Below are 227881 nucleotides of genomic sequence, written 5' to 3'. Positions count from 1 at the left end.
TGCGGCCTCATCGTGGGTCCGGTTTCAGGACGTAGCCGACGCCGCGCACGGTGTGGATCAGCGGGCTGTGCCCCTGGTCGATCTTCTTCCGCAGATAGCTGATGTAGAGCTCCACGACGTGGGCCTGGCCGCCGAAGTCGTAGGACCACACGCGGTCGAGGATGCGGGCCTTGCTGAGGACGCGGCGCGGGTTGCGCATCAGGAAGCGCAGCAGCTCGAACTCGGTCGGGCTCAGGTCCACGATCCGGCCGCCCCGGGTCACTTCCCGGGCCTCCTCGTCCATCACCAGGTCCCCGACGGTCAGCAGCTTCGCCGTGTCCGTGGCCCGCGCCATGCCCGCCCGGCGCAGCAGCCCGCGCAGCCGCGCCAGCACCTCCTCCAGGCTGAAGGGCTTGGTGACGTAGTCGTCGCCGCCCGCCGTGATCCCCGCGATGCGGTCCTCCACCGCGTCGCGTGCCGTGAGGAACAGCACGCACACGCCCGGCGCCTCGGCCCGCAGCCGGTGCAGGACCTCCAGCCCGTTGATGTCGGGCAGCATCACGTCCAGCACCACCGCGTCCGGCCGGAACGTACCGGCCGTGGCGACCGCCTGCTCGCCCGTGCCGGCCGTCGTCACGTCGAAGCCCTCGCTGCGCAGGACATCGGCCAGAATGCCTGCAAGGTCCGGTTCGTCGTCGACGACGAGGACCCGCACGGGCGACCCGTCGGGGTGGTGCAGCCCGGCGGGGACGGCGGTGCGGGCCTCGGCGGTGCCGGTCTCGGCCGTCCGGGGGCCGGCCGCAGGCGTCTCGGTCGTACGGGGCTCGGGAGATCTCATGGTCCCGGCAGTATCGCCCGCCGACCTCTGAGTTTCCTATGAGTCCGGATCGCGGTCACCGCCCGCTCCCGCAGGGCCCTCCGGCACGGGATTCCCGCATGACCACGGCCTTCCGCCACCACCGCGCCTTGCCGGCGGGCCCGCTCCCGGCCCGGCCGCTCAGAGGGAACACAGAGGAAGCGCTGCCACGGTGAGCCGACCGCCGCCCGTGACGTTCCGCGGCGGTCGCACATCCGACCCGGGGAGAAGTGATGACCACCGCCCAGCAGACCACCGGCGCCGGCCACCGGCGCGCCCCGCAGCACGCGCCGCCGTCCGTCCGGCCGCCCTGGTACGTGACGGGAGGGGCGGTCCTGCTGCTCGTCCACGCGGGCGCCGCCGCCGTGGTCCTCCTGTGGTGGAGCAATACGGAGTCGGTCGTCGGCCTCGCGGGATGGCTGACCAACGCGGGCCGGCTGACCGGCCTCCTCGCCGGATACGCGTGCGCGGTCCTGCTCGCCCTGATGGCGCGGATACCGTTCCTGGACCGCACGGTCGGCTCGGACCGGCTCGCGCGCTGGCACGCGATGGGCGGCCGCTACACCGTGTCCCTGGCCGTCGCCCACACCGTACTGATCATCTGGGGCTCGTCCGCCGCCTCCGGGACCGGTCTCGTCGAGCAGACGACCACGCTGGTCTTCGAGTACGAGGACATGCTGTGGGCCGCCATCGGCTTCCTGCTCCTGCTGGCCGTCGGGATCGTCTCGGCGCGGGCCGCCCGCCGCCGGATGTCCTACGAGACCTGGCACTTCCTGCACTTCCTCACCTATCTCGCGGTCTTCCTCGCCTTCTTCCACCAGCTCTCCAACGGCACGGACTTCGCGGGCAGCACGACCGCGGTCACCGCCTGGTACGTGCTGTACATCGGCGTCGCCGCGGCCCTCCTCTGGAACCGCTTCCTCACCCCCGTACGCCGCGCCCTGCGCCACCGGCTGCGGGTGTCCGAGGTGCACCCGGAGGCGCCCGGCGTCGTCTCCCTCTACATCACCGGCCGGGACCTCGAGAAGCTGGGAGCGCGGCCCGGGCAGTTCTTCCGCTGGCGCTTCCTGGCGCGCGGCCACTGGTGGACCGCCAACCCGTACTCGCTCTCGGCGCCCGCCGGTTCGGGCTTCCTGCGGATCACGGTGAAGGCGGCCGGAGGGCACAGCCGCGGTGTCGCCTCGCTGAGCCCCGGCACCCGCGTCTGGGCCGAGGGCCCGTACGGCGCCTTCACGCCGGAGCGCCGTACCCGTACGAAGGTGCTTCTCGTCGCGGGCGGGGTGGGCATCACGCCGCTGCGGTCGCTCTTCGAGACCCTGCCCGGCCAGGTCACTCTCCTGTACTTCGCGCGCAGCTTCGACGACCTCGCCCTCCGCGAGGAGTTGGACGACATCGCCGCCGCGCGGGGCGCGGGCGTGCACTACGCGGTGGACGAGCCGGGCGGCGCGTCGGTGGCCCTCACCCCGGGGTCGCTGGGCGCGCTGGTGCCGGACCTGGCGGACCACGACGTCTATCTGTGCGGCCCTCCAGGGATGACGGCGGCGGCCCGGACCGCCGTGCGGGGCGCGGGAGTTCCGCGGCACCGCATCCACCACGAGACGTTCGCGTTCTGACGTTCCGCAGCCCGTCCGCGGCCCGTCCGCAGCCCGTCCGCAGTCCCTCCGCAGTCCCCCCCCACGAAAGGCCGATCATGAAGCGCATCGCCGTCACGACCACCGCGACCGTGGCCGGACTGGTCCTGCTGCTCTCCCTCAAGCCCCACGAGGAGCCGGAGGCCACCGCCTCGCGTACTCCGGCCGCCGAGCCCGCCCCCAGCACCTCGGCGAGCGGCGGATCCTCTGACTCGCCGGAGGAAGAGAAGGCCAGCGGCGCGTTCACCGGTGACACCGTGAACACCGAACGCGGCCCCGTGCAGGTGAAGGTCACCCTGAACCAGGGCCGGATCACGGCGGTCGACGTGCTCAAGGGCGTCCACGAGGGCGGCCCCAGCGCCGGCGCCGTACCGAAGCTCGAGCAGGCGACGCTCACCGCCCAGTCCGCGGACATCGACAGCGTCTCCGGGGCCACGTACACCAGCGAGGGCTACATCACGTCCCTGCAGAGCGCGTTGGACCGTGCCGATGCCTGAGCCCGGGCGGCTGCGTCATGTGGAGCACGCCATGGGCACGGTCTTCTCCTTCGACGTCCGCGGCCCGGCGACGCCCGCCGTACGCGCCGCACTGGCCGGGGCCGTCGCCTGGCTGCACCGCGTCGACGCCCTCTTCTCCACCTACCGCGCGGACAGTGAGATCAGCCGGCTGGACCGGGGCGAGGTGACGGTGGCCGAGTGCGACCCGGACGTGGCCACCGTCCTGGAGCTGTGCCGCTGCGCGGGGCGGCTCAGCGACGGCTGGTTCGACGCCCGCGCCGGCGGGCGCCTCGACCCCTCCGCGATGGTCAAGGGCTGGGCGATCGAACGGGCTTCGCAGATGCTGTACGACGCCGGAGCCCGCGACCACACCGTCAACGGCGGCGGCGACGTCCAGTGCCGGGGTGAGGCCGCGCCCGGATCCCCCTGGCGGATCGGGGTCGCCGACCCGCTGCGGCCGGGGGAGTTGGCGACCGTGGTGTCCGGAGGGGACATGGCGGTGGCGACCTCGGGCACCGCCGAGCGCGGGCACCACATCCTCGATCCCCGTACCGGCCGCCCGTCGGCCGGGCTCGCCTCGGTCACGCTGGTGGGCCGTCACCTCACGGAGGTCGACGCACTCGCCACCGCGGTGTTCGCGATGGGGGAGGAGGCGCGTACGGGGGTGGAGCGGATGACGGGGGTGGAGGCGTTCGCGGTCACGACGGCGGGAGAGGCGTGGTGGACTCCCGGCTTCCCCGACCGCGTTCCGGCCCTCACCGTCCGGGGGAGGGCGAACTCCCCGGCCGAGGGATGAACGCGCCGGTGAAGGGTGAACTCCCCTGCGGTGCACCTTTCGTCACCAGTGCACGCTTCGCCGGGATGGCGCCTCTTGGGTCGGCCGGTCCGCGGAGTGACAACAAGTTGTTGCTACCGAGCGGTAGTCGGAACGTTTCCTTCCGTCCATGATGAGACGTGAACATGCCAGCGGTTCTTCGACGTAACCCTCCGAAGAACCGTATTTCCCCGTGTCGAATCTGCGACCCAGGAGTGAACCCCCCATGCATGGACGCAACTGGACCACCCGGATCGCGGTGTCCGTCGCCGCCGTCGGCGTCGCCTCGGTGACGACGATGGGCGCGGCGCCCGCCACCACCGCTTCCGCACCGGCCGGAACCCAGGCCGCGCCCAGCGCGTACACGGCACCGGCGGCGCCGTCCCACGCCGCAGGCGTCAGCGCCGGGTTCGCGGACGTCGACTACGAGACCTGGAAGCGCGACGTCAGCGCGGTGACCGACGTTGCCCGCCCCTATCTCGAACAGCGCATCTCCCAGGGCTCCGGCGACAAGATGGCGATCGTCCTCGACATCGACAACACCTCGCTGGAGACGCACTTCCACCCCTTCTGGGAGTTCCCGACCCCTCCGATCCAGCAGACCCTGGACCTCGCGCGCTACGCCAAGTCCCGTGGTGTGGCGGTGTACTTCGTGACGGCCCGGCCCGGCATCATCTACTCGCTCACCAAGTACAACCTGGAGAAGGCCGGTTTCCCGATCTCGGGCCTGTACGTGCGTGATCTGCCCGACCTCTTCGAGGAGGTCAGCAAGTACAAGACCGCCAAGCGCGCCGAGATCGAGGCCAAGGGCTACAAGATCATCGCCAACATCGGCAACACCCCGACCGACATGGCCGGCGGCCACGCCGAGAAGACCTTCAAGCTCCCGGACTACGACGGCGCCCTGTCGTAAGGCACCCCGCCCCGACGGACCGAACACCGCGCCCGTCCCTCCCGGATTCGTCCGGGAGGGACGGGCGCGGTGCGTACGGGTGTCAGGCGCCGAGCGCCGCCCGCGCGGCCGGCAGCGCCCGCTCGCGGTCCTCCGGCACCAGGCCGATGCGCGTACGGCGGTCCAGCAGATCGCCCTCGTCCAGCGCGCCTTCGTGCCGCACCGCCCAGCGCAGCTCCGCGCCGGTGATGCCCGCGGCGACCGGTTCGAGCAGCCCGGGGTCGTCCGCGGCCCCGGCCAGGACGGCACCGGCCTCGCTGCCGTAGCGGGCGACGAGCCGCGGCGGGGCGTCGAGCGCCGCCAGCCGGGCCGCGGGTGCGGCGCCGATGAGCGGCAGGGACCGCGTACGGCAGGGCTGTGCGGCGATCCCCGCCCTGGCCAGCCCGGCGTCGACGGCGTCCTCGGCCATGGCCCGGTACGTGGTGAGCTTGCCGCCGACCGCGGTGATCACCCCGGCGGGGGAGGTGAGGACGGCGTGCCGCCGCGACAGGTCGGCGCTGCGGCCCGTCCCGGAGTCCAGCAGCGGACGCAGCCCCGCGTACGTGCCGATGACGTCCTGGCGCGTCAGCGGCGCGGCGAGCACCCCGGAGAGGACGCGGAGCAGGAACTCGATGTCGTGCTCGGGTGCTTCGGGGACGTCGGGGACGGGCGTGTCCAGCGGTTCGTCGGTCAGACCCGCGTACACCCGGCCGTCGGGCTGCGGCAGCGCGAAGACGAAACGATTGGTCTCGCCGGGCACCGGGACGGTCAGCGCGGCGCGGGGATGTCCGAGAGCCGCGCCCGGCAGCACGATGTGGGTGCCGCGGCTCGGCCGCAGCCGGACGCCGGAGGCCAGGGTGTCGGCCCAGACGCCGGTGGCGTTGATGACACACCGCGCGCGGACGTTGAGGGTCTCGCCGGTCAGCTCGTCGCGCAGCTCGGCCGCGTTCCCGTCCAGCTCGACGGCCGCGCAGCGGGTGACGATGTGCGCGCCGTGCGCCGCGGCCGTACGGGCCAGGGCCACCACCAGCCGTGCGTCGTCGGTGAGTTGGCCGTCGTAGGAGAGCTGACCGCCGCGCAGGCCCGCGGGGCGCAGGGCGGGGGCGAGGGCGAGGGTGAGCGCGGCGGAGATGCCGCGCGAGGGCGGCAGGGCGCCTGCTCCGGCGCGGGCGGACAGGCGCAGCACGTCCCCGGCGAGGAAGCCGGCGCGTGTGGTCGCGGCCCGCAGGCGCGGGGTGTCGTGGTGGACCGGCAGCACCATGGGCAGGGCGCGCACCAGATGGGGCGCGGTGCGGCTCATGAACAGGCCCCGCTCTCGGGCGCTCTCGTAGGCGATCCCGATGTCGCCGGTGGCGAGATAGCGAAGACCGCCGTGGACCAGCTTGGAACTCCAGCGGCTGGTGCCGAAGGCGAGGTCGTGGCGCTCGGCGAGGACCACGCTCAGCCCGCGGGACGCGGCGTCCAGGGCGATGCCCGTGCCGGTGACGCCGCCGCCGATCACGAGGACGTCGATGTCGGGGCGGTGGGTGAGGTGGTCGAGGGAGCGTTCGCGCCGCGCGGCGTTCAGGGAGCCGGGCCGGTGGTCGGGGCGGCGGTTCATCGCATTGCCTCCAGGCGGTTCATCGCGTGGCCTCCAGCGGTCGCAGATATCCGTTCAGGAGCAGGCGCAGCTCCTCCAGGAGCCGGTCGTCGTCGAGGGTGTCCGCGACGAGGCGGCGCGAGGTCGCGACGGACTGGACGCTGATCAGCACCATTCGGGCAAGTTGTCCTGAATTGCCCTCGCGGATCGAGTTGTCGGAGTGGCCCGCCTCGACCTCGGCGCGGATCAGATCCAGCGCCGCCCGCTGACTGGATCCGAAGCGGTGGAAGACGTACGTGGCGAGAACATCGGTCTCGGTGTCCACGAAGCGGTTGAACAGCGGGTGGGCCCAGAGGGTCCCGACCGTGCCCGCGCACTGGTGGATCAGGCGCTCGCGGGCCGTCGCCTCGTCCGCCTGCAGGGCGCATGCGTCGAAGACGGCGCGCAGTTCGCGGGTGAGGAGGTCGGCCACCAGTGAGGAGATGTCGGGCCAGTGCCGGTAGACGGTGGGGCGGCTGACGCCGGCGCGACGGGCCACATCCGTGAGCGTGGTCCGGCGGACCCCGAAGGCCTCGATGCACTGCCGGGCCGCGTCGAGGATCGCGTCCTCTCTTTTACGCATTGACGTCATGTGTAACACTGTACTCCATGACTCGTCCCCACCACCGCGTCGGTGAGATGGCCTGGAACGCCTGGGGCGACCCCGGGCAGGCGCGCACACTCAACGACTCCGTACGCCAGTTGATAACCCAGGCGCTCAGCGTCACGACCGAGGCCGAGGCCCCCGTCCCGGAGGCCGACCTCTCGCTCGTACCGAGCGCTCTGCCCGACGCCGCCCATGCGGCCCTCGCCACCGTCGTCGGCTCCGAGCACGTGCTGACCGACGCGACCACCCGCGTCCTGCGCAGCGGCGGCAAGAGCACGCCCGATCTGCTCCGCCGCCGCGCCGGGGACGTCGCCTCCGCCCCGGACGCCGTCGTACGGCCCGGCACCCACCAGGAGGTGGAGGAGGCGCTGGCCGCCTGCGCCTGGCACCAGATCGCCGTCGTACCCTTCGGCGGCGGCACCAGCGTGGTCGGCGGAGTCGAGCCGCTCCGCGGCCGGTTCGGCGCCGTGATCAGCCTGGACCTGCGGCGCCTGGACCGCCTCGTCGAGCTGGACACCGAGTCCGGGACCGCCACCCTGGAGGCGGGCCTGCGCACCCCCGAGGCCGAAGAGCTGCTGAACGCCGAGGGGTTCACGCTCGGCCACTTCCCGCAGAGCTACGAGTTCGCCACCATCGGCGGGTACGCCGCCACCCGCTCCTCCGGCCAGGCGTCCGCCGGCTACGGGCGCTTCGACGACATGGTGACCGGGCTGCGCGTGGCCACCCCGCGCGGCACCCTCGACCTCGGGCGCGCCCCCGCGTCCGCCGCGGGGCCCGACCTCCGTCAGCTCTTCCTCGGCTCCGAGGGCACCTTCGGCGTCATCACCGAGGTGACGGTGCGTGTGCGCCGGGTCCCCGAACAGCGCCGCGACGAGGCCTGGTCGTTCCCGGACTTCGCCCGCGGCGTCGCGGCGGTGCGCGCCCTCGCGCAGTCCGGCGCGCTGCCCACCTCGATCCGTATCTCGGACGAGACCGAGACCTTCGTCAACGCCGCCATCGCCGGGTCCGCCGCGCCCGAGGGCTGCCTGGCCGTCGTCGGCCACGAGGGCACCGAGGAGCGGATCGCGGAGCGCCGCGCCGCCGTCGCGGCCGTCCTCCGTGAGCACGGCGCGACCCCGCTGAACCAGGACACGGCCGGGGACTGGCGGCGCTCCCGCTTCTCCGGCCCGTACCTCCGCGACGCGCTGCTGGACACGGGCATCCTCACCGAGACCCTGGAGACCGCGACGACCTGGTCCGGCATCGCCGGGCTGAAGGAGCGCGTGACGGCCGCACTCACCGAGAGCCTCGGCGCCGACGGCCCGGCCCCGGTGGTCTTCTGCCATCTCTCGCACGCCTACCCGTCGGGCGCCTCGCTGTACTTCACCGTGGCCACGGACGCCGGTGCCGAACCGGAGAAGCGGTGGCGGGCGGCCAAGCGGAGCGCGAGCGACGCGATCGCCGCCGCCGGGGGCACGATCACCCACCACCACGCGGTCGGTGTGGACCACGCCCCGTGGATGGAGGCGGAGATCGGTCCGCTCGGCGTGGAGGTGCTGGCGGCGGTCAAGAAGGCCGTGGACCCGCTCGGCATCCTCAACCCCGGCAAGCTCATCCCCACGCAGTCATGACCGGCCGTCGCGTCGCGGTCCTGGTCAATCCGGCCGCGGGACGAGGCGCCGCCGCCCGGGCAGCCGACGAGGCCGTACGGGTCCTCAGTTCGGCCGGCTGGCAGGCGGCGGTGGTCACGGGGACGGACGCGGACGACTCCCGCGCCCGCGCGCGGGAGTGCGTGGCGTCCGGCGTCGACGTGCTGGCCGTCGCCGGCGGCGACGGCATGGTCAGCATCGGCCTGCAGGCGGTGGCCGGCAGCGACACCCCGCTGGCCGTCATCCCTGCGGGCACCGGCAACGACTTCGCCCGGTCCCTGGGGATCCCGCGCGACGACACCCCGGCCGCGGCGCGGCTCATCGCGGACGGCGTACGCCGGTACGTCGACCTCGGCCGGTGCGGCGACCGCTGGTTCGGCACGGTGCTGACCTCGGGCTTCGACTCGCTCGTCACGCACCGCGCCAACTCCATGTCCTGGCCGCGCGGCCGGGCCCGCTACAACCTGGCGATCCTCGCCGAGCTGGCCAAGCTGCGCCCGCTGCCGTTCACGCTGAAGCTGGACGGGCGGGCCGTGGAGCTGGACGCCACGCTCGTCGCCGTCGGGAACGCCCCGTACTACGGGGGCGGGATGAAGATGTGCCCCGAAGCGGACCTGGACAGCGGGCAGTTGGCCGTCACGGTCGTCGAGGCGGTGGGCCGGGCCCAGCTGGTCAGGGTCTTCCCCCGCGTCTACAAGGGCGCGCACACGACGCACCCCCGCGTGCGCACGTACACCGCCCGCACGGTGGAGATCGACTCGCCGGGCGTCTTCGGCTACGCCGACGGGGAGTTCGTCGGCGACCTGCCCGCGCGGGTGGACTGCGTCTCGCGGGCGGTCGCGGTGATGGTCCCGGGCTAGGCGGTTCGTACCGACCGGAGGGGCTCGCCCGCCCCGGTCGAGGACCCCGGCGCGGTCGAGGCCCCCGGCGCGGTCGAGGCCCCCGGCGCGGGTCGCGAAGGAGACATCGACGGCCTAGACAACGGGAGGACGCCCCAGGCGGGTCATCCGCCACACCGTGGTCCACCGCATGGGCCGCCTGGGGCCGCACGGTTCACGCAGGCCCTCGGCGAAGCCTGCTGCCCAGGCGCGCAGGCCCGTGAGGGACCGCGTGCGTGCCACGGTCAGTACCGTCCAGACGCCGAGGTAGAAGGGAACGAGGACGGCCGGAAGGTGCCGCTTGGCCAGCCACACCCGGTTCCGTGCCACCATGCGGAAGAAGACCGCGTGGCGGGTGGGCGAGGTCCAGGGATGCCGCAGAACCAACTGAGGTTCGTAGAGCACCTTCCAACCCGCGTCCAGGGCACGCCACGCCAGGTCGGTCTCCTCGTGGGCGTAGAAGAACGCCTCGGGCCAGCCGCCGACTTGCCGAAGCATGGGCATCGACAAGCCGTGTCCGCCGCCCAGGAAGGTCGTGACCAGGCCGCCCTTCATCGGATCGCCGGTCCGCAGCCGGGGAACGTGCCGACGCTGCGTGCGACCGCGTTCGTCAGCGATGCGGAAACTGACGATGCCCAGTCCCGGGTCGGACTCGTACAGGTCGACGAGGCGTGTGAAGACGTCAGGGCTGATCAGTAAGCCGTCGTCGTCCAGGTCCACGACGATGTCGACGTCACCGAACTCCTGGAGCCGGGCCAGGGCGGCATTCCGTCCCCCTGAGATGCCCAGGTTCTCTGCCAGCTCCACCCCCGTCACCCCCTCGGGAAGCGGCGGCAGCGGAGAGCCGTTGCCCACGACCACGATCCGCGTGGCAGGCGTGTCCTGCTGGGCGACCGAGTCGAGGAGGTCGGCGAGTTCGGCCGGCCGATTCCCCATCGTCAGCACGGCAACACCAACGCGCAGATGACGCACGGATGAACGCTCCGTTCCTGTGGGGCTGGTGTCCGCGATGCTATCCGGCTCAAGGAGCCGCCGGCGGCGGACAGGACGTCGGCCCGGCTGTCCTTGCCAGCGGCGTGGTCGCGCAGCGCATCTCGTCTCCGAGCCCGACGGTCGAGGGGGAGACCGGCTCCGTGGATCGGGTGCTCGTCGTGCGGGCGCGGACGCGTGGGGAGATGCGTCCGCGCCCTTCCCGTACGCCCCCTCAACTCCGGGAGACACGACCCTTGCTGACCATCGCCGCCCGTACGCGCTCCTCGGCCAGGCCCCGGCCCGCGTCGTGCGGGGTGATTCCGCGCCGGGCCGCCTCCTCCAGCACCGTCGTGGCGTTGGCGCGGAGGCGGGAGGAGACGGCGTGGAAGATCTGCGGCGTCTCCGGCCGGAAGCCGGAGTAGCGGCCGTCCATCGCGAACGCGGCCGCCACCACCCCGCCCGCGTTGGCCACGATGTCGGGGACCACGGTCACCCCGCGGGCGGCGAGCACGGCCTGTGCCGGGGGCGAGGTGGGCAGGTTGGCGCCCTCGACGACCAGGCGCGCCTTGATCCGGTGGGCGGTGTCGTCGTCGATGACGTCCTGGAGCGCGGCGGGTACCAGGACCTCGCAGTCGACGGTGAGTTCGGCGCCGGGCGGCAGGGACGTGCCGCCCTCGTAGTGGGCCACGCAGTGGTCGCCGTACGCCTCCCGGGCTCGCAGCAGCGCGGGGACGTCGAGGCCGGCGGGGTCGTGCAGGGTGCCGTGGGCGGTCGAGACGGCGACGACGCCGGCGCCGAGTTCCGCGAAGCGCCGCGCAGCGGCGGCGCCGACGGCCCCGAAGCCCTGGAGGGCGACGCGGGACCCGGACAGCGGGAGGCCGAGCGTCCCCGCGGCGGCGTCCGCGGCCTCGGCGACGCCGAATCCGGTGACGCCGAGCTTGTCGTACGCGACGCCGCCGAGGTGCCCTGGCGTGCCCACCGCGGCTCCGCGGTCGCCGAGTTCGTCCTGGATGATCGCGGCGTCGTCCTCGGTGAGCCCCATGTCCAGGCCCATCACGTACTCCCGGGGCACCTCGTTGGACAGCGCGCGGGCGAAGGCGCGCAGGGCCGCCTCCTTGTCTGGTGACGCGGGGTCGGCGACGATTCCGGCCTTGGCACCGCCGTAGAAGAGGTCGACACCGGCCCACTTCCAGGTCATCACCCGTGCCAGCCGGGCGACTTCGCCGACCGTGACCGTGGGGCTCATCCGTGTCCCGCCCTTGCCGGCGCCGCGCGCGGTGTTGTCGATGACCAGCACGCCCTTCATGCCGGTACGCCGGTGGGAGACGACGACGATCTTCTCGGGGCCCCAGTCGTCGATCAGGGAGAGCGAGTCGGTCACGGCAGGTGTCCTTCTTCCTTCAGCGGTACGCGGTCGGCTTCCGTCGTCGGGGAGCGGTCGGCTTCCGTCGTCGGTACGCGGCGGGCGAGGTGCGGGGGGTCACGGGAGGGCGCGGGCGATCAGCTCGGCGAGATGCGTGGCCTCGCGGTCGCCGTGCTGGGCGATCTGGGTGCGGCAGCTGAAGCCGTCGGCGAGCACGACGGTGGAGGGCGGGGCGGAGCGCACCGCGGGCAGCAGCACCTGCTCGCCCGCGGCCACCGACACCTCGTAGTGCCCGCGCTCGAAGCCGAAGTTGCCCGCCAGGCCGCAACAGCCGGAGTCCAGAACGGTGTTGTCGACGCCCATCCGGCGCAGCAGCGCGGCGTCCGCGCCGAAGCCGGAGGTGGCGTGCTGGTGGCAGTGGGTCTGGCTGAGCGAACGCGCCTCGGCCCGCGGGGGTGTCCAGTCCGGGGCGCCGGACTCCAGGAGTTCGGCGAGCGTCCGGGCGGAGTCGGCGAGGGCGCGCGCGGCGGGGTGCCCGTCGAGGAGTCCGGGGAGGTCGGTCCGCAGGGCCGCCGTGCAGCTCGGCTCCAGCCCGACGACCGGTGTGCCCGCCTCCAGGTGGGGCGCCAGGGATCGGACGGTCCGCCGTCCGATCCGTCGCGCGATGCCCAGCTGGCCCGTGGTGATCCACGTCAGTCCGCAGCACTGCGTGCCGTCCGGGACCTGGACGCGGTAGCCCGCGCTCTCCAGGACCTTCACGCCGGCGCGCAGAACACCCGGCGTGAAGTGGTTGTTGAAGGAGTCCGCCCACAGCACGACCGGTCCGCGGGCACCGCTGCCCCGCGGGACCCGGCCGCGGAACCAGTCCAGAAAGGTCCGCTCCGCGAACCGCGGGATCGTGCGCTCCGGCGCGATCCCGCCGAGCCGCTTCAGCAGCGGCGCGGTCGTCCGCGCGGAGGTGAGGGCGTTGACGAGGCGAGGCGCCCGGGCCGCGGCCCGGGAGACCAGCGGCAGCCAGCCCATCGAGTAGTGGGACGCGGGCCGCAGCCTGCGGCGGTAATGGTGGTGCAGGAACTCGGACTTGTACGTGGCCACGTCGACCCCGACGGGGCAGTCCACGCCGCACCCCTTGCAGGACAGGCAGAGATCGAGGGCGTCGCGCACCTCGGCCGAGCGCCAGCCGCCGGTGACGACCTCGCCCTGCGTCATCTCGTACAGCAGCCGGGCCCGTCCGCGGGTGGAGTCCTTCTCGTCCCGGGTGACGCGGTAGCTGGGGCACATGACGCCACCGCCGGGACGCGCCGTACGGCACTTCCCGACGCCGACGCAGCGGCGGGTGGCCTTGGCGAAGTCGCCGTCGTCGGCGGGGAAGGGGAAGACGGTGGCGAGGGGAAGGGGCGTACGGTGCGGGGCGGTCCGCAGGTCGGCGTCCAGGGGCCGCGGGCGCACGATCATGCCCGGGTTGAGCCCGCCGTCGGGATCCCACACGTCCTTGAACCGCTCGAACAGGGCGATCACTTCGGGCGGATACATCAGGGGGAGAAGTTCGGAGCGTGCCTGACCGTCGCCGTGCTCGCCGGAGAGCGAGCCGCCGTGCTCGGCGACGAGGCGGGCGGCCTCGGTGACGAAGACACGGAAGGCGGCCGTGCCTTCCTCTGTGGTGAGGTCGAAGTCGATGCGTACGTGCAGACAGCCCTCGCCGAAGTGCCCGTACACCGCACCGCGCAGCCCGTGCCGGTCCATCAGGCCGGTGAAGCCCCGCAGATAGGACCCCAGGCGGTCGGGCGGGACCGCCGCGTCCTCCCAGCCGGGCCACGCCTCCGAGCCGTCGGGCAGGCGGGTCGCGAGCCCGGCGCCGTCCTCCCGGATCCGCCACAGCGCCCGGGCCCGTACGGGATCGGTGACCGTCTCGGCCCCGGTGAAGCCCGTCGCCTCCCGTGCGGTCGCCGTCAACTCCTCGGCGTGCGCCTTGAGTTCACCGCCCGCGCCGCCGAGTTCGGCGAACAGCCAGGCGCCTGCCGGGGGCAGGGTGTCGATCGCCTCCCGTACGGACGGCCGGGTGACGATGTCCGTGAGCGCGTGGTCGAGCCCCTCCAGGGTGAGCAGCGGGTGGCGCAGCAGGGCCGGTACGGCGTCGGCGGCGGCGCAGGCGTCGTCGAACCCCAGGACCACCAGGGCCCGTTCGGGCGGCGGGGCGATCAGGCGCACGGTTGCCGAGAGGACCACCGCGCAGGTCCCCTCGCTGCCCACGAGGGCCTTGGCGAGGTCGAAGTGCCGCTCGGGCAGGAGGTGTTCGAGCCCGTAGCCCGAGACCTGGCGGGGGAAGCGGGCCAGCGAGGTGCGCAGCGTCTCCAGATGGCCGCGGGCGAGGTCGTGGAGCGCGGCGACGAGCCGGCCGCGCTCGCCGCCCCCGGCGACGGCGGCCTCGATCGCGTCGGCGGTCATCGCGCCGACCGTCAGGACGGTGCCCCCGTAGGTGAGCACCTCCAGCTCGACGACGTTGTCCACGGTCCGGCCCCAGGCCACCGAGTGCGATCCGCAGGCGTTGTTGCCGATCATGCCGCCCAGCGTGCAGCGGCTGTGCGTCGAGGGGTCCGGGCCGAACCGCAGCCCGTGCTCACCGGCCGCGGCCTGGAGGTCGTCCAGTACGGTCCCGGGCTCGACGGTCGCGGTCCGCGCCACCGGATCGAGGGCGAGCACACGGCCCATGTGGCGGGAGAAGTCGAGGACGACACCAGGTCCGACGGCCTGGCCCGACGTACTCGTCCCGGCGCCCCGCGAGGTGACCGGGACCCCGAGCCGGCGGCAGACCGCGACCGCGTTGATCACCTGCTCGCGGTGGCGGGGGAAGACCACGGCGAGCGGCACCCGGCGGTAGTTGGAGGCGTCGGACGCGTACTGGGCCCGGCGTCCGGCGTCGGAGGCGACCTCGCCGCAGTCCGCGAGCGCGAGGGCTCGGGCCACCGCCGACGGGTCGGGTGTCGGGCCGCCGGCCTCAGCGTTCCTCGCCACGTGCGTTCGCTCCTTCGGGGTCCGCCCGGAGACCGTCCGCCCGGGGCCACCTCCACCCTGGAGGCCGGTCACGAGGCGGACAAGGGTCAGCAGCCCGACAGAATGCGGGGTCGAGGGCAAGCAGTGCTTACTCTGCCGAGACGGGTTACGCTCGCTGCGCCGACCGCACCGGATCAGCCCGAGGAGGCGCGGCATGCTCAAGCCCGTCCATCTGCTCACCCTGCGCGCCGTGTGCCGGAGCGGGTCGTTCGCCGTCGCCGCCCGCGACCTCGGCTACACCTCCTCCGCGATCTCGCAGCAGATCGCCGGCCTGGAGAAGGACACCGGCCTCGTCCTCTTCGAGCGCGAGGCCCACGGCATCCGGGCCACCGCCGCCGCCCACCGCCTCGTCGAGGCCGGCGGCCGGGTGCTCGCCGCGCTGGACGATCTGGACCACCACGTGCAGGAGCTGGCCACCGGCACCGCCGGACGGCTCCGGCTCGGCAGCTTCCCCACCGCCAGCGTCCGGCTCGTCCCCGCCGCCCTCACCGCCTTCGCCGCCTCGCACCCCCGGGCGGAGATCCGGCTGGAGGAGGGCGAGCCCGACGAACTCCTCGGGCCGCTCGCGGGCGGCGATCTGGACGTGGCGCTGGCCTACGAGTACGGGCTCAGCCCTCGCCGGTGGCCCGACGGCCTCGCCGCCCACCCCGTCCTCCGGGAGGACCTGCTGCTCCTCCGCCCGCGCGAGAGCGGCCTGGGCACGGAGCTGCCGTCCCTCGCCGGGGCGCGCTGGGTGACCAGCCGTGAGGGAACGGCCGGTGCGCTGTCCCTGAACCGGCTGTGCGCGGCCGCCGGATTCACCCCCGCCGTGGGATTCCGCAGCAACAACTACGACGTCGTACGGGAGTTGGTTTCGGCCGGATTCGGCGTCGCCGTCGTGCCCGCTCTCGGACACGTCGACGACGACCGGATCCTCGCCACCCGTCTCACGCGGCGCTCCGCGTACCGCCGCGTGGTGGCGCTGCACCGCGAGGCCAACAGCAACCCGCTGCTCCCCGCGGTGCTCGCCGCGCTGCGCCGGGCGGTGCCCGGCGACGCCGCTCATGTGCGGCCGGTCGGCTCCTGACGCTCCGGTGACGCGGTGCCGGGCCCGCCGGAGCCGCCGGAGCCGCCGGAGCCATCGGGGCCGCCGGGGACGTCGGAGCCGCCCGTGCCGTCCAGGTCTCGCAGGTCCTCGGGCCCGTCGGTGTCGGAGAGTTCGTCCAGCGCGTCCAGGTCCACGGATCCGCCCGGCATCACGCGGCGCGTCCTGCGGTAGCCGTAGAGGGCGTAGATCACCAGGCCCGCCAGCAGCCAGGCGCCCAGCCGCAGCCAGGTCTCCCAGCGCAGGAACGACATCAGCCACACCGAGAAGACGATGCCCAGCACCGGCACCACGGGCATGCCGGGGCAGCGGAACCCGCGGCGCAGACCGGGCTTGGTGTATCGGAGGACGAGCACGGCGGCGGAGACCACCACGAAGGCCAGCAGGACGCCGATGTTGGTGAGTTCGGCGACGGCGTTGATCGGCAGCAGCCCGGCGAGGACCGCGGAGATGATGCCGATCAGCCACGTCGCGCGGTGCGGGATCCTCGTACGGGGATGGATGGCGCCGAACCAGGCGGGCATCAGCCCGTCCCGGCTGAGCGCGTACCACAGCCGCGAGGCGCCCATCATGAACGAGAACGTCACCGTGACGATCCCGATGACCGCGCCCACCGCGATGACGTTCGCCAGCCCGGAGAGCCCCACGCTCTGGAAGGCGCTGGAGAATCCGCTGGTGGGGTTGAGGTCGGAGTAGTGCTGCATGCCGGTCAGCACGACGCAGGCCAGCACGTACAGCACCATCGAGATGCCGAGCGAGAGCAGCATCGCCTTGGGCAGCTTGTTCCGGGCCTCGACGGACTCCTCGGCGGCGGTGCTCAGCGCGTCGTAGCCGAAGACGGCGAAGAAGACCGTCGCGGCTCCCGTGAAGGCGCCGCCGAGCCCGAACGGTGCGAAGGGTTCAAGGTTTCCGCTGTTCACCTTGGTCATGCCGACGACCACCACGACCAGCACGATCGCGATCTTGACGATCGTCAGCACGGTCTCGACGCGCGCCGAGGTACGGGTGCCACGGGTCAGCAGCCACGCCACACCGAGGCAGATGAGCACGGCCACGAGGTCGATCCGGTGCCCCTCGCCGGTGCCGGGCGCGCCGAGCGCCCAGGTGGGCAGGTGGACGCCCACCGCCTCCAGCAGGAAGCCCACGTAGCCGGACATGCCGATGGCGACCACGGCGACGATCGCCGTGTACTCCAGCAGCAGGTCCCAGCCCACGATCCAGCCGACGACCTCCCCGAGGACGGCGGCGCAATAGGTGTACGAGGAACCGGCCTTCGGCACCATCCCGGCGAACTCCGCGTAGGCGAAGGCCGCGCACAGCGAGGCCGCACCGGCGACGAGGAAGGAGATGACGACCGCGGGACCGGCGACGTCCCGGGCGACGGCGGCGGCGAGGCTGAAGACGCCCGCGCCGATGATCGCGCCGATCCCGATCATCGTGAGCTGGGTCAGGCCGAGGGTGCGCACCATGCGCTCCCCGGCGGGCTGTTCGGAGGGGAGGGTACGCCGGAAGATGCCATGGGGGCCTCGTCCCAGCAGATCAGGCAGGGTCGATCGTGAGGTTCGGGTCGGGGACATCGTCTCTTCCTTGTCCGGTCGTCCGGCTGACGGCGGGCCCTGGCGGCCGTCGTCGTGGGGAGCGGGTCACCACATGGCTGGACACCCTGACCGACGGCGCGCGGGCAGGAGAAGACCTCGCAGAGCGACACCTTCCCGGCCTGAGGGCCAGAAAGAATGAGCCTGCCCGCGGGGCGGGGACGGGAGGACGGGCTCTGCCGGGGCGGGCGGGAACGCTTCGAGAGGGCGGGGGTACGGCTCAGGCGGAGGCGCCGCGTCCGCCCAAGTCCCACTCCTCGCCGGGCCGTTCGCCGGCGCCGCGTCGTCCGCCGCCGCGCTGTTCGTCCCGGGCGAGTTCGCGCAGGATGTCGACCAGCGCCGTCACCGTCGGCCGGGACTCGGCCGAGGCCCGCACCACCACGACGATGTGGCGCTCGAACTCCTCCCGGAGCGGCACCACGTCGAAGACGGAGGCGCGCAGCCGCAGCATCAGATCCGTCACCGTGGAGACCCCGATGCCTGCCTCGACCAGCGCGAGGGTCGCCGCGGTGTCGGTCACCACATGCCGTACGTCGGGCTCGACGCCCGCGCGCCGGCAGGCGGTCCGCACCGCACGCCCGTAGTAGCTGTCCGCCGCGGGCAGGATCCAGCCGAGGTCGCGGGTGTCGGCGAGGGCGACCGGGCCGGAGCCGGGCATCGTCCCCGTCGGGACGGCCAGCGAGAACCGTTCGCGGTAGAGGCGGCGCAGCCGCAGCGCCGGGTCGCGGGGGATGGGGACGTCCGGGTAGTCAAGACCGAGCGCGAGATCGACGGCCCCGGCGGCGACGGCGTCGAAGACCTCGTCGACGTCCATGTCCTGGCTGTGCACGCTCAGGGCCGGGTGCCGCTCGCGGGCCCGCCGCAGCGCCAGCGGAAGGATCTCCGCCGCGGCGGTCGCGAACAGCCCCACCTGCAGCACGCCCGCGATCTCGCCGCGCGCCCGCTCCAGCGCCTCGACGGCCTCGGCCTCGGTGGCCAGGATCCGCTCGGCGTGCGCGGCGAGGGTGACCCCGGCGTCCGTGAGCTCCACCCGCCGTCCGACCTTGCGCAGCAGCCGCATCCCGGTCGCCTTCTCCAGCGCCGCGATCTGCTGGGAGACGCCGCCGGGGGTGTAGCCGAGGGCGTGGGCCACCGCGGTGATCGTGCCCCGGCGGGGCAGCTCGACCAGCGACCGCAGCTGCGCGCTCGTCCACTCCATACAGCCACGCTAATAGGTCGAGTGGAAAAACTGTTCATGGACGTCAACGGTCGACGGGATGCACGATGGCCCCGAGCCGCTGATCAGCAACCTCCTCCGTCATGCCAGCCCGCGCCGGACCCGCGAGCCTCGCGCCCGCCCGGCCCGGCAACGTACCGGCCACAGAGAGGGATCGGTCTTGTCCATCTCACCCACGGCCAGCCCGCTCCCCCCGGACGCCGAAGTGGTGATCATCGGCGGTGGCGTCATGGGCACCAGCATCGCCTTCCACCTCGCCGAGGCCGGCATCACCGACACCGTCGTCGTCGAGCGGGGCGACCTGGGCAGCGGCAGCTCCGGCAAGCCCATCGGCGGCGTCCGCGCCCAGTTCTCCGACCCCCTCAACATCGAGATCGGCGACCGGAGCCTGCGCGCCTACCGGGACTTCGCCCGCCGCCCCGGCACGGACATCGTCCTCGACACCGTCGGCTACCTGTTCCTCCTCACCACCGAGCAGCACGCCGCCGACTTCGAGATCAGCGTCGGCATCCAGAACGAACTCGGCGTCCCCAGCCGCATGATCGGCCCCGCCGAGGCGCAGCGCCTGTGCCCGTACGCCACCACGGACGGCCTGCTCGCCGGCGCCTGGTCCCCGGCCGACGGCCACGCCCGCCCCGGGCTGGTCGTCCAAGGCTACGCCGCTGCCGCCGCCGAGGCCGGCGCGGTGATCGCCCCGCACACCACCGTCACCGGCATGGACACCACCGGCGAGCGCGTGAGCGTCGTCCACACCAGCCGCGGACCCGTCCGCTGCTCCACCGTGGTCTGTGCGGCCGGGGCCTGGTCGGCCGGGATCGGCCGGATGGCCGGGGTCGAGCTGCCGGTCCGCCCCGTACGGCGCCAGCTCGCCTTCAGCGCCCCGCTCGACCCGCCGGCCCCGCGCATCCCCTTCACCATCGACTTCGCCACCAGCGCGTACTTCCACAACAGCGACGACGGGCTGCTGTTCGGGCTCGCCGACCCGGACCAGGAGGAGGGGTTCGACACCACCTGGACATCGGAGTGGATGGAGCTGTTTCGCGCCGCGGCCCGCCGCCGCGCACCCGCCCTCGCCGGCATGGAGATCTCCGGCGGATGGGCCGGGCTCTACGAGGTGACCCCCGACCACAACGCCCTGATCGGACGCGCCCGTTCACCGGAGAACTTCCTCTACGCCACCGGCTTCTCCGGCCACGGCTTCCTGCAGGCCCCGGCCGTGGGCGAGATCGTGCGCGATCTGCATCTGGACCGTAGGCCGGTCGTGGACGTCACCCCGCTCGCCGTCGACCGGTTCACCGCGGGTGCCGATATCCGTCCCGAAGCCCACATCGTCTGAGCCGCACCCGACCGAAAGGCAGAGACCAGCCCATGTTCAGCCAGTGGCAACTGCGCGCGGCGTTCGCGCACCGGCTCTCCGAGATGTACGGACGGGAGGTGCCCGCGTACACGACGCTCGTCGACGTCTCCCGCGAGGTCAACGAGGACGTGCTGCGCACCGAGGGCGCCGGCGCCGAACGCCTCGGCTCCATCAGCCGCGTCACCGCCGAGCGCCACGGCGCGATCCGGGTCGGCACCCCGGAGGAACTGAACCAGGTCGCCCGGATCTTCGGGGCCCTGGGCATGCGCCCGGTCGGCTTCTACGATCTGCGCGAGGCCGCCGCAAGCGCCGTACCGGTGGTCTCCACCGCCTTCCGGCCCGTCGCATCCGAGGAACTGGCGCGCAACCCGTTCCGCGTCTTCACCTCCATGCTCACCCCCGCCGACCCGCGCTTCTTCGACACCGGCCTGCGGGCGCGCCTGGAGCGGTTCCTCGCCGAGCGGCAGCTCTTCCCGCCGGACCTGCTCGCCCTCGCCGACCGGGCCGAGGCCGAGGGCGAGCTGCCCGACGCCGACGCCGAGCGCTTCCTTCACCTCGCCGTCCGGGCCTTCGAGCTGTCCACCGAGCCGCTGGACCAGGGCTGGTACGAGACGCTGGAACGGGTCTCCGCCGTGGCCGCGGACATCGGCGGCGTCCGCAGCACCCACATCAACCACCTCACCCCGCGCGTCCTGGACATCGACGAGCTGTACCGCCGGATGACCGAACGCGGCATCACCATGATCGACACCATTCAGGGCCCGCCCCGCTGGGACGGCCCCGACGTCCTGCTGCGCCAGACCTCCTTCCGCGCGCTGGACGAACCCCGCCCCATGCGCACCGCGGACGGCCGGGTGACCAGCGGGGCCCTGCGGGTGCGCTTCGGCGAGGTCGAGGCGCGCGGCATCGCCCTCACCCGGCGGGGCAGGGCGCTCTACGACGACCTGCTGACCCGTATCGACGACCGCGAGGCGAAGGACGGCGGGGACCGCCAGGAGATCGCCCGCGCCCTGTGGGAGGAGAACCTTCCGGCCACCGAGCGCGAACTCGCCACCTCGGGCCAGGCGTTCTTCACCTACCACGTGCTGCCGGACCGCCCGCGCGACGGCGCCCGGCCGCCCGCCGGCCTGGCCGAACTCCTCGACCAGGGCTGGATCGAGGCCCGGCCCATCGTCTACGAGGACTTCCTGCCACGGTCGGCCGCCGGGATCTTCCAGTCCAACCTCAGCGAGCAGGGTTCGCGCAACGACACCCAGTCCGCCGTCCGTTACGACAGCGACTGGCTCTCCGGCGCCGTCGGCCGCGAGGTGCTCGACCCCTTCTCCCTGTACGAGCGGCAGCGGAACGCCTCCCTGGAGCAGGTGGCCGGGGAGCTGCACCTGCCGGGCCCACCCACGGCCTGACGCCGCCGCACACACCCGTCCACACCCGACGACAAACCCCGAAAGGACCCCTCATGACCGGCACAGACGTCACCCTCCCGACCACCGAGGACCTGCGCGAGCGGGCGCTGGCCGCCCTGCGGCGCGTGGGCGCGGAGGTCCCGGAAGGGAGTGACTTCGCGGCGCGGACGCCGATCACCGGCGAGGACCTCTTCGGCCTGCGGGCGACCACGGGCGCCGAGGCGGACGAGGCGATCCGGAGGGCCGCCGAGGCGTTCCGCACCTGGCGCGTCACCCCGGCACCCCGCCGCGGTGAACTGGCCCGGCGCCTGGGCGAGTTGCTGCGCGAGCACAAGGGCGACCTGGCCGACCTCATCACCGTCGAGGCGGGCAAGATCCGCTCCGAGGCGCTCGGTGAGGTCCAGGAGATGATCGACATCTGCGACTTCGCCGTGGGCCTCTCCCGGCAGCTCTACGGGCGCACCATCGCCTCCGAGCGCCCCGGCCACCGCCTCGCCGAGACCTGGCACCCGCTGGGCGTCGTCGGCGTCATCTCCGCGTTCAACTTCCCCGCCGCGGTGTGGTCGTGGAACACCGCCGTCGCCCTGGTCTGCGGCGACACCGTGGTCTGGAAGCCCTCCGAGCTCACCCCGCTGATCTCGCTCGCCTCCAGCCGTCTGCTGGCCCGCGCCGCCCAGGACGTGGGCGCCCCCGCGGATGTGCACGCGCTGCTGCTGGGCGACCGGGACCTCGGCGAACGGCTCGTCGACGACCGCCGCGTGGCGCTCGTCAGCGCGACCGGCTCGACCCGGATGGGCCGCGAGGTCGGACCGCGCGTCGCGGCCCGCTTCGGCCGCACCCTCCTCGAACTCGGCGGGAACAACGCCGCCGTGGTCGCCCCGTCCGCCGACCTCGACCTGGCGGTCCAGGGCATCGTGTTCGCCGCGGCCGGCACGGCGGGCCAGCGGTGCACGACGCTGCGGCGCCTCATCGTCCACCGCGACATCGCCGACACCCTCGTCGACCGGCTCACCACCGCCTACCGCAAGCTCCCGATCGGCGACCCGTTCGAGGACAGCACCCTGGTCGGACCGCTCATCTCCGAGGGCGCCCGGCAGACCATGGAGGACGCGCTGACCCGGGCGCGCGCCGAGGGCGGCACGGTCCTGGTCGGGGGAGGCCGGCGCACCTCCGGCACGGCGCCGCGGGCCGCGTACGTGGAGCCCGCCATCGTCCGGATGGAGCAGCAGACCGATGTCGTTCGCGAGGAGACCTTCGCGCCGGTCCTCTACGTCCTCACCTACGACACCCTGGAGGAAGCCGTTGACCTGCACAACGACGTGCCGCAGGGGCTGTCGTCCAGCATCTTCACGCGCGACCAGCAGGAGGCGGAGCGCTTCCTGTCCGCGGAGGGCTCCGACTGCGGCATCGTGAACGTGAACATCGGCACGTCCGGCGCCGAGATCGGCGGAGCCTTCGGTGGTGAGAAGGAGACCGGCGGGGGACGGGAGTCGGGGTCCGACTCCTGGCGCGCGTACATGCGCCCGGCGACCAACACGATCAACTACTCGAGCGAGTTGGCGCTCGCGCAGAACGTCAGCTTCCTCTGACCTCCTCCCATGACGGCACGGACCGCCCCGCCCCGGAACACCCCGGGCGGGGCGGTCCCGTTGCGGGCGCGTACGGCGTGGACCGGTCCGGAGGGCCTCCGGACCCCCGTGGCGCAACGGATCCGGTCCCAGGAGGTGCAATCTGGCGGGACCGGAGTGAAAATAGGAAGATGGCTGCCTTGTACACAGCCCCTTGTCGTCGGCAGCCGGGCCCGAGCGACCCGGCCCGCGCCGCGCTGAGCCACCACCCCTGCCGGCAGGTCGCCGGCAGTGCGGGACGCAGACCCGCCGCAGGCTCCCTGGAACCTGTCCCCGTACGTATCGAGGTCTGACCGTGGACACCTGGGCGACATGGACGACGGCCGGTGTGATCGCCGGGTCGGGCGGTGTGATGACCGAAGAGGTGGGCACCATCACCGGAGATCTCACCGTGCACACGACGTGGCTGGAGGGCGAGGCCGCCGTGGCCGTCCAGTACACGGGTGCGTCGGACTGGTACACCGTCTCCGGCAGCCCCGTCCCCGCCGACAACGAGACCACCGGCCGGGCCGTGCACCAGAGAGCCGTCGAGACGGTCCGGTCCGGACACGCGGCGCGCCTGGTGTCCGAGGACGTCTGACACCGCCTGCCGTCCAGGGTCCGCATCGCGGATGCGCGCCGTGGCGCCGTGTACGGGGGCGCGTAAGGAGGGCAGGGCGCGGGCCATTCGGAGCAGGGCGCGAGTGGCGGCCCGGGGGCGGGCGCAGGGCCTCCTACGGTGCGGGGATGACCAACGCTTCCACACCTTCAGGACATGACCTGAGCAGGCGTGTTGCTCTCCGGGGGCTCGTCGCGGGAGCGGGTGCGGCCGCTGTCGGCGCGGCGGCCGGCGGCACGGCCTTCGCCGCTGCCTCCGCCCCCAGGCCGCTCCCCGCGGAGCCCTCGTCCCCGTCCAGGCCGGCCGGAAACCCCACGCCCGGGGTCATGACGCTCTTCGACGACCCGGGGTTCAACTTCACCGGCCTCTTGGCGCTCGGTGCCGCCGGGTACGGCTCCTCCCAGGTCGGCGAGGTCCTCACCGCGGTCAACGCCATCAACGCGGCGGGCCTGAGCAACCAGACCTACACCGACACGTTCGTGTCCTGGGGGCGCCGGCTCGCCAAGTCGGCGGCCCGGGCGGGCGTGAGGGAGCAGACGGAGACGCAGCGCGCCCAGGCGCTCCGCGCGTCCCAGTACTACGCCCAGGGCCTCTTCTACGTGCTGGGCACGAACGACCCGGGCGCCGAGGAGAACCTCTACTGGGCGACCCGCGAGCAGTGGGACACCTTCAGCCGGAACTGGGTTCCGGCCGCCCTGCAGACGACCGTCAACTGGGGCAAGGTGAAGATGCCGGTCTGGTTCTTCCGGCCCGACACCACCGGCAGGCCCCGCCCCACCGTGATCCTCACCAACGGCAGCGACGGCCAGAATGTCGACATGTGGACCTACGGTGTCGCCGCCGCCATGGCGCGCGGCTGGAACGCCCTCGTCTACGACGGCCCGGGCCAGGGCCAGATGCTGTTCGTCAACCAGACCTCGTTCACACGGCGTTGGGACCATGTGGTGACCCCGCTGGTCAACTGGCTGACCCAGCGCGGCGACGTCGACCACGACCGCATCGCCCTCGCCGGGCTGAGCATGGGCGGCAACCTCGTCGGACAGGCGGCGGCCTTCGAGCACCGCATCGCCGCGCTCGTCTCCATGCCCGGCTGCCTGTCGCCGTGGCTGGCCTTCCCGCCCGAGGTCCGGGAGATCCTCAAGCCGACCAAGGCGGAGACCAACCGGTACTGGAACGAGGTGATCGTCCCGACGCTCACCCCCGAGCTGGCCTTCCTGCTCAAGAAGCGGTTCGAGCCGTTCGACCCCGCGGTGATGCGCGCCGCCCGCAGGGGACAGATCTTCACCGACTTCTGGACGCCGGCCCAGGCGGTCATCGCGCTCGACATCACCAACGTGGTACCGCAGATCCAGTGTCCGACGCTCATCCTGGACTACGACGACGAGCAGTTCTACCCGGGCCAGCCCAGGGCGATGTACGACCTGCTCCGCTCGCCCAAGAAGTACATCAAGCTCACCCGGGCCCAGGGGGCGCAGCTCCACTGCTCGCCGATGGCGCCGCAGACGCACTGCGAGACCGTGTTCGACTGGCTGGAGCAGACCCTGCACGTCTGACCGCCGGTGGCCGGCCGCGCGCCGGCCGGGAGTCGGGCCGCCCCACGTCCTGGGGGCGGCCCAACTCCTTTTCTAGGCACCGGTGTTGCCGAGCGGCGCCGGGAACCGCTCTGCGCCGTACGGGCCGTGACGCCTCCGGAGGGCGTCCACCCGGCATGGCCATCGTCACACCTACGGGTGGCCTGGTGTCGCTCCACCCGATCATCGGACCGCAATCACTAGGGTTGGCGGGATGGGGATATCGAGCGAGCTCATGTGCGGGGTGGTCCGGTGAACCGGCATGACGTCACCGATGAGCAGTGGGAGGGGCTTGCCGATGTCGTACCGCTGCGCGGAAATGACGCCTGGCCGTCCTGGCCGGGCGAGCCCACGCTGCCGGGCCGGGGGCGGCCGGAGGAGGAGGCCGGGCCGGACCGGCGCTTCGTCGTGCTCCGGGTGCAGTGCTTCGCCGACGCGCGCGAGATCGCGGACTGCCTGATGGAGCAGTCGCCGGTCCTGGTGGACCTCACGGCCGCGGAGCCCGAAGTCGCCAAGCGCGTCCTGGACTTCTCCAGCGGTGTCGCCTTCGGCCTCGGCGCGCGGATGCACCGCGTCGACACCGGCGTCTTCCTGCTGACCCCGGCGGGGACGGAGGTCGAGGCGCCCCGGCTGGGAGCGGCGGCAGCCGCCGACTGACCGCGTACCCCGATCGTGGGAAGGCTGTGCCGGTGGAACCTTTCGGCTGAACTGCCGCTGCTTACGGTCCGGTCATGGATGCATCCCACCTCTGCGGCACCGTCGCCGGTGCCCGTGCCGAACGCACCTCCACCACTGCCTGCATCACGGCCGCTGCGGCCGCCCCTGGCGTGCCGGGCCAGGGCCCTGCCGTACCGGCCGCGGCGGCCGCGGCGGCCGGGTCCGCGGGCGTCGCCTCCGCGGTGCCCGGCGCGGTCACCGGCGCCCCTGCGGCGTACACGCCCGACCGCCCGACCGTGACCGAACTGCGGCTCTCCTCCTACAAGTCGCACCGCGGCGCGGCCTTCCCGCTCGGGCCGCTGACCGTCTTAGCCGGGCCCAGCGGTAGCGGCAAGTCCACCGCACTGGAGGCCTACGCGGCGCTGTCCCGGCTCGGCGGCGGCGCCCCGCTCGGCGAGGTGTTCCCCGACGCGGCCTCCTGCGTGCCCGAGTGGGCCCGGCCGGACGCGCAAGCCCGCCGCGGGTTCCGGATCGGCTGCACGGTCGGCGGACCGGCGGGCGTGGTCCGCCTCGACGTCGCCGTCCAGGCCGAGCCCGAACTGCGGGTGGTGGGCGAGCGGTTGACGTGCGACGGGCAGATCCTGCTGTCCACCGCGCTGCGCGACCCCGGTCGCCGTACGGTCCAGGCGGCCTGGCACACCGCGGGCTCCGTGCCCGTGACACGGGCGCCGTTGCCGGACGACCGGCTGGGCACGGCCCTGCTGCCGCTGCGCGTCGCCGGCAAGACGGAGGGCCAGCGCCTGGTCCTGGCCGCAGCGGAGCAGGCGGTGGTGGCGCTGCGCGCGGCGTTCGTCTGCGATCCCCTGCCGGAGACCATGCGCGATCCGGTGCCGGTGGGGGAGGGGCGCCTGCGGCGTGGCTGCGGGAATCTGGCGGAGGTGCTGCGGCGTACCGGCGCGGAGTGCGCGACCCGGCACGCGGCCCTGATCGACGCGTGCCGTGCGGGGTGCGCGGGGGCGGTCGAGGACCTGACCGCCGAGTGGCTCGGCGACGGGACCGTACGGGCCGTGCTGGACCGGGGGGACGGGAGCGTCACGCCCGTCGGGTGGCTGGGCGACGGGGAGTTGAGGTATCTCGCCCTGGCGCTGGTGCTGCTGACCGGGCCCGGCGTGCTGGAGATGGACCCGGCGGCGGAGGTGCTGCCCGCACGCCAGACCCTGACGGTCCTCGCCGACGGCGTCGACCGCTGCCTCGACCCCGCGCAGACCCGCGAACTCCTGGCGCTGGCCGTACGGATGGGGGAGCGCGGGCACGTACGGCTGGTGGGGTCGGTGCGGGACGGGGAGGCGGCCTCGGCGGTCGCGGGGGTGTCGGTGGTAGACCTGGGGGCGTGAACGAGGCATCCGAGACCGCCCATGAGAACCCGCCCGGCGATCTGGCGTCGCTGCAGCGCAGACTGGCCGCGTTCGCGGCGGCACGCGACTGGCAGCCCTACCACACGCCGAAGAACCTGGCGGCCGCACTGAGCGTCGAGGCGTCGGAGCTGCTGGAGATCTTCCAGTGGCTCACGCCCGAGGAGTCGGCGCGGGTGATGGAGGATCAGGGGACCGCTCATCGGGTCACCGACGAGGTGGCCGACGTGATGGCGTATCTGCTGCAATTCTGCGAGGTGATGGGGATCGACGCCCTCGCGGCTCTGTCGGCGAAGATCGACCGGAACGAGCACCGCTTCCCGGTTTCGCAGAGTGAGCGGCCCCGCCGTCACTCTCCGGAGTGAGGGCGCCGATGACAGCGCTTAGTTGTCCACAAAATTCGGAATCCCCCTGGCTTTTCCGATGATTATCCATCACGCTGGGTAGTGACTCGGTAACGGCCTCGACCGGAGGCCCGTACGGAGCGTAAGGGGGACGCGCTGATGGATGCGGTGGGACTGATCGGGGCCACTCGCCATGCCCTGGCGCGGACGCGGAGGGTCGAGGACATCGTGGCGGAGTCGTGGCAGGCGCAGGCTCTGGCGGAGGCCGTGGGCAGCCACCTCGCGGTCAACGGTCCGCTGGAACTGCGGTCGGAGGCACGGGGGTTGAGCGAGTCGGGAGGGCGGGCGTGCGCAGCGCTCCGCAGCCCTCCTGCGGGCCGGGCACGGGCCGCCGAGCTGACCGGGGTGCAGGACCCGCGCACGGTCCTGCACGGGCTCGGCGGGCTGCTCGGAGAAGTGGGGATAGCGCTTGTCGCGGTGGCCTGCGGAGCGGACGAGGAGACGCTCTACTGGCAGTGCGTCGAGGCCATCGACGCCGCCGACGAGTCCGGCGACCGGGTGCGCGGTCTGCTGCGGCAGTTGGAGGCCCGGGAGCGGCTGCAGCCGGACGTCGCGGCGGAACCCACCTGAGGTGGTGCTCCCGCACCGAGGTGGTGCTCCCGTACTGATGCGGTGCTTCCGTGGAGGTGGTGCTTCCGCACCGAGGTGGTGCTTCCGTGCCGATGCGGTGCGGGTTCCGCAGCCGGGCGGTGCAGGATGGATGCATGGATCTGCGTATCTTCACCGAGCCCCAGCAAGGGGCGAGCTACGACACCCTGCTCTCCGTCGCCAAGGCCACCGAGGACCTGGGATTCGACGCCTTCTTCCGCTCGGACCACTATCTCCACATGGGATCGGTCGACGGGCTTCCGGGCCCCACCGACGCCTGGATCACCCTCGCCGGTCTGGCCCGTGAGACGCAGCGGATCCGGCTGGGCACCCTGATGACCGCCGGGACCTTCCGGCTGCCGGGCGTGCTCGCCATCCAGGTCGCGCAGGTCGACCAGATGTCGGGCGGCCGGGTGGAACTGGGCCTGGGCGCGGGCTGGTTCGAGCAGGAGCACACGGCGTACGGCATCCCGTTCCCCAAGGAGAAGATCGGTCGCCTGGAGGAGCAGCTCGCGATCGTCACCGGCCTGTGGGCCACGGAGACCGGCAAGACCTTCACCTACGACGGCACGTACTACCAGCTCGAGAACTCGCCCGCGCTGCCCAAGCCCGCCCAGCCCAAGGTGCCGGTGCTGATCGGCGGCCTGGGCGCCTCCCGGACGCCGAGGCTCGCCGCGCGGTACGCCGACGAGTTCAACGTCCCCTTCGTGTCCGCGGAGACCAGCGCGCAGCAGTTCGGGCGGGTCAGGGCCGCCGCCGAGGCCATCGGCCGCCCCGGCGACGACCTGGTGTACTCCAACGCGCTCGTCGTCTGCGTCGGCCGGGACGACGCCGAGGTGGCGCGCCGGGCCGCGGCCATCGGCCGGGAGGTCGGCGAGCTGAAGGAGAACGGGCTCGCCGGCTCACCCGCCGAGGTCGTCGACCGGATCGGACGGTACGCGGAGGCCGGCTCCTCCCGGATCTACTGCCAGGTCCTCGACCTCCACGACCTCGACCACCTGGAGCTCATCTCCTCGCAGGTGCAGTCCCAGCTCGGCTGAGGAGCCGTCATGTCCGCCCCGGTCCCCGTCCCGGCCCCCGCCTCGTCACTGGCCGCCGCTCTCGCCGCGGGGCCGGTGGTCCTGGACGGAGGGCTCTCCAACCAACTCGCCGACCAGGGCTGCGATCTGAGCGACGCGCTGTGGTCGGCGCGGCTGCTGGCCGACGCGCCCACGCAGATCGAGGCGGCGCACACCGCCTACGCGGCGGCCGGGGCACGGGTGCTCATCACGGCGAGCTACCAGGCGACGTACGAGGGCTTCGCCCGGCGGGGGCTGGGGCGGGCGGAGACCTCGGCGCTGCTGCGGCGCAGCGTCGCCCTCGCCCGCCATGCGGCGGCGGGCCGGGACGATCTGTGGATCGCCGCCTCCGTCGGCCCGTACGGCGCGATGCTCGCCGACGGCAGCGAGTACCGCGGCCGGTACGGGCTCGGCGTGCGCGAGCTGGAGCGGTTCCACCGGCCGCGGATCGAGGCGCTGTGCGAGGCCGGTCCCGATGTGCTCGCCCTGGAGACGGTGCCGGACGCCGACGAGGCGGAGGCACTGCTGCGGGCGGCCGAGGGGACCGGGGTTCCGGTCTGGCTCTCGTACACGGTGCGGGGCACGGCGACCCGCGCCGGGCAACCCCTGGCCGAGGCGCTGGCGCTCGTCGCGGGCCATCCACAGGTCGTCGCGGCCGGCGTCAACTGCTGCGCTCCGGACGACGCGGACCGGGCGGTGGAGATCGCCGCGGAGGTCACCGGCAAGCCGGTCGTCGTCTACCCCAACAGCGGGGAGGTGTGGGACGCGGATGCGCGCGGCTGGCGGGGCGGCACCGCGTACGACCCCGCGCGGGCGGCGGACTGGCGCGACGCCGGAGCCCGGCTCATCGGCGGCTGCTGCCGCGTGGGACCGGACCTGATCGCCGCGGTGGCCCGGCACCTGCGGCGGGTGGGCTAGTGGTACTGCCCTGTGAGGTGGGGACGCCGGCGCGTCCCGCGACGACGTGCAGCAGCACGTCGCCGAGCGGCTCGGCGCTGCGGACGGTGTCCTGATCGTGGACGACACCGACTTCCGCGAACCGCCGCAGTGAAGGTGGCGAGCACGTCGCCCTGGCGGCGCCGCCCGTGGAATCCGGCGTGATCCGGCCAGAGGTACCGGTTCCGCTCGCGTACCTCCGGGAGCCCAACGCCAACTCCCGCTTGGGCACATGGCGCCCGCGGGCGTGACGGACAAGAGAGAGGGGGGGCTGCAGCCGGTTCTCCCGGCTGCAGCCCCCTTCCGTACGCCGCGCGGCGTGGCGTCCGTTGACGGGGATCGTGTCGCGGATCGCGATGAGCGAAGCGGTCTGATCGCCCGTCAGGCTGTGTTGCTGGTCCGCTTCACCGGTAGATCGAGCCGAGGTTGGTGGAGCGGTCCACGGCCTGGCACTGGCTGGCGCTGGTGGAGCCGCTGGCCGTGAGGGTGACGTTGTTGGGGTTGCCGCAGTCGTTGTTCTGCCGGCCCTCTTGAGCGGTGTTCTGCTGGAAGAGGGAGGCGGCCACGGCTGTGCCGCCTTCGGCTCGGGCTCCGCCGCCCTTGACCAGGGTGTGCCTGTTGACCGAGCCGTCCTTGGTTCCGCACCGCACCGCCAACCGTCCCCCGGTGGCGGTGACTTCAGTCTCGTTGCGGTTGTTGCAGTTGTTGTTCTGCCGGCCTTCCTGGGCCACGTTCTGCTGGAGCACGCTGCCGCCTGAGCTGGAGCCGCCTTGAGCCTTGGCGCCTGCGCCCTCGGTGCGGGTGTGTTTGCTGAAGGAGGAGTCCTGTTGTGTGCAGCGGTCCTCCGCCCTTCCGCCCGTCACCGTGAGGTTCGCGAAGGCGTTGGGGTTGTTGCAGTTGTTGTTCTGCCGGCCCTCCTGGGCGATGTTCTGCTGCGACACATTGTCGGCCGTGCTGGAGCCGCCTTGGGCCTCGGCGCCTCCGCCCTTGATGCGGGTGTGTTTGCTGAAGGAGGAGTCCTGTTGTGTGCAGCGGTCCTCCACCCGGCCCCCCGACACACTGATGTCACCGTTGTCGTTGGGGTGGTTGCAGTTGTTGTTCTGCCGGCCCTCTTGCGCCACGTTCTGCTGGTCCAGATCACCGCCTCCGCTGGAGCCGCCCTGTGCTCGGGCGCCCCCGCCCTCGACATCGGTGTGCTTGCTGAACGAGCGGTCCTTGCTCCCGCACAGGACCCCCGCCCGTCCGCCCGTCACCGCGAGGTTCGTAAAGGCGTTGGGGTTGTTGCAGTTGTTGTTCTGCCGGCCCTCCTGGGCGGTGTTCTGCTGCGACACGGTGCTGCTGGTCGTGCTGGAGCCGCCTTGGGCCTCGGCGCCTCCGCCCTTGGTGCGGGTGTGCTCGCTGAAGGAGGAGTCCTGCTCGGTACAGCGGTCCTCCACCCGGCCCCCGGTCGCCGTGAGGGTCGGGAAGCCGTTGGGGTTGTTGCAGTTGTTGTTCTGCCGGCCTTCCTGCGCCACGTTCTGCTGGTACACGCCACCGTCCGTGCTGGAGCCGCCCTGGGCTCGGGCGCCGTCGCTCCTGGTGACGGTGTGCTTGCTGAAGGAGGAGTCCTGCTGTGTGCAGTGGTCCTCCAGACGCCCCGGGTCCAGCGTGACGTCCAGGTTGTTGGCGCTGTTGCAGTTGTTGTTCTGCCTGCCGCGTTGGGCGGCGTTCTGCTGGCCCAGGCTTGCGGCCGATGTGCCGCCTTGGGCTTCTGCGGGGCCGTAGTCGGTGCGGGAGAACGCGGTCAGGGAGCCGTCGGCGGTCACGCACCGTCCCGCCGCCCGGCTACCGGTGAGCGTCACCGTCCCGCCCTCGGCCCCGGTGTTCGGGTTGTTGCAGTTGTTGTTCTGCCGGGCGGACTGCGCGAGGGTCTGCTGGAAGACACCCTCGACCGTGGAGGACCCTCCCTGCGCGCTGGCCTTCGCCTTCCCCTCGGCAGGGCCGGTGTCGGCGACCGCGATCCCAGAGCCCACACCTGTCCATCCGCTCACTGCCAGTACCAGCATCGTGGCTGTCGCGATCCTGTGCATCCGCACTCCGGAACCTCCTTGTGCCCATCTACCGACAGGGGTCATGACCTCTTTCCTCAACGCCGTCCGGTGCGTCCTGTTATGGGCTCCACTGCGTCCCTCACCCCGACGGCTCAGCACCGTTTCCCCGGATGCCCTATCGCCGGCCGCGCAACTGCGGCTGCGGTACGCGATGTTCAGCACGATGGAACGGCACCCCGAGACAACAGGCATGCCCGGCACCAGCACCTTGCCAAGGCCGGGTGTGGCGTCACGCCGTGCCGAACACGAGCGCAGCGTTCTGTCCGCCGAAGCCGAAGGACGTGGACAGGGCCAGATCGAAGGTCAGCGGGCGGGGGCGGCCGGTGACGACGTCCAGCTCGTGTTCGGTGTCCTGCTCGGTGAGATTGGCCGTCGGGGGTACCTCCTGCCGCTCCAACGCCAGGACGGTGAGTGCGGCTTCGATGGCTCCTGACGCGCCCAGGGCATGCCCGATGATGCTCTTGGTGGCTGTCACCGGGGGCGGTGCTCCGTCGAAGACCCGCCGGAGCATCAGGGCTTCGGCGGCGTCCCCCAGCCGGGTCGCCGTGCCATGCGCGTTGACGTGTCCGATGTCGCCGGGAGCGCAACCCGCATCGGTCAGCGCCTGCCGCACGGCCTGCTCGGCGCCCGTGCCTTCCGGGTGCGGGGCCGTGGGGTGATGGGCGTCCGCCGACGCGCCGTAGCCGCACAGCAGCGCTCGGCTCCGTGATCCTCGCGCCTGCGCGTGGTCGAGTCGTTCCAGGACGAGGACGGCCGCGCCCTCTCCCAGGACGAACCCGTCGCGCTCGCGGTCGAAGGGGCGCGACGCGAGTGCGGGGCGGTCGACACGGGTGGACAGTGCGCGCATCTGGGCGAAGCAGGCGGCGGTCATGGGTGACCACGACTCGCTGCCGCCCGCGAGGACGACGTCGCACATGCCGCCGATCAGCATGCCGCGGGCAACGCCGAGCGCGGTACTTCCCGAGGCACAAGCGCTGGAGACGGTGAAGTTCGGGCCTCGGGCGCCCGTATCGAGGGCGATCTCACCAGCCAGCATGTTGGGCACGCTGCGCGGCAGCGCGAGGGGTGATACCGCCGTTGGCCGTCCCTGGCCGAGCCGGGTGAACTCGGCGACGTAGGTGCGCAGACTGTTCGATCCCACGCCGAGGACGACGCCGACGCGTTCAGGGCGACAGGCGGGGATGTTCAGCCCGGCGTCCTCCACCGCTTGGCGAGCGGCGATCAGGCCGAGGTGGGCGAACCGGTCGAGGCGGCGGGTGAGGCGGGGTCCCAGCTCCAGTTCGGGCTCGAAGTCCGGTACGTCGCAGGAGATGTCGACCGGCAGCCCGGCGAGCTCCGGGTTCTTGGCGGCCAGCGACCGGCCCACGGCCAGGGTCTTCCAGTTGGTGTCCAGGTCACCGCCCGCAGGAGTGATCAGACCCAAGCCGGTGACGACCACCTCATGACTCATGGTTTCCTCCGGTCGGGCCCCTGGCGGATCTCCGGTGCAGCGCTGCCTTCGGGCGTAGGCACCGAAGGCAGGTTCTGAGGCCGTCGCCGGCGGTCGCGCAGTTTCTGGAGGCGTCTTCTCTTGTCGGAGAGGACCTCCAGGTGGTGCCCGATGCGATCGCGGGCTTCTTCACCGGCCGTCCCCAGGTCCGTGCGGTCCATGAGACGCAGCCTGCGCAGCAGTGGGAGCAGCACCCGGTCACGGTGCACCGCGACGTCGTAGACACCGGCTGTTGCGATCCGCGCGGCACGGCCCTGAAAACCGGGGATGCCGTGTCCCGGCATCCGGAATCCGCAGATGACGTCCGCGAAGGCGGCGGCCATCGGATCGGGGGCCATGTCGAGCGCGTCCGAGCAGACCGCCCGATAGAAGATCATGTGCAGGTTCTCGTCGGCCGCGATGCGGCTCATCAACCGGGTCCCGTGGGGGTCCCCGCAGGCCTGGCCCGCGTTCCGGTGGGCCTCGCGTGTGGCCAGTTCCTGGACGGTCACGTAGGCCAGCGCATGCGCGAGTGTGGGCTGACCGCTGTCGTACCCGTTGCCGACATGGGTCATCCGGGCCCGCTCCAGCTCCACCGGGTCCAAACCGCGGACCGCGTGCAGATAGCCGCGCAGCGCGTCGGAATGGCGTCCTTCTTCGGCGGTCCAGCGGTTCACCCAGGTTCCCCAGGCGCTGTCCCGGCCGAAGCGGGACACGATCTCGTGGTGATAGCTGGGCAGGTTGTCCTCGGTGAGCAGATTGACCAATAGGGCGTCCCGCACGGCGGGTGCCAGCGCCGACTGGTCGGCATGCCAGGGCTCACCGTTCAGGGGTCCGTCGAAGTCCTGCGCCCCGCTCCAGGGAACGTACTGGTGGGGAAACCACTCCTGTGCCGTTGCCAGGTGCCTGTCGAGCTCGCGGGCGACGACCGGTTCCAGTTCCGACAGCAGGTCGATGTTGCCCCGCGCAGGTGGATCGGGAACGCGGGAAGGCGTCATTCCGCTACGGCGTTCCGGACCGTCCGGGCCACCTGCTCCAGCGTGTTCGACGGCGAGAGGTCGCCCAGCCGATCGATCAGGTCGATGCCGGTGCGGTCCTCCAGGACCACCGTCAACTCCATCAGCGCCAGGGAATCGAGTCCCAGGTCCTCGATGGTCGCCGTGGACGGCGACTCGTCGGCCGGGAGGTCGAAGTACTCCTGCAACAGGCTGGTGAGGGCTTCCGCATCGAACTCCTGAACCGGCTGTTCCATCACGCTCTGCTCCTGTCGCGTAGGAAGTGCGCTCCCGCGCTTCCAACGTCTCCAGGTGCGAGCGGTCACCGGCCGGTCACCCGGATGGGCCCCCTGGTGGATACGCCGGCGGCTCCGCGCCGTTGAACCCGAGTCAGTCCGTCCGAGACTCCAACGCCCCGCTCGTTCCCAGGAGATCGTCATGGGTTCCACCGCCCCCTCCCGCCAGGACGCCCGTCTCCTCGCCGACCTAGAGCCGGTCGTCGCCCGCGCTCTCGATGCTCATCTGCACAGCGCCGCGGACTGGTACCCGCACCGGTACATCCCCTGGAGCCAGGGCAAGGACTTCGACGGCGTTCTCGGCGGTGAGCCCTGGGAGCCAGGACAGCAGCGGCTCGCGCCCGCGGTACGCGTCGGGCTGATCCACAATCTGCTCAGCGAGGACAACCTGCCCAGCTATCACCGCGTCATCGCCGAGCTGTTCGGCCGGGACGGCGCCTGGGGAACCTGGGTGAACCGCTGGACGGTGGAAGAGGGGCGTCATGGGATGGCCATCCGTGACTACCTGGTGGTCACCCGCGCCACGGACCCCGTAGCCCTCGAGGACGCCCGCTCGGCACACGTCCAGGGCGGCTACGACATCGACTACCGCGGGGACGTGCTCGCCTCCCTGATCTACGTGACCCTCCAGGAGGTCGCCACCCGCGTCTCGTACCGGAACATGAAGCAGATGTGCGGCGAGCCGGCGTGCGAGGCCTTGTTGCAGAACATCGCCCACGACGAGAACCGGCACATGATCTTCTACCGTGCCGTGCTGGAAGCGGCGGCCCAGTTGGCCCCCGACCGCTTCCTGACCGCTCTCGCCCGTGTCATGGAGACCTTCCGCGTCCCCGGGCACGGTGCACCGGACTTCGCCCGCATGGGCCGCACCATGGCGGTGGCCGGCATCTACACACCCGCCGCGCATTACGAGGAAGTCCTGCTCCCCCTCACCCGCTTCCTGCGGGTCTTCCGGACCGAGGGGCTCGCGCCGGAAGGGGAGCAGGCCCGCGAACGGATCTCGAGGCTGCTGCGGAGCGCTGAGCAGCGCGCCGAACGGTTCGCCGACCTGCTCGGCCGGACGCGGCCGTCCAGGGACCATGCCGCCATGCCCTAGAACCGCCCGCCTCGGGCCGTGATACTGCGACACCCGCCAGGCTCGGGCCGCAGAACGGGGTTCGAGCCGACCAGGTTTCACACGCTGGGAGCGTCTGCCGTGAGCAGGGCGCGCACGATGGTGCCCACCTCGGCGACACCGGGCCGCTTCATCATGGACAGGTGATCGCCGGGGACTTCGTACAGGACCGTCCGGACACCGGCCGCCGCCCAGCCGAGCGTCCGGTCCTGAAGACCGAAGATCTTGTCGTCGCGCGCCCGGACCAGGTGAACGGACTGATCGAGACGTGGCGGGACGTAGTCGGCGCCACCGGCCATCGCGGCAGTGATCATCCGGCCGGTCAGCGTGTCAGGGTCGACGCGCCCCTTGTTGATGTCGACAAGAGTCGCCAGCGAGTGCGGAGCGGGCCCGTCGAGGCACACGAGGGTGGAGATCTGTGCGCCGCGTCGGGTGAGGACGTGCGCCGTCTCGTATGCGAGCAGTCCCCCGAAGGAGTAGCCGAGCAGGTGGTACGGGCCGTCGGGCTGCCGGCGCTGGATCTCGTCCGCGTACTCCTGTCCCATCTGCGGCAGCATCAGGTCGGTCACCACCTCCTGGTAGAAGAGAAGGTTGTTCATCGTGCGGAGCAGCACAGCGCACCCGAGTTCTGCCGAGAGAGCCCGGTACACGTCCCCGCTGCCGACGATCGGCGGGAAGCAGCACACGGTCGTCGGCGGGGATGCGGGACCGGCGTCGGAGGCCCGTTTCCCGGCGCGCAGAAGAATGGTGCGGACACGGCGTTCCGGTACGAACGGCCGTCCCTCCATGACTGCTTCGAGGTAGTTCACCGCCGATCCGATGTCCGGCAGATCGATCAGCATGGTGGCGGGGACGTCCACCTGAAGCACGGCCTGGACGTACTGGGCGAGTTGGACGAGTTCCACCGATGCCAGGCCCAGATCGACGAGATTGCTCGTGCGGTCGACGGAGACACCGCTCACCTCCCGCACGCGGCTGACGAGCATCTCCTCGATGCAGGAGCTCGGGCCCGCGCGGTGGAACTCAGCCCGTGTCACCGGCTCGGGCAGCTGGGCGATACCCCGGCAGGCACGCATCAGGGGCGGCAGAAGCTGCGGTGGTTCGATCCAGGGGGTGTGGTACGCCATGCTCGCACCGGCGGCGGTCAGACCCAGGTCATCGCGGTCCTGGCAGTCGACGTCCTGGACCGGGAAGGTCAGGGTGCCGAGCTTGCGCAGGGGATAGTCCCGGGTGGACCATGGCACGCTCTCGTTCCACTTCACCCAGTCGTTCCGCTGCATGTTCTCGCTGACGAACGGCAGGGTGCTCTTGGGACGTGCCTGAACCATCAGGTCGAACGCGGCCTCACTGCGCAGCAGGTGCGGTCGCACGGCGGCCATGGCCCTTCCGGCGTCGTGGATTTCCTCGTGCCCATCGTTGCGCCGAGGGACCAGGTGGAGGTAGCCGACCTCTGCCGGAGACTCGAAGATCATGCCCCCGGACGTGTCGAAGGGCGCGAGGAGCGGATTGCCGATCCCCTGTCGGGCCTTGCCTCCGTCGTCGAATTCCATCTGAGGGCCCGCATCCCCGTTGAGCAGCCCTTCCATCAACTCGCACGACCACCTGAGGGTGAGAGGAAAGACAATCGGGAGGGTCGTGAAGAGCAACCACGACTCCGTTGGCATCCCCCTGCTCACGGCGCCGTCAGTGCCGGTCCGGCAGGCCGCCGGTACGTCCAGTTTGAGAGCCCACATAAAGATGGGGCCGTACCGGCGGTCCGGGTTCGGAACGCTCATCAGTGAGGCGGCGACCGGCAGTTCACCCGACATCGCCCAAGGGCCGGAGCGCAGAGGCCCGTTGATCGCCGGATCGGCATCGATCTCCAGCACGCCCCGCATGACCAATTCGTCCAGGGCGGGCGTGAAATGCACCTGCTCGGAGCTGCGAAGCCGGAAATAGCGCGGCAGCAGGCCCGGCAGTTGCGGAGGCACCGCCGGGAACCGCCCGACGAGCTGTCCCCAGCGCTCGACCTGTCCCTCGTTGTCATCCTCTGCGTCGGTGGTGACGTCGGCTCCGGCAGAATCGTCGCAGGGTGCGAAATGGTCCTTGACCAGGGCCGTAGCATGCCGGGCCACTGACTCGGTGAGATCGAAGCCGGGTAGTGCGCCGAGGAAGTAGGTGTTCGAACGCCCTTGCAGGTCCTCGAGTTCACGGTAGAAGCCGTCGGCCAGAGCACCGTCGGGGACGTGGGGGAAGAACGGAAGCCGTCGGTGGAGGAGCACCTCGTCGACGGTTCCGCCCAGGGTGGCCACATCGTCGGCCAGGCAGTCCTGCGGGTCGGTCTTCGGGCCGTCGTACCGGAGGGCGTACCAGATGTCGCCACGCCGGTGGACGGCCATGACGTGGCCGCGCCGTGCGGGCTCGAAGTTCTCCCTGAGCACGTGCCGGTCCCCGGCCAGGCCCGTGGCGGTGAACGCCGTGACGGCGTAGTCGTTGTACTCGACCTTCCGGAAGAGCCCGTGGGCGGCGGCGTAGTCCTGGGCATCGAGGAAGCGCAGCGCGTCCCGCGGGAGGGAGGAAACGAGGACGTGGTCGAAGAGGCTGCCGTCCGGGCTGGTCGTGGTGTGCACCCTGACCAGCGGTCCGGCCCCGCCCGCCGGGGCTTCCACCCGGACGCCGGTCACCTCGGTTCGCAGCAGCAGTTGGGTTCCCGGACGGTCGGTCAGGTGCCTGGCCAGCCTCTGCCACAGTTCGGGAAAGAAGCCCGGGCGCAGTTGGAACCGGGCGGGCTCGTGGCTGGTGGGCGGTACGACGCTGCCGAGCAACCGGAAGTACGGAAGACAGACCTCGGAGGGGAAGCCGTAGCCGCTCATCGTGAGCAGTTCGGCCAGGGCGACGTCATGGTTGGACGGGTCGGCGTGCGCCGTGGTGAAGCGCAGGTGTTCCTCGACCGAGGTGATGCGCTCCGGCGTCCACAGGAACCGCTGGGCCAGGCGCTGGTCGTACGCGGACACCGTGCCGGCCACCGTGGGGTCCTCGAACATCGGGGCCGCGCCCACCTGGTCGGCAAGGGCCCGGATGGCCGTGTAGCGGTCCGAGCCGAGGAACACGTCGCCGTAGTACCCGCCGGCCGGGCCGGCGAAGTCGGTCGTGCGTCCCCCGACCCGTTCGCCGCGTTCGACGATGGTGATCCGTTCGTACCCGCGCTGCTGGAGCGCGAACGCGGCGGTCAGCCCGGCCGGCCCCGCGCCGATGACACACACCTGGGGCGGGCGGGGTGGCCCGGTCGGGGCCGGAGGCCCGAGTCGGCCGGAGGGCCTACGGCGCTCCGGTGGCCGCCAGTCGGTGACGACCGTCAGTTCACCGGCCTCCAACGCGGCCTTGGAAGCGCTGCGTCGGATCTTGCCGCTGGATGTCTTGAGGATGGTGCCGGGGGCGATCAGGACGACCCGGGAGACCGGCAGGGCGTGTTCGGCACGGACCGCCCGGCTGATGGCCTCGCACACCGCCGTCGGATCGCCCCCGGCGTTCCGCCTGCCCGCTTCCTGAACGACGACGATCTCCTCGGTGCCGTCCCGCGCGACCCCGAAGGCCGCTGCGGCACCCGGGCGTAGCGATACGTCCGCCTCGCCGACGGTCCTTTCGATGTCCTGAGGGTAGATCGTGCGACCCGCGACGAAGATGACGTCCTTGCGCCTGCCGGTCACGAACAGTTCCCCGTCGTCGAGCACCCCCAGGTCGCCCGAGCGAAGATAGGGACGCGCGTCGCCCTCCAGCCGCGCACGGAAGACGCGTTCGGACTCGTCCGGCCGGTTCCAGTAGCCGAGTCCGACCTGCGGCCCGCTGACCCAGATTTCGCCGACCCGGCCGGGTGGACAGGGGCGACGGGTGTCGGGATCGACGATCAGAACCCGGGTCCCGGCCATCGCCTCGCCGGACCCGGCCATGGCCTGGGATCGAGTGTGCCGGGGCTCCCGCGATGGCGCGGACTGCCCGCTCGCCGGCGCGGCGTGCCGCCACTGCCCCCGGGCCAGCGGGTCCGCCTCCACCCGCCGGTGACGCCACGGCCTACCGAGACGCCCGGCGGTGGCAACGACCGTGCACTCGGCCATGCCGTAGGCCGGGAACAGGCAGTCCGGCCGCAGACCGTACGGAGCGAACGTCGTCGTGAACCGCTCCAGCGTCTGCTGGGACACAGGCTCGCCGCCACACAGCGACAACCGCAGGCTGGACAGGTCCAAGCCGTTGAGCCGGTCCTGCTGTGCCCGGCGAACGCACAGGTCAAGGGCGAAATTCGGCACGGCGGAGATGGTGCCGCGATACGTCCCGATCGCCTCCAGCCAACTGAGCGGATCGGAGACGAAGTCGATCGGGGACATCAGCCACGACTGCCCACCCGACCACGCGGTGTAGAGGACGCTCGTGATCAGGCCGAAGTCGTGGTACAGCGGAAGCCACGACACGAACCGGGACCCGGCCCGCGGATCGGCGTCGATCTTCTCCAGCATCTGACGGCAGTTGGCGATCACGTTCGCGTGGCTGAGCACCACACCCTTGGGCGCTGACGTCGAGCCGGAGGTGTACTGGATGAGCGCCGGCGTGTGCGGGGCGATGTCCGGCCGGCACCACGAGTCCGCGGAGGACACATCGACTTCGTCGGTCGCGATGCAGGCCAGTCCACCCAGGCCGGGGCGATCACCGAGGAGCGGTTCGGCCAGGGACACCATGGGTGCGGTGCTGAGCAGGACCGCGGCCTCGGCATCGGAAGCGATGGCTTCCAGACGGGGGAGCGTCCGTTCCAGTCGTGCCGGGTTGGGCGGGTAGACCGGGACCGGTACGACACCGGCGTACAGACAGCCGAAGAATCCGACGACGAAGTCCAGTCCCGGGGGGTAGGGCAGCAGCGCACGGCCTGCTGAGGGGCACAGGTGCCGCAAGGCGACCGCGACGGCCCGTGCCTGCCGGTCGAGCGCGCCGAAGGTCAGTACCTTGACCGGCGCATCGGCGCCACGAGCCAGCGCGTGGTAGACCGGCTGCTCCGGCCGCTGCTCCGCATGTTCACGCAGAACCTGTACGAGCGAATCGGGGACGGGATCGGGGGGCGTCATGCGGATCGCTCCTGACACGTAGGAGGGGATGGCGCCGTGCCGGAGCCGGCGGGGGCGGTGGCGGACGTACGGAGGGGTCGCCGGCGGCCTTTCGTGTTGCGTATGAGGTCTTGCGCCGGGGGCCGGGGTGCGGCCGGACCATGGCGACTCAAAGTAATCAATGCGTCGCTGTGGGTTCAAGTCTCTGGATCTTCGCGGTCGGTCGTCGCGGGACCGGCCGATGGCGCGGACCACATGCGCCACCGGTTGCCGGCGCCCGCCCATTGCCGTACGTCCGCGGCACGTGGACCCACTGCGTTCCGGTCCGGAACGTGAGCGCGATCGCGTCGATCGCCTCCCGGTGATCACGTCACCGGCCACCCTTCTCGGGGCCGGTCCCGGAGTGACGCCCGGGATCACACAGTCGTCGGGCCCGAGGACTTGAGCAGGAAAACTCCTGGTTGCCGGGGTGCGTACCCGGCCATACTCGAGCATGTGTTCCTGACGATCAGTACCACCGGCTGCCCTGAACGCCCAGCGACCGACCTCGGGTTCCTGCTGCACAAGCATCCCGGCAAGGCGCAAGCGTTCTCCACCGCGCACGGCACCGCCCACGTCCTCTACCCCGAGGCGACGGCCGAGCGCTGCACCGCCGCGCTGCTGCTGGAGGTGGACCCGGTGGCGCTGGTCCGCCGCGGCCGGGGGAAGGGCCGGGGCGGGGCGCCCGACGCGGCGCTCGCCCAGTACGTCAACGACCGCCCGTACGCCGCCTCTTCGCTGCTCGCCGTAGCCCTGAGCAGCGTCTTCTCCAGCGCGATCAAGGGCCAGTGCAAGGCCCGTCCGGAACTCGTGGACGCCCCGCTGCCGCTGCGCGTCGAAGTGCCCGCGCTGCCCGCCCGGGGCGGCCCCGACCTGGTCACCCGCCTGTTCGCGCCGCTCGGCTGGACCGTGACCGCCGCTGCCGTCCCGCTGGACACGGAGTTCCCCGAGTGGGGGGACTCGCGCTACGTCCGCCTGACCCTGGAGGGCGAGGCGCGGATCGCCGACGCGCTGCGCCACCTCTACGTCCTGCTGCCCGTGCTCGACGACGCGAAGCACTACTGGGTCGCCCCCGACGAGGTGGACAAGCTGCTGCGCGCGGGCGACGGCTGGCTCGCCGCGCACCCGGAGCAGAAGCTGATCACCAGCCGCTATCTCGCGCGCCGCGGGGGACTGACCCGGGAGGCGCTGGACCGCCTCGAACTGGTCCGGCTCGCCGACGCCGACGACATCGGGGTCGAGGAGATCGACAACGCGGTCGACGAGACGACGGACACCGAGGAGAAGCCGGTGCCGCTGGCCGTACGGCGGCGCGAGGCGATCCAGGCGGCACTGGTCGAGTGCGGGGCGAGCCGGGTGCTCGATCTCGGCTGCGGCCAGGGCCAGTTGGTCCAGGCGTTGCACCAGGACGTCCGCTTCACCGAGATCGTGGGCGTCGACGTGTCCATGCGCGCGCTGACGGTGGCCGCCCGCCGGCTGCGGCTGGAGCGGATGGGGGAGCGGCAGGCGGAGCGGGTGGCGCTCCTGCAGGGCTCGCTCGCCTACACCGACGCACGCCTCAAGGGCTACGACGCGGCCGTGCTGAGCGAGGTCGTCGAGCATGTCGACCCGCCGAGGCTGCCCGCCCTGGAGTACGCGGTCTTCGGTTCCGCCCGCCCGCGGACCGTCCTCGTCACCACCCCGAACGCCGAGTACAACGTGCGCTGGGAATCCCTCCCGGCCGGGCACGTACGCCACGCCGACCACCGCTTCGAGTGGACGCGGGAGGAGTTCCGGACCTGGTCGCGGGAAGTGGCCGAACGGTACGGCTACGGCGTCGCGTTCGCGCCCGTCGGCGACGACGACCCCGAGGTGGGACCGCCGACCCAGATGGCCGTCTTCCAGCGGGCCGAGCAGTCCGAGGACGGCACCACCGGCACCACCGGCAGCCGCACGGCGGCCACGCAGGACACGACCACCAAGGACACGACCACGAAGGAGGGGAAGGCCGCATGACGACGGAAGAGAACGCCGCGGAGACCAGCGCGACGACCGCCGGGGAGCGCTCGGGGGAGCCGTCGGCGCAGCGGACGGAGCGCACGCTGCCCGTCACCGACCTCTCCCTCGTCGTCCTCGTCGGCGCCACCGGCTCCGGCAAGTCCACCTTCGCCGCACGGCACTTCACGCCCACGTCGGTGCTCTCCTCCGACTTCTGCCGCGGGCTGGTCAGCGACGACGAGAACGACCAGAGCGCCAGCCGCGACGCCTTCGACGTCCTGCACTACATCGCGGGCAAGCGGCTCGCGTCCGGCCGGCTGACCGTGATCGACGCGACGAACGTCCAGTCCGAGAGCCGCAAGCAGCTCGTACGCCTGGCGCGCGAGCACGACGTCCTGCCGATCGCCATCGTCCTGGACGTGCCCGAAGAGGTGTGCGCGGAGCGCAACGCCGCGCGGCCCGACCGCGCCGCCCTGCCCCGTCACGTGATCCGTCGCCACCGCCGTGAACTCCACCGTTCCCTGCGGCACTTGGAGCGCGAGGGCTTCCGCAAGGTGCACGTCCTGCGCGGCGTCGAGGAGGTCGAGTCCGCCGAGGTCACCTTCGTACGGCGCTACAACGACCTGCGGCACCTCACCGGTCCCTTCGACGTCATCGGCGACATCCACGGCTGCCGTTCCGAGCTGGAGACCCTGCTCGTCACGCTGGGCTACACCCTCGAGCGGGACGGACAGGGCCGCCCGGTGGGCGCGGTGCCGCCGCCGGGACGTACGGCCGTGTTCGTCGGCGACCTGGTCGACCGCGGCCCGGACAGTCCGGGCGTGCGGACCCGTGCGGGTCTGGCCGCCGAGGAGATCGAGGACCTGGGCGAGACCGGCGGTCGCGGCCGTCGCGGCGGGCGGCCTGACGCCGCCGCGGAGGAGCGGCCGAAGCGTACGCGGACCCCGCGCACGCGCCGCCGCACGCGCGGCGGGTCTCCCGTCGGCGATGACGGGGCGGCCACCGTCTCCGACACGGCGAAGGCCGGAGCGCCGGAGAGGGGTGCCGCGGGGACCGGGTCCGCCGAGGACACGGGCGACGCTGCCAGGCGTCCGCGGCGCCGCCGGCGTACGCGCGGTGGTGCGGCCGCCGCCGAGGGCGCCGCCCCGGCGGTGGAGACCGCGAAGGCGCCGGAGTCCGGGGCGACGGCGGACGCGGAGGGCGAGGCGGCTTCGAAGCCGCGCCGTCGCCGCCGCACCCGCTCCCGCTCGGCCACTCCGGAGAGCTGACCGGCACAGGCCACACCTGCCGACGGCCCGCACCCCGCGACGGGGTGCGGGCCGTCGGCCGTACGGGGGCCGGGGACGTGGGCCGGGGCGGGCATCAGGACACGGCACGCGTCGGAGTCGGACGCCCCGTTGACGCCGTGCCGTCACATGGGCCGGATAGCCTCATCGCATGAGCAGGCCGCCCTCCCTCGCCCTCCCCGCGTGCGCCCGCGCGCACCGGCTCCGTACCTCGCGCGGCGACTTCGCCGTGCACGAGGCCGTGCCTCCCGCCGGGACGCCCCCGCGCGGCCAGGTGCTGCTCGTGCCCGGCTTCACCGGCAGCAAGGAGGACTTCATCGCCCTGCTGGAGCCGCTCGCGCAGCGCGGCTTCCGCGTCCTCGCCGTCGACGGCCGCGGGCAGAACGAGTCCGCGGGCCCGGGCGACGAGAGCGCCTACGCGCAGGAGGAGCTGGCGCAGGACGTACTGGCGCAGACGGCGGCCGCGTTCGGCGACGGGGAACCGGTCCATCTGCTGGGGCACTCCCTGGGCGGCCTGATCACCCGTGCCGCGCTGATCAAGGACCCGTCCCCGTTCGCCTCGTTCACGATCATGAGCTCCGGGCCCGGGGCCATCGCGCAGGAGCAGCAGCACCGCACCAAGATGCTCATCACCGCTCTCGCCGACCCCAAGTTCGACATGGAGTGGATCTGGCGGGCGATGCGGGCGCTGGACCCGCCGGAGGCCCCCGAGGCGTCGACACCGCGCGAGATCGCGGAGTTCCTGCACCGCCGCTGGCTGAACACCGTGCCCGAGCAGCTCGTCGCGACCGGACGGCAGCTCATCGCCGAACCGGACCGGGTGGCCGAGCTCGCCGCGCTCCCGCTGCCGAAGCACGTGCTGTCCGGGGCGGTCGACTACGCGTGGCCCGTCGCGCTCATGGACGACATGGCCGTGCGCCTGGGGGCGCGCCGCACCGTGATCGAGGGCGCCGAGCATTCCCCCGCCGCCGAGCGGCCCGCACCGACGGCCCGCGCACTCGCCGACTTCTGGGAGGAGGCCGGGCGGGACGAGGCGCCGGAGGGCAGCGCGTCCCGGTGACTGCCCGGCGGCCCGGCGCCGACGGCCCAGCGGCCTAGAGCTGGGCCTGCAGGTGGTCCCAGAAGCCGTCCCGCAGGGCCCGCCGCAGATCGGCGTGGCCTCGCAGCGAGCGCTGGAGCAGGCCCTCGGCCTCGATCAGCAGCTCCTGGTCGGTCGTGCCGGGCAGATACGGATGGCCGGGGAGGAGTTCGGCGAGCGTGTCCCGGCCGCGCTCGACCAGCCACTGGGCGGCGATACGGGCCCCGACGAACCGCATGTCCTTGACGCCGGGCCTCGGCCCCACCGCGGCACCGGCCACGGTCTCGTCGTAGAGCACCGCCCGCCGCGTCACGTACGGCTTGCAGAAGTCGAGCTCGAACGTCCGCTGGCTGTCGACCTCCCAGAGCAGCGGATCGGCCTGGTTGCGGCCGGTCAGCGCCTCGATGCCCCACAGGTGGACCCGGGCGCCGTACGCCTGCGCCGCCTCGACCGCCGACACCAGGTCCTCGTCGCCGCCGATGAGGACGGCGTCGCTGATGGCGCGATTGCGGGCGAGGGTCTCCAGGTCCGTGCGGATCAGGGAGTCGACGCCCTTCTGCTGGTTGTTGGCGTTGAGGTTGCCGAGCCGGACCTTGACGTCGGGGAGCTCGGCGATGCGCTGCTGCTCGGTGGTGTGGAGGCGGCGGCGGGCGCCGTCGTACCAGTAGACGCGCAGCAGCCGGCTGTCCGGGAAGATCGTCCGGGCCTTGTCGATGAACGCCTCGATGAGACCTTCGGCATCGAGCTCGAACGCCCGCCGGTCCTCCTCACCGGCGACGAGGCGGCCCATGGCCGCGTAGAGGTAGCCGGCGTCCACGAAGACCGCGTGGATGGACGGGGTGGTCGACACCTTGGCGAGCACGCGCTGGAGCAGCTCGTTGGTCTGCTCGATCCCTCCAGCAACCGCGGAGAGGTCGGCGTGGGGCCCCAGGGGCTCTGCGTTCTTCATACGTGCCTCATTCTTGGGGCGGCCCGCCGGTGGCACAACCTGTCGGCCTACCGGGCGGTAGTTAGACGGCTGAAAATTTTCCTTAGCGTAGGGAATGTTTGCAGGACGCACTCGGTTGAGGACCGTAGAAGCTGCGACACAGACGTACGCAATCCATCATTAACAGTCGGATAACGACCCCGACTCGGCGAGGCACCACCCTGGATGACTTCGCCAGCACGTTCTCCTGCAGGAGGAAACGGACGAAGGGAGAAGCCATGCGCTTCGAGATCATGCGCCTTGACGACATAGACGGTGTCGCCGTCGACACCACCGTCGTGGACGCCGCCTCCGTCAACCGGATCGTGCAGCAGGCCGCCGCGTCCGGCCAGCGCATCTACATCCGCCCGGCCGGGACCGCCGTCCGGTAACGCATCGACCGATCAGCGCCGCCGCCCCATCGCAAGGACTGCCGTCGCCCACCGCGACACACGACCCCGAGCGACCCGCACGAGGACCCAGGCCACGCGCACAGCATGACGAAAGCGCCCCCGTACGACGACGTACGGGGGCGCTCGCGGTGTCCGGGGACCGTTCTCGCGGTCCGGACGAGGAAGGGGGCGGATCAGGAGCCGTTTCAGGAGCCGTTGATCACCTGCGTGACGCCGTTGATGATCTGCTGCACCGCGAGGGCCGACAGCATCATTCCGGCCAGCCGTGTCACGAGCACCACACCGCCGTCCTTGATGACGCGGATGATCAGCAGCGAGTAACGCATCGTCAGCCACAGCACGATGTGCATCGCCACGATGGCCAGCCAGACCGACACGTACTCCGCGGCGCCGTTCGCGCTCTGCACGGCGAGGATCACCGACACGATCGCGCCGGGCCCGGCCAGCAGCGGCATGCCGAGCGGCACCAGCGCCGCGTTGACGTCCTTGGTCTGGGTCGGCTCCTCCGACTTCCCCGTCAGCAGGTCGAGCGCGATGAGGAGCAGCAGCAGACCGCCCGCGATCATCAGCGCCGGCACCGACACGTGCAGATAGTCGAGGATCTGCTGGCCGCACAGGCCGAAGACCGTGATGACGCCGAAGGCGACGGCGGCGGCCTGCAGCGCCATCCTGCGCTGGATCTTGGCCGGGCGGCCGGAGGACAGGGCAAGGAAGATCGGCGTGATCCCCGGCGGGTCCATGATGACGAAGAGCGTGAGGAAGAGGGATCCGAAGACGGCGAAGTCGAACACGGTGATGTGGCCTTGCGGGTACGGGGGACGGCGCGAGCGCACCGCGGGCGGACAGGTTAGAGGGCGGGGAAGAGCGAGCGGAAGGGCGGGACGCGACCGTTCAGACCCGGCCGCCCGTGCCGGGCACGGGGAAGGCTCCGGTCGCCCGGCGCACGATCTCGGCGTAGACCTCGGGGTCGGTCGTGTACTCCCCGAGGCGGCAGGTCTTGCGCTCGCCGTGGTAGTCGCTGGAGCCGGTGGCCAGCAGGCCGAGGTCGGCGGCGAGGCCGTGCAGCCGCTCGCGCGTAGCCGTGTCGTGGTCCATGTGGTCGGCCTCGACGCCGTCGAGTCCGGCGGCGGCCAGCTCGGCGATGGCGTGCTCGGGCACGCACGTGCCGCGTTCGACGGCGAGCGGGTGCGCGAAGACGGTGACCCCGCCCGCGGCCTTCACCAGACGGATCGCGTCGAACGGGTCCAGCTCGTGCTTCCCTACGTACGCCCGGCCGCCGTCCGCCAGCCAGTCCGGCGTGAAGGCGTCCGAGACGCTGTCGACGACGCCCAGTTCGACCAGCGCGGTGGCCACGTGCGGGCGCCCCACGGAGCCGTCCCCCGCGATCTCGGCCACCCGCTCCCAGGTGACGGGCACCCCGAGGTCGCGCAGCTTGCCGACCATGGCCTGCGCGCGGGGCACCCGGTCGTCCCGTACGAGTTCGCGCTCGCGCGCCAGCTCGGGCTCCTCCGGGTCGAAGAGGTACGCCAGCAGGTGCAGGGACACCCCGTCCAGGCGGCAGGACAGCTCCGCGCCGGTGACCAGGGTCAGCCCCTCGGGCAGCGCGGCCGCCGCCTCCGCATGCCCGCCGACGGTGTCGTGGTCGGTGAGCGCGACGACGTCCAGCCCGGCTTCGGCGGCGTGCCGTACGAGCTGGGCGGGGGTGTCGGTGCCGTCCGAGGCAGTGGAGTGGGTGTGCAGGTCGATGCGCACGGCACGGCTCCAAACTGCGAGGTCGGACGGGGGGACGCTCCAGGATAACCGCGCGGGGGGCCGCGCCCGTCCGGGCGGGTCCCCGGGTGCCGGGTCCCGTGTGCCGGGTGGCGGGCCCCCGGGTGCCTGCTGCCGGGTGGGGGTCCCGGGTGGCGTGGTCAGGACAGGATGCGCGGCGAGAGCGCCCCGCAGGGCACCATCTCCACCTCCCCGCCGGCGTCGCGCAGATCGGTGAGCACCAGCTCGTCGTACATCAGCAGCCCGGACTGCTCCGGCCAGAGGATGGCCCAGAGCCACAGCCCGCGCGCCTCACCCGCGAAGACCGCGCGGTTCGGAGGCGCGCTCTCGACGTGCCAGAGCGGCGTGGGGCGGCCCGCGGCGTGCACCTTCACCTGGGGCGACCGGTCCACGGACAGGTGGGGTCCGGGGTCGGGGCCGGGCATGCCGGCGTAGCGGGCCCCGAGCCCGACGCCCAACTCCTCGGCCACCAGCAGCATTTCACCCATCCCCCCGACGGGGCCGGGGCCGGAGCAGGCGACCGCGGTCGCGCGGCCGCCCGTACGGTCGTCGCCCGCGGTGGCCACGCCGGTGAACAGCCAGCCCAACGGCAGCGGCCACGGCATCCAGACCGGCACCTGGGCGCGTTTCACGACGACGCCGAGCGCTTCGACACTCGGCGGGACGACCGGCTGCAGCGGGTGCACCGTGCCGTGCACATCGCACTGCCATGAGTCGGAGAAGAGACCGGGCGCGCGGACCCGGCCACCGCACTTCGGGCAACTGGGTTCGCCCCTCATAGGCCCCAACGGTCCTACCCCTCCGTGCTCGCGTCAAGGACGACCAGCCCTTCCGCGTACGCGTCAAGGACGATCACCCGTCCGGAGCCCGTGACCGGAACCCCCGCACAGGGGACCGCCCCGCCCGCGCTCCGCCGCGGCGTCCGGCCCCGGGGATCAGTCCAGCGGCACCCCGGCGCGCAGCGGGTCGCGCAGGTCCGTGCCGTACGTGAGCCAGCGCTTCTCCAGTGCGCCCGCGCCGTGCACCCGCTTCCAGGCGGCCTCGTTGGGCGTCATCGGCAGCAGCGGCAGGAAGCGGACCGGGTCCATCGGCGGGGGCATCTCGAGGTCCTCGACCAGACCGCCGGGCTCGGCCACGAGCACCGAGGTGAACTGCGCCTCCGGCCACAGCGGCTCGCCCACGTCGAGCGAGGCCCCGGGCGCCACGACGACCCCCTCCACCTGGGGCGAGGCGGCGAGGACGGCGAGGGACCTGAGCACCCTGTCGGTGTCGGCCACGCCGGCGCGGACGGACAGCAGCAGTTCGGCGCGCGGCCCCTGGACGGGGTCAGCGAGGGCGGCCGTGGGGTCGGTCATCGGCTGGGCGGACATGCCGAGCGTGGCGTAGCGCACCACCGTGCCGTCGCCCGGGACGTCCGTGAAGCGGAGGATCTCGATGCGATCGGTCCCGACGAAGGTGACGGCAGCGCGCCCGTCCGGCTCACCGAGCGCGGTGAGCAGCCGGGCCTCGACCAGCTCAAGAACATCTGACATGGCGTGAGCATAGAACGCGTATACAGGAGGCAAAGGAGCGACTGGGCGCCCTGGTGGGCTGATACTGTTGACCGCTGGTTCAGGGCAGCACGCAGCGCATCGCTGACGGCCCTGCCGACCAGTCAGTCTCGCGGCGCATCGCCGCGATCGGTGCTTCCCCCACGGGGGACCGGCCGGAGGAGGTGGGACTGCGGTGGATCCGAGTCGACCGTGCAGTACCAACAGCCCTTCCGTGCCCTGCGCCGTCACCGCACCCGCGGCGTGACCTACCCCGCACACCTTCGGCGAAACCACTGACATTTCGCCGGGGTCCACCGGGATTCGCGGACGCCGGAAGAGCGATTCACGTCTCACACCGAACCAGCGTCACGCCGTCACCGCGGCACAGCGGTGTCGCCCGCTTTGCCGACGTACGATGCCGTACGTCCGCATTCCGGGCGGCAGTGCACGTCCCGCCGCCGACGGCCGGCCCGTGAAGGAGCCAGCCATGTCGATGATCCGCGAACTGCGCGCAGCCGTCCGTCCCGCCCTGCGCCGGGGCCACCCCGGCTACGGTCCGGGCACCGGCGACCCCACCGGATTCCTCTCCTCGGTGGTGGACTGCGCGGTCTACCGCGACGGGGCCCGCGTCAAGGACCAGCTCACCCCGCACGAAGCCCTGGAGCGTGCCCGCTCCGACGGCGGCTTCGTCTGGATCGGCCTGCACGAGCCGTCCGAGCAGGAATTCAGCGGCATCGCCTCGGAGTTCGGCCTCCACCCGCTCGCCGTCGAGGACGCCGTCCACGCCCACCAGCGTCCCAAGCTCGAGCGCTACGACGACTCGCTCTTCACCGTCTTCAAGACCATCCACTACGTGGAGCACACCGAGCTGACCGCGACCAGTGAGGTCGTCGAGACCGGCGAGGTCATGTGCTTCACCGGGCGGAACTTCATCATCACCGTCCGGCACGGCGGTCAGGGCTCGCTTCGCGCCCTGCGCCACCGCCTCGAGGACGACCCGGAGCTGCTCGCCAAGGGCCCCTCCGCGGTGCTGCACGCCATCGCCGACCAGGTCGTCGACGGCTACATCGCGGTGGCCGACGCCGTGCAGGACGACATCGACGAGGTGGAGATCGCCGTCTTCAGCTCGACGCCGGGCGGCGGTTCGGCGCGCGGCGCCGACGCGGGCCGCATCTACCAACTCAAGCGGGAGGTCCTGGAGTTCAAGCGGGCCGTCTCGCCGCTGCTGCGGCCGATGCAGCTGCTGAGCGAGCGGCCCATGCGGCTGGTCGACCCGGACATCCAGAAGTACTTCCGCGACGTCGCCGACCACCTGGCGCGGGTCAACGAGCAGGTGGTGGCCTTCGACGACCTGCTCAACTCCATCCTCCAGGCCAATCTCGCGCAGGCGACGGTCGCGCAGAACGAGGACATGCGCAAGATCACCGCCTGGGCCGCGATCATCGCCGTCCCCACGATGATCTGCGGCGTCTACGGCATGAACTTCGAGTACATGCCGGAGCTCAAGTGGAAGTACGGCTACCCGCTCGTGATGGGCGTGATCTTCGCCATCTGCTTCTCGATCCACCGCGGCTTCAAGCGCAACGGCTGGCTGTGAACGGCGAGTTGACCTCCCGTGCGGCGCGCCGGCGGGGGCCGGAGCCGTACGGCGGCTGTCTGCTGCCGGGAAGTCACGGGTCGCCGGTCCGTCACGGGTCGCCGGTCCGTCAGGTGTCCGTACCGGGGGCCGGCGCCGGGGTGCCGCGGCGGCCACCCATGATCACCAGCACCAGGCCGGCGAGGATCACGACGAGCGCCGGGTAGGCGGCGGCCGGGGGCGTCTGGCCGAGCCATACCGCTGCGATCAGGGCGGCGCCCGGCGTCTCCAGCAGGACGGCCGTCGAGGTGACGGACGGACCGAGGCCGCGGACCACGCGGTTGAGCAGGGAGTGGCCGAGGAACTGCGCGGCGGCGGTCAGCAGGGCGAGCTTCAGCCAGGTCTCACCGCTGTACCCGGTGACGGCGGATCCGGACACCAGACACGTGACGAGCAGCAGCGCCGCGGTCGTCGAGTAGCAGACGTAGGTGTACGCGGTGGTGCTGACGGTGCGCCGTACCTCGGACCCGATCAGCACGTATCCGGCCGCGGCGATGCCGCCGCCCAGTGCGAGCGCGTCGCCCGCGAGCGCGCGCGGCGACAGCGACAGGTCGACGCCGGTGAGGAGGACGACGCCGAGGAACGCGACGCCGGTACCGGCCCAGACGAGACCGGGCGGCCGGTGCCCCCGCATCCGCAGCAGGAGCGTGGTCCAGATCGGCGTGGTCGTCACCAGCGCGGTCGAGGAGGCCACCGAGGTCAGGTGGAGGCTTGGCAGCCAGAGCCCGAAGTGGACGGCGAGCAGGGCCCCGGACGCGGCGGACAGCAGCAGCGCCCTGCGCCCCATCCCGCGCAGTTCGGACCGGTGCCGCAGCAGCGCGACCGGTGACAGGACGCCGACCGCCATGGCGTTCCGCCAGAACGCGATGGCCAGGGCGGGTGCGGCGGTCGCCGCGATGAGCGGGGCGGAGAACGAGATCCCGGCGACCGCGAGGGCGAGGAGCAGCAGATCGAGCCGGGCCGCCGTGGCGGGGGCGCCGGGCTCGGACAGGCGCGCCACCGGGGCCTGTTCACCCTGCTGGGCTGGGCTGCGGCGCACGGGCTCCTCGCGTGGGATCAGGGACGGAACCTCACCAGCGTAAGGGGCATGCCGGGGTCACGGAACTGACCGTCCGCCGACTGGGACACGGCCCGGAACCGTACGGCGGGCGGGGCGGGAGGAACGGAACCACGAGGGCCGAGCGGGGCGGGCTGTCCCGGCGGCGGAGGGACGACCGGGCTCTCCGGGCGGCGGGCGGGGCGGCATAAGCTGAGCGCCATGACGCAGACGACCCTCATGGACCGTGCCCTCATCGAGGAGGCCACCAAGAAGTCCGGCCTCATCTGGGTCCAGGGCGACGGGGCGGAGGCGCCGCCGCGCGCCCTGTGGCACGTATGGCTCGAGGGCGCTGCCTGCCTCGTGGGCGACGGCCCCGGCGAGCAGCCGTTCACCGGTCTCGCCCTCACCGACGGCGGGGCCGCCACCGTGACCGTGCGCAGCAAGGACAAGGGCGGCCGGCTGGTGGCCTGGCACGCGCGCGTCACGGAGTTGGCGCCGGGCGGCGAGGCGTGGGAGGCCGCCGTGGCCGAGCTCAAGGGGAAGCGGCTCAACGCCCCGGACGCGGAGCAGGTGACCGAGCGCTGGGCGCGTGAGTGCCGCGTGCTGCGCCTGGAACCCGACGGCTCCACCGCCGCACTGCCCGACGGCTCGCTGGCCGCCGCACCGGCGGAGACCCCGGCGACCACGCGCCGGCCGATCCCGGCCGCCCTGCCCCGGCTGCTGCGTCCGGGTCGCAGGAAGCGCGGCTGAGGACGGGGCGACCCGCGCCGGCCGTCGTCGGCCGCCCGCCGGTCAGTTGCCGGTCGTGATCTGCTTGCCGTAGTCGACGATGTGGTCCTTGTTCGGCGCCTTGAGGGTGAAGTCCTGGTTCCAGTCGGCGAGTTCGAGGACACCGGCGCCCCCGGCCCGCTGCAGCCGCAGCGGATACGGCGTGCCCTCCAGGGACACGTCGAGCGCGCCGCCGTCCGCTTCCCCGTCCCCGACGGTGACGCGCACCGTACGGACCCCGGAGACCGTGCCGCGGTCGCCGGTCTCCAGCCCTCCGCGCAGATCGAGCAGCCCGTCCATCAGCAGCTCCATGTCGGTGAAGCCGCTGAGCTGCTTGTACGCGGAGTCGCCCGGGGGCACCTTGACGTACTTGTCGCCGAGCTTGCTCGCGGCCGCCTCGTCCGACTTGGACGGCTGACCCCCGCCCTCCTGGCTGGCCCAGAAGTTCGCGTCGGCCTTCAGATAGAGGTCGTCGCCGACCCGCAGCATCTCGAAGGTCTTGCCCTTGGTGGAGACCTGGCCGATGCCTCCGCCCTTCTCACCGCGCTTCAGCCGCACGTCGAGCTTGTACGTGCGCCCCTGCGAGACGACGGTGCCCGAGAGCCGTACCGAGCCCGCCTTCCCGACCGCGGTCAGGGCCTTGCGCTCGATCTTCTGCGGGGACAGTTTCCCCACGCCGTTCGTCCCGGCGTCGGGGTCTTCCTCCGCACACCCCACGAGCCCCACGGCGAGCACCGTGCACACCGCTCCCACGAGCGCGGCGGTCCGTGTGCGGGGCAGAGCAGTCACGTCGGTGATGCCTCCTGATCGGTGGGGCCTCGGCAGCAGACGGCAGCGTACCGGGGAGGTCGGAGCCGTACGGGGGCGCCCGTCGATCCGTCCGCTTCCGGTGCGTGACACTCGCCATATTCGGGGCGGAGATCGCTCACAGCGCTTTCCGGAGGCCGCCTCCCGAGCCGTACCATCGGGGCATGGCTACCGACACACCCACAGGCTCCGCGCCCAGCGAGGACGCGGTGCGCGCCGCGCTCGCGACGGTGAACGACCCGGAGATCCACCGCCCCATCACCGACCTCGGGATGGTCAAATCGGTGGAGATCGCGGCGGACGGGGCGGTGGCGGTCGGCATCTATCTGACGGTGTCCGGCTGTCCTCTGCGCGAGACGATCACGCGCGAGGTCACCGACGCGGTCTCGAACGTCGAAGGCGTCACCGGGGTCAGCGTCGAGCTGGACGTGATGAGCGACGAGCAGCGCCGTGAGCTGGCGACCTCGCTGCGCGGCGGACAGACCGAGCGCGAGGTGCCCTTCGCCAAGCCCGGTTCGCTGACCCGGGTCTACGCGGTGGCGTCGGGCAAGGGCGGCGTCGGCAAGTCCTCGGTGACGGTCAACCTCGCGGCGGCCATGGCGCGGGACGGGCTGAAGGTCGGCGTCGTCGACGCGGACATCTACGGCCACTCGGTGCCGCGCATGCTGGGTGTGGAGGGCCGCCCCACCCAGGTCGAGAACATGATCATGCCTCCGTCCGCGAACGGTGTGAGCGTCATCTCCATCGGCATGTTCACCCCGGGCAACGCCCCCGTCGTGTGGCGGGGGCCGATGCTGCACCGGGCCCTCCAGCAGTTCCTGGCCGACGTGTGGTGGGGCGACCTCGACGTGCTGCTGCTCGATCTGCCGCCGGGCACGGGCGACATCGCGATCTCGGTGGCCCAGCTCGTGCCGAACGCGGAGATCCTCGTGGTGACGACGCCTCAGCAGGCGGCGGCCGAAGTGGCCGAGCGCGCGGGCTCGATCGCCGTCCAGACCCACCAGAAGATCGTCGGCGTCGTCGAGAACATGTCGGGCATGCCATGCCCGCACTGCGACGAGATCGTGGACGTCTTCGGCACGGGCGGCGGTCAGCGCGTCGCGGAGGGGCTGACGCGGACCACGGGCGCGGAAGTACCGGTGCTGGGCGCCATCCCGATCGACGTACGGCTGCGGGAGGGCAGCGACGAGGGCAAGCCCGTCGTCATCACCGACCCGGACTCCCCGGCCGGCAGCGCACTGCGGTCGATCGCGGGGAAGCTGGGCGGGCGGCAGCGCGGGCTGGCCGGGCTGTCGCTGGGCATCACGCCGCGCAACAAGTTCTGACCGTTCCGGTGGCGCCCGCGTCGCCGGTACGACAGCCGAGGGCCCGGTCCTGTTCAGGATCCGGGCCCTTCGCGTACGTCGTCCGTCGCCGGAGCCGTTCGCGTCTGTCGTCCGCGGGGATCGCTCGCGCTTCGTCGTGTGGACGCGCGGGGCGCGCGCCGCGTACGCCTGCGGAGCGCGCACGCCCCGCGTACGGGGCGCGGGTCGCACACCGGGGGCGCGGGCGCGCACGGCGACCGCCCCGCCCGGACGGTGCTCGTCAGTGGTCGTACTCGGAGAGGTCCTTGATCACCGAGAAGCCGAGGCCGTAGGCGCTCATGCCCCGCCCGTACGCCCCGATGTGCACCCCGCCGCTCTCTCCGCCGGAACGGCCGTCGGCCGCCGCGGTCGAGCCCGCGAGCACCCATCCGAACTCCGACTCGCGGTAGTGGAACTGCGTCGGAACGCCGTCCACCGGCAGCGACAGGGTCGTCCACTCGGGCCCGTCGATCTCGTCGGCCAGCTCCCACGCCGCCAGCGTCTGCTGCTCCAGCCACTCGTCCCGCAGATGACGCTCGATCTGCGCGGGCCAGGTGCACGCGAGCAGCCCCGACCCGGCCAGCCAGGCCGCGGAGGAGACCGATGTGGCGTCCAGGACGCCCGTACCGTCGGCGCTCTCGCGCACCGGGCGGCCCGCGACCGTGACCACCACGGCGAAGCGCTGCTTGTCCTGCTCGCCGTCGGCGCGCAGGGTCGGCTCCTCGCCGTGTCCGGTGGAACCGTGTTCGACCGTGCCGTCCGCGACCGTGCCCACCTGCATCAGCCAGCGCGGTCCCGAGAACGCCTCGTCCAGCCCGTACCAAGGGAAATCCGCGAGCAGATAGCCGTCCAGACTTCGGCGAACGCCCGCCAGATCCTCCTGGGGGGTTCTTCCGGCCTCCACATCGTCGGACGTGCTGGGCGCACTGAGCGCGCCCTGCGCCCCTACCCGACCCGTCGTGTCCATGAGCGTGGTGCCTCCTCGTTGCCCCTCCGTCTGAGGGCGGACCGCGCAGGCGGTGTCACCCCGGACACTGGGAGGATAGCCACACTGGTCGGTTCAGTCGGACATACGGCAGGATCAGGTGGCGTCGGCGTCGAAAGGCGGACGTTCACCGGGATCGAGGTCCTGCCGCTTGCGGAGCAGGTCGGAACCGCCCGTCGACGACCCGCCCGACGATGACCCGCCTGCCGCAGAACGATCGCTCTCCCGGCCGTGCACCGAGTCCGTCACCTCGGAGACCTCCTTGCGGAAGTCGAAGCCGTTGCGGATCTCCTTGAGGCCGAGATCGTCGTTGTCCATGAGCTGCTTGCGGACGAACGTCTTGGGGTTGAGGTCCTCGAACTCGAAGTCCTTGAACTCGGGGCCGAGCTCCGTGCGGATGTCCGCCTTCGCGTTCTCGGAGAAGTCACGGACCTTCCGGATGAAGCGCGAGACGTCCTGGATCACCTTCGGCAGCTTGTCGGGGCCGAAGACGAGCACGGCAAGGATCACGAGCGCCACCAGCTCGAGTGGGCCTATGTCATTGAACACCGTGCAGCTCCTTGAGAGGTCCGCGGTCCGCAGGTCGGTGAGGTGCCGGGCGTCGTCCACGGTACCCGGAGCCGTGCTCCTGCCGGTACAGCAGTGGGTGGTACGGCCACCGATGCCACCGCATCACCGCATCAGCCGCCGCTCGCCGAGCCGAGGGTCAGCTCCAGGGAGCGCTGCTCGCCGTCCCGCTCCAGGGTCAGTTCCAGCCGGTCGCCGGGGCGGTGGCTGCGGATCTTCACGATCAGCTCCTCGCCGTTGTGCACGCGGGCGCCGTCCACCTCGGTGATCACGTCCCCGGGGGCGATCCCGGCCTTGTCGCCGGGGCCGCCGGGCTTGACCGGCGTGCCGCCGCTGTCCTTCGTACGGACGCGGGCGCCGTCGCCGGAGTACTCCAGGTCCAGCGTCACCCCGATGACCGGGTGGGTGGCCCGGCCCGTGTTGATCAGCTCCTCGGCGACCCGCTTGCCCTGGTTGACCGGGATGGCGAAGCCGAGGCCGATGCTGCCGCCCTGGGCGCCTTCCAGGTTGCCCGAGCCGCTGTCCGCGGCGCGGATGGCGCTGTTGATGCCGATGACGCGGCCCCGGGAGTCGACCAGCGGACCGCCGGAGTTCCCGGGGTTGATGGGGGCGTCGGTCTGCAGTGCGTCGACATAGCTGATGTCGCTGCCGTCGCCCTTCTCACCACCCGCGGTGATCGGGCGTTCCTTCGCGCTGATGATGCCGGTGGTGACGGTCCCTGCCAGGTCGAACGGGGCGCCGATCGCGACGACCGGGTCGCCGACGCGTACGGCGTCGGAGTTCCCGAGCGGCAGCGGCTTGAGACCGGAGACGCCGCGGACCCTGACCACCGCGAGGTCGTAGCCCGCGTCGCGGCCGACGATCTCGCCGCGGGCGACCTCGCCGCCGCTGAACGTCACCGATATCCCGCCGCTCTTCGCGGCGGGCTCCACGACATGGTTGTTGGTGAGGATGTGGCCCCGCTGGTCGAGCACGAATCCGGTGCCCGTCCCCTGCCGGCCGGCCCCGTCGACATGCAGGGTGACGACGCCGGGCAGCGCGGCCCCGGCGATCCCGGCGACGCTCTCCGGATCGCGGGCGCGGTCGCCCGGTTCCGCGGCGGCCTGCGGCAGTTCGACCTCTCTGAACCCGCCGTTGCGCTCGATGTACGCACCGATCCCGCCGCCGATGCCACCGGCGACGAGCGCGAGCAGGACCGCGCCGATGAGGAGGCTGCCGCGGCGCGACGCCCGGCGAGGGGGCTCCAGCAGGGCGGGCGGGGCGGCATGACCGACGGCGCCCGCCCGGACGGGCGAGGCCGCCCACGGGTCGTAACTCTGCCACTGGCCGGGGCTGTTGGCGGTGCCCGGCGCCCCCTGCGCTGTGGGCGCGGGCAGCACGGTGCCGTGGGCCGGGGTCTGCACCGGTCCTGCGGGCTCGGCGAAACGGGTGCCGTGGGCGGGCGTCGTGTGGTGCGCCGGGGGCGCCTGGCGCACGGGAGGCGCGTGGTGGTTCGGCTCGGTCACGGAACCGGTGGGGAGGGTGGGGCCGGTGAGGTGTACGGGGTCCGGGACGGCGGGTGGACCAGCGGATTCCGGTGCGGGCGGCGGCAGTTGGCCCGGGGCGGGCAGCGCCCCGGTCGACGGGACGGGCGTCCCGTGTGCGGGCGTGGTGGCGGGGTGCTGCACGGGCGGCGCCGGGGCCCAGGGGCCCGGTTGTCCGTACGGCGGTGTGCCGTACGGGTCGGGCGCGTGCCGCGGCTGCGGTACGTCGGGGGCGCCGACCGGGGCGGGTACGGGGGCCGGGGCGGGTGCGGGGGCCGGGGCGGCGGCCACGGCATCGCCCGGCGTGGACGCAACCGGCGTGACGCCATCTGCCGCGGGGCGGGCGGCAGTTGCGGGAGCGGACGCTTCGGATGCGGGTTCCGGTGCGGAAGGCGCTGCGGAAGCGGGCCCCGCGGCTGCCGGTGCCTCAGCCGCCGATGGGTCCGCGTCCCCGGCCGCGGCGTCGGACGGCGCCGTGGCCGCGGTGGAGTCCGCAGCGCCGGTCCGTGCCGCAACCTCGTCGGTGGCGCGTGCCTCCCCCGGACCGTTCACGACCTCGGTTGTTGCCGCACCGGACCCGTCACCGGACTCCGGCGGGGAGACGGGGCCGGAGCCCTGGCCCGGCTGGGCATCCGGGGTGCGCCGGGGCCGGCTCCACCATTTCGGTTTCGGCTCGGCGGCCTTCCCCTCGTCCATGCTCTCCCCACCGTTCGCCTGTGCCCGGCGGCGCGGGCCGTCCCGCCAACTGGTCCGCACCAGCGGCCGCGTGGCGATTCAATCAGGTCACGCCGCCCCGGCGCAGGCGCCCTGCACCAGGCACGGGGAGCGGCCGGCTCCCGGCGGACCCACCGCTTCCGGCGGGCCGGTACGCGCCGGTGCTCCGGTGCATGCCGGTGCTCCGGTCAGCGTTCCGGTGGACCGGTCAGTGCTTCGGCGTGGAGGACGGCAACGCCACCTGACCCCGTGCCGGGGCCGAAGGGCTCCCCGCCGGGGAGACCTCGAAGGCGGTGCTCCGCGCATCGGTGGCCGTCGGAGCGACCAGCGGTGACAGGGCGGCCGCCATCGGGAGCATGGGCGGGAAGAAGTGGTGCTGCGCCCCGAACAGCGGCTGTACGGAGGACTGCGCGCCCCCCGACGTGACCGGTGCGGACAGCAGCGAGGGACGGCCACCCGTGGCGGAGGCCGCCAGCAGTGCGTCCCCGCCCCGTACGGAGGCGCTGCCGCCCCCCGCCTCGGCCGTGCGCGCCGGGGTGGCCGTGGCGCCGGATCCCTCACCGCGCCCCGTGGCCGACTCGACCGCGGCTTCCAGCGGAAGGGCGCCGCCGAGGGCGAGCGCCGCCAGCGAGACCGCACCGGCCGCGGCGAAGGCGAAGCGCCTGCCGCGCGATGCCGATCGCTCGACGTCATGAATACGGAAGGCGCTCGCCCTGGAGCGCCCGTGATCTCCCGCGGGGACATAGGCGAAGCCTCCCCCGCGGACACCGAGGACTCCGCCGGAGCCGAAGGCGCCCTCCATCCCGGGACCGCCCGGGGTCCCCGGCCCGTCGTCGCCGGCACCGGGCAGCCCCTGCAGCCGGGCGAGCAGTCCTTCGGACGGGGGCGGCGGAGCGGTCTCCGCGAAGACGCTCTTCAACCGCCGCTGGGCGTCGGCCTCCGCTTTGCATTTCGCGCAGGTCGCCAGATGCGCGAGCACCCGCTCGCGCGCGTCGTGCTCGAGCTCCCCGTCGACCAGCGCGGCGAGGCGGTCGCCCAGGTGCTGTTCGGCGTGGCTCGTGCCGCCGGATCCGGTCACGCCGTCCCGCCCTCCTCGGTGCCCCCCGGGACCACGGTGGCGAGGGAGCGCTGCTGCTCCGCACGGGCCTCGGGGGACCGGTGCTTGAGTGCCTTGCGCAGGTGGGAACGGCCGCGGTGGATGCGGCTGCGGACGGTGCCGAGCTTGACGCCCAGCGTCGCGGCGATCTCCTCGTAGGACAGCCCCTCGATGTCGCAGAGGACGACGGCGGCGCGGAACTCCGGCGCCAGGGTGTCGAGTGCCTGCTGCACATCGGCGTCGAAGTGGCTGTCGTGGAAGTGCTGCTGGGGCGAGGGCTCACGGCTGGCCAGCCGCTCCGCGGCGTCGTCACCGAGCGCGTCGAAGCGGATGCGCTGGCGGCGCCGGACCATGTCCAGGAAGAGGTTGGTGGTGATGCGGTGCAGCCAGCCCTCGAACGTGCCCGGCGTATAGGTGGACAGCGAACGGAAGACCCGGACGAAGACCTCCTGCGTGAGGTCCTCGGCGTCGTGCTGGTTCCCGGTCAGGCGGTACGCGAGGCGGTAGACCCGTGCGCTGTGCGTGCTGACGATCTCCTCCCAGGTGGGAGGCGTCCACGCCTGCGCAGCCGCTTCGTCACCGAAAGACGCTGCAGTGGAGAAAGTCGCGGTCGTCGGTGCGGAGTCGGTGGTGGCGCCGGAACGCTCAGCGGTGTTGGTCACGGATTTCGGCTCGCCGGCCGACCTGCGAAAGCGCCTCAGCACTCCTCGGTCACCCGCTGCAGCCGCACCTCCCCTGTCGGCTCTGGTGGTGTCCAGTAGAGCCCCTACCATATCCACCTCGCCCGTTAGCTCCGGATAAGGATCTTTGACCCTCATTTTCGCCACCGCTCCCCCGTCTCTTTTCCTTTTCCCCGCCTCTTCCAACGCCCGGCGCCATCTGCGGGTTCCCTTGCCAGCGGATACAGTCACGGGTGCGTCAACTACGGGGACAGGAGAGGGTCATTACCGGCAACCGGCAGACGAGCTGGGCGTTCGCCGATGCGTTCGTCGCCGAGGACGAGGCGCTCCGCTGGGCCCGTGACCGGGCCAGGGAGGCAGGCCTCCGCTCGGTGTCGGCCGGCACCGGCGCTGCGCTGCGCCTTCTCGCCGCTGCCGCGGACGCCAAGGCCGTCGCCGAGATCGGGACGGGCACCGGCGTATCGGGCATCCACCTCCTGCACGGTATGCGTCCCGACGGCGTCCTCACCACCGTCGACACCGAGCCCGAGCGCCAGTCGTTCGCGCGGCAGGCCTTCCGGGCCGCGGGCTTCGCCGGAAACCGCGCGCGCTTCATCCCCGGCCGCGCGCTGGACGTCCTCCCCCGCCTCGCGGACGGCGGGTACGACCTCGTCTTCTGCGACGGCGACCGCATGGAGTGCCTCGACTACCTCGCCGAATCTCTGCGCCTGCTGCGGCAGGGCGGGCTGGTGATCTTCGAAGGCGTCTTCGCGGACGGCCGGACCGTGGACTCCGCGGCCCAGCCCGCCGAGATCCAGCGGCTGCGCGAACTGCTGCGGGCCGTACGGGAGAGCACGGCTCTGCTGCCGTCGCTGCTGCCGGTCGGCGACGGTCTGCTCTGCGCGGTCAAGCGCGGCTGACGCGGACACCCGACCGCAGGTCCCCCGCAGAAGGGACCGAAGCCGCACACCAACCCCTGTGGGACGCGTGCGCGTACGACGCTGCCCCGGAGGACGCCGTACGCGAGCGTTTGCGCGGCGTCCGCCGGGGCAGCGGAAGTGGTGTGGCCCTGTGCCTAGCCGACAACCTTCTTCAGGGCGTCGCCGAGCGCGTCGGCCTCGTCCGGTGTCAGCTCGACGACGAGCCGACCGCCGCCTTCGAGCGGAACGCGCATGACGATGCCCCGCCCCTCCTTGGTCACCTCGAGCGGGCCGTCACCCGTCCGCGGCTTCATGGCCGCCATGCTCGTTCCCCTTCCTGAAACCAGCTCATCTCAGCCGACGGCCCCATGACAGGCAGCGTCACCGGCATCGAACACATTGCTTCCAGGCCATTATCCCGCATGGCAGGACCCGATGACCAACATCGGTATGCATCCCTTCTGCAACGCGCTTTCACAAAACCACTCAATTCGGCGATCGAGCTGCGATACTTCGCGCCCCCGCCCCCCCGCGCGCGACCCCGGCCGGTTTGACGGACGTCACATGTCCGCCGCCGGCGATCTCCGCCATGCTGTCCGTGACCGACCGCTCACGCCGTAACGCCGCCCGGCCGCAGGGGGCGGCACCACCGCTACGAAGGGGACTGCATCCCATGTCCGACACCGTGCTGTACGAGGTGACCGACGGGCTCGCGACGATCACGCTGAACCGTCCGGACGCCATGAACGCACTCAACACCGACACCAAGGTCGCCCTCCGCGACAGCCTGCGGCAGGCAGCGGACGACCCCGCCGTACGGGCCGTTCTGCTCATCGGGACGGGGCGTGCGTTCTGCGTCGGCCAGGACCTCAAGGAGCACATCGGCCTGCTGGTCACGGCTCACGAGACCGGCACCGGCGACACGATGACCACCGTGCGCGAGCACTACAACCCCATCGTCAAGGCGATCGCGGAGATGCCGAAGCCCGTCGTGGCCGGGGTCAACGGGGTGGCCGCGGGCGCCGGGGCGGGCTTCGCCTTCGCCGCGGACTACCGGGTGGTCGCGGACACCGCCGCGTTCAACACCTCGTTCGCCGGGGTCGCCCTGACCGCCGACTCGGGTGTCTCGTGGACCCTGCCGCGGCTGATCGGTGCGAGCCGGGCGGCCGATCTGCTGCTCTTCCCGCGCAACGTGCCCGCACAGGAGGCGCTGGAGCTGGGCATCGTCAACAAACTGGTGCCGGCGGACGACCTCGTCGCCGAGGCGACAGCCGTCGCCCGCCGCCTCGCCGAGGGGCCGACCGCCGCGTACGCCGCGATCAAGGCCTCCCTCGCCTACGGCGCCGCGCACTCGCTGAGCGACGCGCTGGAGAAGGAGGACGAGCTCCAGACGATGGCCGGGGCGTCGGAGGACCACCGGATCGCGGTGGAGGCGTTCGTGAAGAAGGAGAAGCCGGTCTATCTGGGGCGCTGAACTCCCGCCGCGCGCAAGGGCTCCCGCCGGACGGGAGCCCTTTCCGCGTGACGCCGTTCCGCTCAGGGCCGGGAGGCGCGCGCCGGGTCTCAGGCGCGGGCGCCCCGGGCCACGCAGTCCACCAGGTGGTCGTCGACCAGACCGCAGGCCTGCATCAGCGCGTAGGCCGTCGTCGGTCCGACGAAGCGGAAGCCGCGCTTCTTGAGGTCCTTGGACAGCGCCGTCGACTCGGGCGTGATCGCGGGGACGTCGGCGAGCGTACGGGGCGCCGGGCGCTGCGCCGGGTCGGGAGCGTGACTCCAGATGAGGGCGTCGAGTTCGCCCGCGCCGAGCCCGGCGGCGACCCGGGCGTTGGCGATGGATGCCTCGATCTTCGCGCGGTTGCGGATGATCGAGGTGTCGGTGAGCAGCCGCTCGACGTCGGCCTCGGTGAAGGCGGCGACGGCCGGGACGGAGAACCCCTTGAAGGCGGTGCGGAAACCCTCGCGGCGGCGCAGGATCGTCAGCCAGGACAGCCCGGACTGGAACGCCTCCAGGCACAGCCGCTCGAAGAGCTCGTCGTCCCCGTGCAGCGGACGCCCCCACTCGGTGTCGTGGTACGCCACGTAGTCCTCGGCCGACAGGCCCCAGGGGCAGCGCAGCCGGCCGTCGGGTCCCGCGACGGCGCCGGAGGGCGCGTTCACGCGTGGTTCCCCTCGTCGCCGCGGTGCTCCCCGCCCGACCGGCCCCGGCCGTCGAAGCCGCGGGGCTCGTCCTGGCCGTACTCCTCGTGGCCGCCGCGGGCGCCGTAGCCGCCCGCACTGCCGTACCCGCCGAACTCGTCCCCTCCGTCGTGGTCCTTCAGCAGGGAGTTGCCGCCAATGGCGGACGCCTGGGCGCCGGCGAGCGCGGCCTCCAGCTCGGCGATGCGCGCGTCGCGCTCGGCCAGTTCGGCGCCCAGACGGCCGAGGACGTCGTCGACGCTCGTCATGCTGTAGCCGCGGACGGTCGTCGGCAGGCGCAGCGACTCCAGGTCGGCGCGGGCCACGGGACGGTCCGCCGGCAGCCTGTCGTCGAGCCGGTCCGGGTCGGCATCGGACAGCGCGACCCCGTCGTCACCCCCGACCACCACGAGCGTGACCGCGGCCACCACCGCGACGAGCGCGATGAGCAGGAACCAGAACACGACGATCTCCCCGGAGCAAGCAATCCGTACCGAACCTGTAGGGACGATCGTGCCACGCCGACCGGCCCCGCGGTCCTGCCGGGCGACGCGCCGGGGCAGGCGTTAGGGTCTCTCGCGGGCCGGTCCCGAGCGTCGGGCGGCTCGAGGAGGTTGACGCGTGGTGCTGCGGCTGGGGACGCGCGAGTTCGGAGAGCACGAGCCGGTGATCATGGCGATCGTCAACCGGACCCCGGACTCGTTCTACGACCAGGGCTCGACCTTTCGCGACGAGCCCGCGCTCGCGCGCGTCGAGCAGGCGGTGTCCGAGGGCGCGGCGATCATCGACATCGGCGGGGTGAAGGCGGGCCCGGGCGACGAGGTGTCCGTCGACGAGGAGACGCGCCGTACGGTCGGCTTCGTCGCCGAGGTCCGCAGGCGCCACCCCGACGTGGTGATCAGCATCGACACCTGGCGCCACGAGGTCGGCGAGGCGGCCTGCGAGGCGGGAGCGGATCTGCTCAACGACGCGTGGGGCGGGGTCGACCCGAAGCTCGCGGAGGTGGCCGCCCGCTACGGCGCGGGGCTGGTGTGCACGCACGCGGGCGGCGCGCAGCCGCGCACCCGCCCGCACCGGATCCGTTACGACGACGTGGTGGCGGACATCCTCCGGGTCACGACCGGGCTCGCCGAGCGCGCGGCGGGGCTCGGCGTACGCCGGGACGGCATCCTCATCGACCCCGGGCACGACTTCGGCAAGAGCACCCGGCACTCGCTGGAGGCGACCCGCAGGCTCGGGGAGATGACGGCGACCGGCTGGCCGGTGCTGGTGTCGCTGTCCAACAAGGACTTCGTGGGCGAGACGCTCGACCGCCCCGTCAAGGAGCGGCTGACGGGCACGCTCGCGACCACCGCGGTCTCGGCCTGGCTCGGTGCCCGGGTCTACCGGGTCCACGAGGTGGCCGAGACACGTCAGGTGCTCGACATGGTGGCCTCCATCCAGGGCCACCGGCCCCCGGCGGTCGCCCGCCGGGGTCTGGCCTGAGGCTCCGGCCGGCCCGCCTGCGGCCTCGGAGCACGCGCCTCACCGGCCCGCCTGCGGCCCCGGAGCACGCGTCTCAGGAGCCCGGGGTTCTCAGACGGTCGCCCCGGACTCCTTCGTCACCAGCGCCACGGCCTCGTCCACGTCGTCGGTGATGTGGAAGAGCTCCAGGTCCTTCGCCGACGCCTTGCCCTCGGCGACCACGGTGCGGTGCACCCAGTCGACCAGGCCCTTCCAGTAGTCCGTGCCGAACAGGACGATCGGGAAGCGGGTCACCTTCTTGGTCTGGACGAGGGTGAGGGCCTCGAAGAGTTCGTCCAGCGTGCCGAAGCCTCCGGGGAGCACCACGAAGCCCCGCGCGTACTTCACGAACATCGTCTTGCGGACGAAGAAGTAGCGGAAGTTCACCCCGATGTCGACGAAGCGGTTGAACCCCTGCTCGTACGGCAGCTCGATGCCGAGTCCGACGGAGACGCCGCCCGCCTCGCAGGCACCGCGGTTCGCCGCCTCCATCGCGCCCGGGCCACCGCCGGTGATCACCCCGAAGCCGGCGCCCACCAGGGCCTTGCCGAGGCGCACGCCGGCCTCGTAGTCGGGCGAGTCCTCCGGGGTGCGGGCGGAGCCGAACACACTGATGGCGGGCCCGAGTTCGGCGAGCGCGCCGAAGCCCTCGACGAACTCCGACTGGATCCGCATGACCCGCCATGGGTCCTCGTGCACCCAGTCCGACGGACCCTGGGTGTCCAGCAGCCGCTGGTCCGTCGTGGTGGGCTGCATCTGCCCGCGGCGGCGTACGACCGGACCGAGGCGCTGCTCGTGCCACGCGCCCTGCTGCTCCTGCTGCTCAGCCCGGGCCTTCTGCTGGAGAGCATCCTGCTCGCGGGCCTCGCGGGCTCCCTCGGCGTTGTTCATGGTGTGCTCCCTCCGCTCGGGCCACCTCGCCCGGGCGAGGTCGTTCAGTGCAGGGTACGCACCCGGAGGTGACGTGCCGTGGAACTCATGCGGTCAGCCAGGCGCGCAGCTTCGCCTCCGCCTCGAGCACGGCGGCGGTCGCCACGTGCTCCTCGCGGGTGTGCGCGAGCTTGGGGTCGCCGGGACCGTAGTTCACCGCGGGGATCCCGAGGCCCGAGAAGCGGGCCACGTCGGTCCAGCCGTACTTCGGCCCCGGTTCCGTGCCGATGGCCTCGACGAACGCCGCGGCGGCGGGGTCGGACAGACCGGGCAGGGCGCCGGGGGCGGAGTCGGTGAGGACGACCGTGTAGCCGTCGAAGACCTCCTGGACGTGGGCGAACGCCTCCTCCTCGCTGCGGTCGGGCGCGTAGCGGAAGTTGACGATCACGGCGCAGGAGTCGGGGATGACGTTCCCGGCGTGGCCGCCCTCGACCATCACCGCGTTCAGGCCCTCACGGTAGGTGAGGCCGTCGATGTCCACGTTCCGCGGCTCGTAGGCGGCGAGGCGGTCGAGGACGGGGGCGGCCTTGTGGATGGCGTTCTCGCCGAGCCAGCTCCGCGCGGAGTGGGCGCGGCGGCCGGCGGTCTCGACGCGGACCCGCAGGGTGCCCTGGCAGCCGCCCTCGACCTTGGTGTCGGTGGGCTCCAGCAGGACGGCGAAGTCGGCGGCGAGCCAGTCGGGGTGGTTCTCGGCGAGCCGCTTCAGGCCGTTGAGCTCGGCCGCGACCTCCTCGTTGTCGTAGAAGACGAAGGTGAGGTCGCGATTGGGCTCGGGGACGGTGGCGGCCGTGCGGAGCTGGACGGCGACGCCGGACTTCATGTCGGAGGTGCCGCAGCCCCACAGCACCCCGTGCGCGTCCAGGCGCGAGGGGACGTTGTGCGCGATGGGCACGGTGTCGATGTGACCGGCGAGCAGGACGCGCTCCGGGCGCCCCAGGTCCGTACGGGCCACGATCGCGTCCCCGTCCCGGTCGACGGTCAGGTGCGGCAGCGTGCGCAGCGCGGCCTCGATCGCGTCGGCGAGCGCCTTCTCGTCGCCGCTCTCGGAGCGGAAGTCGACGAGCTGGGCGGTCAGGGCCGCGGCGTCCAGGGACAGGTCGAGCGTGGGTTGTTCCATGCGCCCGACCATAGCCCGTCGATGCCGTCCGTCACGGCGCGGGAAGTTCCCTGCCGGTACCGTGGGCACGTGTCCGAGCCGACCTCAACCGCCCGTCGCTCACGCCTCATCCGTATCGGCGCGGCGTGTGCCGTCCTGCTGGCGCTCGCGGGCTATCTGATCGTGCAGTTCACAGGTCGCGGACCGGGTGCACCGCACTGCAGGGTCACGGGTCAGGGCAAGGACGGCGGCACCTACCGCATGGAGCCCGAGCAGGCGGTGAACGCGGCGACGATCGAGGCCGTGGGCTCCTCGCGCCGCCTCCCGGAGCGGGCGATCACCATCGCCCTCGCCACGGCCATGCAGGAGTCGGGCCTGCGCAACATCGACTACGGCGACCGGGACTCGGTCGGCCTCTTCCAGCAGCGGCCGTCGCAGGGCTGGGGCGACGCGCGGCAGATCCAGGACCCGGTCTACGCGGCGGGCAAGTTCTACGACCACCTGGTGAAGGTGGACGGGTACGCCTCGCTGCCGCTGACCGAGGCCGCGCAGCGGGTGCAGCGCAGCGGCTACCCGAGGGCGTACGCGAAGCACGAGCCGGACGCCGCCCTGCTCTCCTCGGCGCTGACCGGGCGCGCGGCGGGGGCCTTCACCTGCACGACGGCCGCGGAGGCCACGCGCCCTGGCAATCCGGCGCGGGTGCGGGCCGAGCTGGTGCGGGAGTTCGGCGAGGGCGTGCTGCCCGGCGCGGAGGGCACGGCCGCGGAGCGAGCGGGCGGGTCGGGCCGCGCGACGAGCCGGGCGGGTACGGATCCGGTGATCGCCGTCCCGGTCGGCGCCACGGTGGCCGGGGGCGGGCCGGGGCGGCGCGGTTGGGAGCTGGCCCACTGGGCGGTCGCCCACGCCTCGGAACTGCGGATCGCGCAGGTCTCCTATGCGGGCCGGGTCTGGACGGCGCGGGAATCCGGAAAGGGATGGCACGCGATGGGGGAGAACTCCGCCGCGGAGAAATCCCGGAGCGAGAACAAGGTCCTCATCCGTACCGCGCAATAGTGCGACCGCGCACCCGATAGCGGTACAGGCATCCCTTTCCGTTCCGGAGCGCCGCGACCCCTCCCGCCGAATCCTCGCTCTTTCCCAATTCCCTTGCACAGCAAGCGAAGTGACGATTCATCAGCAGCAACTCGGGCTCCACGTTTGCCCGTTTTTATCCACAGCGGATAATGCGACGCATTGCCAACTCTTTACCCCCGGGCGCCGCAACCTTCGCGCTCCTCACGCGGTAGTCACTGCGTCCGCACCGCGGGCAGCACCACACGACAGAAGCGCAAGCCTCTCTCCGCCGAAGGAGCACCATGTCCCTCCCCCTCACGCGTCGGATCGCTCGAGTCGCGCTGCTGGTCGCAGCGGGCGCCGCTCCCCTCGTCGGCGCTGCCGGCTCGGCGAGCGCCGCCGACCTCGCGAGCACCCCCAACGTCGCGGGCGGGCTCACCAAGCTCGACGGTGCCGACGCGACCGCGGCCGTCGACGGTGCCACGGAGAAGCTCGGCACGAAGGGCGACACCGGCACCAAGGCCGTCAAGTCCCAGCTCCCCAAGGCGGGCAAGACCGTCGGTGGCGTCGGCAAGGCCGCTGTCCCGGCGGTGAAGAAGGCGGCGGGCGACGCGACCGGGAACTCCGCCCCGCTCCTCGGAGGCGCCACCAAGACCGCCAAGGGCACCCTTCCCGGCGGCGCCGCGACCCAGGGCCTGCCGCTCCAGGGCGGGCTGCCGCTCGGCGGCTGAGGCCACGTCCCGGGCGTACGCACGGGCGTAACGTCGAGGGGCCCGGGGAGAGTTGTTCTTCTCCCCGGGCCCTTCGCGCGTTCGGCGCCCGAAGGCCGGGACGCACCCGACGCCTGTCGCCGGCCGTCCCGCACGGCGGTCAGGTCAGGCGGCGGACCGCCTCCGCCACCCGCTCGTCCGTCGCCGTGAAGGCCACCCGTACGAACCGCTCGCCCGCCGCGCCGTAGAAGTCGCCAGGCGCGACGAGGATGCCGCGCTTCGACAGATCGCCGACCGTGTCCCAGCACGGCTCGTCCCGCGTCGCCCACAGATAGAGGCTCGCCTCGCTGTGCTCGATGCGGAAGCCGTTCCCCTCCAGCGCCGTGCGCAGCGCCGTGCGCCGGGCGGCGTACCGGGCGCGCTGCTCGGCGACGTGCGCGTCGTCGGCCAGGGCCGCGACCGTGGCCGCCTGCACCGGGGCGGGCACCATCATGCCGCCGTGCTTGCGGATCTGGAGCAACTCGCCCAGCACCGCCGGGTCGCCGACGAGGAACGCCGCGCGGTAGCCCGCCAGGTTGGAGCGCTTGGAGAGCGAGTGCACCGCAACGATGCCCTCGTACGAGCCCCCGCAGACGTCCGGGTGCAGCACGGACACCGGCTCGCTGTCCCAGCCCAGCTCCAGATAGCACTCGTCGCTGAAGACCAGCACCCCGTGCTCGCGCGCCCAGGTGACCGCCGCCCGCAGCTCGTCCTTCGAGAGGACCCGACCGGTCGGATTGGAGGGCGAGTTGAGCCACAGCAGCTTCAGGCCCGCGGGGTCGAGTGCGACCGGGTCGTCGTACACGACGGGTTCGGCGCCGGCCAGCCGCGCACCCACCTCGTAGGTGGGGTAGGCCAGCCGCGGGTACGCCACGCGGTCGCCCGGGCCGAGGCCGAGCTGCGTCGGCAGCCAGGCGACCAGCTCCTTCGAACCGACCACCGGCAGGACGTTCGCGTGCCCGGGGTCCGGCGCGCCGAGGCGCCGCCGCGCCCAGCCCGCGATCGCGTCACGGAGCTGCGGGGTGCCCCAGACCGTCGGGTAGCCGGGGCTGTCGGACGCGGCCGCGAGCGCGGCCCTGATCGGCTCGGGGACCGGGTCGACCGGGGTGCCCACGGAGAGGTCCACGATGCCGTCGGGGTGGGCGGCGGCGGTCGCCTTGTACGGCTCGAGCCGGTCCCACGGGAAGACGGGGAGGCGGGAGGAGACTGCGGCCACGGTGCTCACTTCTCTCGGACTGCGGGTGGTGCGGGGGCGGACCGGCCGGGTCCGCGGGAGGGGTCACGGCGGGCGGACCACCGGGGCTGCCGGGCGGCGCGGCCGCCGGATGCCGCGTTCGGCTCCCGCGGCGGACGTGCCGGACGGGACCTGCACGAGCCACCGGGAACGGCGGGACGGACAGGGCCCATCGGGGCCTGCGGAGCCGGAGTGGCTCGCGGGCGGGGACGGGCCGGAGGGACAAACGCGTCGGTCCCGCACGGCGGGAGCCGTACGGGACCGAGGCGGCGCTGCGCCGACCCTGGACTCCCAGCGGACGCCGGCGGCCTTACTGGTTCTGCGGCGGCAGCGCGGCGATGAAGGGGTGGTCGCGCTCGATGAGGCCGAGCTTCGACGCACCACCGGGCGAGCCGAGCTCGTCGAAGAACTCGACGTTGGCCTTGTAGTAGTCCTTCCACTCCTCCGGGGTGTCATCCTCGTAGAAGATCGCCTCGACGGGGCAGACCGGTTCGCAGGCCCCGCAGTCGACGCACTCGTCCGGGTGGATGTACAAGGACCGGGAGCCCTCGTAGATGCAGTCGACGGGGCACTCCTCGATGCACGCCTTGTCCTTGACGTCGACACAAGGCTGCGCGATGACGTAGGTCACGCTGTCGTTCCTCCTCGGTAGGGCTGGCGGGCCCATCGCGGCTCCGCCATGGGCGCGCGGGAGCGCGGCGTCGTCGATGCCCGCACCTAGTATCTCCGTTCCGGGGCGCGAGACGAACAGGAGGGGCTGACTGAGCTGTGGATTTCACCACTGGCGGACGGTTCGAAGTCCGGATCACCAGCGCTGACGTGGGCAAAAGGGTATCGGTGCGGCGCTTGACGGAGGCTGGGGCCCCGGGCGAGAAATTCACCGACACGGTCGGCGTGCTCACATCCTGGGACGGCGGTGTGCTGTCCATCACACGCAGGGGCGGAGAGATCGTCCGGATCCCGGAATCAGGTCTCGTCGCGGGCAAGGTCGTCCCCGACACGCCTCCGCGCCGTCGCGGACCCGCCGCGCGCTGGGACGAACTCGACCGGGTCGCGGCCCGCGGCTGGCCCGCGGTCGAGAGCGTACGGCTCGGCGACTGGGAGCTGCGCTGGGCCGGTGGCTTCACCCGGCGCGCCAACTCCGTTCTGGCGATCGGCGACCCCGGACTGCCGCTTCCCCGCGCGCTGGAGGAGATCACCGCCTGGTACGCGCAGCGCGGCAGGCCCGCGTACGTCCAGGTGAGTACGGGCGCGGGCGGCGCGCAGGAGCAGCTCGCCGCCGAACTCGCCTCCCGCGGCTGGACCCGTGAGGTGTCGGCGCTCATCCGCATCGCCGCCCTCGCACCGCTCGCGGACGCGGCGGCGGACACCGGCGGGGAGAGGGCGCGCGTGGTGCTCACGCGCGCGGTCGACGAGGCGTGGCTCTCCCGTTATCGCCGGTACGAGGAGAGCGCGGACGAGGTACTGAAGGTGCTGGGCGGAGGCCCGTCCGTCTGGTTCGCCACGGTGCCGGGAGGCGAGGAGGGCACAGCGCCCGCGGCGATCGGGCGGTGTGTGATCGACGGGCGGTGGGCCGGGTTCGCGGCCATCGAGGTCGCCCCGGAGCACCGCCGCCGCGGGCTCGCCACCGCCGTGATGGCCGCTCTCGCGCGTACGGCGCTGGACGAGGGCGCCTCCGCGGCGTACCTCCAGGTCGAGTCGGACAACGACGTGGCCGGACCCCTCTACGACGGCATGGGATTCACCACGCACCACGAGTACCACCATTTCCGAGGACCGGAGGGTGACGCCCGTTGAGCGGGTACGAGGCAGATATGCACGGCATCGGCGGCAATCGGCAGCGGTTCCGGGAAGCGGCGCGCGCGGAGCGCCCCGACCTCGCGCTGCTCTGCCTGCTCATCGCCGCCGAGGCCGAGCCCGGCGCTGGCGGGGCCGCGATCGACGAGGCGCAGATCGAACTCGACCGGCTGGCGGGGCTGATGCCGTTCCGGCCCGCCGACGGCGCGCGGGGCTGGGCCCGCGCCGTCGGCGATCTCCTCGGCGAGCGCCACGGCTTCCACGGCACGCCGGCGGACTACCGCCGCCTGGAGTCCTCGCTGCTGACGCACGTCCTGCGCAGGCGGCGCGGCCTGCCGATCCTGCTGTCCGTGGTGTGGACGGAAGTCGCGCGGCGGGCCGGGGCACCGGTGTACGGGGTGGCGCTCCCGGGCCACTTCGTCGTCGGCTTCGGAGATCCGGCCGCCAAGGAGGGACCGGTGCTCGCGGACCCCTTCGACCAGGGCCGGGTCATGACCGGCATGGACGCGCAGGCGCTCGTCGCGAGCACGACGGGCTCGCCGCTGACGCCCGGGATGCTGCAGCCCGCGCCGCCGATGGAGATCGTCCTGAGGATCCTCAACAACATCCGGGCCTGGGCCGCCGCCCGCCCGGAGCGCTCCGACGTCCAGCTCTGGGCGCTGGAGCTGTCGTTGCTGCTGCCGAGCCATCCTGCGCGGCTGCGCTACGAACGGGCCCAACTGCTCGTCGAACGCGGCGACTTCACGCGCGGAGCGGCGGAGCTGGAGGCGTACGCGGAGGTCGTCGCGCCGGTGGACCCGGGGGTGGCGGAGTCCGTGCAGAGCCAGGCCCTGGCGGCACGGGCGAAGCTCAACTGACGCCTGCGGACGGCGCATCGGGGCCGTTGCCCAAGAGGACGGGGAGCGCGTCGCGGGCTCCGGCGATCGCCAGGCTCCCTCAGAGCCAGCCCTTCTCCCGCGCCGTCCGCACCGCCTCCGCGCGGTTGCGTGTGCCCGTCTTCTGGATGGCGGTCGAGAGGTAGTTGCGGACCGTGCCCTGCGAGAGGTGCAGGGCGGCCGCCACCTCGGCGTTCGTCGCGCCGTCCGCCGCCGCACGCAGGACCTCCCGCTCGCGGTCCGTCAGCGGGCTCGCGCCGTCGGCGAGCGCGGCGGCCGCGAGCGTCGGGTCGATGACCCGTTCACCGCGCAGCACCCGCCGTACCGCGTCCGCGAGTTGGGCCGCGGGCGCGTCCTTGACGAGGAAGGCGTCGGCCCCGGACTCCATGGCCCGGCGCAGATAGCCGGGGCGCCCGAAGGTCGTGAGGACGACGACCTTCACCGAGGGCAGCCGCTCGTGCAGGACGGCCGCCGCGTCGAGACCCGACAGGCCGGGCATCTCGATGTCCAGCAGCGCGACGTCCACCTCGTCCGCGCGGGCGGCCGCCAGGACGTCGTCACCGCTCGCCACCTGCGCCACCACGGCCATGTCGTCCTCCAGGCCGAGCAGCGCGGCCAGCGCCTCGCGCACCATGGACTGGTCCTCGGCCAGCAGGATCCTGATCACGCCGCGTTCCCCTCCTCGAGGCCGAGGGGGACCCGGGCCAGCAGGGCGAACCCGCTCCGCCGGCCCGGCCCCGTCTCCAGGACGCCGCCGACGCTCTCCAGCCGTTCGGCGATCCCGGTGAGCCCGTTGCCGCGCGCGGTCGCCCCCGCACCGTTCCCGTCGTCCTCGACGGTGAGTTCGAGCACGGGTCCGTCGAGGGTGTTGCGCTCGGTGAGGGCGACCGTGCAGCGGGCGGCCGCACTGTGCCGTACGACGTTGGTGACCGCCTCGCGCAGCGCCCAGGCCAGGGCGCCCTCCGCCTCCGGGGAGGGCCGGGCCCCGTCGGGGGCGGTCCCGCCGGGCAGGTCGGAGGCGATACCGGCGGCGGCCAGGGCCGTACGGGCCCCGGCGATCTCCGCCGGCAGCGTGGGCCTCCGGTAGCCGGACACCGCCTCCCGTACGTCCACCATCGCCTGCCTGCTGACCTGTTCGATGTCCGCGACCTGCCGGGCCGCGTCGTCCGCGCGGGCCGGCAGCATCCGTCCGGCCAGCTCGCTCTTGAGCGTGATGAGCGAGAGCGAGTGGCCGAGCAGGTCGTGCAGGTCGCGGGCGAGCCGGAGCCGCTCCTCGTTCGCCGCGAGGTGCGCCACGGTGGCCCGTGCCTCGCTCAGCTCGCGCGTGGTGACGATGAGGTGCCGGATGCCGATCATCGCGAATCCGCCGAGCAGGCAGGGGACGACGAGCGAGGGCACCAGATGCTCCGCCGCGTGCGTCACCTCCCCCATGCCGACGAGCAGAGCCGTGACGACGGGGACGGCCCATCGCGCCCGCTCGGTGGGCAGCCCGGCTCCGCAGGCGATCGAGGTGTACACGAACAGCACCAGCCAGTCCGGGCCGAGGCTGTACGGAAGGGCCAGGGAGAGGGCGGCGGCCGGCGCCAGCAGCGCGTACACCCAGGCCGGCGGCGTGCCGCGGGTCTGCCGGACGACGAGGGCGAGGTAGACCCCGACGAACACCGCGAGGCCCGCCCAGCCGAGCGCCGACGCCACGGTGCTGTGGTGTCCGTCGAGCAGGTCGTCGACCGGATCACTCAGATAGAACATCCACACCGAGATCCACAGCAGCTTCACGACCGCCTGCCGGCGGTTCTCGGGCGCGCGGCCGATCAGGGCCGGGCGGGGGTGGGTGCTCATGCCTTCCGGGTGTCCTTGCGGTAGAGCCAGGCCGCGCCGCCCGCGAAGAGGACGAAGTACGCGGCGAGGACGGCCACGTCCCGGGCGTGCGGGGCACCGCCCAGCTCGATGGCCTGGCCCAGCCCAGCGTACGCGTGCGTGGGCAGCCAGTCGCCGATGCTCCGCAGCCACTCCGGGTACGCGGTCGTGGGCATCCACAGGCCGCCCAGGATCGACAGGCCGAAGTAGAGGATCATGGTGACCGGCCGTACGGCGTCACCGGAGACGAGGTAGCCGAGGGCGACACCCAGCGCGGCGAAGACCAGACTGCCCGCCCAGATCGTGCCGATGAGCGCGGCCCACTGCCACGCCTCCATCCGTACGTCCTTGGCCGCGGCGGCGACGGCGAGGACGACGACGATGGACGGCAGCGTCACCACGGCCGACGAGGCGATCTTCGCCAGCACGTAGCCGCGGCCCGGCAAGGGGGTCAGACGGAGCTGCCGCACCCAGCCCTTCTCCCGTTCCTTGGCGATCCGTTCGCTGTTGCCCATGAGGACGGCGGTCAGCGCACCGAAGGAGGCCATGGCGACGGTGTAGTAGAGCTGGAGGGTCAGACCGGTGTGCGGCACCGTGTCGGTGCTGCTCTGCGGCCCCGCGATCATCAGGAAGAGCGCGGAGGGGTAGATCACCGAGAAGAACATGAACTTCTTGTTGCGCAGGGTGCGTACGGTCTCGAGCCTGATGAGCGTGGTCATCGTCCGGCCTCCTCGGTGATGGCGATGAAGGCCTGTTCCAGGCCGAGTCCGGTGACCTCCAGGTTCCGCGGGTAGAGCCCGAGCCCGTAGAGCGCGTGCACCGTGGCGTCGGCGTCGCGGGACCGGAGGCGGACCGTACGGCCGGAGACCTCCAGGCCGGTGAGGTGCGGGAGGGAGCGCAGCCCGTCGAGCGCGCGGGGAGCCCCGGGGGTGTCCAGGGCGTCGAGCGCGCGGGGTCCCCCGGGGGTGACCAGGGCGTCGAGCGCGCGGGGTCCCCCGGGGGTGACCAGGGCGTCGAGCGCGCGGGGCCCTTCGACGGCGTCCGGCCCGTCGAGCGCGTCGAGTTCGAAGGTGACGCGGCGCTGTCCGGCCTTCGCCTTGATCGCGGCCGCCGTGCCGTCCGCGAGCACCCGTCCGCGGTGCAGCACGATCACGCGGTCGGCGATCTCGTCCGCCTCCTCCAGGTAGTGGGTGGCGAACAGCACGGTGCGGCCCGCCTGCGCCTCCTCGCGCATGGTGGCCCAGAAGCTCTGCCGGGAGGAGACGTCCATCCCGGTCGTGGGCTCGTCGAGGACGACGAGGTCGCAGGCGCCGGCGGTGGCGAGCGCGAACCGTACGCGCTGCTCCTGGCCGCCGGAGAGCCGGTCCACGCGGCGGTCGGCGACGGCGGTGAGCCCGGCGTGGGCGAGCACCCGGTTCACCGGGTGCGGGCGGGGGTGCAGATCGCAGGCGAGCGCGACGAGTTCGCGGACCGTCACCTCCTCCATGAGGCCGCCGCTCTGCAGCATCGCCCCGACCCGGCCGGAGACGATGGCCTCGCGCGGGCTCGTACCGAAGACCCGGACGGTGCCGGTGTCCGGGGCGCGGAGCCCCAGCAGGAGGTCGAGGGTGGTGGACTTGCCCGCGCCGTTGGGGCCGAGGAGGGCGACGGTCTCGCCCGGGTGAAGGGCCAGGGACAGGTCCGTCACGGCGCGGACCTTCCCGTACGACTTGCCGGCGTGCTCGAAGACGACGGCGGGCGGCCGGAGTTGCGTTGCGGTCATGGGGCCAGCCTGGCGGCGGGCCGGCCCCGCCCGGCAGTGCCGACGGTCGTGACTCCCGCATGACGGATGTCATGCCGCGCGGTGCCGCCGGACCGGGGAGACGGAGGGAAGGACCAGGACCTGAGGGGCCGGGCACGGCCGAACCCCCGGCCCGGAGCGGGCACGGGGGCTCGGTCGTCGCGGCGAACGGTCGCCGTCCTGGCGTTCCCGGCGGCCTAGTCGGGGTTGACCGGGATGACGCCGATACGTTCCTCCGGAGTCTTGCCGCGCAGCGCCTTCGCCAGCGCCGCGGCCACGTCCTCCGGTGAGACGGGCTTCTTGCTGCCGTCGCCCTTGGTGATGAGGACGCCCTCGAAGGTGCTGCCGTACAGCTTCTTGAGCGCCGCGCGGTCGTAGACCTCCACCAGCCTGCCGTTGACCGGCTTCACCGAGAGGATCTTCGGGAGCGACTTGTCGGGGCCGAACGGGATCGACTTGTCGCCGGCCTTGATCGTGACCAGATCGGACATCGCCGGTTCGGCGAACTCCTTCATCTTGCGGTCGATCTCGTCCTTGCTGATCGACGGCTTCTGCAGGCTGACGGGCAGGTCGAGCGCCGCGTTCTTCCCGGTCTCGGCCCGCTCGCGGTACGCGTTCTCGACGGCGTCGACCGACTGGTTCACGTCCAGCGCCTTGTGGGTCTTGCCCGGCACCGCGACGGCCTTGCCCGGCACGAACTTGATCGTGCCGTCCTGGCTGCCAGCCGCCTGACCGGAGAGCGTCCTCAGCGCCGCGGCGAGCTTCTCCTCGTCGATGTCGATCGCGGGCGTGCCCTCGCGGGCGCCCCCGAAGAGCGAACCGATCACGGAGACCGGGTTGTAGTCGCGCCCCGCGACATCGCTCACGGTCGTCCGGGTGTCGAGGGCCAGGCCCGCGGTGGACGGCTTGAGCTGCTCCTCCTTGCCGTCGATCGTCACCGTCATCGGCCCGTTGATCCGGTCACCGAGTGCGCCGTCGAGCTTGGTGACGGCGTCCTCCTTCGTCATCCCCCCGATGTCCACGCCGAGGACGGTGGTGCCGTTGGGCACGTCCGCGTGGTCGAGCAGCAGGCCCGCCCCGTACGCGACGGCGACCAGGCCGAACAGCCCCGCCCCGGCGAGGACGAGCTTGGAGCGGCCCTTCTTCGCGGGCGGGGACAGCGGTGCGCTCGGGACGTCGACCGGCGCGGGCGCCGGGGAGGCGGGCCCCTCCGGAGCGGACGGAGCGCCCGGGCCGGGCGGGAACGCCCGCTCGCCCGCCGCCGGAGTCCCCGGGAACGGGAACTCGTTGGAGGACGGGACCCGCGGGATCCCGCTGACCAGGGTGTCGCCCGAGATGCGCTCAGGACCGCGCGGGCCATCGGGGCCTCCGGGGCCTTCCGGACCGCCGGGCACCTGGCCGCCGGGACCACCGGGGCCGGGGCCGACCGCGCCGATGCCGGGTGCCGGCGGGTGATGGCCGGTGTCACCGGGCGCGGGGGGCTGCGGGGTGAGGCGGGCGGTGTCGTCGCCGCCCCGGCCGGCGGGACGCTGGAACCCGGGCGGCAGAAGCGGCATGTCACCGGTCATCGGCCCGGAGGTCGGACCCGCGGGACCCGCGGACCCGGGACGAACGGGCAGGCCGCCGGGCGGCGGCGCACCCGCGGAACCCGAGCCGGGCCCCGCGCCGTAGGCGGGGACGGACCCGGTGCCGGTGTCCTCGCTCGAACCGCCGCCGTACGGGCCCGAACCGCCCGCGCCGTAGACGGGAGTGCTGCCGGTGTCACCCGGCCGGGGACCGGACCCGGGACCCTGCCCCGGACCACGGCCGGCGCCGGAACCCGGACCGGCTCCGGGCGCACCCGCACCGGACGGTCCGCCGCCGGTGCCCGGTCCGCCGGAGAAGTACGGAAGGTCGGACCGCTGCCGGTCGCCCGAGGGCGGCGGGGTGGGGTCCGAGGAGGCCGGCGGGATGGCGGCCGGCGGCTTGCGCGGCGCGAACCAGTCGCTGGTCCTCGCCTCGTCCCTGCCCTCACCGGAGGCACCGGACGCGCCCGAACGGGGCGACGGCGCCTCGCTCCGCGGAGCGGGAGCCGGGGCGGGGGCGGGCACACCCGACGGCGGCGTGGGCGTGGTGCCCGTGATGGAGGACGTCGGTCCCGACGCGGCGGTGTCCGTGTCCCCGCCCTGGACCGTCTTGCGCACGACGACCGGCGGAATGGGCCGTGAGCCCGGGATGTTGATCTGGATCCGGGTCGTCAGCGTCGTCTCGGTCCTGGGCTCCTCGGACTTGCCCGCCTCGCTGTCGTGCGCGGCGGCGTCATCGCGCCCGGAGTCCTGCGGGGGCTGCAGCGACGGGTACTGGCGGGTGCCGTACGGCGGGGTCCCCGACGGGTACGCGGCTCCGCCGCGGCCCTGGGGCCCGGAGGACGAACTGTCAGTTTCTCGGCTCAAGGCTGGTTCTCCCGGTTAGCTCCGCCACCCGTGACCGTGCTCGGGGCGGCTCGGCGGCGCGCTCCACCATACTGGGCAGCGCCGACGGCGACCCAGGGACGGCCGGATCGTCCTCCGCGGGGACGGTCCGGGCACCTGGGCGGTTTGTCCTGTCACTTGCCAAGTCGGGCGGCTTGCACGCCCGGTGGGGGCACAGGCGTCAAGGTGGCACAGATCACAGCCACGACGATCCCGCCCAGCAGGAAGACGTACGAGCCCACGCCCGCACCGAAGACGAAGTCGCCTTCCGGACGCGTGGCCGTCAGCAGCATCACGGCGATCAGCCAGCCGCCCGCGGGTGCCGCGGCGCCGGCCCGGGAGTCGAGCGCCTTCACACCGCCGTAGCAGATTCCGGCGACGCCGAGCAGGGCGAGCACCAACCCGGCGGGGAACCAGGCCGCTTGGACGAGTGCGCCCGCCCCGCCGACCAGCGCGCCGAGCACGAACAAGACGACGTACGCGGTGAGGCGCCCCGCGGTCACCGGTTCGCTCCCGTCGCGACGGGGGCGGAGGAGACCCCTGCGAACAGGTCGGCCTCGGGCCGCTGCCCGCCCGGTTCGCCCCGGACCAGCTGGTAGTGCTCCTCGGCGAAGAGCGGCTGGCCGAGGTCGTTGGAGAGTGCGAAGAACGGGCCGTCGACGGCGATCTGCGTGGCGTGCGCCCGCATCGCCGCCGTCTTCGCCCCCGCGTACGCCCGCCCGTCGATCCGGGCGGAGACCTCGGCGTCGTCGACCACACCCGGTACGTCGTCGGCCGTGGCGATGCCGTCGAAGCTCACGTCCGACTCGCGCAGCCTCGCAAGTCCCGCTTCGGCGGCGGAGCGTGACAGGCAGTTCCAGTAGACCTTGCCGATCGCGTGCGGTGCGCCGAGGTCGGCACGGAAGGCGGGGTCGGCGGCCAGATCGGCCGCGCGCATGGCGACGCGGTGGGCCTGGATGTGGTCCGGGTGGCCGTAGCCGCCGTTCGCGTCGTAGGTGACCAGCACCTGCGGCCGGACCTCGCGCACCACCGCGACCAGGTGCGCCGCGGCCTCGTCCAGGTCGGCCTGCCAGAAGGCGTCGGGGCGGTCGTTCTGTGGCAGCCCCATCATTCCGGAGTCACGGTAGCGGCCCGGGCCGCCGAGGAAGCGGTGGTCGGTGACCCCCAGCTCGGCCATGGCGGCGGCCAGTTCGCCGATCCGGTGCGTGCCCAGGGTGTCGTCGCGGTCGGCGGCGAGATGGGCGAGATCGGCGGGGATCACCTCTCCCTCCTCGCCGAGGGTGCACGTCACGAGCGTGACGAGGGCTCCCTCGGCCGCGTACTTGGCCATGGTGGCGCCGTTGTTGATCGTCTCGTCGTCCGGGTGTGCGTGGACGAGCAGGAGACGGCGGCCGGGAAGATCGGTCATGCGTACAGCGTACGAGCCGGGCGCCGGCACAGGAGCCGGGCGCCCGGAGGCCGTCAGAACTTGATGCCGCCGATCATGCCGGCGACGTTCGTGGTCAGCTCGCTGATCGTCGGGGCGACGGACGAACTCGCCAGGTAGAAGCCCAACAGCATGCAGACCACCGCATGTCCTGCTTTGAGCCCGGCTTTCCGGACCAGCAGGAAGACGATGATCGCCAGCAGCACTACCGCCGAGATCGAGAGTGCCACGGCGGTTCACCTCCAAAGACGGGGCCGAATCAACGAGCGGATGATTTCGCACTGCCGCAGGCTTCTCGCCCACTGTGCGCAACTGATCATAACTTTCCGCTCCTGAGCATGGATCGGTGCACGGGAGCAGAGAAGGGGCGCACGGGTCCGCCGCCGGGGGGCGCCCAGCGCAGGGCGGAAGCGCCCCGCCGCGGACGGGTCCGGTACGTGGCCCGGGGCGCGCGCCCCGGACGGCGGAGCGACAGGTGATCGATGCGGTGTTCCGCAGCCGGGGCCGCGCATAGGGTCTGGGGGCATGACGGGACAGATCTCCTTTCCGCGCCAGCACGCCCGGACCCAGCGCTTCACCCTCGGCGCCCCGCGCGCCTTCACCGTGTCGCCGGACGGGGCGCGCATCGCCTTCCTCCGTTCCCGCGGCGGCACCGACCGGGCGAACCTGCTCTGGGTGCTCGATCCCGGCTCCGGCGAGGAGCGGATCGCCGCCGATCCGGCGGCCCTGCTGGGTGGCGCGTCCGAGGAGTTGTCCGCCGAGGAGCGGGCCCGGCGGGAGCGCAGCCGGGAGGGGGCCGCGGGCGTCGTCGGCTACGCGGTGGACGAGGCGGCCGAGTTGGCCGCGTTCGCGCTCTCCGGTCGGCTGTTCACCGCGGAACTGCGCGCCGGTACCGCGCGGGAACTCCCCGTCCCCGGACCGGTCGTGGACCCGCGGCCCTCGCCGGACGGGCGCCGCGTCGCCTACGTCGCGGGCGGCGCGCTGAGGGTCGTGGACGCCGACGGCGCGGCGGACCGCGCGCTCGCCGCCCCCAATGACGGCGAGAGAGATGTCACCTACGGGCTGGCCGAGTTCATCGCCGCCGAGGAGATGGACCGGGCCCGGGGCTTCTGGTGGTCCCCGGACAGCGAGAGCCTGCTGGTCGCCCGTGTCGACGAGTCGCCGGTGCAGCGCTGGTGGATCTCCGACCCGACCCACCCGAACCGGGCGCCGCAGGAGGTCGCGTATCCGGCGGCGGGGACGGCCAACGCCGACGTCCGCCTGCTGCTCGTCGGCCTCGACGGCTCCCGTACGGAGGTGGAGTGGGACCGCGCGGCGTACCCGTACCTCGCGCGTGTGCACTGGTCGCCGGCCGGTCCCCCGCTGCTGCTGGTGCAGGCCAGGAACCAGCGCGACCAGCTCTACCTGACCGTCGACACCGGGACCGGCCGGACGCGCATGCTGCACGCGGATGAGGACCCGGTCTGGCTGGATCTGTTCCCCGGTGTCCCCGCGTGGACCCCGGACGGGAGGCTGGTGCGGATCGCGGACGAGGGCGGGGCGCGCGTCCTCGTCGTCGGCGCCCGCCCGCTCACCGGGCCGCAGTTGCACGTCCGGGCGGTGCTGGACGTGTCCGCCGACGACGTGCTGATCTCGGCGTCCGCGGGGCCGGAGGCGGAGGACCCCGGCACCGGTGAGATCCATGTCCACCGCGTCAACGAGCTGGGCATCGAGCGCCTGTCGGAGGGCCGCGGTGTGCACTCGGCCGTGCGCTGCGGCTCCGTCCTGGTGCTCTCCTCGGCCTCGCTGGAGTCGAGCGGCGCGACGGCCCGGGTGCTGAACGACGGCAAGGCCGTGACCGTCGTCCCGTCGTACGCCGAGAAGCCGGTGCTCACGGCCGCGCCCCGGCTGGTGCGGGCCGGCGCGCGCCGCATCCCGTGCGCCGTGCTGCTGCCCACCGGCCACCGCGAGGAGGACGGTCCGCTTCCGGTCCTCATGGACCCGTACGGCGGTCCGCACGGCCAGCGCGTCGTGGCCGCCCACAACGCCCACCTCACCTCGCAGTGGTTCGCCGACCAGGGTTTCGCCGTGGTCGTCGCCGACGGCCGCGGCACGCCGGGTCAGTCGCCGGGCTGGGAGAAGGCCGTCGCGCACAACCTGGCGGGCGTGACCCTCGAGGACCAAGTGGAGGCGCTCCAGGCCCTGGCCGCGGACCATCCCCTCGATGTCACCCGGGTCGCCATCCGCGGCTGGTCGTACGGCGGTTACCTCGCCGCGCTCGCGGTGCTGCGCCGGCCCGACGTCTTCCATGCCGGCGTGGTGGGGGCGCCCGTCACCGACCAACGGCTGTACGACACCCACTACACGGAGCGGTACCTCGGCCACCCGGACGAGCACGGCGAGGTCTACGACGCGAACTCGGTCGTCACGTCGGGCGGCCTGTCGGGCGCCGCGGAGACCCACCGTCCGATGATGATCATCCACGGGCTCGCGGACGACAACGTCCTCGCCGCACACACCCTGCGCCTGTCCTCGGCGCTGCTCGCAGCGGGCCGGCCGCACGAGGTACTGCCGCTGTCCGGGGTGACCCACATGACACCGCAGGAGCAGGTGGCCGAAAACCTGCTGCTGCTCCAGGTGGACTTCCTCAAGCGGTCCTTGGGCATGGCCCGCGACTGAGCCCGCCGGGGGACCGAGCGCAGCATCGCGTCCGCGCCGCGTCCACCCGTGCTCGCGGAGGGCGGGTCGATGCGGTGTGGACAGTCCCTGGGGACGGACGATCCGCCGCGCTACCGACCGGCGCCCGCGCCCGTCACCAGCGCGGCGGCTGCGTGGCGTACGGCTCGTCGTCGCGGTACCCGTACGCGAAGCCGTCGGCCTCGAAGGCCGTGCGCTCGCCCCGCCGCGCCAGCACCGCGAGCACCACGAACCCGGCCAGGGTCTCGAAGAGCGCCGTGCCCACACTCAGCTGCTCCTGGAGCGGCAGGTCGCCGAGGTGCCCGAGCATCTCGCCCCGCTGCTGCGCGGAGATACCTGTGAGCCCGCGGGCGAGGAGGAGCACGGCCGCGGTCGAGCCCAGCGCCCGCGCCCAGGTCGTACGCCGGAGCGCGGCGACCGCGCCCGCGAGGCAGAGGGCGACCACCGTCCAGCCGAGCCATCCGTACGGCGGCTGGAGCAGCGCGTAGACGTTCTGCGGACCGTCGCCGACGAGCACCTTCCGGTACGTGGGCCAGCCCCACTCACCGGCCCGGTGGATCTGCCAGGCTGCTCCGGCCACCGCGGCAACGGCCAGCAGGACCGCGGCGGTGGCGGAGGCGCCCCGGCCGGGCCGGGGCGAGGGAGGTGTGTTGTCCGCGGGCCGGCGGGCGACGGCCACCGTCACCAGCAGCAGCGCGCCGATCACCACGCCCGCGGCCGCCGTCAGCGTCGCCCGGGACCGCAGGTCCTCGTCGATCACCCGCATCCAGTCGGACTGGAGCATCCACAGGCTGGGGAGGCGCAGCGCCAGGGTGGCGACCGCCGCGGAAGCGAGCGCACCGGGCGCGACGGCGACCGACTGGAGCGCGATGAAGGCGACCACCGTGTGGACGCAGACGAGGACGGGATCGACCAGCGACGTGCCCCAGATGCCCCCGTCCGCGCGGGAGGGCAGACCGGCCCAGAGCCACCACACGTCGACGGGCTCGGCCGCCGCCGTGAGGTCCTGGATGATCCACATCAGCTCGATCAACGCGAGCAGGGCACAGGCGAATGCCCCGAATAGGCGTGCTCCGCGCACGAGTGTGCGCCCCTGTCCCATGCCTGCGGTTCTACCCCGCAAGGCGGCCTTTCGACAAGCGACCGGCCGGGGAGGGCCCGAGCCCGCCCCGGCCGGCCCACGGCACCCGCACGGCCGTACGGTCTCCACCCTGGTGCGTCCGTATATCGGAACTGCGTCAATGAAGTTGCTAGTACGTGAACGCAGTTGGTCCTGATTTTCCCGGCATGTCACACCACGACGGAACCGTGTCAAGCACGCCCGGACGTCGATCTGCGAAATCTTCGCTCAAGAAGCGAAGAGTCGGGCGTTCCCCACCGCTTTGCCTCTTGACGCGCGTTGATTAGCTCGTAAGAGTTCCGGTCAATCAACAGCGCGACCCGCTGCTCTTCTGTGTCAAACAATTTTCGCCTCCGGGGGCATGAAGCCAATGACGAGCCCAACCCAAGCTGCTGGTCCGACCGCCGACGCAGCGACGGTTCCGACGACGCCTGAGAAGGGCTCCGGCAAGGACCCGTCCCTCACCGGGCGCTCCCCCGGCCAGTTGATGTGGCTGCGCTTCAAGCGGGACCGCACGGGCGTCATATCGGCGTTCGTGGTGCTCTTCTTCTTCGCCATCGCAGCCCTGGCCCCGGTCATATCGATGGTGTACGGCAAGGACCCGTACACCTTCTACGGGCAGGAGCAGGCGGGCCTGCTGGACGAGTTCGGCGACCCGACCGGCGCCAACGGCGGCATCTCCGGCGACTTCTGGTTCGGCCTCGAGCCGAACCTCGGCCGTGACGTGTTCACCCAGCTCCTGTACGGGATGCGGACCTCCCTGTACACCTCCGTCGTCGTGACCATCCTGATGGTGATCACCGGCGTGCTCATCGGCCTGGTCGGGGGCTTCTACGGCGGCAAGGTCGACTACTGGCTCGGCCGGCTGACCGACTTCCTCCTCGCTTTCCCGAGCCAGCTGTTCTTCATCGCCACCATGCCGGTGATCACCGCGGTCTTCGTGGACCCGTCGGACGAGACACCGACCTACATCCGGGCGCTGGCGATCATCTTCGTGCTGTGGTTCCTCGGCTGGATGGGCATGAGCCGCCTGGTGCGCAGCTCCACCCTCTCGCTGCGTGAGCGGGAGTTCGTGGAGGCCGCGAAGGTCTCCGGCGCCTCCCCCTGGCGGATCATCCGCAAGGAGCTGCTGCCGAACCTGGTCACGCCGATCCTGGTGCAGGCCACGTACCTGCTGCCCTCCACGATCCTCTCGGTCGCGTTCCTGTCGTACGTCGGTGTCGGCTTCCTGGAGCCCACGCCGGACTGGGGCCGGATGTTCGCCATCGCCGGCCGGATCTACGAGACCAACCCGACCTACATGTTCTTCCCGGGCGTCGCCATGGTGATCTTCGTGGTCGCCTTCAACCTCCTTGGTGACTCCGTCCGGGATGCCTTCGACCCGAAGTCCGGACGGTAGCCGTCCATTTCGAGGGGGGTGGCTGCCGACCCTTCGCCGGACTACTTCCGGACACGGCAGCGCAAATGGATCACAACCGACAGGAGCACCAGACGCCATGAACCTTGGCTCTACGCGCAGAGCACGCGCTCTCGTGGTCGCGCTCGCGGCAGGCTCGCTTGCGCTGGCCGGATGCAGCGGCGGCGGCAACAGCGACGGCAAGGACAAGTCCAGCACCCAGGACGAGGCGAAGTCCCAGTCCGAGGCCGTGGAACTCGGGGACGCCGCGGCGTCCAAGGGCCCGGCCTCGGAGGTCAAGGGCGCCAAGTCCGGCGGCACGGTCAACGTGTGGCAGACCTCCGACTTCTCGCACCTCGACCCCGGTCAGAGCTACGTCTCCGACGCGGGTCTGCTCGGCCGCCTGATCCACCGCGGCCTCACGCAGCTCCACGAGGACGAGGACGGCAAGAAGACCGTGGTCGGCGACCTCGCCACCGACTCCGGCAAGGCCTCGGACGGCGGCAAGACCTGGACGTACACCCTCAAGGACGGCATCAAGGACTCCGAGGGCAACGAGATCACGTCCAAGGACGTCCGCCACACCGTGGAGCGTCTGTACGCGCCGTTCATCACCGACGGCCCGATCTACCTCCAGCAGTGGCTCTCCGGCGGTGGCACCACCTACCGCAAGGCGCTGCCCCAGGGTCCGTACAAGGGCAAGCACCTCCCGGACAAGGTCCTGGAGACTCCTGACAAGAAGACGATCGTCTTCCACTTCAAGGAGGCCCAGCCCGACGTCCCGCAGATGCTGGCGATGCGCGGCTACTCCATCGTGCCGGAGAAGGCGGACACGCAGGAGAAGTACGACAACAAGCCGGTCGCCCTTGGCCCGTACATGATCGGCGAGTTCAAGTCCGGCAAGAGCATGAAGCTGGTCAAGAACCCCAACTGGGACCCGAAGACCGACTCGGTGCGCAACCAGTACCCCGACGGCTTCGACATCTCGTTCAACGTCCAGGACGCCGAGCAGACCAAGCGCATCCTGGCCGACCGCAACGAGGCCAAGAACGCGGTCATGTTCACCGGCGCGGTGGACGTGAGCCAGGCCAAGAAGGTCGTCAACGACAAGAAGGCCTTCGCGCGCACGATCCGCGGCTACCAGCCGTACGTGTGGCAGCTCAACATGAACATGGACCGCATCAAGGACAAGAAGGTCCGTGACGCGATCACCTACGCGCTGCCGAACCTCCAGATCATCCGCCCCGACGGTGGCGCCTACGCCGGTGAGCCGGCCGGTGGTCTGCTCGCCCCGACCGTCCCGGGCTACGAGAAGGGCTACGACCCGTACGGCAAGATCGCCAAGCCGAACGGTGACCCGGAGAAGGCCAAGAAGCTGTTGAAGGAGGCCGGCAAGGAGGGCATGAAGCTCGTCTACGCCTACGCCAACAACGACATCCGCGGCCAGCAGGCAGTGATCATCACCAACGCGCTGGAGAAGGCCGGCTTCGACGTCCAGAAGAAGGACATCGACGACGCGACCTGGTACGAGCAGGTCGGCAAGGTGAAGAACGGCTACGACATCTACATGACCGGCTGGGGCCAGGACTGGGCGTCCGCCTCGACCGTCATCCCGCCGTCCTTCGACGGTTCGCAGATCCAGGACGGTGCGTCGAACTACACGCACCTGAACAACAAGCACGTCAACTCCGAGATCGCGCGCATCGCGAAGATCACCGACCCGGAGAAGGCGACTGCCGAGTGGACCAAGCTCCACAAGTACATCGTGGAGAAGATCAACCCGGCGGCGCCGATCTACTTCACCAAGCAGTTCCAGATCTACGGCTCGAACATCGGTGGTGCCCGCTACAACTCGGACACCAGCTACACCGACATCAACCGGATCTTCCTCAAGAAGTAACCGCAGCACGTAGCTAGGAACCAGGGGGCGCCCGCCCCGGCGGAGCGGGCGCCCCCCTGGCAAGCCCACCTCCCAGCAGCCGCCGTCCCGAGAGCAGCGAACCCGATGCTTCAATTCCTCGTACGCCGGACGTTCGGCGCCGCAATCATCCTCATCCTGATCAGCGCGTTCACGTTCTTCCTCTTCTTCGCGGTCCCCCAGGACCCGGCCCTGCTCGCGTGCGGCAAGAACTGCACCAAGCCCGCGCTCGAGGTCATCCACAAGAACCTCGGCCTCGACCAGCCAGTGCCCGTGCAGTACTGGGAGTTCATGAAGGGGATCGTGGTCGGGCGCGACTTCGCCGTGGGCCACTGCAGCAGCCCGTGCTTCGGCGTCTCCTTCAACAACAACCTCATGGTCTGGGACACGATCGTCGACCGCTTCCCGATGACGCTCTCCCTGACCGTCGGCGGCCTCGCCGTCTTCCTGACCGTTGGTCTCGGCGCCGGCATCGTCGCCGCCCGCCGCAAGGGCACCATGACCGACAAGACCGTCAGCTCGGTGTCACTGGTCCTGAGCTCGATGCAGATCTACTTCCTCGGCCCGATCGTGCTGGGCATCCTCGTCTACAGCACCGGCTGGCTGGACAACCCCAAATACGTACCCATCACCGAGGATCCCGGCGCCTGGTTCATGGGCCTGCTGATCCCGTGGTGCGTGATGGCGGCGATCTTCACGGCGCAGTACACGCGTATGTCGCGCTCCACCCTGATCGAGCAGATGCAGGAGGAGCACGTCCGCACCGCGCGCGCCAAGGGCATGTCGAAGAACTACGTGTTCTACCGCTACACCTGGCGCGGCTCGCTCACCCCGATCGTCACCATCCTCGGCATGGACCTGGGTGCGCTCTTCGGCGGCGCCATCGTCACGGAGACGACCTTCAGCCTCGCCGGCATCGGCCGCCTCGCGGTGCAGTCGGTGCAGAACAAGGACCTGCCGCTGACGATGGGCGTGATGCTCTTCAGCGCCGCGTTCATCCTCGTTTTCAACATCATCGTGGACGCCGTGTACGCCTACATCGACCCGCGCGTGCGCCTGTCCTAGGAGATCGACCCGTGACCACACTCACCAAGACCGAAGGCGAGCCCGCACCGACCGGGTCGGACGCCTTCCTGTCCGTGCGCGACCTTCACGTGCAGTTCTCCACCGAGGACGGCATGGTCAAGGCGGTCGACGGCCTCTCCTTCGACCTCATGCGGGGCAAGACGCTCGGCATCGTCGGCGAATCCGGCTCCGGCAAGTCCGTCACCAACCTGACGGTGCTGGGCCTGCACAACCCGGCCTCCACGACCATCACCGGCGAGATCGTGCTCGACGGCCAGGAGCTGACGGCCGCGCCGGAGAAGACGCTGGAGAAGCTCCGCGGCAACAAGATGGCGATGGTCTTCCAGGACCCGCTGACGGCCCTCTCCCCGTACTACACGGTGGGCCGGCAGATCGCCGAGCCGTACATGAAGCACACCGGCGCCTCCCGTCGCGAGGCGAAGCGGCGCGCGATCGAGATGCTCGACAAGGTCGGCATCCCGCAGCCGAAGCTGCGCGTGGACGACTACCCGCACCAGTTCTCCGGCGGTATGCGCCAGCGCGCGATGATCGCGATGTCGCTGGTCTGCAACCCGCAGCTGCTCATCGCGGACGAGCCGACCACCGCGCTCGACGTGACGGTCCAGGCGCAGATCCTGGACCTGCTGAAGGACCTGCAGCAGGAGTTCGGCTCGGCGATCATCTTCATCACCCACGACCTCGGTGTCATCGCCAACATGGCCGACGACATCCTGGTGATGTACGCGGGCCGCGCCGTGGAGCGCGGCTCGGTCAAGGAGGTCCTCCGGGCCCCCCGGCACCCGTACACCTGGGGTCTCCTCGGCTCGATGCCCCGCCTGTCCTCCGGGACCGACGAGGAGCTGCTGTCGATCCCCGGCAGCCCGCCGAGCCTGCTGAACCCGCCGAGCGGGTGCCCCTTCCACCCGCGCTGCGCCTTCGCCGCCGAGGTCGGCGGCGGACGGTGCTCCGGTGAGCGCCCGGCGCTGCCCGAGGGACGCGGGTCGGCCTGCCACCTGACGGGCGCCCAGAAGGAGACCATCTTCATCGAGCAGATCAAGCCCCGGCTGGGCTAGGGAGATTCACCGTGACCGAGAAACTCACCCTGCCCACCCCCCGCGGCGCCGTGCCGGCGCCGGGTGAGCCGTTGATGACGGTGGAGGGCCTGACCAAGCACTTCCCGATCAAGGGCGGCTTCCCGATCAAGCGCACCGTCGGTGCGGTCAAGGCCGTGGACGGCGTCGACCTGACCGTGCACCAGGGCGAGAGCTTCGGCCTGGTCGGCGAGTCCGGGTGCGGCAAGTCCACCACGGGCCGGCTGCTGACCCGTCTGCTGGAGCCGACCGGCGGCAAGATCACGTACAGCGGGCAGGACATCACGCGGGCGAACCGCAGGCAGCTCGCCCCGATCCGCTCCGAGATCCAGATGATCTTCCAGGACCCGTACTCGTCGCTGAACCCGCGGCAGACGGTCGGCACGATCATCAAGGGCCCCATGGAGGTCAACGGGATCAACCCGCCCGGGGGCCGCGAGAACAAGGTGCGCGAGCTGCTCGAGACCGTGGGTCTCAACCCCGAGCACTACAACCGCTTCCCGCACGAGTTCTCCGGCGGTCAGCGGCAGCGCATCGGTGTGGCCCGCGCGCTGGCCCTGGAGCCGAAGCTGATCATCGCGGACGAGCCGGTCTCCGCGCTCGACGTGTCGATCCAGGCGCAGGTCGTCAACCTGCTCCAGGAGCTCCAGCGGGAGCTGGGCATCGCGTTCCTCTTCATCGCCCACGACCTCGCGGTGGTCCGCCACTTCTCGCAGCGCGTCGCGGTGATGTACCTGGGCAAGGTGGTGGAGGTCGGCGACCGCGACTCGATCTACAACCGCCCGCGCCACCCGTACACGCACGCGCTCCTCTCGGCCGTCCCCGAGATCGAGCTGGACGACGACTCACCGCAGCGCGAGCGCATCCGCCTCGCCGGTGACGTTCCCTCGCCCGTCAACCCGCCGTCCGGCTGCCGCTTCCGTACGCGGTGCTGGAAGGCGCAGGACAAGTGCGCGACGCAGGAGCCGCCGCTCGTGCAGATCGGCGGCAACAAGGAAGGGCACCTGACCGCCTGCCACTTCCCCGAGGAGCCGACGATCGCGGCCCGCGAGCAGGACGTCGTCCTCGACCCGGCGCTGTCGGCGCTGGAGAAGGACGCGTAAGCCCGCATCCGCCGGCAGTTGTCGGAGCCCGTGCCCCGGGAGGGCACGGGCTCCGCTGCTGTTCCGGCACGGGTCCCTACACCTCCGCGGGCCCCGCCGCTGCGCCCGTGACGAGACGTTCCTCCGCGTAGTGGCAGGCCGAGGCGTGCGCGACCGGGCCGCCCGCCGTCCGGAACGCCGGCGGGACGGCGAGGGGCGGCGTCTCCCGCTCGCAGCGCTCGTCGGCCTTCCAGCAGCGCGTACGGAAGCGGCAGCCGGACGGCGGGTCGGCCGGTGAGGGCACGTCCCCGGCGAGCAGGATCCGCTCCCGCCCGCCGCGCGACTCCGGGTCGGGGACGGGAACGGCCGAGAGCAGGGCCTGGGTGTACGGGTGGGTGGGGTGGTCGTAGATCTCCTCGTCGGTGCCGGTCTCCACGACCCGGCCGAGGTACATCACCGCCACCCGGTCCGAGATGTGCCGGACGACGGACAGGTCGTGCGCGATGACGACGTAGGAGAGCCCGAACTCGTCCTGCAGGCGCTCCATGAGGTTGACGACCTGGGCCTGGACGGACACGTCCAGCGCCGAGACCGGCTCGTCCGCGACGATGATCTCCGGGCGCAGGGCGAGCCCCCGCGCGATGCCGATGCGCTGCCGCTGGCCACCCGAGAACTGGTGCGGATAGCGGTTGATGTACTCCGGGTTGAGCCCGACGACGTCCAGCAACTCCCGTACCCGGCGCCGCCGGTCGCCCTTGGGCGCGACCTCGGGGTGGATGTCGAAGGGCTCGCCGATGATGTCGCCGACCGTCATCCGCGGGTTGAGCGAGGTGTACGGGTCCTGGAAGACCATCTGGATGTTGCGGCGTACGGACTTCAGCGCGCGCCGGGACAGCCGGGTGACGTCCTCCCCGCGGTAGCGGATCTCGCCCGCCGTCGGCCGCTCCAGGTTCACCAGCAGCTTGGCGAGGGTGGACTTGCCGCAACCGGACTCCCCCACGATGCCCAGCGTCTCGCCACGCCGCAGGTCGAACGAGACCCCGTCGACGGCCTTGACCGCGCCGACCGTGCGCCGGATCACCACGCCCTGGGTCAGCGGGTAGTGCTTGACCAGGTCGCGTGCCTGGAGGATCGCCTCGGGCATCTCAGGCATCGAGCGTCTCCTTCCAGAAGTGGCAGGCGCTGGACCGGTCCTCGGACACCCGGTGGAGCGGGGGGAGGTCCGTGCGGCACATGTCGCGGACGCGGGGGCAGCGCGGGTTGAAGGGGCAGCCGGGCGGGATGCCGAGGAGGCTGGGCGGCATGCCCTTGATCGCGTACAGTTCCCGGCCCTTGCGGTCCAGGCGCGGGATGGAGTCCAGCAGGCCGCGGGTGTAGGGGTGGGCGGGGCGCTTGTAGAGGTCGTGGACCGGGGCGGTCTCCACGATCCGGCCCGCGTACATCACCGCGATCCGGTCGGCCACGTCCGCGACCACGCCCAGATCGTGGGTGATCAGGATGAGCCCCATCTTGTACTCGGCCTGCAACTCGGCGAGCAGATCCATGACTTGGGCCTGGACGGTCACGTCCAGCGCCGTCGTCGGCTCGTCCGCGATGATCAGGTCCGGTTCCAGGGCCAGCGCCATCGCGATCATGATCCGCTGCCGCATCCCGCCGGAGAACTGGTGCGGATAGTCGCCCGCCCGCTGCCGTGCCGCCGGGATCCGTACGCGTTCCATCAGCTCCACGGCCCGCGCCCTGGCCTCCTTGCGGGAGACCCCCTCGTGGACGCGGTACATCTCCGCGAGCTGATACCCCACGCTCAGCACCGGGTTGAGGGCCGAGAGCGCGTCCTGGAAGATCATGGCCATCCGGGATCCGCGCAGCCTGCGCCGCTCGTCCCTGTCCATCGTCAGCAGGTCCCGTCCCTGGAAGAGGACCTGCCCCCCGGTCACTCGCCCCGGCGGGCTGTCGAGGATTCCCATGATCGCCTGCGCGGTCACCGACTTGCCGGAGCCCGACTCCCCCAGCACCGCCAGCGTCTCCCCGGCGTCGACGCTGTACGAGACGCCGTTGACGGCCCGGGCCGCCCCGTCCCGCGTACGGAATTCCACCCGCAGATCGCGCACGTCCAGCAGCGTCGTCATCTCCGGTCTCCTCAGCGCAGCTTGGGGTCGAGGGCGTCGCGCACCGCGTCGCCGAGCATGATGAACGCGAGCACGGTCACGCTCAGCGCGCCCGCGGGCCACAGCAGCATGTGCGGGGCGTTGCGGATCTGGGGCGCGGCGTTGGAGATGTCGATGCCCCAGGAGACCGTCGGCGGCCTCAGCCCCACGCCGAGGTACGAGAGCGTGGCCTCCAGCGCGATGTACGTCCCGAGCGCGATGGTGGCGACGACGATGACCGGCGCGACGGCGTTGGGCGCGACGTGCCGCAGCAGCAGCCGGGTGTGCCCGGCGCCGAGCGCGCGGGCGGCCTGCACGTAGTCGTTCTGCTTTGCCGTGATGACCGCGCCGCGCGAGATCCGGCAGACCTGCGGCCAGCCGAGCAGCACGATGAAGCCGACGACCGGCCACACGGTGGAGCTGGTGACGACGGACAGCAGGACCAGTCCCCCGAGCACGACCGGGATGCCGAAGAAGATGTCGGCCGTACGGGAGAGCACCGCGTCGCTCCAGCGGCCGAAGTAGCCGGCGAGTCCGCCGAGAAGCCCGCCGAGCAGGGCGGCGCCGAGGGTGGCGCACAAGCCGACGACGAGGGAGGCGCGGGCCCCGTGCACGGTGCGGGTGTAGACGTCGCAGCCCTGGGTGTCGTAGCCGAAGGGGTGTCCGGGCGCGGAGCCCGCCTGCGACTTGGACAGGTCGCACTGGAGCGGGTTGCCGCTCGCGATCGCCTGCGGCCACAGGGCGATGACCACCAGGAAGAGGATCAGCAGCGCGGAGACGACGAAGACGGGGTTGCGGCGCAGATCCCGCCAGGCGTCGGACCACAGGCTGCGCGCGGGCACGTCGGCCGCGGCTCCGGGAAGGGCGGAACCGGGCCCGCCGGGCGCCGGGGACGGGTCGGGTTCGGCGGGACGCTCGATCGTCTCCTCAGACATAGCGGATCCTCGGGTCGAGTACGGCGTAGAGGACGTCGACGAGCAGGTTCGCCAGCAGGAAGACGATCACGAGGATGGTGACGAAGCCGACGACCGTCGGCGCGTTGTTGCGCAGGATGCCCTGGTAGAGCTGGAAGCCGACGCCGTGGATGTTGAAGATCCGCTCGGTGACGATCGCGCCGCCCATCAGCGTGCCGATGTCGGTGCCGATGAAGGTGACCACCGGGATCAGCGAATTGCGCAGCAGATGACGGGTGATGACCCGGCGCCGCGGAAGTCCTTTGGCCACGGCGGTCCGTACGTAGTCGGCGCCGGCGTTCTCGGCGATCGAGGTCCGGGTGAGCCGGGTGACGTAGGCCAGCGAGACCAGCGCGAGGACGACACCCGGCAGCAGCAGCTCGCCGACCGGCGCCTCGGGTGAGACGGACGGCCGGATCATCCCCCACTGGACGCCGAAGACGAACTGCAGCAGATAGCCGGTGACGAAGGTCGGCACGGAGATCACGACGAGGGTGAGGAAGAGGACGCCGGTGTCCACGGTGCGCCCGCGCCGCAGCCCCCCGATGACACCGAGCACGACGCCGACGGTCAGCTCGATGGCGACGGCGACGAGCGTCAGCCTCAGGGTGATGGGCCAGGACTCGGCGATCAGGTCCGTGACCGGCTGGCCGTTGAACGCGGTGCCGAACTCGCCCCGGAAGATCTGGCCCATGTAGTGCGCGTACTGCTGCCACAACGGCTGGTCGAGATGGAGTTCGTGGCGGATGCGGGCGGCGGTGGCCGGGTCGGGGGCACGGTCGCCGAAGAGTGCCGCGACCGGGTCGCCGAGAGCGTAGACCATGAAGAAGATCAGGAAGGTGCTGCCGATGAACACCGGGATCATCTGCAGCAGCCGCCGGATGACGTAGCGCCCCATGCGCTCAGCCGACCTCGATCTCTTCGTAGACGGGGACGCTGAACGGGTTGAGGATCACGCCCGAGAGCCGATCGGTGTAGCCGGCGCTGCCGTTCTGGTACCAGAGCGGGATGGCCGGCATCTTCTCGGCGAGGATCTTCTCGGCGCTCTGGAAGGTGGAGACGGCACGGTCCTGCACGCTGTGCGCGTTGGCGTCGTTGACGAGCTGGTCGAACTTCTCGTCGCTCCACTTGCCGTCGTTGGACGAGGCGTCGGTGTAGTAGAGCGGCTGCAGGAAGTTCTGGATGAGCGGGTAGTCCATCTGCCAGCCGGTGCGGAACGGGCCGGACATCTTCCCGCTGTGGATCCGGTTCCGGTAGTCGGCGAAGGTGCCCACCGGATTGACCGTGCAGGCCCGGTCGTTGCCGAGGGCGTTGTTGATGCTGTTGCAGACGGCGTCCATCCAGGTGCGGTGGGAGCCCGTGTCGACGTTGGAGGTGAGCGTCATCCGCCCGCCGGGCAGGCCGCCCGCCTCCTTGATCAGCCGCTTCGCCTCGGCCGGGTCGTACTCGCAGGCCTCCCCGCACAGTCCCGCCTTGTACCCGCCCTGTCCGCCGAGGACGGGCGAGGTCCAGTCACTGGCCGGGGTGCGGGTCTTCTGGAAGATCTGCTCGGTGATCTGCTTGCGGTCGATCGCCTTGGAGAGGCCGATGCGCAGCTTCTCCTTCCCCGCGCCCCAGTTCTTGTCGTAGAAGGGGAAGGCCAGGGTCTGGATGATGCCGGCGGGCTGATTGATGTAGCGGCTGCCCAGATCCCGGCGGACGTTCTTGAGCTGGGATGCCGGGATGTCGTCGGCGAGGTCGAGGTTGCCGGCCAGGAGGTCGGTGTACGCGGCGTTGTTGTCGGTGTAGACCCTCAGGTCCACACCGGCGTTCTGCGCCTTGTCCCGGCCCGGGTAGTCCTGCCACTTCCGCAGCCGCATCGCGGAGCCCTTGGCGTACGACTCGATCGCGTACGGGCCGTTGCCGACGGGCTTGCTCAGCCAGGCCTCGTGGTCGTCGAAGAACGTGCGGGGCAGGGGCGCGTAGGCCGGGTAGCCCAGGGTCTCGGGCCAGGTCGAGAACTTCTGGGTGAGCCTGACGGTGAAGGTCCGGTCGTCCTTCACGCGCAGCCCCGACAGCGTCTTCGCGGTCGCCTTCCCGGACTCGGGGTGGACCTGGTCGTAGCCGTCGATGTACTCGAAGAAGTACGCGTTCTTCTGCTGGTTGTCGATCAGCGCCCCGTAGTTCCAGGCGTCGACGAACGAACGGGCCGTCACCTTCTCGCCGTTGCTGAAGGTCCAGCCGTCCTTGACGGTGACGGTGAAGTTCTGCGCGTCGGTGCTCTCGATGCGCTCGGCGAGCATGTCCTTCGCCTCGCCCGTCCTCGGGTCGTACCGCTTGAGCCCGCGGAAGATCATGTCGAGGACCTTGCCGCCCTGCACCTCATTGGTGTTGGCCGGTTCGAGCGGGTTCTGCGGGTCGCCCCACGAGGAGCTGAGGACCGCCTCGCCGCCCGAGCCGCCGGAGCCGCCGCAGGCGGTCGCGGCGAGAGCGAGGGCCACCGCACCGGCGGCCCGCGTGGCATAGGTGGCTCGGCGCATGGTGGTGCCTCCTCGGAATACCGGTCACTGATATCCAAATAACACCCCAAGATGGTGCATACCGGCCTTGGCGGCGGCGCCCCGCGCGGGTCGCGACCCAGAACCCCCCGGATGCGGGAGCGCCGTCCCTCACGGGGGCGGGGAGCCTCCGGCTCCGCTCTCGCCCGGCCGCGCGCTCACGGCGTGGGCTGCAGCCGCCGGACGACGAGCACCGCGATGTCGTCCCGCTGGTCCCCTTCCGTGTACCGGAGCACATCGGCGCGCAGCGTCTCCGCCAGCCGGTCGGGCGCGAGCCCCCGCCAGCGGTCCAGACGCTCGGCGAGCGGGTAGAAGACCCCGTCCCGGTCGCGGGCCTCGGTGATGCCGTCCGTGAACAGCAGCAGGTCGGCGTCGTCGGGGAACGGCAGCCACTGGACCGTACGGGGGCCCGGGGACAGCGAGCGCAGCCCCAGCGGCACCCCGGCCTCGTCGAGCGGGACCGGCGTCGAGCGGTCGCGCAGCACCAAGTACGGTTCCCCGTGGCCGCAGTTGACCGCCTGCGCTGCCGCGCCCGCGTCGATGCTGACGACGAGCGCGGTGACGAAGCGTTCGGGCTCACCGGTCCCGGTGGCGAACTCGTTGTGCCGTACGACCGCGCTCTCCAGCGCGTCGACGACCGCCGTCAGCGTGGGCTCGCGGTGCGCCGCCTCCCGGAAGGCGCCGAGCACGGCGAACCCGGCCCCGATCGCCGGAAGCCCCTTGCCCTGCACGTCCCCGATGAGGACCCGGGTCCCGTACGGCGAGGAGACGGCCTCGTAGATGTCGCCGCCGACCAGCTTGTCCTGCTCCAGCGGCGCGTAGAGCCCGCACACCAGCACCTGCTCGGTGCGCAGCGGCAGGGGCCGCAGGATCTGCTGCTGGAGCGCGACGGCGGCGGTGCGGACGCGGGACAGCTCGGTCTCCCGGCGGACGCGTTCGGCGGCGGTCGCGACGGCCAGCGCCCCAAGTCCGCCGGTGACGACGAACGCGGTGACGGAGTTGTCCTCGCCCCCGCGCGGGCCGATGAAGGAGCCCGAGACCAGCAGCGTCACCCAGACAGCGGCGATGGTCGTCTGGCGTACGGTACCGACCCCGGCGGCGTACGCGGGCAGGAAGACGAGCACGGTGGCCAGCCGCGAGACGTGCCCGAGCGCAAAGCCGACGAGCATGATGACGGCGCTCAGTCCGACCATCCACAGGAGGAACGTGCGCGGGCTCGGCAGGTACTTCCGCGTCTCCCGCGGAATGCTCGCGCTCTCGGCCACCGCCCCAGTCCACCGCAGCCCCCGCACGCCTGCATGCGGAGGGCGCCCGACCGGATGGCCGGACGGGCGACGGGGGCGGCGGGGGTACGACGAACGGGCCCGCCCGACACGATGTCAGGCGGGCCCGTCGGGGCAGGGTCAGGCGTGCTTGGCCCGGGAGGCGGCGCGGGCGCGCTCGCGCTGGTCGAGCGCCACCTTGCGGATGCGGACGGTCTCCGGCGTCACCTCGACGCACTCGTCGTCCCGGCAGAACTCCAGCGACTGCTCGAGCGACAGCTTGCTGGGCGGGACGATCGACTCGGTCACATCGGCGGTCGAGGACCGCATGTTGGTGAGCTTCTTCTCCTTGGTGATGTTCACGTCCATGTCGTCGGAGCGCGAGTTCTCACCGACGACCATGCCCTCGTACACCTCGGTGCCGGGCTCGACGAAGAGCGTGCCGCGCTCTTGGAGGTTGGTCATCGCGAAGGCGGTGACCGCGCCGGAGCGGTCGGCGACCAGCGAGCCGGACGCGCGGGTGCGCAGGTCGCCGAACCACGGCTCGTGACCCTCGTGGATGGAGTGGGCGATGCCGGTGCCGCGGGTCTGGGTCAGGAACTCGGTGCGGAAGCCGATGAGTCCGCGGGACGGGACGACGAACTCCATCCGGACCCAGCCGGAGCCGTGGTTGGACATGTTGTCCATCCGGCCCTTGCGGACGCCCATGAGCTGGGTGACCGCGCCCATGTGCTCCTCGGGCACGTCGATCGTCATGCGCTCGACGGGCTCGTGGACCTTCCCTTCGACCTCCCGGGTGACCACCTGCGGCTTGCCGATGGTGAGTTCGAAGCCCTCACGGCGCATGGTCTCGACGAGGATCGCGAGCGCCAGCTCGCCCCGGCCCTGGACCTCCCAGGCGTCCGGGCGCCCGGTGTCCAGGACGCGCAGCGAGACGTTGCCGATCAGCTCACGGTCGAGGCGGTCCTTGACCTGGCGGGCGGTGACCTTGCGGTCCTTGACCGCGGCCTTGGCGTCCGCGCCCTTGCCCGTACCGCCACGGCCGACGAGCGGCGAGGTGTTCGTCCCGATGGTCATCGAGATCGCGGGCTCGTCGACGGTGATGAGCGGCAGCGCCACCGGGTTCTCCGGGTCCGCCAGGGTCTCCCCGATCATGATGTCGGGGATGCCGGCGACCGCGCAGATGTCTCCGGGGCCCGCCACCTCGGCCGGCTTGCGGGTGAGCGCCTCGGTCATCATCAGCTCGCTGATACGGACGCTCGCGACGGTGCCGTCCCGCTTGATCCACGCCACGGTCTGGCCCTTGCGCAGCTCGCCCTGCTCGACGCGGAGGAGCGCGATACGGCCGAGGAAGTTGTCCGCGTCCAGGTTGGTGACGTGCGCCTGGAGCGGTGCCGTCTCGTCGAACCGCGGGGCCGGGACGGTGTCCAGCAGCGTGGTGAAGAACGGCTCCAGGCTGGTGCTGTCGGCCGGGACGGTGCCGTCCTCCGGCTTGGTCAGCGAGGCGACGCCGTCGCGGGCACAGGCGTAGACGATCGGGAACTCGATCTGGTCCTCGTCCGCGTCCAGGTCGAGGAAGAGGTCGTACGCCTCGTTCACGACCTCGTCGATCCGGGAGTCCGGGCGGTCGGTCTTGTTGATGCAGAGGATGACCGGAAGCCGGGCCTGGAGCGCCTTGCGGAGCACGAACCGGGTCTGCGGCAGCGGGCCCTCGGAGGCGTCGACGAGCAGCACGACCGCGTCCACCATCGACAGGCCGCGCTCGACCTCGCCGCCGAAGTCGGCGTGGCCGGGGGTGTCGATGATGTTGATGGTGACCGGCTCACCGCCGTCCTTGGGGTGGTACTTGACGGCCGTGTTCTTGGCGAGAATGGTGATGCCCTTCTCGCGCTCGAGGTCGTTCGAGTCCATCATGCGTTCGTCGAGGTGCTCGGCGGCGTGGGCGGCGAAGGCCCCGGCCTGCTTCAGCATGGCGTCGACGAGGGTCGTCTTGCCGTGGTCGACGTGGGCGACGATGGCGACATTGCGGATGTCGTGGCGCGTGGGCATGGGTCGCTTGCGCTTCTCTCGGATCGTGGGTGCGGCGTCTCGTTCCTCGTACGCCCCGCCGGGCGGACCCGCCTCGGCTCGTCCCATGGTACGGGCCCGGGCCGCGTCCCCTCCCGGCGGCCATGAACGGCAGCGCTCCCGGCCGGTCCGAGGACCTGCCGGGAGCGCTGGTGCTCCGTCGTTCCCGCGCCCGGCGGCTGCGCCGGGCGGACGGGGCTACTTCTTGAAGCCGATGTCCTCGTAGCGCGGGGTCGCGAAGCCGAAGGCACCCACGTTCACCAGCTTCGACTTGACCGCGATCAGCTGCGGCCGCTGGTAGAGCGGGACCGACCCGGCCGCGGCCCAGATGCGGGCGTCGGCCCGGCGGACCAGCGCCCGGGAGGCCGCCGCGTCCAGCTCGGTGACGGCCTGGTCGAAGAGCTGGTCGATGTGGTCGGTGCCGACACGGGTGTAGTTCTGCTCGACGATCAGGGAGCCGTCGGGCGCGGGCTGCGGCTTGGCGAAGATCGGGCGGGCGTCGGTGGCCGGGTAGGCGCTGGCGGGCCAGGACCAGAGGGCCAGGTCGTAGTCGCCCGAGGCGATGTGGTCCTTGAAGTAGCTCTCGTCGGCGACCTTGGTGATCTCCGTACGGATGCCGATCTTCTCCAGCATCGTGGAGATACGGCTCCCAGCGGTGCGCAGCGGCTCGGTGCCGGGGCCGGTCGGGAGGACGAAGCGCAGGGTCAGCGGCTTGCCGTCCTTCTGCAGGGTCCGGACGTCGGCGGGCTTGTTGGCGTTGCCCGCGCCCTTCTCCCCGGTGTCGCCCTTCTCGCTGCCCTGGTGACCGGCGAGCCCGCCGCGGCCCTCGCGCCAGCCCGCCGAGGTGAGCAGCGCCTGGGCGGCCGCGGTGTCCCGGCTGCCGAGCGCGGAGCTGTTGTCGCGGTACCCCTGCTGCCCGGCCATCATCACGTGGCTGCCGAGCGTCTGGGCGGGCAGGCCGAGCGGCTGGAGCACGGCCTTGGCGATGGCCTGGCGGTCGATCGTCCGGGCGATCGCGCGCCGCACCCGCTCGTCCGCGAGCGGACCGGTGGAGCCGTTCAGCGCGAGCTGGGTGTAGGCGGGCTCGAGCGACCGGCGGACGGTGTAGCCGCGGATCGCCGCCGCGCGGACCTGACCGGCCTGGCGGGCGCCCTCCTCGCGCCTGTCCTCCGCCCGCTTCTCGGTCCTCTCCTCGTCCTCACCGTCGGCCTTGTTGTCGGCGTTGCCGGCGTTGTTCTCGTTTTGGTGCGCGTTGCGGTCCGCGGGCTCGTGGCGTGCGCCGTGGTCCCGGTCCTCGGCCCCGGCCGCGCCGCGCTCGCTCTTCGGGATCTGCTGACCGTCGCCCTTGGGCTTGGACGTCCCGTCGATCTGCTCCACGACCGGCCGGTCGATCTCGGCGATGTCGAGGCGGCCCTTGGCGAGGGCCTCGGCCCGCTTGCCGCGCGGGACGGCGGCGAAGACGAGCTTGTCGAGCTTGGCCTTGTCGCCCCACCAGTCCGGGTTCCGTACGAGGGTGACCGTGCCCTTCGCCTTGCTCTTCAGCTCGAAGGGGCCCGCGGTGGCCTCGAGCGTCTTGCGGGCCCCGTCGTTGAAGGCGTCCGGGCTGCCCATCACGGCCTTCGGGTACAGCGGGGTGAAGAGCGAGCGCCAGTCCGTGTACGGCTTGGCGAAGGTGACCCGCACCTCCTGCGGGCCGTTGCCCTGCTCGATCTTCTCGATCCGGTCGTAGCCGGCGTTCCGCGCGGTCCAGTAGGCGCGGTCCTTGCCGCTGAGGGCCTTCCACTGCGCGACGAAGTCGGCGGTGCCGAGCTTGCGCCCGTCGCTCCAGGTGGCCTCACGGTTGAGCCGGTAGGTCACGATCTGCTTCGGCTCGCGCTCGGTGACATCGGCGGCGGCGAGGTAGTTCTCGTTGCGCGCCGGCTTGCCGTGGTCGTCCAGGGTGAAGAGCGAGGGCAGCACGGCGCCCGCGATGCGGTCGCTCGCGCCGTCGGCGTCCGACTGGAAGGTGTTCAGCGTCGCGGGCACCGCGTCGATGGCCCAGCGCACGGTCCCGCCGTCCTCGACCCGGCCCCGCCCGGTGACGGCGACGTCCTTCGGTACGGCCGTGGCGGTCGGCGTGCTCGACGAGTCGCTGCACCCGGCCAGGACGGGCAGCGGGAGCAGGGCACCCGCGGCGAGCAGCGCGGTGGCACGGCGGCGCCGCCGCGCGTCCGGTCCCGTTCGTGATGCGCGTGATGCACCTGGGGTACGTGATGCCGTCCGGCCGCCGCTGACGCCGTAGATGGACATGACCTGAAAACCTCCATGCCGCACCCTTTTGGGCGCTTATGCCGCTCATCACATCTATTCCTGGACCACTGAAATCGACTCGTTCCACCCAGGCACGGCGACACGGCACGGAGGCCGGGATTCCCACCCGTACGGCGGCAGGCGGCACATGTGTCGCAACGAGTCACAGGGGGCGCACGGGAGCGCCCGTTCCCGACACGAAGGGGCAATGTTTGTAGATCCCTAGCCAAGCCGGGATGTGACGCGCGACACTCACAGGCGCATCAGCGTTGGCAAGCGTTGGCCCGCAAGCGCGGAAGTGAGGGCACTCCATGTCCGTATCGGATGATCTGACAGCCGCACAGCGCTCACTCGACGAGCTGACCCGATCTCTGGGACGGCTGGAACAGCAAGTCGGCGGCAGCCTTGAAGTCCGCCGCGTGCGCACCGACGCGGACCACCTGCGCGAGAGCCTCGCCCTGCTGCGTGACAGCGCCGGGCAGGGGCGGACCCAGGCGCCGGCCCGCCATCCGGAGATGGTGACCATCCCGGACACCCCGTACAACAGCGCCCTGTGGACCGATGCCGAGGACGAGGGCCTCGGCGCACGCGACCGTCACGCGCCCTAGCGCGTCCGTGCGGTGGGGAGGGCCCGCGCCGGGCCCTCCCCATCCGCGTCACCCCCGTCGTACGCGTTCACAGCCGAACCCTCGCTCCTCCTCGGAGTCATCGAATTGGCCACTGGTACCGAACCCCGAACGGGCACCGACGAACCCAGTGACGCGCGCGGCGGGGTGTACTCCGCCACGCGCGCCGCCATCTCCGCGCGCCATCTGCGGACCGACCGCTGGTGGCTGACACCGGCCGTCACCGCCGCCGGACTGCTGGCGTTCGTCCTCTACTCGTCATGGCGCGCCTTCGCGAACAGCGACTACTACGCCGCGCCGTACGTCTCGCCCTTCTACTCGCCCTGCCTCGCGGAGAACTGCGAGACCATGCGCGGCGGCCCCAACTGGGAGATCTTCGGGAGCTGGTGGGGGCTCTCCCCCTCCCTGCTGATCCTGATCTTCCCGCTCGGCTTCCGCCTGACCTGCTATTACTACCGGAAGGCGTACTACCGCGGCTTCTGGGCGTCGCCCCCGGCCTGCGCGGTGGCCGAGCCCCACCGGAAGTACACGGGCGAGACGCGTTTCCCGCTGATCCTCCAGAACATCCACCGGTACTTCTTCTACGCGGCGGTGCCGGTCGCCGGGATCCTCACCTGGGACACCGTTCTGGCGTTCCGCAACTCCGACTACGAGTGGGGCCACATGGGCCTCGGCACGGTCGTCTTCCTGATCAACATCGTGCTGATCTGGGCGTACACCCTGTCCTGCCACTCGTGCCGGCACATCGTCGGCGGCCGTCTGAAGCACTTCTCGAAGCACCCGGTGCGCTACCGGCTGTGGGGCTTGGTCGGCCGACTCAACGAGCGGCACATGCAGCTCGCCTGGGCCTCGCTGATCAGCGTGGCGATCGCCGACTTCTACGTCTATCTGCTCGCCACCGGCGTCTTCGCCGACCCGCAGATCTTCTAGACCGCTTCTGAGAGGGATGCAAAAACGATGACGCAAGTCGACCGGCAGGCGTGGGACGTGGTCGTGGTCGGCGCCGGCGGCGCAGGCCTGCGCGCCGCCATCGAGGCCCGCGAGCAGGGCATGCGCACCGCGGTCATCTGCAAGTCGCTCTTCGGCAAGGCCCATACGGTCATGGCCGAAGGCGGCATCGCGGCGAGCATGGGCAACGTCAACGAGGGCGACAACTGGCAGGTGCACTTCCGCGACACGATGCGCGGCGGCAAGTTCCTGAACCACTGGCGCATGGCCGAACTGCATGCGCGCGAGGCCCCGGACCGGGTCTGGGAACTGGAGACCTGGGGCGCGCTCTTCGACCGTACGGCCGACGGGAAGATCTCCCAGCGCAACTTCGGCGGGCACGAGTACCCGCGCCTCGCGCACGTCGGCGACCGTACGGGTCTGGAGCTGATCCGCACCCTGCAGCAGAAGATCGTCGCGCTGCAGCAGGAGGACTTCAAGGAGTACGGCGACTACGAGGCGCGCCTCAAGGTCTTCCAGGAGTGCACGGTCACGCGCGTCCTGAAGAACGACGGCAAGGTCTCCGGAGTCTTCGGTTACGAGCGGGAATCCGGTCGCTTCTTCGTGATCGAGACGCCCGCGGTCGTGCTCGCCACCGGCGGCATCGGCAAGTCGTTCAAGGTGACCTCGAACTCCTGGGAGTACACGGGCGACGGGCACGCGCTCGCGCTGCTGGCCGGGGCCCCGCTGATCAACATGGAGTTCGTGCAGTTCCATCCCACCGGGATGGTCTGGCCGCCGTCGGTGAAGGGCATCCTCGTCACCGAGTCGGTGCGTGGCGACGGCGGGGTGCTGCGCAACAGCGACGGCAAACGCTTCATGTTCGACTACATCCCGGACGTCTTCAAGGAGAAGTACGCGCAGAGCGAGGAGGAGGGCGACCGCTGGTACGAGGACCCGGACAACAACCGGCGTCCTCCCGAGCTGCTCCCCCGCGACGAGGTCGCGCGCGCCATCAACTCCGAGGTGAAGGCGGGCCGCGGCTCGCCGCACGGCGGGGTGTTCCTTGACGTGTCGACGCGTATGCCCGCCGAGGTCATCAAGCGCCGGCTGCCGTCCATGCACCACCAGTTCAAGGAGCTGGCGGACGTCGACATCACCGCCGAGGCGATGGAGGTCGGCCCGACCTGCCACTACGTCATGGGCGGCGTGGACGTCGACCCGGACACGACGGCCGCGAACGGCGTGCCCGGCCTCTTCGCCGCGGGCGAGGTCGCCGGCGGCATGCACGGCTCGAACCGGCTGGGCGGCAACTCGCTCTCCGATCTGCTGGTGTTCGGCCGGCGGGCCGGGCTCCACGCGGCGGAGTACGCGGCCGCGCGCAGCGGCGGCGAGCGGCCCCTGCCGTCCGACACCGACATCGAGGCGGCGGAGGCGGAGGCGCTGCGGCCGTTCAGCGCGGAGGGACCGGACGCGGCGCACCCGGACGGGCGCCCGGCCGAGAACCCGTACACCCTCCACCAGGAGCTCCAGAAGGCGATGAACGACCTCGTCGGGATCATCCGGCGGGACGGCGAGATGGCCGAGGCGCTGCACCGGCTGGGCGGACTGCGCGCCCGGGCGCGCAACGCCGGTGTGGAAGGCCACCGCCAGTTCAACCCGGGCTGGCACCTGGCCATCGACCTGCGGAACATGCTGCTGGTCAGCGAATGTGTGGCGCGCGCGGCGCTGGAGCGCACCGAGAGCCGCGGCGGCCACACGCGCGACGACCACCCGCAGATGGACCGCGAGTGGCGGCGCGTCAACCTGGTCTGCTCGCTCGCCGACCCGACCGGCTCGGTCGCCGCCTCCGACCCGGAGCGCGGCCAGATCCGGCTGGAGCGGCGCGACATGCCGCCGATCCGCGGCGACCTGCTGGGCCTCTTCGAGAAGGAAGAGCTGGTGAAGTACCTGACGGACGAGGAGCTGACCCAGTGAGTACCGACACCCCCCAGCAGACCGACACCGGCGCGTACGAGGCGCACTTCAGGGTCTGGCGGGGCGACACGGACGGCGGCGGTCTGGAGGACTTCCGCATCGAGGTGAACGAGGGCGAGGTCGTCCTCGACATCATCCACCGGCTCCAGGCCACCCAGGCTCCCGACCTCGCGGTCCGCTGGAACTGCAAGGCGGGCAAGTGCGGTTCGTGCAGCGCGGAGATCAACGGGCGGCCGCGGCTGATGTGCATGACGCGCATGTCGGTCTTCGACCGCGACGAGACGCTCACGGTGACGCCGCTGCGCGCCTTCCCGGTCGTACGGGACCTGGTGACGGACGTGAACTTCAACTACCGGAAGGCACGCGAGGTTCCGTCGTTCGTCCCGCCGCCCGGGGTGGCGCCGGGCGAGTACCGGATGCAGCAGGAGGACGTGGGCCGCTCGCAGGAGTTCAGGAAGTGCATCGAGTGCTTCCTGTGCCAGGACACCTGCCATGTGGTGCGCGACCACGAGGAGAACAAGGCCGCGTTCGCGGGTCCGCGCTTCCTGATGCGGATCGCGGAGCTGGACATGCACCCGCTGGACGCGGCGGCGGAGTCCGGCCTCGACCGCAAGGCCACGGCCCAGGAGGACCACGGGCTGGGCTACTGCAACATCACGAAGTGCTGTACGGAGGTCTGCCCGGAGGGCATCAAGATCACGGACAACGCCCTGATCCCGCTGAAGGAGCGGGCCGTGGACCGTAAGTACGACCCGCTGGTCTGGCTGGGCAACAAGATCCGCCGCCGGACCTGAACGCCCCCGCGGCGAGCGGGAATCGGCACAGCGGCACGCATCGGCGGTGTCAGGACCGGGTGAACTCCCGGCCGGGGCACCGCCGATGCGCGTTCCGGGGAAGGTGCGCGGCGGGGGTCAGGTCCGGCGGGGGCCGTCCGGGGCGGCCGGCCGTCTCCGCGCGCGGGTCCGCTGCAGGAACCACGCGGTCACGCCCACCAGTACGGCTGCCCCCGCCCCGTAGACCGGGAGCCACTGGGTCGTCGTGGCCGCCAGGCAGTCGGACAGGGCGGCATGACTCTGGATCCTCTGAGCGTGGGTCACGGCGGCGGGGTCGCGTCCCGCCAGGCCGGCCAGGTCGGCCTCCGCCTGAAGGACCGCGTAATCACCCATCTCGGGACAGGCGTCGCGCGTGCCCGGCATCGGGAACAGCCACGCCCATCGCTGCAGGGCCGGGGCCAGCGCGATGGCGACGCACAGGCCGACGACCATCGAGTACGCCGTCAGATTGCGCAGGTACCCGAGGACGGCGCCGGGCCTGCACGCGGGCAGCCGGTAGAAGGTGAGGATCAGCGCCAGGAGCGTCACCCCGACGTAGGTGGCGAACCACTGCCAGGAGCCCTGGGCGAGCGCGGCGGTGAGCACGGCGGCGAGCGCGATGCCGATGACCCCCGGCTCACCGGGGGTGTCACGGCCCGCGCCGGTGGTTGCCGCCTTCCCGGCTCCTCGACGGCTGGGGTCGTCCACGGTCGCTCCCGCAGGGATCAGAAGCACCCAGCATCCGGTCACGTCGCGCCGCCCGTCCGCGGGCCATGCCGGGACCGGTCCGGAAAACCCGCCGGTTGGCCGAGGGACGCGCGCGGGGCGATCCGCGCGGACGCCTTGGCGGCGGCCTGCCGCCTTCGGTAGCGTGTAGTAGATGAAAAACACTACTGACCCTTACCAACTGCGTACCGGTGCGCCGCCGGCGGAGACGTATCTCCGGCTGCGTTCGGTGTCCGGACTGAGCGCCATGACCGCCGAGGGCGCCGAGGCGGGTCTGCCGAACACCTGGCACGGCGTGATGGTGCTGTGCGCGGACGAGCCGGTCGGGATGGGCCGGGTCATCGGGGACGGCGGATGCTTCTTCCAGATCGTCGACATCTGCGTCGCGCCCGAACACCAGGGGCGGGGCCTCGGCAAGCGGATCATGGCGGAGCTGGTCGGCGAGCTGGAGCGACGGGCTCCGGCCGGTGCGTACGTCTCGCTGATCGCCGACGGCGACGCACGGTTCCTGTACGAGAAGTTCGGCTTCCGGCCGACGGCCCCGGCGTCGGTGGGGATGTACCGCGACGTGTGACGCGGCGCCGTCCTCGGACGGGCGTCACGTCCGATCGGGCGTCACGTCCGATCGGAGCCCCCGACCCGCCGCGGCGGCTCGCGGGGAGGACCCCTAGTACAGGCTCAGCAGCGCCTCGACCGGGTCCGCCGCCGGGGTTTCGCCGTCGGGGAGGGCCAGTTCGAACCAGACCGTCTTGCCGCGCGGGGTGCGGCGGCTGCCCCAGCCCGCGCTGAGCAGTCCGACGAGTTGCAGTCCGCGGCCGCCCTCGTCGGTGTCCCGGGCGCGCCGGCGGCGGGGCTGGACCAGACCGCCGTCCCACACCTCGCACACCAGCGTGGTGTCGAGCAGGAGCCGCAGGCGGATCTCGCCGCCGGGCTCCCCGAGAGGGATCCCGGCGCCGTACCGCAGGGCGTTGGTGACCAGTTCGCTGACGAGCAGCTCGGCGGTGTCGACCAGCTGCTCCAAGCCCCAGGCGGTCAGCTGTTCCCGCGTCAGCTCCCGGGCCCGGGCGACGGACTTGGGCTCGGTGGCCAGCTTCCAGTCGCCGACCGATTCGGCGGGCAGGCCCTGGACGCGGGCCATGAGGAGCGCGATGTCGTCCTCGCCGTGGCGGGTGTCGAGACTGGCGAGCACGCGGTCGCAGAGGTCTTCGAGGGGGCTTCCGGCGTCCTCCGCGGTGGGGACCGGCGGCCGGTCGGTGAGGGCGTTGCGGAACGCCTGCAGGCCCTCGTCCAGCGGGTGGTCGCGGGACTCGACGAGGCCGTCGGTGTAGAGCGCGAGGAGTGCGCCGTCGGGGAGTTCGACCTCGATCTCCTCGAAGGGCTCGCCGCCGACGCCCAGCGGCATGCCGGTCGGGACCTCCAGCATCAGCGCGGACTCGCCCGGCTCGACGAGGACGGGCGGCAGATGGCCGGCGTTGGCGAACGTACAGCGCCGGGTGACCGGGTCGTAGACCGCGTACACGCAGGTGGCGAGGTAGACCTCGGAGAGGTCGGAGGAGCGGGAGGCGGCGGTGGCGCCGCGGCCGGTCCGGGCGTCCCCGTACGCGCCGGCGGGTGAGCCAAGGCCGCGGGCGATCTCGTCGAGCTGCGAGAGCACCTCCGCGGGCTCCAGGTCGAGCAGCGCCAACGTGCGTACGGCGGTGCGCAGTTCGCCCATCGCCACGGCCGCGCGCAGGCCGCGGCCCATCACGTCGCCGACGACGAGGGCGGTGCGGTGCCCGGGCAGCTGGATGACGTCGAACCAGTCGCCGCCGACCTCGGTGGCGGTGTTGCCCGGCAGGTAGCGGCAGGCGATGTCGAGCCCGGCGGCCTCGGGGTCACCCGGGGGCAGCAGGCTGCGCTGGAGGATCAGGGCGCGCTCGTGCTCGCGGCGGTACAGGCGGGCGTTGTCGATGCAGACGGCGGCGCGGGCGGCCAGTTCGACGGCGAGCGCCGTGTCGCGCTCACCGAACGGCTCGCTGCCCTTCGTACGGGAGAACTGGGCCAGTCCGACGACGGTGTCGTGGGCAACCATCGGGACGGCGAGGGTCGACTGCACGACGGCGGAGCCCAGTTCGGGCGCCTCGTCGCCGTCCTGGGCGGAGACGACCTTGGGGTGCGCGGTGCGCAGGGCGTCGGCCCAGGCGGAGTTGAAGGGGAAGCGGTGGACCGCGCCGACCTCGATGGCGTGCGGTTCACAGTTCTCGCCGCTCGCGCGGGGCGCGGGGACGGCGACGGGGGCGTCGGCCACGGCGCTGGCGAAGGCGACCCGCCGCAACTCCGCACTGCCGTCGGCGAGTCCGGGCGGTGTCTCGTCGCCGCTGAGCAGCCCCTGGTAGAGGTCGACGGAGGCGAGGTCGCAGAACTGCGGTACGGCGACGTCGAGGAGTTCGCGTGCGGTGGTCTCAAGGTCGAGGGAGTTGCCGATCCGGGCGCCGGCGGCGTTGAGGAGGGCGAGGTTTCGGCGGGCGCTGGCCGCCTCGCGCTCGGCGTTGCGGCGGCGGGTGACGTCGGTGGCGAGACCGGCGACGCCGATCGGCCTGCCGCTGCCGCTGTGCAGGCGGTAGAGGTTGACGGACCACCGGCGGCGCTCCGACTCGCCGGGGATGGTGCCCATGAGCTGAAGGTCCGTCACCGAGCTTCCGGTGTCGAGGACTTTGCGCAGGGCGGCGTTCAGTCGGTCGGCCTCGACGGGAGTCAGGTAGTCCTTGGGGGCACGGCCGCGATGCGACTCCGACGTGCCGCCGAACACGGCGGCGAAGCGTTCGTTGGCACGGAGGATCTTCAGGTCCGTGCCGAACAGCAGGAAGCCCATGGGAGATTGGCCGAAAACGGCCTGTGAGGCGGCCAGGTCGGTCTCGATGCCGCGCAGCACCCGGGCGTCCACGACGATGCAGACCGCGCCGCGGCCGCCGCCCTCCGCCTCGGCGGGCATCACGTAGACCTCGGCGAGACCGAAGGGGCGGGTGCCCTCGCTCGTACGGAAGGGGAGGAGGCCGACCCACTCGCGGCCGTCGAGGATCTCGGCGACCTTGCGCTGGCCGTGATCGCGAAGCTCCGCGGGGACGAACGCTTCGACGGGGTCCTTGCCGATGGCTTCGGAGGCGGGGATCCGCAGGAGCTCGGCGGCTCGCTCGCTCCACTGGTCGATGCGGCCGTCGGGACCGAGGGAGAAGGAGGCGACCCTGATGTAGTCGTATATCGACCCGGGCGGGCTGCTCTGCCACACGGGGGCATCTGCCGTCTCATCGGGCGTCCCCGCCCCGGCTGGTATGTCGCTCACGCGCCCGTCCCCTCCAGCTCACCTTGCCCGGACCGGCCTCCGCCGAGTATCCAGCACCTCAGCCATCCGGAACACGGCCTTCACGATCACAGCACTGTCTCATTCGAGGGTCTGCGAGCGGCCCCCGGAAGGTCACAGCCATGCATCACGTCGGAGATACTGCGGCCTGGATCAGTCCCGTGATCAGCACTACTCCTTTCTTCTAACCGGGCAGGCCGAGCTCGAACCACACCGTCTTTCCCGCGCTTTCCCGCCGCGTCCCCCAGCGACGGGACGTACGGGACACCAGTTGCAGACCGCGCCCCCCTTCGTCGTCGGGCCTCGCGTCCCGCTCCCTCGGCAGATCGGGCATCGGGTCGGACACCTCGACGAGCAGTGCGTCGTTGCGGATGCGCTGGATACGGACCCCGATCGGGCCGGTGGCATGGCGCAGCGCATTGGTGACGAGTTCACTGACCAGCAATACGGTCACGTCGCTGACGGCGTTCAGACCCCACTCATTGAGGGTCGAACGGACCAGGGCGCGGGCGGCCCGGACGGACCCCGCCTCGGCCGGAAAGCTCCACGAGGCACCGGGCTCCGGCGTGGTGTGCGCGGCAGGAGGGCTCGCTCGGGGAACCCCTGCAGAGTCGCTCACGCCGACCACTTCCAGACCACTGGCAGACCCCGGTGTCCGGTTTCGGGGGATTGAGGTATCGCTACAGACGGCATACCCGATATCGACGTCCGCTATAGACGCATTTGGTGCACTGTGGCATGAAACGACATATCGGACTACCCTACGGCTCGGCCGAGCAGACGCATCGCCTCCGCGACCGCGGGCCGGTCCTGGTCCAGCCAGTCCACCTCGTCCACCCGGTCGGGGGTGAGCCAGCGGAGCTCGTCGTGGTCCTCCAGCGGCCGCGGCTCGCCCGCGACGAGACGGGCGGCCCAGACCCACAGCACATAGCCCGGCTTGAGGGGCCACGCGCCGGGAATCCGTGCCAGCGGCTCCACTTCGACGCCCAGTTCCTCGCGCAGTTCGCGGACCAGGCCCGCCTCGGGCGTCTCGCCCGGTTCCAGCTTGCCGCCGGGCAGTTCCCACCGGCCGGCGAGCTCGGGCGGAGCGCTGCGCCGCGCGGCCAGCAACCGCCCGCCGCCGAGTACGGCGCCACCGACCACGATCCGCGTCTTTTCACCCGTCACGCGGGGAACCTTACGACGAGGTCCGGTCGCGCAACCCCGAGCAGGCCCAGGCACCCAGCGCTCCCGGGCGGCGTACGTCCGTTCCCGGCGGCGTACGGGTGCAGGGCGGAGCGCGGTCGGACGGAACACAACCCCGGGTCCGCCTCAGGCCGCCGCGGAGGACGGCCCGGCACGACGGAGGACAGGCGCGGGCCGGCGGAGGGCACGCTTCCGATATGCGACTGCGACGCCCGCGGCGAGGCGGGCACGCCGGTCACGACGGGGTGCGGCGGCCTATCCGCTCGACCGAGTAGAGCTGCTTGTGCCCTTTCGACTCCAGGCGGGTGGCCACCCGCTCGGCCTCCGCCCTGGTGGCATAACGACCGACGCGATAGCGATTGCCGTTCTCGTCCTGGCGTATGACGAGCCATGGCAGCACGGCACCGCTGTCGCTCATCGCCTCGCCCCTCGCGCCGTCGCACATTTCCGTGCGCGCAGCGCCCTGGCCTGTGAGGAAATCGCGATCCGCATATGCCGAGCCTACGCCCGACCTTCACGCAACGGATACGCCTTTTCACAAAGAGGTACCGTTCCGGCCACGCGTTCGGGGTAGGGGCCAGGGGCCGCAGGCACGATCCGGCCGCACCCGGGCAACCGAAGGCCACCCCTCGCCTCAGCGGCGGTCACACCGGGACGATCGCGGGCGCGGGACACAGTACAGGCCGGGGTGGAGCCTCGCGGCAGGGGGCACCGATCAGCCCGTCAGAGGCGGTCCTCCCCCAACACCCTTGCTGTCGCGGCGGCTTGAAGGCACGCAGGGGACTCGCCTCCGATCCACGGCCGACGACGGGCGCAGGCGTGACGGACCGCCAGGACCGCGCTCAGGGCTGCGGAGAGGGCGCCTGACGGGCGTTCACCTCACGGAGCGGCAGGAACGGCAGGGCGGCGGTGGCGCGGCTGAGGGACAGCGGCCGCGCCCGCCGCGCCCGTCACCGTACGGGCAAGTGGTACGCGATGCGGTAACGATCCGCCGCAGTGACCACGTCCGCCGTTTCGACCGGCCTGCCGGACGCGTAGAAGGTGCGGGCCACCACCAGCACCGGATGCCCCGGCACACCGCCCAGCGCAAGCGTTTCCTCAGCGAGGCCCGGCCGCGCGCCGATCTCCTCCAGGACGTTGTCCACGACGACGTCGATGGCGGCCATGCGCTCGACCACCCCGCGCCCGGCGAGGGGCCCCTCCTCGGGCAGCATCACCGGCGTGCGGCCGGTGACCGCGAGCGGCTCCCACGACGTCGAAATCATGGCGGGCTCACCCTCGGCCCGGAAGAGGTACCGGGTCCGCATCACCCGCTCCCCTGGCTCGATGTCGAGCCGTGCGGCGATCGCCGGGCTCGCCGGCTCCTGCTCGCTGCTCGACTCCCAGGTGCCCTTGATCCGCTCGTCGGCCTGCTCCTGGCGGAACGGCGTGGAGTCGGCGGCGGACTGGTAGCCGGAGCGGGCGATCCGGCGCGGCACCGGCCGCTCCCGCACATACGTCCCCGACCCGGAGCGCCCCTCGACAAGCCCCTCGGCCATGAGCACCTTGCGCGCCTCGAGCGCGACGGTGTCCGAGACGCCGTACTCCTGGCGGATGCGAGCTTGGGACGGGAGCCTCGTGTGCGGCGGCAGTGAGCCGTCGACGATCTTCTGCCGCAGGTCACCGGCGACCCGAAGGTACGCAGGCTGCTCACCGAAAGGCACGTGCCCCTCCCACAGTTTGACAGACTGCAACACCCTGGCAACCGAGGGTTGCCGATCGCAAGTGGGGGCCAAAGATTCACCCGAAGTGCTGATCTTGATCAGGGCCCAGCATGAAGCCGCAGGAAGCGGGCCAGAACCGGCCGCGCGATCTGGGTGCCCCAGTTGCCCCAGTTGTAGTCGAACGCGTGGTCCGCCCACGGGATCTCGACGTACGAGTGCACCGCGCCCGCCCGCGCCAGCCGTGCGCTCAGCTCGCGCGCCTGGCCCACCGGGACGAGCCGGTCGTGGCTGCCGTGCAGCAGCAGGGTCGGCGGCACGTCCCGCCGTACGAGCCGGACCGGCGAGCCCAGGCGGAAGCCCGCGGACGCCGTCATCAGCGAACCGCCCATGAAGCGGCGCACCCTGGGATCCGCCCGGTTCGCGCCGCCCGCGATCATCCCGGCCATGTCCGTCGGCCCGTAGAACGAGACCACCGCGCGGACGGAGGTGTCGCCCCGGGTGTCGCAGGAGGGGCGGGGCCGGTTGTCGTGGGCGGTGTAGGCGGCGGACAGGGCGAGGTTGCCCCCGGCCGACGTGCCCGCGAGGACGATCCGCGAGGGGTCGACCGCGTACCGCTCCGCATGGCGCCGCACCCAGCCGATGGCGCACTTCACGTCACCGATCTGCTGGAGCTGGGTGGCGCGGGGCGCGAGCCGGTACTCGATGTCGAAGACGGCGTACCCGCGGTCGTTCAGCCACTCGTTCCAGCGCGGGGTCTGGCTGCGGTGGCCCGACTCCCAGCCGCCGCCGTGCACCCAGACGACGGCGGGGCGCGCGGAGGGCGACCGGCTGCCGTCCGGCAGCCATACGTCCATCTTCATCCGGTGCTTGCCCACACGCGCGTACACCAGGGTCCGGTCGCGCTCCGGCTCGCGGGAGTAGTTCAGACCCGCGAACTGCTGGGCCAGGGACAGCCCTTCACCGTGGACGCGGGCCGTGGCCAGGGCCGCCGCGTACGGCGCGAGGGCGCCGGCCAGGGCGATCGCGCAGGCGGACAGCGCGATCCAGCCGGCCCAGCGCTTCGCGCGGACGGCCCGGGTCCGCCAAAGACCGCGGACGAGTGCCAGGCCGAGCAGGGCCGGGATGCCGAGGACCGCGGTGCACCAGGACGTGGCGAGCACGGATGCGGCGGCGACGAGCGGGCGGCGGGGGAGTGGGACGAACACCAGCACCAGGAGCACGACTTCCAGGGCGGCGAGCAGGAGAAGCAGCGCGACGATCAGCCACCGTCCGATCCCGCGCGCCACTGGCATGACCGACCTCCTCGCACAGGCCCACCACGGCCCAGCACTTCCCGGCCGGACCGAAGTCGTCCCGCCGACTGGGCCGTTCGGCGCAGCGACGTGGCATCGGAGGGGGACACCGGGCCCAGGCACGGGTCCTTCGTGCCGCGCTGCCCGCCGCTTCCCGGCCCGCCGGTCTTTGCGGCCCCGCGCGCCGGGAGGGACGCTGGAGGCAGAGCGCGATCGAGGCCGTCCCGGAGCGCGTACGGCATGCGCCCGACCCCGGTCCGCCCGGGAGAGGTGAGTGGCATGCGCATGCTCATGAAGGCCCGGATGAACACCGAGCTGGCGAATCAGGCCATCAAGAACGGCACGCTGGAGAAGACCCTGCTCTCCGCGCTGGAGGGGCTGAGGCCGGAGGCGGCCTACTTCGTCAACGAGGACGGCGACCGCTGCGCGCTCGTGGTGTTCGACATGCAGGACTCCTCGCAGCTGCCGACCGTCTGCGAACCGTTCTTCCTCGAACTCGGCGCGAAGATCGACCTCGCACCGGTGATGAACGTCGACGACGTGCAGAAGGGCCTCGCGGACTTCATGGCCCGGCGGTGAGTCCCCTCCGAGCCCTCTCCTCCGTGGCTGCCGGATCCGTGCCGTCCGCCGTCGCGGTGCCGACGTACGCGGTGAGGAGCAGCGCGACGTCGTCGGGCCGCTCGGGGGCGATCCGGGCCTGCTGGACGACGTGGTCCGCCATGTCCTCCAGGGCCTCGGGCCCGGTGCCCGCGAGGACGGCCCGCATCCGGTCGACGCCCAGGTCGATGTCGTGGCCCGGCTGCTCGACGAGACCGTCGGTGTAGAGGGCCAGCACGCCGTCCACCGGCAGCCGGAATCGCGTCACCGGATAGGCGGCCTCCGGATCGACACCGAGCAGCGTGCCGCCGGGCAGGTCCAGGACCTCGGTCGAGCCGTCGGGGTGGCGCAGCACGGGCTGCGGATGGCCCGCGCGTACGGCACTGGCCAGTCCCGTACGGGGGTCGAGTTCGATGTAGCAGCAGGTCGCGAAGACGCCCGCGTCGAGGTGGGCGAGCATCCGGTTGGTGCGGCAGACGACGTCCTGCGGGGGGCTGTCGCTGGAGGCGAACGCGTTCACGGCGCTGCGGAGCTGCCCCATGACGGCGGCGGCCGCCACGCTGTGCCCCTCGACGTCGCCGATGACGAGGGCCACGCCCCGGCTCGTCTCGATCACGTCGTACCAGTCGCCGCCGATCTCCATGCCCTGGGTGCCGGGGAGGTAGCGGCCGGCCGTGCGCAGGCCCTCGACCGGGGGCAGCCGGTGCGGCAGGAGCGCGTCCTGCAGTCCGCGGGCGAGGGTGAACTCCGCGTCGTACAGCCGGGCCCGCTCCAGTGCCTGGGCGACCAGCCCGCCGAGGGCGGTCAGCGCGGCGCGTTCGTCGGCGGTGAAGCCGTGCGGGGCGTCGTAGCCGAGGATGAGCGAGCCGACGGGGTGGCTGGAGGCGATGAGCGGCAGGAACGCCCAGGCGTGCATCCGGTCCAGGGCGATGCCGGGGTAGGCGGCGGACAGGTGGCCCGGCGACTCGAAGAAGATGGGGACGCCGGTGGTGAGCGCCTCGACGCCGGGGAGGTGGGCGTCGAGGGAGACGCCCTCGAAGCGGTCGAGGAAGCCCTCGGGGTAGCCGGACTCCCAGGCGAGGTACATCCGCCGGTCGCGGACGACGTACATAGCCAGCTCCTGGCCGCCGAACGCGGGCAGCAGCTGCTCGGCGACCGCCACGCACACCTCGCGTACGGTCACGGCCTCGGTGAGCACGCTGGCCATCTGCACGACGTGGTAGAGGGCGCCGGGGCGGGTGAGAGCCATGGTCGTCTCGGGCGGGACGTGGAACCGCGGTTCCGGTACGGCCTCCCGCTCGCCCTCGGCGGCGCGAGGCGGCGGATCGCTCGGGAAGATCCGGCCGGTCAGGCCGTGCACATCCGGATAGAGGACGAATCCCAGCCATTCTCCGGCGGGGTGGTGCACCAGGAACGACGTGGGTTCCTGCGACAGCATGGCGGCCCGGTAGCGGTCCTCGTAGGCGGGGTCCGACAGCCAGGTCAGGACGTGCCAGGGGTGGCGGCCGAGCAGGTCCTCGCGGTCGCAGCGCAGCAGCTCCTCGCAGTGGTGGTTGACGTAGGCGACATGGCCGTCCTGGTCGAGCGAGAAGACGCCGTCGGGGAGGCGCTCGGCGGCCTCGGCGGCGGTGCTGCCGGAGGCGGCGTCGAAGACGACCCCGACGAGGCGGACGGTGGGGGCGGGCAGGCCGCCGGGCTCCGGCGGGGCGACGCCGGGGGTGGGCGCGGCGACACCGGGCATGGGGACGCCGGGCGTTGGCGGGGCGGTGTCCGGCTCGGGGGGTTCTCGCGTGAGTGCTTCCCGGCTGGACGGTTCCCAGGTGGGCGAAGCGGGGGTACGGGGGTGGGGCGTGGCCGGCGGCGGAGGGCCGGGGTCGGGCGGGGGCAGAGGCGGCGCAAAGGAGGACGAACCGGGTGCCGGGCCCTCCACGATGCGGCCCCACAGCTCGACGGGCCGGTAGCGGGCCTCGTTCTCGGTGACGTCCTGTACGTCGCGTACGTCGCGGACCCGGAACTTCCGCGCCCGGACCCAGCCCTTCTCGTCGGCCTCCGCAGCCGAGGACCGCAGCTCGTGGAGGTCGTCGGGGATGATCAGGTCCTCGACGTCGGCGACCGTGCCGCCGAAGGTCTCCGGAGTGGTGCCGAGTACGGCACAGGCGTCGGCGTCCGCGGCGAAGGCGCCGGTGCCGAGGTCCCAGTCGATGAGTCCGACCCGTATCCCGGTGGAGATGGCGTCCGGGGGCCGTATGCTCACCGGCTCGTCGTCGTACTCGACGCGGCGGTCGTGGGCGTCCAGGTGCCCCAGGGCGTCGCTGATGGACGCGACGGCGCCGAGGAGCCGGTCATGGCACTCCGCGAAGACGCCGTCCTGATCGCTCTCCGGACCGGTGTCGGTACCGGCGGCCGCGTCACCTGCCGCGCCCGCATCGCGCTCCGCGAGTGACTTGAGGACGACCAGAACACCGACGACCTCACCGTGGGCGCGCACAGGAAGGTAGGCGGAGGCGAAGGCGTACGGCAGACCGGCCGCCATCTGCGGATAGCGGCGCATGGTCTCGCCCTCGTCCGACAGATGGACCGGCTTCTCGGTGCGGTACGCCTCCGAGGTCGGGAGGGCGCCGCTGACCGGCATCCGCCACCAGGACTTGATCAGTGAGCGCGGCACTCCGGCGACCAGAGCGAGCACGAGGGAGCGGCGGTCGCGCGAGCGCAGGTAGATCCCGCCCCCGTAGCCGCCACCGGCCTGGACGGCCTCGGTCAGGACGGGTGCCAGGGTGGTGGCAAGGGCGCTCTCGGTGCCGGCCCCGCGATCACGGATTCCGGCGCCGGTTCGGGTGGCGGGTCCGGAACCGAGGCCCGTCCGCCCCGTCCCGGCCCCCGTCGGGGCTTCCTCGCCCACCATGTCGCGTCCTCCCGCTACGGACGCCCGCACGTCGTATCACCAGGATGTGCCAACCCGCGCCCGATGGCGCGCCGGGCGGGGGGACGGAATCCGCAGGGCCCGTACAGAGCGGATGCACGCGCTACGGCCGGGCCGCGGCCCGGCACCCCGCGGGGCTCGGCCCGGCGGGCGTCCGTCACGGGGCTCGGCGCGGCGGGCGTCCGTCACGGGGCTCGGCCCGGCGGCGCGTGCCCGCCACCACTCCGTGGCTATCCGGGCCGCCACGCCCGTACGAGATCCTCCGGCCCCCAGTGCGCGGTCAGCGGCAGATCATCGGCCACTCCGCAGCGGGAGACGGCGACCAGCGGAGTGTCCGGAGCGGCACCGGGGACAGCGAGCATGTCGCGTACCAAGGGGTCGTAGTCATGACGCCCGAAGGGCTGGGTCTCCAGCCACTCGACCGACCCCACGAAGTGCACCTGCCGAGCCGTCGGCTCGCGGTCCGCGCCGACGAGATCGATCTCGGGGCTGTTCTGACGGTTCCACCAACCGCCGACGGCCTCGGTCTCGGTCTCGGGCCATTCGTCATCGGGCATCAACGCAGCAAGGATGCTCGGACCACTGGTTCGACCGCTCGCCCGCGCCATGTGGTCCACGACCTCTCGAACCGTTCCAGTGCCACATCACCGCGGCCACGCTCGACGAGGGGGATCGCGCGCACGAGGAAGGCCAGCCAGAACCGCAGATACGGGTCGGCGATCCGGTAGCGCTTGTTCTTGGTGTCCGGCTTGACGGACAAGGGGAGATCAGCGGCCAGGACCGCTTGGCCTGCAACGCTGGGCGTCGACGGCCCCGGCGGCGTCGAGTCGGGTCATGGCCTGCACGTCGGCCAGGGTCAGGGGACGAACCGTCATTTTCGCTGCCCGGCCGAAGAACGGGCGCCCGTACGACTGCAGCGCCTCGATGACCGACGCTCGCTGCCCACCAGCAGCAGAAGGACGGGCTTGGACGACAGGGGGCCCGACTCCGACGAGTCGGGCCCCTGACCTGCACATGCGGCACCAGCGGCGTCGTGGAACGGCGCCTAGACGTTGAAGCGGAACTCCACCACGTCCCCGTCCTGCATCACGTACTCCTTGCCCTCCATGCGCGCCTTGCCCTTCGCGCGGGCCTCGGGGATGGAGCCGGACTCGACCAGGTCCTCGTACGAGACGATCTCGGCCTTGATGAAGCCCTTCTGGAAGTCGGTGTGGATCACACCGGCCGCCTCCGGGGCCGTGGCGCCCTTCTTGATCGTCCAGGCGCGGGACTCCTTCGGACCCGCCGTGAGGTAGGTCTGCAGGCCGAGCGTCTCGAAGCCGACGCGCGCCAGGGTGGCGAGGCCCGGCTCCTCCTGGCCCATGGCCTGGAGCAGCTCCAGCGACTCCTCGTCGTCCAGCTCGATCAGCTCGGACTCGATCTTGGCGTTGAGGAAGATCGCCTCGGCCGGGGCGACCAGGGCGCGCTGCTCCTCCTTGAAGGCCTCGTCCGTCAGCTCGTCCTCGTCGACGTTGAAGACGTAGAGGAACGGCTTGGTGGTGAGGAGGAAGAGCTCGCGGAGGAGCTGTCCTTGCTCGGTCTCCTTGGTGATGCCCGCTGAGAAGAGCGTGCGGCCCTCCTCGAGGATCGCCTTCGCCGCCTCGACGGCGCCGAGCACCGCGACCTTGTCCTTCTGCAGGCGGGCGTCCTTCGTCAGCCGCGGGAGGATCTTCTCGATCGTCTGGAGGTCGGCGAGGATCAGCTCGGTGTTGATCGTCTCGATGTCGCTCTTGGGCGAGACCTTGCCGTCGACGTGGACGACGTTCTCGTCCTGGAACGCGCGGATGACCTGGCAGATCGCGTCGGACTCACGGATGTTCGCGAGGAACTTGTTGCCCAGGCCCTCGCCCTCCGAGGCGCCGCGCACGATGCCCGCGATGTCGACGAAGTCGACGGTGGCCGGAAGCTTGCGCTCGGAGGAGAAGATCTCGGCCAGCTTGTCCAGGCGCGGGTCGGGGAGGCCGACGACGCCGACGTGCGGCTCGATGGTGGCGAACGGGTAGTTGGCCGCCAGCACGTCGTTCTTGGTCAGGGCGTTGAACAGGGTCGACTTGCCGACATTCGGCAGACCGACGATTCCGATCGTGAGCGACACGTGGCGACTTCCCGTAGCGAGAATGTGTGAAGGGACCCGGCCCGCCGTGCGGGCACGGTCATCCAGTCTACGGGCGTCGCGGAGGGTGCTCGGTACGCGGTGGGGACGGGCGGCCCGGCGCGGGCGAGCGGCACCCGGCCCGAGCGCGGGAGCCGCCGCACCGGGCACACACAGCCGCCGCACCGGGCGCACGGGCGGCGAGCGTGGCCGGGGCGGGACGGCCGAGGTCGAACGCAGGATCAAGGCCTGGCCAACGGCGTGTCCATATGCTGATTCCACCCGTGACGCGACCTACGTTGGTCCTGTGGATCACCCCAGGACCCGTAAGCCCCAGCGCGAACCCCGCGTGCCCGAGCAGGAGTCGGCCACCGTCTACCGCGCCGCGCCCCCGCGGACCGCGCCTCCCGTACTGGCGGCCCTGCGGCGGCTGCGGCTGCTCGAACGCGTGCCGGGCCCCCGCTTCACCGGGCTGGGCTGCGGGCTGCTCTCGATGCTCGCCATGTTCACGGCGGGCGCCCTGGACGAGTGGCTGCTCGACGGGTCCCCCTTCGTGTACGGCCTGGTCTTCGTCCTCGTCTGCGTCGCCGCCGGGCTCTGGGTACGCCCCGCCGACCTCATCGGGGCACCGGTCAGCGCACCGATCGCCTTCACGGCAGGGCTGCCTCCGATCAGCGGCGGCGAGGGCGGCATCGGCAGCCATGTGGTGGCGGTGTTCACGCAGCTCGCGCTGCAGGCCGGGTGGCTGTACGGGGGCACGCTCGCGGCCTGCCTGACCGTCGCCGCGCGCAAGGTCCTGCGCCTGGGAGACCGGGCGGCCCGGCGCGCGCAGAGCACGCCCGCGGGCGACCGGCCCGGCGAACGCACCCAGCGCGCCTGAGCGAGCGCATCCTCGCGAGGCGCTCGCACCTCGAAGCCGCGCGCCGCCTCGCACGAACGGCGGGCACGGCGAGCACCTCAACGCACGCCATCCCGCACGAACGGCGGGCACGGCGCGCACCTTCGAAACGCGCCCCCTCGAAGCCGCGCGCCGCCCCGCACGAACGGCGGGCACCGACGCGCTCCAGGCGCCCGTACCCGCCGCTTCCCTGTGCGGCCTTCGTGCGACCTTCGCCGCCGGCTACGCGACCTTCGCCGCCGGCCCCGCGTCCCGGTCGGCCGCCGCCATCGCCGCGCCCACGATCCCCGCGTTGTTCTGGAGCTGCGCGGGCTCGATCGCGGCCCTGATGCCCTCGATGTGCGGGAGGAACTTCTCCGCCTTGCGGCTCACCCCGCCGCCGAGGATGAACAGCTCCGGCGAGAACAGCATCTCCACGTGCGCCAGGTACTTCTCCAGCCTGCGCGCCCAGTGGTGCCAGCCGAGGTCCTCGTCCTCCTTGGCCTTGGTGGACGCGCGCTTCTCCGCCTCGTGCCCGTCCAGCTCCAGATGCCCGAGTTCGGTGTTCGGGACGAGGCGTCCGCCGGTGAAGACCGCGCTGCCGATGCCCGTACCGAGGGTCAGCAGGATGACCGTTCCGGTGCGGCCGCGGCCCGCGCCGAACGCCATCTCGGCGACCCCGGCGGCGTCCGCGTCGTTGAGGACCGTCACGGGCAGCCCGAGCAGATCGGCGAGCATGCCCTCCGCGTCGCGGTCCAGCCAGCCCTTGTCCACGTTGGCGGCCGTACGGGTGGTGCCGCCGGTGACCACTCCCGGGAAGGTCACGCCGACCGGGCCCGACCAGCCGAAGTGGTCCACGACCTCCTTGACGCATCCGGCCACGGCTTCCGGGGTCGCCGGATGCGGGGTGAGCACCTTGTGCCGCTCCTCGCGGAGGAGGCCCCGGTCCAGGTCGACCGGGGCGCCCTTGATGCCGGACCCGCCGATGTCCACGCCGAAAACATTCATGTGCACAACGCTACGGCGCGGAGCGGAACCTCACGTGCCGGACGCGGAGGAACCCCCGGACGGCGCCGTCGGGGACGTCGCGTCCGCGGAGCCTGTGGAGACCAGTCCCGCCGCCTCGGACCGCAGGTCACGGCGCAGCTCCTTCGGCAGCGAGAAGGCGATGGACTCCTCGGCGGCCGTCACCGTCTCCACGTCCTCGTAGCCGCGCTGGGCGAGCCACTCCAGTACGCCCTCGACCAGGATCTCGGGGACGGAGGCGCCGGAGGTGACGCCCACGGTGCTCACGCCCTCCAGCCACGCCTCGTCGACCTCGTCGGCGAAGTCGACCAGGTGCGCGTCCTTGGCGCCCGCGCCGAGCGCGACCTCGACCAGGCGGACGGAGTTCGAGGAGTTCTTGGAGCCGACGACGATGACGAGGTCGGCCTCGGCGCCCATCTGCTTGACCGCGACCTGCCGGTTCTGCGTGGCGTAGCAGATGTCGTCGCTGGGCGGGGAGAGGAGGTTGGGGAAGCGGCCCTTGAGGGCGTCGACCGTCTCCATGGTCTCGTCGACCGACAGGGTGGTCTGGGAGAGCCAGACGACCTTGTCCGGGTCGCGGACCTCGACGTTCTTCACGTCCTCCGGGCCGTCGACGAGCTGGATGTGGTCGGGTGCCTCGCCGCTGGTCCCGATGACCTCCTCGTGGCCCTCGTGGCCGATGAGGAGGATGTCGTAGTCGTCGCTCGCGAAGCGGACGGCTTCCTTGTGGACCTTGGTGACGAGCGGGCAGGTGGCGTCGATGCTGGCGAGCTTGCCGCGCGCGGCCTCTTCGTGGACGACCGGCGCGACGCCGTGCGCCGAGAAGATCACGATGTTGCCCTCGGGGACCTCCTCCGTCTCGTCGACGAAGATGGCGCCCTTCTTCTCGAGGGTCTTGACGACGTACTTGTTGTGGACGATCTCGTGGCGCACGTAGACCGGTGCGCCGTACTGCTCCAGGGCCTTCTCGACGGCGATCACGGCACGGTCCACACCTGCGCAATAGCCCCGGGGGGCGGCGAGCAGGACGCGGCGCCGGTCTTCGCGGTGCGAGACGTCTCCGCTGGAGGCACTGGCGGGCGACGGGCTGGGCGTAGCAGTCATGCGCACCATCGTAAGGCCGCGTCGCCGAGCGGTTCGTTCGCCTCGTACCCAGACTGGGACCGGGTCGTCGCATGTGGCGGGCAGGGGCCGCCCGGGCGGCCGACCTCCGACTCCGCGGGTGGCGGACCGGGGCTCCGCGTGTGGCGGACGAGGAGGAGCGATGGCCGGCGGGAAGGACGGCGTCGGCCGGGACCGGCCGGAGTCCGGGGCGCTGCGCCGGACGCTGGGGGTGCGCGATCTCGTCGTCTACGGGCTGCTGTTCATCGCGCCGATGGCTCCGGTCGGCGTGTTCGGCGCCCTGGACGCCAGAAGCCACGGCGCGGTCGCGCTGGTCTACGCGGTGGCGACGGTCGCGATGGCGTTCACCGCTTTCAGCTACGCCCTGATGGTCCGGGTGGTCCCGCGGGCGGGCTCGGTGTTCGCGTACGCGCGGGCGGCCCTCGGTGAGCTTCCGGGGTTCGTCGCCGGGTGGATGGTGCTGCTGGACTATCTCCTCATCCCGGCCGTCGCGTATCTCTTCTCCGGCATCGCGATGGAGGCGCTGGTTCCCCAGGTGGACCAGTGGGTGTGGACGGCGGTCGCGGTCGTCGTCACGACGGCGCTGAACCTGTCGGGCGTACGGGTCGCGGCGCGCGCCGGTCTCGCGGTGCTGGTCCTGGAGATCGCGGTGCTGTGCGTGTTCGTCGTCTCGGCCCTGGTGGCGCTGGCCGGGGGCGGCGCGGAGCGCGGCTGGCTGTCGCCCCTGACGGGCGACGGCTCTTCGGCCTTCTCGGCGGGCGCGGTGGTGGCGGCGGTGTCGGTGGCGGTGCTGTCGTATCTGGGCTTCGACGCGATCGCCTCCTTCGCGGAGGAGGTGCGGGGCGACGGGCCCCGGCGAGCGGGCGACGGGGCGCACGGAGTGGCGGCCGAGGGCGCGGAACGGGTGGGGCGCGCCGTGCTGTTCTGCCTGGCGCTGGCGGGCGCGCTGTTCGTTCTGCAGACGTATCTCGCGGCCCTGCTGACCCCCGTCTCCTCGGCGGCGCTGGCCGCCGAACCCGCCCTCCAGGGCGCCGCGTTCTACGCGGCGGTGGACGCCGGCGTCGGCGACTGGCTGCACGACCTGATCGCCGTGAGCAAGGCGATCGGCGCGGCCTTCGCGGCGCTGGCCGGGCAGGCGGCCGCCGGGCGGCTGCTGTTCGCGATGGCCCGGGCGCGGCGGCTGCCGGCCGCGCTGTCGGCTGTGGAGGCCCGGTCCGGCGTACCGCGGCGTGCGCTGCTCCTCTCCGCCGTGGTGACGCTGGGCGCGGCCGGGTGGGCGTCCCGCGAGGACAGCGGGCTCGGGCACCTGGTGTCGGTGGTGGACGTCGGCGCGCTGTGCGCCTTCACGCTGCTGCACGCCTCGGTGATCGGCTGGTTCGCCGTACGCCGCCGTGGCCCCGGGTTCGGCGTCGTCCGGCATCTGGTCGTCCCTCTGCTCGGCATGGCCGTGACGGTCGCGGTGATCGCGAAGGCCTCCGGGACGGCGCTCGTGGCGGGCGCGGTCTGGCTGGCGGCGGGGCTCCTCGGGTACGGGTTCCGGCGGGCGCGCCGCGCTGTCGGCGGGGACGGCTAGCCTGCCCGTATGGGTCTCAACACCTCGCCGGACGCGCCCATCCCCGTGGGCCAGGTGTCACGGCTGATCGGCGGATGGATCGACCGGCTCGGCGCCGTGTGGGTCGAGGGGCAGATCACGCAGCTCTCGCGGAGGCCCGGCGCGGGCGTGGTGTTCCTGACCCTGCGCGACCCCTCGCACGACATCTCCCTCTCGGTCACCTGCTACCGCATGGTCTTCGACCGGGTCGCGGACATCGTCTCGGAGGGCGCGCGGGTGGTCGTGCACGCCAAGCCCGAGTGGTACGCGCCCCGCGGGCAGCTCTCGCTCCGCGCCACCGAGATCAAACCGGTCGGGGTCGGCGAGCTGCTGGCCCGGCTGGAGCAGCTCAAGAAGGCGCTGGCGGCGGAGGGGCTGTTCGCGCTCGACCGCAAGCGGACGCTGCCGTTCCTGCCGCAGCTCATCGGGCTGGTCTGCGGGCGGGCATCGGCGGCCGAGCGCGACGTGCTGGAGAACGCGCGCCACCGCTGGCCCGCCGTCCGCTTCGAGATCCGCAATGTGGCGGTGCAGGGGGTGCACGCCGTCCCCCAGGTGGTGCAGGCGGTCAAGGACCTCGACGCGCAGCCGGACGTGGACGTGATCGTCGTGGCGCGCGGCGGCGGCAGCGTCGAGGACCTGCTGCCGTTCTCGGACGAGCAGCTCGTACGCGCGGTGGCCGCCTGCCGTACGCCTGTGGTCTCCGCCATCGGGCACGAGCCGGATTCCCCGCTGCTCGACCTGGTCGCCGATCTGCGCGCCTCGACCCCGACCGATGCCGCGAAGAAGGTCGTGCCGGACGTGGGCGAGGAGCTGACCCGGATCCGGCAGCTCCGCGAGCGGGCGCTGCGCACGGTCACGGGTCTGCTCGACCGCGAGGAGCGTGGCCTGGCGGCCGCCCGCCACCGGCCGTGCATGGAGCGGCCTCAGCGCATGGTCGAGGAGCGGGAGGAGCAGGTCGCGGCCCTGCTGCACCGCGGCCGCAGGACGCTCGGTCACCTGCTGGACCGCGCCGACTCGGAGCTGGCGCACACCCTCGCCCGGGTGGTGTCTCTCTCCCCCGCGGCCACGCTGGAGCGGGGGTACGCGGTGCTGCAGCGGCCCGACGGCGCCGTGGTCCGGGCCGCGGACGAGGTCACGGCGGAGGAGAAGCTGCGGGCGCGGGTGGCCGACGGAGAGTTCACGGTGCGGGTCACGCCGTGACCGGAGCTGTCACAGGCCGCCTCTAGGCTGGACGCATGACCACTACGGACGAGAAGGCCGGCGAGGCGGGCGGACCGGTCGCGCCGCCCGACTCGACGCTCGGCTACGAGCAGGCGCGGGACGAGCTGATCGAGGTCGTGCGCAAGCTGGAGGCCGGAGGGACGACCCTGGAGGAGTCCCTGGCGCTCTGGGAGCGCGGCGAGGAGCTGGCCAAGGTCTGCCGCAGGTGGCTGGAGGGTGCGCGGGCGCGGCTCGACGCGTCCCTCGCGGAGTCCGGTGAGGGCGGGGAAGGGGAACAGGGCGGGGACGGCGAGTCCGGCGCGGGCTCCGGGGACTGACCGGCCGGAGGCGCCCGGTCGCGCTTTCCGGCATGCGCAGCCGTGCGCCACTGCACCTTCCGGCATGCGCAGCCGTGCGCCACCACGCGTACACCGCCGCACCCGGCGCAGCCCTCTCTGACATGTGAAGCCGGTCACATTTCCCGCGTTAGTTGAATAGTCACCCAATGCTCGTGGTTATGCGATCCGGCAACGGAACACCGCGTAAGGCTGGAGAAGTGACCCCCATGACCCTCGCCCTCGACACGACCGCGCAGGACCTCCTCTTCCGTGAGGCCCGGACCGCGAACACGTTCACCGACGAGCCGGTGAGCGACGAGCAGATCCAGGCGGTCTACGACCTGGTGAAGTACGCACCCACGGCGTTCAACCAGTCGCCACTGCGCATCGTGCTGGTCCGCTCCCCCGAGGCCCGCGAGCGCCTCGTCCGGAACATGGCGGAGGGCAACCGGCCGAAGACCTCCACGGCGCCGCTCGTCGCGATCCTGGCCGCGGACCACGAGTTCCACGAGGAGCTGCCCCGGCTCTTCCCCAAGTTCCCGCAGGCCAAGGACGCCTTCTTCAGCGAGCGTCCGGCCCGCGAGAAGTCCGGCTCGTTCAATGCCGCGCTGCAGGTCGGCTACTTCATCATCGGCGTCCGGGCCGCCGGCCTGGCCGCGGGCCCGATGACCGGCTTCGACGCCGAGGGGATCAACAAGGAGTTCTTCCCCGACGGCGACCACGGCGTGCTGACCGTGGTGAACATCGGCAAGCCGGGGGAGGACGCCTGGCAGCAGCGCAGCCCGCGCCTGGCGTACGACGAGGTCGTCACGACCGTCTGACGCGTTCCGCCCGCGCCGGGCCCGCGCGCCGGGTCCTCAGCAGGGCAGGGCCCGTGACAGGCCTGAGGGCTCTCGCAAGGCGAGAGCCCTCAGGCCTTTGCGTCCTTTGGTGCCCGGCGCCTCATCCGAAGCCCGGCGCGTCCCCGATACCGGCTTCGTCGCCCGGCCGCCGGCCTTCGTCGCCGGACGGCCCCGGCGACGCCCTGCGAGGCGTTCAGCCGTCCTGCGAGGTCTTGAGCGCCGCCGCCATCTTCGCGAGCTGCGCGTACGACGCGGTGCCGGTCACGACCGTCGTCACCCCGCGCTCCTCCCGCACCAGCGCGTCGTACTTCTGCCCCTCGTAGCGGACCCAGCTCGCGTCGCCGATCCGCTGCTCCCGGCCCGTCTTCTCGGCGCCGTGGCTGACCTTGGTCACGAACTTCGACGCCCGGCCGTTGCTCTGCTCCACGGCCACGTACTGATCGTCCGGGTCGAGGAAGCCCAGGTGCCAGACGGCGCCGTCCGGGTTGCCGCCGTCGTAGCGGACCGAGGTCGCGCGCCAGGGCTTCGGCAGGCCCTCGGGGGCCGCGACCGGGTACGGCGCGGCGCGGCGGGCGGTGTCCAGCTCGACCTGGTAGCTGATCCGCTTGACCGGGTCCTTCGAGGGGTCGTGCGGGATGAAGAGATAGATGCCCGCGACAACGACCCCGATGACCGCCATCGAGAGCACCATGTCCCGAACCGTCTGCGTACCGCGCATACCTGCCACGCGCCCCATCGTCCCTCATCACCGGGGGCGCGATTCCGGCACCCCCCACGGGGCACTCGGTCCTCACCACCGACGGCGGCACCCGGTACCGCCCCCACCACCGGACTTCCGGGCCCGGCCCCTGGCAGCGCTCATGCGTGGGGCCCTCTGCTCACATTCGCGATGAACGGATAAAGTCACTGGCACCCTCTTCATTCCGGCCGTCGTCGTACAGAAAGGTGCGCTCCGATGACCGATCATTCTCTGCCGTCCCAGCTCGAGGTGAGCCCGGAGGCTCCCGACCGCAACCTCGCCCTGGAGCTCGTCAGGGTCACCGAAGCCGCCGCGATGGCCGCGGGGCGCTGGGTGGGCCGCGGCGACAAGAACGGCGCCGACGGCGCCGCCGTGAACGCCATGCGGACCCTCGTCAGCACCGTCTCGATGAACGGCGTCGTCGTCATCGGCGAGGGCGAGAAGGACGAAGCCCCGATGCTCTACAACGGGGAGCGGATCGGTGACGGCACCGGTGCGGAGTGCGACATCGCCGTGGACCCGATCGACGGGACCACGCTCACGGCCAAGGGCATGCCCAACGCGGTCGCCGTCCTCGCCGCCGCCGACCGCGGCGCCATGTTCGACCCGTCCGCCGTCTTCTACATGGACAAGCTGGTCACCGGGCCCGAGGCCGCCGACTACGTCGACATCACCGCTCCCCCGTCGGTCAACATCCGCCGGGTCGCCAAGGCCAAGCACAGCGCGCCTGAGGACGTGACGGTCGTGATCCTCGACCGGCCGCGCCATGAGTCCCTGGTCAAGGAGATCCGCGAGACCGGCGCCCGGATCAAGTTCATCTCGGACGGCGACGTCGCGGGCGCGATCATGGCCGTACGGGAGAGCGGCGGCATCGACATGCTCATGGGCGTCGGCGGGACGCCCGAGGGCATCATCGCCGCCTGCGCCATCAAGTGCCTCGGCGGCACCATTCAGGGCAAGCTGTGGCCCAAGGACGACGAGGAGAAGGCGCGGGCCCTGGACGCGGGCCACGACCTCGACCGGGTGCTGCACACCGACGACCTGGTCAAGGGCGACAACGTGTTCTTCGTGGCCACCGGGATCACGGACGGCGAGCTGCTGCGCGGTGTGCGGTACCGCGCGGAGACCGCCAGCACGGAGTCGCTGGTGATGCGCTCGAAGTCCGGCACGATCCGGAAGATCGACTCCACGCACCGGCTGTCGAAGCTGCGCGCCTACAGCTCGGTCGACTTCGACCGCGCACGCTGAGCCGGACCCGCTGAGCCGCGCCCGCCCGAACCGCGGCGGCGACCGGCCGCGGAGGCCGACGACATGCGCCGGGGGCGCCCCCGCCACGGCAGGGGCGCCCCCGGCGGACGTGTCACCCGGCAGCTGCGATGTGCGGAACGGCGGCGGAGCGCGCCGCTTTCTGCAGCTCCACCTCCCGGCGCCGGCGACGGGCCAGCACGACCCGGCGCTCGGCCGCGGTCAACCCGCCCCACACGCCGTACGGTTCCGGCTGCAGCAGTGCGTGCTCCCGGCACTCGACCATCACCGGGCACCGGGCGCAGACCCGCTTCGCGGCCTCTTCACGCGACAGCCGGGCGGCTGTCGGTTCCTTGGAGGGCGCGAAGAACAGCCCGGCCTCGTCGCGGCGGCACACCGCCTCCGAGTGCCAGGGCCCCGCTTGATCCCTGGCGGGGATGCGCTGCGGCGGCACGGCGGCCTGCAGGGGCTGATGCGGCGGTTGCAGCACGGTCTACTCCTGACGACGGCATTCGCGAAAGAGTCACCCTTGCCCGTCCCCCCGACGCGCGGCCGTGTCCCAACCCCCATGCCGCACAAGAAGACGATGGGGCAGTCCCTACCCGCTGTGCGCGCGCCTATGCACACCGTTGCATTTTGCTAGTGCCCGAGATGTTTGCGCGGCGAACCGTCCACTCGTTCGTGGGAGTTGCCCCTGAGGCGGGCGTGCAGATCGCGTAGCCGCTTGCCCCGCTTCGGGCGGGCCTCGATGCTGCCGAAGACCGCCCAGCCGGTGACCACCACGACCGGAGCGCCAGGCTCCGTCGACTCCTGGGTGTCGATCTCGGCGCTGCCGAAAACGCCCGTGCCCGAGCCGCGCAGCGTCACGTTCTCGGGGACCCTGACCTCCACGCTCCCGAAGACCGATGTCGCGTTGACGACGATCTGCTGCTGCTCGAAGACGGCCTCGGTGAGGTCGATCTCGACGCTGCCGAAGCAGGCGAACGCGTTCGTCCGGCCGCCGACCCGCCAGCGCCCCCGGCGCACCGATGCGCTGAAGACGGCGACGAGGTTCACGGCCGGCGCCGGGACGCCGCCCGGCGCCGCGTGGGCGGGCGCGGGTGCCGGCGCCTGCGGGGCGCCCGTCGGCAAGTCCCGTACGAACGGCTCGAGTTCACCCAGGGTCTTGGCACGGTAGACCCCGTCGATCCGGTCGGAGTGCTCCTCCGCGGTCAGCCGCCCCTCGGCGACGGCCTCGCGGAGGATGTCGGCGATCCGGTCGCGGTCCGCGTCGGACGCACGGATCTCCCCCTCGGCGACGGGCTCGGCCGCGGGGGCCGTCGCCCGCTTGGTCATCGGCACCGGCTGCTGCTCAGGCTCATTCACCGGCCCAGCGTACCGAAACGCGATAGATCGCGACTAGGGTCCTGCCGTCCCCGGGTCGTTCCTCCCGGCCGCCTACTGAGCCTTACCTCACAGCCTCGGGCGCTCGGGCTCGTTCTACGCTTGTCTGCGCTGTCATCGAAGCCAGCTGCCCGTCTGCCGAGTGAGGAATGACCCGATGGCCTCCGCCTCCCGCCCGAACCGCCCTGAGTTCGCCTACACGGACCTGCTGCCCCTGGGCGAGGACACCACGCCGTACCGCCTGGTGACCTCGGAGGGCGTCAGCACCTTCGAGGCCGACGGGCGGACCTTCCTCAAGGTCGAGCCGGAGGCGCTGCGCGCGCTGGCGGCCGAGGCGATGAAGGACATCTCGCACTATCTGCGCCCGGCCCATCTGGCCCAGCTCCGCCGCATCCTGGACGACCCCGAGGCGTCGTCGAACGACAAGTTCGTCGCCCTGGACCTGCTGAAGAACGCGAACATCGCGGCCGCGGGCGTGCTCCCGATGTGCCAGGACACCGGCACCGCGATCGTCATGGGCAAGCGCGGCCAGAACGTGCTGACGCAGGGCAGCGACGAGGAGGCCCTGAGCCGGGGCATCTACGACGCGTACACCGAGCTGAACCTGCGCTACTCCCAGATGGCGCCGCTGACCATGTGGGACGAGAAGAACACCGGCTCCAACCTCCCGGCGCAGATCGAGCTGTACGCGACCGACGGCGGCGCGTACAAGTTCCTCTTCATGGCCAAGGGCGGCGGCTCGGCCAACAAGTCCTTCCTCTACCAGGAGACGAAGGCCGTCCTGAACGAGTCCTCCATGATGACGTTCCTGGAGCAGAAGATCCGTGCGCTGGGCACGGCTGCCTGCCCGCCCTACCACCTGGCGATCGTCGTCGGCGGCACCTCCGCCGAGTACGCGCTGAAGACCGCCAAGTACGCCTCCGCGCACTACCTCGACGAGCTGCCGGCCGAGGGCTCGCCGACCGGTCACGGCTTCCGTGACAAGGAGCTGGAGGAGAAGGTCTTCGAGCTGACGCAGAAGATCGGCATCGGCGCCCAGTTCGGCGGCAAGTACTTCTGCCACGACGTGCGCGTCGTCCGGCTGCCGCGGCACGGCGCCTCCTGCCCCGTCGCCATCGCCGTCTCCTGCTCCGCCGACCGCCAGGCCGTCGCGAAGATCACCGCGGAGGGCGTCTTCCTGGAGCAGCTCGAGAAGGACCCGGCGAAGTACCTGCCGGAGACGACCGACGAGGAGCTGACCGAGGGCGCGGGCCCGGACCTGGACGCCGTCGCGATCGACCTCGACCGCCCGATGGACGAGGTGCTCGCCGAGCTGACCCGGCACCCCGTCAAGACCCGGCTGTCGCTGACCGGCACGCTCGTCGTCGCCCGTGACATCGCGCACGCGAAGATCAAGGAGCGGCTGGACGCGGGCGAGGGCATGCCCGAGTACCTGAAGAACCACCCCGTCTACTACGCGGGCCCCGCCAAGACCCCCGAGGGCTACGCCTCCGGCTCCTTCGGCCCGACGACGGCCGGGCGCATGGACGCGTACGTCGAGCAGTTCCAGGCGGCCGGCGGCTCGAAGGTCATGCTCGCCAAGGGCAACCGCTCCCAGCAGGTCACCGACGCGTGCAAGGCGCACGGCGGCTTCTACCTCGGCTCGATCGGCGGCCCCGCCGCGCGCCTGGCCCAGGACTGCATCAGATCAGTGGAGGTCCTGGAGTACGAGGAGCTGGGCATGGAGGCCGTCTGGAAGATCGAGGTCGAGGACTTCCCGGCCTTCGTCGTCGTGGACGACAAGGGCAACGACTTCTTCCAGGACCCGTCCCCCGCCCAGCCGTTCGTGACGAACATCCCGGTCCGCGGCCCCGGCCGGTAGCGGACCGGCGCGCTACGCCGCGGTGTGGTGCGCCAGACGCGCGTGCGGATCCGGCTCGCCGTGAGCGGCGGCCGGGTCCGCGTGCACCAGGGCGGCGGTGAGCCGCGGTAGGGCGTGCAGCAGGGCGTGTTCGGCCTCGACGGCGACGTGGTGCGCGGCGCGTACGCTCAGCTCGCCGTCCACGACGATCGCCACCTCGGCACGCAGCCGGTGCCCGATCCAGCGCATCCGCAGCTCGCCGACCTCCACGACGCCCGGCACGCGCAGCAGCGCGGCCGCGGCCGCGTCCACGAGCGCGGGGTCGACGGCGTCCATCAGACGCCGGAACACCTCGCGGCCCGCGTCCTTCAGCACCAGCAGGATGGCGACGGTGATCAGCAGCCCCACGACGGGGTCGGCGGCCCGCCAGCCGATGGCCGCGCCACCCGCGCCGAGCAGGACGGCCAGGGAGGTCAGCCCGTCGGTACGGGCGTGCAGCCCGTCGGCGACCAGAGCCGCGGACCCGATGCGGCGGCCGGTGCGGATGCGGTAGCGGGCCACCCACTCGTTGCCGAGGAATCCGACGACGGCCGCCGCGGCGACCGCGGGCAGGTGGCCGACCGGGCGCGGGTCGAGCAGCCGGTCGACCGCCGCCCAGCCCGCCAGGACGGCCGAGGCGGCGATGGTCAGCACGATCACGATCCCGGCGAGATCCTCGGCGCGCCCGTACCCGTAGGTGAAGCGGCGGGTGGCGGCCCGCCGGCCGAGCAGGAACGCGATGCCCAGCGGCACGGCGGTCAGCGCGTCGGCCGCGTTGTGGACCGTGTCGCCGAGCAGGGCCACGGAGTCCGAGACGACGACCACGACGGCCTGGAGCACGGCGGTCAGAGCCAGAACCCCCAGGGAGATCCACAGCGTTCGCATGCCCTCGGCGGAGGACTCCATCGCGGAGTCGACCTTGTCGGAGGCGTGGTGGCTGTGCGGGGTGAGGACATGCGCGATCCGGTGCCGCGCCCGCGCCCACGCGCCGGGGGCGTGATCGCGCCCCTGCACCGGGCCATGTCCGTGCTCGTGACCCTGCACAAGGCGGTGGTCGTGCACGGGGCGACCCGTGCGGTCGTGGTCGTGTACGGAGTGGGGCGCGCGGTCGCGGCGGTGCGCGGGCCCGTCGGCGCGGGCCTGCGGGTGACCGAGCGGCATCTCGTTCCTCGCGTCATCGCTCACGCGGTCTAGTATGTGCGTATGAACGCACGCATGCACCTCTCACATGCGCATGGTGCGCGGATACCCGACGACGGCGAACGCCTGACCGTCGCGGCCGAGGTCCTGGCCCTGCTCGCCGACCGCACCCGCCTGGCGCTGCTGGCCCGCCTCTCCGAGGGCGAGGCGGACGTGACGACGCTGACGGCGGCCTGTGACGCGGCCCGGCCGTCGGTGAGCCAGCACCTGGCCCGGCTGCGCCTCGCCGGACTCGTCACGACCCGCAAGGAGGGCCGCCGGGTCGTCTACGCGCTGGGCCACGGCCATCTGCGGAGACTGGTGGAGGAGGCCCTGAGCGTCGCCGACCACCGCATCGGCCGGCTCCCGCCGCACGACTGAGAGAATCCCGAGGCGGGCGGCGTGTGCGCCGCCCGCCTCGTTTCCGAACCGCCCGTACGGCCTGCCCCTGCCGTAGGGCCCGCTCCTGTACGGCCGCTCCTGTACGGCCGCTCCCGTACGGCCTACGCGAAGCGCTGGTTCGCGGAGTCGTCGCACCTCTGGAGTCGGAGGCGGTCCTTCGCCGACCCCAGCGTCAGGCAGAGGTCGCTCGCCGCCGCCGGGCGGATCGTGCCGCCGGACTGCCTGAACTGCTGGTTGGCGCCGCCGTGGCAGTTCCACAGCACGACGTCCGTGCCCGCCTCGTAGCGGCCCCCGGAGACGTCCAGGCACCGGTCGTGGGTGAGTTCGGAGCGGATGGACCCGCGCCCGGTCTCGTACCACCAGCCCTGGTTGCGGCCGCCGTGGCAGTCGTAGCCGGTCACCGCCGCGCCGTTGCCGGTCCTCGCGCCGGAGATGTCGACGCACGCGCCGGTGCCCGCGTTCTTCAAGGGTGTGAACCGGTCGTCCCACGCCCCCTCGTACAGCACCGGCTTGTTCGTGCTCGCCGGGTCAGCGCAGCTCGCCTCACGCCAGTCGGTCGCGTAGAGCTGGGTCAGGCACGAGGCGAAGGCCCCGTGGCCGCGGGCGTTGGGGTGGAAGGACTGGCGCACGGAGTTGGAGTCCGGCGGCCAGGGGTTGGACAGGTCCACCCACAGCCCCCGCGCCCAGGTCTCCTCCATGCACACCTCGTGGCCGTGGAAGAGGCGGGAGTTGTCGAGATAGGTCGCGCCGGTGCGCTGGGCGACCTGCCGCATCCCGTGCTCGAAGCGGGGCACGGCGTAGTTGCGGCCCCAGACGGCGTCCGAGTCGTAGCCCGTACAACCGCCCGGGATCTTGCCCCAGTAGCCGGGGTTGTCGCGGAAGTCGGGGCCGATGGGGCTCGGGTAGCCCATGACCACGAGCTTGTAGTCGCCGTCGGCGTACCCCGCCTCGCTCATGACGGTCCTGAGGTCCCGTACGGTCCGCTCGACCTTGGGGACGAGGCCGTCGACGCGGGCCTGCCAGCCGGGCGCGTACTTGGACTCGCAGGCGCCCTGGAAGAGGAACCAGCGGGTGACGCAGTCGGTCATGACGGACCCGAACTGCAGGTCGTCGTTGGCGCCGGCGACGAGCAGGATCATCTTGATCCGGGTGTTGCGGGCCTTGACGGCCAGATTGTCGCTCTGCACGAGTTCATCGGCGTGCTGCTTGCTGCCGCCGATGCGGATGTTGTCGGTGCCGGCGCCCGAGCAGGCGACGTTGTACGTGACGTCGGCCGGGATCGCGGTGCGGTGGATGGCGGCGTCGGGCGAGCGGTGGCACCAGTTGTCGGGGCCGCTGGTGCCGGGTTCGTACGTCCCGACGCCCTCGCCGGAGATCTCGCTGTCGCCGAGCGAGATCAGGGAGGACTTGCGCTGGTCGACGGGGCGCTCAGCGGGGTCACCGTAGAGCTTCGCCGCCTCGGTCGCGCGGATCTTCTCGAGGTCGGGTGGGAGGGGTGTCGATGCCGTGGCGGTGCGGGTGGTGCCCGCGGCCGCGGCTGGTGCCGTGGCCGTGAACCCGCCGAGTGCCGCCGCGAGGGCGGCGGTGACCGCGACGCCGCATCGCACCCAGGGTCTTCCGGGTTGCATGTCGCCTCCCGTGTCTTTTGTTGTTACCCGCGGTATTTACTGGCACGGGGAGCGGCTTGGGAACATCGTGATCCGGACAAACGCTGTGCATCCCAGCGGTGCGACCCAGGAGGTGCGTGACGATGACCGACGCAGACGCGGACGACTACCGCGTCGAGCACGACTCGATGGGCGAGGTGCGGGTCCCGGCCGCCGCGAAGTGGCGTGCCCAGACCCAGCGGGCGGTGGAGAACTTCCCCGTCTCCGGGCAGCGCCTGGAGCGTGCGCACATCGAGGCGCTGGCCCGTATCAAGGCGGCCGCGGCGCAGGTGAACGCCGAACTCGGGGTGCTGGACCGGGAGCTGGCGGCCGCGGTCGTGGAGGCGGCGGAGGAGGTCGCCGGGGGCGCGTGGGACGACCAGTTCCCCGTCGACGTCTTCCAGACGGGTTCGGGCACGTCCTCCAACATGAACACCAACGAGGTCGTCGCGACGCTGGCGAGCGAGCGCCTCGGCGCCCCCGTGCATCCCAACGACCATGTCAACGCCGGCCAGTCGTCCAACGACGTCTTCCCCTCCTCCGTCCACATCGCGGCCACGGCGGCCGTGACGCATGACCTGATCCCGGCCCTGGAGCATCTGGCCGCGTCGCTGGAGCGCAAGGCGGCGGAGTTCGCCGAGGTCGTGAAGTCCGGCCGTACGCATCTGATGGACGCGACACCGGTGACGCTGGGCCAGGAGTTCGGCGGCTACGCGGCCCAGATGCGCCATGGCGTCGAGCGCCTGCGCGTCTCCCTCCCCCGGCTGGCCGAACTGCCCCTGGGCGGTACGGCGGTGGGCACCGGTATCAACACCCCGCCCGGCTTCTCCGCGGCCGTCATCGCCGAGGTCGCCCGCGCCACCGGGCTGCCGCTGACCGAGGCGCGCGACCACTTCGAGGCCCAGGGCGCCCGGGACGGACTGGTGGAGACGTCGGGCCAGCTCAGGACCGTCGCCGTCGGTCTCACGAAGATCGCCAACGATCTGCGCTGGATGGCCTCGGGGCCGCGCACCGGGTTGGCCGAGATCAACCTGCCCGATCTCCAGCCCGGTTCGTCGATCATGCCGGGCAAGGTCAACCCGGTGATCCCGGAGGCTGTGCTCATGGTGGCCGCCCAGGTCATCGGTAACGACGTCACCGTGACCACGGCCGGCGCCTCGGGCAACTTCGAACTGAACGTGATGCTCCCGGTGATGGCCAAAAACCTGCTGGAGTCCGTCCGGCTGCTCGCCAACGCCGCCCGCCTGCTGGCCGACCGCACCGTGGACGGGATCACGGCGAACGCCGACCGCGCCCGCCGGTACGCCGAGTCCTCCCCGTCCGTCGTCACCCCGCTCAACCGGTACATCGGCTACGAGGAGGCGGCGAGGGTCGCCAAGAAGTCCCTGGCCGAGGGGAAGACCATCCGCGAGGTCGTCCTGGAGTCGGGCTACGTGGACCGGGGCGATCTGACGCTCGAACAACTGGACGAGGCGCTGGACGTCTTGCGCATGACACGCCCGTAGCGCCGCCGCCACGGCCTCCGCCGGTGCCGCACCGGCGGGGGCCCGTGGCCGGTCCACGCCCCGGCGACGTCCCCCCGGCGCCTCGGGTCACGGCGCGAGCACGGCACCGGACCTAAGATCTGTCCATGACAGCGGAGACGACCGGAACGACGGGCGCGGCGGAGACCGGATCCTGGCAGCCGGGGGACCACATCCTCTGGCGCTACCGGAGCAACGGCACCGACCGTGTGCACATCTGCCGTCCCGTCACCGTCGTCGAGGACACCCCCGAGCTGCTGGCGGCCTGGATGGCGCCGGGCACGGTCTGCGTGAAGCCGGTGCTCAGCGACGGCACACCCGTGCACCGCGAGCCCCTGGCCACCCGCTACACCAAGCCGCGCTCCACCACGCTCTCGCGGTGGTTCGGCACCGGTGTGCTGAAGCTCGCACGCCCCGGCGACCCCTGGTCGGTCTGGCTGTTCTGGGAGAACGGCTGGCGTTTCAAGAACTGGTACGTGAACCTGGAGGAGCCGCTGCGGCGGTGGGCGCGCGGCGTGGACTCCGAGGATCACTTCCTGGACATCTCCGTGCACCCGGACCGCAGTTGGGAGTGGAGGGACGAGGACGAGTTCGCCCAGGCGCAGCAGGCCGGTCTGATGCACACGGCGCAGGCCGAACGGGTACGGGCGGCCGGCCGTGCGGCCATCGAACTCATCGACGCCTGGGGCTCCCCGTTCCGTGACGACTGGGAGAACTGGCGGCCGGATCCTGCCTGGCCGGTCCCGGAGCTTCCGGCGGACTGGGACAGTGGGGCGACGAGATTGCGGTCATGACGCCGCCTGCGGAAGGAATCTTCCCGATGGAGACCCTTGATGTGCCCCTGGACACCAACCGTAGGATCGTCCTCCGCAAGACTGCGCGCCGCGCGGGACCGAGACAACTCCTGAATCTCCGGAAAGGTTTGACCGTACGTCACAGTCACACGTCACACTCACTGGAGTGCTGGAGGGTGGAAAGGTGAAGTCGTGAGCGGAGACGGCTACGACGGGTACGACCGGTTACGGATCGACCGGACCGGGCAGGCAGAGGCATTCGACGCGATCGGAGACCGCTACGACGAGGCGTTCCCGCACAAGGAGGGGCAGCTCGAGTCCGGCCGCCGGCTGGCCGAGGCGCTCCCCGCGGGCTCGCGCGTCCTCGACGTCGGATGCGGCACAGGGCTGCCCACCGCGGCGCAGCTGACCGAGGCGGGGCACCGGGTCGTCGGCATCGACCTGTCGCCCACCATGGTCAAGCTCGCCCGTGACAACGTCCCGGCCGCCGAGTTCCGCGTGGCGGACCTGGCGGACCTTTCCGGTCTCGCGGACCTGTCCGACCCGGCCGACGCCACGGCCCAAGGACCCCCGGGTCCGGGCCTGTTCGACGGCATCGCGGCCTACTTCTCGCTCCTGATGCTCCCCCGCGCGGAGATCCCTTACGCCCTGCGCACACTGCACGGACTGCTGCGGCCCGACGGGCTGCTCTCCCTGTCGATGGTCGAAGCCGATGTGGACGACTTCGCAATTCCGTTCCTGGGCCGCACGATCCGGGTATCCGGTTACGTGAGGGACGAATTGCGCCAGGTCGTGCTCGATGCGGGATTCGAGGTCGCCGGGGAGGACTCGTACGCGTACGCCCCGGCCAGCACGGACGTACCGCCCGAGATCCAGCTCTTCCTCAACTGCCGACGACGCGCCTGACCTAGCGCGCCCGACGCGCAGCCCCGGACGGATGGAACCCTACGCGTGACGGAGTACCCGACCTCACACAGCGGCCGCCAGGCCGCTGCCTCAGCCGCGCCCGCGGCGGGCCAGGCCCCGCGGGCCCACGAGGATGCCCAAAGCACGGCCGCCCCCGACCCGCGCCGCGCCATGCAGCAGGCCGCGAGCGGCACCCCGGCCCCGGAGTCCGGGAGCCGGCGGCGGTCCTCGCGCCGCTCCGCGGAGCGGGACGGCACCATAGGCAGGCCCCGGCCGCCCGCCGACGGCACCGCCGCGGCGCCCGACGGCCGGGGACACAGTCCCGCGGCGAAGGACGCGCCCGCAGGACGCTCCGGGACGGATCCGGGCGGCTCGCCGCACCCGGACGAGCCGGACGCCTCGAACGCGGACCGCAATGCCGCACGGAGCGCCGCACGGCGCTCGGGCCGCGCGCAGGGTGGCGGGGCGGCGCGCCAGGAGCGCGGCGCCGGCGCCGCGTCCTCGGTGGCCAACCGGCGCAGCCGCGCGGCCGCTTCGGCCTCCGCGGCCGAGCCCTCGCAGGGAACGCCGCACCCGACCGAGGCGGAGAGCCGCCGGGCCCCGGAGCGCAAGGCCGCCACGGCGGCGTCGCGGCGCTCGGCGCGGGCGAAGGCCGGCGAGCCGAGCGGTTCGCTCGGCCACCAGCGGGCCGCGTCCGAGCCGATGACCGGCACCGCGAGCGGAGGCGGACGGTCCGAGACCGTCGCCCCGGACCCGGTCGAGCCCGTGGCGGACCGGCCGCAGGTCGAGCCCGGGACCACCTCCCGTACGGGGGACCGGCTGCGGTTCGTCGGAGCCGCCACACGCCGGATCGCGCGCGGCATCGACCTGGACGAGATCGTGCTCGGGCTGTGCCGGGCCACCGTCCCCACGTTCGCCGACGTGATCCTGGTCTACCTCCGCGATCCGCTGCCCGTGGGTGACGAGCGTCCGGTCGCCCCGGTCGTCCTCCGGCTGCGGCGCACCGACCGGATCCCCGAGGAGCAGGACACGGACGGCGGCAGGATGCCGTCGCTCAATCTGCAGACCGAGTTCCCGCAGGCCGCCGAGCTGGCGGAGGTGCGGCCCGGCGGGCCGCTCGCCGAAGTCCTGCGCGGTGTGCGGCCGGTGTTCGGCGACTCGGCCGCGGCCCGTGCCGCGCTGCCCGAACTGCTCGGCCCGCACCACGCGATCCCGGACCACCAGCGGGCGATCCTCGCGCCGCTGCGCGGCCGCCGCCGGGTCATCGGTGCCGCGGTCTTCTTCCGGCGCCCGGAGCGTCCGGCGTTCGAGGGGGACGACCTGCTGGTCGCCGCCCAGCTCGCCACGCACACGGCGCTGGGCGTGGACAAGGCGGTGCTGTACGGCCGTGAGGCGTACATCGCGGACGCGCTGCAGCGCACCATGCTGCCGGAGACGCTGCCGCAGCCCACGGGCGTACGTCTGGCCAGCCGTTACCTCCCGGCCGCGGAGACGGCGCGGGTGGGCGGCGACTGGTACGACGCGATCCCGCTGCCCGGCAGCCGCGTCGCGCTCGTCGTCGGTGACGTCATGGGCCACTCCATGACCTCCGCGGCGATCATGGGCCAGCTGCGGACGACCGCCCAGACCCTGGCCGGGCTCGACCTGCCGCCGCAGGAGGTGCTGCACCACCTCGACGAGCAGGCGCAGCGGCTCGGCAGCGACCGGATGGCGACCTGCCTCTACGCGGTCTACGACCCGGTGGCGCACCGCATCATGGTGGCCAACGCCGGCCATCCGCCGCCCGTCCTGCTGCATCTGGGCGGCCGGGCCGAGGTGCTGCGCGTGCCGCCGGGAGCGCCGATCGGCGTCGGCGGGGTCGACTTCGAGGCCGTCGAGCTGGACGCCCCGGCCGGCGCCACGCTGCTGCTCTACACCGACGGGCTCGTCGAGTCCCGGATGCGCGACGTCTGGACCGGGATAGAACAGCTCCGCGAGAAGCTGACGGCGACGGCCCGGCTCACCGGGCCGGACCACCCGCCGCCGCTGGAGCCGCTCTGCGACGAGGTGCTCGACATGCTCGGCCCGGGCGACCGGGACGACGACATAGCGCTGCTGGCCGCCCGGTTCGACGGGATCGCGCCGAGCGACGTCGCGTACTGGTTCCTGGACCCGACGGAGCAGGCGCCGGGCAAGGCACGCCGGCTGGCGCGGCGGGCGCTGGACCGCTGGGGCCTCGCAGACCTCAGCGACTCCGTCGAGCTGCTCATCAGCGAGGTGGTGACCAACGCCGTGCGGTACGCCGAGCGGCCCATCACCCTGCGCCTGCTGCGGACGGACGTGCTGCGCTGCGAGGTCGGCGACGACGTACCGCAGTTGCCGCGGCTGCGCCAGGCCCGGCCGTCCGACGAGGGCGGGCGCGGGCTGTATCTGGTCAACAAGCTGGCCCGGCGCTGGGGCGCCACCCGGCTGAGCACCGGCAAGGTGGTGTGGTTCGAACTGGGCAGCCCGCCCCGGAGCTGAGAGAGGGCCGGCCGTCAGGGCCGGCCCCATCTCCGGGCTCCTCGCCCCGGGCCGTCGCGGTGTCTGCGCTCATGACCGCGGCGGCCCGGTCGTATGTCCGCCCCCGGCGATCGGGTGGTGGGCGTGGGCGTGACGGGGCGCCTTCTCCGCGTCTCGTGACGTGTACGACATTCAGCTGTGGACACTCGGTCCGGGTGGTTGCCGACGCGACGTCGGCGGAGTTGACTGCGAAGCGGACATAAGGGCATAAATCCTACGCACTGCGAGGCGCACCCATGACCGAGTCCACCCGGTACCCGTACACGACGAACAACGCCGGCGTCCCCGTCGGGAGCGACGAGCACTCGCTCACCGTCGGCGACACCGGACCGATCCTGCTGCACGACCACTATCTGATCGAGAAGATGGCCCAGTTCAACCGCGAACGGGTCCCCGAGCGGGTGGTGCACGCCAAGGGCAGTGGCGCGTACGGCGTCTTCACCGTGACAAGCGACGTCAGCCAGTTCACATCGGCGGACCTGTTCCAGCCGGGCAGGACCACCGAGATGCTGGCCCGGTTCTCCACGGTCGCCGGTGAGCAGGGCAGCCCCGACACCTGGCGCGACCCGCGCGGCTTCGCGCTGAAGTTCTACACCGAGGTCGGCAACTACGACCTCGTCGGCAACAACACCCCGGTCTTCTTCGTCCGCGACCCGATGAAGTTCCAGGACTTCATCCGCAGCCAGAAGCGCCGCCCGGACAGCGGGGTGCGCGACCACGACATGCAGTGGGACTTCTGGACCCTGTCGCCGGAGTCGGCCCACATGGTCACCTGGCTGATGGGCGACCGCGGCATCCCGAGGACGTACCGCCACATGAACGGCTACGGCTCGCACACCTACATGTGGACCAACGCCGGCGGCGAGCGCTTCTGGATCAAGTACCACATCAAGACCGACCAGGGCATGGAATTCCTCACCCAGTCCGAGGCCGACGCCCTCGCGGGCGAGGACGGCGACGCGCACCGGCGCGACCTCTTCGACTCCATCGCCCGCGGCGACGCCCCGTCCTGGACGATGTACGTCCAGGTCATGCCGTTCGACGACGCGGCGGACTACCGCTTCAACCCGTTCGACCTGACGAAGGTGTGGCCGCACGGCGACTACCCGCTCATCGAGGTCGGCCGGATGACGCTCAACCGGAACCCCGAGGACTTCTTCGTCCACATCGAGCAGTCCGCGTTCGAGCCGTCCAACCTGGTGCCCGGCATCAGCGTCTCGCCGGACAAGATGCTGCTCGGCCGGATCTTCTCCTACGCGGACACCCACCGCTACCGGATCGGCCCCAACTACGCCCAGCTCCCGCCCAACCGGCCGCACGCGCCCGTGCACTCCTACGCCAAGGACGGGCCGATGCGCTACGAGCCGGGCCGGGTCGGCGCGGTCTACGCCCCCAACTCGTACGGCGGCCCGGCCGCGGACACCACGCGCTTCGGCGACCCCGCGGGCTGGCACACGGCGGGCGAGATGGTGCGCGAGGCGTACCGGCTGCACCGCGAGGACGACGACTGGGGCCAGGCGGGCACGATGGTCCGCAGCGTGCTGGACGACGCGGCGCGGGACCGGCTCGTCTCCAACATCTCCGGCCACCTGAAGGACGGTGTGAGCCGGCCCGTCCTGCAGCGGGCCGTTCAGTACTGGCGCAATGTCGACAAGAACCTCGGCGACCGCGTCAACAAGCAGGTCAACGGCGGCTGATCCGGCTCCGCGGCGATCCGCGGCCGACAACCGGGGGCGCCCGGGGCTTTCAAGCCCCGGGCGCCCCCGGCCCGCGTCACTCCTGCAAGGACTGCGGCGGCGGGTCGTCGCCGTCACCCGGGCCCGGCGGTTCCGACGGGCGGGGGGTCGGCTTCGGCGGACGCGGGCTCTCCGGCGGCGGGCTCGACGGCGTGCTCGGCGACGGGTCGTCAGGCGAGGGGTCGCTGGGCGACGGCTCGTCCGGGGACTCCGACCCTTGCGAGGTGGAGGGATCAGGATCGGGCTCGGGGTCGGTCGTGCCGGAGGGGACGGAGGGGGGCGGGGTGATGGCGGCGCCCTGGTCGGTGTCCAGGTCGAACTTCACAGGGTCCTTCCCCTGCAGCGCGCCCGTGGTGTACGCGGCCCATACCTTCGCCGGGTAGCTGCCGCCGTCGACGCGACCGCCGCCGCCCGTGCCCTTGAGCGTGACGTGCCGGCCGCCCTTCGACTCACCGAACAGGCCCACGGAGGTCACCAGGTCAGGGGTGTAGCCGGTGAACCAGGCGGACTTGTTGTCGTCCGAAGTACCGGTCTTGCCCGCGATCTTCAGCCCGGCCGAGCGCGCGGCCGAACCCGTACCGTCCTCGACGACGCCGGTCAGCACCGAGGTGACGGTGTCCGCGGTCGCCCGGTCGACGACCTGCTCCTGCTCGGGCTCCGGCAGGTCGGCCTTCTCGTCGCCGCGCTCGGCGGACTTCACCACGCGCGGGGTGACCTTCTTGCCGTGGTTGTCGAGGGTCGCGTAGACGCCTGCCATGTCGAGCGGGCTCGCGCCCATGACGCCCAGCGACATGGAGGGGCGGACGACGAAGCCGCCCGCCTTGTCGTTCATGCCGAGGCCTGCCGCGGTGTCCTTGACCTCCTGGAGACCGACGTCCACACCCATCTGCGCGAAGACGGAGTTGATGGACTTGTTCATGGCCCGCTGGACGGTCACCGGACCGTAGTCCACGTCGTCCTCGTTCGGCGGGGCGAACGGGGTGGGGCTGCCCTTGACGGGGCGTTTGCTCGTGCCGTCGTACATGGTGTTGGCGGCGATGGGGATGCCGTCCTGGGTCTTGGCCTTCTGCTCCAGGGCCGCCGCCAGAACGAGCGGCTTGAAGGTGGACGCCGCCTGGTAGTCGTTGCGCGTGGCGTTGCTGATCTGGTGCTTCACGAAGTCCTGGCCGCCGTACAACGCGAGCACCCGGCCGTTCTTCGGGTCGACCGACGCGGCCCCGGGCTGGACGTGGCGGTCGGCCTTCCGCTTCCCCGGATCGAGGTCCTTCAGGAGACTGGTCTTGACGGCCTTCTCCAGGGACCGCTGCTTCTTCCGGTCGATGTTGAGGGTGATGTCCCAGCCGCCACCGGCCTCGAGTTCCGTCTGGTCGACGCCGGAGGCGAGCAACTCGTTCTTCGCTGCCTGGACGAGATAGCCGGCCTGGCCCTCGAGTCCCGGGGCGGGCTTGGGGGCGACCGGCTCGGGGAACTTGACGCCGTCGCGCTTGCCGCGGTCCATCCAGTCCATATCGACCATGTTGTCCAGGACGTAGTTCCACCGCTGGAGGACCCGGGTGCGGACGGACGCGTCGGACTTGGCGTTGGTCCAGTCGTACTGGTTCGGGGCCTGGAGCAGCGCGGCGAGGTAGGCGCCCTGAGGGGCGGTCAGGTCCTGGGAGTCGACGCCGTAGTAGGCGCGCGCGGCGGCCTGGATGCCGTACGCGCCGCGCCCGAAGTAGCTGGTGTTGAGGTAGCCCTCGAGGATCTCGTCCTTGGACTTCCGCTGGTCGACCTTGAGCGAGATGATCAGCTCCTTGGCCTTCCGGGTGACCGTCTGCTCCTGCGACAGGAAGTAGTTCTTGACGTACTGCTGGGTGATCGTCGAGCCACCCTGCTTGCCCTTGCCGGTGACGGTGTTGATCAGGCCGCGTGCGGTGCCCTTCACATCGACGCCGCTGTCGCTGTAGAAGGTCTTGTTCTCGGCGGCGACGAAGGCGTGCTGGACGTCCAGCGGGACCTTGGTCAGCTTGACGGACTCCCGGTTGACCTCGCCGCGGCGGGCGATGACCGTGCCGTCGCTGTACCGGTAGGTGTTGCTCTGTGCCTGGGCCAGGGGATTGGCGCTGCCGGGTACGTCGACGTAGAAATACAGCGCCATGAAGGCGCCGATGAAGAGGGCGCTGACGGTGAGGAAGCTGCCGAGCAGTTTCCTCCAGGTGAAGAAGCGGCGTATGCCGCTTCTGGACCTCGCGCGGCGTGCGCCGCGTCCCCGCGCCCGACGCGCATCAGCTCGTCCCATTTCCGTCAAAGCTCCAGTTTCCGTCGCGCCACAAAACCCGACGACGCTAACACCGCAACTCGGGTGAAACATCAATCGATCTCGGTTTTTCGGGCGTGACAATCAGCACCCGCTCATAGGAACTGACATGTGAACCGCCCGGAGGGTTGCCTCAGCAGCGTATTGTGATATCACTTTGCTAAGGAGGCACGGAGCCGTCCGCGCCGCACCAGACGAGACGGGGGATGTCATGTCCGACGCACCGCAGATGCCGAAACCACAGGTCCGCGAGGTCGCGGCGCGCGACATCGGCGGCGGGCTCGCCCTGCTGCTGGGGCTCATCGGGCTGATCGCCGGAGCCGGAACGGTCATCGCCGGCGCCGCCGTCTCCAGCGACGGCACGCCCGCGGTCGGCGTCCCGCTGATCGTCCTCGGGGTCGTGATCGGCATCACCTCGCTCTTCGCGATGAGCGGGCTGAACATGGTGGCGCCGGGCGAGGCCCGCGTCGTCCAGCTCTTCGGGCGCTACGTGGGGACGATCCGCACCGACGGCCTGCGCTGGGTGAACCCGCTGACCTCACGGGAGAAGATCTCCACCCGGGTCCGCAACCACGAGACCCCCGTCCTCAAGGTCAACGACGCGTACGGCAACCCGATCGAGCTCGCCGCCGTCGTCGTCTGGAAGGTCGAGGACACCGCACAGGCGGTCTTCGAGGTGGACGACTTCCTGGAGTTCGTCTCCACCCAGACCGAGGCCGCCGTCCGGCACATCGCGATCGAGTACCCCTACGACGCCCACGACGAGGACGACCTGTCCCTGCGCGGCAACGCCGAGGAGATCACCGAGAAGCTCGCCATAGAGCTGGCCGCCCGCGTCGAGGCCGCCGGCGTACGGATCGTGGAGTCCCGCTTCACGCACCTCGCGTACGCGCCCGAGATCGCCTCGGCCATGCTCCAGCGGCAGCAGGCGGGGGCGGTCGTGGCCGCCCGGCGCCAGATCGTGGACGGCGCGGTCGGGATGGTCGAGGCGGCGCTGGCCCGGATGACCGAGCACGAGCTGGTGGAGCTGGACGAGGAGCGCAAGGCCGCGATGGTCAGCAATCTGATGGTGGTGCTGTGCGGCGACCGGGCCGCCCAGCCCGTCCTCAATACGGGCACGCTCTACCAGTGACGGGCCTTCAGTGACCGACGAGGGACTCCCCCGCGACACCGGGGGCGGCGACGGGCACCGGAAGCGGCGGCCGCAGCAGCGCAAGCAGGTGCTGCTGCGGCTGGACCCGGCCGTGCACGACGCGATCGCGCGCTGGGCGGAGTCCGAACTGCGCAGCACCAACGCCCAGATCGAGTACCTGCTGCGCCTGGCGCTGGCCGAGACCGGCCGGCTGCCCCGCGGGGCGGGGCCGATGCCGCGGCGCGGCCGGCCGCCGAAGGGCACCGGCGCGGAGGCCGGCGGGGACGCGGAGCGGGGCCCCGGGCCCCGGCCCGAGTAGCGCACCCCGGGCGGGTCCGCCGCCCGGGGCTCCGGCCTGCCGGACGCCCGGGATCGCGCCCGCTCACCCGTCGGCGCCACGCTTGATGCCGGACACCTCCCACACCCCCTTGACCTGCGGAAACGAACTATTCCGCCCGTCTATACACTGCACGTATACGCATGGTGTAGAGTCACCGTCATGTCCATTGGCCACACCCTGCTCGGACTCCTGGAGTCCGGCCCCCGCCACGGTTACGACCTGAAGCGCGCGTTCGACGAACGCTTCGGTCACGATCGCCCGCTGCACTACGGGCAGGTCTACTCGACCATGTCGCGCCTGCTGAAGAACGGACTCGTCGAAGTCGACGGCATCGAGGCCGGCGGAGGTCCCGAGCGGAAGCGGTACGCGATCACCGACGCCGGGATCACCGACGTCGAGCAGTGGCTCGCACAGCCCGAGAAGCCCGAGCCGTATCTGCAGTCCACGCTCTACACCAAGGTCGTGCTCGCCCTGCTGACCGGCCGGAGAGCCGCGGACCTGCTGGACACCCAGCGCTCCGAGCACCTGCGGCTGATGCGGGAGCTGACCCGCCGCAAGTCCTCCGGCGACATCGCCGACCAGCTCATCTGCGACCACGCCCTGTTCCATCTCGAAGCGGACCTGCGGTGGCTGGAGCTGACCGCCGCCCGACTCGACCAGCTCGCGAAGGAGGTCCGTTCGTGACCCCCACCGGTGCCCTGCTCTCCGCCTCCGCCCTCCGCAAGGCGTACGGCCCCACACCCGCCCTCGACGGCGCCGACTTCGGCATCCACCCGGGCGAGGTCGTCGCCGTCATGGGCCCGTCCGGCTCGGGCAAGTCGACGCTGCTGCACTGCCTGGCGGGGATCGTCCGGCCCGACTCGGGTTCGGTCCATTTCCGCGGCCGTGAGCTGTCCGCCATGTCGGACGCCGAGCGGAGCGCGCTGCGCCGGGGCGAGTTCGGCTTCGTGTTCCAGTTCGGCCAGCTCGTCCCCGAGCTGACCTGTGTGGAGAACGTCGCCCTGCCGCTCCGCCTCAACGGCGTGAAGCGCAAGGAGGCCGAGGCCCGTGCGCTGACGTGGCTCGAGCGGCTGGAGGTCGGCGATGTGCGGGCCAAGCGCCCCGGCGAGGTCTCCGGCGGCCAGGGCCAGCGGGTCGCGGTCGCCCGTTCCCTGGTCACCGAGCCGAGCGTGCTCTTCGCGGACGAGCCCACGGGCGCCCTGGACTCCCTCAACGGCGAGCGCGTGATGCAGCTCCTCACGGAAGCCGCGCGGACCACACGCGCCGCGGTCGTCCTCGTCACCCACGAGGCACGCGTCGCCGCGTACTCCGACCGCGAGGTCGTCGTACGGGACGGCCGCGCGCGGGACATGGCGGCCGTCGGATGAGCGGCACCATGACCGACCGGCCTGCGGACACACGGGCCACGGAGAAGGACGAGACACCGAGGGCAGGGGTGACCCGCTGGGCCGCGGACCTCGCGATGGGCGCGCGGTTCGCGCTGTCCGGAGGCCGCGAGGGCTGGACGCGCACCCTGCTGACCGCGATAGGCGTCGGCCTGGGCGTGGTCCTGCTGCTGGCGGCGTCCGCCGTCCCGTCCATGCTGTCGGCCCAGGACGCCCGCTCGAATGCGCGCTCCACGGCCAGCGGCTGGGGGGCGGACACCAAGCCCGGCCAGGACACACTCCAGGTCGTCGACGTCCCCACCACGTTCCACGACCAGGACGTCCTCGGAATGGTCGTCCGCCCGGACGGCGACAAGGCCCCCGTGCCGCCGGGGCTGACGCAACTCCCCGGCCCCGGCGAGATGATCGCCTCCCCCGCTCTCAAGGACCTCCTGGAATCGCCCGAGGGCGAGCTGCTGCGCGAGCGCCTGCCCGACCGCATCACCGGAACCATCGGCCAGGACGGCCTGAGCGGACCGGCGGAACTGGCCTACTACGCGGGCGCCACGAAGACCCTTCCCAAGGACGCGGGCGATCGCGTCGAGCACTTCGGGAGCCCGAACGAGCAGAACGAACTCCCGCCCGAGCTCGTACTGCTGGTCATCATCGCGTGCGTCGTGCTGCTGCTGCCGGTGGCGATCTTCATCGCGACCGCCGTGCGCTTCGGCGGTGAGCGGCGGGACCGCCGCCTCGCCGCACTCCGTCTGGTCGGGGCCGACGCCCGGATGGTCCGCAGGATCGCCGCCGGTGAGGCACTGGTCGCCTCGATCGCCGGACTGGCGGTGGGCTCGGCGGTGTTCCTGGTGGGGCGGCAGTTCATCGGCTCGTTGTCGCTCTGGGGCACATCCGTCTTCCCCTCCGATGTGACGCCCTCCCCCACCCTCGTCCTCCTGATCGCCGTCGCGGTCCCCGCGTCCGCGGTGCTGGTCACGCTCTTCGCGCTCCGCGGCGTCACCATCGAGCCGCTGGGTGTCGTACGGATCTCCTCCACTCGCCGCCGGCGCCTTTGGTGGCGCCTGGCCCTGCCCGTACTGGGACTGGCCCTGCTGCTGCCCCGGTTGGGGGGCTTCGACGCGAGCGGTCCCATGGAGACCTACCAGGTCGCGGCGGGGGCCGTGCTGGTGCTGACCGGTGTCACGGCCGTACTGCCCTGGCTCGTCGAGTCCTTCGTCAACGGCATGCGCGGCGGTCCGCTGCCCTGGCAGCTCGCGACCCGCAGGCTCCAGCTCAGCAGCGGCACGGCCTCCCGTGCGGTCAGCGGCATCACCATCGCCGTCGCCGGTGCCATCGCCATCCAGATGCTCTTCGCCAGCGCGGAGCGGGGCAACACCGAGGACACGGGCCAGGACACGAGCTGGTCCATGCAGATCTCCACTCCGGCAGGCAGCCGCGGCGAGGTCGACCGGACCGTCGACAAGCTCCGCGGCACTCGCGGCGTGACCGAGGTTCTGGCCCACGTCCGAAGCGATCCCTCGGAGGTCCGGAAGGGGAAGAACCCCGACGACACCCGGATCGACACGCTCACCGTCGCGGATTGCTCCACGCTCCGGCGGTCCCTGCACATCAGCGACTGCCGGGACGGCAGTGTCTTCTTCGTACCGTCGGAGGGGGACTACGGCTTCGCCGAGCCCGGCGGGACCATGGATCTCACCGGGCGGCTGGAAGCGGGCGGCAAGCCGGAGCTGTGGAGGGTTCCCGCCTCCGCTCCCGTGGTGAAGAGCAGGACGAACGCCCTCGGCTACCGGCCCACCGGCGTCTTCGCCACGCCGTCGGCCGTGGACGTCGGAAGGGTGAAGGACGCCACCACGTCCGTCCTGGTGAAGCTCGACCCCGACGACCCGGAAGCCGTCGAGTACGTGCGCAACACCTCGGCCGGGTTCTCTCCGTTGAGCAACGACATGACGCTCACCCCGACCGAGGTGGGCAGGGAGTTCGCCGCCATCCAGCGCGGGCTGTTCATCGGGGCGACCGCGACCCTGGCCCTGATCGGGGCCAGCATGATCGTGTCGATGCTGGAGCAACTGCGGGAACGCAGGCGCCTGTTGTCCGTCCTGGTGGCCTTCGGAACCCGCCGCCCGACCATCGCCTGGTCGGTCTTCTGGCAGACCGCCGTACCGGTCGTGCTGGGCCTCGGCCTCTCGGTCGTGGGCGGGCTGGCCCTGGGAGCGGTGCTGCTGAAGATGGTCAACGAACCGCTGGCCGTCGACTGGTGGAACCTCGGCATCATGACGGGGATCGGAGGAGCGGTGATCCTGCTGGTCACCCTGGTCAGCATGGGGCCGCTGTGGCGGATGATGCGCCCGGACGGACTGCGCACCGAATAGCCCGTCCGCTGTTCAGGCACGAACGCGCCCCCGCCGCGATGGCGGGGGCGCGTTCCGTGCTCGTACGGGCCGTGTCAGCGGACGAAGTCCCGCGTCACCTGGGAGGCGGTGTCGCTCACCAGCAGCCAGGCGTGCTCGATGCAGCCGATGTCGCTGTTGGTGGCACCCGACAGGATCGTGCTCTCGTCCGGGTTGATGATCTCGTCGCAATGCGACCAGAACGCGCCGTAGTTGACGTCACCGGGCGTCTCGTCCCCGGAGTTCAGCTCGGTCAGGAAGTCGCTGTCGGCCTTCATCTCCTTGCAGGAGGTGATGGCCCACGAGCAGAGCCCGGCGATGGACGTGCCGTGGTTCGGACCCCCGAGGGAGACCCAGTCGTCCACGTACTGGTCGCCTCCGAGGAACTTGATGTAGTAGCGGGATCCGAGGCCGCCCATCGAGTGGGTCACGATGTCGACCTTGTCGGCGCCGGTGCGGGCACGCAGCGCGTCGACCTCGGCCTTGATCTCCTCCGCCGTGGTGACGTTGGACTGGAAGACGTCGTACGACATGGCCTCCAGCCGGTCGGCCGGGTAGCCGGCGTCCTCGAAGTCGCTCTTCATGTCGAACCAGTTCCAGGCTCCGCCCTTGTAACCGTGCACGAACAACACGGGGTCCGGCTCGTCCGCGTGCGCCGAGGGTGCGGCGGCCAGCGGGGTGAGCACCAGGGCGAGTGCGGCGGCTACGACGGAACAGGTGCGTCCGCGGATGCGCATGGGGGTCTCCAAGTCTGCTCGGAGTGCAACCGGAAGGCTGACGGCGCATGCGGGACACGGGCCCCGGACGGTCGGTCCAGGACCCGCCCCCGTTCGCCGTCCGTCACACCGGTCCGCCGTCCCGAGCGGGCCGGTGTGACACGGATTACTCTCGATCGCTGGCCAAGCCTTAACAAGGAGTGGCGGTACTCAACTTGGCGCGCCCCAGGGCGCGATGACACGCAGCGAGGCGCGCCGCGAGACCAGCGAGAGGGCACGAGCGCCGTGAGCGAGGGCGCGGGGAAGCACGGGTCGTACGCCGGAGCGCACCGGCAGCCGTGCGGGGCGGTCGGTCGGCAGCCGTGCGGCGGCGGTCGCGCCGCCTCTAGCCTTCGCGGATCTGCACCGGCAGCGGCCGGAGCGCCTCGCGCAGCGCGGCGGCGAGCATCCCGAACTCCTCCGCCCGCGCCGCCCCCGAGCGCATCGCCAGGGCTATCCGGCGGGACGGGGCGGGGTCGGCGAAGGCCCCCGTGGCCAGGCGGTCGTTGCCCGAGGTCTCCACGCGCAGAGCCGTACGCGGCAGCAGCGTCACCCCGAGCCCGCCCGCGACGAGCTGGACCAGGGTCGAGAGCCCCGCCGCGCTCGTGGCCACCGGGACCCCCTGCTCGCGTCCCGCCTCCCGGCAGATGTCGAGGGCCTGGTCGCGCAGGCAGTGGCCCTCGTCCAGCAGCAGCAGGTCGAGTTCGCGCAGCGCTTCGCGCGGGATGTCGTCGCGCCCGGCGAGCCAGTGGTCCTCCGGCATCGCCAGGACGAAGTCCTCGTCGAACAGCGGGAGTTCGGTCACGCCGGGCGCGCCGAGCGGCACGGCGAGCAGCAGCACGTCCAGCCGTCCGTGCGCGAGGCCGTCCAGGAGCGAGCCGGTCTGCTCCTCGTGCACCTGGAGTTCCAGCTCGGGGTAGCGGTCACGGACCGTGCGCAGCACGGCCGGCAGCAGATACGGCGCGACGGTCGGGATCACGCCGAGCCGGAGCACGCCGGTGAAGGGCGCCCGCGCCGCCTCGGCCTCTTCCAGCAGCTCGCCGACGGCCTCCAGCACGGTACGGGCGCGGACCGCGAGCCGCTCCCCCGCCGGGCTGAGCAGCACCTTGCGCGTCGTACGTTCCAGAAGCTGCACCCCGAGCACGTCCTCCAGCGCGGAGACGGCTCCGGAGAGCGCGGGCTGGCTCATCCCGATGGCCGCCGCGGCGTCCCGGAAGTGGAGGTGCTCGGCGACCGCGGCGAACGCGCGGAGCTGGGCGAGGCTCGGCTGACGCACCCCTCCCGCGATCCGTCCGGGAGTCCGCCCGGTCACGCCACCCACGGCCACTGATAACCACCTCCGATCAACATCAACAAGTCTACCGATTTCCTCGATCAATCAAGGCTGTGGAAGGGTATGAGGCGTCCAACCCCCAACGGAAGATCCCAAAAGGGACTTCCGGTGCAACAAGGAGAGCGCGTGCTCACTGTCGGTGACAAGTTCCCCGAGTACGAACTGACCGCCTGCGTCTCGCTGGAGAGCGGCGAGGAGTTCGAGGAGATCAACCACAAGTCCTACGAGGGCAAGTGGCGCGTCGTCTTCTTCTGGCCCAAGGACTTCACCTTCGTCTGCCCGACCGAGATCGCCGCGTTCGGCAAGCTGAACGACGAGTTCGCCGACCGCGACGCGCAGATCCTCGGCGTCTCCGGCGACTCCGAGTTCGTCCACCACGCCTGGCGCAAGGACCACGCCGACCTGCGCGACCTGCCCTTCCCGATGCTCGCCGACTCCAAGCACGAGCTGATGCGCGACTGCGGCGTCGAGGGCGAGGACGGCTTCGCGCAGCGCGCGGTCTTCGTCGTGGACCCCAACAACGAGATCCAGTTCACGATGGTGACCGCCGGCTCCGTCGGCCGTAACCCCAAGGAGGTCCTGCGGGTCCTCGACGCGCTGCAGACCGACGAGCTGTGCCCCTGCAACTGGAGCAAGGGCGAGGACACCCTGGACGCGGTCAAGCTGCTGGCCGGTGAGTGACCATGGCACTGGCTGAGCTGAAGTCCGCGATACCGGACTACGCCAAGGACCTGAGGCTGAACCTCGGTTCGGTGATCGGCAACTCCGAGCTGCCGCAGCAGCAGCTCTGGGGCACGGTGCTGTCCTGCGCCATCGCCGCGCGCTCGCCGCGGGTGCTGAAGGAGCTGGAGCCGGAGGCGAAGGCCAACCTCTCCGCCGAGGCGTACACCGCCGCCAAGTCCGCCGCCGCGATCATGGCGATGAACAACGTCTTCTACCGGACCCGGCACCTGCTGTCGGACCCGGAGTACGGCACGCTGCGCGCGGGCCTGCGGATGAACGTCATCGGCAACCCGGGCGTCGAGAAGGCCGACTTCGAGCTGTGGTCGCTCGCCGTGTCGGCGATCAACGGCTGCGGCCAGTGCCTGGACTCGCACGAGCAGGTGCTCCGCAAGGCGGGCGTGGACCGCGAGACGGTCCAGGAGGCCTTCAAGATCGCCTCGGTGATCCAGGCGGTCGCCACCACGCTGGACGCCGAGGACACGCTGGCCGGTTGACGGCCTGACGCTCCGGCCCGGCAGGGATCGCGCCGGAGCGGCGTCATGGACGAGGGGGCCCCGCGGACGACAGGTCCGCGGGCCCCCCTCGGTGTCCGTGCCGGCCGGGGCTCCTACGCGCCGGCATCCGGCTGCGCCGTGGCCGACGAGGCCGCCGCCGGGGCCTGTTCGACGGGCGCGCCGGTCGCCGTACCCGGGGCGTTGATCCGGCCGACCGGTTGCGGGACGACGGCCGTGCGCAGCGCCTGCTCGCGCGCGTACGTCCGCAGATAGCCGACGACCGTGTTCGTGACGGCGACCAGCGGCACGGCGACCACCGCTCCGCCGATGCCGGCCACCAGGCTGCCGGCGGCCACCGACAGCACGACGGCGAGCGGGTGCACCCGTACCGCGCGGCCCAGGATGAACGGCTGCAGCACATGGCCCTCGATCTGCTGCACCGCGAGCACCACGATCAGCGCCATCAGCGCGGTGAACACCCCCTGGGTGACGAGGGCGACGATCACCGCGAGGGCTCCCGAGACCACGGCACCCACGAGCGGGATGAACGCGAAGAGGAAGATGAACACGGCCAGCGGCACGGCCATCGGGACATCGAGGACATAGAGCCCGAGCCCGATGAAGATCGCGTCGATCAGCGCCACCAGGACCGTGCCGCGCACATACGCGGTGAGCGTCCGCCAGGCGCGCGGGCCGGCGCCCGCGACCCCGGGCCTGGCCGCACTCGGGACGAGCTTCAGCACCCACTCCCAGATCCTGCGCCCGTCGTAGAGCAGGAAGAGCGTGGAGAACATCGCCAGCAGGATCCCGGACAGCCCCTCGAGGATCACGGTGACGCCTTCGAGTCCGGCCGACGTCAGCTCCTCCGTGTTGGAACCGATCGCGTCCCGCAAGCTGTTCGCGATGTCGCTGATCTGCTCCTCGGTCACATGGAACGGGCTCCGTAGCAGCCACGCCTGCAACTCGTCGATGCCGTCCTGGACGCGCTTGGCCAGGGTGTCGATGTTCTCCATGACCTGCCAGGCCACGAACCAGCCCACCAGCCCCATGATCACGAAACCGGTGATGAAGGTGAGCGCGGTGGCGACGCCGCGCGGCAGGCCCGCCCTGCGGAGGCGCCCCACGGTGGGCTGCAGCAGCGCGGTGATGAGCAGCGCGGCGACGAACGCCAGCACCACGAGCTGCACGGCGCTGATGACGCGCATCAGCACCCAGAGCGTTCCGGCGAGGACGAGCAGCCGCCAGCTCGCCTCGGCCGCCACCCGGAGCCCCCAGGGGACGGCGGCGGACGGCTCGGGCTTCGCGGCGACGGCGGGCGCGTACGCGGGCGGGGCAGGTACGTGGTCGGCGGCGGCCGGCGGCGCGTCCTGGTCGTCCGCCGGGCCCGGGACGGCGCCGGCCGTCGCGGCCGCGGTCCTGTCCCCGTAGTCGTCCTGCGCGGCCGATGCGGCCGCGGCGGCACGGCGCTCGTCCAGCCGCCTCACGGCACGGCCAAGACGCGAGCCCCATGCGCCCAGCCTCTGCGGCAATGTGGACATTCTTCCCTCAACCCCCAGTCCCCGGCTTCGTACCGCACGACGGTACCCGGTGCGCGGGACACGACGGAGCCCCCGGCCCTTCGAAGGGCCGGGGGCTCCGTCGTACGCGATGCCGCTGGAGGTCAGTACCAGCGGTTGGCCTGCCAGAAGTCCCATGCGCCGCACGGGCTGTCGTAGCGGCTGTTCATGTAGTTCAGGCCCCACTTGATCTGGGTCGCGGGGTTGGTCTTCCAGTCGGCACCCGCCGAGGCCATCTTGGTGCCCGGCAGTGCCTGGACGAGACCGTATGCGCCCGAGGAGGGGTTGCTGGCCCGGTAGTTCCAGCTGGACTCGTGGTCCACGATGTTGCTGAAGCACTGGAACTGGTCGGCCGGCATCATCTGCCGGGCCATGCTCTGGACCTCGGCGACGGTGTAGGAGGCCTGCTGCGGGAAGTCCGAGCGCGAAGCGGAACGGGCCGCCTTCAGCGACTCCTCACGCTCCTTCGCGGCCTTCTCCTCGGCGGCCTTCTTGGCCGCTGCGGCCTTCTTCTCCGCCGCGTCCTTGGCAGCCTGCTTGCGCGCGGCTTCCTCGGCGGCCTTCTTCGCCGCCGCGTCGGCAGCGGTGGACTGCGCGTCCGCCTGCTCCGTCAGCGACGCGGTCTGCGCCTGCGTCTGGTTCCCCGCGGAAATGTCCGAGAGGAGTGTCGCGTCGGCAGCGGTCGGCTCGGCGGCCTCTGCCGCCCCGCCCTGGGTGCTGCCCGAGGCGACGCCCACGACGGCGCCGACTGTGGTGACCGCAGTGGCTGACGCCACCGCGAATCCCCGGACCGAGATCCGGCTCACACGGTTTCCTTCCAGCAGCGCCCGCTTCAGGTGACCTCGCGGACGCAATCGTGCCCCTGGCGCTGGCTTCCCCTTGTTCCGGTCCCGGTTGTACAGGTCGGGAACGGCTGGTCACGGGAGGCACTGACCCGGTGCGAACTCCCGTGGGAGTTCCGCTTGGTGCTCGGGCGGCATACGGCGAACGTCTGTTGAGTTGTGTGGTGCAACACCGCTGGGGGTGCTGGTGTGCCGTATGCGGGGCCTGACAGGACCCACACACTGCCCGACGCCCGCATCCTGAGGCAATTCTGTGTTGGGTGGGAAAGCTCACACCCCGTTTGCACCACGGGTTTTACGGAAACCCCGGGACAGCACAGCGCCGCGCGGCTAAGCTTTTGGGCTTAACTGCGCGGCGCCAAGTGGCCCCAGATCAGGACCTAGTGGGATTCGGCCGCATGGACCGCACCCTCCGTGCCGTCCCGGTCTAAATGCGGGTCTCTTCGAGCATTTCGGTCACCAGAGCCGCGATCGGCGAACGCTCCGAGCGCGTGAGCGTGACGTGCGCGAACAGCGGGTGCCCCTTCAGCTTCTCGACCACCGCCACCACGCCGTCGTACCGCCCGACCCTCAAGTTGTCGCGCTGCGCCACGTCATGGGTCAGCACTACCCGCGAGTTGGCACCGATCCGGGACAATACGGTCAGCAGCACATTGCGTTCGAGCGACTGCGCCTCGTCGACGATCACGAAGGCGTCGTGCAGCGAACGGCCGCGGATGTGCGTGAGCGGCAGCACCTCGAGCATGCCGCGCCCCACGACCTCCTCTATGACGTCGCGCGTCGTCACCGCCGAGAGCGTGTCGAAGACCGCCTGCGCCCAGGGGCTCATCTTCTCGGCCTCGGTGCCGGGCAGATAGCCCAACTCCTGCCCGCCCACCGCGTACAGCGGCCGGAAGACCATCACCTTCTGGTGCTGACGGCGCTCCAGGACCGCCTCCAGGCCGGCGCACAGTGCGAGCGCCGACTTGCCGGTACCGGCACGGCCGCCCATCGAGACGATGCCGACGTCCTGGTCCAGCAGGAGGTCCAGGGCGATCCGCTGCTCCGCGGAGCGGCCGTGGATGCCGAACGCCTCCCGGTCGCCGCGGACGAGACGGATGCCGCCGTCGGCCGTGACGCGGCCGAGCGCCTTGCCGCGCTCGGACTGCAGCACCAGACCGGTGTGCACGGGCAGCTCCGCCACCTCGGGCACCTGGACGACCTCGGAGGCGAACAGCTCGTCCACCTGCTCCGCCGTAACGGTCAGTTCCGACATTCCGGTCCAGCCGGAGTCGGTGATGGCGAGCTCGGCCCGGTACTCCTCGGCGAGCAGGCCGACGGACGACGCCTTGATGCGCAGCGGCAGATCCTTGGAGACGACCGTGACGTCGTACCCCTCCGCCTGCAGGTTCCTGGCCACGGCCAGGATCCTGGTGTCGTTGTCGCCCAGGCGCCCGCGCTCGTTCAGGAACGAGGCCGGGAGGACGGTGGGGTCGGAGTGATTCAGCTCGACCCTGAGCGTGCCACCCAGCTCCCCGGTCGGGATCGGCGCGTCGAGCCGCCCGTACCGGATGCGGTAGTCGTCGAGCAGGCGCAATGCCTGCCGGGCGAAGTACCCGAGCTCCGGATGGTGCCGCTTGGCCTCCAGCTCCGTGACCACGACGACGGGGAGCACGACTTCGTGCTCGTCGAAGCGGGCCATGGCCATAGGGTCGGCCAGCAGAACGCTGGTGTCGATGACATAGGTGCGCCGGTCGTGCGTGCGGCGCTTGATGCTGGTCACCACGGGTGGACGAACCCCCTCGCATGAGGTCGGGGCGCGACGGCGTCGCCGGGGAATGGACCGGGCTCGGGCCGCAATGCGCGGGCCGTGCACCGGCCCTCGGCGTGGTCCGCACGAAACGCGCGGTCGTCCGTGTGCAAAGGGCCTCCCGGGCGGGCGACCCCATGCCACCCGCTGGTATGCCGGACGCCCGTGGACCGGGCGTCGACCTGGAAGGGATATTCCCTCGAAGGTAGGCCCCCATGCCACGGCATATGACGGCCCGTATGTGAACTTTTCGCAACGCCGAGGGCTGCGAGCCGCATGATTCCGGGGAAGAAAAATAGACGTATCCGACATTCCGGCCTGCGCCATTGGAGCTATCGCTCAAGATCGCCTTGGGTTCGCACCGGACGGCGGGCGTCATGACACCGAGTGCCGGACGGGCGGTCGGCCGGTCATCCGGGAGCGCGACGCGGAGCACGGGGCCTCGGGGGATGCCCGTCCGTCAGCCGGAAGAGGGCGGCGGCCCGGTGCGGCCTCAGCGGCGCGTGGTCAGCCCCCGTACCGCCGGTGGCGCGCCGCGTAGTCCCGCAGCGCGCGCAGGAAGTCGACCTTGCGGAAGGCGGGCCAGAAGACCTCGCAGAAGTAGTACTCGGAGTGGGCGCTCTGCCAGAGCATGAAGCCCGAGAGGCGCTGCTCCCCGCTCGTGCGGATCACCAGGTCCGGGTCGGGCTGGCCGCGGGTGTAGAGGTGTTCGGCGATGAGGTCGATGTCGACGATCTCCGCGAGCTCCTCGAAGGAGGTGCCCTTGCGGGCGTGCTCGAGCAGGATCGACCGCACCGCGTGGGCGATCTCCTGGCGGCCTCCGTAGCCGACGGCCACGTTCACGAGTATCCCGTCGACGCCGGCCGTCGCCTGCTCCGCCTCCTTGAGGACCGCGCGCGTGCGGTCGGGGAGCAGGTCCAGCGTCCCGACGTGGTGGACGCGCCAGCGGCCGTCCGCGGCGAGGTCGCGCACCGCGTCCTCGATGATGCCGAGCAGCGGTACGAGCTCCTCCTCGGGCCGGTCGAGGTTGTCCGTCGAGAGCAGCCAGAGCGTGACGACCTCGACGTCGGTCTCGGCGCACCAGCCCAGCAGCTCGCGGATCTTCTCCGCGCCCGCCTGGTGACCCTGCTCGGTGGTGCCGCCGGCGGCACGAGCCCAGCGCCGGTTGCCGTCCAGGATCACGCCGATGTGCTTGGGCACCTGGGCATGGTCGAGGCGGCCTTCCACCCGGCGCGCGTAAAGCCTGTACACCAGGTCGCGCAGGTTCATCCTCTTCTCCAGCCCCTCCGTACTGACGGCCCCCAGGCTTTGCACCTTACTGCGCTGCCCGGTGCCTGGCCCAACCCGGGGACGAGGAGGTACGTCACCGTCGCGTGATAGGGAAGAAGCTGTGACAGACACCTTTCCCTACCGCGCCGCCGACGAGCGCTACGACTCCATGCGGTACCGCCGCTCGGGCCGCAGCGGCCTCAAGCTGCCCGCCGTTTCGCTGGGCCTGTGGCACAACTTCGGCGACGACCGGAGCCTCACGTCACAGCGGTCGATCCTGCGCCGCGCCTTCGACCTCGGCGTCACGCACTTCGACCTGGCGAACAACTACGGGCCCCCGCCCGGCTCGGCGGAGCTGAACTTCGGCAAGCTCTTCGCCCAGGATTTCCGCCCCTACCGGGACGAGCTGGTCCTCTCCACCAAGGCCGGGTACGACATGCACCCCGGCCCGTACGGAGAGTGGGGCTCGCGCAAGTACCTGCTGTCCTCGCTCGACGCCTCGCTGAAGCGGATGGGCGTCGACTACGTGGACATCTTCTACTCGCACCGCTTCGACCCCGAGACGCCGCTGGAGGAGACGATGGGCGCGCTGGCGTCCGCGGTCCAGCAGGGCAAGGCGCTGTACGTCGGCGTCTCCTCCTACACCTCGGAGCAGACGGCGGAGGCGGCGCGGCTGCTGCGCGAGATGGGCGTGCGCCCGCTCATCCACCAGCCCTCGTACTCCATGATCAACCGCTGGATCGAGGACGACGGGCTGCTCGGCACCCTGGAGGGGGAGGGCATGGGCTGCATCGCGTTCGCCCCCCTCGCCCAGGGACTGCTGACGGACAAGTATCTGCAGGGCATCCCGGAGGGCTCGCGGGCCTCGCAGGGCAAGTCGCTCGACCCCGGGCTGCTGACCGAGGAGGTCGTACGGCGGCTGCGCGGTCTCGACGCGATCGCGCGGCGGCGAGGGCAGTCGCTGGCCCAGCTCGCGCTCACCTGGGTGCTGCGCGACGACCGGATGACCTCGGCTCTCATCGGCGCCTCCAGCGTGGCGCAGCTCGAGGCCAACATCGCGGCGCTCGACGCGCCCGCCCTTGACGCGGAGGAGCTGCGGGACATCGAGGAGCTGGCGCGCTCCACGGAGGGCGTGAACATCTGGGCCGCCAGGACCTGAGCCACCGGCCGCCGCGTCCGGCGCGGGAGGCGTCCGGCGCGGGAGGCGTCCGGCGCGGGAGGCGTCCGGGCATGAAAACGGGCCGGTCCGTGGGGGGGATGACGAACCGGCCCGAGGGGGGATCCCCACCATAACCGCTGGGCCGAGGTGAGCCCGGGATCTGCGGGAGTGATGGCGGAGGCCGCGTGCTGACGCCCGGGCCGTCACTCCCGTTCGTCTGTCCGAACCGTCGGCCGCGTGAGCGGCTCAGGCGGCGCCGAGTCCCCCGAGCATCAGACCGAGCAGCGTCCCGGCGATCATGAAGGGACCGAAGGGCAGAGCGGTCTTCCGGCCCGCGCGCCGCGCCAGGAGCAGCCCGACGCCGTAGAGCGCGCCGAAGAGAAAACCGGCGAACGCGCCCGCGAACAGCAGCGGCCAGCCGTACCACCCGAGGGCGACCCCCAGCGTGAGCGCCAGCTTGACGTCCCCGAACCCCATGCCGCTGGGGTGGATCAGGAACAGCACCAGATACGCGGCGCCGAGGCCGGCTCCGCCGAGCAGCGCGCCCGTCCAGGACCCCGCGTGCCCGGGCAGCAGGGCGGACGCACCGAGCAGGGCGGCGGCCGCGGCGGGGAGGGGCAGCGTGAGGACGTCGGGCAGCCGGTGCACGGCCAGGTCCACGAGGGCGAGGACGCAGAGGAACGGTACGAGCAGCAGCCAGACCGCGAGTTCGGGCCGCGCACCCGTGGTGGCGGCGAGCCCGCCGCACAGGAGCGCTGCCACCGTGCCGGTCATCGCGGTGGCCGGACCGTAGGAGCCCCCGGCGCGCGTACGCCAGGGGGAATCGGTGGCGGCGGTACGGGCTCCGGATTCCGGGGCCGGGCCCGCTGCGGGAGCCTCCGCCGCGGCCGGGACGACAGGGGCCGGCGGAGCGGCTTCGGCCCCGGGTGTCGTCACGTCGGCTCCGGTGGTTCCCGCGCACGCGCGGCATCGGGCGGTGCCCAGCCAGCCACGGACGGGACCGGTGATCGTGTGCCCGGCAGGACACCGGGTGCGCCACGGCTCCTCGGGCACCACGGCCAGGCGGAACACGGGCCGGGGAACGAGGAGTCCGCAGACGGCGCCGTACGCGGCGGCGAGGGCTATCAGCAGCAGGTGCACCCCCCGACCCTACGGACCGCGGTCGCCGCGGTCACCGCCCTGGTCCCCGGTCCGCCCCGCGCCGACGCTGTCCATGGACACGGGTTCCGGTGCACCGTGACGGCGGGCCGCGGACCCAACCGGCCCTGCGGACGGGCCCGTTGGCGGACTCAAGCGTTCCGGTCGGTCGCCTTGCCCGCGCGCCTCCTCGCGTAGAAGGCTCGTCGCGGAGCGGCCGGAACGCGTGACCGCACGGCGTGCAGGGGGAGGCGGAGACCATGGGGAAGCGCATGCACGACGGCGTCGCGCTGCTGCGTATCACGGAACCGGACAGGGACAGGGTCGGGGACGCGGGGGCGAAGGGGGCGGCGGGCCCGGCGGCCGGGACGGGGGGCCGGGCCCGCGACGGGATCCCGCTGGAGATCGCGGCCTCCTACCGGGCCCGTACCCGCGGGCTGCTCGGACGGGACGGCCTCGACGGCGCGATCCTCCTCAGCCCCGCCGGCAGCGTGCACACGTTCCGGATGCGGTTCGCCATCGACGTCGCGTATCTCGACCGCCGTCTGCGCGTCCTCGCCGTACGGACCATGCCGCCCGGCCGTCTCGGGCTCCCGAGGCTGCGCTCGCGCCACGTGCTGGAGGCGGAGGCCGGGGCGATGGAGCGCTGGGGGCTGCGAGCGGGCGCGCGCGTCGAGGTCGTCGGCGTGACCCCGCCCGCGGTGCCGTAGCGAAGCCTCCGTCACCCCTCGGAACGGCACCCGGCCGTGGTCGCGCTGTGCCCCGGCCGTGGTCGCGCTGTGCCCCGGCCGTGGTCGCTCCCGTTGCGACCCGGCTGCGGTCCTATCCCTGCTTCCGCTGGGACGGGCCCGCGCCCGAGGCGGCCGCCCCGCCGCCGCGCGCCGCGAGGAAGTCCTCGAACGTGCCGCGCCCGACGGCGCGCTCCGGCGTCAGGATGTCCCCCCGGCGTACGGCGCGCAGCGTTCTGCCGGGCAGCCACAGGGGCACCACCCTGCGGCGGCGCCCCGCCGCCGCGAGACAGGCGCGGGCGAGGTCGGTGAGCGTACGGACCTCCGGGCCTCCCATGTCGGGGACGTGGCCCGCCGGTTCCCCGGCGGCGAGTCCGGCGAGGCGGTCGGCCACCTCTCGGACCTCGACGGGCTGGAGGCGGACGCCCGACAGCGACAGCGTCACCGGCAGCCGCCGCTGCGCGTCCGTGACCATGGCGATCAGGTCGTGGAACTGGGTCGTGCGCAGCACCGTCCACGGCAGTCCCGACGCTTCGATCAGCCGCTCCGCGGCCAGCTTGGCGCGGTAGTAGCGGAACGGGATGGTGTCGATGCCGACGATCGAGATGTAGACGAGGTGCGGGGTGCCGCCCTGCCCGCGCGCCGCCTCGATCAGCCGGCGCGTGCCCTCGACGTCGCCCCGGCCCCCGGTGGTCGCGCAGTGCACGATCGTGTCCGTGCCCGCGACGGCCCGGTCGAGCCCCGCACCGGTGCGGATGTCGCCGGTGGCCCACTCGTACGGGGCGGTGTCGTCGGCCGGTCGCGTCCGGCGGCTCAGCAGCCGCACCGTCCTGCCGTCGTCGAGGAGCCGCCGGACGACGGCGCGTCCGAGCGTCCCGGTACCGCCGGTCACGAGAATCGGTCCGTTCACGGATCACACCTCCTGGCGGGTCGTCTCGCCGACGCCCGTCCGTCCACGGGCGCGGGGCCACTGGCCGCCCCGGCCCTTCCGTACGCATGTCACCCGATGGAGACGACGCTCACCACCCGGGTGTGACACCCGGGTGGTGAGCAGGCCGTCCGGTGGTGTCAGCAGCCGGAGGTCCAGGTGTGTGAGTCGCCCCGGTCGTTGGCGCCCGCGTTGTAGCCGACCTCCTGGCCGGGGGTCAGGCAGATCGTGACGCCACCGCCCTGCCAGGCGCTGGCGAACACCTTGACGTGGTCCTTGACACCCGGGCCTGAGATGCCGTGGTTGGCCCACGAGCTGTCCTGGTCCGCGATGTTGCCCTCCCACCAGCCGTCGTCGCCGGTCCAGCCCACGGCCTGGCCGCCGAAGTTGGCGTCGGTGTAGGCGCAGAAGCTGCCGGAGGAGCAGGGGGCAGCGGCCTGGGCCGTACCCGGGACGGCGGCCAGGGCGGCGCCGGCGGCGAGGACCGCTCCGGCTGCGGTGATGAAGATCTTGCGCATGGTGTCGTTCCCTTTCGGTTGCGCATCGGTGGGATCGGCGATCCCGCGATGCGGGTGATGAGTGCCATCGGTGCATCACTGATGCGGTGACGCGGTGAGGCGGTGTGAGATCGAGTGGCGGCCCCGGGCGGGGACGCACTCGCTGAACCCGGTGGCCCGCGCGGCCGGTCGGCCGGTCGTGACTCCGGGAGTCCTGTGATCCGGTGAGTGCCGCGGCGCGGTGTGCGGCCGCGGAGGTGTTGACGAGGCGTCTTCGGGAACCGGAGAGCGGTCACCGGTGACGGAACGTCAGAGGTGAGGAAGGGGCTCGCCGTCGGCGGCCGGGGCACCGGGCCCGTCGGCGCCGGACCGGGAACGGGGTGTCAGAGACCCTGCAGTACGGCGATGCGCAGTCCGCGCTCGCGCATCCGCCGGTGGTCGGCGATCTGCCCGGCGTACGCCTCCCGCACATCGGCCGCGTGGCGCTTCTCCAGCTCGGTACCGGTGCGGGCGAGGGCGGTGCTTCGTACGCACCGTGCCTCGGCCACGGCGTACCGCTGCTGCAGCGAGGTGGCATCGCGCGGTTCGAGGTCGCTCGCGCGGCGCTGCCAGGCGCTGCGCAACTCCCCCGGGTCCCCGGCCTTCTGGACCGGCGCGATGCAGCGCGACCAGCGGGCGAGCGCGGTTCGGTACGCGGGGTCCCGGATCACGCGCTGGTGGGTGGCGGCCTCGAGGTTGTTGACCGCGACCTCGGTTCGGAACCAGCGGGCCTGATCCCCGTAGAGCTCGCGCTGGGCCTCGGCGAGACAGCCGTCGCTGTTGGCCCTGACGACGTACCCGGTGGCCGTCCGGGTGGACAGTTCACGGCGCCCGGTGCCGAACAGCGCGTCGGACAGCCGCCGTTGGGCGGCCATCGCCTTCTTCCCGGGCCGCCGCTCCTGCGGCGGCGCCTGCCGAGCCTGCTGGGTCGGCCGCGCCTCCGCCCCGGTGCCCGCGGCACTGCCGAAGCCGTGCTCGGCTGCCCAGGCGGGGTCGTCGATCCCGTACGGGAACCGGCGCTGCGGTGGCGATCCGCCGTCCTGCGCGGTGCCCACCTGTCCGGTCCCGTTCGCCGCCGGGCGCGGAGCCGGCGGCGGCGTGATCTTCCGCTCCGTCAGACACCGTCGTACGAGCGCGGATTCGGCGCTCTTCAGCAGATCGTCCTGCGCCCGGGCCGACCGCGGTACGGACCGCGTCTCCCCCGCATCGTCCCGGCCCGCGCCGTCCGCGCAGCCGGCCACCGTGGCCGCCACGCACATCGACAGCGCCACCGTGGAAACGAACCTCGCAGCCCGCACCATGGCCACCCCCTGCCCGTCCGGTCGCCATGGACCGGATCAGCCGTCTTCCGACTCCCCCGTCGGCTTGGCTCCTATTAGAGAGGAGGGTGAGCCGGTTGTGACCCTCGGACATCAGAGGGGCCCGAACAGGCAGGGGCGCAGGGGGCTTCAAGAACCGCCGTCGCCGCGGGGGAAGGAGACCTCGACGCGCCGGTTCTTCTTGCGGCCCTCTTCGGTGCTGTTGTCGGCGATCGGGTACTGCTCACCGTAGCCGCGGATCTCGAAGTCGATGCCGGCGCCCAGGCTTTCGGCCAGTTCCTTGTGGACGGCGTTGGCACGCTTCTTGGAGAGGACGTCGCCGTGGGCCGAGGACCCGAGGTTGTCGGTGAAGCCGAAGACGCGCACCTTCTCCGCGTCCTGGTCCTTGATCTCGTCCGCGATGGTCTCGATCCGCCGGTGGGCCGCCTCGCCCAGCTTCGCGCTGTCCTTGCCGAAGAGAACTTCCGCCTGGAGTGCGAACTTGACGTCGGAGTTGGTGTCCTCGCGCCGCTCCTCGCCGCCGAGGTCCTCGACGACGGACTTGATGTCCAGCACCTTGGCGGGGGCCAGTGTCCCGCCGTCGACCATCTTCAGATCGGGGTCGTTGCCGTCGATCTCCACGGGTGCGGCCGGTTTGGTGATACTGCCCGGCGGCACGTTCGGCTCGTCGTCGGCGTACGCGGTGGCGGCGGGGAGACCGGGCAGGCCCAGTACGAGTCCGGTCGCGAGGACGGCACCGGCGGCGGAGCGCACACGGCGTCCCCGGCGGGCGTGATGTCCGGAGGGCGACGTTCCTGCCGGGGCCGTCACGCCGCGGGAGTCCGAACGGAGCGCGGGACGCGGGTCGTCGGGAGTCATCGGCGGCTCACCCCGAGATCTTGATCGGGGTACTGGGGAAGGTCGGCATCTGGAAGTCCACCTCGCCGGTGGACTCCGGCGGCGCCGGGAACTGCATGAAGACGGCGAGCGACTTGCCCGCCTCGACCTTGGTGAGCCCGGTGGTGCACAGGCAGCGGCCCTCGGTGTCGCGCAGCACGTAGTAGCGCTTCTTGCCCTTCTGGTCGACGAGCATGGCCCCTCCCACCGACCGGCCGCTGCTCCGGACGATCTCCTGCTCGTAGCCGCGCCAGGCGCTGACGCCGTAGAACGACTCGTCCCCGTCGTTCTTCACCTCGGCGTTGACGGTGACGAAGCCGCCCGAGTCCCGCCGGGCCGAGTGGACCGTGAGGACCAGGTCGTCGGACCCCTTGATGACGGCCAGGGTCTCGCTCGCGTCCGGCACGTCGGTCCGCGCGCCGTCCTCGCGGTCACGGCCGCCCTTGCCGCCGTCGGCGGAGGACGAGGCGGCCGGGCCGCGGTCGCCGCCGTCGCCCTCTCCACCGTCACCGCAGCCGACGGCCGTGCAAGCCAGTACGACGGCGACGGCCGCCGCGGCCGCTTCCCTGCGGGCCGGCCTGAAGTGTCGGGTCCTCATCTGTGCTGCTTCCTTCGGTCGTCGCTCGCGGCTCAGTCGGTCAGGTGCACGGAGAACAGGTCGGACGCGCTGGGGAGGAGACCGCCGTCGTCACCGGGGTCGACGGTCCAGTCCTTGCCGTCGCAGGTGAACTCGGCCCGGGGCGCGTCCTCACCGCCGTCACCGCCGTCACCGTCGCCACCGCTCCCGCCGCCGTCGCCGTCGTCGTCCTCGCCGTCCGGGTCGCCGCCGGCGCCGTCACCGGGTGGGCCGCCGGGCTCGTCGCCGGTGTCGTCGCCGGTGTCGTCGCCCGAGGTGAGGCGGCAGCGCGGTTCGATGACCGCGGTGGCCTTGGCGGTGCCGTACGTGCCCTCGGTTCCGGGGATCACGGACCGGCCCACCGGGTACTGGGTGCGGACCTCGACGGTGAACTCGGGCCGCAGCCCCCCGTCCGCCCCGCAGGAGGTGACATCGGCCCGGTTGCGGTCGGCGAAGTCATGGGCACCGGGGCAGTCCGCCAGGTCCAGGAGGCCTTGGCCCTCCAGCCAGTCCTCCCAGGGCTCCCCGTTCTCCACGGCATCGAGCAGCCCGGTGCGCAGTTCGTCCCTGACGTCTTGAGCCCAGGCCAGGGAGGCCGCGTCGGCAGCCGTCTGCGCTCCGTTGCGCGTGGCCGATGCCTGCCCGACTGCAAAGAATGCGAACGCGAGAAAGAGCAGGGCCCCCACCACGGTCACGTAGATGGGGAACGCCTGCCCTCGGTCGCCGGAGTGGCGTACGGCGGTCAGCCCGCCTTGACCTTGTCGATCTGCTCGATGATCTTGTCGGTGATGTTGCCACCGATATCGGTGCCCACGATCGCGCCGATGATCACGACGACCACCATGATGATGCCCAGGTACTCGAAAGCCGTCTGTCCCCGGTCCGAACGGACGGTCATCGCCCTCACGGCTGCGTTCTTCCAGAACATCGGGTTCCTCTCCCGGGTGGGCCGACTCGATACCCGGACCGTACGCCCGGGCGGCCCCCCGCGCACTGGGCCCCGAGGCCCAATTCCGGGCCCAAAGTCCGAGTCGGGCCGTCGCTGACGTCCGCCGCCTCATGACCGCCCCTCGCTCAACCACGTCAGTATGGCGTCACTGCGGCTGCCCGAACCGAGCTTCGCGAAGATCCGGTTGATGTGGTTCTTCACGGTCTTCTCACTGATGAAGCAGGCGGCGGCGATCTGCTGATTCGTCATACCCGACGCGATCAGGTCCATGACCTCCCCCTCCCGCCGGCTGAGCCCGAACTCCTTCCGGGCGCAGCCCCGTTCACCTCTTGACTGTGCCACAGCAGATTGCGTTTGCGAAGAGGTTGGGTGAATTTGCGCCGGGGGTACGAGCCCCGCACCCGCCGGCGGCGCGGCGGCCTCGCGCACCCCGGGCGGGACGGGTGCGGCGCGTACGTGTGCGACCAGCGCGTCGACGGCCGTCGACGTCAGGCGGGCCCGTCCGGCCCTGATGTCCCGTACGGCCTCGGCGAGTTCGTCGGCGGTGAACTCGCCGTGCACGAGATAGCCGCCCGCGCCGCGGCGCATCGCCTCCTGCACGATCTCGTTCTCCCGGCTGTAGGTGAGCATGAGGACGGGCGCGTACCGGACGAGATGCGGCAGCGCGGTGAGGCCGTCGACGCCGGGCATGCGGACGTCCAGCAGCACCACATCCGGGCACTGCTCGCGGGCCGCCCGCAGGGCCTGTTCCCCGTCCGCCGCCTCCGCGACGACGTCGATGTCGTCCCGGCCGCCGAGGAGCGCGGTGAGCCCGGCCCGGACGACCGGGTTGTCGTCGGCGACGACCACGCGCAGCAGGGACGCCCCTGAGCCCGCCGGGTTCCCGGGGTCCCCGGGGCCCTCGAAGCGGGTCGGTTCCTGCCGCGGTTCCTGCCACGGCTCCTGCTGCCGCCCTTGCTGCGGCTGCTGCGGTCCCGGCCTCGGTCCGGGCATTCGGCCGGGATTCATCGGTCCCGCCCTCTCCTCAACAGCAGTGCCGACACGGGGAGTTCGAGCAGCACTTCGGTTCCGGCCGCCCTGGGCCCGGCGCCGATACGGATGCGGGCCCCGATGGCGTCCGCCCGCTCGACCATGCCCACCAGGCCGAAGTGCCCGGCCCTGCGGAGCTGTTGCAGGCTCGTGCCCGCGGGCAGTCCGCGGCCGTCGTCGACGACGCGGACCCGCAGCGTGCCGTCGGCGATACCCGCCTCGACACTGACATGGGTGGCCCCGGCGTGGAGGTGCGCGTTGTCCAGCGCCTCGGACACGATCGTCAGGAGCTGACGGGCCACCGCGTGCGGGACGGGCGGGACCGGCGCGGTGCCGATGCGTTCGAAGACCGCGGGCAGACCGGTGCGCCGCGAGAAGTCTGTGACACGGGCGGGGAGTTCATCGGTCACCTGGACCCCGGCGCCGTCGAGGCCGGACTCCCGCCGCAGGTCCGAGAGCAGCTCCCGGGTCTCGGCGGCGGCCCGGCGGGCGGACCGAGCGACGAGCCCTGCCTGGTGGCGGACGGTCGCCATGTCCGTCCGGACATCCCCGCGGGTGCGGCTGTCCTGCCCGTCGCCGACCGCTCCCGCGGGGGTGTCCCGGCGGGCGGTGGCTTCCTGGTGGGCGGTGGCTTCCTTGTGGGGCCGTTGCCCGCCCTGCGCGTCCTGCCCGCCCTGCGCGTCCTGCCTGCTCTGCCCGCCCTGCCTGCTCTGTCCGTCCTGCCCCGCCGCCTCGCCGTCGCCGGGTTCCGCACCCGCGGCGCCGCCCGCATCCGCACCGGACGCACCAGCCGCACCGGACGCACCGGCCGTTCCGTCCTGCCGCCCGGTCCCGTACTCCGCGGCGGCCGCTCGCTGCCCCGCCTCGGCGCGGTCCGCGGAGGCCGCCAGGCCGTCCGCCGCGAGCGCCAGACCGTGCAGGGTCTTGGCGACGGAGTCGTGCATCTCCCGGGCCAGCCGGGCGCGTTCCTCGGCGACCGCCTCCGCGACCGCCAGCCGGGCGCGCGCCTCGGTGAGGGCGTGTGTCGCCGTGCCGAAGCGGAACAGCAGATTACGCAGGGAGACGCCCACCGCCCCGGCGACCACGCAGAAGCCGGGCAGCATCAGGAACCCCAGGCCCGTCGCGTCCAGATCGCGGTCCGCGGCGTAGACGCCCGCCAGGATGAGGATCTGCAGTCCGGAGAAGAACCCGGCCCCGATCCCCCCGTAGACGAGCCCCGCCAGGAGTGGAGTGCAGATGGTGACGAAGGCGAGCGTGGACTCGGGCGTCGCCGTGATGAGCAGCAGCGCGCCGAAGAGCATGTCGGCGGCGAGGAGCGACGGATGCCGCAGCAGCAGCGGCCCGAACCGCTCCCAGTCGCGGAACAGCACGTACGAGACCATGAAGGTGACCACGACCGCCGACCCGACCAGCCAGGTCGAGGGTCCCGGTTCGGTGCGGCCCAGGGCGATCGGTGCCGCCAGCGCGATCATCGCCAGACGGAATCCGAAGACCTGACGGCACAGCGCCTGAAGGGCGTTGAGCCGGATCTTCAGCGTCGGCTCGTCACGCGATCCGTCCGTCGACGCGGCGTCCGCCGCCCCGCCCTGGACGAGGCCGCGCCGCCCGAGGCCCAGCCTCCGCGCGTCCCACGGCCGCCGTTCGCCGGGTGGGCGGTGACCGTGCGGGCGGTGGCCGCCGCGCAGGCGGTTCAGGCCCTGCAGCACGGGCAGCCCGGGCAGGTCCGGCAACCCCGGCAGGCCCCGCGGCCCGGACGCGGACGCGGACGGCGGGGCGAACGACCGCCCGTACGTCACCACCGCGCCCGGACGTCCCGGACCCGTCGCGACGCCCGGCAGCACCGCCGGGCCCGGTAATCCGGACCGGCCCGTCACCCCCGGCCGTCCTCCCGGGCCCCACTTCCTGGCCATACGTCCCTCCCCTCGCCCCCGTCAGCCCGCAATGGATCCGAAGTCCACGTCCGCGCCGAACACGAAGCCCGCGACGAGCAGCAGCAGGGTGCCCGGGAGCATGAACGTGGTGATGGTCAGCGTCGCCTTCGGGACCGCCCGCGCCGCCCGCCTCCGGGCGTTCTGAGCATCGGCCCTCCGCATGTCGGCGGCGATCTGGATGAGCGTGTCGACGATCGGCGCGCCGAGGTCCTCGCCCTGCTGGAGCGCGGTGACGAACATGGCCACCTGCTCGGAGTCGTTGCGGCGGCGCAGCTCCTGGAACGCCTGGCGGCGGCTCACCCCCATGTCCATCTGCCGCAGGGTGATGCGCAGTTCGTCGGCCCACGGGCCCTCGTACTTCTCCGCGACCCGGTCCAGGGCCTGCCGGAAGCCGAGTCCGGCGCTGACGACGACGGCGAGGACGTCGAGGAAGTCGGGAAGGGTGCGCTCGATGGCGGCCTTGCGCTGCTGGACCGCCGCCCAGATACCGACCTCCACCCACAGGAAGCCGAACGCCACGAGCAGGGCGGCCAGGACGGGCTGGCCCCGCAGCAGCAGCACGAACGCCCCGAAGAAGCCGAGGAAGCCATAGACGGCGCGGCGGGCGGCGTAACGGTTGAGCGTCAGACCGCCCGGGTTGCCCGCGAGGTCGATGCGGCGCCGCACCTTCCCCGCGCGCTGCCGGCCCATCATCCGCAGCACGACGGGTGCGTAGCGCATGCCGATGCGGTCGATGAGCGAGCCGACGGCGCCGGTGCGGGTCGCACCGACTTCGAGCGCGAGGGCGAGGTCGCCGGGGAGCTTGGTGTCACGGCGGTAGAGCGCGATGCCGTAGGCGATCCCGGCCACGGCGAGGCCGGTGAGCAGGGCGAGCAGCAGTCCCATGTCCTCCCGCCTCCTCAGACGTCGATCTTCGCGAGACGGCGGACCAGGAAGAAGCCCACCGCGTAGAGTCCGATGGCCACGATCACCGCCGCCTGCCCGAGGAACGAGCCGGTCATCCGGTCGAGCGCGCCCGGCATCACGCGGTCGAGCAGCAGCAGCGCGCCGACGCCGAGCGCGGGCACGGCGTACGCGGTCACGGTCACCTGCGAGAGCTGGGTGCGGACCTCGCGCCGGGTCTCCTTGCGCTCCTCCAGGGTCCGTGTGAGGTTCCGCAGGGACGCGACGACCGTGCCCCCGGCCCGGTTGGAGAGCACCAGCGTGGTGACGAGGACGACGAGTTCCCGCGACGGCAGCCGTTCGGCCAGCTCGTCGAGGGCCTCGTCGATGGAGTGGCCGAGCGCCAGCCGGTCGGCCACCCGGGCGAGTTCGGAGCCCGCGGGGTCGTCCAGTTCCTCGGCGGCCATGGCCAGGGCGGTGCGGAGGGCGAGCCCGGCGTGGGTGGCGTTGGCGAGCACCCGGGCCAGCTCCGGGAGCTGGTTGATGAACTTCTCGATCCGCTGGGTCCGCTGCCAGTTGAGGAAGGCGACAGCGGCCCACAGGCCGATGAGGGCGGCCACCGGGCCGAAGAAGGAGGCGAGGAAGGAACCCGCGATCAGCCACAGTCCGGCGGCCGCGGTCACCGTCCAGACGACGAACTCGGCAGGGGTGAGGTCGAGTCCGGTGGAGGCCAGGCGCAGTTCGAGCTGCCGGCCCCACCGCGTACGCCGCAGCCGCCGGTCCAGTCCGGCGAACCGCCGCCGCTGCGTCTCCGGGACGGGGCCGGTCGAGGAGAGCCGGTCGACCAGGGCCTGCCGCTGCGCCCGGCCGGATGCGTACACGTGCACCCCCGCCACCGCGAGCGCCCCGCACAGCAGGGTCACGCCGAGCGTCAGCATCGGCAGGGAGCCGTCGAAGGTGTCCATGGACTGCTACTTCGCCTCTCTCGTGGCGAGCTGGTCGTCGGAGTCGGCGACGCCGAAGGCCTGCGGCACGGGCTCGCTCGCCAGGTGGAGCCGTTCCGCGATGCGGCGGGGCAGCGGGAAGTACGTGTAGTGGCCGTGCACGGTGCGGTCCGCGTCCAGGGGGCGGGCGTTGAAGCGGCAGACGGTGGCGATCCGGTAGGTCTCGCGGCCGCGCGAGGCGAGGACGACGATCTCGCTCACCTTGCGGGACCCGTCGGCGTTCCGGGTGAGCTGCACGATGCAGTCGACGGCGCTGTTGATCTGGTCCCGCAGCGCCTCGAAGGGGATCTTGACCTCCGACATGGAGGCCAGCGTCTGGAGCCGCATCAGGGCGTCCTCCGCGCTGTTGGCGTGCACGGTGGCCAGCGAGCCGTCGTGTCCTGTGGACATCGCCTGGAGCATGTCGAGGGTCTCGCCGCCGCGGACCTCGCCGACGATGATGCGGTCGGGGCGCATCCGCAGCGAGTTGCGCACCAGGTCCCGTACGGTGATCCGGCCCATGCCCTCGACGTTGGGCGGGCGGGTCTCCAGCCGGATGACGTGGCTCTGCTGGAGCTGGAGCTCGGCCGCGTCCTCGACGGTGATGATGCGCTCGCCGTCGGGGATCAGCCCGGACAGGGCGTTCAGGAGCGTGGTCTTGCCGGAGCCGGTGGCACCGGACACGATCACGTTGCACCGCGCCCGGACCAGGCCCGCCAGCAGCATCAGCATGGGCTCGTCGAGCGTGCCGAGCCCGATGAGCTCCTGGAGCGTGTACGAGCGCGGGAAGCGGCGGATGGTGAGCGTCGCACCGGTCAGGGACAGCGGCGGGATGATGACGTTGACCCGCTCACCGCTGGGCAGGCGGGCGTCGACCATCGGATTCGCCTCGTCCACGCGGCGGTTGACGACTGAGACGATCCGCTCGATGGTCTGCATGAGCTGGTCGTGCGAGGCGAACCGTACGGGCACCTGCTCGACGCGGCCGCCGCGCTCGACGTAGACCTGGTCGGGTCCGTTGACCATGATCTCGGTGATGGAGGCGTCCTCCAGCAGCGGTTCGAGCACGCCGAGGCCGAGTGCCTCGTCGACCACGCGCCGGATGAGCTGGGCGCGTTCGGCGGTGGAGAGCACGGGGCCCTCGCGGCTGATGATGTGGCCGAGGACGCGCTCCAGCCGGGCCCGGCGGTCGGCGGCGGCCAGGGCGGACATCTCGGCGAGGTCGATCTCCTCGAGCAGCTTGGCGCGGTAGACGGCGACGAGATGGCCGTCCTCGCGCATCCCGCCGCTCTCCTCGGGGGCCGTGACGCGGGCCCGCAGGCTCATCGCACGCTCCCCGCGCCGGGCACCCGTACGGGACGCGTGCCGCCCGCCGGGGCCCGGCGTGGGCCGCGCGCGGGAACGGGAGGGGCGGGACGTGCGCCGCGCACCGGATCGCTGGCCGTGCTCATGGTGTGCTCTCCTCGTCACGCGGCATGACGGCCGACCGCTCGGCCGTGCCGAAGTTCCCGATGCCCGGGACGACCGACGGGATCTCGACCCGTGCGGTCGCCGTCGCCTCCCCCGCGCCGCCTCCGACCGTGATGTCGGCCCGGCCGGCCATCCAGTCGCTCATCGCCGCGAGGCCCGCGCTCGCCCCGTCGGAGTCCGACTCCTCGTAGGACTCGGTACGGGCCGCGGCGCGCGCGCCGGTGCCCGCCTGGGAGACGGCGTACGCGGCGACGCCGAGCTGGACGGTGGCCAGGCCCAGGAGCAGCAGGATCGGCACGAAGCCGATCAACTCCAGGGCGACCTGGCCGCGTTCGCGCGCGGCGGAGCTCCTGATCCGGCCCGCGCGGCCGGGGGCGGGTCGTAAAGGTCGCGCCGTCGAGCCCGCAGCCATGGGTCAGCCCTCCTCCGCCGCTCCGGCCTCGCCCCACACGGTGACGGGGAAGTCCACCGCCCCGGGGAAGAGCACCGGAACTTTCAGCCCGACCTCGGCCTTCCACAGGCCGGGCTCCCGGAAACAGTTGATCTCCGGGCCGCTGTCCTGCCAGCCCTGCGGGAGTTCGTCCGTCGCCACGTCCGCGCAGGGCCCGGCGCCGTCCGCCGCGGTCGCGGCCCGGGCCGCCTCGTCGGCCGCGTTGCCCGCGAGGGTGTAGGTGTAGCCGAGCAGCGCGCACTGCCACACCAGGATCAGCACGAGCGCGATGAGCGGGACCATCCCCAGGAACTCGATGGCGACCTGGCCGCTGTCGCCGCCCGCGCCCCGGCGCCGCAGCCCCGGAGCCCCACGCTCGCCGCGGTCACCGCGGAGCTTGGCCCGACCGCCCCGCGCTCCCTTCTCTCCGCGGCCCGCGCGGTGGCCCCGTGGTCCGTCCTCGTCCGTCCCGCCGAGCAGGTCGAGTTCACCCGCGAGGGCCTGCACGGCCTGCTTGACCGCGGACCGGCCGTCCAGGTCCTGCATCCGGCCCGAATTCACCACGGGCTGCAGCTCTTTGAAGTTGGCGGGCACGGCGGACCGCGCGACCCGGGTACCGGTGATCTTCTCGATCAGCGACGGCTGGATCTCGCTCTGCCGCGTGTGGCGGTTGACGACGGTGACGGTCTCCTCCGCCTTGCGGATCTGCAGCCGGTCCCACAGCCGTACGAGCCGCTTGGCCGCCCGCACGGCCACCACGTCCGGGGTGGTGACCATCAGGGAGGCGTCCGCCATCTCGATGGCGGCGGCGTTCGCGCTGCTCATCTGGGAGCCGCAGTCGATGACCACGACCTCGTACCGGGTCCGCAGGGCGCTGACGATCTGGCGCACGGCCCGGTCCGGGACGTCCTCGCCGCGCTCCCCCTCGGCCGGCGCCAGCAGCAGTGCCAGCCCGGTGGGATGGGCGTACAGCGCCTCCTGGAGGACGCGCGGCGAGATGTCGCTGATCCCCGCCAGGTCGGCGATCGAGCGGCGGAACTGCACGTCCAGGTACGAGGCCACGTCACCGGACTGCAGGTCCAGGTCGACCAGCGCCGCGTTGCGCCCCGACGCCCGTGCGGCGAGGGCGAGTTGAACGGCGGTGACCGTGGTGCCGACCCCGCCCTTGGCGCCGCTGAGGGTGATCACCGTGCCCCCGGGGCCGCTGAACGGGTCGGCGCCCGCCCCGAGATGGCGGCGGACCCCGGCGGACCACTGCGCGGCACCGTGGACGCGGGCGGCCAGCTCCTCGTACGACAGCGGGAGCGCGACGAGCCCGCGCGCGCCGGAGTCCATCACGGCGGAGAAGAGCCCGGGGCTGGAGTCTGCGGTCACGAGGACGACGCCGACCGCGGGGAAGCGCAGGGCCACTTCCCGGATCAGTTCGAGGGCGGGCACCGGGCCGATGCGCTCGTGGACGAGGACGACTTCGGGCAGTTCCTCGACGGACTCGGCGGCGAGACGGGCGAGGGTGTCCAGGAGGGTCGTGGAGTCGGCGACCGGCGGGGCCGGCTCGGCGTCCGGGAGCTGGCTCAGCAGGGTGGTGACGGAGCGGGCCGCGTCCGGGTCGCTGATGGCGGTGAGGATTCTGGTCGTCATCCGTTGCCCCCCTTGTCCCCGTCGAGGGTGTACGTGCGGTCGGCAGGCGGGACGGGTGAGCCGCCGCCGGGAGCGACCAGGGCCAGGCGTACGTGCGAGGCGAACGACTCGGCGTAGGCGACGCGCTGGGCGTCCAGCGTGCCGAGGCCGAAGGTGATCGGCACGGCCTCGGTGGTCCCGCGCCGGCGCTCGTCCTGGTCGGGGTCGAGCGGGGTGAGGCGGCCGACGTCGATGACCTTGGCGCCGGTGACGATGACCTTCGACTGGGGCCTGGCGCCGCCGGTCTCGCGGTCGAAGGTGGCGTAGATGTTGACCGTGGCGCCGGGGCGGATCTTGCCGGCGACCCCCGTCGCGGCGTCGATCATGATGGCGATCTCCTGCTCGCCCTTCTCCAGCGCCGGGCGGTCCACGACCATGTCGCTCTGCAGCAGGGACCCCTTGCGGAGCGGGGTCACGGCTATCTTGCCGTCGATGCCGCGGAGGTCGGTGACCGCCGTGTCGGGCACCCAGCGCCTCGGTATCTCCACCTTCCTGAACTGGCTCTCGTTCAGCTCCTGGTACGGCTTCACATCGGCCGCGAGTTCGTACGCCGTCGTCTCCGGCCCCACCTTCGACTCCACGTCACTGATCACCGAGAGCACCCCGGCGAAGGCGCCGAGCGCGCACAGGACGGACAGCAGGATGAGGATGACGCCGCGGCGCTGGCGTGAATTCATGTGACGGACAACCTCGTTCAGGAACGTATCCGGGTCAGGACGGACAGTAAGCGATGAACGTGACGGCGGACCGGCCCGGGGGACCGGGCGACCGCCCGGCGGGCGGTCACGAGGCGGTCAGCGCCAGCGGGGCCTTCCGGGCGGGTGGTGGCGCGACGGGCGCCGAGCAGAACGCACAGCGGTCGCCGATGAGCTGGAGCCCGCACCAGCGGCAGTCGTCCCGGCGGACCGAGGCCACGACCTGGTAGAGGACGGAGAGGTCGCCGATCGCGGAGGCGAACTCGACGAGCCGGGACGTGCCCCACCAGCGCGCCGACTCCGCGGGCAGTTCCACCTCGCGCACCTGCTGCACCCGCCAGGCGGGGGCGAGTCCGGAGGTGACCCAGTCGGACTGCAGCCGCCCGCGGGCGAACAGCAGCTCGGTGCCGAACTCCGGCCCCCGCAGGGGCTCCTGGGCCGCTCCCCCGACCTTGGTGAGCTGCTGCGCCGGGTTGACCAGGACACCGAACTGGCTGCCTGGCACCCAGGACGTGGCGTGCGAGGCGAGGCTGACAGGGACGCGGTCGAGCCGGGACACCGAACCGAGGAGTGCACCCGCGTAGACGTAGTGCGCGAGCAGCCGGGTCGCGGAGGCGAGCACCCCGGGGCTGAAGTCGCAGACGGAGAGCCGGCGGAGCTGCAGGGCGAGCGCGGCGACGGCGAGGGGCGGCAGGTCCAGGCCGAGCAGGGCGATGCGGTCGCTCTCCAGCACCGACCGGATGGTGTGGAGCCGCTGGTGGGTCTCCCGCTGCGCTTCGCCCGCGGGGTAGAGCACGATCAGATAGCCGTGCTGTTCCAGGAGCCGGTGGGTGTCGGCGAGCGCGGCATCGAGGGACTGCGCGTGCGGTGGCGGGATCACGGCGGCGGGCGGGGTCTGCGGGTCGGCGGACGGAAGCACCAGATCCGGACTGGTGACTGCGATGGCGATGGGCACGTCGGTCTCCCCGTTCCCCTCCGGTCGCCGGTCGCCGGGGGCCGGCGGCCGCAGATCGACACTGCGCTGCGCTCCTGCACGAGCACTGTATCCACCAGTTGAGATGGAGTGAACAGTTCGCCGGTATCAGCGGAGTTGATCCCGGGAAGACCGGTATCCAGAGGTCTTGACGATCTTCCGGACCGGGGGCGCACGGGGCGCCGCGGGGGTGCGGGCGTACGCGGCGCTCACGGGCGTCGGACGGTCGGCGCGTCAGGGCGTACGGGGGCGCCGGCGCCCGGACAGCGGTGCGCGGCGCCGCCGGAGAACCGGCAGTGCCGCACACCTCGTACGCCCACGGGTCGAACCCCCTTCCGTCACCAGGGGAGTTCGCGCACCTGCTGCACGCACAGCACGACGAACAGCAGCCCCGCCGCCGCCAGCATCCCGTTGCTCAGCATGCCGTTGCGCCACTGCTTGGGCGTGCGGTCGGTGTTGAGCAGCCAGATCAGCGTCAGCGCCAGGAAGGGCATGAAGAAGGCGCCGAGGACGCCGTAGGCGATGACGAGCCCGAAGGGCTGGTCGAGGAAGAGGAGGGAGATCGGGGGAAAGGTGAGCCAGAGGAGGTATGCCCGGAAGGGCAGCGACTTCGCCGCGTCCCCGGACACGACCTCGGCCACGGCGCCCCGGTCGGCACCGTCCGGAGAGCGTTCCTTGCGGAAGCGCTCGACGAAGTCGGCGAACATCAGGCTCACGCCGTGCCAGACCCCGATCAGCGACGAGAAGGACGTGGCGAAGAAGCCCACCAGGAACAGCTTCGCGGTGGTCGCGCCGAACCTCGCCTCCAGCACGTCGCCCAGGCTCAGGAGCCCCTTGTCCCCCTCCGCAAGGGCGAGCTTCGACGCGTGCAGCAACTCGGCGCCGACGACCAGCATGGCGATGACGAAGATGCCCGTGGTGATGTACGCGACGCGGTTGTCGAGACGCATCACCTTCATCCAGCCGGGGCTCGTCCAGCCCTTCGCGTTGACCCAGTACCCGTACGCGGCCATGGTGATCGTCCCGCCGACGCCTCCGATCAGGCCCAGCGTGTAGAGAAGCGACCCGTCGGGCAGCACGGGGGCCAGGCCCGCGAACGCCGCGCCCGCGTCCGGACCGACCCGTACGGCCACGTACACGACCACCACGAACATCACGCCGACGAGCACCGTCATGACCTTCTCGAAGACGGCGTACTGGTTGAACCAGACGAAGACGAGACCGATCAGGCCGGTGATCACCGCCCAGGTCTTGAGCCCGAGGAAGTCGGGGAAGAGCGCGGCGAGGGGCAGGGCGCTGGACGACATGGCCGTCGCCCCGTACACGAAACCCCAGATCACCACGTAGATCGCGAAATAGACCGTGGTCCAGGCGCCGAGGCTGCGCCAGCCGTCGAACAGCGTGCGCCCGGTGGCCAGATGCCAGCGGCCCGCGGCCTCGGCGAGCGAGATCTTCACGAGGCAGCCGATGACGGCGGCCCACATCAGGGTGTAGCCGAACTTGCTGCCCGCGATGAGGGTGGCGACGAGGTCACCCGCTCCGACGCCGGTCGCCGCGACGACGATCCCCGGCCCGATGTACCGCCAACTGGACTTCCGCGGCTCCTCTACGACCTCACCGGTACCGCGCTCACTGGTCTCCGCCATGGGCTGCCTCCGCTCTCGTCCCCCGGGGCCGACCTGCGGAATTGAAACTTCCTTGACCACCGGCGCACAAGGGGCCGTACAGGATCGGATGACTCGGCCGGGCTCTTGCCGGCGAAGCGGCGGCCTGGTGCCGTACCGAGGGTGTCCGCGTGACGCCCCGGCGCGAAGGGCACGTCAGGCGTCCTGCGGATACCAGCGCAGTTCGACGGTGTTGCCGTCCGGGTCGCGTACGTAGAGCGACTGTGCGGTGCCGCGGGCGCCGAACCGTTCCCCCGGGCCGTCCAGGACCGTGAACATGCCGGAGTCGACGACCTGCTCCCAGTCCAGCGGCTCGACGACCAGGCAGATGTGGTCCACGTTGGAGCCCTCCGGGGCCCCCTCAGGACGCTGGACGACGTCGATGATGGTCGAAGGGCTCACCCGCACCGAGGGGAACGGCGCCTTGCCCGCACGCCACTCCTCGACACGGACCGGCTCCAGGCCGAGCGGGCCGCAGTAGAACGCCAGCGTGCGCTCGATGTCGGCGACGCTGAGGACGAGATGGTCGAAGTCGATCACGCGCATGGTTCCTCCACGGGGTGCCGGGCCGCGCGCGTCAGCTGCCGGCGCGGTGGCCCGGGGCGGTCGGATGACAGTCTCGGCTCCCGCCCGCCACCGTGGACGGCTACGCGCCGGGCGCGCCGTGACGGACCACCCGCGGGGCGCTGCGGCTCGGCCGTCCGCCGGACACATCGCCGCACCGGGACCGGCGCCCGGCGCCCGGTGGCTCCACGGGGCGTTCGCGCGCGAAGCCTTGACAAGGGCATTGGTCTGGACCACGTTGTACCGCAGCGACGCAGGGGCCCCCGCGTTCACCACGCACCACTCCCCAACTCCCCCCACCCCGGAGGCAGTCGTGGAACGCAGCAGCACACACCGTCGGCCGTATCGGAACAGATCCCGGCTCGCGGCAGGACTGGCCGCCGCGGCCCTCGCGGCCGCAGGACTCACCACGCTCGGGACCGGCACCGCGACGGCCCGGCCCGCCGACGAGCGGGCCGCCGTCCCGAAGCACGCGGTGACCGGCTACTGGCAGAACTTCGACAACGGCGCCACCGTCCAGAAACTGCGAGACGTCCAGGACGAGTACGACATCATCGCCGTCGCCTTCGCCGATGCCACCGGCACCCCGGGCGCGGTCGACTTCACCCTCGACCCGGCACTGGGCTACGGCTCCGAGGACGAGTTCAAGGCCGACATCAAGGCGAAGCAGGAGGCGGGCAAGTCCGTCGTCGTCTCCGTCGGCGGCGAGAAGGGAGCCGTCCGCGTGAACGACGCGGCGTCCGCCGCCAACTTCGCGGACTCCGTCACCGGGCTCATGGCCGAGTACGGCTTCGACGGTGTCGACATCGACCTGGAGAACGGCCTCGACTCCACCTACATGACCCAGGCCCTGAAGGCCGTCCACGCCGAGGCGAACGACGTCGTGGTCACCATGGCCCCGCAGACGATCGACATGCAGTCGACGTCGAACGAGTACTTCAGGACGGCCCTCGCCATCAAGGACTTCCTCACGGTCGTCAACATGCAGTACTACAACAGCGGTTCGATGCTCGGCTGCGACGGCAAGGTCTACTCCCAGGGCTCGGTGGACTTCCTCACCGCCCTCGCCTGCATCCAGCTCGAAGGCGGTCTCGACCCGTCCCAGGTCGGCATCGGCGTGCCCGCCTCCACCCGGGGCGCGGGCAGCGGCTACGTCGAACCGGCCGTCGTCAACGCGGCCCTGGACTGCCTCGCCAAGGGCACGAGCTGCGGAAGCTTCACGCCGGACCGGACCTACCCGGGCATCCGCGGAGCGATGACCTGGTCCACGAACTGGGACGCGAGCAACGGCAGCGCCTGGTCCAAGGCGGTGGGTCCGCACGTCCACGGCCTTCCGTAGACCTCACGCGCCACCCTCACGCACCGTCCTCACGCGGCACCTCCTGCGCGAGCGTCCGGAGAACCGCCATCCCCCACGCCGGGAGGCCGCCGTCCCGTACGGCGGCGGCCCTCCCGCTGCCCGCGCCGCCGCCGTACCGCCCCGGGGGGCCGCCCTGTAGCGTCGGCGGGCGTGAGCGCTCCGGTCCCTGAAGGCGACCCGTCCCCCGGTGAGAGCCCCCGCCTCCGGCGGCGTCTCGGCCTCCTCGACGCCGTCCTCGTCGGTCTCGGCGCGATGGTCGGGGCCGGGATCTTCGCCGCACTCGCGCCCGCCGCCGCTGCCGCCGGATCGGGGCTGCTGCCGGCGCTCGCCGTGGCCGCGCTCGTCGCCTACTGCAACGCCACCTCCTCCGCGCGGCTCGCGGCACGCCACCCGGCCTCGGGCGGCAGTTACGTGTACGGGCGCGAGCGCCTGGGCGAGGCATGGGGCCATCTCGCGGGCTGGGCCTTCGTGGTGGGCAAGACCGCCTCGTGCGCGGCGATGGCACTCACCGTGGGCGCGTACGTGTGGCCGGAGCAGGCGCACGCGGTGGCCGTCGCCGCCGCCGTCGCCCTCACGGCCGTGAACTACGCGGGGGTGCAGAAGGCCGCGTGGCTCACCCGGGCGATCGTCGCCGTGGTGCTGGCCGTCCTCGCCGCCGTCGTGACCGCGTGCCTGACGGGTGGCACGGCGAAGGCGGTACGGCTCGAACTCGGCGCGGACGCCACGGTGTCCGGCGTGCTCCAGGCCGCCGGTCTGCTGTTCTTCGCCTTCGCGGGCTATGCGCGCATCGCCACCCTCGGCGAGGAGGTCCGGGACCCGGCGCGCACCATCCCCCGCGCCATCGGCGTCGCGCTGGGCATCGCCCTGACCGTGTACGCGGCGGTGGCCGCGGCCGTCCTGGCGGTGCTCGGCACGGAAGGGCTGGCGGAGGCGACCGCGCCGCTGGCCGACGCCGTGCGCGCGGCCGGGGCGCCCGGACTGGCCCCCGTCGTACGGGCCGGGGCCGCCGTCGCCGCCCTCGGCTCACTGCTCGCGCTGATCCTCGGCGTCTCGCGCACCGCGCTCGCGATGGCCCGGGACCGCCATCTGCCGCACGCCCTGGCCGCCGTCCATCCGCGGTCGGGGGTGCCGCACCGCGCCGAACTCGCCGTGGGCGCCGTCGTCGCGGTGGTCGCCGCGACGGCCGATCTGCGCGGGGCGATCGGCTTCTCCTCGTTCGGCGTGCTGGTCTACTACGCGATCGCCAACGCCTCGGCCCGCACCCTGACCCGGGAGGAGGGCCGCCCGCCGCGCGCCGTACCGGTGGCCGGACTGGCCGGCTGTGCGCTGCTCGCCTGCACGCTGCCGCTCCCGTCGGTCGTCACGGGAGCGGGCGTGCTGGCGGCCGGTGCGCTGGTCCGTCTGCTGCGGCGGCGCATCACGCGCCGGAACGGTCCGCCCGGCTGAACTCCGCGCCGGGACGCGCCGGAACGGCCTCCGCCCTGTGGACCCCGCCGTCGTCCACAGGGCGGCCTCAGGCCGTCCCGTCGCGCCGACGGCTACTCGGGCTTGGGCAGTTCACAGCCCGGCAGACCGAGGTCGACCTTGTTGCCGGTGCCGATGCACTTGGTGAGGGTGTACGTCTGCTGGGCGTAGCTGATCCCCTCGCGCACCGTCACCTTGCCGTTCTCGTCGACCTCGCACGGGTTGTTCATGGTGCACTCGCCGCCGCTCTCGTTACCCGTGTTGTTCACGGCGACGACCTTGCCGCTCGCGCTGTCGACGACCGGTGAGCCGGAGGTGCCGCCGATGGTGTCGCAGGCGGGGGTGTAGCGGACCGAGTCCTTCCAGGTCCAGTCGGCCTCGCGCATCTCATGGACGAAGCCGTCGATCTCGCAGCTGTAGACCCGCTTCCAGTAGCCGGAGACGACGTCGATGGCCTTGCCCTGCTCGGGGTGGTCGGCCGACATCTCCAGGGCCTTGATCCCGTGCTCGGACTCGATGTCGGCGTAGGTGGTGTCCAGTTCGTACAGGGATATGTCGGTGTCGGTCATCGTCGCGTAGGCGACCTTGGTGGCCTTCAGGGACGCGACCTCGTCGCCCTCCGCGTTCAGCAGGTCGAAGGTGCGGCTGGACGGCTTGTCGACCACGACGTCGCCGGCGCCCGGCATGCCGCTCTCCAGGCAGTGTCCGTTGGAGAGCACGAGCGCCGGGTCCTGGTCCTGGGAGTCCGGCATGCGCACCACGGAGCCCGAGCAGTTGGAGAGCGCGACGGTGCCGGCGAAGTCGGCGGCCCGCGCCGCCTTCCCGGCCGTGCCGGACGTCTCGGCGGGGGCGGTCCGGATTTGCCGGGTGGGCTCTGCGGGCTTCTCCGTCGCGGTGAGCGCTCCTGCGGGAGCCGCGGCTGCGGCCAGGAAAACGGCAGCGAGCGCACCGACGAGAGGCTTGTTCATGTGGGGGGTTCCTCTCCGTACCGAAGTTCTTTCGGTATTGACATGCGCATTGTGGACGCCCGGTGAGGGAGAGGACAAGAAGGCGACGAACTATTGACCTATCCATGCCAGTTCCCGAGCATGGGGCGAACAACCGCACGAATCAGTCGCCTTGAGCACCCCCCACACTGGAATCCCAGGAGACTCCATGCGACTCCGCATACGCGGCAGAAGGACCACAGCCCTCGCCGCGCTACTCACCCTTGCCCTCGCCGCGCCGTTCACGGCGCAGGCCGGGGACCCCACCCCCTCACAGGTCGCCGCGGCCGCCGACGAGCAGCTCCGGCAGTACGAGATCCACGGCCCGGCCACCGTCGCCGAGCGCACCCGGATCGCCCGGACCGGCGTCAGCATCGACGAGACGCACGAGCACACCGTCGTCGTCACCGCCGACCCCACCCAGGCGAAGAAGCTCCGCTCCCTGGGCTACGAGCTGAAGGCGCGCCCCGCACCCCCGGACCGTTCCGGCGGACGCGCGGCGAAGCCGTTCGACTTCCCCTCCGACGACTCCGGCTACCACAACTACGCGGAGGCCGAGAAGGAGATCAACGAACGGGTCGCCGCGCACCCGGAGATCATGAGCAAGAAGGTCATCGGCAAGTCCCACGAGGGCCGCGACATCGTCGCCGTCAAGATCAGCGACAACGTCGGCAAGGACGAGGACGAGCCCGAGGTCCTCTTCACCCACCACCAGCACGCGCGCGAGCACCTGACCGTCGAGATGGCGCTGTACCTGCTGCGCGAGTTCGGCGACGACTACAAGAAGGACGAGCGCATCACCAAGGCCGTCGACGGCCGTGAGATCTGGATCGTCCCGGACCTGAACCCGGACGGCGGCGAGTACGACATCGAGTCCGGCGACTACCGGATGTGGCGCAAGAACCGGCAGCCCAACGAGGGTTCGTCGGAGGTCGGCACCGACCTCAACCGCAACTGGGACTACAAGTGGGGCTGCTGCGGCGGCTCGTCGGACGACCCCGGCTCCGAGACCTACCGCGGTGAGTCAGCCGGGTCCGCTCCCGAGGTGAAGGTCGTGTCGGACTTCGTGGCCGGCCGCGTCGTCGGCGGCAAGCAGCAGATCAAGGCCGCGATCGACTTCCACACGTACAGCGAGCTGGTGCTCTGGCCGTACGGCTGGACCGAGGACGACACCGCGGAGGGCCTCACGCAGGACGACCGCGACGCGTTCGCGGCCGTCGGCGAGAGCATGGCGAAGAGCAACGGCTACACCCCCGAGCAGTCCAGCGACCTCTACGTCACGGACGGGTCGATCGACGACTACCTGTGGGGCACCCAGAAGGTCTTCGCCTACACCTTCGAGATGTTCCCGTCGGGCGGCGGTGACGGCTTCTACCCGCCGGACGAGGTCATCGAGCGGGAGACCGACCGCAACCGCGACGCGGTGCTCCAGCTCCTGGAGAACGCCGACTGCATGTACCGCTCCATCGGCAAGGAGGACGAGTACTGCAAGAGCTGAGCCCGTGCGGCCCGGCCGCGACCGAAGGCCCCGGGACCAGAAGGTCCCGGGGCCTTCCCGCGCTCGGACGGCCTCGGCGTCAGACGACGAGACTCAGTGCCGCCGCCACCACGAATCCGGCCACCGAGAGGACCGTCTCCAGGACGGTCCACGACTTGAGGGTGTCGCGCTCCGAGATGCCGAAGTACTGCGACACGATCCAGAATCCGCCGTCGTTGACGTGCGAGGCGAAGATCGACCCGGCGGAGATGGCCATGATGACCAGGGCCAGGAACGCCTGCGAATGGTGACCGCCCTCGACGAGCGGCAGCACGATGCCCGCCGTCGTGACGATCGCGACCGTCGCCGATCCCTGCGCGACCCGGAGCACGACGGAGATCAGCCAGGCCAGCACGATGACCGGCAGGCCGACGTCGTGGAAGGTGTCGGAGAGCGCCTGGGCCACACCGCTCCCCTTGAGCACGGCGCCGAAGATGCCGCCGGCGCCGACGACGAGCAGGATGTTGCCGACCGGCTTCAGCGAGGACGTGGACACGCTCTCCAGCGACTTCCTGGACCAGCCGCGGCGGATGCCCAGCAGGTAGTACGCCAGCAGCAGGGCGAGGGTGAGCGCCACGAACGGGTTGCCGAAGAACTCGATGACGCTGCGCGCCGTACTGGGGTCCAGGGCGATGGAGGAGAAGGTCGCGGCCAGAATCAGGGCCAGCGGGGTGCCGATGATCAGCAGGACCGTGCCGAGCGGGACCGGCGCCTCGCCGCCTGCGCGCCCGGCCTTCGCCTGCTCGGCCGCCACGGCCGCCTTGGCCTCCTCCGCCGCCTCGACCATGTCCTGCGGTACGGCGACGAAGAGACGCTTGCCGATCCACGCGGCGTACGCCCACGCGGCGAGGACCGAGGGGATGCCGACGACGACGCCCATGAGGATCACCCAGCCGAGGTCCACCTTCAGCAGTCCGGCGGCGGCCACGGGGCCCGGGTGCGGGGGCAGGAACGCATGGGTCATGGACAGCCCCGCGAGCAGCGGCATGCAGTACAGCAGAATCGATTTGCCACTGCGCTTGGCGGCCGCGTAGACGATCGGGGCGAGCACGAACACACCGACGTCGAAGAAGACCGGGATACCGAAGATCAGGCCGGTGAGCCCCATCGCGAGCGGGGCGCGCCTCTCGCCGAAGAGACCGAGCAGGCGTGAGGAGAGCACTTCGGCGCCGCCCGAGACCTCGAGGATCGCGCCGAGCATGGTGCCGAGACCGATGATGATCGCGACATGGCCGAGGATGCCGCCCATGCCGCTCTCGATGAGCGAGACGACATCGGATTTCTGGACGGTGCCGAAGAGTTCGGTGACGGAGAGCCCGGCACCGAGGCCGACGGCTATGGAGACGGCCAGCAGCGCGACGAAGGGCTGCAGCCGGATCTTGATGATGAGGACGAGCAGCAGGGCGATACCGAGGGCCGCGACGGTCAGCAGACCTGCGGTGCCGGGTATCAGCGCGATGAGGCCACCCGTGTGGGGTGGTGACGGTGGGGCGGGCGGTGCGGCGGCGGCGAGCGGCATGGGCGAACTCCGGTCTCTGGCAAAGGGATTCCAGGCAGGGGTGATCGCGGCACGGCGCCCCGTGGGGGATTCACCGGGGGCGGGACGCCGCGCCGTGGGCGGGGGGGGTTGGACGGAGCGTGAGCGGGCGGACGGGGATCGGGGACGGTTGCGGGGGCCGGGCTGGGCCCCCGGGTGCATCAGCCGAGGACGGCCATGGCGTCGATCTCGACGAGCAGCCCGGCCGGCAGACCCACGTACACGGTCGTACGGGCCGAGGGGGCTTCCTTCAGATCGGCGAAGAACTCGTCGTAGACGGCGTTGAACTCGGCGAAGTGCGAGGTGTCGGTGAGGTAGACGCGGACCATCATCACGTCCTCCCAGCTCGCACCCCCCTCTTCGAGCACGGCCTGCACATTGCGCAGGGTCTGCACGCTCTGCTCGCGCAGCCCCGGCCCCACGGCCGCGGGCGCCTGACCCGGCTGCGCGGGCCCGAACCCGACCTGACCCGCGACCTGGAGGATGTTGCCCTTCCTCACGCCGTGCGAGAACTTGGCCGGCGGGGTGGTGTGGTTCGCCGGGGTGACGGCGGTCTTCCGAAGCGTGTCGCCCATCAGGCTGCTTCCTTCCCTGGAGTCGTACGGGCTGGTGGGATGCGGGAGTCGGTGGCGGGTGTCCCGGTACCGGGCTACGAAGTTCTGCCCGAGTAGTCGCGGCTGATGGCCTCCGCCGTTCTGCGCACCAGCGGGAGGAGGGTGAGGAGTTCGTCGGCGCTGACCACCACGTTCGGGGCGGAGACGGAGCAGGCGGCGGCGACGCGCCCGTCCGCGCCGCGGATCGGCGCCCCGACGCAGTTGATCGACTCCTCGTGGCCGCCGAGGTCGGTGGCCCAGCCCTGCTCCCGTACGGCGGCCAGCTCCTTGAGGAAGGCCGCCGCGTGGGGCGTCGAACGGGGCGTGTAGAGGGGGTAGTCGAGCCGTTCGGCGAGCGCGCGCCGCTCCGGCTCGGGCAGATCGGCCAGGAGCAGCTTGGCGACGGCGGCGACGGTTATCGCGACGGGCTTGCCGATCCGCGAGTACATCCGGACCGGGTAGCGGCTCTCGACCTTGTCGATGTAGAGGACCTCGTTCTCCTCGTAGACCGCGAGGTGGACGGTGTGCCCGCACCGCTCGTTCAGCTCGACGAGATGGGGGTGGGCGATCTCGCGGACGTCGAGGTTCTCCATCGCCTCCTGGGCGAGGGCGAACAGGCGGGCCCCGAGCCGGTAGCGCTGGTCCTGCTGGCGGTAGACGATGCCGTGCTCGTGCAGGGTGCGCAGCAGCCGCAGGGCGGTCGACTTGTGCACACCGAGCCGCCGCGCGACCTGCTCGAGGCCCGCGGGTCCCTCGGCGAGCAGCGGCAGGATGCTCAGCGCGCGATCGACGGTCTGACTCATGGTGTGCGTACCTCCACGCGTCCGGTGCCCGCCCCGTCCGCCGTCCAGCCGGGGCCGAGACGCAGTGTCCCCCACCGGGCGGGGTCGAGAGCGGCCAGACGGTCGGCGTGGCCGCGGGAGGGCGGGACGGCGAGATCGCCGGGGACGGTGAGCGCGGCGGCGGCCATGAGGTGGCCGTGGCGGAGCCGCGCCGCCGTGGGCAGTCCGCGCAGGGTGCCGGAGAGGAAGCCCGCGGCGAAGGCGTCGCCAGCGCCGACGGGGGCGACGACCTCGACGCGCAGGGCCGGTTCGGCGGTGACGGTGTCGGTGCCGTCGGCCTGGCGGGCGTACGCGGTGGCACCGGCGGCCCCCTGCTTGACCACGAGGATCCGGGGTTCGGGGAGTGCGTCCCGTACGGCTTCGGGGCCGCGCAGATCCCAGGCCGCGGCCGCCTCGTCCTCGCCGACGAAGACGATGTCGCTGCCGCGGGCGAGGTCGAGGAGGACGGCGGGGCCCGGTGCGTCGCCGGTGTCCGGCAGGGCGGACCGGGCCGCCGCGTCCTTCCACAGCCCGAGGCGGTAGTTGACGTCGAAGGAGATCAGAGGGCGGCCGGGGGCGGGGGTGGTGATCATCCGCAGGACGTCGAGGCAGCTCGGCGAGAGCGCCGCGGTGATGCCCGTGACGTGGAGGATCCGCGCGCTCCACAGCGACCGGCGCTCCAGCAGCCCGGGCGCCATGGCGGACGCCGCGGAACCCGCCCGGTAGTAGAGGACTTCGGCGTGGCCCGCCTCCGTGCCGTCCGCGGTGGTCGCGCGCTCGCCCGCCGTGCGGAAGTAGATGCCGGTGCGGCGGTGCGGGTCGCGCTGGACGGCGGAGGTGTCGACGCCGTGCGCGGCGATCTCCGCCAGCAGATGGTCGCCGAAGCCGTCCGCGCCGACGCGGCTGACCCAGCGGGCGGTGTGTCCCGAACGCGCCAGAGCGCAGGCGACGTTCGACTCCGCTCCGCCGATGCCGCGTTCGAAGGCGGGCACGTCGGCGAGGCGGCCGGGGAGCGAGGGCACGAAGGTGACCAGGGATTCGCCCAGGCAGACGACGTCGGCGTTCGGCAGTGCGATCACGGTCCGGCGCTCTCCTCGCTGTTGCTCGCGTTCCCCGCCGGTGCTCGCGTTGCGGCGGCGGCCGCCGGGGGCCGTACGGAGGGCTCGGCGGCTCTCCCTACGGCGGTCCTGGAGGACTCCCGCCAGGGCTTCCGTCCACCATTGACCCGGTGGTTGCGTGGATGTTAGACAGCCACCAGCGACATACGCAATGAGGGTTGCAGATGATGCAACGAGGAACCGGAGGAGCCTCCATGGCCGCCGACACCGCCGCCGGACGACTCGCGGACGAGCCGATCGACCACCGCTTCAAGGGGCTGCCGCCGGACGCGGACGGACTCACCGTCGGCGAACTGGCCGCCCAGCGGCGCGATCTGTTCGACGGGGGCTTCACCACCCCGGTCCTCGCCCTCTCCTCCGAGGCCATGGAGCACAACCTCGCCCTGATGGAGCACTACGCGGCCGAGCACGGTCTCGCGTTCGCCCCGCACGGCAAGACCTCCATGTCCCCCCAGCTCTTCGAGCTCCAGATCGAGCGCGGCGCGTGGGGCATCACCGCCGCCGTGCCCCACCAGGCGCGTGTCTACCGGGCGTTCGGCGTCCGGCGGATCTTCCTCGCCAACGAACTGGTCGACGCCGCCGCGCTGCGCTGGCTCGCCGGCGAGCTGGACGCCCACCCGGACTTCCGCTGCATCACCTACGCCGACTCCGTGCGCGGCGTGGAGTTGATGGACGAGGCCCTGCGCGCCTGCGGCGCCCGCCGCCCGGTGGAGGTGGTGATCGAACTGGGCGCGGGGGACGGGGCGCGCACGGGAGCCCGTACGGAGGCCGACTGCACGGCGGTCGCCGACGCCGTCGCGGCCGCGCCCACCCTGCGGCTCGTCGGCGTGGCCGGATACGAGGGCGAGGTCCCGAAGCCGGACGGCGAGCGCGTCCGCGCCTGGCTGGACCGGCTCGTGGCCCTGACCGTCGCCTTCGACCGGGACGGGCGCTTCGCGGACCTCGACGAGATCGTGCTGAGCGCGGGCGGCAGCGCCTGGTTCGACACGGTCGCGGACGTCTTCGCGGGCGTTCCCGCCCTGTCCCGGCCGGTGCTGAAGCTGCTGCGCTCCGGCGCGTACGTCTCCCACGACGACGGCCACTACCGCCGCATCACACCGTTCAACCGGGTGCCGGAGGAGGGCGCGCTGCACCCCGCGTTCCGGCTGTGGACGCAGGTCGTCTCACGCCCCGAGCCGGGCCAGGCGTTCGTCAACGCCGGTAAGCGCGACGCCGCGTACGACATCGACCTCCCCGAGCCCCAGGTCGTCCGCTCCGCCCGCGACGGCTCGCTCCGCCCCGCCACCGGCATCACGGTCTCCGGCCTGTCCGACCAGCACGCGTGGCTGCGGCTGGCGGAGGGCACGGAGCTGGAGGTCGGCGACTGGGTCGGTCTGGGGCTCTCGCACCCCTGCACGTCCTTCGACAAGTGGCAGCTGATCCCCGTCACCACGGACCGGTCCACGGTCACCGACTTCATCCGCACCTTCTTCTAGGCCCCTTCCCCCCGGCGACGGCACGGCCTCTCCCCGGCGAAGACACCGCCGCACCGCACGCACGGAACCGCACGTACGCACGGAACCGCACGGCCCCGCACGGACAGGAAGAGGCACCCCGCATGGATCTCGTGTTCCGCGACGCCAGCGTCATCGACGGGACCGGCGGGCCTTCGTACCGCGCCGACGTCGGCGTCGACGCGGGCCGCATCGCGCGCATCGCGCGGGAGGGCGAGTCCCGTCCCACCGCGGCCCGCGTCGTGGACGCCGCCGGGCTCGCCCTCTCCCCCGGATTCATCGACATGCACGCCCACAGCGACCTCGCCCTCCTGCGCGACCCCGCGCACGAGGCGAAGGCCGCCCAGGGCGTGACCCTCGAGGTCGTCGGCCAGGACGGCCTGTCGTACGCACCCGTCGACGACCGGACCCTCGCCGAGGTCCGCACCCAGATCACCGGCTGGAACGGCGACGGATCCGACATCGACTTCAGCTGGCGCAGCGTCGGCGAGTACCTCGACCGCCTGGACCACGGGTTCGAAGGCGAGGGCATCGCCGTCAACGCCGCCTACCTCGTCCCCCAGGGCACCGTCCGGATGCTCGCCGTCGGCTGGGACGACCGCCCCGCGACCACCGCCGAACTGGCCCGGATGCAACTGCTCGTCGCCGAGGGGCTGGAGCAGGGTGCCGTCGGGCTGTCCTCCGGCCTCACCTACACCCCGGGCATGTACGCCCCGGACTCCGAACTGACCGATCTGTGCCGGGTGGTGGCGCAGTACGACGGCTACTACTGCCCGCACCACCGCTCGTACGGCGCCGGGGCCCTGGAGGCGTACGAGGAGATGGTCGCGGTGGCCCGGGACGCCGGCTGCGCCCTGCACCTGGCCCATGCCACCCTCAACTTCGGGGTCAACCAGGGCCGGGCGCCCGAGCTGCTCACGCTGCTCGACCGGGCGCTCGACGACGGCGCCGACATCTCCCTCGACACCTATCCGTATCTGCCCGGCTGCACGACCCTCGTGGCGATGCTGCCGAGCTGGGCGAGCGAGGGCGGTCCCGACGCGGTACTGGCGCGTCTGCGGGACGACGCGACGGCCGAGCGCATCCGGCACGCCATGGAGGTCGAGGGGGCCGACGGCTGCCACGGCGTCCCCATCGACTGGGACACGATCGAGATCTCGGGTGTCTCCGACCCGTCGCTGAAGGACCACGTCGGTCTCACCATCGCCCGCGGCGCGGCCGACCGCGGCGAGGAGCCCTTCGTCACCGCCCGCCGTCTGCTGCTGGAGGACCGGCTGGGGTCGACGATCCTCCAGCACGTCGGCCATGAGGAGAACGTCCGGGCGATCATGCGGCACCGCGTCCACACCGGTGGGAGCGACGGCATTCTGCGCGGTGACAAGCCGCACCCGCGGGCGTACGGAACCTTTCCGCACTACCTCGGCCACTACGTCCGCGATCTCGGTGTGCTGTCGCTCGAGGAGTGCGTGGCCCATCTCACGTCGCGTCCCGCGGCCCGTCTGCGGCTGCCGGACCGGGGCCTCGTACGGGAAGGACACCGCGCCGACCTCGTCCTCTTCGATCCGGAGACGGTCGCGGCGGGCTCCACTTTCCAAGATCCGCGGACCCTCCCCACCGGGATTCCGCATGTGCTCGTCGACGGCCGCTTTGTCATCGAAGACGGGAGGCGCACGGATGTCCTCGCGGGCCGGTCGGTGCGCCGGACGCGCGGGGCGTGATCACCGGGGCGCACCCCTGACGGCACGGCCTCGGAGCGCCGCCCGCGTGGCGGAAAACATCGCGCCGCCCCCGTCGCCCGGCCGTATCGTGTCGGACATGCAGGTGATCCAGTCAACCAAGCTCGCCAATGTCTGCTACGAGATCCGTGGCCCGGTCCTCGAGGAGGCTATGCGGCTGGAAGCGGCAGGTCATCAGATCCTCAAGCTCAACACGGGCAATCCGGCGCCGTTCGGCTTCGACTGCCCGCCCGAGATCCTCGAGGACATGGTGCGCAACGTGGGGTCGGCCCACGGCTACGGCGACGCCAAGGGCCTGCTGTCGGCCCGGCGCGCGGTCATGCAGCACTACCAGACGCAAGGGATCGAGCTGGACGTCGAGGACATCTACCTCGGCAACGGCGTCTCCGAGCTGATCCAGATGTCGATGCAGGCGCTGCTCGACGACGGCGACGAGGTGCTCGTCCCAGCGCCCGACTATCCGCTCTGGACCGCCGCAGTCTCCCTGGCGGGCGGCACCGCGGTGCACTACCGCTGCGACGAGCAGGCGGACTGGATGCCCGACCTCGCGGACATCGAGCGCAAGGTCACCGACCGCACCAAGGCCCTCGTCGTCATCAACCCCAACAACCCGACGGGCGCGGTCTACGACGACGAACTGCTGCGCGGCCTCACCGAGATCGCCCGCCGCCACAACCTGATCGTCTGCTCCGACGAGATCTACGACAAGATCCTCTACGACGACGCCACCCACACCCCGACCGCGACCCTCGCCCCGGACCTGCTGACGCTGACCTTCAACGGGCTGTCCAAGGCGTACCGGGTGGCGGGCTACCGCAGCGGCTGGATGGCGGTCTGCGGTCCGAAGGAGCACGCCGGCAGCTACATCGAGGGCCTGACGATCCTCGCCAACATGCGGCTGTGCGCCAACATGCCGGCGCAGCACGCGGTGGCCACGGCCCTCGGCGGACGCCAGTCGATCAACGACCTGGTCCTGCCGGGCGGGCGGCTGCTGGAGCAGCGCGACACCGCGTACGAGCTGCTGACGCAGATCCCGGGCGTGACGTGCGTGAAGCCCAAGGGCGCGCTGTACGCCTTCCCGCGGCTCGACCCGAAGGTCTACAAGATCAAGGACGACCGGCAGCTCGTCCTTGACCTGCTGCGGTCCGAGAAGATCATGATCGTGCACGGTACGGGCTTCAACTGGCCGGAGCCCGACCACTTCCGGATCGTCACCCTGCCGCACAAGGAGGACCTGGCGGACGCGGTCAACCGGATCGGCCAGTTCCTCGACGGCTACGGCCAGCCGTAGCTCCGTAGCCCCGCAAATCTCGATCAAGCCCGCCCCGGGCACGGCCGATGTCGTGCCCGGGGCGGGCTTTTCCGCGACCGGGACGGGCTTTCCACGGTTCGGTACGGATCCGCGACTCGGCTGAACTTTAGACAGCGTCCAATGTAGGATGGACTCCTGAACACGGCTGGAGGCCACCATGTACGAGCCGATCCGCACCAAGTCGGTCCACTCCACCGCCGAGCAGGAGTTCCCCCACCGCTCCCGGGAAGAGGAGCTGGACATCCAGCTCGCCGCGCATCTGGCGGCACTCCTGGCGGTGACCGATGAGCTGCGGGCGGCGTCACCGGCCGCCGACCGGGCCCTCGACCGTGCCGCGAACCGCATCGCCGAGCAGGTCGCGCGGCTGCGGCGGTCACCGAGCCCGGTGCGCGTCCCCGAGCCTTCCGCGGCGCCGGGCGCGGACGGTGCCACCCGTACCGCGGCGGGCGACGCCCGGAGAGCCGCCCTGCACCGGCGGGCGCACGCGCTCGCCGGCCGGGCCCTGGTGGTCGCCGCGTCCCGCGCGGACACCGCCGCCGCGATCCTCTCCGCCGAGCAGATGGACCTCCACGCCGCGGCGCTGGACGGCGCCGGAGACCTCGGCGCCACCGCCCCGGCCGCCCCCGCGGCCTCATCCGCCGCCTCGCGCACGCTGAGCGCGGCCCACTGAACGGCCCTGGGCCGCGCACCTTCGAGGTGCGCGGCCCAGGTGCCACTCATGCGATCACCGGCCGGCCGTGGCGTGGCCGGCCGGTGCTCTCCGTCTCAGCCGAGGCGCTCGACGAGCGCGCGGTACTCGTCCCACAGCTCCTTCGGCGTGTGGTCACCGAAGGTGTTGAGGTGCTCGGGGACCAGAGCGGCCTCCTCGCGCCACACCTCCTTGTCGACCGTCAGCAGGAAGTCGAGGTCGCCGTCGGAGATGTCGAGCCCCTTGGTGTCCAGGGCCTCCTTCGTCGGCAGCACACCGATCGGCGTCTCGACGCCCTCGGCCTTGCCGTCCAGCCGCTCGACGATCCACTTGAGCACGCGGCCGTTCTCACCGAAGCCCGGCCACACGAAGCGGCCGCCTGCGTCCTTGCGGAACCAGTTCACGTAGTAGATCTTCGGCAGCTTGGACTGGTCCTTGTCCTGGCCGACCTTGACCCAGTGGCCCATGTAGTCGCCCATGTTGTAGCCGCAGAACGGCAGCATGGCGAACGGGTCGCGGCGCAGCTCGCCGACCTTGCCCTCGGCCGCCGCGGTCTTCTCGCTCGCCACGTTGGCGCCGAGGAAGACACCGTGCTGCCAGGTGAAGGACTCGGTCACCAGCGGCACGGCCGAGGCGCGGCGCCCGCCGAAGAGGATCGCCGAGATCGGCACGCCCCGGGGGTCCTCCCACTCGGGCGCGATGGTCGGGCACTGGGCGGCGGGGACGGTGAAGCGGGCGTTGGGGTGCGCCGCCGGCGTGCCGCTCTCCGGGGTCCAGGCGTTGCCCTTCCAGTCGGTCAGGCGCTCCGGGGTCTCCTCGGTCATGCCCTCCCACCAGACGTCGCCGTCCTCGGTGAGCGCGACATTGGTGAAGACCGAGTTGCCCCACAGGGTCTTCATGGCGTTGGCGTTGGTGTGCTCGCCTGTGCCGGGCGCGACACCGAAGAAACCGGCCTCGGGGTTGATCGCGTAGAGTCGGCCGTCCTCGCCGAAGCGCATCCAGGCGATGTCGTCACCGATGGTCTCGACCGTCCAGCCGGGGATGGTCGGCTCGAGCATCGCGAGGTTGGTCTTGCCGCACGCCGACGGGAAGGCCGCGGCGACGTACTTGGGCGCGCCCTGCGGCGGGGTCAGCTTCAGCACGAGCATGTGCTCGGCGAGCCAGCCCTCGTCGCGCGCCATGACGGAGGCGATGCGCAGCGCGTAGCACTTCTTGCCGAGCAGCGCGTTGCCGCCGTAGCCCGAGCCGTACGACCAGATCTCCCGGCTCTCCGGGAAGTGCGAGATGTACTTGGTGCTGTTGCACGGCCACGGCACATCGGCCTGACCGGGCTCCAGCGGCGCGCCGAGGGTGTGCACGGCCTTCACGAAGAAGCCGTCCTCGCCCAGCTCGTCGAGAACGGCCTGTCCCATGCGGGTCATGGTGCGCATGGCGACGGCGACGTAGGCGGAATCGGTGATCTCCACGCCGATGGCGGAGAGCGGCGAGCCCAGCGGCCCCATGCAGAACGGCACCACGTACATCGTGCGGCCGCGCATCGAGCCCCGGAAGACACCCTCCTGCCCGGCGAAGATCTCCCGCATCTCGGCGGGGGCCTTCCAGTGGTTCGTGGGGCCCGCGTCCTCCTCCTTCTCGGAGCAGATGAAGGTGCGGTCCTCCACGCGCGCCACGTCACTGGGGTCGGACGCGGCGTAGTACGAATTGGGGCGCTTGATCGGGTCGAGCTTCTTGAACGTGCCCTTGGCGACGAGCACCTCGCACAGGCGCTCGTACTCGGCCTCGGACCCGTCGCACCAGACAACCTCGTCGGGCTGGGTCAGGGCGACGATCTCGTCGACCCACGTGACCAGTTCCTGATGGTTGGTGGGGGGCTTGGGAGCCGCATTGCTGCGCGCCACGATCGCTCCGTTCCACGCCGGGTCCGCGCCCCGGCGACAGGTATGAGGGTTGTACGGACGCCCCTGAGCCGGGGTCCCGCCGCCTGGAGAAGGGGAGGGAGTCCGTTCTATGGAAGTAGTTGCCCCGTGGGGGCTGCGACCCGGATGCTTCGTGACCGCTCATCCGGTGCCGACCGTACTCATTTGATCATCCGACCCGAGTGAGATTCTGTCCAGGGGGCGCCCTCGTGAGCATCGCCACTCGATACCTGGACGTAACTTACGGACCCGTAGGTAGCATGTCGCCCATGACTGCCGCCGCGCACGACGCCGTACCCGACGCCGCGTCCGACGACTCCTCCCCCTCCGAATCCGGCTCCGAGTCCCCCTCCGGCCCAGACCCTCTCCACCTGCCGATACCGGTCAAACCTCTGCTGCGCGGCTGGCTGCACGCGGGGATGTTTCCGGCCGCCCTGATCTCGGGCGTCTTCCTGACAGCACTGGCGGACAGCACGCGCGGGCGGATCGCCTGCGCCGTATACACCCTGACCGCCTGCCTGCTCTTCGGGATCAGCGCGCTCTATCACCGGGGGAACTGGAGTCCGCGGGTCACGGCCGTGCTGCGGCGCCTTGACCACGCGAACATCTTCCTGATCATCGCCGGAACGTATACACCGTTCACGATCCTGCTCGTCCCGGACGGGCGCGGGCAGGCGCTGCTGTGGGCGATCTGGGCGGCGGCCGTCGCCGGAATAGTGTTCCGGGTCTTCTGGGTGGGGGCGCCGCGCTGGCTCTACACCCCCTGCTACATCGCGATGGGCTGGGCGGCGGTCTTCTTCCTGCCCGACTTCCTGCAGAAGGGCGGCATCGCGGTGCTCGTCCTGGTGATCATCGGCGGCCTCCTCTACAGCGCAGGGGGCGTGATCTACGGGATCAAGCGGCCGAACCCCTCACCGCGCTGGTTCGGCTTCCACGAGGTGTTCCACTCCCTCACGCTGGCGGCGTTCGTCGTCCACTACGTGGGGATCTCGCTGGTCGCGTACCAGCACGGCTGACGGGCCCCGGCCAGGCGCCCGCGGCGGGGCGGCACAGGCGGCGGGCGGCGGAAGGCGCCGGGTGACGGAAGACGACGGGCGACGGAAGACGACGGGCGCTGGGCGGCGGAGGCGCGTCGGGTCCTGGGCGACGGCGGCGCGGCGGGGCCGGAGGCGGTCAGAGGCGCGGGACGGTCAGAGGCGCGGGGCGTTCAGGGCCGCGGGCGGCGAGGGCCGCGGGACGGTCAGAGGCGCGGGGCGTTCAGGGCCGCGGGCGGCGAGGGCCGCGGGACGGTCAGAGGCGCGGGGCGTTCAGGGCCGTGGGGCATTCAGGGCCGCGGGGCGGCGAGGGGCGGCCATCCGCGGGCTGATGCGGGGCGCACGCGAGCGCGACCGCAAGCGGAGCGGGACTGGCGGCGGAGCTGGACCCGCAGGCCACAGGCTGATGCACCGATGCGCGCACCGGCGCGTAGGGGCGCTCGTACGCGGCCCGTCGAGCCGCACGCCCTCCCGTTCCTGATCATGCATGGCCCGGGTCGGCTCCGATCACCGACAATGGCCCCCATGGCTCGCGCGCGCACCGTTCCCGGCACCGCATCCCGCCCCCGCCTCGGGCTGCGGGAACGGAAGAAGATCAAGACGCGGCAGGCCATCCGCGACGCGGCCTACCGGCTCTTCGCCGAGCAGGGCTACGACGCCACCCCCGTCGAGCAGATCGCCGGGGCCGCCGAGGTCTCGCCCAGCACCGTCCTCCGCTACTTCCCCTCGAAGGAAGAGATCGTCCTGACCGAGGAGTGCGACGCGGTCATGGAACAGGAGTTGCGTAAGCGCCCCGACGGCGAGCCCCCGCTGGAATCCGTCCGCCATGTGATGGCCGGGACCGTGCGCCTCTTCGCCGCCCAGGGGCAGGAGGAGATGCTGCTGCGGGCACGCCTGGTCCGCGACGTACCGGCCATCCGCACGAGGATGGCCGAGAGCCACGTGGCGACCGGGCGGATGCTCTGCGCCGTACTGGCCGAGCGCACCGGCCGTTCCGTGGACGACCTGGAGCTGCGGGTGTTCGCGGCCGTGGTGCTCGCGGCCGTCGAGGAAGCGATGCTCCACTGGATCGAGCACGACGCGCAGGACGACCTCGCGGACCTCCTCGACCGGACGCTGGGGACGCTCGGACGCGGCTTGAGCCTCTGACCGCCGTCCACCCGTCGGGACCGAACGCCGGTCGCCTCCGCGCCGCGCGGGACGGCCGGGCGGCAGCCCGCTCGACCGCTTCGCGCAGTTCGACCGCCGCGCCACTCGGCGTCAGCCCGCGCGGCTGCCCACCTTCCCGGCCAGCACCGCGGGGTCGGTGGTCGGGGCGTCACAGGTGAAGTTGCGGCACACATACGCGGCCGGGTGTCCGTCCACCAGCGGCCGGTCGCGCAGGAGCGGTACGCCGTCGCCGTCCTCGTCGCCGGGGACGCCGACCGCCACCACGGCCCCGGGCGCCGTGCCCAGCAGGGCCGTACGGTGCAGGGCGTCGGTGCCGGGGTCGCCCTGCGCGCCGACGACGGCCACCTCGCGCGGCCCGTCCAGCGCGGCCTCGGCGGCCGCCAGCCCCCAGCCGATGAACCGCGGGGCCCGCGGTCCCAGAGTTCTGACGACACCCAACGCCCGCTCGGCGGCGGTGCGGTGGCGGCTGCTGCCGGTGAGGGCCGCGTACGACAGAAGGGCACCGGCCGCGGCGGTCCAGCCGGACGGCGCGGCGTTGTCGGTCGGGTCCTGCGGGCGCCGGATGAGCACCTCGCCGTCGTCGGGGGTGTCGTACAAGTCGCCGTCGGCGCCGGCGAAATGGCGCAGCACGGTGTCCAGGAGCAGGCCCGCGAACTCGCTCCACACGCCCTCGCCGGTGACCGCGGACAGGGCGAGGAAGCCCTCCGCGGTGTCGGCGTAGTCCTCCAGGACACCGGAGTTGTCGCCCGCGGTGCCGTCGCGCGAGGTACGGGCGAGGCGGCCCGCCTGGTCCATGTGGACGCGGACGATCAGGTCGGCGGCGTCGAGGGCGGCTGCGGTCAGATCGGGCCGGTCGAAGTAGGCGCCGGTCTCCGCGAGGGCGGCGACGGCCAGGCCGTTCCACGCGGTGACGACCTTGTCGTCCCGTCCCGGACGGGGCCGGGTGTCGCGGGCGGCCAGGAGGCGCTGCCGGATGGACTCGGTGCGGGCGGCGTCGGTGAGCCCGTCCCCGGGCAGCTGGAGCACCGACAGACCCTTCTCGAAGGTGCCCTCCTCGGTGACACCGAAGTGCCCGGCGGCGAGCACGGCGTCCTCCTCGCCCAGCACCGCGCGGAGTTGCTCCGGTGTCCACGCGTAGAACGCGCCCTCGACATGCTTGCCGGTGGTGGCTTCCTCGCCCTCGAACGCGGGGCTGTCCGCGTCGAGCGCCGAGGCGAACCCGCCCTCCGGTGTACGGAGTTCACGCACCATGAAGTCCGCGGTCTCCAGCGCCACGCGCCGGGCGAGATCCGACCCCGTGGAGCGCCACAGATGCGCATACACCCGGCACAGCAGGGCGTTGTCGTAGAGCATCTTCTCGAAGTGCGGGACGGTCCAGGTGCGGTCGACGGCGTAGCGGGCGAAGCCGCCGCCGAGCTGGTCGTAGATTCCGCCGCGGGCCATGCGCTCGCAGGTGTCCTGCGCCATCTGCAGGGCGCCCTCGGAGCCGGTGCGCGCATGGTGGCGCAGCAGGAACTCCAGGACCATGGACGGCGGGAACTTGGGGGCGCCGCCGAATCCACCGTTCGACTCGTCGTACTCGCGGGTGAGCGCGAGCAGCGCGGCATGCAGGTCGTCCTCACCGGGCGGCTGGGTCCCACCGGAGCTCAGCGCCTGCGAACGGGACGACAGCTCGCGGACGATACGCCCGGCGACGTCGCCGACCTCCTCCCTGCGGTCGGCCCACGCGCCCTGGACGCCCTCCAGGATCTGACGGAACGAGGGCATGCCGTGGCGCGGCCGGGGCGGGAAATAGGTACCGAAGTAGAAGGGCTCGGCCTCGGAGGTGAGGAACACGGTCATCGGCCAGCCACCCTGGCCGGTGGCGGCCTGCACCGCCTCCATGTAGACGGCGTCCACGTCGGGCCGCTCCTCGCGGTCCACCTTCACGGGCACGAAGTGCGCGTTGAGATAGTCGGCGGTCTCGTCGTCCTCGAACGACTCGTGCGCCATGACGTGACACCAGTGGCACGACGAATAGCCGACGCTGAGCAGCACGGGCACATCGCGCCGCCGCGCCTCGGCGAACGCCTCCGGCGACCAGGGAAACCAGTCGACGGGGTTGTCGGCGTGCTGGAGGAGATAGGGCGAGGTCTCGTGGGCCAGTCGGTTCGGCATGCTCCCATCCTGTCTCATCCGGTCGGCTTCCCCGAGTTTGTCCACAGGTCGAGTTATCCACAGAGCTGACGGAAAACCTTGATAGGCGGAAGACTTGGAAACACGCGACATCGCTGCTGGAGGGGGAAGCCCATGTCGGGCTCAATGGCGATCCTTCGGGACATCCATCGTGCGGAGGCCGAGAGGCTGCTGGCCCGCGCCATCGAAGAGGAAGTGCGCCGCTCGGGAGGCAGCGCGGACACCGCCCTGCTCGCAGGGCGGGCGCGCGAGGCCCTGCCGGAGATGGCCGAGACCGCGGCGGAGGAGTACGGCGCGTACGTCAGGGCGCTGGACGAATCGGAGGCGGACCGGGAGCCGCTGGGGCGCCGTCTCTCGCGCGAACGACTCGGCACGCCCGCGCTGGTGACCCTCGCCGCCACCGTGGCCGCCTTCGGCGCGGACCTGGGGTTGGGCACGTCGGCGGGCACCGCGCTGGGCACCGCAGGCGCCGTTGCCGTCGTGGGGTCGGCGACCGCACTGATCAAGCTCACGGCCGGGCACGCGCCCTCGGCGCACCGCCGCGCGGGGCTGCGAAGTCAGCCCGGTGGTGCGGAGCAGTTGAGGCTGGAGTGGCTGACGGCGCTGGAGGTGCGGGGCATCCGGCCCTTCCTCGACCAGCAGCGCATGCTCGCCGCCGCGACGCGCCGCGGCAGCAGTGGCGCGTCGTCGTCCCCCGCATCCGACCGGGGCGGCGCACCGGCGCCCGTGCGCGGCCCGAAGCTCCGCGGCAGTGACAAGAGCGCGGCGGCACGGCGCCGGAGCGTGCTCCAGCGCTCGTTCGGCCACCTGCCCGAGGAGGACGGCCCGTTCGTCGGGCGGCGTGCGCAACTTCTGCAGATCGCGCAATGGGTGCAGGCCGCCCGCGCGAGCACGGAGACCAAGCCGACGGTCGTGGTGCTCCACGGCGCTCCCGGATCGGGCCGCACGACGCTCGCGGTGCGGGCGGCGCACCACCTGAAGGACCAGTTCCGCGGGGCGTGCGTGGTCGACCTGCGCGGCGACAGCCCTGGTGAACCCCCGCTGCCCACGCGGGACGCCCTGCTCCATCTGCTCAACCGCCTCGGCGCACCGCGCGAGCAACTGCTGTTCCGGGAGCGCTCGTCACCCGAGCAGCAGGTCAAGCGGCTCAGCGAGCTGTACCACCAGCATGTGACGGGGGTGCCCGTCACCGTCGTCCTCGACGACGCGTCGGACCCGGAGCAGGTGCGCGTCCTGCTGCCCGAGCGTTCCGAGAGCCTGCTGCTGATCACCGCCCGCGGCCCGCTGGAGCTGCCGGAAGACCTCCCGGCCCATGTCCATGAGCTGGGCGTCGAGCCGCTGGAGGCGGCCGCGGCCGAGGAGTTGCTCAAGGCCGTGGCGCCGGAGGACGCGGGGCCCTACGACATGGAGGCGGGCGACAAGGTCCGCGAGCTGTGCGGCGGGCTGCCGTTGGCGCTCCGCGTCGCCGGTTCCTCGCTGGGCGCCCGTACGCCCAGCGCCCTCGCATCCGACCTGGCCGCCCACGCGGCGCCGACCCCGGTCGAGCGCGCGCTGGCCCTGCGGTACGCCGATCAGCCGGAGGCGGCCCGCAGACTGCTGCGCCGGCTGTCGCTGGCGGGGCGGGCCAGCCTGGGCGCGGCCGCGGCGGCGGCCCTGCTGGCCACGGACGAGCAGGACGCGGGCCGGCACCTGACGGCCCTGGCCAAGGCGGGGCTGATCGAGCACGTCCGGGGCAGCCGCTACCGCCTGCACGATCTGGTCCGCGGCTACGCACTGGCCCGGCTGCTCGACGAGGAGGGGCCAACCGAGCGTTCGGCGGCGCAGGAGCGGTTGATCCGCAGCTACGCCGAGTTGGCCGACTCGGTCATCCGCCTCGTCGACGGCAAGACGTCCACGCGCGCGGACGCCGCCTTCCAGAAGGGTGCCGTGGGACCGCACGGTTTCACCTCGCTCGAAGCGGCGCTGCGCTGGCTGGACGACGAGTCGAGCTTCATCACGGCGGAGCTGCGGCACGCGGAGGACGTGGACCAGTCCGCGGTCCTGCATCTGCTGGGTGCGCTGTGCGACTACTGCCTCCTCCGCGGCGACCTCTACCGACTCGGGGAGTTGAGCGAGCTGACGAAGGCCGCGGACCGGGGCCTTCTGATGCGCTCGGTGCAGTGGCGCACGGGTGTCGCGGCACGCCAGCTCGGCGAGTTGGACAAGGCGCGTACGACCCTGTCCTCCGTCGTGGACCTCTACCGGGAGGCCGATCACGCCGCCGGTGTCGCCCGCGCCCTGCGCGATCTCGGCATCACCCTGCACCACCAGGGCAATCTGCCGGAGGCGGCGGCCAAGCTCCGCGAAGCGCTGGAGATGCAGTCCGGGGACGAACTGCGGGGTGACCGCGCCTGGACGCTGCACGCCCTGGGCGCGGTGGAGCGCGACCGGGCCCGGATCGCGGAGGCACTCCAGCTGCTGTGCGAGGCACTGGAGTTGCACCGTGCCAACGAGAGCCTGCACGGCCAGGCGTGGACGCACTTCCAGCTCGGCCAGGTGTATCTGCGCATGGGCGAGGTTCCAGCGGCGGAGAAGCAACTCCGCCGCGCCCTCGATCAGTACGGCAGCACACTCGACGGCCGTGGCGAGGCGTGGGCGCTCACGGAGCTGGCCAGAGCCCGGCTCGTCGACGGCGACGTGGGAGCGGCGAAGGACGAGCTCGACCAGGCCCTGTCGCGCCACCGGGACAACGAGGACGCCCGCGGCGAGGCATGGACCCGCTACTACCTGGGCCAGGCCCTGGAGGAGCGCGGCGAGCACGGCGCCGCGGTCCGTGAACTGGAGCGGGCCCGCACGATGTTCAGCCGCATGCGGGACGTCTACGGACTGGCCTGCGCCCGGCACCACTCGGCACGGGTCACCCGCGACCAGCGGGCGGCCCAGACCGGATCGCTCCGCAACAGCGGATTCGCCCGGCAGTTGCTGCAGGACGCCCGGCAGGACTTCCACCGGGTGGGCGTCGCGCACGGCGAGGCATGGTCGTGCATCGAACTGGCCGTGATCGACGCGGGCAACGGCCGCGCGGCCCAGGCCCTGGCACTTGCGGAGGAGGCGGGACGGCTGTTCGCGAGCTACGGCGACCTGCGCGGCGAGGACTGGGCGCGTTTCCTCCGCTGCACACTGCTGCCGTTCTCCTCCGCGGGCGGATCGGTCGTCGGCACGGCCGTGGCCCAGGAAGAGCTGACTCAGCTCCTCGGGCAGTCGCACGGACGGCGCGACACGAAACTGGAGGACTGCGCCGAGGCGTACGCGCTCATACTCGAGCGCGGCGTCGAGCCGGAAACCGGCTGGCAGGCCTGGAGCCTGGGGATGGTGCCCACCCGGCACTCCCGCGAGGTGATGGGAGTCGACGTGCCCGCCCCGAGCTGAACCGAGGGAGGTTGGGCGAAGGGACACTCGTCCGTCGGCGGGCGACTCAGCCGGGCGGCGTTCGCCCGGCGGTGGCCGCGCCCGAACTCCGCAGGCGCCTGCGGCTGGTTTCCGGGCGAGGAGTCGCGGCAGCGGCGCCGGGCAGCCCTCGCGCCGCTCGGCGCGAGCCTGCTCCGAGGCATGCCCGTGCACGTGGGTGCCGACGACAGCGGCGCACCGGCCGCCCTCACCCCGTTACGCGCGGGCCCGCATGGAGGCGCGCCCGGGGCGATGCCTACCGACAGCGACGGCCGACCTCAGCGGCTGGTGCCGGCAGCAGCGCACCCAACGCCCTCGTGCCGCTGAGCGCGGGCCGCATCGGTGCGGCCCGCGCCGGTGCCTCGCGACGGCTGCCCCATACCGACGGCTGCCCCGTACCGACGGCTGCCGCCGCCGGAGGCACACGCCGGTGCGCGGGGTGCTGACGGCGAGTGCCCGCCCCCGGGCCCGGCCGGTCGTCGGCCGGAGGGACGGCGCTAGTCGCTCGTGGAGTCCGCGGTGCGGCCGGGGGACGAGTCCGCCGGGCGGCCGGAGGCGGAGCCCTCCGGCCGGTCCGCTCCGCGGTCGCCCTCGGCGGCCGGGCTTCCACCACAAGATGCCACGGACGCGGCGGGCGCCTCCTCGAAGTCGATCTTCTGGAACTGCTTGTTCATGCTCTTCATCAGCAACCACACGGCCCCACCGAGCAGCGCGAAGACGATGAAGCCGAGGACGCCGGGCGTCACCTTGTTCTCGTCCAGCTCCTTGGCGAGGGGAACGAGCTGCGTCATGGTCGCGATCGTCATGCGGTCAATTCTGGCGGATGCCTGCGAAGAGGTCGTCCTCGGGTAGGGAGGTATCGACGAGAGACTTCGCCAGCTCGTACTCCTCCGTCGGCCAGACCTCCTGCTGGATCTCCATCGGCACCCGGAACCAGCCGCCGTCGGGGTCGATCTGGGTGGCGTGAGCGATCAGCGCCTTGTCGCGCACCGGGTAGAACTCGGAGCAGGGCACGTGCGTGGTCAGGTTCCGCTCGGTCCGCTGGATCTGCTTCCACCGGTCCAGCCACTCTCCGTACGGGGACTCCATCCCGCGGGCGAGCAGCGCCTCGTGCAGGGCGAGGGTGCGGGGCCGGTTGAAGCCCTGGTTGTAGTAGAGCTTCTGCGGCTGCCAGGGCTCCCCGGCCTCCGGGTACTTCTCCGGATCGCCCGCGGCCTCGAAGGCCACCATCGAGATCTTGTGGGTCATGATGTGGTCGGGGTGCGGATATCCGCCGTTCTCGTCGTACGTGGTGATCACGTGCGGCCGGAACTCGCGGATCAGCTTCACCAGCGCACCGGCCGCCTCGTCGACGTCCTGCAGCGCGAAGCACCCGTCGGGCAGCGGCGGCAATGGGTCGCCCTCGGGCAGACCGGAGTCCACGAACCCCAGCCATGCCTGCTTGACGCCCAGGATCTGCCGCGCCTCCTCCATCTCCTTGGCTCGCACCTCGTGGATGTGCGCCTCGATGTAAGGGTCGCCCTGCAGCTTGGGGTTGAGGATGGAGCCGCGTTCGCCTCCCGTGCAGGTCGCGACCAGTACGTCCACCCCCTCGGACACGTACTTGGCCATCGTCGCCGCGCCCTTGCTCGACTCGTCGTCGGGGTGGGCGTGGACTGCCATCAATCGCAGTTGCTCGGTCTCGGTCAAGACTTGATCCTTCAGATCCTTAAGTCACTGGTCGCGGCCCGCTCCGCCATCCGGAGAAGGCGCCTTCTATAGTGACCGAAACCAAGGGCCGTACATTCCGCGGTCCGTATTGCGGGAGGGACGACGATGTCTGCCACGGGCGAGAAGAGCGCTGCCCCCCGCTACGGCCGCTCCGCCGACGCCCGCGCGGACCGCAAGCTCAAGATCGTCGGTGCTGTGCTCGGGGCGGCGATGCTCGGAGTGACCGCGTGGTTCGGATTCAGTTACGTCACCGGCCAGAAGGTCAGCGGCGAGCTGATCAAGTTCAAGGTGGTCTCGGACTCGGCCACCGAGGCGCATCTGGAGGTCCGCAAGGACGCCGGGACGCGAGGGGTGTGCACCCTGCTCGCCCAGGCGGCGGACGGCACCGAGGTGGGCTGGAAGGACCTGAGTTTCGACGAGAACCGCGGCCGCGTGGACAAGGTCGGTACGATCCGGACGACGCAGCGCGCGGCGTCCGTGGAGCTGATCGGCTGCAAGGCCGCCACCGGCGGGTAATCGGCGTCCACCACGCCCCCTGACCTGCCCCTATGTACCTTTAGCGGTATTCCTCCTCCCTGTTTCGGCCCGTAATTGTTAGGCTCGTGGTTTCGCCCACCTGTGACGGCGTAATGCTCCGGGGTAGGGCGTTGCTTTGTATTCCCAGTACCGACGAGGAGCACCTGTGACCCAGACCAGCGAGAACGTCACCTGGCTCACCCAGGAGGCGTACGACCAGCTCAAGGCCGAGCTGGATTACCTGTCGGGTCCCGCACGTGTCGAGATCGCCAAGAAGATCGAGGCGGCCCGGGAAGAGGGTGACCTGCGGGAGAACGGCGGGTACCACGCCGCCAAGGAAGAGCAGGGCAAGCAGGAGCTTCGCGTGCGCCAGCTCACTCAGCTCCTGGAGCACGCCAAGGTCGGCGAGGCCCCGGCGGACACCGGTGTGGTGGCCCCGGGCATGGTCGTGACCATCGCCTTCGACGGCGACCCGGACGACACCCTGACCTTCCTCCTCGCTTCCCGCGAGTACGCCAGCGCGGACGTCGAGACCTACTCGCCGCAGTCGCCGCTCGGCACCGGCGTGATGGGCAAGAAGGCCGGCGACGACGCCGAGTACGAGCTGCCCAACGGCGGCAAGGCCGCGGTGAAGATCCTCGAGGCCAAGCCGTACTCCGGCTGAGCAACGCAGACATGTGAGCCCCCGGCCGGTCTCCCGGCCGGGGGCTCAGTCGTGCGCCGGGCGGTGCGCGATCGACGCCGTGACGCCGATCAGGCAGTCGCCGAGCGGTACTTGCGCACCGCCAGCGTGCGGAACGCCGCGATGATCACGACCGACCAGAGCACCGAGGCGAGCACCGGGTGCTGCATCGGCCAGGCGTCCGGCACCGGGTAGTTCGCCGGAAGGTTGCCGAACAGCTCGCGGCAGGCCTGCACCGTGGCACTGAACGGGTTCCACTCGGCGATGTGCCGGAGCACGGTGGGCATGTTGTCCGCGGGCACGAAGGCGTTCGAGATGAACGTCAGCGGGAAAAGCCAGATCAGGCCGCCAGAGGTGGCGGCTTCCGGCGTCCGTACGGACAGACCGATGAGCGCGCCGATCCACGAGAAGGCGTACCCGAGCAGGAGCAGCAGCCCGAACCCGGCGAGCGCCCGGATGAACCCGTCGTGGATCCGCCAGCCGACGATGACGGCGACCACGGCCAGTACGACCACGGTCAGCGCGGTCTGGACGAGGTCGGCGAGCGTACGGCCGGTGAGCACCGCGCCCCGCGCCATGGGCAGCGACCGGAAGCGGTCGATCAGACCCTTGTGCATGTCCTCCGCGATGCCCGCACCGGCGCCTGCCGTGGCGAAGGTGACGGTCTGCGCGAAGATGCCGGCCATCAGGAACTGCCGGTACGCGGTCGGGTCGAGTCCGGCGCCCGGGACGTTGATCGAGCCGCCGAAGACGTAGCTGAACAGCACCACGAACATGATCGGCTGGATCAGCCCGAAGATCACGACCTCGGGGATCCGGATCATCCGGATCAGATTGCGCTGGGCGATGACCAGCGAGTCCCGGACGGACTGCCCCAGGGCACTCCGCGTCTCCTGGCCCGCGGCGGGCGTACTGGTGGACGTCACGGCGGTCACTGGGCTGCCTCCTCGCGCCGGGCCTCCGTCGCGGCCGCCCGGGCCTTCTTTCCTCCGGATGCCGGGCCGGAGCGTCCGTCCCGCCCCGCGTCGGCGTCCTCGTCGCTCTCCGCGGCATGGCCGGTGAGCGAGATGAAGACGTCGTCCAGAGTCGGCCTGCGCAGGCCGATGTCGTCGATTTCGATGCCGCGGGTGTCGAGTTCGCGGATGACCTCGGCCAGGAGCTTGGCTCCGCCGCTGACCGGGACCGTGACCTTGCGGGTGTGGTTCTCGACGCTGACCTCGCCCTTGCCGAAGCCGCGCAGCAACTCGGTGGTGTCGGTCAGGCGCCCCGGTTCGTGCACGACGACCTCGACGCGCTCGCCGCCCGTCTGGGCCTTGAGCTGGTCGGAGGTGCCGCGCGCGATGACCTTGCCGTGGTCGATGACGCAGATGTCGTGCGCGAGGCGGTCCGCCTCCTCGAGGTACTGCGTGGTGAGCAGCAGGGTCGTGCCGCCCGCCACCAGTTCCTCTATGACCTCCCACAGGGCCTGCCGGTTCCGCGGGTCGAGGCCCGTGGTCGGCTCGTCCATGAACATCACGGGCGGGCTGACGACGAGGGCCGCGGCCAGGTCCAGCCGCCGCCTCATACCGCCGGAGTACGTCTTGGCGGTCCGGTCGGCGGCGTCGGCGAGGTGGAACCGCTCGAGCAGTTCGTCCGCGCGGGCCTTCGCCGCCCGGCCGCTCATCTGGTACAGCCGGGCGACCATCTGGAGGTTCTCACGCCCGGTGAGGTACTCGTCGACGGCGGCGAACTGGCCGGAGAGGCCGATGGCCCGCCGGACTTCGTTGGGCTGCTGGACGACGTCGAGGCCGGCGACCACGGCCTTGCCTCCGTCGGGCTGCAGCAGCGTCGTCAGGACACGCACGGCGGTGGTCTTGCCGGCACCGTTCGGGCCGAGCAGGCCCAGCACGGTGCCCTCGGGAACGTCGAGGTCGACGCCGTCCAGAGCCTTCACATCGCCGAAGGTCTTCACCAGACCTTCGGCGTAAATGGCGCCTGGCATGGAAGCAACTCCTGGATTCATGAGTGGTGATGAAGTCGTGGGGGGCGCCTCCGGCATGAGCCGTCGGCGAAGCCTTGGAACGCGGCTGCCGGAAAGACCGTACCGCAGACGCGATATGTCGCGACAACCTTTCGGTGAGGCCGGGCGGGCCGGGGCGGGAAGCCGGCAGGTCGCAGAGGTCGGTTCGGGTCAGGTTGCCCACGTCGGGGCGCGGCACGGGACAAGCGTCACGACATGTCGCGAGCGGCCGATGCGATGCCGCTTGCCGATGCGCCCCGCTCAGGCACGTCGGCCGTACGCGATGCACGAACCACCCGTGCGCGATGCACGAACCGGCACGCCGCGCGACGAGCGCGCGGCGTGGACAGTGCGTTGGAGAAACGTCACGCCATCACGGTGTAACCCGCCTCACGCAGTGCCTTCCTCACCTCGGTGCAGTGCTCCGGACCCTTGGTCTCCAGATGCAGCTCGACCTCCGCTTCCGCGAGCCCGAGCCGGGGATCGGTCCGGACGTGGCTCACGTCCAGGACGTTAGCGTCGACCACTGACAACACCCCGAGGAGCGTCGCCAGCGCCCCGGGCCGGTCCGTCAGCCTCAGCCTCAGCGACAGATAGCGCCCCGCCGCCGCCATACCGTGCCGCAGGATCCGCTGCATCAGCAGCGGGTCGACGTTCCCGCCGGACAGCACCGCCACCACCGGCCCGTCGAACGACTCGGGCCGGGACAGCAGCGCCGCCACCGGGCTCGCCCCGGCCGGTTCGACCACCAGCTTCGCGCGCTCCAGACACAGCAGCAGCGCGCTGGAGAGCTCGTCCTCGGAGACGGTACGGACCTCGTCCACCAGATCGCCAATGATTTTGAACGGCACGTCCCCGGGGCGCCCGACCTTGATGCCGTCCGCCATCGTCGCCACCGACTCCAGCGACACCGGCGCCCCGGCCTGCAGCGACGGCGGGTACGCGGCCGCGCCCTCCGCCTGTACCCCGACCACCTTCACGTCCGGGCGCAGTGCCTTCACCGCCACCGCTATCCCGGCCGCGAGCCCGCCGCCGCCGATACCGACGACGATCGTCCGTACCTCCGGGCACTGCTCGATGATCTCCAGGCCCAGCGTCCCCTGCCCGGCCACCACGTCGCGGTGGTCGAAGGGGTGGATGAGGACCGCGCCGGTCCGGTCCGCGTACTCCTGGGCCGCGCGCAGCGTCTCGTCCACGACCTGCCCGTGCATCCGCACCTCGGCGCCGTAGTCCCGGGTCGCGGCCACCTTGGGCAGCGGAGCGCCGACCGGCATGAAGACGGTGGAACGCACCCCGAGCAAGGACGCGGCGAGCGCGACGCCCTGGGCGTGGTTGCCGGCGCTGGCCGCGACGACGCCCTTGGCGCGCTGCTCGGAGCTCAGGCCGGCGATCCTCACATAGGCGCCGCGCACCTTGAAGGAGCCGGTGCGCTGAAGGTTCTCGCACTTGAGGTGAACCGGGGCGCCGACCAGCGCGGAGAGGTGGCGGCTCCCCTCCATCGCGGTGATGCGGGCCACCCCGGCGAGCATCTTGCGCGCGTCGCGCACGTCGTCGACGGTGATCTCGGACAGGGGCGGGGGCGTCGTACCGGAGGTGTCGCCGTGCGATGGTGCCATGAGGCCAGTCTCGCAGTTCCCCCCTGTCCCGGCGGTCACGGGATTGTCGCGAGCCGGTACGGGTCGGGCCGCGTCCGCGTACCCTGTGCGCATCCACGACCGTCCTCACGAAGTGAGCTCAGGCCATGCCCACCACTCCGGACATGACGACCGCTCCCCCGGCTCCCCGGGAGGCGTCCCCAGAGAGCGGCCTTCTCGATGACCTGCAGCACCAAGTGGCCCTCTTCGCCCGACGCGCGGAACAGACCCGCCTCGGCGGCGTCGGACAGGTCCGCAACTCGATGGACCGTGCCGCCTACCTGCTGCTCAACCGCCTGGACCGGGAAGGGCCCATGGGCGTGAAGGCGCTCGCGGCCGGGATGGGCATCGACTCCTCGACGGTCACCCGCCAGGTCGCACCGCTGGTCGACACGGGTCTGGTCAAGAGGACGTCCCACCCCGAGGACGGCCGGGCGGTCGTCCTGCAGCTCTCGGCCCGCGGCAAGGCCCGGCTGGACGAGGTGCGCTCCTCCCGGCGCCAGCTGATGGAACTGCTGACGGAGGACTGGGCGGACGAGGAGCGGGAGTCCTTCTGCGACCTGCTCACCCGCTTCAACGACGCGCTGTCCGCGCGGATGGCGGCCGCGCCGCTGCAGGAGCCGCAGGCGTCCTGACCTGGGTCCGGGCCACCGGCCCGCCCGGAGCGCCCCGCCGCGCTCCTTCCTGTTCCCGCGCCCGTCGCCTTGTCGTGACGTCCTGACCTCTTGACCCCGGCCCGTACCTGCCGTCTATTGAAGACGAGGAGGGCACGGTGCGAGAGCGGCGCGCGGAACTGGATCGCCGCCGGGCCCGGGAGTTCGAGGCATTCGTCGCGGGCGCGGCAGGCAGGCTTCTCCATGCCGCCACACTGCTGACCGGCGACCCCGGCGCCGCCGAGCGTCTGCTCACCGCCGCCCTTGCCCGGACCTACGCCGCCTGGGACGGCCTCCACGGCGAGGACCCGTACGAGCGCACCCGCCAGGAGCTCGCCACCCGCTTCGCCCGTACGACCTGGCGCCATCGGCGCCCTCGCGGCGGCACACTCGACCGCCTCACGCCCCAGGAGCGCCTGGTCCTGGTGCTGCGGCTCTACGAAGGTGTGGCCGAGGAACAGGCCGCGGCGCAGCTCGGCCTGCCCGCCGACCGGATCCGCGCGATCTGCCTGCGCTCCGTGGCCACGATGCGCAGCCGTCCCGCCGCGCCGCCGTCCCGGCCGGAGGTGGCCACGCCGTGAGCCTGCCCGACCGCAAGCAGGAGGAGGTCCGCCGGATGCTGGACGGGCCGCATCCGGTGGTGCCGCCGGACCTGGCGGCCCGCGCGGCCGAGCACGGGCGGCAGCTCCTGGCCCGGCGCCGGGTGGTGCGGGCCGCGGTGTGGGTGGTGCTGCTGGCCGCGGCCGTGGCCTTCGCGGCGTGGGCGGTGGTGGCCCAGCCGTGGGTGGTGCCGCCGACGGACACCACGCCACCGCTGGACGGCTGGTGACGGACGTCCGCCGCCCCTGAACGTACGAGAGCGCCGAACGCTCCGTACACGTCGGGCAGTTGGAACGGTGGCGGGCGAACACACCCCGGCCTGCGGGCACTTCGAGCCGGTCTCAACAGTCGAGGGCCGGTGCCGCCTCTGCGGCCCCGGCCCTCGCGGCGTCCGTGCGCAGCGGGGACGGGTGGTCAGCCCAGGGCCTGCGCCAGGTCCGACAGCAGGTCGTCCGCCGCCTCGATCCCGACCGACAGCCGCACCAGGTCCGCGGGCACCTCGAGCGCCGATCCGGCCGCGGACGCGTGCGTCATCCGCCCCGGGTGCTCGATCAGCGACTCGACGCCGCCGAGCGACTCTCCGAGGGTGAACAGCCGGGCGCGGTTGCACACCTCGACCGCCGCCTGCTCCCCGCCGGTGACCCGGAAGGACACCATGCCGCCGAAGGACCGCATCTGCTTCGCCGCGATCTCGTGGCCCGGGTGCTCGTGCAGCCCCGGGTAGTAGACCTGCGTCACCTTCGGGTGGGCGACGAGCAGTTCGGCCACGCGCTCGGCGTTGGCGCTGTGCCGGTCCATCCGTACGGCGAGGGTCTTGATGCCGCGCATCGTCAGCCAGGCGTCGAAGGGCCCGGCGATGGCACCCATCGCGTTCTGGTGGAAGGCGAGTTCGTCGCCGAGGGCGTCGTCGTTCACCACGAGCGCGCCGCCGACGACGTCCGAGTGCCCGCCCATGTACTTGGTCGTGGAGTGCACGACGATGTCCGCGCCGTGCGCCAGGGGCTGCTGGAGGTAGGCGCTGGCGAAGGTGTTGTCGACCACCAGGCGGGCGCCGGCACCACGCGCCAGGTCCGCGACCGCCCCGATGTCGGTGATGCCGAGCAGCGGGTTGCTGGGCGTCTCGACCCAGATCACCTTGGTGCGCGGGGTGATCGCGGCCCGCACGGCCGCCAGGTCGGAGGTGTTCGCCACCGACCACTGCACCCCCCAGCGCTCGGCGACCTTGGAGAACAGCCGGAACGTGCCGCCGTAGGCGTCGTCGGGGATGACCACGTGGTCGCCCGGCACGAGCAGGGTGCGCAGCAGGCAGTCCTCGGCCGCCAGTCCGGAGGCGAACGCGAGTCCGCGCCGGCCGCCCTCCAGGGCTGCGATGTTCTGCTCGAGAGCGGTACGGGTCGGGTTGGCGGAGCGGCTGTACTCATAACCGCCGCGCAGTCCGCCGACGCCGTCCTGCTTGTAGGTCGACACCTGGTAGATCGGCGGGACGACGGCGCCCGTGAGCGGGTCCGCCTCCTGTCCGGCGTGGATCGCCCGGGTCTCGAAGCCGTGGTACTCGTGCTGCTGCTGGTGCTCGTCGGTCATGAGCCCGAGCGTAATGCGCCACACTGACTGTGCGCCCACTCCTCGCACGACAGACCTCGTACGGGCGCGCCGGGCAGGCCCTGTCCCGAACGACCGGGCAGGCCCTCGCGGACGAACGGACACAGGACTCGGACCTCTCATGGACATAATGATCATCCTGCTCGGCCTGGTCATGATCGGCGGTCTCCTCGTGGTGCCCGCCCTGCTGCGTCATCGCGGTGGCAAGCAGGCGCTGCGCGGTCACGAGAGCGCCGTCGACCCGTACGCCGGGTACGGCTTCGCGCCCCCGGAACGTCTCGACGTGCGGCTGCCGGGCCCCGACCCCGAGCTGGCGGAGGTCCTGGAGGAGATCCGGCGCACCCAGGACTGGCACCCGGCCGCGCAGCTGCTCGCCTCGACCGCATCGGCCGACGACCGGGAGCTGCGCTGGCAGCGCGTCCAGACCCTGGCGGGTGCGGCGGCCGTCGAGCTGGCGCAGGCGCCGGGCGAGGGCGGCCGGTGGCTGCGGACCTGGCGGGTGGACGCGCCCAAGGAGGCGGGCGGCGCGGTCGTCCACGCGGAGTTCCTGGTGCGGCAGGCGCGGCAGTCGCAGGCGGGGCCGGGTTCGGACGAGTACCGGATCATCCTGGAGGAGGCGCGGACGGTGTGCGGCGAGGCCGCGCTGCTCGCCCCGGGCGACCCGACGCCGTACATCGTCGAGCTCGCGGTGGCGCGCGGTCTGGGCTACCGGGAGGCCGACTTCGAGGAGTTGTGGAGCAAGGTCACCTCACGCGCCCCGGACCACATGGGAGCGCATCTGGCCGCCCTGCACCACTGGTGCGAGAAGTGGCACGGCTCCAAGGAGAAGGCGGACGCGTTCGCGCAGGGCGCGGCGGCGACCGCGCCCGAGAAGAGCCTGCTCCCCGCGCTGCCGCTGTTCGCGGTCTTCGAGCACCTGCCCGAGGTGAACATGGTCCGGGGCCTCTACCAGGGCGAGGTCGTCGGCCGCGCCGTCCAGGGCGCGCTCTTCGCGACCCGCTCGGTGCCCGCCGACCACCCGGCGCTGCCGCACGTCCGGCATCTGCTGGTCTGGTTCCTGGTGCGCGCCGAGCGCTACGCGGAGGCGATGGAGCAGCTCGGGCACGTGGACGGGCACGTGGGAGCGGTGCCGTGGTCGTACGAGCCGGATCCGGCGATCGCGTACACGGTGTACCGCGCGCAGGCGGTCGCCGGGTGGGAACAGTCGGGCGGCAGCCCGGCGACGATGCCGCGCTGAAACGGCGCCGGAACAGGGGCGACCGTGCCCCGGAGCCTGGAATTCCGGGGCCCGGCCCGACGTTCTCACAGGCGGACGCACTACGCCGAGGAGTGGCCCCATGTTCCTGAACCGCAAGCCGCAGCTTCCCACCGCCGAGGAGTCCCTGCGCGGCCGCGAGACACCGGAATTCATCGTTCCGGAGCGCCACACGGTCCTCGGCAACCCGCTGCAGGGCCCCTACCCCGAGGGCCTGGAGGTGGCCGATTTCGGGCTGGGCTGCTTCTGGGGCGCGGAGCGCATCTTCTGGCAGATCCCTGGTGTGTGGACGACCCTGGTCGGCTACCAGGGCGGGCACACTCCGAACCCGGCGTACGAAGAGGTGTGCAGCGGTCTGACCGGGCACACCGAGGCGGTGCGCGTCGTCTTCGACCCGAAGGTCGTCCCGTACGACAGCCTGCTGAAGGCCTTCTGGGAGGCCCACGACCCGACGCAGGGCTTCCGCCAGGGCAACGACGTGGGTACCCAGTACCGCTCCGCGATCTACTCCCACTCCGCCGAGCAGCAGGCGGCGGCGGAGAAGTCCCGCGACGCGTACCAGCAGGTGCTGACGAAGGCGGGGCACGGCGAGATCACCACGGAGATCCTCACCGAGGAGGGCCGCCCCTTCTACCCGGCGGAGCCGTACCACCAGCAGTACCTGGACAAGAACCCGAACGGCTACTGCGGCATCGGCGGCACGGGAGTTTCGTGCCCGGTGGGCGTGGCACGGGCGGACGGGTGAGAAACACGCCCTCACCCGTTCGGAGGGCGAAGGTCTGTTTCGAACGTCTCGCTGATCAACTCGTCGAACGGGACGCGACGACCCCTCCGCGCTCCTGAGCCGGGCACCACCGAACGGACGTGGCCGGATCCTGGCGCCATGGGTCCTTCCTGGGCGCGGAGTTGGGACACGCGGCCCGAGGGCACGTCATGCTGGCTCCACGGCTCGGCGCGCGGGGCGCCGGGCGGGTACCCATCCCCGGGTTCCCACCGGGAACGAGGAGGCGGCCTTGTCGTTCGTCCGGCGTCGTGAACTGCGTCTGCCCACACCCGAGGAGGCTCCGCCCGGCCGGTCCGCGCCCGCGTACGAGGTTCCCGCGAAGCACACGGTTCTCGGGACGGCGTTGCTGGGCCCGTACCCCGACGGTTCCGAGGTCGCCGGGTTCGCGCTCGGCTGCTTCTGGGGCGCCGAGCGGCGGTTCTGGCAGCTTCCGGCCGGGATCTGGACCACCCTGACGGGCTTTCAGGGCGGACTCACGCCCTACCCGGTCGACGACGAGATCCGCACCGGGCTGACGGGGCACGCGGAGACGGTACGGGTGGTCTTCGACCCCGCGAGGGTCACCTACGAGCGGCTGCTCCGGCTGTTCTGGGAGTCCCACGACCCGACCCAGGGCTTCCGCCAGGGCAACGACGTGGGCACCCACGTCCGGTCGATCCTGTTCACCCACTCCCCCGAGCAGCAGGCGGCCGCGGTGAACTCCCGCGACGCGTACCAGCAGGCGCTGACGAAGGCGGGCTACGGCCCGATCACCACGGACGTCCTCGCCGCCGAGGATCACCCGTTCTATCCGGCGCAGGCGTGCCACCAGCAGTACCTGGACAAGAATCCCGGCGGCTACTGCGGGGCGGGCGGCACCGGCGTCTCCTTCCCGGCCGGGACGGACGGGCCGAGTGCCTGAGCCCTCCGCACAGGACGGGGGACGCGGCGCGGCTCAGCTCCCCGCGCGCTTCGGTGGGACGCACGCCCATGCGAGGGCCGCCGCGGCCAGATACGCGAGCGCCCCGGCGGCCATGGAGGTCCGCACCCCCGCCGTGTAGTCGGTGGCCGTGGCGAGCAGGGAGCCGCCGAGCGCCACACCGGTGGCGCTGCCGATCTGCCGCGTGGTGTTGAACAGGGCGGAGGCGGTCCCCGAGTAGCCCGCGGGCGCCGACCCCATCACGGTCGCGGTCGCGCCGGTCAGGGCGAAGGAGGTGCCGAACCCCGCGGCCATCATCGGGGCCACGAGCAGCACGTACGCGGGGTCGTTCCCCGCCGCTGCCCAGCCGGCCAGCCCCAGACCCGCCAGGAGCATGCCGCCGGCCACCAGCGGGCGGTGGCCGGTTCTGCCGGACAGCCGCCCGGACAGGACGGAGGCGAACATGGTCATGGCCACCGCGGGGAACAGCGCGAGACCGGTGCCGAGAGCGCTGAAGCCGCGCTGCTGCTGGAAGTACAGGCTGGCGGTGAAGACCATCCCGTAGAAACCGAAGTTGAACAGCAGGCCGATGACGGCTCCGCCGCTCGTCGCCCGCGCATGCAGCAGGCTCAGCGGGATCACGGGAGAGCGCGCCAGCCGCTCGCGCACCGCGAACGCCACGGTCGCGAGCACCGCCAGGCCCGCGCCCGCGAGGACCGCGGGATCCGACCAGCCGCGCCGCCCCGCTTCGTTGAGCGCGGCGGTCAGCAGGGCCACGGCCGCGACGATCGCGAGCTGGGCCGGCCAGTCCAGGGTCCGGCCGGGGTGCCGGGCGGAGGGGGCGACGTACCGCAGGGTCAGCGCCAGACAGGCGATGCCGACGGGCAGGTTGATGAGGAAGACCCACCGCCAGCCGACGGTGGAGACGAGCAGCCCGCCCAGCAGCGGCCCGGCCGACGCGGCGATGCCCGCCATCGAACCCCACAGCCCGAACGCCCGCGAGCGCGCGGCCGGATCCGGGAACGCCTGCTGGAGCAGCGCCAGCGAGCCGGGCACGATCAGCGCCGCGCCGACCCCCTCGACCAGCCGCGCGGCGACCAGGACGGGGGCGTTAGGGGCCAGGGCGCACGCGCCGGAGGAGGCGGTGAACACGGCCACGCCGGTGCAGAAGATCCTGCGGTTGCCCAGCCGGTCGCCCAACGCGCCGCCGGTCAGCAGCAGTCCGGCGAAGACCAGGGTGTACCCGTTGGTGATCCACTGGATCGCGGTGAGCGAGGCCGAGACGTCACGGCCCACGACGGGCACGGCGACGTTGATGATCGTCACGTCCAGGATCACCATGAAGTACCCGGTGCACACGGCGAGCAACGGCTTCCACATCCGCCGGCCGGCCTCCGGAGCCGGTTCAGGGCGGGGCGCGGGTTCACCGTCCTCGGCGGACTCCGCGAACGGCACGTCCTCACCCCTATCCCGTACACGGATGTTCAGTGACAGATGCACCATAGAGGGCGGTATCGGCGCATGCCGCGATGCCCGCGCGCGGCCCCGGCTCGTCGCACCGCTCAGGAGCCGCCGCCCCGTTCAGGAACCGCCGGGCCCTCGCGGGCCGCCCGCGTCCGGCGGGCCCGCCGCCTCGCGTTCGATCCGGCGGCAGATGACGTCCACCACGTAGGTCCGCTCCGCACGGCTCAGAACCGCCCCTGGGGGATGTGATGACAGCGCTGCGGGCAGCCCCGGCAGCAGGTGGCCGTCGCGTGCTGGGCGACGAAGACGGGGTGGCCGCGGTACGGGGTCTGCCTGCCGTCCTTGTACGGCTCGGCCGGAGCCAGGCGCTTGCTGAACGAGGTCTACGCGTGCCGGCGTAGCGTGGCCGGGCCGTCGAGCTGGGCGATGGAACGCTTCCGGCCGCGCAGACGGGACTTCGCGCGGAAGGGCTGCCGCGCGATCGCGTCCAGCCGTTCGCCGAGTGCGTCCTGCGTCGGTTCGGACATCGAGTCCTCCGCAGGGGAGCGGTGCACGAGGGACCGGAAGCCGGCACGCCGCCCGGGCCTGTGACGCGTGAGGCGCTTCACGTCGACCGGTCAAGCAGTCCGCGCAGTTCACCGACGGCCGCTTCGATGTCCACGTACTGGTGCTGCCCCGCCTGCGCCTCCGCGGACAGCACACCGCAGCGGTGGGCCTTGCTGAAATCGCCGTAGGGCAGCGTGTACCGGCTCAGGTGGTCCTCGGGATGCTCGTCGTCGATCCCCAGATACCACTGGGCGTACGCGTCGAAGCCGTGCCGCTCCAGGAACTCGTGCTCCTGGACCGCGCTCGGCCGGTGCTCACCCCAGTCGTCGCGGTCGTCGAGGACAGTCTCCTCGGCCTCGATCAGTCGCTTGGCGTGGTCGTACGCCCGCTCGTTGAGGGTGACCGCCATGCGTTCTCACCTCGCTCGGCCGAGGCCCGCCGAGCCGTTCCCATGGCGCCGCGGGTTCCGGCGTTTCCAGGCTCCAGCCTAGCTCCGGAGCGCACCGCCCGTGATCGGGCGCCTGCCCGGCACCGCGCGCGGGGCCACGCGCCGTGGCGCCCCGGACACGGCGCGGATGCAGTGCGGAATCCGGCGGCGGTGACGGTGGCGTGACGGCGAGCGGCGCCGTCGAGAACGCCCGGTGATGATCGGGAACTCCGCCTGTTGGAGGAGACAGGTGTCCACCCTTTCGACCGGCACATCCCCCATGTCGCGGTTTGGTAACTCGTGACGGCACAAAGCACCCACGTCCCTACGGTGAACACCTCGCCGCGCGAACCGTGCGCGGCACCGTCCCGAGGGGGGACCCCATGAACCGCGTCCGCACCATAGCCGCGGCTGCCGTCGCCGCCGGTCTGGCCACCGCCGTACTCCTGCCGACGCAGGCGCAGGCCGCCGGCTCCGTGCATCTGTACAAGATCTACTACGACAGCCCGGGCTCGGACACCCGCAGCAACACCAGCCTGAACGCCGAGTACGTGCAGATCCGCAACACCACCAGCCGGGCGGTCAGCCTCAAGGGCTGGACCGTGACGGACGCGTCGAACCACCGGTACACCTTCGGCACGTACTCGCTCGGTGCCGGGAAGACCGTCACCGTCCGCACCGGCAAGGGGTCCGACACCTCCGCCACGCGCTACCAGAACCGCGGCGCGTACGTCTGGAACAACACCAGCGACAAGGCCACGCTGCGCAAGTCGACGGGGACGAGCGTCGACACCTGCTCGTACAACTCCTCGCGCGCCGACTACAAGATGTGCTGACGAAGACGCGATGAAGCGGTGAAGCCGTGAAGCGGTGAAGCCGCGAAAGGGGTCAGCCCCTCCGCGCGGTCGGCGGAGGGGCTGACCCCTGTACGGTCCTGCGGCCCGGGGCTCGTTCAGCGGCGCGCGGGCTTCTTGCCGGTGACGGTCACCGGCTGGTCGTTCTTCAGCTCACCGAAGAGCTTCCTCGCCTGGGCCGCGTCCCACTGCACCGCGCTCCCCTTGGACGTCTGGAGCGCCGGGTTGGCCACGGGCACGTTGAGCCGCTTGCCGTTGCCGCTGGAGACACCCTTCATCGCCCGGAACATGGACGTGAGGTTCTCCAGCCCGGTGCCCTTGTCGACGATGAGCGTGTCCAGACCGGCTTCCATGGTCGAGTAGAGCTTGGACGGGCTCATCATGGTGTCGGACTGCCCGGCCTTCTTCGCGAGGGCCGCCAGGAACTTCTGCTGGTTCTGGGACCGGCCCAGATCGCCCTCGGCCTCCTGGTGGCGCTGCCGGACGAACGCCAGCGCGTTCTTCCCGTTGAGGGTCTGGCATCCCTTCTTCAGATCGGCCCCGGACTTCTTGTCCTTGACGTCGCGGTCCAGGCAGACGTCGACCCCGCCGACCGAGTCGACGATGTTGACGAAGCCCGCGAAGCCGATCTCCGCGTAGTGATCGATCTTCAGGCCGGTGTTGAGCTCCACGGTCCGTACGAGGAGTTCCGGCCCCCCGATCGAGAACGAGGCGTTGAGCTTGTTCTTGCCCTTGGGCACGTGCTTGCCGGTCTCGGGGCGGAGATACCCGGGGATGGTCACCCACGAGTCACGGGGCAGGCTCATCATCGTCGTGCCCTCCGCACCGGTGTGCATGAGGATCATCGAGTCGGTGCGCCGGCCCTCTGCCGTCCCGGTCTTCAGGTTCTTCCGGTCGTCGCTCGACAGCCCGTCGCGGCTGTCGGAGCCCACGATCAGGTAGTTGGTGCCCTCACCGCTCGGAGGACGGTTCTCGACCTTGCCGAGATCGACCTCGCGGTTGAGCTTGGAGTCGGCCCACGCGTAGCTGGACACGGAGGCGACGACGGCCACCGTGACCACGCCGATCACCGTCTTCCGCAGGCGCCGCCGCGGACGGTCGCCGCGGTCGGCGTTGCGTATGCGCCGCGGCGGCAGATGGGTTCCGCCGCCGATCTGGCCCGCGAGGTGAGCGAAGCGCGGGTGGCTGCGGCCGTCGTCGTCGGGGTCGGCGAAGCCGTGCGCGGGCGTGGTGGCGCCGTTCGGTACGGGCATGGGCAGCTGCGGATCCGTGTGCGGACCGGCCGTCTCCGGGTCCGCTTCGGTGACGCCCTGCCCTGCGGGGTCGTGCTGGATGATCCGCACCGGCTCTGCGGGGGCGGCGGCCTCCTCGTCCGGGGTGAGGGGGTCCCTGAAGAGGGAGTTCGGATCCACGGTGGTGATGCCGGGGTCCGCGAAGACGGACGTCTGGTCCCCGTAGAGCATGCCGGGGTCGGTGCCGACGGAGTGGGGGTCGGCGAATCCCGTCAGCGGATCCGCGAACCCGGCCTGGGGATCCGCGAACCCGGCCTGCGGGTCCGTGAAGCCCCTGTGCGGGTCGGCGTACACGGCCTGCGGATCCGCGAAGCCCGTCTGCGGGTCGGCGTACACGGCCTGGGAGTTCACGTATGCGGTGTGGGGGTCCGCATACGTGGTGTCCACGCCGGTGGCCGCGTAGCCGCCGAAGGGGTCCGCGTGGCCCGCGGGGGCGCCGGTGTGGCCGGTCACCGGGTCGGCGTACGCGGCGTGGGGGTCCGCGTAGCCGCCGTAGGTGTCTCCGGCCCCGGCGTAGGGGTCCGCGTAGCCGACGTGAGCCGCCGCGTAGCCGGCGTTCGGGTCGGCGTACGCCCCGTAGGGGTCGGTGTAACCCCCGTACGGGCCGTACGGGTCGGCGGTGCCGGGAAGTCCTTCGTGCCAGTCGTTCATGGGGGAGGTGGGGGTTGATGTGGGGGGCTGGGCCCAGTGATCTCCGGTGCCCGCGGTCAGCGGGTCCGGGGATCCGGCCGTGTACTCATTCATGTGCGGTTCCAGCGTTCCGAACAGCGGTGACGAAAGGGAGATCCATCACGATGACGTTCCTTCCATGCCGGTGGGGGGTTGTTCGGCAGTAGAGGGCGTCGCTACCTAGTGCCCTTCTTTCTACGGTCGGGGACCATGGGTCAGTTCAATGACAACGGTTGACCGACCGGTTCTTCCAGCCGGTACTGGTCTGCGGTACCGGAGCGGTGCATGCGATGCCACTTCAGCCGGCTGCCCAGCAGCGCGGTGACCACGGACTGAATGGTCACCAGGTACATCAGCTGCCGGTAGACGACGAGTTGGAGCGGCATCACCCATAGTGTTCTCAGTTTCTCGCCGTCCAGACGCAGCGCGTATCCGGCGCCGAACATCTGGACACCCAGGAAGCCGAGCCACACCACGATCCAGAGGGCCGAGTCGAGGAACAGCGCCCCGTACAGGGCGAAGAGGTCCACGATCGGCGCGAACAGCGGCAATATCACCTGGAAGACCACCAGGTACGTCAGCCCGCGGCGGCCGAAACGGCCGGGCGGACCCATCTCGAGCACGGCGCGGCGGTGCTTCCAGATGGCTTGAAGTGTGCCGTAGCACCAGCGGTAGCGCTGTCGCCACAACTGGCTGAGTTTCACCGGCACTTCGGTCCAGGCGACGGCGGACTCCTGGTAGACCACCCGCCAGCCCGCGCGCCACAGAGCCATGGTGAGGTCGGTGTCCTCGGCGAGCGTGTCCTCACTCACACCGCCGACACCCATGAGGGCGTCACGGCGGAAGGCACCGATGGCCCCGGGGACCGTCGGCATGCACTCCAGCACCTCGAACATGCGGCGGTCGAGGTTGAACCCGAAGACGTACTCCAGGTGCTGCCACTTGCCGAGCAGACGCTTCCGGTTCCCCACCTTGGTGTTGCCGCTGACCGCGCCGACAGCGGGGTGGGCGAGCGGCTGGATGAGGTGGTAGATCGCGTCCGGTTCGAAGACGGTGTCGGCGTCGACCATCACCACGATGTCGTACTCGGCGTACACCAGGCCCGTGTTGAGGGCCGCCGCCTTGCCCGCGTTGGGCTGGCGGACGACGGTGACGCGCGGGTCGTCGATCGCGGCGGCGATCTCCGCCGTCCCGTCCGTCGACCCGTCGTCGACCACGATGATCTGCAGGTACGGGTGGGTGGAGTCGAGGAGCGAGAGGACGGTCGACTGGATGCCGGCCTCCTCGTTGTACGCCGGGATGAGGACCGTCACCGGCTCGGTGATCTCCCGCAGCCAGGGCGAGCCGGGGCGGAACCGGCCGATCCGCCGGACGTGCGCCCGGGCGAAGACCATGAGCAGCACCAGGCGGACCAGCGCGAGCCCGCCGCCGATGCCGAGCACCCAGGTCATGATGTCGACGAAGAAGTGCCCGATCGTCTGCACCATGATCAGGCCCTCGCCCTGCCAGCGACTGGCGGTGGCCGCCTCGGCGTTGACCTTGCGCTCGCCGAGCCCGTCGGTGACGGTGGTGAACCGGACCTTCTGATTACGGAGCAGCTTTTTCGTCTCTTGGAACGCTATGTCCGTATTGCTGAACTGCCGGATCAAACCCTGCTCCGGCTTCCGGAACGGCCGGTCGGCCGCGACGAGCGTGTAGCCCTCCGCGGCAACCCGCTCCGCCGCGGTCCACTCACCACCGCACATCGTGTCGGCCTGCGTCGTGAGCGGCAGCCGCGCCAGATCCGTCTTCACACCAGCGGCGCCGGCCAGCGCGGACTGGGTGAGCGACATCTCCAGCCGCGTGCGCGGGGCGGACACCTGACCGAGGTCGACCCCGGTGTAGGTGTACGAGCCGATCTCGTGCCCCTCGTCGCGGATCTTCTCCACGAGGTCCGGGTGACGGGCCACCTGGGCGCCGGAGAGGAAGAAGGTCGCCTTCGCCTTGTGGTTGCGCAGCAGTTCGAGCAGCCGGGGCGTCCAGACGGGGTCCGGTCCGCCGTCGAAGGTGAGCGCGACGGTACGGGGCGGCATGGCCGCCGTGCTCACCTTGCCGTCCTTGATGCGTACGACCGGCTGCCCGCTGTCGGCCGCCTTGGGCACCGGCGTGCTGCAGGCACGCTTCGTCTGGGCCGCACCGACCTCGTAGGTGGTCCAGCCCTCGAAGAGCAGGGCAGCGGCAACCGCGGTGATCGCGACGATCAGCAGCAGCCAGTGCCCGCGCGGGTCACGACTCCGCGCGTGGCGTGCGCTCACGTGACATTGCCTCCACCTGGGGCCGACAGGACGTACGCCGTGACCGGCGCGGTTCTGTCATGACCCGGGGTCGGGACGACTGCCGGAGATCCCTCGCCGTGGGGGGCGAACGGCGAGGAGTCACCGCGCGTAGCGTCACTGCGCGCGGGGGTCGTGTCCGAGACACCGGACGGCTCGTAGCGCGGATGCGGCGCTGCTCCCGACTGCTGCTCCAGCACTCCGGAGAGCGCGGCGATGAGCATCAGCAGGTAGCACGCGCAGGCACATCCGACCGCCATGGCCAGAAGCCAGAGGAACCGTCTGCGACGTCCGGAAGAATCCACAAATATCTGGCGCTGATTGCGCACTCCCCGGCGTCCGCTTCGCTTCCGTCCCGTCGTAGCCATAGCGGGCGAGTGTAGTCAGCCTCGAACAGGAGTGTGCAAGGAAGCTCAAAGCCTGCTCAACGGACACACGTCTCCGTCGTTCACCTCCACGTCCCGTCCATCTGTCAACACAAAGCAAGCACCCACTCTGAGCAGGCGATTCGAAGGAACGGGCACGGTTACGTCATGGACTGTTCCCCCGGAAGCCACCCATCCGTGATCTCCGCTACACCTGGCGGAGGCCCCTCATCACCGTTGATTTGTCCAGGCCTTCAGGGGTGCCGGGACCCGGAAATCCGGGTGGAATACGGGCGTTGATTGCGGGAAAGCGGGCGTCGAGGAGCGAGTGCGCGAAAAACGCATCGGTCCCGGTTCTTCGGCGTGCCCTGAACCGGGGCCGTATGCCCGGGATGCGGCGGGCCGCCGGGAGTCGCGTCGCGCGTCGGCGAGGGCCGCGCACCGCCGGCACGGCGGTCGCGAGGCGTCGTGAACCCCTCCGGGAGAGGAGCCCGGACCCGTACGGCAGTGGCGCCCCACCGGATCAACTCGCCCACCGCGTCGGCGTCGTGGGACTCGGCGCCACAGCGCGCGTACCCCGTACGCCTGTTGTGCGAGACCGGCGCCGCCCCTCTCTTCTTCCCTCTCCCTCGCGGTGCGCGGTCGCACCGTCCTTCGGACCCGCATGCGACGGCACCGTGACGCATGCCACCGCCATTCCCACCGAACAGCCCCGACTCCGGACCACCGCCACGGTTGCAAATGATCTTCCACAACCCATGTCTTTTCGGGTCATGCGTATCTACGCTCGGACGTACCGGGCAGGCCCGGCCCGGTACGTTCTGGGAGGACCGTTGTTCAACATCGCCGAAGAGCTGTTCGCGCCCGGTCGTCAGCACACCGAGGAGGAGCGGCAGAAGCACCAGCTGTGCATCGACGACATCGGCGACAGCGACCCCGCGCGCGGCCCCATCGACCTCTCCTCCGGCAAAGTCGTCGTGCGTCAGGAGCACCCCGACGACGACAGCCACTGACGCCCCTGGTCGACGCCGTGTCCGGCCCTGGCCCGGCCTTGCTCCGGTTGCCGCCGCGCCCCGCCGGGTGTGCGCTGGTGAGTGGGAGAGAGCCGAGAGGAGCCCGTCATGACCGCTCACGCGCACCCCTCGATCACGGCCCGAGCGTTCCCGGCCCTGCCCTCCGGGCGCCGTCGCTCCCGGGCCTTCGTGGGCGTCCCACTGGTGCTCGGGATCTGCTACGGGCTCTACGCCGCCTTCCTCACCAGCAACAACGGCGCGTCCAACGAGCGGATCATGATCGAGTCGTTCGTCGGCGGTGCCGTGGTCGTCGTGCTGTGTCTGGGCATCGCGGTGCTGCAGAGGCGCCTGATGCCCGAAATGCGCGGAGCGCTCTACGGCGTGGTGTTCGGCTGCGCCATGGGCTACCTGGTCGCCCTCAGTGACATGACGTGGCTGAAGTCGGTGTTCATCGGCCTCTTCTGCGGCGCCGGGATGGCCGCGACCGTGTTCTGGATCCGCTACACCCACCAGCGCTGACGCCGCGGGACACGCCCCGGGCCCCGGCGGCAACGCGTCCCGCGGATGACGCTGTCAGTGCCATGCGCAAGGATGGCGGGATGACTCAGCCATTCACCGTTCGGATCACCGTCCGTGGCTACGAGACGGATTCCCAGGGCCATCTCAACACCAGCGTGTACATGCAGTACGGCGAGCATGCGCGCTGGTCCCTCGTCCAGGCTTCCGGGATCCGGCAGAGTGATCTGGTCGAGAAGGCCGTCGGCCCGGTGAACCTGGAGAGCACGATCCGTTTCCACCGGGAGCTGCGCGCCGGTGACGAGGTCGACGTGACCTGCAGCTTCGTCTTCGGTGAGGGCAAGACCTTCCGGGTCGAGCAGACCTTCCTCCGTGACGGCGAACTGGTCGCGGAGCTGACCAGCGTCGGCGGGATGATGGATCTCAGGGCCCGGCGGCTGCTGCCCGATCCCCGCGCCACCTTCCGCGAGTTCGCCTCCGACCCGGCGATCCTCGGCCTCTGACCACGGGCGATCCCCGGCCGCTGACCACAGGCGTCCGACCCGCCGGTCTCCGGCCGGTCCCGCTCCCGCCGGTCTCCGGCCGTCCCGGCCGGTTCCTTTCGCACCACGGCGGCGGGGCGGGCCGGGGGGGCGGGAGGGGGGGGGGGCGCGCGGGGGCCGGCGACGCGGGGGGGGGC

200 protein-coding genes and 1 pseudogene are annotated in these 227881 nt (G+C 71.9%); 89 read left to right on the top strand and 112 right to left on the bottom strand.

Annotation, left to right across the window (positions count from 1 at the left end; genetic code table 11):
• Positions 1-7 precede the first annotated feature (7 nt).
• The gene (locus ABZ822_RS14085; protein ID WP_360852043.1) at positions 8-817 is read right to left on the bottom strand and encodes a response regulator transcription factor; all 810 of its coding nucleotides are present in this window, start codon (positions 815-817) and stop codon (positions 8-10) included.
• A 251-nt stretch (positions 818-1068) separates the two neighbouring features.
• Here ABZ822_RS14085 and ABZ822_RS14080 point away from each other — a divergent pair, with 251 nt between their 5' ends.
• From ABZ822_RS14080 to ABZ822_RS14065, 4 genes are all read left to right on the top strand, one after another.
• Entirely contained in the window at positions 1069-2448 is a 1380-nt protein-coding gene (locus tag ABZ822_RS14080; protein WP_360852041.1) for a ferric reductase-like transmembrane domain-containing protein, read from the top strand.
• 77 nt (positions 2449-2525) lie between these two features.
• Entirely contained in the window at positions 2526-2963 is a 438-nt protein-coding gene (locus ABZ822_RS14075; RefSeq protein WP_360852038.1) for an FMN-binding protein, read from the top strand.
• The gene (locus ABZ822_RS14070) at positions 2956-3759 is read left to right on the top strand and encodes an FAD:protein FMN transferase (RefSeq protein WP_360852035.1); all 804 of its coding nucleotides are present in this window, start codon (positions 2956-2958) and stop codon (positions 3757-3759) included. Before ABZ822_RS14075 ends, ABZ822_RS14070 begins: the two co-directional genes overlap by 8 nt.
• Positions 3760-4003: 244 nt before the next feature.
• Positions 4004-4690, top strand: coding sequence for an HAD family acid phosphatase (locus ABZ822_RS14065; RefSeq protein WP_360852032.1), 687 nt, complete (start codon positions 4004-4006; stop codon positions 4688-4690).
• 82 nt (positions 4691-4772) lie between these two features.
• On the opposite strand, the gene ABZ822_RS14060 is transcribed toward ABZ822_RS14065, so the two are convergent.
• Both ABZ822_RS14060 and ABZ822_RS14055 read right to left on the bottom strand, forming a co-directional pair.
• Positions 4773-6308: a glycerol-3-phosphate dehydrogenase/oxidase gene (locus ABZ822_RS14060; RefSeq protein ID WP_360852029.1), complete on the bottom strand. Its 1536-nt coding sequence runs from the start codon at positions 6306-6308 to the stop codon at positions 4773-4775.
• Positions 6309-6327: 19 nt separating this feature from the next.
• Positions 6328-6909 carry a helix-turn-helix domain-containing protein gene (locus ABZ822_RS14055; RefSeq protein ID WP_360852026.1) on the bottom strand — a complete coding sequence of 194 codons (582 nt, stop codon included), beginning with the start codon at positions 6907-6909 and terminating at the stop codon, positions 6328-6330.
• Positions 6910-6935: 26 nt separating this feature from the next.
• Here ABZ822_RS14055 and ABZ822_RS14050 point away from each other — a divergent pair, with 26 nt between their 5' ends.
• Both ABZ822_RS14050 and ABZ822_RS14045 read left to right on the top strand, forming a co-directional pair.
• Entirely contained in the window at positions 6936-8543 is a 1608-nt protein-coding gene (locus ABZ822_RS14050; RefSeq protein ID WP_360852023.1) for an FAD-binding oxidoreductase, read from the top strand.
• A complete protein-coding gene (locus ABZ822_RS14045) occupies positions 8540-9421 on the top strand; it encodes a diacylglycerol kinase (RefSeq protein WP_360852021.1) in 882 nt (293 codons plus the stop codon). The genes ABZ822_RS14050 and ABZ822_RS14045 overlap by 4 nt, the downstream gene beginning before the upstream one ends.
• Positions 9422-9535: 114 nt before the next feature.
• On the opposite strand, the gene ABZ822_RS14040 is transcribed toward ABZ822_RS14045, so the two are convergent.
• From ABZ822_RS14040 to ABZ822_RS14030, 3 genes are all read right to left on the bottom strand, one after another.
• Complete coding sequence (locus tag ABZ822_RS14040) at positions 9536-10411, bottom strand: glycosyltransferase (RefSeq protein WP_360852018.1); 876 nt, start codon at positions 10409-10411, stop codon at positions 9536-9538.
• 232 nt (positions 10412-10643) lie between these two features.
• A complete protein-coding gene (locus ABZ822_RS14035; protein WP_360852015.1) occupies positions 10644-11792 on the bottom strand; it encodes a Glu/Leu/Phe/Val dehydrogenase dimerization domain-containing protein in 1149 nt (382 codons plus the stop codon).
• Between the two features lie 99 nt (positions 11793-11891).
• Positions 11892-14786, bottom strand: a complete 2895-nt coding sequence (locus ABZ822_RS14030; RefSeq protein ID WP_360852013.1) for an FAD-linked oxidase C-terminal domain-containing protein — start codon at positions 14784-14786, stop codon at positions 11892-11894.
• A 193-nt stretch (positions 14787-14979) separates the two neighbouring features.
• Between ABZ822_RS14030 and ABZ822_RS14025 the strand changes: the two genes are divergently transcribed.
• Entirely contained in the window at positions 14980-15891 is a 912-nt protein-coding gene (locus ABZ822_RS14025) for a LysR substrate-binding domain-containing protein (RefSeq protein ID WP_360852010.1), read from the top strand.
• Here ABZ822_RS14025 and ABZ822_RS14020 read toward each other — a convergent pair.
• Together ABZ822_RS14020 and ABZ822_RS14015 are read right to left on the bottom strand one after the other, a co-directional pair.
• Positions 15867-17378, bottom strand: a complete 1512-nt coding sequence (locus tag ABZ822_RS14020) for an amino acid permease (RefSeq protein ID WP_360852445.1) — start codon at positions 17376-17378, stop codon at positions 15867-15869. The two genes, ABZ822_RS14025 and ABZ822_RS14020, sit on opposite strands and share 25 nt — an antisense overlap.
• A gap of 346 nt (positions 17379-17724) precedes the next feature.
• A complete protein-coding gene (locus ABZ822_RS14015; protein ID WP_360852007.1) occupies positions 17725-18702 on the bottom strand; it encodes a LysR family transcriptional regulator in 978 nt (325 codons plus the stop codon).
• 184 nt (positions 18703-18886) lie between these two features.
• Between ABZ822_RS14015 and ABZ822_RS14010 the strand changes: the two genes are divergently transcribed.
• From ABZ822_RS14010 to mmuM, 11 genes are all read left to right on the top strand, one after another.
• Complete coding sequence (locus ABZ822_RS14010) at positions 18887-20056, top strand: FAD-binding oxidoreductase (RefSeq protein WP_360852442.1); 1170 nt, start codon at positions 18887-18889, stop codon at positions 20054-20056.
• Between the two features lie 32 nt (positions 20057-20088).
• Positions 20089-21480, top strand: coding sequence for a VOC family protein (locus ABZ822_RS14005; RefSeq protein ID WP_360852004.1), 1392 nt, complete (start codon positions 20089-20091; stop codon positions 21478-21480).
• 53 nt (positions 21481-21533) lie between these two features.
• The gene (locus tag ABZ822_RS14000; RefSeq protein ID WP_360852001.1) at positions 21534-23069 is read left to right on the top strand and encodes an aldehyde dehydrogenase family protein; all 1536 of its coding nucleotides are present in this window, start codon (positions 21534-21536) and stop codon (positions 23067-23069) included.
• Positions 23070-23403: 334 nt separating this feature from the next.
• A complete protein-coding gene (locus tag ABZ822_RS13995) occupies positions 23404-23688 on the top strand; it encodes a hypothetical protein (protein ID WP_360851998.1) in 285 nt (94 codons plus the stop codon).
• A 344-nt stretch (positions 23689-24032) separates the two neighbouring features.
• Positions 24033-25259, top strand: coding sequence for an alpha/beta hydrolase (locus ABZ822_RS13990; RefSeq protein WP_360851995.1), 1227 nt, complete (start codon positions 24033-24035; stop codon positions 25257-25259).
• A gap of 270 nt (positions 25260-25529) precedes the next feature.
• Entirely contained in the window at positions 25530-25934 is a 405-nt protein-coding gene (locus tag ABZ822_RS13985; RefSeq protein WP_360851992.1) for a cell division protein SepF, read from the top strand.
• A gap of 74 nt (positions 25935-26008) precedes the next feature.
• Complete coding sequence (locus ABZ822_RS13980; protein WP_360851989.1) at positions 26009-27328, top strand: ATP-binding protein; 1320 nt, start codon at positions 26009-26011, stop codon at positions 27326-27328.
• A complete protein-coding gene (locus tag ABZ822_RS13975) occupies positions 27325-27711 on the top strand; it encodes a nucleotide pyrophosphohydrolase (protein ID WP_360851987.1) in 387 nt (128 codons plus the stop codon). The genes ABZ822_RS13980 and ABZ822_RS13975 overlap by 4 nt, the downstream gene beginning before the upstream one ends.
• A gap of 138 nt (positions 27712-27849) precedes the next feature.
• Positions 27850-28320 (top strand): DUF6099 family protein, encoded by a 471-nt coding sequence (locus tag ABZ822_RS13970; RefSeq protein WP_360851984.1) that lies wholly within the window; start codon positions 27850-27852, stop codon positions 28318-28320.
• Between the two features lie 134 nt (positions 28321-28454).
• Positions 28455-29378: an LLM class F420-dependent oxidoreductase gene (locus ABZ822_RS13965; RefSeq protein ID WP_360851981.1), complete on the top strand. Its 924-nt coding sequence runs from the start codon at positions 28455-28457 to the stop codon at positions 29376-29378.
• A gap of 9 nt (positions 29379-29387) precedes the next feature.
• A complete protein-coding gene (mmuM, locus tag ABZ822_RS13960) occupies positions 29388-30314 on the top strand; it encodes a homocysteine S-methyltransferase (protein WP_360851978.1) in 927 nt (308 codons plus the stop codon).
• A 422-nt stretch (positions 30315-30736) separates the two neighbouring features.
• Here the strand turns inward: mmuM and ABZ822_RS13955 are convergent, their stop codons facing one another.
• The 4 genes from ABZ822_RS13955 to ABZ822_RS13940 form a co-directional block, all read right to left on the bottom strand.
• Positions 30737-32407 carry a hypothetical protein gene (locus ABZ822_RS13955; protein WP_360851975.1) on the bottom strand — a complete coding sequence of 557 codons (1671 nt, stop codon included), beginning with the start codon at positions 32405-32407 and terminating at the stop codon, positions 30737-30739.
• Positions 32408-32651: 244 nt separating this feature from the next.
• On the bottom strand, positions 32652-33872 hold the full coding sequence (locus ABZ822_RS13950; RefSeq protein WP_360851972.1) for a beta-ketoacyl-[acyl-carrier-protein] synthase family protein: 1221 nt from the start codon (positions 33870-33872) through the stop codon (positions 32652-32654).
• Positions 33869-34888 carry an acyl-ACP desaturase gene (locus tag ABZ822_RS13945; protein WP_360851969.1) on the bottom strand — a complete coding sequence of 340 codons (1020 nt, stop codon included), beginning with the start codon at positions 34886-34888 and terminating at the stop codon, positions 33869-33871. Before ABZ822_RS13945 ends, ABZ822_RS13950 begins: the two co-directional genes overlap by 4 nt.
• Positions 34885-35142, bottom strand: coding sequence for an acyl carrier protein (locus tag ABZ822_RS13940; protein ID WP_360851966.1), 258 nt, complete (start codon positions 35140-35142; stop codon positions 34885-34887). Before ABZ822_RS13940 ends, ABZ822_RS13945 begins: the two co-directional genes overlap by 4 nt.
• A 181-nt stretch (positions 35143-35323) precedes the next feature.
• On the opposite strand from ABZ822_RS13940, the gene ABZ822_RS13935 reads away from it, so the two are divergent.
• On the top strand, positions 35324-36277 hold the full coding sequence (locus ABZ822_RS13935) for an acyl-ACP desaturase (RefSeq protein WP_360851963.1): 954 nt from the start codon (positions 35324-35326) through the stop codon (positions 36275-36277).
• Between the two features lie 77 nt (positions 36278-36354).
• Here the strand turns inward: ABZ822_RS13935 and ABZ822_RS13930 are convergent, their stop codons facing one another.
• On the bottom strand, positions 36355-41382 hold the full coding sequence (locus ABZ822_RS13930) for an FAD-dependent oxidoreductase (RefSeq protein WP_360851961.1): 5028 nt from the start codon (positions 41380-41382) through the stop codon (positions 36355-36357).
• 474 nt (positions 41383-41856) lie between these two features.
• Here ABZ822_RS13930 and ABZ822_RS13925 point away from each other — a divergent pair, with 474 nt between their 5' ends.
• The 3 genes and pseudogenes from ABZ822_RS13925 to ABZ822_RS13915 all read left to right on the top strand — a co-directional run bounded on the left by ABZ822_RS13925 (position 41857) and on the right by ABZ822_RS13915 (position 45723).
• Positions 41857-43395, top strand: coding sequence for a 3' terminal RNA ribose 2'-O-methyltransferase Hen1 (locus ABZ822_RS13925; protein ID WP_360851958.1), 1539 nt, complete (start codon positions 41857-41859; stop codon positions 43393-43395).
• A gap of 86 nt (positions 43396-43481) precedes the next feature.
• Positions 43482-44201: pseudogene (locus ABZ822_RS13920) on the top strand (AAA family ATPase); the annotation flags it as partial.
• Between the two features lie 613 nt (positions 44202-44814).
• The gene (locus tag ABZ822_RS13915; RefSeq protein WP_360851955.1) at positions 44815-45723 is read left to right on the top strand and encodes an alpha/beta fold hydrolase; all 909 of its coding nucleotides are present in this window, start codon (positions 44815-44817) and stop codon (positions 45721-45723) included.
• 34 nt (positions 45724-45757) lie between these two features.
• Here ABZ822_RS13915 and ABZ822_RS13910 read toward each other — a convergent pair whose 3' ends face one another.
• Positions 45758-46690: an NYN domain-containing protein gene (locus tag ABZ822_RS13910; RefSeq protein WP_360851952.1), complete on the bottom strand. Its 933-nt coding sequence runs from the start codon at positions 46688-46690 to the stop codon at positions 45758-45760.
• Positions 46691-46947: 257 nt separating this feature from the next.
• On the opposite strand from ABZ822_RS13910, the gene ABZ822_RS13905 reads away from it, so the two are divergent.
• Positions 46948-47100 carry a hypothetical protein gene (locus ABZ822_RS13905; RefSeq protein ID WP_360851949.1) on the top strand — a complete coding sequence of 51 codons (153 nt, stop codon included), beginning with the start codon at positions 46948-46950 and terminating at the stop codon, positions 47098-47100.
• A 206-nt stretch (positions 47101-47306) separates the two neighbouring features.
• Here the strand turns inward: ABZ822_RS13905 and ABZ822_RS13900 are convergent, their stop codons facing one another.
• From ABZ822_RS13900 to ABZ822_RS13885, 4 genes are all read right to left on the bottom strand, one after another.
• A complete protein-coding gene (locus ABZ822_RS13900) occupies positions 47307-47912 on the bottom strand; it encodes a MarC family protein (protein WP_360851946.1) in 606 nt (201 codons plus the stop codon).
• 100 nt (positions 47913-48012) lie between these two features.
• Positions 48013-48873: a PHP domain-containing protein gene (locus ABZ822_RS13895; RefSeq protein ID WP_360851943.1), complete on the bottom strand. Its 861-nt coding sequence runs from the start codon at positions 48871-48873 to the stop codon at positions 48013-48015.
• A gap of 158 nt (positions 48874-49031) precedes the next feature.
• The gene (locus tag ABZ822_RS13890) at positions 49032-49670 is read right to left on the bottom strand and encodes a DUF6758 family protein (protein ID WP_360851941.1); all 639 of its coding nucleotides are present in this window, start codon (positions 49668-49670) and stop codon (positions 49032-49034) included.
• A 156-nt stretch (positions 49671-49826) separates the two neighbouring features.
• Entirely contained in the window at positions 49827-50423 is a 597-nt protein-coding gene (locus ABZ822_RS13885) for a suppressor of fused domain protein (protein WP_360851938.1), read from the bottom strand.
• A 487-nt stretch (positions 50424-50910) separates the two neighbouring features.
• On the opposite strand from ABZ822_RS13885, the gene ABZ822_RS13880 reads away from it, so the two are divergent.
• Positions 50911-52020: a magnesium and cobalt transport protein CorA gene (locus ABZ822_RS13880; RefSeq protein ID WP_360851935.1), complete on the top strand. Its 1110-nt coding sequence runs from the start codon at positions 50911-50913 to the stop codon at positions 52018-52020.
• Between the two features lie 109 nt (positions 52021-52129).
• Here the strand turns inward: ABZ822_RS13880 and ABZ822_RS13875 are convergent, their stop codons facing one another.
• On the bottom strand, positions 52130-53059 hold the full coding sequence (locus tag ABZ822_RS13875; RefSeq protein WP_360852439.1) for a DMT family transporter: 930 nt from the start codon (positions 53057-53059) through the stop codon (positions 52130-52132).
• A 258-nt stretch (positions 53060-53317) separates the two neighbouring features.
• On the opposite strand from ABZ822_RS13875, the gene ABZ822_RS13870 reads away from it, so the two are divergent.
• The gene (locus ABZ822_RS13870; RefSeq protein WP_360851932.1) at positions 53318-53848 is read left to right on the top strand and encodes a hypothetical protein; all 531 of its coding nucleotides are present in this window, start codon (positions 53318-53320) and stop codon (positions 53846-53848) included.
• 42 nt (positions 53849-53890) lie between these two features.
• On the opposite strand, the gene ABZ822_RS13865 is transcribed toward ABZ822_RS13870, so the two are convergent.
• Positions 53891-54655 (bottom strand): hypothetical protein, encoded by a 765-nt coding sequence (locus ABZ822_RS13865; protein WP_360851929.1) that lies wholly within the window; start codon positions 54653-54655, stop codon positions 53891-53893.
• Between the two features lie 182 nt (positions 54656-54837).
• On the opposite strand from ABZ822_RS13865, the gene ABZ822_RS13860 reads away from it, so the two are divergent.
• A complete protein-coding gene (locus ABZ822_RS13860; RefSeq protein WP_360851926.1) occupies positions 54838-55998 on the top strand; it encodes an Mrp/NBP35 family ATP-binding protein in 1161 nt (386 codons plus the stop codon).
• Positions 55999-56257: 259 nt separating this feature from the next.
• Here ABZ822_RS13860 and ABZ822_RS13855 read toward each other — a convergent pair whose 3' ends face one another.
• The 5 genes from ABZ822_RS13855 to sigE all read right to left on the bottom strand — a co-directional run bounded on the left by ABZ822_RS13855 (position 56258) and on the right by sigE (position 61674).
• Positions 56258-56983 carry a hypothetical protein gene (locus ABZ822_RS13855; protein WP_360851923.1) on the bottom strand — a complete coding sequence of 242 codons (726 nt, stop codon included), beginning with the start codon at positions 56981-56983 and terminating at the stop codon, positions 56258-56260.
• Between the two features lie 114 nt (positions 56984-57097).
• Entirely contained in the window at positions 57098-57550 is a 453-nt protein-coding gene (locus tag ABZ822_RS13850; protein ID WP_360851920.1) for a sec-independent translocase, read from the bottom strand.
• 131 nt (positions 57551-57681) lie between these two features.
• Positions 57682-59787 carry a trypsin-like peptidase domain-containing protein gene (locus ABZ822_RS13845; protein WP_360851917.1) on the bottom strand — a complete coding sequence of 702 codons (2106 nt, stop codon included), beginning with the start codon at positions 59785-59787 and terminating at the stop codon, positions 57682-57684.
• Between the two features lie 226 nt (positions 59788-60013).
• A complete protein-coding gene (locus ABZ822_RS13840; protein ID WP_360851915.1) occupies positions 60014-60883 on the bottom strand; it encodes a zf-HC2 domain-containing protein in 870 nt (289 codons plus the stop codon).
• Positions 60880-61674, bottom strand: coding sequence for an RNA polymerase sigma factor SigE (sigE, locus tag ABZ822_RS13835; RefSeq protein ID WP_360851912.1), 795 nt, complete (start codon positions 61672-61674; stop codon positions 60880-60882). Before sigE ends, ABZ822_RS13840 begins: the two co-directional genes overlap by 4 nt.
• Before the next feature lie 140 nt (positions 61675-61814).
• Here sigE and ABZ822_RS13830 point away from each other — a divergent pair, with 140 nt between their 5' ends.
• The gene (locus tag ABZ822_RS13830; RefSeq protein WP_360851909.1) at positions 61815-62480 is read left to right on the top strand and encodes an O-methyltransferase; all 666 of its coding nucleotides are present in this window, start codon (positions 61815-61817) and stop codon (positions 62478-62480) included.
• Positions 62481-62635: 155 nt separating this feature from the next.
• Here the strand turns inward: ABZ822_RS13830 and ABZ822_RS13825 are convergent, their stop codons facing one another.
• Positions 62636-62803 (bottom strand): DUF3117 domain-containing protein, encoded by a 168-nt coding sequence (locus ABZ822_RS13825; RefSeq protein ID WP_003966491.1) that lies wholly within the window; start codon positions 62801-62803, stop codon positions 62636-62638.
• 350 nt (positions 62804-63153) lie between these two features.
• On the opposite strand from ABZ822_RS13825, the gene ABZ822_RS13820 reads away from it, so the two are divergent.
• The gene (locus ABZ822_RS13820; protein ID WP_360851906.1) at positions 63154-63954 is read left to right on the top strand and encodes an enoyl-CoA hydratase-related protein; all 801 of its coding nucleotides are present in this window, start codon (positions 63154-63156) and stop codon (positions 63952-63954) included.
• 89 nt (positions 63955-64043) lie between these two features.
• Here the strand turns inward: ABZ822_RS13820 and ABZ822_RS13815 are convergent, their stop codons facing one another.
• On the bottom strand, positions 64044-64637 hold the full coding sequence (locus ABZ822_RS13815) for a DNA-3-methyladenine glycosylase I (protein WP_360851903.1): 594 nt from the start codon (positions 64635-64637) through the stop codon (positions 64044-64046).
• Positions 64634-65119, bottom strand: a complete 486-nt coding sequence (locus tag ABZ822_RS13810) for a cell division protein DivIVA (RefSeq protein ID WP_360851900.1) — start codon at positions 65117-65119, stop codon at positions 64634-64636. Before ABZ822_RS13810 ends, ABZ822_RS13815 begins: the two co-directional genes overlap by 4 nt.
• Positions 65120-65327: 208 nt before the next feature.
• Between ABZ822_RS13810 and folP the strand changes: the two genes are divergently transcribed.
• Entirely contained in the window at positions 65328-66140 is an 813-nt protein-coding gene (gene folP, locus ABZ822_RS13805; RefSeq protein WP_360852436.1) for a dihydropteroate synthase, read from the top strand.
• A gap of 90 nt (positions 66141-66230) precedes the next feature.
• Here the strand turns inward: folP and ABZ822_RS13800 are convergent, their stop codons facing one another.
• Complete coding sequence (locus tag ABZ822_RS13800; RefSeq protein WP_360851897.1) at positions 66231-67049, bottom strand: TIGR00730 family Rossman fold protein; 819 nt, start codon at positions 67047-67049, stop codon at positions 66231-66233.
• Between the two features lie 85 nt (positions 67050-67134).
• The gene (gene dapE / locus ABZ822_RS13795; RefSeq protein WP_360851893.1) at positions 67135-68205 is read right to left on the bottom strand and encodes a succinyl-diaminopimelate desuccinylase; all 1071 of its coding nucleotides are present in this window, start codon (positions 68203-68205) and stop codon (positions 67135-67137) included.
• A gap of 21 nt (positions 68206-68226) precedes the next feature.
• Here dapE and ABZ822_RS13790 point away from each other — a divergent pair, with 21 nt between their 5' ends.
• Both ABZ822_RS13790 and ABZ822_RS13785 read left to right on the top strand, forming a co-directional pair.
• Entirely contained in the window at positions 68227-69237 is a 1011-nt protein-coding gene (locus ABZ822_RS13790; protein ID WP_360851890.1) for a hypothetical protein, read from the top strand.
• 302 nt (positions 69238-69539) lie between these two features.
• Positions 69540-69968: an ATP-binding protein gene (locus tag ABZ822_RS13785; RefSeq protein WP_360851887.1), complete on the top strand. Its 429-nt coding sequence runs from the start codon at positions 69540-69542 to the stop codon at positions 69966-69968.
• Positions 69969-70107: 139 nt separating this feature from the next.
• Here the strand turns inward: ABZ822_RS13785 and dapC are convergent, their stop codons facing one another.
• Both dapC and fdxA read right to left on the bottom strand, forming a co-directional pair.
• Positions 70108-71202 carry a succinyldiaminopimelate transaminase gene (dapC, locus tag ABZ822_RS13780; RefSeq protein ID WP_360851884.1) on the bottom strand — a complete coding sequence of 365 codons (1095 nt, stop codon included), beginning with the start codon at positions 71200-71202 and terminating at the stop codon, positions 70108-70110.
• 328 nt (positions 71203-71530) lie between these two features.
• Positions 71531-71851 carry a ferredoxin gene (gene fdxA / locus ABZ822_RS13775; protein WP_018089397.1) on the bottom strand — a complete coding sequence of 107 codons (321 nt, stop codon included), beginning with the start codon at positions 71849-71851 and terminating at the stop codon, positions 71531-71533.
• Between the two features lie 137 nt (positions 71852-71988).
• Here fdxA and ABZ822_RS13770 point away from each other — a divergent pair, with 137 nt between their 5' ends.
• Together ABZ822_RS13770 and ABZ822_RS13765 are read left to right on the top strand one after the other, a co-directional pair.
• Positions 71989-73017, top strand: coding sequence for a GNAT family N-acetyltransferase (locus ABZ822_RS13770; protein WP_360851880.1), 1029 nt, complete (start codon positions 71989-71991; stop codon positions 73015-73017).
• A 17-nt stretch (positions 73018-73034) separates the two neighbouring features.
• Positions 73035-73874 (top strand): transglutaminase-like domain-containing protein, encoded by an 840-nt coding sequence (locus ABZ822_RS13765; protein WP_360852433.1) that lies wholly within the window; start codon positions 73035-73037, stop codon positions 73872-73874.
• A 79-nt stretch (positions 73875-73953) separates the two neighbouring features.
• Here the strand turns inward: ABZ822_RS13765 and ABZ822_RS13760 are convergent, their stop codons facing one another.
• The 8 genes from ABZ822_RS13760 to ABZ822_RS13725 form a co-directional block, all read right to left on the bottom strand.
• A complete protein-coding gene (locus tag ABZ822_RS13760; protein ID WP_360852430.1) occupies positions 73954-74526 on the bottom strand; it encodes a response regulator transcription factor in 573 nt (190 codons plus the stop codon).
• Between the two features lie 29 nt (positions 74527-74555).
• The gene (locus tag ABZ822_RS13755) at positions 74556-75731 is read right to left on the bottom strand and encodes a sensor histidine kinase (protein WP_360851877.1); all 1176 of its coding nucleotides are present in this window, start codon (positions 75729-75731) and stop codon (positions 74556-74558) included.
• A complete protein-coding gene (locus tag ABZ822_RS13750) occupies positions 75728-76468 on the bottom strand; it encodes an ABC transporter permease (RefSeq protein WP_360851874.1) in 741 nt (246 codons plus the stop codon). Before ABZ822_RS13750 ends, ABZ822_RS13755 begins: the two co-directional genes overlap by 4 nt.
• Positions 76465-77511 (bottom strand): ABC transporter ATP-binding protein, encoded by a 1047-nt coding sequence (locus ABZ822_RS13745; RefSeq protein ID WP_360851872.1) that lies wholly within the window; start codon positions 77509-77511, stop codon positions 76465-76467. Before ABZ822_RS13745 ends, ABZ822_RS13750 begins: the two co-directional genes overlap by 4 nt.
• A 215-nt stretch (positions 77512-77726) precedes the next feature.
• Positions 77727-79961: a hypothetical protein gene (locus ABZ822_RS13740; RefSeq protein ID WP_360851869.1), complete on the bottom strand. Its 2235-nt coding sequence runs from the start codon at positions 79959-79961 to the stop codon at positions 77727-77729.
• 152 nt (positions 79962-80113) lie between these two features.
• The gene (locus ABZ822_RS13735; protein WP_360851866.1) at positions 80114-80482 is read right to left on the bottom strand and encodes a DUF6113 family protein; all 369 of its coding nucleotides are present in this window, start codon (positions 80480-80482) and stop codon (positions 80114-80116) included.
• On the bottom strand, positions 80479-81387 hold the full coding sequence (gene mshB / locus ABZ822_RS13730; RefSeq protein ID WP_360851863.1) for an N-acetyl-1-D-myo-inositol-2-amino-2-deoxy-alpha-D-glucopyranoside deacetylase: 909 nt from the start codon (positions 81385-81387) through the stop codon (positions 80479-80481). Before mshB ends, ABZ822_RS13735 begins: the two co-directional genes overlap by 4 nt.
• 53 nt (positions 81388-81440) lie before the next feature.
• A complete protein-coding gene (locus tag ABZ822_RS13725; protein WP_360851860.1) occupies positions 81441-81635 on the bottom strand; it encodes a hypothetical protein in 195 nt (64 codons plus the stop codon).
• Between the two features lie 295 nt (positions 81636-81930).
• Between ABZ822_RS13725 and ABZ822_RS13720 the strand changes: the two genes are divergently transcribed.
• Positions 81931-84063, top strand: coding sequence for a prolyl oligopeptidase family serine peptidase (locus tag ABZ822_RS13720; protein WP_360851857.1), 2133 nt, complete (start codon positions 81931-81933; stop codon positions 84061-84063).
• 133 nt (positions 84064-84196) lie between these two features.
• On the opposite strand, the gene ABZ822_RS13715 is transcribed toward ABZ822_RS13720, so the two are convergent.
• Entirely contained in the window at positions 84197-85183 is a 987-nt protein-coding gene (locus ABZ822_RS13715) for a hypothetical protein (protein WP_360851855.1), read from the bottom strand.
• A gap of 388 nt (positions 85184-85571) precedes the next feature.
• Between ABZ822_RS13715 and ABZ822_RS13710 the strand changes: the two genes are divergently transcribed.
• From ABZ822_RS13710 to ABZ822_RS13690, 5 genes are all read left to right on the top strand, one after another.
• Positions 85572-86600: an ABC transporter permease gene (locus ABZ822_RS13710; RefSeq protein WP_360851852.1), complete on the top strand. Its 1029-nt coding sequence runs from the start codon at positions 85572-85574 to the stop codon at positions 86598-86600.
• A 97-nt stretch (positions 86601-86697) separates the two neighbouring features.
• The gene (locus tag ABZ822_RS13705; RefSeq protein WP_360851849.1) at positions 86698-88497 is read left to right on the top strand and encodes an ABC transporter substrate-binding protein; all 1800 of its coding nucleotides are present in this window, start codon (positions 86698-86700) and stop codon (positions 88495-88497) included.
• Between the two features lie 105 nt (positions 88498-88602).
• Entirely contained in the window at positions 88603-89580 is a 978-nt protein-coding gene (locus ABZ822_RS13700) for an ABC transporter permease (protein ID WP_360851846.1), read from the top strand.
• Between the two features lie 11 nt (positions 89581-89591).
• A complete protein-coding gene (locus ABZ822_RS13695; RefSeq protein ID WP_360851844.1) occupies positions 89592-90653 on the top strand; it encodes an ABC transporter ATP-binding protein in 1062 nt (353 codons plus the stop codon).
• Between the two features lie 11 nt (positions 90654-90664).
• Complete coding sequence (locus tag ABZ822_RS13690) at positions 90665-91774, top strand: dipeptide ABC transporter ATP-binding protein (protein WP_360851841.1); 1110 nt, start codon at positions 90665-90667, stop codon at positions 91772-91774.
• Positions 91775-91850: 76 nt separating this feature from the next.
• Here ABZ822_RS13690 and ABZ822_RS13685 read toward each other — a convergent pair whose 3' ends face one another.
• The 8 genes from ABZ822_RS13685 to ABZ822_RS13650 form a co-directional block, all read right to left on the bottom strand.
• Complete coding sequence (locus ABZ822_RS13685) at positions 91851-92906, bottom strand: dipeptide ABC transporter ATP-binding protein (protein WP_360851838.1); 1056 nt, start codon at positions 92904-92906, stop codon at positions 91851-91853.
• Positions 92899-93879: an ABC transporter ATP-binding protein gene (locus ABZ822_RS13680; RefSeq protein ID WP_360851835.1), complete on the bottom strand. Its 981-nt coding sequence runs from the start codon at positions 93877-93879 to the stop codon at positions 92899-92901. The genes ABZ822_RS13685 and ABZ822_RS13680 overlap by 8 nt, the downstream gene beginning before the upstream one ends.
• Before the next feature lie 11 nt (positions 93880-93890).
• A complete protein-coding gene (locus ABZ822_RS13675) occupies positions 93891-94832 on the bottom strand; it encodes an ABC transporter permease (RefSeq protein ID WP_360851832.1) in 942 nt (313 codons plus the stop codon).
• Entirely contained in the window at positions 94825-95748 is a 924-nt protein-coding gene (locus ABZ822_RS13670; RefSeq protein WP_360851829.1) for an ABC transporter permease, read from the bottom strand. The genes ABZ822_RS13675 and ABZ822_RS13670 overlap by 8 nt, the downstream gene beginning before the upstream one ends.
• Positions 95749-95752: 4 nt before the next feature.
• Entirely contained in the window at positions 95753-97369 is a 1617-nt protein-coding gene (locus ABZ822_RS13665) for an ABC transporter substrate-binding protein (RefSeq protein ID WP_360851826.1), read from the bottom strand.
• Between the two features lie 176 nt (positions 97370-97545).
• A complete protein-coding gene (locus ABZ822_RS13660) occupies positions 97546-98652 on the bottom strand; it encodes a PP2C family protein-serine/threonine phosphatase (RefSeq protein WP_360851823.1) in 1107 nt (368 codons plus the stop codon).
• A gap of 138 nt (positions 98653-98790) precedes the next feature.
• A complete protein-coding gene (typA, locus tag ABZ822_RS13655) occupies positions 98791-100698 on the bottom strand; it encodes a translational GTPase TypA (RefSeq protein ID WP_360851821.1) in 1908 nt (635 codons plus the stop codon).
• 216 nt (positions 100699-100914) lie between these two features.
• Positions 100915-103005 carry an ABC transporter family substrate-binding protein gene (locus ABZ822_RS13650; RefSeq protein ID WP_360851818.1) on the bottom strand — a complete coding sequence of 697 codons (2091 nt, stop codon included), beginning with the start codon at positions 103003-103005 and terminating at the stop codon, positions 100915-100917.
• A 311-nt stretch (positions 103006-103316) separates the two neighbouring features.
• On the opposite strand from ABZ822_RS13650, the gene ABZ822_RS13645 reads away from it, so the two are divergent.
• The 4 genes from ABZ822_RS13645 to ABZ822_RS13630 all read left to right on the top strand — a co-directional run bounded on the left by ABZ822_RS13645 (position 103317) and on the right by ABZ822_RS13630 (position 107329).
• On the top strand, positions 103317-103613 hold the full coding sequence (locus ABZ822_RS13645) for a hypothetical protein (protein WP_360851815.1): 297 nt from the start codon (positions 103317-103319) through the stop codon (positions 103611-103613).
• A gap of 105 nt (positions 103614-103718) precedes the next feature.
• Positions 103719-104561, top strand: a complete 843-nt coding sequence (locus tag ABZ822_RS13640; protein ID WP_360851812.1) for a hypothetical protein — start codon at positions 103719-103721, stop codon at positions 104559-104561.
• Positions 104562-104588: 27 nt separating this feature from the next.
• Complete coding sequence (locus ABZ822_RS13635; protein ID WP_360851809.1) at positions 104589-106535, top strand: fumarate reductase/succinate dehydrogenase flavoprotein subunit; 1947 nt, start codon at positions 104589-104591, stop codon at positions 106533-106535.
• Entirely contained in the window at positions 106532-107329 is a 798-nt protein-coding gene (locus ABZ822_RS13630) for a succinate dehydrogenase/fumarate reductase iron-sulfur subunit (protein ID WP_360851806.1), read from the top strand. The genes ABZ822_RS13635 and ABZ822_RS13630 overlap by 4 nt, the downstream gene beginning before the upstream one ends.
• A gap of 117 nt (positions 107330-107446) precedes the next feature.
• Here ABZ822_RS13630 and ABZ822_RS13625 read toward each other — a convergent pair whose 3' ends face one another.
• Positions 107447-108055, bottom strand: coding sequence for a hypothetical protein (locus ABZ822_RS13625; protein WP_360851803.1), 609 nt, complete (start codon positions 108053-108055; stop codon positions 107447-107449).
• A 172-nt stretch (positions 108056-108227) separates the two neighbouring features.
• Between ABZ822_RS13625 and ABZ822_RS13620 the strand changes: the two genes are divergently transcribed.
• Positions 108228-108647 (top strand): GNAT family N-acetyltransferase, encoded by a 420-nt coding sequence (locus ABZ822_RS13620; RefSeq protein WP_360851800.1) that lies wholly within the window; start codon positions 108228-108230, stop codon positions 108645-108647.
• Between the two features lie 93 nt (positions 108648-108740).
• On the opposite strand, the gene ABZ822_RS13615 is transcribed toward ABZ822_RS13620, so the two are convergent.
• The 6 genes from ABZ822_RS13615 to ABZ822_RS13590 form a co-directional block, all read right to left on the bottom strand.
• Positions 108741-111392, bottom strand: coding sequence for a SpoIIE family protein phosphatase (locus ABZ822_RS13615; RefSeq protein WP_360851797.1), 2652 nt, complete (start codon positions 111390-111392; stop codon positions 108741-108743).
• Positions 111393-111594: 202 nt separating this feature from the next.
• Positions 111595-112029, bottom strand: a complete 435-nt coding sequence (locus ABZ822_RS13610) for an ATP-binding protein (RefSeq protein WP_360851794.1) — start codon at positions 112027-112029, stop codon at positions 111595-111597.
• A gap of 137 nt (positions 112030-112166) precedes the next feature.
• Positions 112167-112556 carry a (deoxy)nucleoside triphosphate pyrophosphohydrolase gene (locus tag ABZ822_RS13605; protein WP_360852427.1) on the bottom strand — a complete coding sequence of 130 codons (390 nt, stop codon included), beginning with the start codon at positions 112554-112556 and terminating at the stop codon, positions 112167-112169.
• A 274-nt stretch (positions 112557-112830) separates the two neighbouring features.
• Positions 112831-113013 carry an SPOR domain-containing protein gene (locus tag ABZ822_RS13600; RefSeq protein WP_360851791.1) on the bottom strand — a complete coding sequence of 61 codons (183 nt, stop codon included), beginning with the start codon at positions 113011-113013 and terminating at the stop codon, positions 112831-112833.
• Positions 113014-113545: 532 nt separating this feature from the next.
• Positions 113546-114298 carry a GntR family transcriptional regulator gene (locus ABZ822_RS13595; protein WP_360851788.1) on the bottom strand — a complete coding sequence of 251 codons (753 nt, stop codon included), beginning with the start codon at positions 114296-114298 and terminating at the stop codon, positions 113546-113548.
• A 98-nt stretch (positions 114299-114396) separates the two neighbouring features.
• The gene (locus tag ABZ822_RS13590) at positions 114397-115590 is read right to left on the bottom strand and encodes an alpha/beta hydrolase (protein ID WP_360851785.1); all 1194 of its coding nucleotides are present in this window, start codon (positions 115588-115590) and stop codon (positions 114397-114399) included.
• Positions 115591-115869: 279 nt separating this feature from the next.
• Between ABZ822_RS13590 and ABZ822_RS13585 the strand changes: the two genes are divergently transcribed.
• The gene (locus ABZ822_RS13585) at positions 115870-116169 is read left to right on the top strand and encodes a hypothetical protein (protein ID WP_360851782.1); all 300 of its coding nucleotides are present in this window, start codon (positions 115870-115872) and stop codon (positions 116167-116169) included.
• Here the strand turns inward: ABZ822_RS13585 and ABZ822_RS13580 are convergent.
• The 4 genes from ABZ822_RS13580 to ychF all read right to left on the bottom strand — a co-directional run bounded on the left by ABZ822_RS13580 (position 116153) and on the right by ychF (position 121241).
• Complete coding sequence (locus tag ABZ822_RS13580) at positions 116153-119089, bottom strand: SpoIIE family protein phosphatase (RefSeq protein WP_360851779.1); 2937 nt, start codon at positions 119087-119089, stop codon at positions 116153-116155. The two genes, ABZ822_RS13585 and ABZ822_RS13580, sit on opposite strands and share 17 nt — an antisense overlap.
• 248 nt (positions 119090-119337) lie before the next feature.
• A complete protein-coding gene (locus ABZ822_RS13575) occupies positions 119338-119664 on the bottom strand; it encodes a hypothetical protein (RefSeq protein WP_360851776.1) in 327 nt (108 codons plus the stop codon).
• Positions 119664-119867, bottom strand: a complete 204-nt coding sequence (locus ABZ822_RS13570; RefSeq protein ID WP_360851774.1) for a hypothetical protein — start codon at positions 119865-119867, stop codon at positions 119664-119666. Before ABZ822_RS13570 ends, ABZ822_RS13575 begins: the two co-directional genes overlap by 1 nt.
• 285 nt (positions 119868-120152) lie before the next feature.
• Positions 120153-121241 carry a redox-regulated ATPase YchF gene (gene ychF / locus ABZ822_RS13565; RefSeq protein ID WP_360851771.1) on the bottom strand — a complete coding sequence of 363 codons (1089 nt, stop codon included), beginning with the start codon at positions 121239-121241 and terminating at the stop codon, positions 120153-120155.
• A gap of 304 nt (positions 121242-121545) precedes the next feature.
• Between ychF and ABZ822_RS13560 the strand changes: the two genes are divergently transcribed.
• A complete protein-coding gene (locus tag ABZ822_RS13560) occupies positions 121546-122118 on the top strand; it encodes a DUF6542 domain-containing protein (RefSeq protein WP_360851768.1) in 573 nt (190 codons plus the stop codon).
• A 240-nt stretch (positions 122119-122358) separates the two neighbouring features.
• Here the strand turns inward: ABZ822_RS13560 and ppgK are convergent, their stop codons facing one another.
• Both ppgK and ABZ822_RS13550 read right to left on the bottom strand, forming a co-directional pair.
• On the bottom strand, positions 122359-123123 hold the full coding sequence (gene ppgK / locus ABZ822_RS13555) for a polyphosphate--glucose phosphotransferase (RefSeq protein ID WP_360851766.1): 765 nt from the start codon (positions 123121-123123) through the stop codon (positions 122359-122361).
• 30 nt (positions 123124-123153) lie between these two features.
• Complete coding sequence (locus ABZ822_RS13550) at positions 123154-124245, bottom strand: 4-hydroxy-3-methylbut-2-enyl diphosphate reductase (RefSeq protein WP_360851764.1); 1092 nt, start codon at positions 124243-124245, stop codon at positions 123154-123156.
• A gap of 160 nt (positions 124246-124405) precedes the next feature.
• On the opposite strand from ABZ822_RS13550, the gene ABZ822_RS13545 reads away from it, so the two are divergent.
• From ABZ822_RS13545 to ABZ822_RS13530, 4 genes are all read left to right on the top strand, one after another.
• Positions 124406-125836 (top strand): APC family permease, encoded by a 1431-nt coding sequence (locus ABZ822_RS13545; RefSeq protein WP_360851762.1) that lies wholly within the window; start codon positions 124406-124408, stop codon positions 125834-125836.
• 9 nt (positions 125837-125845) lie between these two features.
• Positions 125846-127054, top strand: coding sequence for an exodeoxyribonuclease VII large subunit (gene xseA / locus ABZ822_RS13540; RefSeq protein WP_360851759.1), 1209 nt, complete (start codon positions 125846-125848; stop codon positions 127052-127054).
• A 35-nt stretch (positions 127055-127089) separates the two neighbouring features.
• On the top strand, positions 127090-127392 hold the full coding sequence (locus tag ABZ822_RS13535) for an exodeoxyribonuclease VII small subunit (protein ID WP_360851755.1): 303 nt from the start codon (positions 127090-127092) through the stop codon (positions 127390-127392).
• 227 nt (positions 127393-127619) lie between these two features.
• Positions 127620-128213: a malonic semialdehyde reductase gene (locus ABZ822_RS13530; RefSeq protein ID WP_360852425.1), complete on the top strand. Its 594-nt coding sequence runs from the start codon at positions 127620-127622 to the stop codon at positions 128211-128213.
• A 214-nt stretch (positions 128214-128427) separates the two neighbouring features.
• On the opposite strand, the gene ABZ822_RS13525 is transcribed toward ABZ822_RS13530, so the two are convergent.
• Positions 128428-128952 (bottom strand): DUF4245 domain-containing protein, encoded by a 525-nt coding sequence (locus ABZ822_RS13525; protein WP_360852422.1) that lies wholly within the window; start codon positions 128950-128952, stop codon positions 128428-128430.
• A gap of 237 nt (positions 128953-129189) precedes the next feature.
• On the opposite strand from ABZ822_RS13525, the gene glpX reads away from it, so the two are divergent.
• Complete coding sequence (glpX, locus tag ABZ822_RS13520; RefSeq protein WP_360851752.1) at positions 129190-130221, top strand: class II fructose-bisphosphatase; 1032 nt, start codon at positions 129190-129192, stop codon at positions 130219-130221.
• Positions 130222-130333: 112 nt separating this feature from the next.
• On the opposite strand, the gene ABZ822_RS13515 is transcribed toward glpX, so the two are convergent.
• Together ABZ822_RS13515 and ABZ822_RS13510 are read right to left on the bottom strand one after the other, a co-directional pair.
• Positions 130334-130708: a WhiB family transcriptional regulator gene (locus tag ABZ822_RS13515; protein ID WP_360851750.1), complete on the bottom strand. Its 375-nt coding sequence runs from the start codon at positions 130706-130708 to the stop codon at positions 130334-130336.
• A gap of 149 nt (positions 130709-130857) precedes the next feature.
• Positions 130858-131553: a DUF1707 domain-containing protein gene (locus ABZ822_RS13510; protein WP_360852419.1), complete on the bottom strand. Its 696-nt coding sequence runs from the start codon at positions 131551-131553 to the stop codon at positions 130858-130860.
• A 205-nt stretch (positions 131554-131758) separates the two neighbouring features.
• On the opposite strand from ABZ822_RS13510, the gene ABZ822_RS13505 reads away from it, so the two are divergent.
• Entirely contained in the window at positions 131759-133462 is a 1704-nt protein-coding gene (locus ABZ822_RS13505) for a fumarate hydratase (protein ID WP_360851747.1), read from the top strand.
• A 12-nt stretch (positions 133463-133474) separates the two neighbouring features.
• Here the strand turns inward: ABZ822_RS13505 and ABZ822_RS13500 are convergent, their stop codons facing one another.
• The gene (locus ABZ822_RS13500; protein WP_360851744.1) at positions 133475-134665 is read right to left on the bottom strand and encodes a cation diffusion facilitator family transporter; all 1191 of its coding nucleotides are present in this window, start codon (positions 134663-134665) and stop codon (positions 133475-133477) included.
• An 18-nt stretch (positions 134666-134683) separates the two neighbouring features.
• Here ABZ822_RS13500 and ABZ822_RS13495 point away from each other — a divergent pair, with 18 nt between their 5' ends.
• A complete protein-coding gene (locus ABZ822_RS13495; RefSeq protein ID WP_360851741.1) occupies positions 134684-135040 on the top strand; it encodes a metalloregulator ArsR/SmtB family transcription factor in 357 nt (118 codons plus the stop codon).
• Positions 135041-135162: 122 nt separating this feature from the next.
• On the opposite strand, the gene ABZ822_RS13490 is transcribed toward ABZ822_RS13495, so the two are convergent.
• Entirely contained in the window at positions 135163-136689 is a 1527-nt protein-coding gene (locus tag ABZ822_RS13490; RefSeq protein WP_360851738.1) for a ricin-type beta-trefoil lectin domain protein, read from the bottom strand.
• A 122-nt stretch (positions 136690-136811) separates the two neighbouring features.
• Here ABZ822_RS13490 and ABZ822_RS13485 point away from each other — a divergent pair, with 122 nt between their 5' ends.
• The 5 genes from ABZ822_RS13485 (at position 136812) to ABZ822_RS13465 (ending at position 144168) form a co-directional block, all read left to right on the top strand.
• Positions 136812-138212: a class II fumarate hydratase gene (locus ABZ822_RS13485; protein ID WP_360851735.1), complete on the top strand. Its 1401-nt coding sequence runs from the start codon at positions 136812-136814 to the stop codon at positions 138210-138212.
• 125 nt (positions 138213-138337) lie between these two features.
• Positions 138338-139024 carry a DUF402 domain-containing protein gene (locus tag ABZ822_RS13480; protein ID WP_360851732.1) on the top strand — a complete coding sequence of 229 codons (687 nt, stop codon included), beginning with the start codon at positions 138338-138340 and terminating at the stop codon, positions 139022-139024.
• A 192-nt stretch (positions 139025-139216) separates the two neighbouring features.
• On the top strand, positions 139217-139930 hold the full coding sequence (locus tag ABZ822_RS13475; RefSeq protein ID WP_360851729.1) for a class I SAM-dependent methyltransferase: 714 nt from the start codon (positions 139217-139219) through the stop codon (positions 139928-139930).
• Between the two features lie 504 nt (positions 139931-140434).
• Positions 140435-142432, top strand: a complete 1998-nt coding sequence (locus ABZ822_RS13470; RefSeq protein ID WP_360852417.1) for a SpoIIE family protein phosphatase — start codon at positions 140435-140437, stop codon at positions 142430-142432.
• A 275-nt stretch (positions 142433-142707) separates the two neighbouring features.
• Positions 142708-144168 carry a catalase gene (locus tag ABZ822_RS13465; RefSeq protein WP_360851727.1) on the top strand — a complete coding sequence of 487 codons (1461 nt, stop codon included), beginning with the start codon at positions 142708-142710 and terminating at the stop codon, positions 144166-144168.
• Between the two features lie 76 nt (positions 144169-144244).
• Here ABZ822_RS13465 and ABZ822_RS13460 read toward each other — a convergent pair whose 3' ends face one another.
• Positions 144245-146485: a transglycosylase domain-containing protein gene (locus ABZ822_RS13460; protein WP_360851724.1), complete on the bottom strand. Its 2241-nt coding sequence runs from the start codon at positions 146483-146485 to the stop codon at positions 144245-144247.
• A gap of 229 nt (positions 146486-146714) precedes the next feature.
• Between ABZ822_RS13460 and ABZ822_RS13455 the strand changes: the two genes are divergently transcribed.
• From ABZ822_RS13455 to ABZ822_RS13435, 5 genes are all read left to right on the top strand, one after another.
• Positions 146715-147635 (top strand): SPFH domain-containing protein, encoded by a 921-nt coding sequence (locus tag ABZ822_RS13455; protein WP_360851721.1) that lies wholly within the window; start codon positions 146715-146717, stop codon positions 147633-147635.
• A gap of 10 nt (positions 147636-147645) precedes the next feature.
• Complete coding sequence (locus tag ABZ822_RS13450; RefSeq protein WP_360851718.1) at positions 147646-147954, top strand: hypothetical protein; 309 nt, start codon at positions 147646-147648, stop codon at positions 147952-147954.
• 180 nt (positions 147955-148134) lie between these two features.
• Positions 148135-148659 carry a PadR family transcriptional regulator gene (locus tag ABZ822_RS13445; protein WP_360851715.1) on the top strand — a complete coding sequence of 175 codons (525 nt, stop codon included), beginning with the start codon at positions 148135-148137 and terminating at the stop codon, positions 148657-148659.
• Positions 148656-149342: an ABC transporter ATP-binding protein gene (locus ABZ822_RS13440; protein ID WP_360851712.1), complete on the top strand. Its 687-nt coding sequence runs from the start codon at positions 148656-148658 to the stop codon at positions 149340-149342. The genes ABZ822_RS13445 and ABZ822_RS13440 overlap by 4 nt, the downstream gene beginning before the upstream one ends.
• 8 nt (positions 149343-149350) lie before the next feature.
• Positions 149351-151723, top strand: a complete 2373-nt coding sequence (locus ABZ822_RS13435) for an FtsX-like permease family protein (RefSeq protein ID WP_360851709.1) — start codon at positions 149351-149353, stop codon at positions 151721-151723.
• A gap of 74 nt (positions 151724-151797) precedes the next feature.
• Here the strand turns inward: ABZ822_RS13435 and ABZ822_RS13430 are convergent, their stop codons facing one another.
• Positions 151798-152478, bottom strand: a complete 681-nt coding sequence (locus ABZ822_RS13430; RefSeq protein WP_360851707.1) for a triacylglycerol lipase — start codon at positions 152476-152478, stop codon at positions 151798-151800.
• A gap of 364 nt (positions 152479-152842) precedes the next feature.
• A complete protein-coding gene (locus ABZ822_RS13425; RefSeq protein WP_360851705.1) occupies positions 152843-153772 on the bottom strand; it encodes a LysR substrate-binding domain-containing protein in 930 nt (309 codons plus the stop codon).
• Between the two features lie 183 nt (positions 153773-153955).
• Between ABZ822_RS13425 and ABZ822_RS13420 the strand changes: the two genes are divergently transcribed.
• Complete coding sequence (locus ABZ822_RS13420; protein WP_360851702.1) at positions 153956-154510, top strand: peroxiredoxin; 555 nt, start codon at positions 153956-153958, stop codon at positions 154508-154510.
• Between the two features lie 2 nt (positions 154511-154512).
• Entirely contained in the window at positions 154513-155046 is a 534-nt protein-coding gene (locus ABZ822_RS13415) for an alkyl hydroperoxide reductase (RefSeq protein WP_360851700.1), read from the top strand.
• A 113-nt stretch (positions 155047-155159) separates the two neighbouring features.
• On the opposite strand, the gene ABZ822_RS13410 is transcribed toward ABZ822_RS13415, so the two are convergent.
• The 4 genes from ABZ822_RS13410 to ABZ822_RS13395 form a co-directional block, all read right to left on the bottom strand.
• A complete protein-coding gene (locus ABZ822_RS13410) occupies positions 155160-156584 on the bottom strand; it encodes an AI-2E family transporter (protein WP_360851697.1) in 1425 nt (474 codons plus the stop codon).
• Between the two features lie 122 nt (positions 156585-156706).
• A complete protein-coding gene (locus ABZ822_RS13405; protein ID WP_360851694.1) occupies positions 156707-157408 on the bottom strand; it encodes a lytic transglycosylase domain-containing protein in 702 nt (233 codons plus the stop codon).
• 463 nt (positions 157409-157871) lie between these two features.
• Positions 157872-159209 (bottom strand): PhoH family protein, encoded by a 1338-nt coding sequence (locus ABZ822_RS13400; RefSeq protein WP_360851691.1) that lies wholly within the window; start codon positions 159207-159209, stop codon positions 157872-157874.
• A gap of 531 nt (positions 159210-159740) precedes the next feature.
• Positions 159741-160502: an isoprenyl transferase gene (locus tag ABZ822_RS13395; RefSeq protein ID WP_360851688.1), complete on the bottom strand. Its 762-nt coding sequence runs from the start codon at positions 160500-160502 to the stop codon at positions 159741-159743.
• Positions 160503-160623: 121 nt separating this feature from the next.
• Here ABZ822_RS13395 and mgrA point away from each other — a divergent pair, with 121 nt between their 5' ends.
• Complete coding sequence (gene mgrA / locus ABZ822_RS13390) at positions 160624-161661, top strand: L-glyceraldehyde 3-phosphate reductase (protein ID WP_360851685.1); 1038 nt, start codon at positions 160624-160626, stop codon at positions 161659-161661.
• Between the two features lie 246 nt (positions 161662-161907).
• Here mgrA and ABZ822_RS13385 read toward each other — a convergent pair whose 3' ends face one another.
• Positions 161908-162801: a prepilin peptidase gene (locus ABZ822_RS13385; RefSeq protein WP_360851682.1), complete on the bottom strand. Its 894-nt coding sequence runs from the start codon at positions 162799-162801 to the stop codon at positions 161908-161910.
• A 257-nt stretch (positions 162802-163058) separates the two neighbouring features.
• Here ABZ822_RS13385 and ABZ822_RS13380 point away from each other — a divergent pair, with 257 nt between their 5' ends.
• Positions 163059-163508, top strand: a complete 450-nt coding sequence (locus ABZ822_RS13380) for a DUF192 domain-containing protein (protein WP_360851679.1) — start codon at positions 163059-163061, stop codon at positions 163506-163508.
• A gap of 112 nt (positions 163509-163620) precedes the next feature.
• Here ABZ822_RS13380 and ABZ822_RS13375 read toward each other — a convergent pair whose 3' ends face one another.
• The 18 genes from ABZ822_RS13375 to ABZ822_RS13290 form a co-directional block, all read right to left on the bottom strand.
• Positions 163621-164436 carry an NAD(P)H-binding protein gene (locus tag ABZ822_RS13375; RefSeq protein ID WP_360851676.1) on the bottom strand — a complete coding sequence of 272 codons (816 nt, stop codon included), beginning with the start codon at positions 164434-164436 and terminating at the stop codon, positions 163621-163623.
• Positions 164437-164594: 158 nt separating this feature from the next.
• A complete protein-coding gene (locus ABZ822_RS13370) occupies positions 164595-164972 on the bottom strand; it encodes a peptidase inhibitor family I36 protein (RefSeq protein ID WP_360851673.1) in 378 nt (125 codons plus the stop codon).
• Positions 164973-165334: 362 nt separating this feature from the next.
• Positions 165335-166291, bottom strand: a complete 957-nt coding sequence (locus tag ABZ822_RS13365) for a hypothetical protein (protein WP_360851670.1) — start codon at positions 166289-166291, stop codon at positions 165335-165337.
• Positions 166292-166438: 147 nt separating this feature from the next.
• Entirely contained in the window at positions 166439-167020 is a 582-nt protein-coding gene (locus ABZ822_RS13360) for an OmpA family protein (protein WP_360852414.1), read from the bottom strand.
• 154 nt (positions 167021-167174) lie between these two features.
• Positions 167175-167783 (bottom strand): hypothetical protein, encoded by a 609-nt coding sequence (locus ABZ822_RS13355; RefSeq protein WP_360851668.1) that lies wholly within the window; start codon positions 167781-167783, stop codon positions 167175-167177.
• 32 nt (positions 167784-167815) lie between these two features.
• On the bottom strand, positions 167816-168547 hold the full coding sequence (locus ABZ822_RS13350; RefSeq protein WP_360852411.1) for a pilus assembly protein TadG-related protein: 732 nt from the start codon (positions 168545-168547) through the stop codon (positions 167816-167818).
• Entirely contained in the window at positions 168544-168729 is a 186-nt protein-coding gene (locus ABZ822_RS13345) for a hypothetical protein (RefSeq protein WP_360851666.1), read from the bottom strand. Before ABZ822_RS13345 ends, ABZ822_RS13350 begins: the two co-directional genes overlap by 4 nt.
• Before the next feature lie 129 nt (positions 168730-168858).
• On the bottom strand, positions 168859-169743 hold the full coding sequence (locus ABZ822_RS13340) for a response regulator transcription factor (protein WP_360851663.1): 885 nt from the start codon (positions 169741-169743) through the stop codon (positions 168859-168861).
• Between the two features lie 11 nt (positions 169744-169754).
• Entirely contained in the window at positions 169755-171251 is a 1497-nt protein-coding gene (locus ABZ822_RS13335; RefSeq protein WP_360852408.1) for an ATP-binding protein, read from the bottom strand.
• A 459-nt stretch (positions 171252-171710) separates the two neighbouring features.
• On the bottom strand, positions 171711-172595 hold the full coding sequence (locus ABZ822_RS13330; RefSeq protein WP_360851660.1) for a DUF5936 domain-containing protein: 885 nt from the start codon (positions 172593-172595) through the stop codon (positions 171711-171713).
• 14 nt (positions 172596-172609) lie between these two features.
• A complete protein-coding gene (locus ABZ822_RS13325) occupies positions 172610-173557 on the bottom strand; it encodes a type II secretion system F family protein (RefSeq protein ID WP_360851657.1) in 948 nt (315 codons plus the stop codon).
• A 6-nt stretch (positions 173558-173563) separates the two neighbouring features.
• Positions 173564-174901, bottom strand: a complete 1338-nt coding sequence (locus tag ABZ822_RS13320) for a CpaF family protein (protein ID WP_360851654.1) — start codon at positions 174899-174901, stop codon at positions 173564-173566.
• Between the two features lie 121 nt (positions 174902-175022).
• Positions 175023-175457, bottom strand: coding sequence for a TadE/TadG family type IV pilus assembly protein (locus ABZ822_RS13315; RefSeq protein WP_360851652.1), 435 nt, complete (start codon positions 175455-175457; stop codon positions 175023-175025).
• 3 nt (positions 175458-175460) lie between these two features.
• Positions 175461-177113: an AAA family ATPase gene (locus tag ABZ822_RS13310; protein WP_360851649.1), complete on the bottom strand. Its 1653-nt coding sequence runs from the start codon at positions 177111-177113 to the stop codon at positions 175461-175463.
• Positions 177110-177829, bottom strand: coding sequence for a Flp pilus assembly protein CpaB (gene cpaB / locus ABZ822_RS13305; protein WP_360851646.1), 720 nt, complete (start codon positions 177827-177829; stop codon positions 177110-177112). Before cpaB ends, ABZ822_RS13310 begins: the two co-directional genes overlap by 4 nt.
• A gap of 106 nt (positions 177830-177935) precedes the next feature.
• Positions 177936-178802: a hypothetical protein gene (locus ABZ822_RS13300; RefSeq protein WP_360851643.1), complete on the bottom strand. Its 867-nt coding sequence runs from the start codon at positions 178800-178802 to the stop codon at positions 177936-177938.
• Positions 178803-179158: 356 nt separating this feature from the next.
• Positions 179159-180466 carry an Nramp family divalent metal transporter gene (locus ABZ822_RS13295; protein ID WP_360851640.1) on the bottom strand — a complete coding sequence of 436 codons (1308 nt, stop codon included), beginning with the start codon at positions 180464-180466 and terminating at the stop codon, positions 179159-179161.
• Positions 180467-180640: 174 nt separating this feature from the next.
• Positions 180641-181030, bottom strand: a complete 390-nt coding sequence (locus tag ABZ822_RS13290; protein ID WP_360851637.1) for a VOC family protein — start codon at positions 181028-181030, stop codon at positions 180641-180643.
• A gap of 331 nt (positions 181031-181361) precedes the next feature.
• Here ABZ822_RS13290 and ABZ822_RS13285 point away from each other — a divergent pair, with 331 nt between their 5' ends.
• Both ABZ822_RS13285 and ABZ822_RS13280 read left to right on the top strand, forming a co-directional pair.
• Positions 181362-182387 carry a chitinase gene (locus ABZ822_RS13285; RefSeq protein ID WP_360851635.1) on the top strand — a complete coding sequence of 342 codons (1026 nt, stop codon included), beginning with the start codon at positions 181362-181364 and terminating at the stop codon, positions 182385-182387.
• A 171-nt stretch (positions 182388-182558) separates the two neighbouring features.
• Entirely contained in the window at positions 182559-183854 is a 1296-nt protein-coding gene (locus tag ABZ822_RS13280; protein WP_360851632.1) for an APC family permease, read from the top strand.
• A 92-nt stretch (positions 183855-183946) separates the two neighbouring features.
• Here the strand turns inward: ABZ822_RS13280 and ABZ822_RS13275 are convergent, their stop codons facing one another.
• Complete coding sequence (locus ABZ822_RS13275) at positions 183947-184840, bottom strand: serine protease (RefSeq protein ID WP_360851629.1); 894 nt, start codon at positions 184838-184840, stop codon at positions 183947-183949.
• 187 nt (positions 184841-185027) lie between these two features.
• Between ABZ822_RS13275 and ABZ822_RS13270 the strand changes: the two genes are divergently transcribed.
• Entirely contained in the window at positions 185028-186356 is a 1329-nt protein-coding gene (locus ABZ822_RS13270; RefSeq protein ID WP_360851626.1) for a M14 family metallopeptidase, read from the top strand.
• 79 nt (positions 186357-186435) lie between these two features.
• Here ABZ822_RS13270 and ABZ822_RS13265 read toward each other — a convergent pair whose 3' ends face one another.
• The 4 genes from ABZ822_RS13265 to ABZ822_RS13250 form a co-directional block, all read right to left on the bottom strand.
• Positions 186436-187914: a gluconate:H+ symporter gene (locus ABZ822_RS13265; RefSeq protein WP_360851624.1), complete on the bottom strand. Its 1479-nt coding sequence runs from the start codon at positions 187912-187914 to the stop codon at positions 186436-186438.
• A gap of 179 nt (positions 187915-188093) precedes the next feature.
• Positions 188094-188507: a RidA family protein gene (locus ABZ822_RS13260; RefSeq protein WP_360851621.1), complete on the bottom strand. Its 414-nt coding sequence runs from the start codon at positions 188505-188507 to the stop codon at positions 188094-188096.
• 74 nt (positions 188508-188581) lie between these two features.
• Entirely contained in the window at positions 188582-189328 is a 747-nt protein-coding gene (locus ABZ822_RS13255; RefSeq protein ID WP_360851618.1) for an IclR family transcriptional regulator, read from the bottom strand.
• A complete protein-coding gene (locus tag ABZ822_RS13250; protein WP_360851615.1) occupies positions 189325-190425 on the bottom strand; it encodes a sugar kinase in 1101 nt (366 codons plus the stop codon). The genes ABZ822_RS13255 and ABZ822_RS13250 overlap by 4 nt, the downstream gene beginning before the upstream one ends.
• A gap of 233 nt (positions 190426-190658) precedes the next feature.
• Here ABZ822_RS13250 and ABZ822_RS13245 point away from each other — a divergent pair, with 233 nt between their 5' ends.
• From ABZ822_RS13245 to ABZ822_RS13230, 4 genes are all read left to right on the top strand, one after another.
• Positions 190659-191939 (top strand): amino acid deaminase, encoded by a 1281-nt coding sequence (locus tag ABZ822_RS13245; protein ID WP_360851612.1) that lies wholly within the window; start codon positions 190659-190661, stop codon positions 191937-191939.
• Between the two features lie 122 nt (positions 191940-192061).
• The gene (locus tag ABZ822_RS13240; protein ID WP_360851609.1) at positions 192062-193675 is read left to right on the top strand and encodes a D-aminoacylase; all 1614 of its coding nucleotides are present in this window, start codon (positions 192062-192064) and stop codon (positions 193673-193675) included.
• A gap of 97 nt (positions 193676-193772) precedes the next feature.
• On the top strand, positions 193773-194984 hold the full coding sequence (locus ABZ822_RS13235) for a pyridoxal phosphate-dependent aminotransferase (protein WP_360851606.1): 1212 nt from the start codon (positions 193773-193775) through the stop codon (positions 194982-194984).
• A gap of 178 nt (positions 194985-195162) precedes the next feature.
• On the top strand, positions 195163-195675 hold the full coding sequence (locus ABZ822_RS13230) for a hypothetical protein (protein WP_360851604.1): 513 nt from the start codon (positions 195163-195165) through the stop codon (positions 195673-195675).
• Positions 195676-195770: 95 nt separating this feature from the next.
• On the opposite strand, the gene ABZ822_RS13225 is transcribed toward ABZ822_RS13230, so the two are convergent.
• Entirely contained in the window at positions 195771-197591 is a 1821-nt protein-coding gene (locus ABZ822_RS13225; RefSeq protein WP_360851602.1) for a phosphoenolpyruvate carboxykinase (GTP), read from the bottom strand.
• Between the two features lie 287 nt (positions 197592-197878).
• Here ABZ822_RS13225 and ABZ822_RS13220 point away from each other — a divergent pair, with 287 nt between their 5' ends.
• Positions 197879-198625, top strand: a complete 747-nt coding sequence (locus ABZ822_RS13220) for a hemolysin III family protein (protein ID WP_360851599.1) — start codon at positions 197879-197881, stop codon at positions 198623-198625.
• Between the two features lie 543 nt (positions 198626-199168).
• On the top strand, positions 199169-199792 hold the full coding sequence (locus ABZ822_RS13215) for a TetR family transcriptional regulator (RefSeq protein WP_360851596.1): 624 nt from the start codon (positions 199169-199171) through the stop codon (positions 199790-199792).
• A 111-nt stretch (positions 199793-199903) separates the two neighbouring features.
• On the opposite strand, the gene ABZ822_RS13210 is transcribed toward ABZ822_RS13215, so the two are convergent.
• Complete coding sequence (locus ABZ822_RS13210; RefSeq protein WP_360851593.1) at positions 199904-201970, bottom strand: thioredoxin domain-containing protein; 2067 nt, start codon at positions 201968-201970, stop codon at positions 199904-199906.
• Between the two features lie 132 nt (positions 201971-202102).
• Between ABZ822_RS13210 and ABZ822_RS13205 the strand changes: the two genes are divergently transcribed.
• Positions 202103-205396 (top strand): tetratricopeptide repeat protein, encoded by a 3294-nt coding sequence (locus ABZ822_RS13205; RefSeq protein ID WP_360851591.1) that lies wholly within the window; start codon positions 202103-202105, stop codon positions 205394-205396.
• Between the two features lie 515 nt (positions 205397-205911).
• Here ABZ822_RS13205 and ABZ822_RS13200 read toward each other — a convergent pair.
• Entirely contained in the window at positions 205912-206220 is a 309-nt protein-coding gene (locus ABZ822_RS13200; protein ID WP_360851588.1) for a hypothetical protein, read from the bottom strand.
• Positions 206221-206224: 4 nt separating this feature from the next.
• The gene (gene mca / locus ABZ822_RS13195) at positions 206225-207076 is read right to left on the bottom strand and encodes a mycothiol conjugate amidase Mca (protein ID WP_360852405.1); all 852 of its coding nucleotides are present in this window, start codon (positions 207074-207076) and stop codon (positions 206225-206227) included.
• Between the two features lie 153 nt (positions 207077-207229).
• On the opposite strand from mca, the gene ABZ822_RS13190 reads away from it, so the two are divergent.
• Together ABZ822_RS13190 and greA are read left to right on the top strand one after the other, a co-directional pair.
• Entirely contained in the window at positions 207230-207640 is a 411-nt protein-coding gene (locus ABZ822_RS13190; protein WP_360851585.1) for a DUF4307 domain-containing protein, read from the top strand.
• 166 nt (positions 207641-207806) lie between these two features.
• Positions 207807-208304, top strand: a complete 498-nt coding sequence (greA, locus tag ABZ822_RS13185; protein WP_360851582.1) for a transcription elongation factor GreA — start codon at positions 207807-207809, stop codon at positions 208302-208304.
• A gap of 89 nt (positions 208305-208393) precedes the next feature.
• On the opposite strand, the gene ABZ822_RS13180 is transcribed toward greA, so the two are convergent.
• From ABZ822_RS13180 to ilvA, 3 genes are all read right to left on the bottom strand, one after another.
• On the bottom strand, positions 208394-209248 hold the full coding sequence (locus tag ABZ822_RS13180; protein WP_360852402.1) for an ABC transporter permease: 855 nt from the start codon (positions 209246-209248) through the stop codon (positions 208394-208396).
• Between the two features lie 5 nt (positions 209249-209253).
• Entirely contained in the window at positions 209254-210303 is a 1050-nt protein-coding gene (locus ABZ822_RS13175; RefSeq protein ID WP_360851579.1) for an ATP-binding cassette domain-containing protein, read from the bottom strand.
• A 383-nt stretch (positions 210304-210686) separates the two neighbouring features.
• A complete protein-coding gene (gene ilvA / locus ABZ822_RS13170) occupies positions 210687-211937 on the bottom strand; it encodes a threonine ammonia-lyase (RefSeq protein WP_360851576.1) in 1251 nt (416 codons plus the stop codon).
• A 125-nt stretch (positions 211938-212062) separates the two neighbouring features.
• Between ilvA and ABZ822_RS13165 the strand changes: the two genes are divergently transcribed.
• The 3 genes from ABZ822_RS13165 (at position 212063) to ABZ822_RS13155 (ending at position 213437) form a co-directional block, all read left to right on the top strand.
• The gene (locus tag ABZ822_RS13165; RefSeq protein ID WP_360851573.1) at positions 212063-212590 is read left to right on the top strand and encodes a MarR family transcriptional regulator; all 528 of its coding nucleotides are present in this window, start codon (positions 212063-212065) and stop codon (positions 212588-212590) included.
• Positions 212591-212727: 137 nt separating this feature from the next.
• Positions 212728-213189: a sigma factor-like helix-turn-helix DNA-binding protein gene (locus ABZ822_RS13160; RefSeq protein ID WP_360851570.1), complete on the top strand. Its 462-nt coding sequence runs from the start codon at positions 212728-212730 to the stop codon at positions 213187-213189.
• Positions 213186-213437, top strand: a complete 252-nt coding sequence (locus ABZ822_RS13155; RefSeq protein WP_360851567.1) for a hypothetical protein — start codon at positions 213186-213188, stop codon at positions 213435-213437. The genes ABZ822_RS13160 and ABZ822_RS13155 overlap by 4 nt, the downstream gene beginning before the upstream one ends.
• A gap of 185 nt (positions 213438-213622) precedes the next feature.
• On the opposite strand, the gene ABZ822_RS13150 is transcribed toward ABZ822_RS13155, so the two are convergent.
• Positions 213623-214789: a cystathionine gamma-synthase gene (locus ABZ822_RS13150; RefSeq protein ID WP_360851564.1), complete on the bottom strand. Its 1167-nt coding sequence runs from the start codon at positions 214787-214789 to the stop codon at positions 213623-213625.
• Between the two features lie 139 nt (positions 214790-214928).
• Between ABZ822_RS13150 and ABZ822_RS13145 the strand changes: the two genes are divergently transcribed.
• The 3 genes from ABZ822_RS13145 (at position 214929) to msrA (ABZ822_RS13135) (ending at position 217747) form a co-directional block, all read left to right on the top strand.
• Positions 214929-216044 carry a hypothetical protein gene (locus ABZ822_RS13145; RefSeq protein ID WP_360851561.1) on the top strand — a complete coding sequence of 372 codons (1116 nt, stop codon included), beginning with the start codon at positions 214929-214931 and terminating at the stop codon, positions 216042-216044.
• Between the two features lie 100 nt (positions 216045-216144).
• Positions 216145-216807 (top strand): peptide-methionine (S)-S-oxide reductase MsrA, encoded by a 663-nt coding sequence (gene msrA, locus ABZ822_RS13140; protein WP_360851559.1) that lies wholly within the window; start codon positions 216145-216147, stop codon positions 216805-216807.
• 268 nt (positions 216808-217075) lie between these two features.
• Positions 217076-217747, top strand: a complete 672-nt coding sequence (gene msrA, locus ABZ822_RS13135; protein WP_360851556.1) for a peptide-methionine (S)-S-oxide reductase MsrA — start codon at positions 217076-217078, stop codon at positions 217745-217747.
• Between the two features lie 33 nt (positions 217748-217780).
• Here msrA (ABZ822_RS13135) and ABZ822_RS13130 read toward each other — a convergent pair whose 3' ends face one another.
• From ABZ822_RS13130 to ABZ822_RS13115, 4 genes are all read right to left on the bottom strand, one after another.
• Positions 217781-219124 (bottom strand): MFS transporter, encoded by a 1344-nt coding sequence (locus ABZ822_RS13130; RefSeq protein WP_360852399.1) that lies wholly within the window; start codon positions 219122-219124, stop codon positions 217781-217783.
• 308 nt (positions 219125-219432) lie between these two features.
• A complete protein-coding gene (locus ABZ822_RS13125) occupies positions 219433-219573 on the bottom strand; it encodes a DUF4186 family protein (protein WP_360852396.1) in 141 nt (46 codons plus the stop codon).
• 18 nt (positions 219574-219591) lie between these two features.
• The gene (locus tag ABZ822_RS13120) at positions 219592-219735 is read right to left on the bottom strand and encodes a hypothetical protein (protein ID WP_360851553.1); all 144 of its coding nucleotides are present in this window, start codon (positions 219733-219735) and stop codon (positions 219592-219594) included.
• A gap of 77 nt (positions 219736-219812) precedes the next feature.
• Positions 219813-220163: a hypothetical protein gene (locus ABZ822_RS13115; RefSeq protein WP_360851550.1), complete on the bottom strand. Its 351-nt coding sequence runs from the start codon at positions 220161-220163 to the stop codon at positions 219813-219815.
• 401 nt (positions 220164-220564) lie between these two features.
• On the opposite strand from ABZ822_RS13115, the gene ABZ822_RS13110 reads away from it, so the two are divergent.
• The gene (locus ABZ822_RS13110) at positions 220565-221017 is read left to right on the top strand and encodes a lamin tail domain-containing protein (RefSeq protein ID WP_360851547.1); all 453 of its coding nucleotides are present in this window, start codon (positions 220565-220567) and stop codon (positions 221015-221017) included.
• Positions 221018-221133: 116 nt separating this feature from the next.
• Here the strand turns inward: ABZ822_RS13110 and ABZ822_RS13105 are convergent, their stop codons facing one another.
• Both ABZ822_RS13105 and ABZ822_RS13100 read right to left on the bottom strand, forming a co-directional pair.
• The gene (locus ABZ822_RS13105; RefSeq protein ID WP_360852393.1) at positions 221134-222288 is read right to left on the bottom strand and encodes an LCP family protein; all 1155 of its coding nucleotides are present in this window, start codon (positions 222286-222288) and stop codon (positions 221134-221136) included.
• Between the two features lie 923 nt (positions 222289-223211).
• Positions 223212-225290, bottom strand: coding sequence for a bifunctional polysaccharide deacetylase/glycosyltransferase family 2 protein (locus ABZ822_RS13100; RefSeq protein WP_360851544.1), 2079 nt, complete (start codon positions 225288-225290; stop codon positions 223212-223214).
• Positions 225291-226446: 1156 nt separating this feature from the next.
• Between ABZ822_RS13100 and ABZ822_RS13095 the strand changes: the two genes are divergently transcribed.
• The 3 genes from ABZ822_RS13095 to ABZ822_RS13085 all read left to right on the top strand — a co-directional run bounded on the left by ABZ822_RS13095 (position 226447) and on the right by ABZ822_RS13085 (position 227705).
• A complete protein-coding gene (locus ABZ822_RS13095) occupies positions 226447-226686 on the top strand; it encodes a DUF6191 domain-containing protein (protein WP_360851541.1) in 240 nt (79 codons plus the stop codon).
• Positions 226687-226794: 108 nt separating this feature from the next.
• Positions 226795-227205 carry a hypothetical protein gene (locus tag ABZ822_RS13090; protein WP_360851538.1) on the top strand — a complete coding sequence of 137 codons (411 nt, stop codon included), beginning with the start codon at positions 226795-226797 and terminating at the stop codon, positions 227203-227205.
• 80 nt (positions 227206-227285) lie between these two features.
• A complete protein-coding gene (locus ABZ822_RS13085) occupies positions 227286-227705 on the top strand; it encodes an acyl-CoA thioesterase (RefSeq protein ID WP_360851536.1) in 420 nt (139 codons plus the stop codon).
• Positions 227706-227881: the final 176 nt, after the last annotated feature.

This window comes from Streptomyces sp. NPDC047108 (genome assembly GCF_040643575.1).
In the GTDB taxonomy this organism is placed as follows: domain Bacteria; phylum Actinomycetota; class Actinomycetes; order Streptomycetales; family Streptomycetaceae; genus Streptomyces.
The sequence above is the reverse complement of the archived record's forward strand: the minus strand, read 5'-3'. Positions and strand labels throughout refer to the sequence as shown.

Coding starts and splice junctions, on each gene's coding strand:
- ABZ822_RS13465 (WP_360851727.1), top strand. CDS start 142,708: ATGACCGAGTCCACCCGGTACCCGTACACGACGAACAACGCCGGCGTC.
- ABZ822_RS13370 (WP_360851673.1), bottom strand. CDS start 164,972: ATGCGCAAGATCTTCATCACCGCAGCCGGAGCGGTCCTCGCCGCCGGC.
- folP (WP_360852436.1), top strand. CDS start 65,328: ATGGCGATCGTCAACCGGACCCCGGACTCGTTCTACGACCAGGGCTCG.
- ABZ822_RS13930 (WP_360851961.1), bottom strand. CDS start 41,382: ATGACGCCCCCCGATCCCGTCCCCGATTCGCTCGTACAGGTTCTGCGT.
- ABZ822_RS13485 (WP_360851735.1), top strand. CDS start 136,812: ATGACCGACGCAGACGCGGACGACTACCGCGTCGAGCACGACTCGATG.
- ABZ822_RS13700 (WP_360851846.1), top strand. CDS start 88,603: ATGCTTCAATTCCTCGTACGCCGGACGTTCGGCGCCGCAATCATCCTC.
- ABZ822_RS13480 (WP_360851732.1), top strand. CDS start 138,338: ATGACAGCGGAGACGACCGGAACGACGGGCGCGGCGGAGACCGGATCC.
- ABZ822_RS14050 (WP_360852023.1), top strand. CDS start 6,936: ATGACTCGTCCCCACCACCGCGTCGGTGAGATGGCCTGGAACGCCTGG.
- ABZ822_RS14055 (WP_360852026.1), bottom strand. CDS start 6,909: ATGCGTAAAAGAGAGGACGCGATCCTCGACGCGGCCCGGCAGTGCATC.
- ABZ822_RS13330 (WP_360851660.1), bottom strand. CDS start 172,595: ATGGGACTGCTGCTCGCCCTGCTCACCGGCCTCGCCGTGGCCGGGATC.
- ABZ822_RS13910 (WP_360851952.1), bottom strand. CDS start 46,690: ATGAAGAACGCAGAGCCCCTGGGGCCCCACGCCGACCTCTCCGCGGTT.
- ABZ822_RS13685 (WP_360851838.1), bottom strand. CDS start 92,906: ATGCCTGAGATGCCCGAGGCGATCCTCCAGGCACGCGACCTGGTCAAG.
- ABZ822_RS13965 (WP_360851981.1), top strand. CDS start 28,455: ATGGATCTGCGTATCTTCACCGAGCCCCAGCAAGGGGCGAGCTACGAC.
- ABZ822_RS13750 (WP_360851874.1), bottom strand. CDS start 76,468: ATGACCACGCTCATCAGGCTCGAGACCGTACGCACCCTGCGCAACAAG.
- ABZ822_RS13175 (WP_360851579.1), bottom strand. CDS start 210,303: ATGCCAGGCGCCATTTACGCCGAAGGTCTGGTGAAGACCTTCGGCGAT.
- ABZ822_RS13435 (WP_360851709.1), top strand. CDS start 149,351: ATGACCGACCGGCCTGCGGACACACGGGCCACGGAGAAGGACGAGACA.
- xseA (WP_360851759.1), top strand. CDS start 125,846: ATGGGTCTCAACACCTCGCCGGACGCGCCCATCCCCGTGGGCCAGGTG.
- ABZ822_RS13765 (WP_360852433.1), top strand. CDS start 73,035: ATGCACGGCATCGGCGGCAATCGGCAGCGGTTCCGGGAAGCGGCGCGC.
- ABZ822_RS13460 (WP_360851724.1), bottom strand. CDS start 146,485: ATGGGACGAGCTGATGCGCGTCGGGCGCGGGGACGCGGCGCACGCCGC.
- ABZ822_RS13265 (WP_360851624.1), bottom strand. CDS start 187,914: ATGCCGCTCGCCGCCGCCGCACCGCCCGCCCCACCGTCACCACCCCAC.
- ABZ822_RS13145 (WP_360851561.1), top strand. CDS start 214,929: ATGGACATAATGATCATCCTGCTCGGCCTGGTCATGATCGGCGGTCTC.
- ABZ822_RS14065 (WP_360852032.1), top strand. CDS start 4,004: ATGCATGGACGCAACTGGACCACCCGGATCGCGGTGTCCGTCGCCGCC.
- ABZ822_RS13430 (WP_360851707.1), bottom strand. CDS start 152,478: ATGCGCATCCGCGGACGCACCTGTTCCGTCGTAGCCGCCGCACTCGCC.
- ABZ822_RS13490 (WP_360851738.1), bottom strand. CDS start 136,689: ATGCAACCCGGAAGACCCTGGGTGCGATGCGGCGTCGCGGTCACCGCC.
- dapE (WP_360851893.1), bottom strand. CDS start 68,205: ATGGAACAACCCACGCTCGACCTGTCCCTGGACGCCGCGGCCCTGACC.
- ABZ822_RS13645 (WP_360851815.1), top strand. CDS start 103,317: ATGTCCGTATCGGATGATCTGACAGCCGCACAGCGCTCACTCGACGAG.
- ABZ822_RS13245 (WP_360851612.1), top strand. CDS start 190,659: ATGGCCGCCGACACCGCCGCCGGACGACTCGCGGACGAGCCGATCGAC.
- ABZ822_RS14000 (WP_360852001.1), top strand. CDS start 21,534: ATGACCGGCACAGACGTCACCCTCCCGACCACCGAGGACCTGCGCGAG.
- ABZ822_RS13335 (WP_360852408.1), bottom strand. CDS start 171,251: ATGATCGCGCTGGCGGCACCGATCGCCCTGGGCCGCACCGAACCGGGA.
- ABZ822_RS13970 (WP_360851984.1), top strand. CDS start 27,850: ATGGATGCGGTGGGACTGATCGGGGCCACTCGCCATGCCCTGGCGCGG.
- ABZ822_RS13320 (WP_360851654.1), bottom strand. CDS start 174,901: ATGAGCCTGCGGGCCCGCGTCACGGCCCCCGAGGAGAGCGGCGGGATG.
- ABZ822_RS14005 (WP_360852004.1), top strand. CDS start 20,089: ATGTTCAGCCAGTGGCAACTGCGCGCGGCGTTCGCGCACCGGCTCTCC.
- ABZ822_RS13880 (WP_360851935.1), top strand. CDS start 50,911: ATGTCGATGATCCGCGAACTGCGCGCAGCCGTCCGTCCCGCCCTGCGC.
- ABZ822_RS13980 (WP_360851989.1), top strand. CDS start 26,009: ATGGATGCATCCCACCTCTGCGGCACCGTCGCCGGTGCCCGTGCCGAA.
- ABZ822_RS13505 (WP_360851747.1), top strand. CDS start 131,759: ATGGCCTCCGCCTCCCGCCCGAACCGCCCTGAGTTCGCCTACACGGAC.
- ABZ822_RS13620 (WP_360851800.1), top strand. CDS start 108,228: ATGAAAAACACTACTGACCCTTACCAACTGCGTACCGGTGCGCCGCCG.
- ABZ822_RS13235 (WP_360851606.1), top strand. CDS start 193,773: ATGCAGGTGATCCAGTCAACCAAGCTCGCCAATGTCTGCTACGAGATC.
- ABZ822_RS13165 (WP_360851573.1), top strand. CDS start 212,063: ATGCCCACCACTCCGGACATGACGACCGCTCCCCCGGCTCCCCGGGAG.
- ABZ822_RS13130 (WP_360852399.1), bottom strand. CDS start 219,124: ATGTGGAAGCCGTTGCTCGCCGTGTGCACCGGGTACTTCATGGTGATC.
- ABZ822_RS14015 (WP_360852007.1), bottom strand. CDS start 18,702: ATGGAGTGGACGAGCGCGCAGCTGCGGTCGCTGGTCGAGCTGCCCCGC.
- ilvA (WP_360851576.1), bottom strand. CDS start 211,937: ATGGCACCATCGCACGGCGACACCTCCGGTACGACGCCCCCGCCCCTG.
- ABZ822_RS13825 (WP_003966491.1), bottom strand. CDS start 62,803: ATGGCGGCCATGAAGCCGCGGACGGGTGACGGCCCGCTCGAGGTGACC.
- ABZ822_RS13380 (WP_360851679.1), top strand. CDS start 163,059: ATGGGGAAGCGCATGCACGACGGCGTCGCGCTGCTGCGTATCACGGAA.
- ABZ822_RS13790 (WP_360851890.1), top strand. CDS start 68,227: ATGCCGTCCGTCACGGCGCGGGAAGTTCCCTGCCGGTACCGTGGGCAC.
- ABZ822_RS13310 (WP_360851649.1), bottom strand. CDS start 177,113: ATGACGACCAGAATCCTCACCGCCATCAGCGACCCGGACGCGGCCCGC.
- ABZ822_RS13545 (WP_360851762.1), top strand. CDS start 124,406: ATGGCCGGCGGGAAGGACGGCGTCGGCCGGGACCGGCCGGAGTCCGGG.
- ABZ822_RS13085 (WP_360851536.1), top strand. CDS start 227,286: ATGACTCAGCCATTCACCGTTCGGATCACCGTCCGTGGCTACGAGACG.
- ABZ822_RS13600 (WP_360851791.1), bottom strand. CDS start 113,013: ATGAGCGACAGCGGTGCCGTGCTGCCATGGCTCGTCATACGCCAGGAC.
- ABZ822_RS13525 (WP_360852422.1), bottom strand. CDS start 128,952: ATGCGCGGTACGCAGACGGTTCGGGACATGGTGCTCTCGATGGCGGTC.
- ABZ822_RS13760 (WP_360852430.1), bottom strand. CDS start 74,526: ATGGTGCGCGAGGCGCTGGCCGCGCTGCTCGGCCTGGAGGACGACATG.
- ABZ822_RS13090 (WP_360851538.1), top strand. CDS start 226,795: ATGACCGCTCACGCGCACCCCTCGATCACGGCCCGAGCGTTCCCGGCC.
- ABZ822_RS13315 (WP_360851652.1), bottom strand. CDS start 175,457: ATGGCTGCGGGCTCGACGGCGCGACCTTTACGACCCGCCCCCGGCCGC.
- ABZ822_RS13200 (WP_360851588.1), bottom strand. CDS start 206,220: ATGACGATCGCGACCATGACGCAGCTCGTTCCCCTCGCCAAGGAGCTG.
- ABZ822_RS13110 (WP_360851547.1), top strand. CDS start 220,565: ATGAACCGCGTCCGCACCATAGCCGCGGCTGCCGTCGCCGCCGGTCTG.
- ABZ822_RS13510 (WP_360852419.1), bottom strand. CDS start 131,553: ATGACCAAGCGGGCGACGGCCCCCGCGGCCGAGCCCGTCGCCGAGGGG.
- ABZ822_RS13345 (WP_360851666.1), bottom strand. CDS start 168,729: ATGTTCTGGAAGAACGCAGCCGTGAGGGCGATGACCGTCCGTTCGGAC.
- ABZ822_RS13870 (WP_360851932.1), top strand. CDS start 53,318: ATGACGCAGACGACCCTCATGGACCGTGCCCTCATCGAGGAGGCCACC.
- ABZ822_RS13935 (WP_360851963.1), top strand. CDS start 35,324: ATGGGTTCCACCGCCCCCTCCCGCCAGGACGCCCGTCTCCTCGCCGAC.
- ABZ822_RS14085 (WP_360852043.1), bottom strand. CDS start 817: ATGAGATCTCCCGAGCCCCGTACGACCGAGACGCCTGCGGCCGGCCCC.
- ABZ822_RS14080 (WP_360852041.1), top strand. CDS start 1,069: ATGACCACCGCCCAGCAGACCACCGGCGCCGGCCACCGGCGCGCCCCG.
- ABZ822_RS13395 (WP_360851688.1), bottom strand. CDS start 160,502: ATGAACCTGCGCGACCTGGTGTACAGGCTTTACGCGCGCCGGGTGGAA.
- ABZ822_RS13885 (WP_360851938.1), bottom strand. CDS start 50,423: ATGTCAGATGTTCTTGAGCTGGTCGAGGCCCGGCTGCTCACCGCGCTC.
- ABZ822_RS13785 (WP_360851887.1), top strand. CDS start 69,540: ATGTCCCTCCCCCTCACGCGTCGGATCGCTCGAGTCGCGCTGCTGGTC.
- ABZ822_RS13260 (WP_360851621.1), bottom strand. CDS start 188,507: ATGGGCGACACGCTTCGGAAGACCGCCGTCACCCCGGCGAACCACACC.
- ABZ822_RS13415 (WP_360851700.1), top strand. CDS start 154,513: ATGGCACTGGCTGAGCTGAAGTCCGCGATACCGGACTACGCCAAGGAC.
- ABZ822_RS14070 (WP_360852035.1), top strand. CDS start 2,956: ATGCCTGAGCCCGGGCGGCTGCGTCATGTGGAGCACGCCATGGGCACG.
- ABZ822_RS13890 (WP_360851941.1), bottom strand. CDS start 49,670: ATGAGGGGCGAACCCAGTTGCCCGAAGTGCGGTGGCCGGGTCCGCGCG.
- mca (WP_360852405.1), bottom strand. CDS start 207,076: ATGGCAGTCCACGCCCACCCCGACGACGAGTCGAGCAAGGGCGCGGCG.
- ABZ822_RS13325 (WP_360851657.1), bottom strand. CDS start 173,557: ATGGACACCTTCGACGGCTCCCTGCCGATGCTGACGCTCGGCGTGACC.
- ABZ822_RS13270 (WP_360851626.1), top strand. CDS start 185,028: ATGCGACTCCGCATACGCGGCAGAAGGACCACAGCCCTCGCCGCGCTA.
- ABZ822_RS13705 (WP_360851849.1), top strand. CDS start 86,698: ATGAACCTTGGCTCTACGCGCAGAGCACGCGCTCTCGTGGTCGCGCTC.
- ABZ822_RS13215 (WP_360851596.1), top strand. CDS start 199,169: ATGGCTCGCGCGCGCACCGTTCCCGGCACCGCATCCCGCCCCCGCCTC.
- ppgK (WP_360851766.1), bottom strand. CDS start 123,123: ATGAATGTTTTCGGCGTGGACATCGGCGGGTCCGGCATCAAGGGCGCC.
- ABZ822_RS13585 (WP_360851782.1), top strand. CDS start 115,870: ATGCGCATGCTCATGAAGGCCCGGATGAACACCGAGCTGGCGAATCAG.
- cpaB (WP_360851646.1), bottom strand. CDS start 177,829: ATGAATTCACGCCAGCGCCGCGGCGTCATCCTCATCCTGCTGTCCGTC.
- ABZ822_RS13675 (WP_360851832.1), bottom strand. CDS start 94,832: ATGTCTGAGGAGACGATCGAGCGTCCCGCCGAACCCGACCCGTCCCCG.
- ABZ822_RS13240 (WP_360851609.1), top strand. CDS start 192,062: ATGGATCTCGTGTTCCGCGACGCCAGCGTCATCGACGGGACCGGCGGG.
- ABZ822_RS14025 (WP_360852010.1), top strand. CDS start 14,980: ATGCTCAAGCCCGTCCATCTGCTCACCCTGCGCGCCGTGTGCCGGAGC.
- ABZ822_RS13940 (WP_360851966.1), bottom strand. CDS start 35,142: ATGGAACAGCCGGTTCAGGAGTTCGATGCGGAAGCCCTCACCAGCCTG.
- ABZ822_RS13590 (WP_360851785.1), bottom strand. CDS start 115,590: ATGCCAGTGGCGCGCGGGATCGGACGGTGGCTGATCGTCGCGCTGCTT.
- ABZ822_RS13210 (WP_360851593.1), bottom strand. CDS start 201,970: ATGCCGAACCGACTGGCCCACGAGACCTCGCCCTATCTCCTCCAGCAC.
- ABZ822_RS13115 (WP_360851550.1), bottom strand. CDS start 220,163: ATGGCGGTCACCCTCAACGAGCGGGCGTACGACCACGCCAAGCGACTG.
- mmuM (WP_360851978.1), top strand. CDS start 29,388: ATGTCCGCCCCGGTCCCCGTCCCGGCCCCCGCCTCGTCACTGGCCGCC.
- ABZ822_RS13255 (WP_360851618.1), bottom strand. CDS start 189,328: ATGAGTCAGACCGTCGATCGCGCGCTGAGCATCCTGCCGCTGCTCGCC.
- ABZ822_RS14020 (WP_360852445.1), bottom strand. CDS start 17,378: ATGGTGCGCACCCTCGGCCTGACCCAGCTCACGATGATCGGGATCGGC.
- ABZ822_RS13290 (WP_360851637.1), bottom strand. CDS start 181,030: ATGCGCGTGATCGACTTCGACCATCTCGTCCTCAGCGTCGCCGACATC.
- ABZ822_RS13095 (WP_360851541.1), top strand. CDS start 226,447: ATGCGTATCTACGCTCGGACGTACCGGGCAGGCCCGGCCCGGTACGTT.
- ABZ822_RS14045 (WP_360852021.1), top strand. CDS start 8,540: ATGACCGGCCGTCGCGTCGCGGTCCTGGTCAATCCGGCCGCGGGACGA.
- typA (WP_360851821.1), bottom strand. CDS start 100,698: ATGCCCACGCGCCACGACATCCGCAATGTCGCCATCGTCGCCCACGTC.
- ABZ822_RS13800 (WP_360851897.1), bottom strand. CDS start 67,049: ATGAACAACGCCGAGGGAGCCCGCGAGGCCCGCGAGCAGGATGCTCTC.
- ABZ822_RS13410 (WP_360851697.1), bottom strand. CDS start 156,584: ATGTCCACATTGCCGCAGAGGCTGGGCGCATGGGGCTCGCGTCTTGGC.
- ABZ822_RS13575 (WP_360851776.1), bottom strand. CDS start 119,664: ATGCCCGATGACGAATGGCCCGAGACCGAGACCGAGGCCGTCGGCGGT.
- ABZ822_RS13755 (WP_360851877.1), bottom strand. CDS start 75,731: ATGAGCACCCACCCCCGCCCGGCCCTGATCGGCCGCGCGCCCGAGAAC.
- ABZ822_RS13355 (WP_360851668.1), bottom strand. CDS start 167,783: ATGAGGACCCGACACTTCAGGCCGGCCCGCAGGGAAGCGGCCGCGGCG.
- ABZ822_RS14075 (WP_360852038.1), top strand. CDS start 2,526: ATGAAGCGCATCGCCGTCACGACCACCGCGACCGTGGCCGGACTGGTC.
- ABZ822_RS13295 (WP_360851640.1), bottom strand. CDS start 180,466: ATGGCGGAGACCAGTGAGCGCGGTACCGGTGAGGTCGTAGAGGAGCCG.
- ABZ822_RS13710 (WP_360851852.1), top strand. CDS start 85,572: ATGACGAGCCCAACCCAAGCTGCTGGTCCGACCGCCGACGCAGCGACG.
- ABZ822_RS14060 (WP_360852029.1), bottom strand. CDS start 6,308: ATGAACCGCCGCCCCGACCACCGGCCCGGCTCCCTGAACGCCGCGCGG.
- ABZ822_RS13990 (WP_360851995.1), top strand. CDS start 24,033: ATGACGCTCTTCGACGACCCGGGGTTCAACTTCACCGGCCTCTTGGCG.
- ABZ822_RS13650 (WP_360851818.1), bottom strand. CDS start 103,005: ATGTCCATCTACGGCGTCAGCGGCGGCCGGACGGCATCACGTACCCCA.
- ABZ822_RS13365 (WP_360851670.1), bottom strand. CDS start 166,291: ATGGTGCGGGCTGCGAGGTTCGTTTCCACGGTGGCGCTGTCGATGTGC.
- ABZ822_RS13105 (WP_360852393.1), bottom strand. CDS start 222,288: ATGCCCGTACCGAACGGCGCCACCACGCCCGCGCACGGCTTCGCCGAC.
- ABZ822_RS13530 (WP_360852425.1), top strand. CDS start 127,620: ATGACCCTCGCCCTCGACACGACCGCGCAGGACCTCCTCTTCCGTGAG.
- ABZ822_RS13855 (WP_360851923.1), bottom strand. CDS start 56,983: ATGGACACGACGGGTCGGGTAGGGGCGCAGGGCGCGCTCAGTGCGCCC.
- ABZ822_RS13220 (WP_360851599.1), top strand. CDS start 197,879: ATGACTGCCGCCGCGCACGACGCCGTACCCGACGCCGCGTCCGACGAC.
- ABZ822_RS13845 (WP_360851917.1), bottom strand. CDS start 59,787: ATGGACGAGGGGAAGGCCGCCGAGCCGAAACCGAAATGGTGGAGCCGG.
- ABZ822_RS13860 (WP_360851926.1), top strand. CDS start 54,838: ATGGCTACCGACACACCCACAGGCTCCGCGCCCAGCGAGGACGCGGTG.
- ABZ822_RS13455 (WP_360851721.1), top strand. CDS start 146,715: ATGTCCGACGCACCGCAGATGCCGAAACCACAGGTCCGCGAGGTCGCG.
- ABZ822_RS13190 (WP_360851585.1), top strand. CDS start 207,230: ATGTCTGCCACGGGCGAGAAGAGCGCTGCCCCCCGCTACGGCCGCTCC.
- mshB (WP_360851863.1), bottom strand. CDS start 81,387: ATGACCGATCTTCCCGGCCGCCGTCTCCTGCTCGTCCACGCACACCCG.
- ABZ822_RS13720 (WP_360851857.1), top strand. CDS start 81,931: ATGACGGGACAGATCTCCTTTCCGCGCCAGCACGCCCGGACCCAGCGC.
- ABZ822_RS13535 (WP_360851755.1), top strand. CDS start 127,090: ATGACCACTACGGACGAGAAGGCCGGCGAGGCGGGCGGACCGGTCGCG.
- msrA (WP_360851559.1), top strand. CDS start 216,145: ATGTTCCTGAACCGCAAGCCGCAGCTTCCCACCGCCGAGGAGTCCCTG.
- ABZ822_RS13150 (WP_360851564.1), bottom strand. CDS start 214,789: ATGACCGACGAGCACCAGCAGCAGCACGAGTACCACGGCTTCGAGACC.
- ABZ822_RS13275 (WP_360851629.1), bottom strand. CDS start 184,840: ATGAACAAGCCTCTCGTCGGTGCGCTCGCTGCCGTTTTCCTGGCCGCA.
- ABZ822_RS13915 (WP_360851955.1), top strand. CDS start 44,815: ATGAGCAGGCCGCCCTCCCTCGCCCTCCCCGCGTGCGCCCGCGCGCAC.
- ABZ822_RS13665 (WP_360851826.1), bottom strand. CDS start 97,369: ATGCGCCGAGCCACCTATGCCACGCGGGCCGCCGGTGCGGTGGCCCTC.
- ABZ822_RS13945 (WP_360851969.1), bottom strand. CDS start 34,888: ATGACGCCTTCCCGCGTTCCCGATCCACCTGCGCGGGGCAACATCGAC.
- glpX (WP_360851752.1), top strand. CDS start 129,190: ATGACCGATCATTCTCTGCCGTCCCAGCTCGAGGTGAGCCCGGAGGCT.
- ABZ822_RS13205 (WP_360851591.1), top strand. CDS start 202,103: ATGTCGGGCTCAATGGCGATCCTTCGGGACATCCATCGTGCGGAGGCC.
- ABZ822_RS13340 (WP_360851663.1), bottom strand. CDS start 169,743: ATGCCCGGACCGAGGCCGGGACCGCAGCAGCCGCAGCAAGGGCGGCAG.
- ABZ822_RS13905 (WP_360851949.1), top strand. CDS start 46,948: ATGCGCTTCGAGATCATGCGCCTTGACGACATAGACGGTGTCGCCGTC.
- ABZ822_RS13820 (WP_360851906.1), top strand. CDS start 63,154: ATGTCCGACACCGTGCTGTACGAGGTGACCGACGGGCTCGCGACGATC.
- ABZ822_RS13550 (WP_360851764.1), bottom strand. CDS start 124,245: ATGACTGCTACGCCCAGCCCGTCGCCCGCCAGTGCCTCCAGCGGAGAC.
- ABZ822_RS13445 (WP_360851715.1), top strand. CDS start 148,135: ATGTCCATTGGCCACACCCTGCTCGGACTCCTGGAGTCCGGCCCCCGC.
- sigE (WP_360851912.1), bottom strand. CDS start 61,674: ATGGTAGGGGCTCTACTGGACACCACCAGAGCCGACAGGGGAGGTGCG.
- ABZ822_RS13950 (WP_360851972.1), bottom strand. CDS start 33,872: ATGAGTCATGAGGTGGTCGTCACCGGCTTGGGTCTGATCACTCCTGCG.
- ABZ822_RS13230 (WP_360851604.1), top strand. CDS start 195,163: ATGTACGAGCCGATCCGCACCAAGTCGGTCCACTCCACCGCCGAGCAG.
- ABZ822_RS13745 (WP_360851872.1), bottom strand. CDS start 77,511: ATGACCGCAACGCAACTCCGGCCGCCCGCCGTCGTCTTCGAGCACGCC.
- ABZ822_RS13495 (WP_360851741.1), top strand. CDS start 134,684: ATGAACGCACGCATGCACCTCTCACATGCGCATGGTGCGCGGATACCC.
- ABZ822_RS13680 (WP_360851835.1), bottom strand. CDS start 93,879: ATGACGACGCTGCTGGACGTGCGCGATCTGCGGGTGGAATTCCGTACG.
- ABZ822_RS13715 (WP_360851855.1), bottom strand. CDS start 85,183: ATGGGACAGGGGCGCACACTCGTGCGCGGAGCACGCCTATTCGGGGCA.
- ABZ822_RS13580 (WP_360851779.1), bottom strand. CDS start 119,089: ATGGTGGGCGAGGAAGCCCCGACGGGGGCCGGGACGGGGCGGACGGGC.
- ABZ822_RS13670 (WP_360851829.1), bottom strand. CDS start 95,748: ATGGGGCGCTACGTCATCCGGCGGCTGCTGCAGATGATCCCGGTGTTC.
- ABZ822_RS13120 (WP_360851553.1), bottom strand. CDS start 219,735: ATGTCCGAACCGACGCAGGACGCACTCGGCGAACGGCTGGACGCGATC.
- ABZ822_RS13635 (WP_360851809.1), top strand. CDS start 104,589: ATGACGCAAGTCGACCGGCAGGCGTGGGACGTGGTCGTGGTCGGCGCC.